The organism is Streptacidiphilus jeojiense (genome assembly GCF_000719095.1).
Taxonomy (GTDB): domain Bacteria; phylum Actinomycetota; class Actinomycetes; order Streptomycetales; family Streptomycetaceae; genus Streptacidiphilus; species Streptacidiphilus jeojiensis.
This window is the reverse complement of sequence record NZ_JOEH01000014.1, coordinates 55,830-240,279: the sequence shown is the minus strand read 5'-3', so window position 1 is coordinate 240,279 and position 184,450 is coordinate 55,830. Positions and strand designations below refer to the sequence as shown.

Genomic DNA, 184,450 nt, shown 5'->3' with positions numbered 1-184,450 from the left:
CGAGGCCTTCGCCAAGTCCAGTACCGGCCCGACCTCATCGACGGATGCCTCGCCGGCACCGGACTCACCATGACGACACCACGCCTACAACCTCAGTAATGGCGAAGCGCGGGCTCACTCCTTCGTCGCACCGGCGAGCATGCCGGAGACCAGGGTCCGCTGCGAGAACAGGAACAGGACCAGGACCGGCAGGATGGCCACGATGATGGCCAGTGCCAGTTCCGGGATGGTGATGTTCAGGCCCGCGCCGGCGACGGGGTTGAACGAGGGTGTGGACGAGAGCAGTTGGTTCAGCCCGACCTGGATCGGGAACTCGTTGCTGTTGGGCAGGACCAGGTAGGGCAGGAAGAAGTTGTTCCAGTTGCCGACGAAGCTGAAGAAGGCGACCAGCCCGATGACCGGCTTGGCCAGCGGCAGCGCGATGTGGGTGAAGATCTGCCATTCCGAGCAGCCGTCGATCCGGGCCGCCGCGAGGATGTCCCGGGGGAGGCTGGTCGCGAAGTAGATGTAGACCAGGTAGACGCCGAAGGGGTAGAAGGAGAACGGCAGGATGATCGACCATACGGTTCCGATCAGGTGGAACTTGTTGAGTTCCAGGAAGATCGGCAGCACCAGGGTCGCCGACGGCATGATCATGGTCACCAGGGTGACCATCAGCAGCGTCTTGCGGCCGCGGAACTTCGTCAGCGCCAGGGCGTAGCCGGCCGGGACGCTGGTGGCCAGGGTCAGCAGCAGCGATGCGCCGGAGTAGACCGCGGAGTTCTTCAGCCACACCAGCAGCGCCCCGTTCTGGAACGCGGTGAGGTGGTCCCAGGCGGCGCCGATCTGGCTGAAGGAGCCGAACGACAGGGGCGGGTCGCTGACGATCTGTGCGGCGGTCTTCGACGGCGCCAGCAGCAGCCAGATCACCGGCAGCACGAAGAAGACCAGCAGCAGGCCGAGCAGGAGGACGACGACGAGCGTCGACACCACCCGCCCGGGGGAGCGGCGCGCGGTGGGGGGCTGCCGCAGCGCGCGGGGTCGGTCGAGGGCGGTGTCTGTCATCCTTCGTCCACCTTGAACATGTCCGAGCGGCGCACCAGCAGGCCGGCGCCGATGAGGCCGAGGGCGAGCAGGAAGACCGAGATGGCGGCGGCGCCGTTGAAGTCGCCCTGCTGGAAGGCGAAGACGTAGGCCAGCTGGTTGGGGGACCAGGTCGGGGTGACCCGGCCCAGGCTCGCGGTCTGCAGCAGCTGCGGTTCGACGAAGAGCTGGGTGCCGGCAGCGAAGGCGAGGATCGCCATGTAGGCGATCCACTGACGGATCATCGGGACCTGGATGTGCCAGGCGGTGCGCCAGGGCCCGGCCCCGTCCATCTTGGCGGCCTCCAGGACCTCGTCGGGGATGTTGTTGAGTGCTCCGTACATCACCACGATCCAGCCGCCGGCGCCGGTCCAGAAGGCGATCAGGACGAAGATCACCGGTAGGTTCCCGGGCGTCAGCACGGCTGCGAAGGTGTGCAGTCCGAGCGAGTCCAGCAGCCAGGAGACCGGGCTGACGGCCGGGTCGAGCATGAACAGCCACACCAGCACGCTGGCCACGCCGGCCAGCGCGCCGGGGATGTAGAACAGGAAGCGGAAGAGCGCGGACAGGCCGGGCCGCATGCGGCCGCGGAGCACCACGGCCACCAGCACGGTCAGCACCACCAGGACCACCAGCCACATGGCCAGGTAGAGCAGCATGTCGGTGAAGGCCGGGACGAACCGGTAGTCCTGGGCCACCTTGACGAACTGGTTGATGCCGGTGAACTGGCCGCGGTCGTTGGTCAGCGAGAGGTAGAACGCGTACACGGTGGGGAAGACGCCGAAGGCGAGCAGCAGGATCGCGTAGCCGCCGACGAAGAAGTAGCCCGCAAGACCGCCGCCGCCCCGCCGCCGCGGTGTCCCGCGGCGGCGGACGGGTGCTGTGACGCGCCGGGATTCCAGCAGCGTCATTGCGTGGTCACCTTGTATCCCACGGACTTCGCCTCGTCGGCGATGGCCGTCTGCCAGGCGGGCAGGGTGGCGGTGAGGGTCTTGCCCGCGGTCAGTGCGGGCAAGACCACGCTGGACCAGGCGGTGGCGTCGCTGAACTTGGTGTTGGACCAGCCGGTCCACACCTCGTTCGCCGCCGTCTTGAAGGCGCTGCTGACGTCGGTGGCGAAGTACTTCTTGTTGTCGGGGTTGGCCAGCCACGCGTCGGCCGCCGGCACGTAGGCCGGGTAGGTGGGCGCGCCGGCCTGGTTGGCGTCGGAGGTGGTCAGCCAGGTGGCCAGGTCGGTGGAGGCCTTGAGGTTGGTGCTGTGCGAGGAGACCATCCACACGCCGCCGCCGACGTTGCCGGTGGCCGCGGTGGTCTCGCCGTCCCAGGTCAGCGGCGCGGCTGCGGCGATCTGCCCGGCCGGGGTCTTGAACGCCGCGTTGAACAGGTACTGGCCGTACCAGGAGGGGCCGTTGGCCATCAGCACCTTGCTGCCGCTGTCCTTGGCGAAGCCCTGGCTGAAGAAGCCCTGGGTGCTGACGGACTTGTCGGCGATCAGGGTGTCGAGCAGGTTGGACATCCGGGTGCAGTCCGGGCTGGACAGGTCGGTGCGCAGGGTGTCCGGGTCGGTCAGCTGGAAGGCCGGGCACTGGCTGGACCAGAAGTAGGACTCCTGGGAGTTGGTGTCGCCGACCGAGCCGACCAGGTAGCCGGGATGCTCCTTGGCGACCTTCTCGCCCAGGGCCTGGTACTGCTCCCAGGTGGTGGGCACGGTGTAGCCGAACCTGTCCATGAGCGTCTTGTTGTACCAGAGCACCACCTGGGCGATGTCGTTGCGCAGGCAGTAGGTGTGGCCGTCGTACTGGCACGGGGTGAGCGAGCCCTTGGCGAAGTTGTCCAGGGTGCTCTGCGGGACCAGGTTCTGGTCCAGCGGCGCGGCGAACGCGGTGGCGCCGGGCTTGGTCGGCCGGGACGCCCAGGTGACGTCGGTGGGGGAGCCGAAGACCACGTCGGGCCAGCCGCTGCCGGTGCGGTCGAACAGCTGGATCTTGGTCTGGAGGTAGGTGGAGCCGTCCGCGCTGCCGTCGTAGGTGACGATGTTCAGCTTCACGTCGGGGTGCGACTTCTGGTACGCCTGCACGGAGGGGAGCCGGGTCGAGTCGGCCCAGACGGTGACCGTGGAGGTGGCGTCCTGGGTGGCCGGCTTGAAGCTCGCGGCTCCCGACGCCGAGGTGGCGGTGGTGGATCCGGCGCTGGCGCAGCCGGCGAGTGCGGTGAGCGCGGTGGCCGACAGGACGGCGACGGCGGCGCGGACCGCGGTGCGGCGGGAGCCGGATCTCGGGAGGTTCGGGGTTCTCATGGTGGTGCCCTTCTGGTTCCTGGCCGGGTGGGTGGTGTCCGGTGGGGTGGGCGTGCGTCAGATCGCGGGTCGCTCGACGAACTGCTGCAGTTCCCTGCCGTAGTCGTTCTCGTAGGGCAGGGCGATCCCCGGGCCGACCGGTGCGTGCACCAGGCCCCGGTCGTCGACGTGCCGTTCCCGGGTGACGGTGGTGGAGGTCACCAGGGACTCGTAGTAGGTGGTGTTGGATATCGCCATGCAGAGGTGGTGGTTGGGGATGTCCGAGCCGTGCACCTCGGCCCGCAGCCGGTAGGCGTCGGCGAGGTGCGCGGTGCGCATGGCGCCGGTGATGCCGCCGCGCAGCGTGGTGCCGACCCGGACGCCGAAGGTGGCCGCGCCCGCGGCGATGAAGTCGGCGGAGTTCATGTGCGCGCCGTCGGAGGTCTCGGCGACCAGCAGCGGGACGGAGACCGACTCCGCCAGCCGCCGGTAGGCGCTGATGCTGAACTCGCGCATCGGCTCCTCGTACCAGAGGTAGTCCGCCTCGGACAGGGCCCGCCCCAGATGGACGGCGTCCGGCAGGTCGAAGCCGGCCGAGCCGTCGTACATCAGCGGGACGTCGGGGCCGACGTGCTCGCGCAGGGCCAGGCACAGCGCCGCGTCGCGGCGGGCGTCGCCCCAGGCGTGCAGTTTGATGCCCTGGTAGCCCAGTGCCAGGCACTGGTCGGCGACGTCGAGGAACTCCTCGGTGGTGGCGAAGGTGGAGGTGGAGGCGTAGGCGGGGATGGACTCGCGGTAGCCGCCGAGCAGTTGCCAGACCGGCTGGTCGCCCACGCGTGCGGCCAGGTCCCACAGCGCGACGTCGATCAGGCCCAGGGCCGGCAGCGGTAGTTCCTGGATGCGGTCGATCTCCCACACCCGGTCCCAGAGCCACTCGCGCCGGTACGGGTCCTGCCCGACCAGTTCCTCCCGGAAGACCCGTTCCACCAGGTCCTGGAGCATCACGTCGGCTCCGGGCCGGGCGAACAGCGCCACGCCCTCGGCGCCGTCGTCGGTGCCGATCCGCAGGACCGCGCCGTCGCCCACGGCCGGGCTGCCGCTCAGTCCGTTCCGCCACTGGAAGGGGGGATCGGCCGGGGGGACGCGGATCCGGTGGGCTTCGACATGGGTGATCTTCATGCTGGCTCTCTGTTCGTCGGAGCGGAGCAGGGCACGACGGTGTCCGGCGGGGGACCGGTTGGGTGCCGTGTCCCGGGCCGTGACCGTGACGGTGACTGCGAAGGTGCAGGCGCTCTGCGGGCTCGGGCCCTGCCATGGGGTGGGAGCGGGACGCCCGCACGGGGGCGTCCCGCCGGAAAGGCGTGACAGCAGCGGTGGCGGCAAGGCCTAGGAGGCGGAGGTCTGCTGGGACGGCGGCTGCTGGGACTGCTGGGACGGGGCGGGCGCCGCCGGCCTGGTGCCGAGGTTGAACACGCGGTCGCGGATCCTGCGCTCGAACTGGTGCTGGGTGGTGTCGATGTGAGCGACCATCAGCTCGGCGGCCAGCTCCGTGTCGCCCGCCGCGATGGCCGCGGTGATGGCGACGTGCTGGTTGCCGGCGACTTCCAGCGAACCGGGTACGTCGCCGTGGAAGAGCAGCACGTCCGACTGCGACACCAGGCGCCGGATGTTGGCGACGCTCGCCTGCAGGAAGACGTTGTGGGCCGCGACGCTGACGGAGTTGTGGAACAGGGCGTCGGTGCGGGCGAACTCCTCGGCGTCGACCGCCCTGCCGGCGGCCAGTGACAGTTCGGCGCTCTCCCGCATCGCCCGGACCTCGATCGGGGTGGCCAGGGTGGCGGCCCGTCGTGCCGTCTCCGACTCGATCAGCCGGCGGTAGTCCAGCAGCATCAGCACATGCTCCATGCTGGTGGGCTGGAAGTGCGCCAGCTGGTCGTCGGCCAGGGTGCCGGGGGAGGCCGCCACGAAGATCCCGGCGCCCTTGCGGACGCTGAGCCGGCCGATCGCCGCCAGCACCTTGACCGCCTCGCGGGTGACGTTGCGGGTCGCGCCGAGGATCTGCGCGAGCCCCTGCTCGGTCGGCAACCGGTCGCCGGGCATCAGGTTCTGCTCGGCGATGTAGCCCAGCAGTTGCTCCGCCACCAGCTCGTACCCCGGACGGTAGCGCTCCGACGCGTCGTCCGCCTCGCCCGGCCCGGCCTTGGCTGTACCTGACACCAGATGACCCCCTCGCTCAAATGAACCAGATCTATTTTCGCCGCCACTATGGCACCGGCCCTTCCGGAAGGGAAGCTTCCCGGCGGATTTTCGTCGCGACCACGGGAATTCCAAGGATGAAGCCGTGCAAACCGGACTGTCGTGCTCAGCCCATTGCGCAGTGGCTCGCCGGATACATATGGTCCATCCACTCGGATGGAGCAGAAGCTTGCCGGAGTCGGCGCCGCGACGGGCCGCGGTGGACCTGCCGTCCGCACCTCGACCGACGACGTCTCGGGAGTGACGACCATGCACCGAACCGCGCCGCACCGAACCGCGCCACGGCGCCGCAGCCTGACAGCCGCACTGGCCGCCTGCGCCGGCCTGATCATCGGGGCCCTGACCGGAGCCGGGGCCACTACGGCCGAGGCGGCCACGACCCTTTCCTACTACGTCTCGCCCACCGGCAGCGGCCAGGCGTGCACCACAGCCGCCCCCTGCGCGCTGACCACCGCTCAGCAGCTGGTGCGGTCCGCCACCGCCACCGCCCAGGGCGACATCGACGTCGTCCTGGCCGGCGGCACCTACCGCCTGGCCAGCACGCTCTCCTTCAGCGCCGCCGCCGGGGACGGCGCCACCTCCGGCCACACGGTGACCTACCGGGCCGCGGCCGGCGCCACCCCCGTGCTCAGCGGAGGCTGGCAGCTCACCAGCTGGACCCAGGGCGCCAACGGCGTCTGGCAGACCGGCGTCCCCGCCGGGACCGACACCCGGCAGCTCTACGTCAACGGGGTGCGCGCCAACCGGGCCGCCGGCGCGGTCCCCACCACGCTCACCCGAACCGCCACCGGCTACACCGCCGCCAGCAATGTCTTCACCACCTGGTCGAACATCTCCGACGTCGAGTTCGTCTACAACGTCGCCTGGACCCAGGTCCGCTGCGGCATCGCCTCGGTCTCCGGCACCACCGTCACCATGGACCAGCCCTGCTTCGACAACTCCACCAAGAAGCAGTACGGCGTCAACGCCGACCTGCCCAGCTCCGTGGAGAACGCCAAGCCCCTGCTGACCCAGCCCGGCCAGTGGTACCTGGACCGCAGCACCAACACCGTCTACTACCTGCCCCGCGAGGGGCAGGACATGAGCACCGCGGACGTGGAGATCCCCCGACTGCAGACCCTGGTCTCCGGCACCGGCACCGAACAGCAGCCGCTCAACGGCCTGGCCTTCTCCGGAATCTCCTTCGAGTACGGGGGCTGGACCGCGCCCGACGGCAGCGACGGCTTCTCCGAGGTCCAGGCGAACATGCGCCTCACCGGCCAGAACGCCTGGCAGAACGAGGGCACCTGCACCCGCTACTCCACCACCAGCCCCGGCACCTGCCCCTACGGCGCCTGGACGATGACCCCCGGCAACGTCGTCTTCGACCACACCACCGGGCTGAGCATCACCGGAAGCACCTTCGAGCACCTGGGCGCCGCAGGCCTGCAACTGGGCCAGGACGCCGACGGATCCACCATCCAGGGCAACACCTTCACCGACATCTCCGGCAACGGCCTGGAGATCGGCAACGGCACCGACGCCGACCCGACCGACCTGGCGCTGCTGCCCGCCAACAACACGGTCGCCGACAACTGGATCCACAACATCGCCGTCGAGTACACCGGAGGCGTCGGCATCTTCCAGGGCTACACCCGCTACGACACCATCGAGCACAACCAGGTCAACGACGTCCCCTACAGCGGCATCAGCTCCAACTGGGGCTGGGGGCGCACGCCCACCGAGACCAAGGGCAACCAGATCCTGGACAACCTGGTCTTCGACCAGATGCAGCAGCGCTCGGACGGCGGCGGCATCTACGTCCTGGGACAGGAAGGCGACTCGCTCGCCGACGGGCTGCTGATCAGCGGAAACGTGGTCCGCAACACCGACTCGGCCAACGGCGGCCACGCCATCTACACCGACGGCGGCAGCGAGTACATCACCATGACCGGCAACGCCATGTACGCCAACAACACGCCCTCGATGGGCGGCTGCGAGGAGGGGACCGGAACGCCCTACGGCGAGTTCTCGTTCACCGGCAACTACGTCGAGAACACCACCCCGGACTGGCCCTGCGGAACTCCGACCGACGCCACCATCAGCAACACCCAGGTGTCACCCGACGGCACCGGCGTTCCCGCCTCACTGATCGCCAACGCCGGACTCGAACCGCAGTACGCGTCCCTCGCCCAGGCCCCCGCAGGGCAGGCCCAGACCAACCTGGCCCTGGGCAAGCCGGTCCAGGCGCAGTTCCTGGACGGCTCCACCGCCGCACTGCAGTCCTACTCGCAGCTGTCCTACGCGACCGACGGCAACCCCGCCAGCTACGTCCAGGCCAGCGGCCAGTTCCGCTGGCAGCTGGTGGTCGACCTGCAGGCCCAGCAGAGCCTGGGCCGGGTGACCGTGACGATGCCTCAGGCCCACTTCGCCACCGCCTTCCACGTCGACGCCTCCACCGACGGCAGCAGCTGGACCACGGTCGGAACCGTCACCGACAGCGGCTGGGGAACCATCCCGGTCGTCTTCACCGGCGCGGTCTCCGCGAGGTACCTGCGCATCGTCGCCGACGCGCCCACCGACTGGAACCAGCGCGGGGACCAGATGGCCATCGCCGAGGTCGGAGCCTTCGCGCCGACCTCGGGCCAGCCCGACCTGGCACTCGGCCGGCCCGCCCAGGCGCTGTACATCGACGGCACCCAGGCCCAGATGCAGCCCAACTCCACACCGTCCCTGGCCGACGACGGAAACACCGCCACCTCGGCGCAGGCCACCGGACAGTACCGGTGGATCCAGCAGATCGACCTGACCCAGCCGCAGTCCGTCGACGTGGTCTCGCTGCAGCAGCCTGACACCGCATTCGCCACCAACTGGCACATCGACGTCTCCCTGGACGGCTCCACCTACTGGACCGTGGCCCGCCACGCCGACACGGCAGGTGGACGCTCCGGCGTCCAGCTGGCCGCCCCCGTGACGGCGCGTTACATCCGGCTGGTCGCCGACCTGCCCAACCAGGGCGGACAGACCGGCGGACAGATGGCGGTCAGCGAGCTCGGCGTCTACAGCGGCTGATCCGGCCGCGCCGACGGCTCCGGGGTGCGGTCGCCGCCGAGCAGCAGTGCGGCGACCGCCTCCGGGGCCTCGTGCATGGCGTCGTGCCCGGTCGGGAGGTCGTGGACCTGCCACCCGGGATCGGCCAGGAGCCGGGTGCGGAGGTCGGCGAACGGCGTCCGGTCCTCCCAGCCCGAGCAGTAGACGAACTCCCGACGGGGGACCCGGGCGAACGCGCCGGTGAGCCGGATCGACTGCAGGAAGGAGGCGAGCGGATGGGGACGGCGGCGCGGATCGCCGCCGTCCGGCGGTCGGACGGCGTAACCGGTGGCCGCGGCACCGGCGGCGAACACCCGGCGGAAGTGCTCATTGGTCGACGACCAGCACGAGTCGCCGTCGCGCGGTACGTAGGCGTCCAGGTGCACCAGCCGGGAGATCCGGCCGCCGGCCCGGTCGGCGGCGGCTGCGACCACCATCCCGGCGTAGCTGTGGCCCACCAGTGTCCCGTCGGTGATGTGGTGGGCGTCCAGGTGCCGCAGTACGTCGCCGGCGTGGGTGTCGAGGTTGGCGGTGGCGACCGTCGCGGCGTCGTCGTCCGGCCGCAGGCCGGTCAGGGTCAGCGCGTGAACGGTGTGACCGGCACGCTCCAGCAGCGGAACCACCGTCTCGAACGACCAGGAGCCCTTCCAGGCGCCGGGCACCAGCACGAACGTGGTCATGGGTCTCTCCCTGTGGCTCAAGCAGCGGTATGCAGGAAGTCTCACGGGACCGGCGGGTGGCGTGCCACCGCTAGGATGCCAACTGATGCCCGTTCACCGCCAACCTGGTCCGACCGCCGGTGCGACGTCACAGCTGTGGCCCTCCGGCGGGCGCCACCTGTGGCCGTCCGGCGAGTCGAGTGAGGTGCAGTCGCACGCCCGGGGCCACCTCGTCTACGCGGCCAACGGGGTCCTGGCGGTCCACACCGAGCGCGGCACCTCGATCGTCCCGGCCAACCGGGTCGCCTGGACCCCGGCAGGGTTCACCCACCAGCACCGCGCCCACGGCGACACCGACATGCGGATCGTCTTCCTCGCGCCGTCCCTGGCCCGGCTGGTCCCGGACCGCCCGGTGGTGTTCCTGGCCTCCGGCCTGGTCCGCGAGGTCCTGCTCGCGCTGACCGGCCCCCGCAGCTACGACCCGGCCGTGCCCGACTACAGCCGCCCCGCGCGCTCGCGCCTGCTGCGAGTCCTGGTCGAGGAACTCAGCGAAGCCCCCGAACAGCCCCTGCACCTGCCCGAACCACAGGACGACCGGCTGCGGGCCATCGCCCGGCTCCTGCACGAGACGCCCGCCGACAGCTCCACCCTGGCCGAACTCGGGAAAGCCGTCGGAGCCGGCTCACGCACCCTCAGCCGGCTCTTCCACGACGAACTCGGCATGACCTTCTACGAATGGCGCACCCAACTACGGGTCCACCACGCCCTGGTGCTCCTCGCCGAGGGCCACGACACCACCCGCACCGCCACCGCCTGCGGCTGGGCCAACCCCAGCAGCTTCATCGCGGCCTTCACCGACATCATCGGAACGACCCCGGGCCGCTACCGCAGCGGGCGTGTCGTCCAGGATCAAATTGTTGTCGCGCAGGATCAAGAACAAGGGTCGGACCGTCCCTAGCGTGATGGTCATGGACTTCACCCCTTCTCCCCGCGCGGTCGAGCTCACCGAGGCCGTGCGGACGTTCATCCGGGACGAGATCGCCCCGATCGAGCACGCGTTGCACCGGCGTCAGGGCGAGGCCCGCCGAACCGGCGGGGCGGATCCGTGGCAGGTGCCGGAGGAACTGGGGGAGCTGCAGCGCCGGGCGCGGGCGCAGGGGCTGTGGAACCTGTTCCTGCCCGCAGGCCACGAGGGGCCCTACGCGCAACGGTTCGGCACCCGCGGCGGCACCGGGCTGACCAATCTGGACTACGCACCGATCGCCGAGGCCACCGGATGGTCGTTCCTGGCGCCGTACGTGTTCAACTGCAACGCACCGGACTCCGGCAACGCCGAGGTGCTGCTGCGCTACGGCTCCCCGGAGCAGCGGGACCGCTGGCTGGACCCGCTGCTCGACGGGTCGATCCGCTCGGCGTTCGCCATGACCGAGCCGGGGGTGGCGTCCTCGGACGCCACCAACATGCAGCTCACGGCCGTGGTCCAGGGCGACGAGGTGGTCCTGGACGGCCGCAAGTGGTGGACCACCGGCATCGGGCACCCGCACTGCGAGGTCCTGGTGGTGATGGGGCTCACCGATCCGGGCGCGCCCAAGCACGCCCGGCACTCGATGGTGCTGGTCCCCAGGGACACCCCGGGGGTGAAGGTCGAGCGGATGCTGGACACGATGGGCTTCTTCGACGAGCCCTTCGGCCACGGCGAGGTGTCCTTCACCGACGTCCGGGTCCCGCTCTCACACATCGTCGCCGGCCCCGGGCGGGCCTTCGAGATCGCCCAGGGCCGCCTGGGCCCCGGCCGGGTGCACCACGCGATGCGCATGATCGGCCTGGCCGAGCGGGCCCTGCACCTGGCCTGTGAGCGCGGCCTGTCGCGTTCCGCGTTCGGCAGGCCGCTGGCGGACCTCGGCGGCAACCGCGAACGCATCGCCGAGGCACGGATCGCCATCGACTCCACCCGGCTGCTGATCCTGGACGCCGCCTGGAAGCTCGACACCGTCGGTGCCAGGGGTGCGCTCGCCGAGGTCAGCGCCATCAAGGTGGCGGCGCCGAACGTCGCCCAGCAGGTCATCGACTTCGCCATGCAGATCCACGGCGGCGCCGGACTCTCCAGCGACTTCCCGCTCTCCGGAGCCTGGACCGCCGCCAGGGCCGTCCGCCTGGCCGACGGTCCCGACGAGGTGCACAAGGACGTCGTCGCCCGGGTCGAGCTGGCCAAGTACAGCAAGCACAGCAAGCACAGCGAGCACAGGGCGGCGCGATGAGCCGCGTCCGGTGTGTGCTGATCACCGGCGGCGCCTCCGGCCTGGGCGCGGCCCTGGCCTCCCGCTACGCCGCCCGCGGGGATCGGGTGCTGGTTACCGACCTCGCCGCCGGGGCGCCGGTCCCGGCGGGGGCGCTCTACCAGCGGCTGGACATCACCTCGACGCAGCACTGGGCGGATGCGCTGCGACGCGTGCACGACGAGTTCGGCGGGCTCGACGTGCTGGTCAACAACGCCGGAATCGCCGCCGGCGGGCGCGTGGACCGGGTCGACGACGCGCACTGGCGGCGGGTGCTGGACGTCAACGTCCTCGGCGCGGTGAACGGCTGCCGCACCTTCGCCCCGCTGCTCAAGGCCCAGGGGCACGGCCACCTGGTCAATGTGGCGTCCCTGGCCGGGCTGGTCCATCCGGCCGCGATGAGCTCCTACGACGCGAGCAAGGCGGCCGTGGTCGCCCTCTCGGAGAGCCTGCGGCACGAACTCGGCCCCTGGGGCGTGGATGTGACGGTGGTCTGCCCCTCGTTCTTCCGCACCAACCTGGCCGCCTCCCTGGGCGGGGAGGACCCGCTGATGGACCAGGTCGCGACCAAGCTGATCGCGCGGGCCCCACTGGGGGCCGAGGAGGTCGCCGCGCGGGTGCTCAAGGGCGTGGACGCACGACGGTTCCTGGTCCTGCCGGACCGGTCCGCGCGGATCGCGTACTGGACCAAGCGCCTGGCCCGGCCCCTGTACGACCGTCAGATGCTGGCCGCTGGCGCGCGAATCCGGCGCGCCGAGCTGCGGGAGGAGCAAGGATGACCAGGCAGAACCGCCGCGGCACCGTCCTCATCACCGGGGCGAGCTCGGGGCTGGGAGCGGAGATGGCCCGTCAGTTCGCGGCCCTGGGCTACGACCTGGCCCTGTGTGCCCGCCGTACCGACCGGCTGGACGCCCTGGCCGACGAGATCCGCGTCTCCACCGGCCGCATTGTCCACACCGCCGCCCTCGACGTCACCGACACCACCGCGGTCGCCTCGGTCTTCCACGACCTGGTGCAGCGCACCGGCACCGTCGACCGGGTCGTCGTCAACGCCGGTGTCGGCACCGGCGCCCCACTGGGCACCGGGCGCGCCGAGGCCAACCTCGCCACGGCGATGACCAACTTCGTCGGAGCCGTGGCCCAGACCGAGGCCGCGCTGGAGATCTTCCGCCGCCAGGGCCATGGCCACCTGGTGCTGATCTCGTCCATGTCCGCCCTGCGCGGCATGCGCAGGTCCATGACCACCTACGCGGCGACCAAGGCCGGGATCGCCTCCCTCGCCGAGGGCCTGCGCTCGGAGTCCATCCAGGGCCTGGACGTCTCGGTCATCCACCCCGGGTACATCCGCTCGGAGATGAACGCCCACGTCGAGCAGCGCACCCGGTTCATGGTCGACACACCGACCGGGGTGCGCGCGATGGTCAGGGCCATCGAGCGGCGCCGGGCCAAGGCCTACGTCCCGGCCTGGCCGTGGCTGCCGCTCGGCCTCGCCCTGAAGGTCCTGCCGCTGTCCGTGGTCCGGAGGCTCACATGAACCAGGAGAGCATCGCCGGTCTGCGCCAGGTCCGCGACGACGACGCCTTCGACGTTGCCGCCATGGCCGGCTGGCTCGCCGCGAACGCCGCGCCGGGCAGCACCGGGATCGACCTGGGCGCCCTGCCGCAGGTGCGGCAGTTCTCCGGGGGCGTCTCCAATCTGACCTACCTGCTGGGCTACCCGGACGGTGACCTGATCCTGCGCCGTCCCCCGAAGGGAACCCACCGCAACGGTGCGCACGACATGGGCCGCGAGCACCGCATCCAGACCCAGCTCGGACACTTCCTGCCGTACGTGCCGCGCACCGTCGCCCTGTGCGAGGACCCGGCGGTGATCGGCTCGCCGTTCTACGTGATGCAGCGGCTCGCCGGCCCGATCCCGCGCAGGGACCTGCCGCGCGAGGTGGTGCTGGACCCCGAACAGACCGCCGCCCTGTGCCGCAATGTCATCGACCTGCTGGTGGACCTGCACGCGGTGGACCTGGCGACCACCGGCCTCGGCGACCTCGGCCGGGGCGACGGCTATGTGCGCCGGCAGGTCGAGGGCTGGTCGGAGCGCTACCGCAGGGCACGCACCTGGAACGTCGGCAGCTTCGAGCGGGTCATGGGCTGGCTGGCCGCGAACCAGCCGGCCGACCGGCCGCACACGCTGGTGCACAACGACTTCCGCTTCGACAACGTCGTCCTGGACCCGGAGGACCCCACCCGGCCGGTCGGTCTGCTCGACTGGGAACTCGCCACCGTCGGCGACCCGCTGATGGACCTCGCGAACTGCCTGGGCTACTGGGTGCAGGCCGACGACGGCAGGCACCTGCAGGCCTTCCGCCGCCAGCCCACCCACCTGCCCGGGATGATGACCCGTGAGGAGGTGGTGGGTCACTACTGCGCGCGCACCGGTTTGAGGGTGACCAACCGTGAATGGGCCTGGTACCAGGTCTTCGGGCTGTTCCGGGTCGCCGTCATCGCCCAGCAGGTCTACCAGCGGTACCTGACCAGGCAGACGACCAACAGGCAGTTCCGCTTCTTCGGCGTCGCGGTCGTGGTGCTCGAACTGCGCTGCCGCCGCCTGATCTCCGCGGCCGGGCGGATGGGCCCCGGGTTCGCCGAGGCCCAGGTCGGGAGCGCGCCGCCCGGTTAGGCGCGGGGCCGGGCGCGGCTGCGTGCCTCCTGGCGCAGTGCGGACGGCGTCCGTCCCCACCACCGCTGGGCGCAGCGGCTGAGCACCCCCTGCTCGGCGAACCCGATCAGGTCGCTGACCTGGGAGAGCGGCATGTCCGTCGTGGTCAGGTAGGTGCGCGCCCTGGCCCGGCGGACCGAGTCCAGGACGGAGGCGAACGACTCGCCCTCCGCGGCGAGCTGCCGCTGCAGGGTGCGCGGATGCACGGCCAGGGCCCGGGCGACGTCGACGAGTTCGGTGGAGCCGGTTCCCAGGGACTGGTCCAGGACGGTCCGCACCTTCGCCGTCACCAGCGGCCTGGCCTCGGAGGACTGCTGGGAGAGGAAGGCCAGCGCGAGCCGGCGCAGGGTCTCGTCGACCCCGTCGAGCGGGCGTGACAGCAGGCTCGACGGCACCCGCAGCAGCGCGGCGTCGCGGCCGAAGCGGACCCGGGCGCCGAAGGCGTCCTCGTACCGCGACCGCGGCGCCGCGGGCTGGTGCGGCAGGTCGACCGACCGCAGGCCGTAGCGGCCGCCCACCAGGAACTCCACCGCGCGGTGGAGGAACAGCATGGTCATGTCGGTGGCCTGCGGCAGCGGCCGCTTGCCCGCGCTGAAGGAGTACCGCAGCCCGACCACGCCGTGGGATCCGTCGGGATCCTCCACCAGTGCGACGCTGAGATCGCGGGCATGGACGAACATGTACCGGGAGGTGCATGCGAGCGCGTCGGCGACCGAGGGGGAGTGCTGGATCGCCACCGCCAGCGGGCCCAGCATGCCGAAGTCCTGGGCCCGGCCCACCCGCAGTCCCAGGTCCGGGCAGCCGAGGTCGGCTGCGGCGATCTCCAGCACCGCGGCCAGGGCGGAGTCCTCGACCAGCAGTTCGTCGCTGTCCAGCGCGTCGACGGGCAGACCCGCCCTGCGGGCGTACACCTCCGGATCTCCGCCCAGAGCCTCGACGGACTGTCGGAACTTCTGCAGGCCTGCCGACCGCACCAGGGACATGCTCACAGGATGGCGCCGGTGTCGCCCAGGATCAAATCACCGGCGGCGCGGCGCTACCGCGGTCAGCCAGGCCGCGATCTCGTCCACGACCGCAGGACCGACGTGGCCCGGGCGTGCGTACTCGGCCGGGGTGGCGGGGCCGCTGCCGGGGAAGAAGAAGTGGTTGGCGTTCTGATGGATCCGGATCGTCACCTCGGGCCGGTCCGCGAGCGCAGCCTGCCAGCGCGTCAGGTCGTCGGCGACGGTCACCTGGTAGTCCCGCCCGCCCTGCAGGATCAGCATCGGGCAGGTGAGGCCGGCCGCCGTGGCCACCGGGTCGTAGCCGCGCAGGTCGAGCCAGAAGGCGGCGGAGAGGCCGAGCGGCAGCAGTTCCGACGGGGTGTCAGGCGTGAGTTCGGAGCCGGCCACCAGCTCGGCCTGCCGGGTCAGCGCCGCCACCGCCTGGTCCGCGCCGGTACCGGGGGAGAGCGCCGCGAGATGGCGGGCCACCCGGACGGCGGCCTGGTGCATCGGCTGGGCGTCCGCGGCGAGCAGCACCAGCCCGGCGATCGACGGATCTGCCGCGGCGATCCGGGGCGCCGCCTTGCCGCCCATGCTGTGGCCGAGCAGGTGGATCCGGTCCGGAGCCACTTCGGGCCGGTCCCGGAGCAGTCGGACGGCGGCGAGCGCGGGCGGCAGGTACTCGTCGGCCATGGTGAAGTCCGCCGGCAGGCGGTGCGGGTGCTTGAAGGTCGCCTTGTCGAAGCGCAGGACCGCTACCTGTCGGGTGGCCAGTCCCCAGGCGAGGTCCTTGAGCGGCTTGTTGGGGCCGCTGCTCCCGTCCCGGTCGAACGCGCCGCCGCCGCTGAGCAGGACGACGGCGGGCCAGGGTCCGGAGCCGGGTCCGGAGCCGGGTCCGACGGGCAGGCTCAGCGTGCCGGACACGGCGAGCGGGCCGCTGCCGATCAGGACCTCCTGCTCGGTGAACCGGGCCGGGTCCGCGTAGGGGGGTGACTGCCAGGCGGGGCTGTCGGCGCCGTCCTCGCCGTGAGCGATGCGCAGACCGTGCAGCAGGCCGTCAGCGCCGACCGAAGTGACCAGGGTGAAGCCGCCGTTCGCGCAGGCCATCGGGATGCGGACGCGCACCAGGTCGGCTTCGCCCGGCTCGCTCGTCGGCTCCCCGATCGCGCCGACCCCGCCCTGTCCGGCGACCTCGGCCGCCCAGGCGAGCCGTAGCGCATCGGCCGACACCGCGGCGCGCAGGGGTGGTGCGAACAGCTCCACGGTCTCCACGAAACGCTCCGCCACCAGGAGCGCGGCGAAGTCCCGTGCCACCTTCAGTGTTCCCGCCTCATCCATTCGCATAATTGAGAAAGGTAGCAGATATGAGAAGGTTGGGACATGGACTCCCTGGAACTGCTCGCCCACCCCATCCGGCTGCGGATCGTGCATGCGATGGGCGGCGGAAGGCTGCTGACCACCGCTCAGCTCTGCGCACGCATCCCGGAAGCCTCCAAAGCCACCGTCTACCGGCACATCGACCTGCTCGTCACCGGCGGGATCCTGGAGGTGGCCGAGGAACGCCGGGTCCGCGGCGCGGTGGAGCGGCACTACCGGCTGCGCCAGGACCGAGCCGTGGTCGGCCCCGAGGCGGTCCGCACACTCACCCCCGCCGACCACCGGCAGGCCTTCGCCACCGCGATGACCGCCCTGCTGGCCGAGTTCAACGCCTACCTGGACCGCGAGGCGGCCGACCCGGTGGCCGACCAGGTGGGCTACCGGCAACACGCCCTCTGGCTCAGCCCGGAGGAACTGGACGAGCTGATCGGCGACATGCGCGCGGCCATCGTGCCCAAGTTGGCCAACCGCCCGGGCCCGGGCCGGGCGCAGTACCTGCTGAGCCCGATCCACTTCCCGGTGGAAGCCCCGCCGCAGTGAGCCGTGGGGCCGGGACCTGACGGCCCGCCACCAACACCCTGGTCTCCTCGCTCCGCGTCACCCCGTGACCTCTCCGTCGAGGAAGGTGAGCACCGCGGGGGAGGCGAGGGCGCGGAACTCCTCGAAGTAGGCGTGCCGGGCCCCGTTGACGAGGTGCAGCGCGGCCCCGCGGATGCGCTCGGCCAGCAGGGGCGCGTTGGCGGCGGGGTTGAACCGGTCGTCCGTGCCGTGGATGACCAGGGTGGGGGCGGTGATGCCAGGCAGCGCGTCCCAGGCGTCGTGTCCGGCGCTGGCCGCCAGGTGGCGCCGCCGGGCGAAGCCGGGCAGCTCGGGGTCGCCGAGGGTCTGCTGCGGGCCGGGATGCGTGGCGGTCCAGGCGGGCGTGTACATCAGGTCCAGCAAGGCGCGCCGCGCGGCCTCCCGGTCGGGTTGCGCGAGCGACCTGCGGACGGTGTTGTCGCGCTCGACGCCGTGCGCGCCGCCGGGCGAGGTGCAGCCGAGGACCAGCGCCCCGACCCGTTCGGGATGGTCGGCGGCCAGCCACTGGGCGACCCGGCCGCCCATCGAGGTCCCGTAGACATGGGCCCGCTCCACGCCCAGGTCGTCCAGCACCGCGACCGCGTCGGCGGCGAACCCCCGGGTGCTGTAGGGGCGGTCGGGCTTGTCGCTGGCGCCGGTGCCGAGCCAGTCGAGGGTGATGGTGCGGTAGCCGTCCTCGAAGTCCTCCCGCACTCCGTCCCACCAGTGGTGGGTGTTGGCCTGCCCGGCCAGCAGGAGGAGCGGCGTTCCGCGGCCGGCGGTCTGGTAGGCGACGGCGGCGCCGTCCCGGGTGATTGCTCTGCGCACACCGGAGACCCTATGCGCCGCTCGGCGCCGGATTGCGACCGCCCGGGGTCACTTGCTCTCCAGTCGTCCCAGCGCGTGGGCGTCGGCGAGGACGGATCGGGCCGTCTGCCAGTCGGTGTGGTCCACGCCGGTGACGTGGCGCAGATAGGCGAGGGTGACCTGCTGGACGAGGGCGACACGGACGGGGTCCTCGTCGGTGGTCTCTGCTGCCCGGTAGCCGGAGATGCCGCCGAGGGAGTGCTCGCCGCCGTAGACCGTGAGCAGGCTCTTGTTGCCGCGGCTGAGGGTGTAGGGATCGCTGGTCCAGTCGGGCCCCCGGGTGGAGAGCGGGAGGTCGTCCTTGTCGCCGGCGACCACCAGTCCCGGGGCGGTGATGTGGGAGAAGTCCTGGTCGCGGAGCCAGGGGAGCCTCTCGTGGGCGAAGGGGGTCAGTTCGTCGCCGCCCTTGCCGGCCGTGGCCAGCTGGATGCTGGCCACGACCCGGGAGTCGGACAGGTCCTCGGCGGTGCCGGTCAGGGGGTCGGTGACGCGCAGACCTACCAGGATGCCCGCGGTCTGGCCCCCGAAGGAGTGGCCCGCTGCGACGATCCGGCTGTGGTCGACCCTGCCGGACAGGCCCGGCACGGATGCCTCCAGCAGCTCGAGCTCATCCAGGATGCGCTTCATGTCCTGCACGCGGTAGCGCCACAGGTGCGGCCAGCGGGAGTCGTCCGCGGCGATGGCGACTCGGTTGGAGTCGAGATGCGTGGCTTGGACCACCACGAAGCCGTGAGCGGCCCAATGGTCGACCAGCGGCGCGTAGCCGTCCAGGTCGGAGCCGAATCCGTGTGCGAAGAGCACGACCGGCAGGCGTGTGCCAGAGAGCGGTGCGGAAACGCGTACGTTCAGGTCCTGGCCGCGCTGGGGTGCGGGCAGCACGATCGGCTTGACCGTCAGGGTCGGGGTGGGAGCGGGGCCGGTGAGGCCGGTCGTCCGGTGGGTCGTCATGCGAACTACGCTAAAACCTGACGTCGACGTCAAAGGCAAGTCGTCATGGCACGGATCACATGGAGCTCGCAATGCGCATCGGGGAACTCGCCCGCCGCACCGGCGTCAGCACCCGGGCGCTGCGGTACTACGAGGAGCAGGACCTGCTCACCGCCGAGCGCAGCAGCACCGGCCAGCGCCACTACCCGGAATCCGCGGTTGCCCGGATCCTCCTGGTCCGGGAACTGTTCACCGCCGGTCTGTCGAGCAGGACCATCGCCGAACTCACGCCCTGCGTCGTCGACGGCAAGGCCACTCCCGAACTCCTGAACCGCCTGGCCGTGGAGCGCGGTCACATCGACCAGCACATCGCCGATCTCACGCACACCCGAGACCGGCTCGACGCGGTCATCGCCGGCGCCTCCGCATCCATGGACACCGGGACCCCCTGCCGTCCCGACCCGGTACCGACCGATCCGGCACAGGTCGGCGGCGCCACCAGTACCTAGGAGTCCTCGGTCTCGGCCGTCTCGTGGAAGGCGGCGATCGCCTCGCCGTTGGATCGGGCCCATGCGGTCAGCATCGTGATCGGTTCCCGGAGTGTGCTCCCGAGTTCGGTCAGGCTGTACTCCACCCGAGGCGGCGCTTCCGCGTACACCTGGCGCTCGACCAGTCCATGGCTCTGAAGCCGGCGCAGGGTCTGGGTGAGGACCTTGCGCGAGACGCCGCCGATCAGCTCGACCAGTTCGCCGTGGCGCAGCGGGCCGTCGCTCAGCGCGAACAGGGTGACCACGGCCCACTTGCTGGCGATGATCTCGATGGCCAGCCTGGCCGGGCAGTCGGCGAGGAAGACGGTTCCGGGGCGGAGGCTCATAGGCCGAAGGGTACCTTTTGGTACCTATCGGATCTCTACCGTCGAGGGTGTGCAACGCACCGCCCCGCAGGGCGCCGGGACCGGGTTCGCCCCGGTCCGTCACGAAGGGCTCCGCGGCACCGAGGAGCCTGCTTCCGACGCTGCGCCCGCCGTGCGGCACGAATGCGGCTGAGCCCTCCGCTCAGCGCACCGTGACCCGTCCGCTCATCCATGCCCACTCCAAGGGAACAGTCATGCCTGCATCGAACACCTATGTCCTCGTCCACGGCGCCTGGCACGACGGGCAGGCCTGGGACCGCGTCGCCGCACTGCTCACGGTCCAGGGGCACCGTGTCCTCGCGCCCTCCCTCACCGGCCACGGGGACAAGGCTCACCTGCTGGGCCCCGAGGTCGGACTGGTCACCCACGTGAACGACGTCGTCGGTCTCATCCTCGACCTGGATCTGAACGACGTCGTACTCGTCGGGCACAGCTACGCGGGCCTGGTCATCTCCGGCGTGGCGAACCGGATCCCGGACCGGGTCTCGCACCTGGTGTACGTCGACGCGATGGTGCCCACGCACGGAGAGAACGCGATCGATGTCATGCCGCTCACGCAGGGCATGATCGACGGTGCCGCCGCCGATGCCCAGCCCTGGCGCATCCCGCCGCTGCCGGAGTTCCCCGCACCGTTGGGCCTGTTCGGAGTCACCGATCCCGACGACCTCGTCTGGCTCAAGGCCATGCTCACCGACGAATCAGTCCTCTGCTTCCAGCAGCCCGTCGAGATGGACAACCCCGCGCAGGCACTGATCCCCCGGACCCACATTCTCTGTGTCGGCAGCCAGCCGACGGGCGTCACCCGGCGGCCCGTCCCGCGGACGCAGCCCAATGGCGAGCCGTCACGCATCCACGAACTGCAGAGCGGTCACGACTGCATGATCATCAAGCCTGCGGAACTCAGCGAACTGCTGCTCCGCACGGACTGATCCGCGCATTCGATCCGCGGTCGGGGCACAGTGCGTCGGGGGCCGCGGTGCGCCGGGGAGCGCGGCCGACCGTGCGAGTTGAGGGGGCGTCATCGGCGAGGCGGCGCGCGGCGCGGCGAGTGCGCTGCGAAAGTCGGGCCAGGTCAGTCCGTTCCGCCCTGGACCGAGGAGCCCCGGTGCGCCGTGCCGCGAGACGTTGCGTCACCTTCGCCGTCTGCGTCGCGGCCGCCGCGACGCCGCTGAGCGCGTGCAGTGCACTGGTTCCCGGGGCCGGCAGCCAGCTGGCCCCGGCGCCGTCCGGTCCGGTGTCGACGGCCGTCCCTGCGGGCAGCGTCACGCTCACGGTGTCGAGCTCGGAGAACTCGGGCACGACCCGGGCCCTGGCCGCGGCCTTCGAGAAGCTGCACCCCAACGTCACCATCGACTACAGGTACACGGCGGCGGGGGACTACAACACCAGCCTGAACCTCACCCTCTCCTCGGCCGACGCACCCGACCTGGCGCTGCTGAACATGATCGGAACCACGGTCAGGGCCAACCTGGTGCGCGACCTGGACCCGTACGTTGCCGCGTACGGGTGGGACCGGGCCTGTCCCAGCACCGAGCTGGACCAGTGGCGGGCAAGCAACGACGGCAGGCAGCTGGGCAGCGGGCACCTGTGGGCGGCGCCGGCCGGCTTCTCCCTGGTCGGGGTCTACTACGACAAGGCTCTGGCCGCGAAACTCGGCATCACCGCGCCCACCACCTTCGCCGACTTCCAGGCCGACCTGGCCAAGGCCAAGGCGGCCGGTGCGGTTCCGATCCAACTGGGCAACCTGCAGGGCCACGCCAGCTTCGTGTTCCAGTCGATCGCCGACTCGGTCGACGGCGCGGCCAGGAGCACCGCCTGGGCCTACGGCGTGCCGCACGCCACCATCGCCTCGCCGGGCGGCACCAAGGGTGCCGAGGACCTGGCCGACTGGGCCAAGCAGGGCTTCCTGCCCGCCGGCGCCAACGGCACCGACCTGCCGGGCTCGGTGGCGGCCTTCGCCAAGGGCCAGGGGCTGTTCCTCTTCGACGGAAGCTGGGACGGGGCCCTCATCGACAAGGCGATGCCGAGCAAGGCCGGCTTCTTCGCGCTGCCGGGGGCCACCGCGTCCGCACCGGTGACCGGGATCGGCACCTCGGTCGCCTACGCGATCCCGACCAGGGCCCGGCACCCGGACCTGGCCGCGGCGTTCCTGAACTTCATGGGCAGCGCCCGGGCCGCGCAGATCGAGTTCAGCACCGGCTTCATGCCGCTCGCCCACGCGGACGCGGTCATCGCCCCGCCCGGCAGCGTGCTCGCCGACATCGCCACCGCCTGGGCGAAAGTGAACCGGGGCAACGGCCTGGTGCCGTTCTTCAACAACACCACCGCGACCATGGCGGACACCCTGACCTCCGCGGGCCAGGAACTGATCGGCGGCAGGTCCAGCGCGGCGCAGTACGTGGCCGCGCTCCAGGCGGACTGGCAGAAGGGGCACCGGTGAGCCTCCCGACGGCACGCGCCCTGCGGCGCCACCGCAGCGGGACCGCCCCGCGGCGGCGACCGATCGCCTACCTGTACCTGGCCCCCGCCCTGCTGGCGTACACGGCCTTCGTCGCACTGCCGTGGCTGCACACGATCTGGCTGTCGCTGTTCACCTGGGACGGCGTCACCCTCGGTACCTGGGCGGGCCTGGGCAACTACCGACAGGTCCTCAGCGATCCGACCATGCTCGCGGCGCTGGAGCATGCGCTGGGCTTCGTCCTCTTCTTCGCCCTGCTGCCGGTGGCCGTCGGCCTGCTGCTCGCCGCCGTGACCGGTGGCCGGGGCGGGCGCCGGTACCGGGTCGCGCGCACCGTGCTGTTCCTGCCCCAGGTGGTGCCACTGGTCGCGGTCGGCGTGGTGTGGCGCTGGATGTACGCCCAGGACGGCACCGTCAACCAGGCGCTGCGCGCGGTCGGCCTGGGCTCGCTCACCCGGGCCTGGCTGGGCGACTTCACCTGGGCGTACGTGGCCGTCGGGGCGGTCGGGACCTGGGTGATGACGGGCCTGTGCCTGGTGGTGTTCCAGGCCGGCATCCAGAAGATCGACACCAGCCTCTACGAGGCGGCCCGCCTGGACGGCGCCGGACCGGTGCAGGAGTTCCGCGCCGTCACCCTCCCCGGGCTGCGCGCCGAGATCCGCGTCGCACTGACCGTCACCGTCATCGCCGCGCTGGCCGGCTTCGACGTGGTCTATGTGACCACCGGCGGCGGCCCGGGCAACTCCACCGTCGTCCCCGGTGTGCTGATCTACCGTCTGGCGTTCACCGACGGCCAGGTCGGCGCGGCCTGCGCGCTGGCCGTGGCGCTGAGCACACTCATCTGCCTGGTGGTCCTCGCCATCAGCCGGCTCACCCGGGAGAAGCCGTGACCACCACCCCCGTCCGACAACGAGGTGACAGCGCAGCACCCGGGACCGGCCTCCCCGCGCCGGATCCGGACCCGGTGGCGGAAACTGGGCTCCGGAACGGGAGCAGGCTGCGGGTGCGCGGCCCGGATCTGGCGGGCCTGGCCGGACCGGTCGTGATGACGGTGTTCTCCCTCGCCGTGCTGATCCCCTTCGCCAGCCTCCTGCTGGCCGCCCTCAACCCGCCGGGCACCGTGGTGTCCGGACTGTCCTGGCCCGCGCACCCGACACTGAGGACCTTCGGCGCCGCCTGGTCGGCAGCGGGATTCGGGACCCTGCTGCGCAACAGCGCCGTCGTCGTACTCGGTGTGGTGCCGCTCGCGCTGTTCTGCGCGACGCTGGCCGGCTTCGCCTTCGCGACCATGGAGTTCCGCGGACGCGGCGCGCTGTTCGCGTTCCTGCTGCTCGGGCTGACCCTGCCGTACGAGGCGGCGGTCGTACCGCTCTACTACGACCTGCGCGACCTGGGGCTGACCGACACCCCGCTCGCGCTGGTCCTGGCCCTGGTCGGCCTCTTCATGCCCTTCGGCGCATTCTGGATGCGCCAGCAGTTCCTGGCCCTGCCCGCCGAGTTGGTCGAGGCCGCGGCACTGGACGGCGCGGGCAGCTGGACCGTGCTGTGGCGGGTGCTGGTGCCCTGCTGCCGCCCCGCGCTGACCACGCTCGGACTGCTGTACACGCTGTGGGGCTGGAACCAGTTCCTGCTCGCACTGGTCCTGATCCAGGACCCGGCCAAGCGCACCGCCCCGGCCGGCCTGGGGTTCTTCGTCGGCGCCCACAGCGTGGACGTGCCGATGCTCGCCGCCGCGACCCTCATCGTCATCACCCCGGTGCTGCTGCTCCACCTCTTCTTCCAGCGCCACTTCCTCAGCGGCATGCTCGCCGGCGCGGTCAAGGGCTGAGGTCCCGCTGACCCGGCCGACCCCGATCGTTGCGGCAAGACAACTCCTCGCCGTGGCCGAGGACGCGGTGAACTGACTGTCCGGCTATGCCGCAGTGCGGCTGAGGCGGATCCAGCGGAAGCCGTACCCGCCCAGTTCCAGCCCGCTCAGCTCCGGTTCGGGTTCCTGGTAGCGGCGGTCGCCGAAGACCTCGCCGAAGTCGGGGCCGGTGCCGTCGAGCAGCCCCAGGTCCAGGGTGACCTGCTGGTCGGAGAGGTTGTGGACGAACAGCACGGCGCCGGTGGGGGAGTCCGCGCGGTGCGCGAGGACGGAGGCCGGCAGGTCGGCGTCGATGACCCGGCAGCTGCCCCGGCCCACCTCCGGGCACTCGCGCAGCATCCGGATCGCCCGCTCCAGGAAGGAGAGCAGCGAGTCCGGATTGCGCCGCTGCTCGGTGACGTTGACGGAGTGGTAGCTGTAGGGACCGGTCCTGATCAGCTCGGGGGAGTGGCCGCGGCGCGGAGCTCCGCTGAAGCCGGCGCCCGGGTGCTGGGACCACTGCATCGGGGTGCGGATGGACTCGCGTCCGGGCAGCCGCAGGTCCTCGCCCATGCCGATCTCCTCGCCGTAGCGGATCACCGGAGTGCCACGCAGCGACAGCATCAGCGCATAGGCCAGGCGGAGCCGCTGCTGGTCGCCGCCCAGCATCGGGGCCATCCGGCGGCGGATGCCGCGGCCGTACAGCTGCATGGACTCGTCGGGGGCGAAGGCGGCGAAGACGGCCTTGCGCTGGGCGGGTTCGAGCCGGCTGAGGTCGGCCTCGTCGTGCAGCCGCAGGAAGGTCGCCCACTGCGCCGGTCCGGGCAGCTGGGGGCTGTTCCGGATCAGTTCGGTCACCGGCGCGGACTCCCCGGTGGCCAGGGCCAGCAGCAGGCGGCCGTTGAGCGGGAAGTCGAACAGCAGGTGCATCCGGTCGTCGGAGCCGCCCGCGTCGGCGAAGAAGTCGACGAGCCGGTCCGGCGGGACGTTGGCCTCGGCCAGCAGGACGGCGTCACCGCGGATCCAGGAGAGGTGCTCGCGCAGCTCGGTCAGGAAGGCCCAGTCCTCCTCCGGGTCGGGGACATCAGGGCGGGTCAGCTCGATCACGAAGGGTGCCGCGTCCACCCGGAAGCCGGCCACCCCGAGCTGGGCCCAGAATCCGACGATCCGTTTGATCTCCTCGCGGACCTTCGGGTTGGCGATGTCGAGGTCGGGCTCGCAGTCGTAGAAGCGGTGGTAGTACCAGGCACCGGCCTCCTCCTGCCAGGTCCAGGTCTCGTCCTGCTCGCCGGGGAAGACGATGCCCTGCCTGCGGTCGGTGGGCTCGTCGGCGGACCAGACGTACCAGTCGCGGTAGGGCGACCCGGGGTCGGCGACGGCCGAGCGGAACCAGGGGTGGCGGTCCGAGGTGTGGTTGACCACCAGGTCGATGATCACCCGGATACCCCGGTCGGCACAGGCGCGGAGCAGGTCGGCGAAGTCGCCGAGGGTGCCCAGCCTCGGGTGCACGTTGTAGAAGTCGGTGACGTCGTAGCCGCCGTCGCGCATCGGCGAGGGGTGGATCGGGTTGAGCCACAGGCAGGTCGCGCCGAGCCGGGTGATGTGGTCCAGCCGGCTGATCAGGCCGCGCAGGTCGCCCACGCCGTCGTCGTCGGAGTCCTGGAAGGAGTCGACGTCCACGCAGTAGACCACTGCCTGCTTGTACCAGTGCCCGATCATGCTGCTCCTAGGGGTGGCCGGAGTCGACGTCGACCGGTGGCAGGTCGGCGAGTTCCTTTTTGCTCACGTGTACCCGGACGGTGTCGCCGACGCTGGTCACCAGGGTGATCGGAACGGCCACGGTCTTCCTGCCCAGCAGGTGCCCCTCCTGCAGGAGCACATGGGTCGCGCACTGGTCCTCCGGGTCGACCACCAGTCCTTGGACGTGGCCGACCTCCCCGTCGGTGGCCTCGGCCCGCTGGCCGCGCCGGATCTGGACCTCACCGCTGGGGACCCGTTCGTGTGTCGTCGGCGCGGTTACGCCGGCGCCCAGGACCGGAAGCAGCCCCGGTGCCCCGATGCCGGCGGTGCCCGCGCCCAGCCCGTAGTAGGGCCACAGGATCACCTGGTCGGCGCCGAACCCCAGGGTGTCCTCGTCAGCCGGTACGAATTCGGTCTCCTCGGCGGGTTCCAGCATCCGGAAGGCCTGGGTGTCGCACCGCAGCAGCACGCCGGCGCCCCCCGGTTCGCGGCTCTCGTCGACCAGGTCCACCGGCACCAGCCGGCTGACGTCGTGCCCGGGATCCACCACCAGATGGGTCAGCCTGAGCGCCACCGGGTCCAGCAGCACCCGGTCCAGTCGTCCGCACTCACCGTCGCTGCAGCTGACCGGCTCGCCGATCGCATAGGAGGCATCCATTTGGGCTTCCTTCTCTCCACGCCTCGATCCGTCGCGCCGCACCGGCGCGACGGATCGCCTTCCCGGTCGACGGAGTCGGACACCTGCGGCGACCGACCGGGTCCCTATTGCTCTTTCGTGGCCTCGAGTTCTCATCGACGTCGGCAAGGGCGCTTGTTTGGTGCGTCGATGCGGGGGCACACGCTGGCCAGGAGGATGATAAACAATGGGTGCACTTCTTTTGGTTCTGCTGCTGGCCCTGATTCTGGGTGGCGTGGGCTTCGCGGTTCATATTCTGTGGTGGATCGCCATCATCGTGCTGGTCGTGTGGGCGCTGGGCTTCGTGTTCCGCGGTGCGGGCTCCGGCGGTGGTCGCGGCCGCTGGTACCGCTGGTAGCTCGCTTCCTGGCCCCTCGCAATTCCTGATGCGCCGCCCCCGTCGGGGCGGCGCATCAGCATGACCGGCACAAAGTTCGTGGCTGTCTGAATATCCGGAAAGGAATCCGGCCGGACGGCCCAGGATCTGCTCGCGGAGATGTTTCCTTCATTTGTCCGTGTGCCCCCGGAAGTGAGGGGTAGGCGCTGTGGAGAAGAGACGACCTACGAACGACGGGAGCGGCACATGGGCACCGAGGACAAGGCCGGCAACATGGCGGACAAGCTCAAGGGCAAGGTCAAGGAGGCGGCCGGCAAGGCCGTCGGCAACGAGCGTCTGCAGGCCGAAGGCAAGGGCGACCAGGTCAAGGGCGACGCCAAGCAGGCGGTCGAGAAGGCCAAGGACGCGCTCAAGGACTGAGCCCGTGCGTCTGGTTCCGTTCGCGGTTCCATCAGGTGGCCCCTCGGTAGACCGAGGGGCCACCTGTGCGTCCTGCGGCCCGTGCGCTCCGTCTTCCGGTCGTTCCGGTCGGCAGGGCACCGACCGGAGGCGCGGTGTCCTACCCCGTCGTCAGTTCTGGTCCCCGGTCCCGCCGTCGGTGGGGCCGAGGTCTGCTGGTGGCCGCCCCACGGACACCATGCCGCTGTCCACCCGCGCCAAGCTCCTGATGAGCGTGCAGAGCGTGGCCGCCCTGCTCACCTCGCTGCTGGTGATCGCACGGGCCGTCAGCATCCTGCACTGATCGTGCCTGCAAGGGGTAGCCGACCGGCATCGGCCCGGGACGACCGCTGTGACCGGGCCCGCTCAGCGACTATCCCAGGAGAGCCCATGAGTACACCGCAGTCCGGACAGGTCGTCGTGGTCACCGGCGCGAGCGGCGGCATCGGCCGCGCCACCGCACAGGCCTTCGCGGCCCGGGGTGCGAAGGTCGCCCTGCTCGCCCGGGGCGAGGCCGGCCTGGCCGGCGCGACCGAGGACGTCGAGCGCCTGGGCGGCCGGCCGCTGGCCATCGCCACCGACATGGCCGACCCCGACCAGGTCGAAGCCGCCGCCGCACGTGTCGAGGAGGAGCTCGGCCCGATCGACGTCTGGGTCAATGTCGCGTTCACCTCGGTGTTCTCGCCCTTCACCGAGATCACAGCCGCCGAGTACAAGCGCGTGACCGAGGTCAACTACCTCGGCTACGTCTACGGCACCATGGCCGCCCTGACGCGGATGAAGCCCCGGAACGCCGGGACGATCGTCCAGGTCGGCTCGGCGCTGGCCTACCGCGGCATCCCGCTGCAGACCGCCTACTGCGGCTCCAAGCACGCGATCCAGGGCTTCAACGAAGCCCTGCGCTGCGAACTGCTGCACGAGCGCAGCGCCGTGCGCACCACCATGGTGCAGATGCCCGCCGTCAACACCCCGCAGTTCGACTGGGTGCTCTCCCGACTGCCCGAGCCTGCCCAGCCGGTCCCGCCGATCTACGAACCCGAGGTCGCCGCCCGCGCCGTCGTGTACGCGGCCGACCACCCCGGGCGCCGCGAATACTGGGTCGGCGGCAGCACCATGGGCACCCTGATCGCCAACGCCGTGGCTCCGGGACTGCTGGACCGCTACCTGGCCAGGACCGGCTTCTCCTCCCAGCAGGACGACCGGCCGCAGAACCCCGACCACCCCACCAACCTCTGGCAGCCCGCCGACGGCAAGGACGGCCACGACTACACCGCACACGGCAGCTTCGACGACCGGGCCACCTCCCGCAGCCCCCAACTGTGGGCCTCCCAGCACCACGGCGCCCTCGCTCTCGCCGCCGCGGGCCTCCTGGTCGCAGCCGCCGCAGGGCTCCGAGCGCGACGCTGAACCGATGCGTCGAGGGCCTGACGTCACCGAAAGGGGGAAGGCGCCTGCCATGGGACGTGCCAAGGAACCTGAGGACTGGCTGCTGACCGCGGCCGAACGCGGCAATCCCGCGACCGGCATCGACGCCCGGCATGAGGACGGCGCCGCCTGGAGCCGGGGCAACCTGGTGCGCCCGCTGGTGCACGGCCGTAGCTACTTCGCCGCGCTGATCGACGCCGTCCAGGCCCAACGGCCCGGTGACCTGCTGCTGTTCACCGACTGGCGCGGGGACCCCGACGAACCCCTGGACGACAAGGACTCCGTTGGGGAGGTGCTCTGCCGGGCGGCCGAACGCGGCGTGGTGGTCAAGGGCCTGGTCTGGCGTTCGCACCTGGACCGGTTCCAGTTCAGCGAACGCGAGAACCGTCACCTGGGCGAGGAGATCGAGGCGGCCGGCGGCGAGTGCCTGCTCGACATGAGGGTGCGCCCCGGCGGCTCGCACCACCAGAAGTTCGTGGTGCTGCGCCACCCCGACCGCCCCGAGCACGACATCGCCTTCGTCGGCGGTATCGACCTGTGCCACAGCCGACGCGACGACGCCGATCACGACGGCGATCCGCACGCCCAGCCCATGGCCGCCGACTACGGTCCCCGGCCACCCTGGCACGACCTGCAGCTGGCGATCCGCGGTCCGGCCGTCGGCGACGTCGAGGCGGTCTTCCGCGAGCGCTGGCAGGACCCCTCCCCGCTCAGCCGCAGCCTGCCGGGGCGCGTCCGCCAGGTGATGAACCATCAGGACACCGTCGCCGACCCGCTTCCGCCCCAACCGCCGGACCCGGCCCCGGTGGACGGCGGACCCCACACGGTGCAGCTGCTGCGGACCTATCCGGCCATGCGCCACGGCTACCCCTTCGCCCCGAGCGGCGAGCGCAGCATCGCCCGCGGCTACCGCAAGGCCCTGGCCCGGGCACGGTCACTGGTCCACCTGGAGGACCAGTACCTGTGGTCGGCCCCGATCGTGGCGAGCTTCGCCGAGGCACTGGCCCGCGAGCCACGACTGCGGATGATCGCCGTGATCCCGCTCCAACCGGACCAGGACGGCCGGATGACCGGTCCGATGAACCTGCTGGGCCGCGTCGAGGCCCTGCGACTGCTGCGCAGCGCAGGCGGGGAGCGCTTCGCGGTGTACGGGGTGGAGAACCACGCCGGCACCCCCGTCTACGTCCACGCCAAGGTGTGCGTCATCGACGACGTGTGGGCCGCGGTGGGCTCGGACAACGTCAACCGCCGCTCCTGGACCCACGACTCGGAGCTGAGCTGCGCCGTACTCGACAGCACCCCCGATCCCCGGGAGCCCACCGACCCCGGCGGCCTGGGCGACGGGGCCCGGGTCTACGCCCGCGACCTGCGGCTGACCCTGGCCCGCGAACACCTCGACCTGCCCCTCGGCGACCAGCGCTCCGACCTGCTGTGCGACCCCGAACTGGCCTTCCGCGCCTTCGCCGACTCGGCCGCCGCCCTCGACGCCTGGCACGCCGGCGGCCGCACCGGCCCGCGCCCACCCGGACGGCTGCGCCGCTACCGCACCCCGCGACTCTCGCGGACCGCCACCCTGCTGAGCACCCCGCTGCAGCGACTCGTCGCCGACCCGGACGGCCGCCCACGCGCGCTGCGCCGCAACGACGCCTTCTGAGAACCGCTGTGCCCACGCCGGGCCGTGGTTGCGGAACGCCGGGACATGGGCCGCAGCGGGCGGGGTAGGCGTGGCACTCGAGCGGGACCACCGCGGAGCGGCGTCTCCCGCTGACAACCGGACACGACGTCCTCGTGCGGACGAGGACCGAGGAGACCGCGATGACCCTGCCCGTCTGGGACGGCGACTTCCACCTCAGCGGGGCGAACCTGTTCGCCGGCCGCTACCGTCTCGGTCGCATCCTCGGGCGCGGCGGAGCAGCGACGGTGCACCAGGCGCTGGACGAGCGGCTGGGACGGCAGGTCGCGATCAAGGTCTTCCGGTCCGACGCCGAGAGCGATCTGGTCCGCCGCTTCGAAGTCGAGGCACGCCTGCTGGCCCGGCTGGACCACCCGGGACTGGTGAGGATCTTCGACTACGGACACACCCCGCAGGGCCCCTACCTGGTCCTGGAACTCCTGCCGGGACCGTCCTTGTCCGCAGCCCTGGTCAGCGGAGGCCCACGAGGGGCAGACGAGACCCTGCGCATCGGTTCGGACCTGGCCCGGACCCTGGAGTACGTGCACAGCCAGGGCGTCGTGCACCGCGATGTGAAGCCCGCCAACATCCTCTTCGACGAGGAGGGCCGACCACGGTTGGCCGACTTCGGGATCTCCCGCGTGGTGGACACCGCCGGCAGCACGCGGACCGGAACGGTGATGGGAACGGCCGCCTATCTGGCCCCGGAGCAGGTACGCGGACGCCGCGCCGGACCCACCGCGGACGTCTTCGCCCTGGGCCTGGTCCTGATCGAATGCCTGACCGGCAGACGCGAGTACGCGGGCACCCCGGTCGAGGCCGCCATCGCCCGCCTGCGCCGCCCGCCCGCCATCCCCACCGGACTGCCCAGGGCGCTGACGCAGCTGCTGGAACTCATGACCCGCATCAACCCCGACGAGCGCATCACCGCCGAGCAATGCAGCGCACTGCTGGCCGAGAGCCTGCGCCGCACCGGGCGGCCGGAGGCAGCGCCCGGGCCGTCGTCGGGCGCTCCGTCCGTGCCACTGACCGCGGTCGCGGCCGCGCGTCCTACGGTTACTCCACACCACGGGTCCCGGCGGCGACGGGGCCCGCTCGCCGTCGTCGGCGCACTGGTGATCGGCGGCGTGCTCGCGGGCATCGTCGCCACCCATGGTGGCGCTCCGCAGCACCCTGCCGCCCACCAGTCCTCGGCCCCGGCCGGCGGCGTCACGGCAGGTCCCACAGGCGGGCATCCAGCGTCGGTGACGGGCCATTCCGCGGCCCGGCAGAGCACCTCGGCCGCGCCACCGTCCGCGACGGATCCGTCCCCCTCGGCCTCGGCCTCCGGCAGCGCCAGCGCCTCGTACGGCCAGACCAAGAAACCCAAGTCCAAGGTGAAGGATCCAGGCCAAAGTGCCCAGAAGAAGGGCTGAAGGCGACGTCCGAGGACGGCTGACGGAGCGACTGGCGCGACGGAGACCCCAGAGTCACCCACGGACCGTCAGGACGGCCACTCCGGTTCGGAGACGGTTGCGATGAGGGCGTCCAGGAGCACCTGGGCGGGCTGGGGCGCGGGCGGCTTGCCGTACACGGCGGCGACGACCTGACGGCGCATCCCCGGGATCCGGTCCAGCCTGACCCCCGGGTGCCGGTTGGCGCGCAGGGTGAGCCCGGGCAGCAGGCTGACCCCCAGTCCGGCCGCGACCAGCGCCTGGACGGCGACGTAGTCGTCGGTCTCGAACTCGACGATCGGCGAGAAGCCGGCCCGCCCGCAGGCGGCGACCAGATGCTCACGGCAGCGCTCGCACCCGGCTATCCAGCGGGTCTCCGCATAGGTGGCCAACTCCGCCCGGGGGCCGTCCCAGGACCGGTCGGCCGGGGTGACCATGTACAACGGCTCCTCGAGCAGCGGCGTCATGGTGGTGTCGCGGCGATCACGCTGCGGCGGATCGCCGTGCTCGAAGATCAGCGCCACGTCGACGTCGTTGTTGCGCAGGGCGCTGAGCGCCTCCGGCGGTTCGGCCTCGACCAGGGTGAGTTCGATGCCGGGGTACTGGGCCGAGACCCGGGCCGCCGCCAGCGGCACCAGGGTGGCCAGCGCCGAGGGGAAGGCCGCCAGCCGGACCCGGCCGGTGCCCAGGCCGGCCAGCTCGTCCAACTCCGCGTGCACCGACTCGACCTGAGCGAGGATCGACTCGGCGCGCTCCACCAGCAGTCGGCCGGCCTCGGTGAGCCGGATGCCGCGACCCATCCGCTGCAGCAGTGGCACGCCGACCTCGGCCTCGAGCTTGGCGAGCTGGTGGCTCACCGACGGCTGGGCGTAGTGCAGCGCCTCGGCGGCCGCGGTGACCGAACCTTCACGGGCGACGGCGACCAGGACGCGCAACCGACTCAAGTCGATCATTCGCGAATCATAGCCCGCTTCGATGACAGCCTCGAAAACACGCATTGGACCGTTACCGGGGTCACTGGGAGGGTGAGTGCGAAAGTTGGTGCGAGTGAGTTCGACCGCGCACCACCGTCGCACCGTCGACGAGCTCGCCCCCTCATTACGCGTGCCTGCCCCCTGGGCGCGGAAAAAGGAGAGCTGCATGACCACGGCTGTGAATCCACCGTCGCAATCGATGTCGGTGAGCGACAGCGCGGCGCGGACCCTGGCGAACGCCACCAAGACCGTTCCGCAGATGGCCTCCATCACGCCCCGCTGGCTGGTGCACCTGATGTCCTGGGTGCCGGTCGAGGCAGGCATCTACCGGGTGAACAAGGTCGTCCATCCCGAGTCGGTGCGCATCGAGTGCGACACCAACGACGAGTCGCCGCTGCCCGACACCTTCGTCGACTACTCGCAGGAGCCCCGGGAGTACCGGCTCAAGGCCGTCCAGACGGTCCTGGACCTGCACACCCGGATCGCCGACCTCTACTCCAGCCCGCACAACCAGACGGCACAGCAGCTGCGGCTGACCATCGAGGCGGTGAAGGAGCATCAGGAGGGCGAGCTGATCAACAGCCCCGAGTACGGGATGCTCAGCAGCGTGGCGGACACCCAGCGGATCTCCACCCTGGCCGGCCCGCCGACCCCCGACGACCTGGACGCCCTGATCACCAAGGTGTGGAAGCAGCCGGCCTTCTTCCTCACCCACCCGGAGGGGATCGCCGCTTTCGGCCGGGAGTGCACCCGGCGCGGCGTGCCGCCGGCGACGGTCAGCATGTTCGGCTCGCAGTTCATCACCTGGCGCGGCCTGCCGATCATCCCCTCGGACAAGGTCCCGCTGGTCAACGGCCGGACGAAGTTCCTGCTGCTGCGCACCGGCGAGTCGCGCCAGGGCGTGGTCGGACTGTTCCAGCCCGGGCTCTCGGGGGAGCAGGGGATGGGCCTGTCGGTGCGCTTCATGCAGATCGACCGCAGCGCCATCGCCTCCTACCTGATCTCCCTGTACTGCTCGCTCGCGGTGCTCACCGAGGACGCGCTGGCCGTGCTCGACGACGTCGAGGTGGACAAGATCCATGACTACGCCCCCACCTACCGCTGACGAAGCCGCGCCGGCGTGGCTGCCGGACGAGGCGACGCTGAGCCGGATGGCCGGGGAGTTCTTCCGGGCCTTGCCCGGACAGGCCAGCGGCCCGGAGGTTGCCGGCGCGGAGGTCGCCGGCGCGCAGGCTGCGGTTGCTGACGGACCGTCGGGGTGGCCGGCGCCGACCGGCCTGCCGGCCGCCGACCCGCCTCCTCCCGCGCCGACCGCGGGGATGAGCCCGCCGTCGGGACCGCCCCCGACCAGTGCCCCGGCCACCTACGCGGCGAACGCGCCGGGCCTGGCCGGACCCACCCCGGAGCTGCCGGCCCTGCCGGTGGTCCCCGGGCCCGCGCCGGCCGCGCCGGCCCAGCTCTCGGCCGGCCCCGGGCTCTACTACTTCCTCAACGAGGCACCCGGGTACCCCGCGGAGCCGCCGGAGCTCCCCGGCTTCGGTCACCTGGGGCTGCCACCCCTCTTCCAGCCCGAACCCGATCCCGAGCCGGCGCCGTCGGCCACGACCGCGCCGTACTACTTCGCCCAGGCAACCGCAGCACCCGCTGTGCCCGATGTCCCCGCCGGTGCACCTGCCGGACTGCCGCTCGACCCGCACCCCGCGTTCGACGTGCGTGCCGTCCGCCGGGACTTCCCGATCCTGTCCGAGCTGGTCAACGGCCGTCCGCTGATCTGGCTGGACAACGCCGCGACCACGCAGAAGCCGCGCGCGGTGATCGACCGGCTGGTCGAGTTCTACTCGCGGGAGAACTCCAACATCCACCGGGCGGCGCACGAGCTGGCGGCCCGGGCCACGGACGCCTACGAGGGCGCCAGGAAGACCGTCGCCCGGTTCGTCGGAGCGGGCTCCAGCGAGGAGATCGTCTTCGTCCGGGGCACCACCGAGGCGATCAACCTGGTGGCCAAGGCCTGGGGACCCCGGCACATCCGCGCGGGCGACGAGATCGTCATCTCGCACCTGGAGCACCACGCCAACATCGTGCCCTGGCAGATGCTCGCGCAGCAGACCGGTGCGGTGATCAAGGTGATCCCGGTCGACGACGACGGGCAGTTGCTGCTCGACGAGTACACCGCGCTGCTGTCCGACCGCACCAGGCTGGTCGCGGTGACCCAGATGTCCAACGCGCTCGGCACGGTCGTGCCGATCGAGCAGGTCATCGAGGCCGGGCACCGGGTCGGCGCCCGCGTCCTGGTCGACGCGGCGCAGTCGGTGCCGCACCTGCCGATCGACGTCACCGCGCTGGACGCGGACTTCCTGGTCTTCTCCGGCCACAAGCTGTTCGGGCCCACCGGGATCGGGGTGCTCTACGCCAAACGGGAGGTGCTGGAGTCGATGCCGCCGTGGGAGGGCGGCGGCAACATGATCGTCGACGTCACCTTCGAGCACTCCAGCTACCAGCCCCCGCCCGGCCGCTTCGAGGCCGGCACCGGCAACATCGCCGACGCGGTGGGACTGGCCGCAGCCATCCACTACGTAGAGCGCATCGGCCTGCCGAACATCGCCGGCTACGAACACACCCTGCTCGAACACGCCACCGAAGGCCTGCGCGGCGTTCCCGGACTCCGGCTGGTGGGCACGGCCGCGCACAAGGCGAGCATCGTCTCGTTCGTCCTGGACGGCTACCAGCCCAGCGAGGTCGGCACCGCTCTCAACGAGGAGGGCATCGCGGTGCGTTCGGGCCACCACTGCGCCCAGCCGATCCTGCGCCGCTACGGCCTGGAAGCCACCGTCCGCCCCTCGTTCGCCTTCTACAACACCCACGAGGAGGTGGACACCCTGATCGCCGCCGTACACCGACTCGCAGCCCGCCGGGGCCCGTCGTTCCGGCGCTAGATCCCGCCGGGGTGGTCGGCGTCCCAGCGCTGCCTGGAGGCGGCGATTCCGGCCTTGTGCTCGCGCGACCAGTCGGCCAGAGCGGTGATCGCCGCCGCGAGGCTGCGGCCGGTGGGGGTGAGGCGGTAGTCGGTCTGCGGCGGAATGGTCGGGTAGACGGTGCGCTCGACCAGGCCGTCGCGCACCAGCCGCTTGGTGGTCACCGTCAGCATCCGCTGGGAGATGCCCGGGATCGTCTGGTGCAGTTCGCCGAAGCGCCGGGTGCCCTTGGTCAGCACGACGATCACCAGGACCGACCACCGGTCGCCGAGCCGGTCCAGGACGTCGCGGATGCCGCAGTCGTCCTCGCACACGTCGGGAGCGAGCTCGTGTACCGGCGTTTCCGTGATGGTGCTCAACGTGTCCCTCCGGGGTTCGGCGATCCGTCGTGCCGTCAACGTCCGGTGCCGGAGCCTGATTCCCCGACGGCGGCTCGGGGGTCCGGGCTGCGAGACGCCGGTCACACCCGGGGCCGGGACGACCGCCCCTGGCTGCAGGGTTACCGCGGTGGGCGTGACGGACTGCGAAGTGCCTGCTTCCCGGGCCGGCCCGGCCGGCGGATGGTCGGTGCCGTCAGCACCGCACATCCGTAGGGGAGTTGTTCTCAGTGATTCTTGTGACCGGTACCTCCGGCAGCCTCGGCGGCCTGATCCTGCAGGGCCTGCGCGGCGTCGCGGGGCGGGAGGTCGTGGCGGGCACCCGCACCGGCGACGGCAGGACCGTCCGCCGCGTCGACTTCGACGACCCCGCATCGCTGCCCGCGGCATTCCGGGACGTGGACGTACTGGTGGCCGTCTCCGCCGGATACGCCGAGGACGACGTGGTGATCGCCCGTCACGGCGCCATGGCTGACGCCGCGGCGGCCGCGGGCGTGCGCCATGTGATCTACACCAGCCTGGGATCGTCCGGCGACTCGATGACCATCGCCCTGCCGCACCGCTGGACGGAGACCCGCCTGGCCGCAGGGCCGTTCAGCACGACGATCCTGCGCAACGGCCTGTACTCGGAGGTCCCGGTCGGCCTGGCGGCAGCGGCCGCGGCACAGACCGCGACCACCGGGGTGTTCCGCGCCGCGCTCGGCGACGGCAGCGTCTCGGTCGTGGTCAAGGAGGACCTGGCCGACGCGGCCGTGCGGGTCGCCGACGAGGCGCAGCGCGACCTCGCCGCCGGGGGAGCCAACCGCCATGCGGGCCGGGTCTACGAACTGGAGGGCGACACCGCCGTCGGCGGGGCCGACATCGCCCGGATCCTGACCGGGGCGCTCGGCCGACCGGTCGACTACCAGCCCGCCTCACTGGCGCAGACCCGCTCGGCCCTGTCCGGCAGCGGCCTGGAGCCCTACCAGATCACCCACGCCCTCTCCCTGTTCGCCAATGTGATCGCCGGCCGCGCCCGGGCCCACTCCTCCGACCTGGCGACCCTGCTGCCGCGACCGCCCCGCCCGGTCGAACCCGCGATCACCGCCACGGTGACCGCCGGCGCCTACCGAAGCCAGTCCGTCACGGTGACGGGGGGCTAGAGCGGGATACGTGGTGATGCGGCTGCGGAACTACGCGGCACGCGGGATGGCGACGCGGTTCGCCGACCCCGGGGTGCGAGCAGGTCCAGGGGATCAGGCCTTGCCCAGGAGCTCCCGCACATGCTGGACGATCTCCTCGTTGGTGTAGGCGTGGCCGCCGATGCCCCAGCCGCCGGGGACCGCCTCGGTCAGTGCGACCCAGGTGCGCTCGGCCAGCGAGGGGTCGCCGGCAGCCGACGCGACCAGCTCCGAGACCTCCTTGACCAGGCCGATCTGCTGCTCCCGGTCGAGCGCGCCCGCGTTGGTGGTCACCGCCACGCGTACGTGGTCGGTGCCGCCACCGGCGGTGGAGAAGCTGTCGGGGTCGAGTTCGTGGACGAAGGCGGCGGTGTTGTCCGAGAAGAATGGGATGATCGGAACCTTCTCCCAGCGCATGATCGCCTGGGCGAGCTGCTGGGCCAGGCCCTTGCGGTCCTTGATCAGCCCCTTGGGGGCGTACACGTCGATCATGGGCATGGGATCGCTCCTCGATCTGCGATGTGATGTGGGATCTGTGCCGTGAACCGTCGCGTGCGGAGCAGCCGAGCGCTCCCCACCCGGCAAGCGTCCCCCGGACGGGGCGGCCGAGAGATCCCGTGGCGCACGTAGTCCTGCAGCCGACAGCGGTCAGGCGGCCCCGACGACTGCCACGGCCGGGAACGCGCGGCCAGGACTCGCCGAGGGCGTCGCCCACCCGGCGTGTGCAGCGGCAGATGCAGCAGGAAGCACCAGGAGTTGGGCAAGATGGAGGACACCAGTCCTCGCCCCGGCTCGCTGGGTGGGGCATTCCTCCGGCATGAGGCGACGCGCGTGGATGAACTGTTCGGGCGCAGCGACGAACGCACCGAGCTGCGGGCCGTGCTCGATCGCGCGCGTCGCGGCATGGCCGCGGCGGTCGTGCTCCGCGGCGGACCCGGATCCGGCAAGACCGCGCTGCTGGACTACGTCCAGCACACCGCCGACCCGGAGTTCGAGGTGATGCGATTCGACGCCGTCCAGTCGGAGGCAGAACTCAGCTACGCCGCCCTGCACCAGCTGCTGCTGCCCCACCTGGAGCGACTCTCCAAGATCCCCGAACCGCAGCGCAAGGCCCTCGGGCAGGTGTTCGGGATGGAGCGTTCGAGCGCGCCCCCGGACCGCTTCCTGGTGGCCCTTTCGACGCTCGCCCTGGTCGGCACCCGAAGCGACCCCCGTCCGCTGCTGGTCATGGTGGACGACGCGCACTGGATCGACCGCGAATCCGCCGAGGTCCTGGTGTTCGCCGCCCGCCGACTGTACGCGGACTCCGCCGCGATGATGTTCGCCGCCCGGGAGACGGCCGATCCGACCGATCCGCTGGCCGGCCTGCCCGCGCTCGCCGTGGACAGCCTCGACGTCACAGCGGCCGCACGGCTGCTGGAGACCGCCGTCGGGTCGGTCGTGCACCCCGATGTCAGCGCACGCATCGTCGCCGGCACCGGCGGCAACCCGCTGGCCCTCATCGAGGTGGCCCGGGAACTGCGACCCGAACAACTCACCGGCGAGGTCCCGCTGCCTGACCCGATCCCGGTCGGTCGCGCCCTGGAACACGGCTACCTGCGCGAGGCGTCGGCGCTGCCACCGCGCACCCGCACTCTCCTGCTCACCGCAGCGGCCGACCCCACGAACACCCCCGCCCTGCTGTGGCGGGCCGGAGCAGATCTCGGCTTCGACCCGGACGATGTCGCGGCCGCCGAGGACAGCCGCCTCCTCGTCGTCCGAGACAGCGTCAAATTCCGTCACCCGCTGATCCGTTCAGCGCTCTACTACGGCGCCGCGCTGGCCGCCCGGGTCCAGGTCCATGCTGCACTGGCCAAGGCAACCGGAGAATTCGGCAACACGGAACAGCGCGCCTGGCACCTGGCCGCAGCGGCCACCGGGCCCGACGAACCGGTGGCAGCAGAGCTCGACCGCGCGGCCGCGCGCACCCGGGTACGCGGCGGCTGGGCCGGAGCGTCGAGTCTGCTCGCCCGCGCGGCGACGCTGACCCCCGATCCCGCGACCCGGGCCCGACGCCTGCTGCAGGCGGCAGAGGCCGCAGTCGCCGCCGGAGCGGCGGGGGCCGCCCAGACACTGCTCGACGAGGCCACCGCGCTGAACGAGGACCCGCGCCACCGCGGGACGGCCCTGCGGGTGCAGGCCCGCATCCACCGACTCGCCGGAGCACCGGGCCAGGCGACCGCCGCCCTGCTGGCAGCCGCACGGGAGTTGGGGCCCGTCGACATCCGCGCGGCGCGCGACATCCTGGTCGAGGCGCTCGTCCAGGCACAGATCAGCGACTCCCTGGCACCCCGAGGCGCGACCAGCCTCAGCGTGGCCGAGGCGTCCCGGTCCCTCCCGCTGGCGGCAGAGCTACCGGTCCAGGCAGGCGACTTGATGCTGGAGGCCGACAGCGCGCTGCGCCTGGAGGGGCTCGCCCAAGCCACCCAGCTGTTCCAGAAGGCGATCGCGGCCGCGACCGCCGAGCAGGCCGCGGCCCCGGAGTTCTTCCAACTGCTGGCCCCGGCCTGCTTCCACTCCGTCATGATCGGGGACGACGTCACCTTCCACCGACTCGCCCAACGCATGGAATCCGAGGCCACGCGCCAGAGTTCGGTGATGCCACTGGCCCTCGCCCTCAGCTACAGCGCGCTGTCCGAACTGATCGCCGGACACCTGGCGGAATCGGAGCGCCACTTCGACCAGCGTGCCGCCCTGGAGGAGGCACGCGGCGGCGAACTCCACCTGGGCAGCATGCTGATCGCCGCCTGGCGCGGCCAGGCCGAAGCGACCGCATCACTCGTCGAGGCGGTGACGGAACACGCCACCCGAACCGGCCAGGGCTACCAACTGATCTACCGGGACTACGCCCGCTGCGTCTCCGCACTGAGCCAGGGCCGGTACCGTGACGCCCTCCTCAGCCTCGACGGCCGCATGGACGACCTCTGCCCGCTCAAGTTCGCCATCGTGGACCTGGTCGAAGCGGCCACCCGCTGCGGCCAGGACCAGCGAGCAGCGGAGCTGTGCCAGCTCCTGGCCGGACTCGCCGAGCGGACCCCGGTACCGAGCCTGTTGGGGGACCTCGCCCGCGCCCGGGCCCTGACCAGCGGCTGCGGTACGGCACTTGAGGCGGAGCAGCACTACCTCACAGCCGTCGAGCACCACGAGAAAACACGCGGCCCCGCCCACCGCGCCCGCAGCCACCAGCTCTACGGGGAGTGGCTGCGACGGGAGAAGCGCACGAAGGAAGCGAGGAAGCAGCTGCGAACCGCCTACGACCTCTTCCAGACCATGGGCGCCCACGGCTACGCCGCCCGCACCGCACAGGAGTTGTCCGCCGCCGGCGACCCGGTCCAGCCACCGGACGCCCAGCGCCGACGCTCGGGCGAGGAACTGACCGCCCAGGAAGCCCGCGTCGCCCGCCTGGCCGCCGGCGGAGCCACCAACGCCGAGATCGCCGGACAACTCTTCCTCAGCGCCCACACCGTCGACTACCACCTACGCAAGGTCTTCCGAAAACTCGACGTCCACTCCCGCCGCTCCCTACGCGAGCACTACGACAGCTGAACAGCACTCGAGTTGATCTCTGGCAGGATCGGCTCCCATGAGTACCGACGGGTGGAGCACCCACGCGATCGAGCTGGGGCCGGACCGTGTGGTCAAACGGTTCGGGGGCACGGGCCGGGAGCAGTTCGATCGCGAGTGGCGTGCTCTGACGCTTCTGTACACCCACCTGCCCGGTCTGGCCGCCACACCCCGGGAGTCGGACCCGGCGGCCTCAGCGCCGACCATCGTGATGTCCCGGCTGAACGGCACACCCCTCCGTGGCCGCGCGCTCGACGAGCGGCAGGTGAAGGCCTTCGCGGACGCCACCACAGCGCTGCACAACGCGCTGCCGCCGACCGTACTCGCTGAACTCCCGCTCAGGCCCGGGCATCAGGGCGAACTATTCGCCCACCTCCGCACCTGGTCCGCCGTGGAAGGCCGTCACGACAGCGGAAGGGTGTCCCGGAGCAAGGAGGCAGGCCTCGCCTGGCTGGCCCGGTCGGATATGGAAACCAGCAAGCTTGCGGTTCCCATGGTCTTCGGCCCCGGAGACGGCAACCTCGCCAACTACCTCTGGGACGGCAGCAGGGTCCGAGTCGTCGACTTCGAGGACTCCGGCCGAAGCGACCGAGCCTTCGAACTCGCGGAGATCACCGAGCACGTGTCGAGCTGGGTCGGGCCGCCCCTTGACGTCTCCTCGTTCCTGGCGCACTTCGATCTGACCGCAGCCGAAGCCTCCAGGCTTCGGGACTGCCGACGACTCCTCGCCCTCGTCTGGCTGTTCCTCCTGTCGTTCGATGATCCGGAGAACCCCAGGAACCCACCCGGCACCGCAGAACGTCAGGCGGACCGGCTACTGGACCTGTTGGACTGAGCGGAAACGTTCCGAGGCGCTCTACGGGCGGACCGCCGAGATCAGTCCGCCGGGCCGCTCCTCGCGCTGCGGCGGGGTGGGGATCGGGCGGCCGTAGGCGGCGGCGCGTTCGCGCAGGGTGTGAGTGCTGGCCTCCCAGCCGTGTCCGGCCAGCCAGCCCACCGGGTCGTCGGGCATCTCCGAGACCCACATGGACGCCGCTGATCCCGGCACGGCGTCCGCGCCGAAGCGCTCGATCACGCCGCGCGAGCCCAACGTCAGCCCCATCCGACTGCCTGCCGCCGACTGCGCGCTGATCCGGGTCAGCAGCAGTTCCACCGCGTCCTCGGGCAGATAGATCAGCAGTCCTTCGGCGATCCACACGGTCGGCACTGCCGGGTCGTGCCCTGCGGCGGCCAGTGCGGCCGGCCAGCCCTCCCGCAGATCCACCGCGACGGTGATCCGTTCGCAGCGTGCGACGGCCTGCTCCTGGCGCAGCACCGCAGCCTTGAAGTCCAATGGCGCGGCGGTGTCGACCTCGAACAGCCGGGTGCCCTCGGGCCAGTCCATCCGGAAGGCCCGGCTGTCCATGCCGGCGCCGAGCAGCACGACCTGTCGGACCCCGGACGCGGAGGCCTGCTGCAACAGGTCGTCGAGGAACTTCGTCCGGATGACGATGGAGAACGCCACGGCCAGCCGGCGGCGGCGTGCGGCCTCGTCATCGGGCAGCGGCGGCGAGGAGGGCCACAGGCCGCCGGCGGTGGCGAAGGCCTGTGCCAGCGGGTCGCGGAACAGCGCGTTCTCCCGCTGGGTCTCCAGCGCCCGAACCCTGGCCACCCCCACCGCCGTGGCCCATACCCCCGACGGCTGCACCCGCTCCTGCTCATCAGTCACCGCGCCAGCCTAGATGATCGACTCCAAGGAGCCTGATGAGTGGAGCCATCCTGGACGGCCACCTCCTGGACGCGTGAATTCAGCGGGGCGGGCGGATCGGTTCCGCCGGTGAGGCCTTCGGCGCTGTCCAACTGGCGAGGAGTTTGAGGCGGTCCTCGGAGGGGGTGCCCGGCTCCGCCGTGTAGATGATCAGGTCGTGGACGGCCCCTTGAGGCAGGGGCAGGACAAGGGAGCGGAAGGTCATCTCCAGACGGCCGACTTCGGGATGGACCAGCCGCTTGATGCCTTCGTGACGGATTCGGACGTCGTGACTGGCCCACATGGTGCGGAAGTCGGGGCTGAGCACGGACAGTTCGCCGACAATCTCACGCAGGGCCCGATCGTGGGGTGCGCGTCCGACTTCGGCGCGGAGCAGTGCGACCGTGGCCCGCGCGCCGTCCTCCCAGTCGACGAAGAAGTCGCGGGAGCCGGGGTCGAGGAAGAAGTAGCGGGGGAAACTGGCGCGGCCCCGGTCGCCGGTGATGTCGCTGTCGAACATCGGTGAGTACAAGGCCCTGCACAGCGCGTTGCTCGCGACGATGTCCAAACGGCCGCTGCGTACGAAGGCCGGGGCCATGGTCATGGAGTCCACCATCCACTGGACGGCAGACGGGATCGTGACGTCCTTGCGGCGGTGCGGCCTGCGGCGAGCGGGGCGAGCCGCTCTGGCCAGATCGAGCAGGTAGGTGCGCTCGTCCTCATTGAGGTGCAGTGCCTGCGCGACCGCTTCCAGCACGTCCTCGGAGACGCCGCTGATGTGGCCCTTCTCCAGCCGTGTGTACCACTCGGTGCTCACGCCGGCGAGGGCAGCGACCTCCTCGCGCCGTAGTCCCGGTACCCGGCGTCGTCGGCCGGTGGGCATTCCGACCCGCTCCGGGGCGAGTTTGGCGCGTCGACTGATGAGGAAGTCACGGATCTCCGAGCGGTTGTCGGTCGGATCACCGGTGCGGTTCTCGGACGGATCTTCCATTCGCCCACGGTACCCATGGTCCGGCCGACAGAGGCAGGTTGTGTTTGTACCCCCCATAAACGCGACCTTGCCCGCCTTTGACGGCACCGGTTTCGTGGGGTCGGCGGACGGAAACGGCACTCCTTCAGCGCGGGCCGCCGTCCGCCGTACCCCATCAACAATTCATCAGGAGCATGACCATGACCAGCAAGACCGTACTGATCACCGGCGCGACCAGCGGTATCGGCGCCCACACCGCGCGGTTGCTCGTCGACCGCGGCCACCGCGTGGCCGTCACGGGCCGCAACGAGAGCAGACTGAAGACCTTCCTCGACGAGGCCGGCCACCCCGACCGCCTGCTGGGCCTGGTCGCCGACGCGGCGGACTGGCAGGCCACCGAGTCGGCCGTGACCCGCACCGTGGAGCATTTCGGCGCCCTTGACGCGGCGGTGGCCAACGCCGGATTCATGTCCGGTGACGCCATTGGGGCCGGCGATCCGACGCTGTGGTCGCCCATGGTGCTCACCAACGTCCTCGGCCCCGCCCTGCTGGCCCATGCCATCCTGCCCCACCTTGAAGCCACTGGCGGACGGCTGGTGCTCATCGGCAGCGTCGCCGGACTGAAGAACTCTCCCGCCAATCTCTACTCGGCCACCAAGTGGGCTACCACCGGACTCGCCGAGAACCTGCGCCTGCACGCCACGACCCGCGGCATCGGTGTCACTCTTGTCAACCCCGGCATGATCGACACCCCCTTCTGGCAAGGCGTCAGCGTCCCACCCTTCGCCCTGCCTCCCCAGCCCATCGCCGAGGCCATCTGCTTCGCCCTCGACCAGCCGACAGGCGTCGACGTCAACACCCTGACCATCCGGCCGATGGGTCAGCCCGCATGACCAAGCACTACGGTGTCCGGCTATGAACACCGAAGGCTGGTTGGCAGACACCCGGAAGTCCTACGACACTGTCGCGGACAGCTATGCCGACCAGGTGCGCGATCTCCTCGATCAAACGCCCTACGAGCGCGCGGCCCTGGCACTCTTCGCCGACCTGGTGCGGGCCACCGGCGGGGGACCGGTCGCGGACCTTGGCTGCGGCCCGGGCAGGATTGCCGCGCACCTGCGGGAGCTGGGCCTGGACACCCTGGGCATCGACCTGTCACCCGCGATGATCGCGGTAGCCAGGCGTGATCACCCCGACCTACGGTTCGAAGTCGGTTCCATGACCGACCTCGACCTTGCCGACGCCTCGATGGCCGGCCTGGTCGCCTGGTACTCGCTGATCCACATCCCGGACGACGAGATCAGCTCGGTCCTCACGCACTTCCGGCGAGTGCTGCGGCCCGGTGGTCCGCTGCTCCTGGGCTTCCATGTCGGTGACGAGTCGCAGCTGAAGACACAGGGCTACGGTGGCCACCCGATGAAGGTCCACGTCCATCGTCGCCGACCCGACCGAGTGGCTGCCTGGCTGAACGATGCCGGCTTCACAGTCGAGGCCCAGACGACCCTCACCTCGGCCGAGAGCACGCTCGGGGGAATCCTCTTCGCGCGTCGCCGACCCTGATTCTCGGCAGGTGCCCGCCTATTGGTCAGGTCTGGTCAATGGGTCGTCAACTGACTACCCTGCAAAGATCGTTGCGTATACAGAAGGGTGGGGGCCGTGCCGTTGTCAATCTCGCCGAAGCTCAAGCGTCAGCTCACGGAACTCGGTTTCGAAATCGTCGAGTCGGATTCCGGGGGCCAGGTCCAGGTCGAGCTGTACAACGCTCGCTACCTCAACGAGTCCTCCCCCGTGGGTTGGACGATTGGTGACCCGGGTGACCGCAGGGGCAAGTGGGAGGCGTTCGGTCAGAAGGAGCCGACGAAGCCGGGCGTGTACCTCAGTCCAAGGTGGCACGGAAGCATCGACGGCGCCCTGCTCTGCATCGTTGCGTGGGCGGATGCGCACCGGGACGAGTGGGCCCGCTACAGGCGCAGCTGATGTCTCGGTGGGCCGGTCGGAGGTAGAGCGCGTCGGGCTCAGCCGCGCAGTTGGGCGAGAAGGGTGTCGCTCACCGGGTAAGGGCGTTCAGCGGGGAGGAGTTGCCGCGCTGCGTCCAGGGCTCCGTCCCGTACGTGGGCATGGATCGTGTGCGTGAGCGCGGTGATGTCGCTGATCGAGACGATCCAGTCCTGCGCGTAGCGCTCGGTCGCCTCGCCGGCGAGGCCGAGTTGCAGGGAGCGGTGGGCCAACGGCTGCAGATGCAGGTCGCGTTCGGGATCCCACTGCACTCGGGCGGGGGCTTGCTTCAGCTGGCGTTGCCAGGTGGCGCGGTCGGGGTGCAGCCCGTGCTCGTAGTGGGCGAGACAGGCGTTCGCCAGGGCCCACTCGAAGCCCTCGCGGGTGATTTCGATCGCGAGGACGGTCTCCTGGCCTTCCTTGCCGGCCCATCCGCAGCGGTACATCATCCAGAGGAACGAGGGCTTGATCCACGTCATCCGGTCTCGTTTCCAGGCTGCGGGAAAGCGGCCGTCGCGTGCGGCAGGCAGCCCGATCGCCGGCGCGTACGCCTGGTAGACCGTCACGGTCGTGGCCGTGTAGAGGGCGCGGATCTGATGCTTGGGTTCTGGCACGGTGACCAGACTCGAGGGTGGCTGCGCTCGGCGCCATCGAATTAGCGCCGCTAACAAGGAATTAGGCGACGTTCGCGGCTACGTCAGCCGGGTCGCGGTGATCAGGACGGTCTCGAAGTTCATGACGAACGAGCCGCCATGATCGTCGATGGCCGCGCCGATGGCTTCGAACAGGCGGTCTCGGACCGCTGGTTCGAGGGCGGCGTGGTCGCTGCGTGAGACAAGCTGGTCCAGCCACTCATCCCGCTGGTAGGCCCGCGTCCACGGGAACCACTTCTCTGTCGGCGCACCGAAGCCGGGTACCGCGGAGATGGCCTCGATCACCGAGCCGAGCCCGGTCTTCACGTCAGACGACCGATTGGCCGCATACCCCCGGAACAGATGATGGCCACCGCCCGGCACGACGCTTGTGTACACCTCCTCGAGAGCATCGGCCAGGTCATCGGGCTGACAACCCGCGTTCCAGATCAGACCAAGCCTCCCGCCCGGCCGCAGCACAGAGGCCGCCTTCGCGGTGGCGACAGGCAGGTCGAGCCAGTGCCAGGCCTGCGCCGAAGTCACCCGGTCGAAAGTGCGGCCAGCAGCGTCCCAGCCCTCGAAGGCCGCAATCTCCACGCCAACCCCATGGCCGCGGGCGATCTCCGCCATTCGTGGAGCGAGCTCCACTCCCAGTACCCTGGCGCCCCGTTGGGCCATTTGCCGTGAAGCAATCCCTGTGCCACAACCCACGTCGAGAACGTCCAGACCCGCAGGCACCGGACCGAGAAGCTCATCAATCACCGTATCGGGATAGGTCGGCCGGAACCGGTCATAAGCCTCAGCTTCCTGGTCGAACAACCTCGAACGTTCCCAGGCCAGAGGGCGCGCGACCCGACGGTCGCGTTCGTCGGTGGTATCCACAGACGCAAGCCTGCCACGGACCACCGGCCTGGAGTCACGCCGGCAACGGGGAAAACGTTGCCGGCTACGGCATCAGTGAGCCGGATGAGCCTGGTTGGAGCGCGCTCTGAGCGAGCGTCATGTTGCAGAGGCCGTTCCGGCGTGCGGGCGATCGCGTTCGGTGAGTGATTCGATGTGGTCGAGCGAGGCGTCGAGTGCCACTTCGAGGGGCTTGACGCGGCGTTGCAACTGGGTGAGGAGCAGTCCTCCTTGGAGGGCGGCGAGGGTTGCCAGCGCGAGGTCCTCGGGGTCGCCGCGCAGCTCCCCGCGGGCGTGCATGGCTTGCAGTCCCTGGCGGATCGCGGCCTCCCAGCGGAGGAATCCGGAGGCGACGGCGAGTCGTGCCTCGGGGTTGTTCTCGGCGACCTCGCTCCCCAGTGACCCGATCGGGCAACCGCCTCGGCACTGGAGCCGGCGCTGGTACTCCACCAGGGAGTCGCGCCACTGGCGGAGCCCGGCCATGGTGTCGAGCTTGTCGAAGAGCGGCTGCTGCAGGTCCAGGACGGCCTCGGTCTGGTACTCGATCACGGCCAGCAGCAGGGCCTGCTTGTCGTCGAAGTAGTGGTAGACCTGCGACCCGCTGACCCCGGCGGCGGCCCGGACGTCCTCCAGTGTCGCCTCGGTGAGGCCGCGTTCGTACATCAGCTGGGCGGCCGCGGCCACGATGCGTCGCCGGGTCTCCTGGCCCTTGCGGGTGAGTCGTCGCGTCTCGCTCGTCATGCCTGCCACCCTATCATTTTCTGGATTGGACAACCCATTTTTGTTCGACCAGTCTGGGTCATGCAACCCACTCCGGGCGCAGACTGCGGCCGGATCTCTGGAAGGACGAACAGATGGAACTCACCGGCAAGATCGCTTTGGTGACCGGTTCGACCGCCGGTATCGGCGCCGAGGCGGCCCGGCTGCTGGCCGCCGCGGGCGCCGACGTGATCGTCTCGGGTCGCAACGCCGAGCGCGGAGCCGCGACCGTCCGGACGATCACGCAGGACGGCGGCAAGGCGCGCTTCGTGGCCGCCGACCTCACCGACCTGGACGCACTGCGGCGCCTGGCCGCCGAAGCCGGGGCGGTCGACATCCTGGTCAACAACGCCGCCATCTTCCCCGGGGCCCCCACCGTCGCCCAGGACGTCGAGACCTTCGACGCCTCCCTGGCGGCCAACATCAGGGCCCCGTACTTCCTGACCGCGGCCCTCGCCCCGGGCATGGTCGCCAGGGGATCGGGCAGCATCGTGAACGTCAGCACGATGGCGGCCCGGATCGGGATGCCGGGACTGTCCGTGTACAGCGCCACGAAGGCCGCACTCGAATCGCTGACCCGCACCTGGGCGGCCGAGTTCAGCCCGGCCGGGGTACGGGTGAACACCGTCGCCCCCGGTCCGACCCGCACCGACATGGTGCTCGCCACCATGGGGGAAGAAGGCGCCCAGCAGATCGGGAAGACCACGCTGCTCGGCCGGGTCGCCGCCCCGCGCGAGATCGCCGAGGTGATCCTCTTCCTCGCCACCGACCGCGCCGCCTACGTCACCGGCGCCACCATCGCCGCCGACGCCGGCCGAACGGCCGCCTGACACATCCATCGATCCTCCGCGGGAGGAACGTGCCTGCTGCCGCCGGTGTCTCCGGACAGTTCCTGGGGTGCCGGCGGCGGCTCAATTCCGGCCGGCTTCGGAGTCGGAGCCTATGGCAGCCGCTAGGACGATGCGCCCGCGTCGAGCTCCTGGGCCAGGGTGGTCAGCGCCTCGCCCAGGGGCAGGTCCACCCGAATGCTCGCATGTTCGTCGCTGCGGGTCGGGCCGTGGTTGACGATCGCCACCGGCAGGTCCGCCCTGGCCGCACGGCGGACGAAGCGCAGCCCGGACATGACCGTCAGCGAGGAGCCGAGCACCAGCAGTGCGCGGGCGGCGTCGATCAGGTCGAAGCAGTGGTCGACCCGGGCGCGGGGCACGTTCTCGCCGAAGAACACCACGTCCGGTTTGAGGACTCCGCCGCAGGTCAGGCAGGGGACCACCTGGAAAGCCTCGACCAGCTCCGGCGCCAGCTCCACGTCGCCGTCGGGATTGACCGCGGACGAAGCCGCGTCCAGCCGGCCGTTGGCCGCGTGCAGGCGCCGGTCCAGGTCCTCGCGGCGGGTGAGCTCGCCGCAGCCCAGGCAGATCACCCGGTCCAGGCCCCCGTGCAGCTCCACCGCGTCGGTGGTGCCGGCCGCGTGGTGCAGGCCGTCGACGTTCTGAGTGATCACCGCGCCGATGTGACCGCCGGCCCGCAGGGCCTGAACCGCGCGGTGACCGGCATTCGGCCGGGCCCGGGCGATGGTCTGCCAGCCGACGTGGCTGCGCGCCCAGTAACGGCGGCGTCCCGCCTCGTCGGACACGAACTCCTGGTAGGTCATCGGCGTGTGCCGACGCAGGCTGCCGGTCACCCCGCGGTAGTCGGGGATACCCGACTCGGTGGACAGCCCGGCGCCGCTCAGCACTGCCACACCGCCCCCGGCCAGCAGGTCGCGGATCCGGGCCAGACCCTCGGCGGGCGGAACGGCGGGCTCGGGCCCGACACCGACCGCACCGCCCGCCGCGGCTGCGGGCTGTCCGTCGCGGGGCCAGTCGATGATGGGGCGGGTACGCATACCAGGCAGCTTACGACTGCGGCCACCCCATCCGCCGGGACCCGGACCGCCGTCCAGGTGCTGCGTTCGTGAACATCGGTGACCATCACGGCAGTTGAGAGCGCGATGAACCGCATGTCTCCATAGGCGAACTTACGTACTCTGATGATGTTGCCAGGCGTGAGGGCCGTCGAGCGGGGAGAGTATGGCGCAGGGGGCGCAGCCGAACCAGGTGATCTATGGCCGGTACCGGTTGGTCGAGTTGCTGGCTGCTGGCGGGTTCGGTCGGGTCTGGAGGGCCTATGACGAGGACTTGCGGGTCGGGGTGGCACTCAAGGAGGTGCTGCTCCCGATGTCGGCATCGGATGCCGAACAAGCCGAGCGTGCGGCCCGTGCCGCCCGTGAAGCGCGGCACGCTGCTCAGTTGCGGGACCACCCGCATATCCTCACCGTGCACGATGTCGTCATCCATGACGGCATTCCCTGGACCGTGATGCAGTTGGTCGACGGATGTTCGTTGGCAGAGATGCTGGAGGCCGATCCGTTGTCGGTGGATCGCGCCACCGAAGTCGCCATCGCGCTGTTGAAAGCGCTTGGCGCCGCGCACCGGGCTGACATAGTGCACCGCGACGTCAAGCCGCACAACGTCATGATGTCCCGCAACGGCGAGATCCTGCTCACGGACTTCGGGATCGCCGTGCACCGCAACGACACCAAGATGACCGAGGTCGGGTTGGTCATCGGTTCGATGGAGTACATCGCACCGGAACGGGCGGAGGGGGCCGAAGCGACCGCGGCCAGTGACATGTTCTCCCTGGGAGTCACGCTCTACCAGGCCGTCGAAGGGTTCTCGCCCTTCCGCCGCAGCACTCCCAGTGGCACGGTGCTCGCAGTGGTGACAGCTCCGCCGCCGGCTCCCGTGCGAGCCGGTCCACTCGCCCCGCTGATCACAGCGCTGTTGGAGAAGGATCCGGCCCGACGTCCGACGGTGGACCAGGCCATGGCGATCGTCCGAGCGTCCCTGGAACCGATCTCCGGTAGGCCGCCCGCCCGCAGACCTCAAGCCTTGGTCCCCACCTTCAGTCACGCCGCCACCTTCACGGGACACACCGATCAGGTCCACTCGGTGGCGTTCAGCCCCGATGGAAGGACCCTGGCCAGCGGCGGCCGGGACGGCTCGGTACGCCTGTGGGACCTCCGATCCGGCGAGACCATTGCCGTGATGGCAAGCGGTACCGGCGAAGTACTCGCCCTTGCATTCAGCTCGGACGGCGCGACACTGGCCAGCTGCAGCACCGGTGACCGGAGACTCTGGCTGTGGGACGTCGCTTCCGGCGGCCACGAGAACACCGTCCTCGAGCACAAGCTGTACAGCGGCGGAGTCACCGCGGTCGCGTTCAGCGCCGACGGAGCGACCCTGGCCAGTGCAGGCGAGAAGATCGTGCTGTGGGATGTCACCTCTGGTGATCCCGTCGACGCGTCCCCCCTCCGACGCAGCAAACGGGCGTGGTCGCTGACGTTCAGCCCCGACAGCACGACTCTGGCCAGCTGCGAGAACACCTACAGGTCCACCAGGCAGGTTCGGTTGTGGAGTGTCGCCTCGGGCCGGGTCGCCGCGGCTCTGCCCGACTGTTCCTATGAGGCCCATGACCCGATCGCATTCAGCCCGGACGGTACGACCGTCGCCAGCGCGGGGCTCGGCTGCAGGGTCAACCTTTCGGTGGTCACCGACGAGGGCAGTCGCGCGTCGCGAGTTCTGCACGCCCCTGGCGAAGGTGACTGGTATTCGGTGGCGTTCAGTCCGGACGGGAGAATGCTGGCCGCCGGGGGCTTCGACGCCGCGATCCGGCTGTGGGAGTTCACCACCGGTCGGAATACCGCCGTCCTCACTGGCCACACCGGGGGAGTCAATGCCCTGGCGTTCAACCCGAGCGGTACGACGCTGGCCAGTGGCAGTTATGACGGCACAGTACGGCTGTGGGAGGACTCAGGCACCGCGGGTGCATCGCGGATCGGCTGACTTGGATCCGACGGTGCGGCTGGAGATCTTCAAGGGGTGGGGTTACGAAGCGGAGTGCAGTCCTGCCGCAGCAGACGCATCTGACCTCGACACGTCTATGATCCGCTGCCGTTGGGAAATCTGATTGAGCTGTTGGGCCTGCTGTTTTAGAGGTCTTCGGTGGCGGAGATGACACCGGGCCAAGGCCGGGCTGACTCTTGGCGGCGAGGCCGTCGAGAAGGTCGGGACGGTACTGCATCCGTTTGAGGCGGGTCTTGATCAGCCGCAGTCACCACACGCGTAACCCGTACCTTTGAGGATCTCTAGCGGTCACCGATGACTTCGGCGAGGTCGCTGCGGTTGCCGACGCCCAGTCGGGTGCAGGCGCGGTAGATGTGGCCCTCGACGGTGCGGACGGAGAGTGTCAGCTGGTCGGCGATCTGACGGTTGCTCAGACCGCGGCCGATCAGCAGGGCGATCTCGCGTTCGCGGCCGGTCAGCGGCAGGGGCGTGGCCTCCGCGCCCGCCGGTGTGCGGGCGTCCTCGCAGGCGTGCCGCCAGGCGCTGGAGCGGGAGGCGGACATGGTGGCGGAGCCGTGCCGCGCGGCCCGGTGGTGTGCCGCTGCGGCCTGTGCGGCGGCGTCGGCCGCGCTCAGCAGGTCGCCGTAGTCAGCGAAGGCCGCCGCCGCAGTGTCCAGGGCGGGGCCGTCGGACGCGGCGCGGGCTGCGGCGTACGCGGCAGCGGCAGGGGCCGCGCGGCCGTGCACGGTGCCGGCCAGCTCGGCCAGACGCGGCGCCGCGCGGAGCGCGTGCGCGGGGGAGCCGAGGCGGGCCAGCTGCTGCCAGGCTGCGACCTCCTGCGCGGGCTGGCCCAGCAGCGCCGCGGTGCGCGCAGCCTCCTCGGCCAGGGCGGCGGCACGGCTGAGCGCGCCGCCGCAGGCCGCCGTCCAGGCGTGAGCCAGCAGCCGTTCCGGCTCCAGGTAGCGTGAGACCCCGTGCCGGTGGGACTCCAGGTCGGCCAGTGCTGCAGCCGCGGCGTCCGCGTCCCCGGACAGGGCGACCGCTGTGGTCAGCGCGATCAGCGTCATGTACTCCCAGCCGCCGATGTCCGCGTCGGCGAGCGCGCTGCGTGCCTCGCGCAGTTCGCGGGCCGCCGACCGGACCCGGCCGCGGGCCAGCAGGGCGAATCCGCTGAGGGAGAGCCCCATCCGCCGACTCAGCCCGGGCGGCCCGGGGCGGGTGCGGGCCTGCCGGGATGCGACCTCCTGCATCTGCTCCAGCTCCCCGGCCAGCCGCAGCGCCAACTGGTGCGCGCCGGCCAGGCAGATCTCCAGCAGCGAGCCGTCGTAGATCCGGGACGCGGCGGCGTACCCCGACTCCGCGGCCGCCCGGGCCACCGGCAGGCCGAGCACTCCACTGCCGCCGACCACGCCCCAGGCGGCCAGCAGCACCGCCTGGTGATCGGGGCCGGGCAGGGTCAGCACCGGCAGCCCGGAGGCGACGGCCTGGTGCGGACGGCCGAGGAACAGCGCCATGGCCGAGTCGAGCCCGGCGACCGCCCCGGTGTCCGCGGTGATCGAGGTGCCCGGGGCGCCCAGGGCGTCCGCCGCGCCCGTGCCGTGCAGCACGAGGTGCGCGCGGTCGGCGTCGCACAGCGCCCAGAAGAGGTTGGCGGCCCTGGGGATGGTTACCGCGGCGAGTTCCCCGGAGTCGGCGGCCCGATCGGTCGCTGCGGCCAGCACCGTCTCCGCCTCCTGGCCGCGGCCCTGCCAGATGAGCGAGTAGGCGAGGGTGAGCTGCGCGGTGAAGGCGCCACCGGCCTGCTCCGCGGCCCGCGCCAGCCGCTCGGCCAGGCGCAGGTCCAGCAGGTGCACGGCCGCCTGCGCGGCGGCGCTGAGCAGCGCGGGGTCGGGCGGCAGGTCCGACTCCAGCGCGAGCACCGCGTAGCGCAGCAGCTGCGGATCGCCCGGGTCGCCGACGGTCGGGGCGGCCGAGGTGCGTACGCCCAGCGGTGCGGGCTCGGGGCGCGGCAGCCTGCGAACGACCGCGCCGCGCAGGCGGCGGGCGCGCAGGACGCCCATCTCCAGGCGTCGGCCCTCACCGTAGAGCGGGTGGGCCAGACGGACCTGGAGTCCCTGCGCATGCCGGTCCACCCGGACCAGGCCGCGCTGTTCGACCGCCTCCACGGTGCCGGCGGCGGTGCTGTCCGCCGGCCGGGCCGCCGGGCCGTCCGCTGCGGCGAGGGTGTCGAGTAGGTCGGGGGAGAGCGGTTCGGCGAGGGCGAGCAGGTCCAGTACGGTCTGCTCGGGCCCGGGCAGCGCCCCGATGCGCGAGCCGATCAGCTCCACCAGGCTGTTGGAGAGCCGGGGGGAGCCGTTCCAGCGCCAGACGCCCAGGGTGTCCCGCAGCCGGCCCGCGGCCGTCTCCTCGTCGACCAGGTGTCGCAGGTAGAGCGCGTTGCCGCCGGTGAGCTGCCACAGGCGTTCCGCCGTCGTGCTCTCGACCTGACCGCCGAGGGCGGCCTCCAGCAAGGTGCGGGTCTCGTCCGCGCGCAGTGGTTGCAGTTCGAGCCGGTCCAGGAGCCCGTCCTTCCACAGCGCGGTCACCGGTCCGGGCAGTGCCCGGCCGCTGCGTGCGGTGGCGACCACGGTGACGGCCCCGGTCACCGCAAGGTGGTGCAGCAGCAGTGCGGAGAGCTCGTCCAGCAGGTGGACGTCGTCGACGCCGAGGACGAGCCTGCTCGGCGCGACCCCGGCGGTGACGGCCGCGGCTGCCTGCGCCAGCACGTCGGCGGAACCGCTGCCGAGCACCCCTGTGAGCGGGGCGAACGCGCCCAGCGGCAGTGGGCGGGCGGAGCTGGTGGCGGACACCCAGCGCACGGCGAGCCCCCGCTCCCGTGCCCCGTCCAACGCCACCGCGGCCAGCCTGGTCTTGCCGACCCCGGCCTCGCCCACCATCAGCACGCCGCTGCTCGACGGGGCTCCGCGGGCCGCGGGGCCCGGCGCGGACGCCGGGCGCAACGCCCGTTCGAGCTGTCCGCGTTCGCGGACCCGCCCTATCAGCGGCCACGGAGTGACCATGGCCACATGATAGGAGCGGGCCCCCTGCGTGGGCAGGGATCTGCCTGAGCTGCAGCCCCTCCCTCCCTCCCCCGATGAGTTGACGTTCAGTCAGTTCTCGGACAGTGCCTGCCTGGAGCGCAGGCAGAGCAGCACGGTCACCGCGGCGCCGGGCAGGGTGACCAGCGCGCCGCCGAGACCGTGGTCGACCACGAAGCTTGCCACCGTGCTGACCAGCAGGACCGCCGGGAGCCACCAGTCCACCGCACGGGAGCGCAGCAGCGCCACCGCGGCCACGATCAGACCGAGGAGCAGGGCCAGCAGGCCCGGCAGCACGAACGCGCCGTCCAGGCCGCCCTGGTGGTTGACGTGGTGCAGCAGGGTCCGGCCGGCCGCCGGGGCGAGCGCGCGGGTGTCGCCCGCCGCGTAGTAGAGGATGCCGGCCCCGCCCATGCCGGCCGCCAGCAGCGGGCCGGCAAGGCACAGCAGCGCCGCACCGGCCCAGGCCCAACGCGGGCCGCGGCCGTTGCCGCAGGTGGTGACCAGCACCAGCACGGCGAAGGCGGTGGCTGCGGCGGCGAGGAGGTTGCCGATGCCACCGACCGGCCACAGCCACATGCTGCCGTGGTCCGCGAGGACCTTGTCGTACACGGGATCGTTGGCCGGGTCGCCGCCGGGCGCCACCCCGGTCTGCACCAGCCCGAGCAGTTGGCCCAGCACCACGGCGACCACCGCGACTGCGGCGAGGGGCCGGAGCAGCCCTCGTGCGGAAGTCTGCGCGACCACCGCTGGTTCGGTGCTGACGCTCATTCGGATACCCCCTGGACCCACGAAACGGCTGATGACACCAGCGTTCCGGAGCCCTGCCGGCTCAGCACGGGTAGTTGACTACCCGACCCCCGCGCGCCCGGTGTTCCGACCGGGCCCGGTGCCTCGTACATCTGCGAATAGTTTATTTGGACTGATAGAGTTCGACTATGCCGCGTCGCGCTCTCGACAACCCGATCGTTCTCGCCGTGCTGGGGCTCCTGCTCGAACAGCCCTCGCACCCGCACCAGATGCTTGCCGAACTGCGGGAACGCAGCGACAACCACGCGGCCGCGATCACGCGGGGCACGCTCTACAACACCGTTGCCGCCCTGGCCGAGGCGGGATGGCTTGCCTCGCAAGGCCGGCAGCGCTCGGGAAACCGTCCGGAGAGGACCGTCTACGCCCTCACGGAGGAGGGCCGCCAGGAACTCGTACGACGGCTGGACTCCCAGATCCGCAACCCGGAGCGCGAATTCTCACAGTTCCTGGGCGCAGTCACCTATCTCGGCGCCCTCGGGGTGAGCGGCGCGGGCGAGGCCCTGGCCGAGCGTGCCCGACGCCTCCGGCAGCGCACGGCCGCCGACGAAGAGCGCCTCGCGGAGGCCCTGGCGGCCGATGTGCCCCGCCTGCACGTCATCGAAGCCGAGTACGCGTTGTGCCTCGCCCGCGCCGAGACGGCATGGATCGACTCGGTCATCGACGACCTCCGCACCGGCTCACTGACATCGCCGACCGACGAGGCGACAACTACCGCGCCCCTGTAGTGCCGCACCGAAAGGAATCCAACGAGTGACACTGACGCATGACGGCTTGCTCTTCGGGATCTACCCGGGCGGAGTCGCCGGTGATGACAGCGGAGGCCTGGCCGGCGGGCCGCCCGATGATCCGGCTCTCGTGACGCGTGCGCTCGACCGCCTCCAGGGTCGACCAGGCCGCCCGTTCCTGGTCCGCGCCTACGCAGGCTTCGACGACACGACCCGCCTCGGCGAGCCGCATGCGACCATGGCGCCGGCCGCAGCAGCCCAATACGCCACCCGGGGACGGCGCTTGGACCTGGTGGCGCAGTACCGGTCCCCGGCCGGCGACGTCGACGGCTACTGCGACTTCCTGCGCGAGCTGGTGGAGCAGTACGGCTCGGTCACCAGCACGTTGCAAGTGACGGAGGAGCCCAACGTCACGTCGACCCCGACACTGGACGGCTACTACCCGGTGGTGCACGAGGCGATCGTCCGAGGGGTTCGCGTCGTCAAGGCGCGAGCACGCGAACTCGGGTACGCGGACCTACGGGTCGGATTCAACACCACCCCTCTCTTCGGGCCGGCTACCTCCTTCGTCACCGATCTGACCAGCCTCGGGGGAGCGGCCTTCATCACCGATCTGGACTATGTGGGACTGGACTTCTTTCCCGACGTCTTCCAACCCGTCCGCGCATCCGACCTCGCGCACGCTGTCGAGGGACTGCTGCGTCATCACCGTGACTCGGTGCTGGCACCCTCCGGCATGGGACACCTACCGCTGCACATCACCGAGCACGGTTGGCCCACCGGACCCGGACGCCACCCGCAGCGGCAGGCCGATGTCGTCGAGACAGTGGTGAACGTGATCGCCGCCCAGTCGAAGCAACTCCACCTGAGCGGTTACACGCATTTCGCGCTGCGAGATGCCGACAGTGCCGAAACGGGACTGTTCCATCAGTTCGGGCTCACCACCGATGACTACTCTCCCAAGCCCGCCTTCGACACCATGACGACGCTCGTCGAACGCTTCAGTTCCTGACAGGAACGGTGGGTGGGGCGGGGCGGGGCGGTGGGTGGGTTGACCGAACACACGTCTTCTTGTCAGTCGGCGGCAGGGGCGGTTCACTGGCGGTATGACGACCTGTGGCACCACGTTGACGCCGTTCTGGCCGTCGCGTCGTGACCATGTGTTCGACGGGCTCTGTTGCCGGGCTTTCTGAACGCCCGCAACCCCGAAATTCCGCGCGCCGTGCGCGCTGCTTTCGCCCGCCCCCGAGAACCGAGGTTCGACATGTCCGTGATCGATGAACTCCTGGCCAACAACGCCCGCTACGTCGAGATCTTCACCGGGCCGCTGCCGCTGCCGCCCGCCAAGCGGCTGGCCGTCGTGGCCTGCATGGATGCTCGCCTGAACGTGTACGCGATCCTCGGGCTGAACGAGGGCGAGGCACACGTCATCCGCAACGCCGGCGGCGTGGTCACCCAGGACGAGATCCGCTCGCTCGCCATCAGCCAGCGCCTGCTGGGCACCGAGGAGATCATCCTCATCCACCACACCGACTGCGGCATGCTGACCTTCACCGACGACGCCTTCAAGGACTCCGTCCAGGAGGACACCGGTATCCGCCCGCCCTGGGCGGCCGAGGCGTTCGCGGACCTCGACACCGACGTCCGGCAGTCCATCGCCCGTATCCAGGCCGACCCCTTCGTCGTCCACAAGGACCGCATTCGCGGATTCGTCTTCGACGTGGCCACCGGCAAGCTCAACGAGGTGCACTGACCCGGGCGCGGGTTCCGGTCGCACGGATCGTCCCGAGGGCAGCACCGCACCGGCGCTGCCCTCGGGTGCGCTGCTAGTCCTCCGCTGCGGCGGTCAGCGCCGCCCGCAGGCGGAAGTTGCCGGGTACCAGCTCGCCCGCGCTGCGTGCCTTGGCCAGCGCCTCGGACCACCAGGCCAGGTCGTCGAGCAGGATGCCCAGGCTCACTTCGGCGATCGGGTCGAGCGGTCGGCCGTTCTTGTCGAACGCCTCGTTGACCTTGGGGATCAGCACGGTGTTGCGCAGCGGCACCGCCTCGGCCTCCACGGCTATCTGGGCCAGGTGCTCGACCGCGCGGATCCCGGCGCCGATGCCGGCGCTGTAGCCCACTGCCGCGATCGGCTTGTTGCGGAACCCGAAGGAGATCCACACGGAGTCGATGGCGTTCTTGAGGACGGCGGGGAGGCTGTGGTTGTACTCGCCGGTGACGACGATGAAGGCGTCGGCCTCCTTGATCTTGTTGTTCCAGGCCTTCACCAGTGGCTCGGAGTAGGTGGGGTCGTTGAAGTCCCCGATGGTGCCGAAGTGTTCGGCGAAGAACGGCAGCGGCCAGTCGCGCAGGTCCAGCACCTCCACCTCGAAGGCGCCGTGTGCGGTGGCGGCCTCCACGATCCAGGGGGACACCTGGTCCACGGCCCGGGTCGGGCGCGTGCTTCCGACGATGATGTGCAGCTTGGACATGTGCCGACCTCCACGTGGTTGCGGTGGGCCGACCGTATCACTGCACAAATCATTTGTGCTAGGAAATCATTTTGGCGACTTGTAGGGTTGGCGCATGTCCAGTACAGACGCCAGGGCCGCACAGTCCATGCCGCTGATCGAGCACCTGGCGCGGGCCGGACGGCGGGCCGCCGAGGTGGTCCTGGTTCCGGCCGGCCTGCGGCCCCGGCAGGTCGTCACGCTCAAGCTGCTGAGCGAGCACGGCCCGGTGAGCCAGCAGGCCCTCGGGGAACTGCTCTGCCTGGACCCGAGCAATGTCGTCGGACTCCTCAACGAACTGGAGGACCGCGGCCTCACGGTCCGCCGCCGCGACCCGGCCGACCGCCGCCGCCACATCGTGGAGCTGTCGGCCGGCGGCGAGGCGGAACTCGACGCCACTTACGCACTGCTCGACCGGATCGAGGACCAGGTGCTGGGGACCCTCACTGCCGAGGCCGCACCGAGTCGGCCGCACCGAGTCGGCCGCACCGAGTCGGCCGCACCGAGTCGGCCGCACCGAGTCGGCCGCACCGAGTCGGCCGCACCGAGTCGGGCGGGTCCGCAGCCCCGACGCGTCGGTCAGTAGGCCACCGTGAAGCGGGAGCCGCGGTGGGCCGGCTTGTCGATCTCGTCCACGAAGGCGGTGGCGTAGTCGGCGCCCGAGATGAAGGACTTGCCCTCGGCGTCGGTGAGCAGCACGTCGCCGCCGAGACGGAAGGAACCGGTGCGCTCGCCCGCGGCCCAGGCGCCGAACTCGGCGGCCGGGCTGACGTAGTACCAGTCCACGTCGGTGCCGGAATCGCGCAGTGCGTCCAGCACCTGGGCGTGGGCGGAGGCCTCGGCCTTGTAGGCGTCGGGGAACTCGGGGGTGTCGATCAGCCGCGGGCCGCCCTCGGCCACGTGCAGGCTGCCCGCGCCGCCGACCACGCCGATCCGCGCGCCGCCGTCGGCCGCCGCGGCCAGCAGCGAGGGGACCAGGGGCAGCAGGAACGGCTCGCCGTCCGCGCTGCCGTGCACGGCGACCACCAGCACGTCGGACTTGGCAGCCAGCTCCCGCAGCAGGCCCTCGTCGGCGATGGAGCCGGCCACCGGGGTCACCCCGGGACGGGCCTCGGCGGAGCCGGAGCGGTTGACCGCGATGACCTCGTGCCCGCGCTCCAGGGCCTCGGCGGTGATGTGGCCGCCGGCGTAGCCGGTGGCACCGAAGACGGTGATGACTGCCATGGGGATCTCCCTCGGTGAATTCGCAACTGCCGTAGTGACAGATTCGACTGTAACAGCTGTAGATACGAATTTCCGCAACCGGACGTAGGATGGGGGCATGGCCCAGCCCACGAACACCCAGTTCGCGGTTGGCGTCCACCTGCTCACCCTGCTGGCCGGCGCCCCCGGTGCCTGGCAGGACTCGCAGTCCCTGGCCGGCAGCCCCGCGACCAACGCCGCCCATGTGCGCCGCATCCTCGGCCGCCTGCGGGCGGCGGGGCTGGTGCGCTCGCAGCCGGGACCGCACGGCGGCTGGATGCTCGAACGCGAGCCCGCCGACATAGACCTGTCCCTGATCTGGCTCGCCGTCAACGGCGAGGACCCGGTCCTGGGCGTGCACGCCCCCGCCCCCGACTGCGAGGTCGGCCAGCGCGTGCACCACAACCTGCACGCCCTGGACCGCCGCGCCCGCGAAGCCCTGCTGGACGAACTCGCCCGCACCACGGTCGCCGACGTCCTCGGTGGCGAAAGCACGCCCGCAGCAACAGCGCCCGCGGCAACAGCGCCCGCGGCAACAGCGGCCATGGCAACCGCGCCCGCGACCGCCGCCGGCTGACCGGCTGCACCGCCGCGAACGAGGCGCCGTGCCCTCGGCGGCGTCTGATGTACTGGGCGCATGATTCACCCCGCTCTCGACCCGCTGGACCTGCGCGTCATTGCCGCCCTGCAGATCAACGGGCGCGCCTCCTGGCGGGCGGTGGCCCAGGCGTTGGGGCAGAGCGAGCGAACCGTGGCGCGCCGCGGCACCCGCCTGCTGGAGACCGGGGTGGTGCGGGTCGTGGGGCTGGAGAACTTCGCGGAGACCGCGGTGGTGCGGCTGCGGTGCGCCCCCGGGGCCGCGCGACGGGCGGCGGCGGCGCTGGCCGGCCGCGAGGACGTGGTCTTCGCCTGCACAGTGGCGGGAGTGGCGGACTGCGTCGCCGAACTGCAGTGCCCCGCCGAGCGGCTGGAGGCGCTGGCGCTGGACGAACTGCCGCAACTGCCCGGGGCGCTGGGGCACGAACTGGTGCCGGTGCTGCGCTACTACCGCACGGCTCGCGAGTGGCGGCCCTTCCCGCTCGCGGACGAGCAGGCCGCGCTGCTGGACACCGAGCCGGCCCCGGTGCAGGGGCCGACCCCGCCAGAGGGCGAGCAGTCCGCGGACGAGCTGGCGATCCTGCGGGCACTGGCCCGGGACGGCCGGTTGACGCACGAGGAGCTGGCCGCGATCGCTGGGGTGTCCAAGGCGACCGCACGACGCCGGGTCGAGCAGCTGATCGCGAGCGCGCGGGTGGCGATCCGGGCCGTGGTGGCGCCGGGCCCGCTGGGGCTGCCGGTGGAGTCGCTGCTGTGGGTGCGGACCCGCCCGGGAGCGCAGGAGCGTACGGCCCGCCGGCTGCTGGGGGAGCCGATGGTGCGTTATGCGGCGGCGCTGATGGGGGAGTTCGACCTGCTGGTCAACACCACCCACCGCTCCCGGCGGGAGCTGCACGCCTTCCTGACCGAGAGCGCGTGGCTGCAGGAGGTGGACCGGGTGAGCCCCAGTCTCGTGCTGGGTTCGCTCAAGCGCGGCGGCCTGTCCAGATAGTTCATGCAGAACAGATCTTTGGCTACTTGGTTCTTGGGTTGATCTCAGATGGCGATATGTTTCACCCGCTGCGTTGACGTGCCGACGTGCGGGTTCGTAGCATCACCGGTGTGGAGAACCGTTCCGTGCTGACCGCCCGCCGCGAGGTCGACCTCTGTCGCGTCGCGAGCGCCTGCTGTCAGCCCCAGCTGTCAGCCCTGCGCTGAGCTGACCCCGGCTCCACCGGAACTCCTCCCGCCCCCGCGCGTCCGGCTCTCCGGCGCGGGCGCCGCCGACCCCCGCGGTCACCCCTCCCTGCTTCGCCCTGCCCGGCCGCCCCCTGCCCGGTGCTGCCCGCTCCCGCCTCCGCCGGAGCGGGCGCCGCTGCTGCGGCTCATCCGAAAGGCATCCCCATGCCCGAGAACAGACCTGCCCGACACCCCTCCGCAGCGCCCTCCGGCTCCCTGGCCAAGGACGCGCTGTCCGCCCTGGAGACCTTCGGCCAGTCCCTGGCCGCGACCGGCCCCAGCATCGCCATCGGCGGCACCATCCCCGCCGTCTACCTCACGGCCGGCTCAGGGGCGCTGTGGTCGGTGCTGATCGGCACCGCGATAGCCCTGCTCGTCGCCTACGTGGTGGCCCAGTTCGCCCGGCGGGCCGTCGGCGCCGGCTCGCTCTACAGCTATGTCGCGCTCGGCCTGGGCCGCGGACCCGCCTTCGCCACCGGCTGGGGCATCGTCGTCGGATACGTCGGCATCGCCGCCGCCTGCCTGGTGGGCGCGGCCGTCTACCTCGGCGCACTGCTCGGATCGGCGGGCATCGCCGCCACCGGCACCGCCGCCCAGCTGGCGCTGCTGGTCGCGGTGACCGTGCCCGCCGCCGTACTGCCGGTCCGCGGCGTACGGCTGTCCGCGCGGGTCGGCATCCTGCTGGAGGCCGTCTCGCTGGCGGTCATCCTGATCGCCCTGATCGCCACCGTCACCCACTACGGCCTGCACTTCGACACGGACCAGCTCACCGCCAGGGGCGCGAGCCTCAACAGCATCATGCTCGGCGCGGTCCTGGCCGTGGCGATCTTCGTGGGCTTCGAGTCGGCGGGCTCCCTGGGCGCCGAGGCGCGCAACCCCCACCGCAGCATCCCGCGCGCCATCCTGGGCACCGTCCTGGGCGCCGGGGTCCTCTACCTGATCAGCACCTACATCCAGGTCCTCGGCTTCGACGCGACGGCCAAGCTGGCCTCCTCCGCCGCACCCCTGAACGAGCTGACCAGGGCCGCCGGCGTGGGCTGGCTGTCGCCCGTGCTCAACCTCGGCATCGTGGTCTCCGCCGTGGCCTGCGGCTCCGCCAGCATCAACGCCGCCGCGCGCAGCGTCTACAGCCTCAGCCGCGAAGGCGTGCTGCCCGCCTTCCTGGGCCGGGTGCACCCGCGCCACCGCACCCCGCACACCGGCATCTACCTGCTGGCCGCCGTCTCCGGGGCGCTGCCGATCGGGCTGATCGCGGCGGGCGGCGCGGAGCTGTCCGTCTACGCCTGGACCGCGGCCTTCGGCACCTTCGGCTACCTGCTCGCCTACCTGCTGGCGGCCCTCGCGCTGCCCCGCTACCTGCACCGGCGCGGCCTGCTGACGCCGGGACCGACACTGGCCGCCGCACTGGCGGTGCCCGTCATCCTCTACGTCACCTACAAGAACCTGGTGCCCGTCCCGGCCTGGCCGGTCAACCTGCTGCCCTACGTCTTCGCCGGGGTGGTCCTGGCCGGCCTGGCCGGGTACGGGCTGCTGCACCGCCGCGACCCGGCCCGCGCCCGGCAGCTCGGCAGCCTGGTCGAGGACACTGCCGCGACCACGACCGCCGCCGCTACCGAGGAGGTGCCGGCCCGATGACGGACCGTCAGCGCAGCGACCGCACACTGGCCGAAGCCCTCGCCGAGGGAACCGTCCACGAGATCGAGGTCGCCTGGGCCGACCCTTACGGGCGGGCCCAGGGCAAGCGGGTGCCGGCCGCCCGCTACCAGGGCCCGGCCGCCGGGCGCGGCTTCGCCTTCTGCGACGGGTCGCTAGCCTGGAACGCGGTCGGCGAGGTCCAGGAGGCCGCGTTGCTGGGCGACCCGGCCGGCGGCTACCCGGACGCCTACGCGGTGCCCGACCCGGCGACCTACCGACCGCTGCCCTGGCGCCCCGGGGCCGGACAGGTCATCGCGGACATCGTCGACCACCACGGCGAGCCCGCCCGGACCTCGCCGCGGGCCGTGCTGCGGCGCGTCCTGGACCGGCTGGCGGGTCTCGGCTACACCGCGCGCGCCGCCCTGGAGCTGGAGTTCTACCTGCTGCGGGCGGACGGTTCCCCGCTCCAGGACGGCCTGCACGCCTACTCGCTGGAGCTGGCCAACGAACTCGACCCGCTACTGGGCCGGTTCACCGGCGAGCTGACCGGCTTCGTCCCGGTGGAGGGGGCGCTCACCGAGTACGGCCCCGGCCAGGTCGAACTGAACCTCGCCCACCAGGAGGCGCTGACCGCGGCGGACGACGCCTTCCGGCTGCGCTACGCGGTCAAGGAACTGGCGCGCCGTCAGGGACTGCTGGCCACCTTCATGGCCAAGCCGTTCAACGGCCACTCCGGAAGCTCCGCGCACATCCACCTGTCGCTGTGGCGGGACGGCACCCCGGCCTTCGCCCCCGAGGAGGGGAGGGAGAGCAAGGCCGCCCGAGCGGCCATCGGCGGACTGGTGCGCCACCTGCCGGGCCTGACCCTGTTCGGCGCACCCACCGTCAACTCCTACAAGCGCTACGAGCCCGGCGGCTTCGCCCCGGTCCGCGCCGACTGGGGCGGCGACGACCGCCGGGTGGCCGTCCGCTCGCTGCTGGAGACGCCGGCCGCCTCCCGGATCGAACTGCGCACCCCGGCCGCCGACGCCAACCCCTACCTCGCCCTGGCCGCAGCGCTCGGCGCGGTGGCCGTCGGACTGGAGGACGGACTGGAACCACCCGACCCCCGGGATCCCGCCGCGGCCCTGCCGGCCACCCTCGCCGAGGCGGTGACCGCCGCCCGCGCCGACGAGCGCCTGGCCGAGGTCCTCGGCCGTGACGCCGTCCACGACCACGCCGTGCTCGCGGCCTCGGAGTGGCAGGCCTACACCAGCCAGGTCACCGGCTGGGAGACCGACCGCTACCTCCGCTACGCCTGACCCGCCCTCAGTACCCCATCTGTGCACCGAACCGAGAGCCGACCGTGAACCACGCCGAGACCCCGCCCCAGCCCGCGCACGACAACGACCTGCTCGCCCAGGCCGCCCGCTACCCCGCCCTGCAGGCCCTCTTCGGCCGCCGCGCCCGCCGCTTCCCGCTCGGCGGCACCCTGACCGGACCCCTGGCCCACCAGTCCCGGCACCAGCCGGTGCCGCTCAGCCCGCAGGAGGAGGCCGTGCTCGTCGCCGCGGCCTCAGGGGTGACCGGAGTGGTCCGCGAGGAGTGGTCCTTCCTGGACGCCCAGGGAGCCGCCACCGGCGGCGACAAGCTGGCCAGCTTCACCGGCCGCACCTACCCGAGCCCACTGGCCAACCACTCCACCGAAGTGTTCTGGACCAACGACCAGGGCACCTTCTTCCTGCCCCGCCGCGACACCCGCCCGCACGCCTACGTGCAGGGCCAGACCCCGGACGAGCACCGGGCCGAGCACGGTGCCGCGGTCCGGCTGGCCCAGGGCCGGCTGGACATCCCGCGCCGCCGCCCCAACCTGTTCGCCTTCAACCGGCAGAACATCAACCTGCCGGGCACCACCGTGTTCATCCCGGTCTCCGACCTGACCCGCCAGTGCATCTCCGCCCTGCTGCTCTACTTCGACCGCCCGCACGGCTACTACCTGGTCGACGAGCGGCTGGGCAACGAACCGCTGCGCCCCTTCGTCCAGTCCGGGCTGCTGGACGACACCCACCCGGTGGACCTGGCCGACTTCGAACGCTGGCAGATGGTGGACGCCAACGGCGTAGAGTCCGGGCTGGTGATCGCCAACCTGATGACGGCCACTCAGACACTGGGCCTGGGCGGACACCCGTTCAACGGCGGCAAGGGCCGGGTCACCATGGGCGGCGAACGCCAGTGGCACGCCATCGGCGGCCAGGGCCCGGCCGGCGGCCTGGGCTTCCGCTTCCACCGGGTACCCGACTGGGCGCCGATCGGAGCGGGCGAGGAGATCCCCGTCGGCCTGGACGGGCTGTTCGAGGGAGCGGTGCCGCCCTACCACGACACCATCGAGGACGCCGTCGACTTCGTGGTGGACCTGCGCTGGGGCCCCCGGGGCACCTTCAGCGGGCAGGTCGCCACCCCGTGGACCGACCCGGGGCTGGTCTCACGCATCCCGCGCCCCTCCGAGGAGGCCGTGGCCGCGGTCAAGACCTGGGTCCGCTACGTCTGGGACCACTACGGCCGCTTCCCCGCGACCATCGACCCGTTCCTGACCACCGTCTGGTACCAGGCGCACCACCTGGACACCGACTTCTACGACCACTACTACCCGGCCCAGGCCCTGCCCGAGCACATCCGCACCCACCTGGACCGGTGGCACCGGTGACCGCCTCCGCCCGCCCCGACACCCCACCCGCCCCCGTGCCGGTGGTCGACCTGATCGACAACGACCGCTACGGACAGGCCGTCCCCTACGCCGACTTCGACCTGCTGCGCCGTCACGACCCGGTGCACCGGCACCCCGAACCGGACGGACCGGGCTTCTGGGCCGTCGTCAAGTACCACGATGTGGTGGCCGTCTCCCGCGACACCGCCACCTTCTCCTCGGAGACCGGGGCCACCGCCATGGAGGACCTGGAACCGGACGCACTCGCCGCCCGCAAGTCCATGCTCGACACCGACCCGCCCCGGCACACCGCCCTGCGCCGGACCCTGGTCGCCGACTTCACCCGGCGTCAGGCCCAGCGCCACGAGCAGGAGATCCGCTCCCTGGTGCGCCCACTGCTGGACCGGGCACTGGCCCTGGGCGGCTTCGACGCGGTCGAGCACCTGGCCACCGCCGTGCCGATCCGGGTGCTGTGCCGGATGCTGGGCGTACCCGCCGCGGACGAGGCGCTGATGGTCGAGCTCAGCGACCGGCTCATCGCCAACACCGACCCGGAACTGACCGACGTCCTGCCCGACAGCGCCGACAGCGAGCGCTACCGCCTGCTGCCCTTCCGCAGCCCGGCCGCCCTGCAGATGCACGAGTACGCCTCCCGGCTGCGCGCCGCACGCCGCGACCGGCCCGCCGAGGACGTGCTCTCCCGCCTCGCCGCCGCCCGGATCGACGGACTCCCGCTGGACGAGCGGGAGTTCCAGGCCATGTTCCTGCTGCTGCTGGTGGCCGGGAACGAGACCACCCGCTCGGCGCTGTCCCTGGGCATCCAGGCCTTCGTCGAGCACCCCGACCAGTGGCAGCTGCTGCTCGACGGCGCCGACCTGGACCTGGCCGTGGAGGAAGTGCTGCGCTGGACCACCCCGCTGCACCACTTCCGACGCACCGCCACCCGCGACACCGAGCTGCGCGGACGCCGTATCCGGGCCGGCGACAAGGTCGTCGTCTGGTACACCTCGGCCAACCGCGACGAGGAGGTCTTCACCGACCCCTACCGCTTCGACATCACCCGCGACCCCAACCCCCAGATCGCCTTCGGCCGCGGCGGACCGCACCGCTGCCTGGGCGAGCACCTGGCCCGCACCGAGATCCGCGTGGTCCTGGAGGAACTGGTGGCCCGGGGGGTGACGCTGCGCGGCAACGGCCCGGCCCGGCGGGTCCACTCCAACTTCACCAACGGCCTCAAGAGCCTCCCGGTGCTGGTGGAGTGATCACCGCCCTGAGGATCGAGCCCGTGCTCCGCCCCCTCGTCCACCGCCTCAGCGGGAGGTCGGGTCGCCGGCCCGCTCGTTGCCGCGCATGCGAGGCAGCGCCCGCAGTTGCTGGACGTGCCGCTGCTGGAGCTCGGTGGCCCGCTGCAGGAAGTCGGCGATGGTGGCGATCTGGTCGGGGGTGAAGGCGTCGGTGATCATCCGGTGGCCTTCGTCGACCAGGGGGGCCATCACGGCGTAGGCGCTCTGCTGGAACGCGGGGGTGGCGCGGATGATGCTCTTGCGCCGGTCGGTGGGGTGGGGCTGGCGGGCGAGGTAGCCCGCCCTCTCCAGGCGGTCCAGCAAGGCAGTGGTACTGCCGGTGGTCAGGCCGAGCCGGTCGGCGAGCTGACTGGGACTGGCCTCGGGCAGCTCCTGGAGCAGGATCTCCAGGCAGCGCAGATCGGTCTCGTTGACACCGAAGTGGTGGGCGAGCTCACGGTCGAAGTCGTCGACGGCCGCCTGGTAGGCGCGGGTGGCCTCGCCCAGTCGGTGCTGGGGCGGTTCCTGGCCGGCGGTGGTCATGACTCGCGTGGTCCCTTCACAGTCTCCTAGCTCGCCCATCAAGATAGCGCAGCGGTGGTGGGAGCCCGAGGGCCCTGCCGGGCGGCGCGCCGGGCCGTGGCCCTGGTCCGCCCGGCAGGGCCGGGGTGCCGCGCAGGCGGCTTCAGCGGGTGTCGGTCATGCCCCGGGGGAGTGGCCCGCTGCGGGCCTTCGGGGCAGGGCGAAGCACAGGGCGGCGCACAGCAGGTAGGCGGCGATCGCCCACAGGCCGGCGTGGCCGATGGCGTCCGTCAGGCCGTGCCCGGCGCGGGAGAAGAAGACGTTGCCGATGACGGCCACGCCCAGGGCGCCGCCGAACTGCTGCGCGGTGGAGAAGATGCCCGAGGCGCCACCGGCCAGCTGCTCCGGGACGGCGGAGAGCACGATGTTGACCAGCGGGATGATCAGCAGGCCCAGGCCGATACCGGCGACGACCAGTCCGGGCACCAGTGGCCAGGCGCCGGTGTGCTGGGCCTGGGCGTGCTGGGTGGCGAAGTGGACCCCGGCGAAGCCTCCGGCCATCACCAGGCCGCCGAGCACCAGGACGGTGCGGCCGAGCTTGGCCACCAGGCCGTCGACCATGGGCGCGGACAGGATGGTGCCGCCGGAGAAGGCGACCATCAGCACGCCGGCCTGGACCGGGGTGTAGCCCTGGCCGGTCTGCAGCCAGATGGTGAAGGCGAGCATGAAGCCGGACATGCCGCCGTAGAAGACCAGTTGGACCAGCAGGCCGGCGCTGAAGGCGGGCTTGCGGAACAGGGCCGCGGGAAGCAGCGGGTGCTCGATGCCGCGCCGGGCCTCGACCGCGCTCAGGCCGACCAGGGCGAGGACACCCGCGGCGAGCAGCAGCCAGCCCCACAGCGGCCAGCCGTTGTCGCGTCCCTGGACCAGTGGCAGCACGATGGCGACCAGCGAGGCGGCCAGAACCAGGTTGCCGAGCACGTCGATGCGTCCGCGCAGGCGTTCCTGCGTGTTGGGGATCCAGGCGGAGCCCAGCGCCAGGACGGCCAGGGCGACCGGGATGTTGACGGCGAAGATGGTGCGCCAGCCCCAGCCGAACAGGTTCCAGTCGGTCAGTACCCCGCCGAGCAGGACGCCGGCGGCGACAGCGAGACCGGCCATGGCCCCGTAGATGGCGAAGACCTTGCCGCGCTCCTGCTCGTCGAACAGGGTCCGGAAGGAGGCCAGGACCTGCGGCATCAGGATCGCGGCGGCCACTCCCTGCACCGCGCGGGCGCCGATGAGCAGTCCGGCGCCGGAGGCCGTCGCGCTGGCGAGGCTGGCCAGCGCGAACAGGGCGACCCCGCCCAGGAACAGGGGCTTGCGGCCGTACCGGTCGCCCAGGTGCCCGGCGATGATCAGTGTCGAGGCGAAGCCGAGCATGTAGGCCGAGACGGTCCACTGGAGCTGCGCGGCGTCGGCGTGCAGGCTGCGGCCGATCGAGGGCAGCGCGGTGTTGACGATCGATCCGTCGATCATGTCCATCAGCGCGGCGACGATCATGACGATCGCTGCAGCCCAGCGCTTCGGGTGCGCCGCGGATGTCGTTGCCGGGACGGGCGGGGCCCCGGCGGTCCTGCTGGCCATGAGGCCTCCCAAGTATCTTGTCTATAATGCTGCTCGATGACCATGTCTCTCGTTCATCAAGCTAAATTAAGACTGCAGGGAGGTATCTCGATTGTCAAACTGAATCGATGAGGCCCTCGTCGGACCGGGCGGGGATGCTCAGCCGCGGTAGGCCGCGGCGGCGATCCGGACGAAGGAGCGGAGCAGCGGGTTGCTGTCGCCCTCGTTCCAGGCGACCACCGCGTGGCTCGGCTCCATGTCGACCAGCGGCACCACGGTGAGCCCCTCGGCGGGCTCGTGGCCCAGCAGGGTCATGCCGACCGTGCCGTTCCACAGGACGGCCTGCTGGCACTCCTGCACCACGCGCACCACCGGACCGGTACGGTCCTGGCCGCCGTTCCAGTACGACTGCCAGGCGGGATCGGTGGCCGGCGGGAACCGGAACCAGTGCCGGTCGGCCAGGTCCGACAGCTTCAGGGCGTCCTGTCCGGCCAGCGGGTCGTCGGCGCGCAGCAGGGCCCCCACCGGGTCGGCGCGCAGTCGACGCACGGTCAGGCCGGTCTCGTCGAACGGCGCGCGGGTCAGCGCGACGTCGACCAGTCCGGCGTGCAGGCCGCAGGTGGGGTCGGCCAGGTCGGCCTCGCGGATGCGGACCTCCACCTCGGGGTGCTGTCGTCGGTAGGCGGCGGCGAGCCGGGTGGCACCCGGGTCGCTGCTGTCGCCCAGGATGCCGACGGTGATGACCGCGGCGCCCGCCTCCGTGGCCACCCGGGCGAGCAGTCTGTCGGCCTGGTCGAGCAGGGCGCGTGCCTCGTCGAGCAGCACCGCTCCCGCGGGGGTCAGGGTGACGCCGGCGGAGGAGCGGTCCAGCAGTTTGGCGCCGAGCCGGCTCTCCAGCTGCTGGATCGCCCGGCTCAGCGGCGGCTGGCTCATGTGCAGCCGGGAGGCGGCCCGGCCGAAGTGGAGTTCCTCGGCGACGGCCACGAAGTAGCGCAGCGTGCGTAGCTCCATGCGCTCACGATACCCGCAGGGTATTGAGGTCACAGAACAGGTCTTGGACGGCAGTGGTGCCCCGGCGGTGGAATCGGGGCATGACTGAGGAATGGAAGACCAGCGGGTCGACGCCGGGGCCGGACGCGGCCGTGTCGGTGGTCGGTCCGGAGGACGGGGAGACGATCGTCCTGGGCACCACACGCCTGCGGATCCTGGAGGACGGCAGCAACACCGGCCACCGCCTCGGACTCGCCGAGTCCGTGCTAGCCCCGCACACGCCCGGACCGCCGCAGCACCGGCACGCCCAGCACGACGAGGGCTTCTACGTCATCTCCGGCTCGGTGCGGTTCACCGTCGGGGACCAGGACCACGACGCGACGGCGGGAACGCTGGTGATGGTGCCGCCCGGAGCCCCGCACACCTTCGCCAACGTCACCGACCAGCCGGCCGTCATGCTCAGCACCTTCACCCCGGACCGGTACGTGCAGTACTTCCGGGACCTGCAGGACATGATCGCCGGCGGTCAGGCGCTCACCCCGCAGGCGAACATCCAGGTGATGAGCCGTTACGCCACCGAGCCCGCCACCGAATTCAGCCCCCGAGGGGAATCGTGAACGTCGCCTACTGGATCGTCGCCGGCCTGCTCGCCCTCTTCTACCTCTACGCGGGCGGACTGAAGCTGGTGCGGAGCCGTGAACAACTCCTGCCGATGATGGCCTGGGTGGACACCGCCCCGATGCCGGCGGTTCGGGCCATCGGGACGGTCGAGGTGCTCGGCGCGATCGGGCTGGTCCTGCCGCCGCTGACCGGGATCGCGCCCGTGCTGGCCCTGGCCGCGGCCGTCGGATTCGTCGTCCTGCAGATCGGCGCGACCAGGGTCCACCTGCGCCTGGGCGACCGCCAGGTGACCCTGAACCTCGTCCTGCTGCTGGTCGCACTCGTGACCGTCTGGCTGGCCACGACGTGGACGTGAACCCGACCGCGGACCGCGTCCTCGGCGCGGCTCAGGCTCAGGAGAGCCAGTCGGTGTAGCGGGTGGGGGCGAGGTGGGCGTCCTTGTCGGTGAGGACGTCGCCCTTGACGACGGCGAACATGCCGGCGGTGGGGTCGGTGACGACGGTTCGGCTGTCGCCCTTGCGGGACAGGGTGATCCGGCCCAGCTCGTCCAGGGCGAACACCTCGGGGCCGGCGATGTTGCGAATGCCGTTGAGCGGGGCGCCCGCGGCGACCTGCGCCACCGCGTCGGCCACGTCCTTGGAGGCGATCGGCTGGATGGGTGTGGCGGGCAGCCGGACGGTGTCGCCGTCGGCGGTCCAGGACAGGACGGCGTCGATGAACTCCATGAACTGCGTGGCCCTGACGACCGAATAGGGGATCGGCCCGGCCGCGAGGACGGCCTCCTGCAGCGCCTTGGCCCGGTAGTAGTCGAGCTCCGGCACCTGGTCCGTGCCGACGATGGAGAGGATGACGACGTGGCCGACGCCGCCCTTGTCGGCCGCGGCGAGCAGGTTGTCCATCGAGGTCTGGAAGAAGGCCGGGGAGGCTTCGTCGAAGGTCGGGGAGTTGGTCAGGTTGACGACGACGTCGGCCCCGGCCACCGCCTGGTCCAGCCCCTTGCCGCTGATGACGTCGACCCCGGTCGACTGCGAGTGCGGTACCGCCTGGTGCCCGGCGGCATTGAGATTCCTGACGACCTGCGACCCGATCAGCCCGGTGCCGCCGATGACTGCGAACTTCATGGCCTGTCCCTCATCTTTCTTCGGAGTGCGTCCGCGCCTAACTCGGACACGTTCTATCCGAGAATATACACGGACAAGAGTTGTCCGAGTCAAGCGGGGTAGAGTGATCGTGTGAAGATGTCCGGCGGAGTCGAGTGGGCCCTGCACTGCTGCGTTGTGCTCACGTCGGTCGAAGAGCCCGTGCCCGCGACCAAGCTGGCGGAACTGCACGATGTGTCAGCGAGCTACCTGGCCAAGCAGCTTCAGGCGCTGTCCCGGGCGGGGCTGGTGCGGTCGGTCCAGGGCAAGGCGGGCGGCTACGTCCTCACCCGGGAGCCCGCCTCGATCACCGTCCTCGACGTGGTCGAAGCGGTCGACGGCCCCAGCCAGGCCTTCATCTGCACCGAGATCCGCCAGCGGGGCCCGCTGGCCACCCCGCCCGAGGCCTGCGACGCACCCTGCCCGATCTCCCGCGCGATGTCCGGGGCGGACGCGGCCTGGCGAGAGGCGCTCCGCGCCATCTCGATCGCCGATCTGGTCCAGGATGTCGCCTCCGCCTCCGGTCCCCTCGCGATGTCCCGCATCGGCGGGTGGCTGACCACGCCGGAAGCCTGAGGGCGCCGGCGCGAAAATCCGGTGCAGGCCGTCCCGGGCCCCCTCTAGGGTGGCCCCCGTGCTGACGACCGCCGCGACTCCCTCCGCCTATCCGCCGTTGAACGTGCGGGTGCACACACCCCGGCTGTCCCTGCTGGGAGCGACGGACGAGCTGCTGAACCGCCTGATCCCGATCGTTCGCAAGGGCATCGCCACAGAACCCCCGTGGCCCTTCGACGACCCGATGTCCCTCTACCAGGACGGGCCGGAACGCGAGTGGGCCTGGCTGCGGGGCGTGTGGGCCGGCCGGGGCCGTGTCGGCGCCGGCTTCTGGCGGCTCTACTTCGTCGTGGTCGTCGACGGAGAACCGGTGGGCATCCAGGATCTGATCGGCACTGACTTCGCCGCGTTCGGAACGGTCTGCACCTTCTCCTGGCTCGACCCCGACGTGCGGGGCGCCGGTCTGGGCAAGGAGATGCGGCAGGCGGTGCTGCACCTGGCCTTCGCAGGACTGGGAGCCCGTGAGGCCAACAGCGAGGCGTTCGTCGACAACACGGCCTCCAACCGTGTCTCCGCAGCGGCGGGGTACACGCCGAACGGCGCCAACTGGGCCACCAGGCGCGGCGAGCCGGCGGAGCTGAACCGCTGGCGGCTGACCCGCGAGCAGTGGATCGAGCACCGCCGCGACGACATCGACCTCGTCGGCGTCGACGACTGCCTGCCCGTCCTCGGAATCGAGTCGGTGCGCTGACGGGGAGGGACTAGCCGCTGACGGACATCGCCGGGTCGATGCGTCGTCAGCAGTGGTCGCTGAGGTGGCCGGGCGGTTCGGCGGCGATCTGGGTGCGGGTGGGATGCGTCAGTGGTGCCAGGACCTGATAGACCGTGAAGTTCGAGTCGCTGTGGATCTGCCGGATCCGACCCTGCGTCAGATTGATCCGCACCAGGGCCCGGACCGACCGGTCGATCAGCTCACGGCACTCCGGGGCGCCGACGATGATGGTCCGGGCGCCGGAGAGGGGCTGCGACGTGCTGGTGATCACCTCGGTGCCGGGCAGGTAGGTGGACATCAGATCGCTGTCGATGCCTGCGGCGATCACCGGACCGGTCAGGCCGTGGCTGCGTTCCAGTGACGGCAGGACCTGGACGCCCACCGGCCGCAGCTCGGCGACCTTGACGCTCTCCTGGACCGTCGCGCCGACCGGGACCGCCAGCACCAGGCAGACGGCGAGCACCTGGGGGAGCGCACCGCCGAGGCGGCGCGCCCGCACGACGATCTCGCGCATCCCCAGTGCCGCCAGCACGAAGACGGCCGGCATCCACATCACCCAGTAGAAGCCGAGCACGACCTTGGCGACGAAGCAGTGGAAGACGAACGGTCCCACCAGAGCTGCGAGGCACCATGCGGTGAGCCGGTCGCGGCGCAGCACGATCGCGGCCAGCACCGCGAGCAGGAGGGCGACGGTCAGCACCGGGCCCAGGCTGTGCCCGGCGAACCAGAGGTTCGCCCACCACGGCGGGTGCTGCGACACCCGGCCGGCGAACCCGATCAGATGGCCCTCCTCGGAGTGGGCGGTCTGGAAGTCGACGAGGTAGCGGATCCGTGCGATCGGCCGGCCCACCGGCAGGTAGAGCGCCACGAAGACGGCTGCGCAGCTCAGCGCCGCCAGCAGCGCCTGCAGACAGCGCACCAGCAGTCCGCGGCCGGAGCGGGCCGCGCCGGCGAGGACCAGGAGCAGCACGCACGGTCCGAGGACGCCGAGGAAGCCGTTCTCCTTCGCGCCGGCCGCGCAGCCGGTCGCCGCCCCGGTGACGGCGGCCAGGAGCCAGGCGCTGCGTCCGGTCCGCCGGCTCCACTGCCAGGCGAGCGCGACGGACGCGACCGCGAAGAGCTCGGCCACCGGGTCGAGCATCCCGAACCTGCCGAAGTCGGCCGCCGAGCCGGAGGCGGTCTCGGGCAGCAGGCCGACCAGTCCGCCGGCCAGCAGGCCGGTCCAGCGGCCGGTGGCCCGGCCGATCCACACCGCCACCAGCAGGCCGGTCAGGATCAGGCAGAGCGCGGACACGGCCCGGTCCGCTGTGATCGACGGTCTGCCGGCCAGTAGTTGGGCGACGCCGAAGAGGTACTTCGCCAACGGGGGGTGTTGGAAGTTGACCCCGCTGACGGCCGCCGCCGGGGTCCCGTGGGCGGACAGCAGGTCCTGCCCGTGGATGTACGACCAGGCTGCCTCCTGGTAGGTCGGCTCGTCGGCCAGGATCTGCGGTGTCCCCAGCCGGAAGAAGTCCTGGAACAGCGCCCAGAGGAACACCGCGGCGGCCGTGCCGGCGAAGCACACGTTGGCTGCGGCCGCCCCGCGGGCACCGGGCCGGGCCGTCCGGGCGGACTGGGCGGGGTCGACCGGTCCGGGTGCGGAGGCGGTGCCCGCGGATATGTACATGATCTCCAGGTCCGTGGTCGCTCGTCGGAGACATTCGCGCAGCTCTCCCCCGATTGGTTCGCTGTGAATGCAGAGCAATGGACACCGGCCGGCGGATCGCGAAAAGGGCATGGCTCAGCCCATTCGCGTGCGGTATTCCGAGAAAAAGGCGACGCGCGGAATCGGGATCGGAATTGTCTCTGCACCACGTACTTGGTTTCTCGGTCGGAGGACGTTACATCCCCAGGTCGGCGTACCGGTACGCCACCTGAGTCCTCACCGTGCGCGATCCAGGCGAATGCCGCAGACTGCGCAAGGAGGCATTGACCGCATTCCGAAGGCCGCCCCGCGGCCGACGCCGAACCCCCGAATGCTGCCGATCGGAGCGACGCATGAGCCACCTGCCCCCGTTCGAGGACACCACCGACTTCGAGAACGCGGACCGGGGCTTTCTCGGCGCGCTGGTCCCCGCGGTGGTCAGGACCTCCGACGGGCGGGTGGTGTGGGACAACGACGCCTACGACTACCTCAAGGGCCCCTGCCCGGACACCGTCAACCCGAGCCTGTGGCGGCAGGCGCAGCTGTGCGCCAAACAAGGCCTGTTCCACGTGGCGGAGGGCATCTACCAGGTCCGGGGGCTGGACCTGTCGAACATGACGCTGGTGGAGGGCGACCGCGGCGTGATCGTCATCGATCCGCTGATCTCCACCGAGTGCGCCGCCGCCGCGCTGGCGCTCTACCGCGAGCACCGCGGCGAGCGCCCGGTCACCGGACTGGTCTACACGCACTCGCACGGGGACCACTTCGGCGGCGCCCGCGGGGTGCTGCCCGAGGGGAGCGAGCAGGGGGTGCCGGTGATCGCACCGGTGGGGTTCCTGGAGCACGCGGTCAGCGAGAACGTCTACGCCGGCAACGCGATGACCCGGCGGGCGATGTTCATGTACGGCGACCGGCTGCCCAAGTCGCCCGAGGGGCAGGTCAGCGCCGGGCTGGGGATGACCACCTCCACCGGAACGGTCTCGCTGATCCCGCCGACGGTGGACGTCACCCGCACCGGCCAGGAGGAGACCGTGGACGGGGTGCGGATCGTCTTCCAGCTCACCCCGGGCACCGAGGCCCCCGCCGAGATGAACTTCTCCTTCCCGCAGCGGCGTGCGCTGTGCCTGGCCGAGAACGCCACCCACAACATGCACAACATCCTGACCCTGCGCGGGGCCGTGGTGCGCGACGCCCGGATCTGGTCGCGGTACCTGGACGAGGCCGTCGACTTCTTCGGCGACTCCTACGACGTGGCCTTCGCCTCGCACCACTGGCCCACCTGGGGCCGGGAGAACGTGGTCGAGATGCTGGCGCAGCAGCGCGACCTGTACGCCTACATGCACGACCAGACGCTGCGGATGCTCAACTCCGGTCTGACCGGCCCCGAGGTGGCCGAGGAGATGCAGCTGCCGCCCGCGCTGGAGCAGGCGTGGCACGCGCGCGGCTACTACGGCTCGCTCAGCCACAACACCAAGGCGATCTACCAGCGCTACCTGGGCTGGTTCGACGGCAACCCGGCCCATCTGTGGGAGCACCCCCCGGTCGAGCTGGCCAAGCGCTACGTCGACCTGGCCGGCGGCCCCGAGGCAGCCCTGGCCAAGGCCCGCTCCCTGGTCGCGGACGGGGACCTGCGCTTCGCGGCCACGCTGCTCAACCACCTGGTCTTCGCCGACCCGCAGGACCGGGCCGCGAAGGAGGAGCTGGCGGGGGTCTACGAACGGCTGGGCCACGGCAGCGAGAACGGCACCTGGCGCAACTTCTACCTGATGGCCGCCCTGGAACTGCGGCAGGGCCCGGGCACTGTCGAACTGGACACCAGCGGCGGCATGGCGATGGCGTTGACCACCGACATGCTGCTGGACTCCGTCGCGGTACGCATCGACGGCCCCCGCGCCTGGAACGACACCCTCACCGTCGACCTCGCCCTGACCGACGAGGGCCGGCGCCACCGGCTCACCCTGCGCAACGGCGCCCTGACCCACCGGGCCGCCCCCCTGGGCGCCCCTGCCACGGCAGCGGCGGACCTCACGTTGACCCTCACCAGGCCGCAGCTGCTCGGGCTGCTGGCCGGCAAGGGCCTGGACGGGGTCCAGCAGGAGGGCGACCCCGCCGTCCTCGGCCGCCTGTTCTCCTACGTCACCGAGTCCGACAAGTCCTTCGCCATCGTCACCCCCTGACGGGTCCGGAGGTGACCGACCTGGCCGGGCGGGTGCGCACGCTCACGGCCCGCGTGCGCTGGGGGCGGCCGACCGGTGCCGATGTGACCGCGGGGATGGTGACCGGGCTGTTCAGCATCCCCGAGGGGATGGCGTACGCGTCCATCGCCGGGTTCAACCCGGTGGCCGGTCTGTACGCGGGCGTGGTGCCGCCGATCCTGGGGTCGCTGGCCGCGCCGACGGTCCTCATGGTCACCACCCTGACCAGCGCCATCGCCCTGACCGGACAGAGCGTCATCGCCGACGCCGGCCTGGACCCGCACGCGGGCGGCACGGTCGCCGCGCTCACCGTCCTGGTGGGCGCGGTCATGCTGCTGATGGGCGCGCTGCGGCTGGGCGTCGTGCTCAGCTTCGTCTCCAACGCGGTGATGACCGGCTTCTCCACCGGCATCGCGCTGCAGATCATCACCGGCGTCCTGGGCGATGCGACCGGCTACAAGCCGCCCGGCCACAACAAGCTGCTGCAGCTGTGGAACTGGCTCACCGGCATCGGGCACTGGCAGCTGGCCCCCACCCTGGTCGCCGTCGCCACCATCGTGGTGTGGGCGCTGGCGCGCACCGTGCGCAGGCTGGAGCCGGTGGCCCTGCTGGTCGCCATGGTGCTGACCGGCGTCGCGGTCGCCGTCCTGGGTACGGACGTGGAACTGGTCCGCGGCATCGCCCGCATCCCCGCGTCCCTGCCCAGCCTGTCGCTGCCCGACTGGGGCGCGATGCCGCACCTGGTCGGCGGGGCGTTCTCGGTGGCCCTGGTCGCGCTGGCGCAGGCCGCCGGGGTGGCGCCGTCGATGCCCAACCCGGACGGCAGCCGCTCCAGCGTCAACGGCGACTTCGCCGCCCAGGGCCTGGCCAATCTCGGCGGCGGCCTGTTCCAGGCCCTGCCCGCCGGCGGCTCGCTCTCCCGCACCGGAGTGGCCGCCGGCGCCGGCGCGAGGACCCGCTGGGCCGGGGTGATCTCCGGGGTGTTCCTGGCCCTGGTCGTCCTGGTGGCGGGCGGACTGGCGGAGCGGATCCCGATGCCGGTCATCGGCGGACTGATCCTGGTCGTCGGCGGCGAGCTGATCTGGGGCAAGCGCGCCGACATCGCCCTGGTGTGGCGCACCTCCAGGCTCTCCACCGCCGCCATGGTCGTCACCTTCGCGGCCACCACCCAACTCCCGCTGCAGCAGGCCATCGTCATCGGCGCGGTGCTGTCGCTGCTGCTGTACTGCGTCCAGGCCGCCCGCCAGTCCGAACTCGTCGCCCTGGAACGCGACCCGGAAGGCCGTTGGGCCACCACCGGCGCACCCCCGCCCGCCGTCCTGCCCCCGGGACGCGTCACCGTGCTGACCTACGAGGGCACCAACCTCTTCGCCGAGCTGCCTCGCCTGGAGACCCAACTGCCCCGCGTCGACGGCGCCCGCAGGGCGGTCCTCGTCCTGGTCATGCGCACCGCCCCCGACGTCCCCTCCTCGGCGATGCTCAAACTCGTCCGCCGCTACGCCGCCGGCCTGCACGCCCAGGGCGGGCGGCTGGTCCTCGCCGGCGTCCAACCACCCCTCGCCGCCCTGCTGGAGCGCACCGGGATCGCCACACAACTCGGTGACGGCGCCGTCATTCCGGCCCAGCCCGCGCTGCTCGCTCCGCTCGACCGTGCCGTGGACGAAGCCCTTGCCTGGATCGCCGCCGGCGGGCGGTGACCCTCTTGATCTCTTTCAGGTTGATAAAGGTAAAATTCCGGGCAAAGCTGTCTTCTGGGATGCATGCGATGCCGAGGGTGACCCCGCGACGCGCACGAGGCGACAGGGACGGCGAGCGATGACGCAGAGCGGTGCAGAGCCGGTCCGGCAGCCGGAGTACCCGTTCGACCAGGCCGTCACCGCCCGCGCCGCAGTGGACGCGTCCGGAGTCGTCACCGACTGGAACGAGGGCGCGCGCCGGCTGCTGGGGTACGCGTCCGAGGAGATCGTCGGGAAGTCCGCCGCCTGCCTGCTGGCGCGCGGGCAGGCGGCGGTGCGGCCGCCGGAGGGCGCCACCCGGTGGAACGGCAGCGTCGTCCTGCGCCACCGCGACGGCAGCGAGGTACCGGTGCGGGTGCTGGCCCACCGCACCGATCCCGACATGACCTCGCGCGGCGAGTGGCTGCTGTTCAGCCGCCTGCCGCGGGACGAGCCGGAGGCGGCCGGACCGCTGGACGAGGTCCCCCGGTGGGCGTTCGCGCGCTCGCCCTGCCCGGTGGCGATCTACGACACCGAACTGCGGCTGCTGGCGGTGAACGCGGCGATGGCCGGGGTCATCGGGCTGCCCGAGGACGAGATCATCGGCCTGCGGATCCCGGAGATCGGCGGCAAACCGCAGAGCGCGGAACTCGAACAGCAGATGCTGCGGGTCCTGGCCACCGGTGAACGGCTCGACGTGGAGAGCTTCATGCGCACCGGGGGAGAGGCGCGCGAACACGCCTGGTCGGCGCACCTGACCCCGCTGGCCGACGACCACGGTGCCGTGCACGGGGTCTGCCTCACCGCCCACGACATCACCGAGACCTACCTCGGCCGGCGCCGGTTGCAACTGGTCAACGACGCGAGCGTGCGCATCGGCACCGCGCTGGACATCACCCGCACCGCCGAGGAGCTCGCTGAGGTGTGCGTGCCCGATCTGGCGGACTTCGTCACCGTGGACCTGCTCGACCTGCAGGACCGCGACGACACCGGCGAGACGGCGTCGGCGTCGGCGTCGGCGTCGTCCTCGGCCGACGTGGCGCTGCGGCGGGTGGCCCAGCTGTCCGTCACGCCCGGTTCGCCGGAGGCCGCGATCGACCTGGGGACCATGGGCGTCTACCCGCCGTCCTCCCCGCACGCCCGCTGCCTGGCCTCCGGCCGGCCGCTGTTCCACCCGATCCGGCCGCGGGACGCGCTCGGCTGGCCCGAGCCGCAGTCGGCGCAGGCCCGGGTGGTCGAGGAGCACGGACTGCACAGCGTGATGGCGGTGCCGATCCTGGCCCGCGGCGTCACCCTCGGCGTCGCCGTCTTCTACCGCCACCGGCACCCCGAACCCTTCGTCCCCGACGACGTCCTGCTCGCCGAGGAGATCACCGCGCGCGCCGCCGTGTGCATCGACAACGCCCGCCGGTTCACCCGCGAACGCGAGACCGCCCTCGCCCTGCAGCGCAGCCTGCTCCCGCAGTCGCTGCCGCGCCCCGCCGCCGTCGAGGTGGCCTCCCGCTACCTGCCGGCCGCGCCGCACACCGGCATCGGCGGCGACTGGTTCGACGTCATCCCGCTGTCCGGCCTGCGGGTCGCCCTGGTCGTCGGCGACGTGGTCGGGCACGGGATCCAGGCGTCGGCGACCATGGGGCGGCTGCGCACCGCGGTACGCACCCTCGCCGACGTCGACCTGCCCCCGGACGAACTGCTCACCCACCTGGACGACCTGGTCATCCGGCTGTCCCAGGAGTCCGACGTCGGCCAGCCCGCCGGCGACGTCGGAGCCACCTGCCTGTACGCGGTCTACGACCCGATCTCCCGCACCTGCGCGATGGCCGCGGCCGGCCACCCCACACCCGCGCTGGCGCTGCCCGACGGCACGGTCGAGTTCGTCGACATCCCGGTGGGCCCGCCGCTGGGCGTCGGGGGCCTGCCCTTCGAGGCCGTCGAGCGGGAGTTGCCCGAGGGCGCGCTGCTCGCCCTCTACACCGACGGGCTGATCGAGGACCGCTTGCGCGACATCGACGAGGGCCGCGCCGCGCTCGCCGACGCCCTCGGGCGCCCGGACGGCTCGCTGGACAGCATCTGCCGGCGGATCCTGGACAAGCTGGGCTCCGCCTCCGGCGCCCGCGACGACATCGCCCTGCTGCTGGCCAGGACCCGGGTCCTGGACGCCTCCCGGGTCGTCGACTGGGAGGTCGAGGCCGATCCGGCGGAGGTCTCCCGGATCCGCCACCTGGTCGCCGACCAGCTCGGTGCCTGGGGTCTGGACGAGTTGGTCTTCACCACCGAACTCGCCGTCAGCGAGCTGGTCACCAACGCGATCCGGCACGCCACCCCGCCGATCCGGCTGCGGCTGATCCACGACGCCACCCTGATCTGCGAGGTCTCCGACTCCAGCAGCACCGCTCCGCACCTGCGCCGGGCCCGCACCTACGACGAGGGCGGCCGCGGCCTGCTCCTGGTCGCCCAGCTCACCCAGCGCTGGGGCAGCCGCCACCACGCCACCGGCAAGACCATCTGGGCCGAACAACTCCTGCCGCCGGTCGCGGACTGACCGGCGCCGCCCGGCCGCCATCCGCCGGTCGCGGACCGGACGCCTGCCGTACCGCCGCATGATCCGGACACGGGGCGGATCGACACGTACCTTGTCGAATGACAGGGACATGATATTCCGGCGCATCTCCCCGAAAGGATCCGTCCGTGACCCACTCCCACCGGCGGCGGTTCACCCCCACGCTGCTCCGCCGCGCGTCCATGGCCTGCGCCGCCGCGCTCGCCGTGGTGCTCGCTGCGGCCGGTCCGGCGCCCGCGCAGCCCAGCGGCTGGTCGAGCTCCTTCAACAACCTGACGGCACAGACGCGTTCGGACTGGATGGGCCAGGTCCCGGACGCGACCAGCCTGGGCAGCATGTCCATCCCCGGCACCCACGACACCCTCGCCATCCACGGCGGCAGCCTGCTGCCGGACTCCTACGAGGCGCAGGAGGACCACGGCGACAGCGCCGCCACCCTCACCGCGCAGCTGGACGCCGGGATCCGGTCGATCGACATCCGGGTCCGGGTCACCGGCGGCGCCTTCGCCATCCACCACACCACGATCTATCAGAACGCCAACTTCGACGACGTGCTGACCAAGGCTCAGGCCTTCCTGTCCGCGCACCCCAGTGAGACCGTCCTGATGGACCTGCACGGCGAGTGCGACGCGGACTCCACCGAGGGCGGCAGCGGCACCGCCTCCATCGGCCACTGCGCCGACGACCCGTCGAACACCACCGCGGCCCAGCGGATCAGCATCTTCGAGGGCTACGTGGCCAGGTACCCCGGCCTGTTCTACGCGCCCAGCGTCACCGGCAGCAGCACCGCGGACCTGCCCACGCTCGGCCAGGCGCGCGGCCACATCGTGCTCACCGACTTCACCGGCCCGCGCGGCGAGGTCTACGGCGGCTACGGCCTCACCCAGCTGACCACCGGCAACTGGGGCTCGTACGTCGAGAACGACTACACGCAGTGCGACACCACCAGCAAGTGGAACGAGGTGCAGGCCAACCTGGTCGCCGCGAACAACGACGGCTCCGGCGCCCTCTACACCACCTACACCTCCTCCAACTGCGCGCCGTTCGGCTCCAACCCGGCCCAGGTCGCCGCGAACGAGAACCCGCTGCTGCTGAACTACCTCAACGCGGGCAACGCGGCGCGCACCGGCGTGGTGAAGATGGACTACCCCGGATACGCGCTGGTCACGGCCATCGTCAACCGCAACCCCGGGGTGAGCTTCAGCGGGGCGCTCGCCTCGGGCATCAGCGGCAAGTGCCTGGACGCCGCCTACGACGGCACCAGCAACGGAACCGTCGTCGACCTCTACACGTGCAACGGCACCGCCGCCCAGACCTGGACCCCGCAGTCCGACGGCACGCTGCGCATCAACGGCCTCTGCCTGGACGTCATCGGCGGCGGGACCAGCAACGGCACCAAGGTCGACCTCTGGTCCTGCACCGGCGGCTCGAACCAGCAGTGGACCGCGACCGAGTCCGGCGCACTGGTCAGCGCCCAGTCCGGCCTCTGCCTGGACGACCCCGGCGCCACCAGCACCGACATGACCCAGCTGGAGATCTGGAGCTGCCACAGCACCAACGGCCAAGTCTGGACCCTACCCTGATCCCGTTGCCCTGATCCGTCGCCTACCTGCTCGGGCAGTGGGTGTCGGGTGAGCGTTTGTAGCTGGTGCCGATGCTGACCGTGCCCGCTGCGGGCACGGTCAGCCGGGTCCAGGAGCCGCTGGGGGTCAGGCATCCGCTGCCCGGGCCGAGTACGGACAGCCAGGGTGACCAGGCGATCCGGACGAGCGCGGTTCCGGCCGTGGAGAAGTGCAGGGTCAGCTCGGCCTGGCCCGCCTCGACCACGGTCGCCGGCGCGCCGGCCATCGGTGTCGCGTCCACGACCCGGTACAGCTTCCAGTGCGCGTCGCTCCAGACCGGGTCGAGCCACGGCTGCCCGGCGGCGACGATGCGGCTCTCGGCGGCGGAGGCGTAGTCGAAGCGCGTCGCAGGCAGGACGGGGAGGACGACGTAGCCGACGGCCCAGTTCCCCAGCCAGGCACGGTACTCGGCGCTGTCGAGGGTGCCGTCGTAGAAGAGCGGATTGCGGGTGAGATCGGCCTGCCGGTTCCAGCCCCGGGCCAGTTCCACGGTGTTCGCCAGGCTCGACGCCTCGACGTGGGATGCGGTTCCGACGATCTCCACCCGGCCCCGGTCCGCGTCCAGCAGGGCCAGTTCGGCGGCCAGGGGCTTGGCGTACTGGGTCCAGCCGTCGGCGGGCACGGTGAGGGCCAGGTCGGTGATCGGCTGGACGGTCTGCCAGGACAGTGCCAGCGCGAAGGCGATCCACAGTGCGCGGGCCCGCCGTCCCGTGCTGGCCCGTGCCGCGGCCAGCAGCAGCGCGGCTGCGAACAGCAGGGCGAGCCGCTCCACGTTGCTGCCTATGGGCGAGGGGATCAGCAGGGTCAGCAGGTTGCCCAGGGCGTAGGTCCAGGCCCCGAGTCTGACGGCGCGCCAGGACCGCGGTGCGAGCAGCGCCAGTGGCAGGGTGGTCGCCAGTACCAGGGTGAGCTGGAACCAGAGGTAGGGCTGCACGCCGTAGAAGGGGAACAGGACGGCGGTGGTCGCCACGACCAGCGGTGGTCCGGCGGCCAGCGAGACGGCGGCCGTCCGTCTTCCGGTCAGGAACAGGGCCGGTGCGATGGCCAGCAGGAACAGTCCGTCCACGGGGCTGGCCAGGGTGGCCAGGACCGCGAGTAGGCCGGCGACGGCGGCTGTGCGTCGGGGCCTGGCGACCGTCTCGTGGACCAGCACGACCGCAGCGAGCGCCAGCACCGTGCCGACTGCGAAGGTGATGCGTCCGGACACCGTGTTGCAGGACAGTGCGAGCGCCCCGCACAGGGCCGGCAGCAGCGGTCGGCGGACGCCCGAGCGCATCAGCAGCCGGGCCAGGAGCGCCGCGGCGAGGGTCCCGGCTGCCACCCCGGTGCCGCGCACCCCGAGCACGTCCATCAGGTAGGGGGTGAGCACGCTGTAGGAGGCGGGGTGCATGCCCCCGTACCAGGAGAGGTCGTAGGCCGACCCGGGGTGGGCCGAGGCGAACTGCGCCCAGGCGTACTGGGCGGCCAGGTCGCCCCCGTTGGTCGCCAGGAACAGGGCCCAGAGGAGCTGGAGCACGGCGGCGAGGACCGTGGCTGCCACGATCGGATGGCGCAGCCAGGACCGTACCTGGGAGCGGGCTGGTCGACGGCGGCCCGGGTTCGCCTTCGGCGGGGTGGCCGGGAGTGCGCGCCCCGGCCGGTCGGCGGGCGCCGGGGGCGGACCCGGGTGGGGGAGGGGCAGGACGTGCAGGCTCTGCGGTGTCACCAGGACCAGCCCCGTCCGGCGGTGTTGTGCATCAGGGCCAGGAACGTGGTGGCCGCCAGCAGCACCCACAGCAGCGGATTCCTGCGGGGGAGCAGGGCGGCGCAGAGCCAACTGGTCGCGGAGTACCAGGGCATGGCCCACGGGGCGGCCAGCACCCAGGCCAGGGTCAGCACGAACACCATCGCGACCAGCGGCGAGGCGGATGCGGGCGCCGGGAGCCGCAGATGCAACCGCCAGGCTATGGCGGCGGTCGCGGCCGGCCAGCCGAGGCTGATCGCGGCCCCGGTCGCGGCCGCGCCGACGAGGGGGTCGCCGAGGTGGCGCAGCGCCTGCCACAGCGAGGGGACGGAGACCAGGTGGGCGGCGGCGCCCAGCGGGGCGAGGGCGTGCATCCCGTAGCCGGAGTACAGCAGCAGCACGGTGCACAGCGTGGCCGCGCACTGCCGGAGCACCCGTGCCCAGGCGCGCTCGCGCACCAGGACCAGCACCAGGCCGGCCCCGACCAGCCCGGCGCTGATCTTCAGTCCGCAGGCCAGCCCCAGCAGGATGCCGGTGGTGGCGTCCGCCCGCCAGGTGCCCGGTCCGCGGGCTCGCACCAGGGCCGCGAGGCAGAGACCGGCCACAAAGGTGTCCAGGTGGCCGCCGGCGACCAGTTGGCCGATCAGCAAGGGATTGGCCACCCACAGGACGGCGGCGCGGCTGCTGTCCTCGGCCGTGCGCACCAGCAGCAGTCCGGTGACCAGGAACGCGGCGGCGTTGGCGAGCATCAGCAGCCAGATCGTCAGCCAGGCCCGGTCGCCGCCGACGGTCGCGGCGGCCTGCTGGATCCAGGTCGCCAGCGGCCCGTAGACGGAGGAGGTGTGCAGCCAGCTGGGACTGACCAGGTCCGCGTAGCGGCTGCCGAGGGACGCCGGGTCGGCGCGGTAGGGGTCAGCGCCGAGGGCGGCCAGGCGTCCGTAGGCGGCGTAGCTGGCGACATCGCCCGAGCCGGTGGGTGCCAGGGAGCTGCAGAGCAGCACCGCGGCGGTGCCGGCTGCGAACAGGTGGGCCACCCGGGGGCGCCAACCGCGGCGCAGTCCCAGGAGCATGCCCAGCAGGCCCAGTGCCTGCGCGGCTATGGCGCCGCACATCACCCTGGTGGACAGGGCCGCCGACAGCGGAGGCAGGACGGACAGCGGCAGGCGCACCGCGACCGTGTGGTCGTTGGGCGCACCGGCTCCCGCCAGCGCCAGCAGCAGCACGCCGAGCACCGAGAGGGTGACCGCGACCACAGGCGTGGCCAGCACGCCCGCCAGGGCTGCTGCCGCGGCCCGGGCGGTGACGGGCGATGCGGTCGGTCGTACTGCGGTCAAGGCCTGCCGGAGCTGGATGGCTGTCCCCTTCGTCTGTCGGACGCGCGACCTTCGACGACCGCATGAATCGATTGCCCCCGCCAGGAATCTAGGGGGCGAGCGTGAGAGAAGATCTTGGTTTCGGGTATGACGTCTACAAGAATGTAGACGGTCGCGGATGGGGTCGGCGACCCACCCCCCGGACCTGGTGGTGCGTCAGTTTCAGCAGATCGTGGTGCGGCCGTGAAGAGTGATCGAGGATGGGTAGGAGAAGCGCTTCGACGATGCGGCCGACCGACGAGGAGACCACCCATGAAGTTCACCGACGGCTACTGGCTGATGCGGCCGGGGGTCACCGCGCGCTACGCCGCCGAGGTCGCCGAACTGCGTGCGGACGAGCACCGGTTGACGCTGTTCGCGCCGGTGAAGCGGACGGTCCGGCGGGCCGACACGCTGAACAGCCCGCTGCTCACGGTGGACTGCTGGTCGCCGGCCGAGGGCGTCATCGGCGTCCGGGTCACCCACCACGCCGGCGCGCTGCGTCCGGGCCCGGAGTTCGAGCTGCCGGGCGCCGACCCGCGGGAGAGCGTCGGCAAGGTGGTCCGGGACGGCTCGGTGGTCGAGCTCAGCTCGGGCGAGCTGGGCCTGCGGGTGGACACCGAGGGCCCCTGGCAGCTCGACTTCACCGCCGGCGGCCGGGTGCTGACCTCGATCGGGGCCCGCGGCACCGGTTTCGTCACCGACGCCGAGGGCCGGCACTTCATGCTCGGTCAGCTCTCCCTGGGCGTCGGCGAACTGGTCTACGGCCTGGGCGAGCGCTTCACCGCGTTCACCAGGAACGGCCAGAGCGTCGACATCTGGCAGGCCGACGGCGGGACCAACAGCGAGCAGGCCTACAAGAACATCCCGTTCCACCTGACCAACCACGGCTACGGGGTCTTCGTGAACCACCCCGGCCGGGTCGGCTACGAGGTCGGCTCCGAGACCGTGAGCCAGGTCCAGTTCAGCGTCGAGGACCAGCAGCTGGAGTTCTTCGTCATCCACGGCCCGGACCCCAAGCAGATCCTGGCCCGCTACACCGCCCTGACCGGCCGTCCGGCGCTGCCCCCGGCCTGGGCGCTGGGCCTGTGGCTGTCCACCTCCTTCACCACCGACTACGACGAGGCGACGGTCAACCGCTTCCTCAGCGGCATGGCCGAGCGCGAGATACCGCTCAGCGTGTTCCACTTCGACTGCTTCTGGATGCGCGGCTACCAGTGGAGCGACTTCAGCTGGGACGCCGACACCTTCCCCGATCCGGTGGGGATGCTGGCCCGGCTGAAGCAGCAGGGACTGCGGGTCTGCGTCTGGATCAACCCCTACATCGCGCAGAAGTCCGTGCTGTTCGAGGAGGGCATGCGCGAGGGCTACCTGGTGCGGCGCGCCGACGGCAGCGTCTGGCAGTGGGACACCTGGCAGGCCGGCATGGCCCTGGTCGACTTCACCAACCCGGCCGCCGCCCGCTGGTTCACCGACAAGCTGCGGGTGCTGCTGGACCAGGGCGTGGACTGCTTCAAGACCGACTTCGGCGAGCGCATCCCCACCGACGTGGTCTGGCACGACGGCTCCGACCCGGAGCGGATGCACAACTACTACACCCAGCTCTACAACCGCACCGTCTTCGACCTGCTCAGGGAGGAGCGCGGCGAGGGCGAGGCGGTTCTGTTCGCCCGCTCCGCCACCACCGGGGGCCAGCAGTTCCCGGTGCACTGGGGCGGCGACTGCGAGTCCACCTTCAGCGCCATGGCCGAGTCGCTGCGCGGCGGACTGTCCCTGGGCCTGTCCGGGTTCGGCTTCTGGAGCCATGACATCGGCGGCTTCGAGGGCACCCCCACCGAGGCGCTGTTCAAGCGCTGGGTGCAGTTCGGACTGCTGTCCTCGCACAGCCGGCTGCACGGCAGCAGGTCCTACCGGGTGCCCTGGGACTACGGCGACGAGGCGGTGGCGGTCACCCGCGACTTCACCCGGCTCAAGCACCGGCTCGCCCCCTACCTGCAGCGCGCCGCACAGCAGGCGCACGCCTGCGGCACACCGGTGATGCGCGCGATGGTGCTGGAGTTCCCCGACGACCCGGCCGCGGCCACCCTGGACCGGCAGTACCTGCTGGGCGACGACCTGCTGGTCGCCCCGGTGTTCAGCGAGGACGGCACGGTGCAGTACTACGTGCCGCAGGGCACCTGGACCAACGTCCTGACCGGCGATCAGGTCACCGGCCCGCGCTGGGTGCGCGAGACCCACGGCTTCGCCACCCTCCCGCTGCTGGCCCGCCCCGACTCGGTGATCCCCTTCGCCGCCGACGACAGCCGTCCCGTCTCGGACTGGGCCGACGGGGTGACCCTGCGGGTGCACGCCTTCGCCGACGGCGCGGAACGCACCGTCTCCGTCCCCGACCCGGAGGGCACCGGCCAGGCCGCCGGCTTCCAGGTCCGCCGCCAGGGGGACGTGCTGACGATCGGCACCGACAGCCCGCTGCTCTGGAACGTCCAGCTCGGCGGCCCGACCGGCCCGCTGCACCGGGCCCCGGCCGGAACCCGGGAACTCACCCTGCCCTGGCCCGACGGCGGCACCGCCGGGTAGAGCGGGGCGGCGCTAGCCGCTTCTGGAGCGCTCCAGCGCCAGCAGGGCCAGCCACAGTTCCCCGCGGTCGACCGTGGTGGCCAGTGAGAGCCCCGTCAACTCCTCGATCTGGGACAGCCGGTAGCGCACCGTGTTGCGGTGGACGAAGAGCTGCTCGGCGGTGGCCTGCACCGATCCGTCGGTGGCCAGATAGCGGCGCAGGGTGCCGACGAGGTCGGCCCGGTGCTCGGCGTCGAAGCGCAGCAGTGGCTGCAGGATCCGGTCGCTCAGCTGCCGCACCGCGGGGGACAGCGGTGAGAGCAGCAGGTCGGCGAGGCGTGGCCGGGTCCCGGTGTGGACGCCCACGCCCCTGCTGATCGCCGCCCTGGCCTCCAGGTAGCCCTCCTGGACCCCGCGCGCGCCGGCGCCCGGTGCGCTCAGGCCGACGGCAGCGGTGGCGCCGCGCACCGGGTCGCGGCGCAGGGCCTCCCACAGGGTCTTGGCGTGGATCTCGGCGGCCTGCTGGCTCTCGCCGTCCTCGGGGTGCTCGGGCAGGAGCACCAGCAGGTGGCCCTCGACCACCGCGGACAGCGGCTGGGTCGCACGCCCGTCCGGGAGTTCGCCGAACTGCGGCATCGACCAGGCGAGATGGCTGAGTCGGCGGCGGCTCTCCGGCTCGTGTCCGGGTCTGCGGTCGGTCCACTGCCCCAGCAGGACGTGGTGGCGCCGGGCCGGATCGACGCCGTGCACCGCGAGCAGCCGGTCCGCGGCGCCGCCGTCCAGGGTGCCGTTGACCACCTCGCCCAGCAGCCGCCCCAGCAGGCCGCGGCGTCCGGCCACGAACGACAGCCGCCGGGCCAGTTCCAGGGCGACCAGCCTCGCGGCGTAGTGCAGCGGCTCCGGCTGCTCGCTGCGGCCGGCGAGCAGCCAGGCCACCACCACTCCGTCGACCTCCACCTGGAGCCGGTGTTCCGGTGCGGCAGGCAGCGATCCGGCCAGTGCGCCGCCGTCGGCGGCCAGCAGCGCGGTCGGTGCGCCGATCTCGCGGCTGAGCGTCCGTAGCAGCTGCTCCAGGGCGTCACCCGCGAGGACCGCCTGGGTGAGCCGGTCGTGCGCCTCGACCAGCCGGCCCTGCTCGGTGAGCCGTTCCGCGGCGATGCGCTCGGCGACATGGCGGCCGAGCGCGATGAACGGGGTCTGGTAGGGGACTTCAAGCACCGGGAGCCCGCACTCCCGGGCGGCGGCCAGCAGGGCGCGGGGGACGGCGGTGTGGCTCAGTCCGGTGCCGAAACCGATGCCGGATCCGCCGGCCCCGGCGATCCGCGCGGCGAAGGCGCTCTGGGCCGCGGCGGTGCGCAGCCGCAGCCCGGTGGTGAGCAGCAGCTCACCGCCGTTCATCCACGGTGTCGGGTCGGCCAGCTCGGACGCCGCGGCCCAGCTGACCTGCCGGTCCAGGCCGCCGTCCCCGGTACAGCAGCGCAGGGCCAGCCCCTCGATGTCGAGGAGGTCACGCAGACGCACGGGCATGGCGCGGACTGTATGCGTGCACAACGGCGGCCGGGAAGTCCGTGCGGCCATCCATAGCCGAATTGTCATCTGGGTTCATAGGTTTTGCCATCACCAGCCGCCACCCGACCCCGAGGACCAGCGTGACGGACAGCCCACCTCCCAGCACCGGCGCATCCGCAGCCGGTCCACCAGTCCCGTCCGCGGTCGCCCTGTCTGGGGTGACCAAGGCCTTCGGTGCCGTTCGCGCCGTCGACGGCATCGACCTGGAGATCAGGGCCGGCGAGTTCTTCTCGATGCTCGGCCCCTCGGGGTCGGGCAAGACCACCGTGCTGCGCATGATCGCCGGCTTCGAGGAGCCGACCGGCGGGCGGGTGCTGCTCGGCGGCACGGACGTCACCCGGCTCGCGCCCTTCGACCGCGACGTCAACACCGTCTTCCAGGACTACGCCCTGTTCCCGCACCTGTCGGTACGTCAGAACGTGGAGTACGGCCTGAAGGTGAAGCGCGTCCCCAGGGCCGAGCGCACCCGGCGGGCCGCCGAGGCGCTGGCCGCCGTGCGGCTGGAGGACTTCGCCGCCCGGCGGCCCGCCGAACTGTCCGGTGGCCAGCGCCAGCGCGTCGCCCTGGCCCGGGCGCTGGTCAACCGGCCCTCGGTGCTGCTGCTGGACGAGCCGCTGGGCGCGTTGGACCTCAAGCTGCGCCTGGAGATGCAGATCGAGCTCAAGCAGATCCAGCGCGAGGCCGGGATCACCTTCGTCTTCGTCACCCACGACCAGGACGAGGCGCTCACCATGAGCGACCGGATCGCGGTCTTCAACGCGGGACGCATCGAGCAGGTGGGCACCCCGGCCGAGGTGTACGAGCACCCGGCGACCGAGTTCGTCGCCGGTTTCGTGGGCACCTCCAACCTGCTCCAGGGCGACGCGGCGGCCCAGGTGTTCGGTGAGCCGGGCCTCTACTCGGTGCGCCCCGAGAAGATCCGGATCACCCACCCCGACGATCCCGCCGGACCCGACGAGTGCTCGGCCCCGGGAACGATCGTGGAGGTCGTCTACGCCGGGGCGCTGACCCGCTTCGTGGTCGACCTCGAAGCCGGCGGCCGGCTGGTCGCCCTGCGGCAGAACGTCGAGGAGTCCAGCACCGACGTGGCCCGGCACCGCGGCTCCACGGTCCTGCTCGCCTGGCAGCGCCGGCACACCGTCCGGCTCAGCGCCCGCCCCGGCAACACCACGCCGAACGACAACCCACAGTGAGGGCATCCATGAACGCCTACCGTTCCCCCAGATCCCGGACCGTGCGCGGGCTGGTCGTCGCGTCGACCCTGCTGCTCGCCGCCGCCTGTTCGGCCACACCGACCAGCAGCGGAGGGACGACTTCCACCGCCGGCTTCACACCGCCGAACATCCCCATGCAGAAGTCGCTGGGCCCCGGCGAGGGCGTGGTCAACATCGTGGCCTGGGCCGGCTACGTCGAGTACGGCCAGGACAGCAAGACCGTGGACTGGGTCTCCGCCTTCACCAAGCAGACCGGCTGCAAGGTCAACGTCAAGGTCGCGGGCACCTCCGACGAGATGGTCGCGCTGATGAAGACCGGCCAGTACGACACCGTCTCGGCCTCCGGCGACGCCACCCTGCGACTGATCGCCGGCGGCAACGTGGCCCCGGTGAACACCGCCCTGGTGCCCAACTACGCCGACATCTACCCGGCACTGAAGAACCAGCCGTGGAACTCGGTCAACGGCGTCGCCTACGGCATCCCGCACGGGCGCGGCGCCAACCTGCTGATGTACAACACCGCCAAGGTCACCCCAGCCCCCACCTCCTGGTCCGCGGTGTTCTCACCCAGCTCGCCCTACACCGGGCACATCACCGCCTACGACGACCCGATCTACATCGCCGATGCCGCGCTGTACCTGATGAAGACCAAGCCCGAACTGGGCATCAAGAACCCCTACGCACTCACCCAGGCCCAGCTGACCGCCGCGACCGACCTGCTCAAGGTCCAGAAGCAGCAGGTCGGTTCGTACTGGAGCGACTACACCAAGGAGCAGGCCGCCTTCGACTCCGGGGACGACCTGCTCGGCACCACCTGGGAGGTCATCCAGCAGGCCGTGGCCGCCGACGGCAAGGTGAAGACCAAGGCGATCCTGCCCAGCGAGGGCGCCACCGGCTGGTCCGACACCTGGATGATCGCGGCCAAGGCCGCACACCCCAACTGCGCCTACCAGTGGATGAACTACATCGTCTCGCCCAAGGTCAACGCCGAGGTGGCCGAGTACTTCGGCGAGGCGCCGGCCAACTCCAAGGCCTGCGCGCTGATCACCGACAACCCCAGCTTCTGCGCCGACTACCACGCCGCCGACGAGAGCTACTGGAAGAACGTCTACTACTGGAACACCCCGACCAAGCTCTGCCTGGACGGCAGCGGCAAGAACGACTGCACCACCTACGCCCAGTGGGTCACCGCGTGGAACGAGATCAAGGGCTGATGACCCCACCCGTCCGCAGGCTGGCGGGGGCGCTGCACCGCCGCCCCCGCCTGCGCCTGGCAGCGCTGATCTCCGCGCCCATGGCCTGGCTCGCGCTGGCCTACCTCGGCGCGCTCGTGGTGCTCCTGGTCTCCGCCTTCTGGACGACCAACGAGTTCACCTCCAACATCGACTACCTCTGGAACACCGACAACTTCCGTACGGTGCTCACCGATCCGCTCTACCGCAACGTCGCCCTGCGCACGCTGGGCATCGCCGCTGCGGTGACGCTGATCGACGCCGTGATCGCCTTCCCGATGGCCTTCTACATGGCCAGGGTGGCCAGGCCGCGCAGCCGTCGCCTGCTGCTGGTGGCGGTGCTGACCCCGCTCTGGGCCGGGTACCTGGTCAAGGCCTACGCCTGGTGGGTGATGCTCAGTCACGGCGGCGTCATCGACTGGATCGCCGCGCCGTTCGGCGGAGGTTCGCCCGGCTTCGGGATACCGGCAGTGGTGATCGTGCTGTCCTACCTGTGGCTTCCGTACATGATCCTTCCGTTGTACACGGCCTTCGAGCAGTTGCCGGACAGCCTGCTCGCCGCCTCGGGGGACCTGGGCGCCAGGCCCTGGCGGACCTTCGTGGGGGTGGTGCTGCCGCTGGTCAAGCCGGCGGTGATCGCCGGCTCGATCTTCACCTTCTCGCTGAGCCTGGGCGACTACCTCACGGTGCAGATCGTCGGCGGCACCACGCAGATGCTCGGCAACGTCATCGCCTCCAACGTCACGCTCAACCTGCCGCTGGCCGCGGCCGTGTCCTGCGTGCCGGTACTGATCATCGTCGGCTACCTGCTCGCCGTGCGCCGCACCGGCGCACTCGACAACCTGTGAGGGGAGAAACCGGATGGAACTGTCCCGTGGCGCCCGGGTCGCCCTGCGGCTGGCCATGGCGCTGGGGCTGGCCGTCATCTACGTGCCGCTGGCGCTGGTGCTGGTCAACTCCTTCAACGCCTCGCGCTCCTTCGCCTGGCCGCCCTCGGGGCTCAGCACCCGCTGGTGGACGGCGGCCTGGCAGGAGACCGGGCTGCGTGAGGCCCTCTACACCTCGCTCAAGGCCGGGCTGGGGGCGACCGCGATCGCCGTGGTGCTCGGCACCATGGCGGCCTTCGCGGTCACCCGGTACCGGTTCTTCGGCAGGCAGGCGGTCTCCTTCCTGCTGATCCTGCCGCTCGCCCTGCCCGGGATCGTCACCGGGATCGCCCTGAACGCGGCGTTCCGTACCGTGCTCACGCCGCTCGGAATCGGCTTCGGGCTGTTCACCGTGGTCGTGGGCCACGCGACCTTCTGCATCGTGGTGGTGTTCAACAACGTGGCCGCCAGACTGCGGCGGCTGGCACCCACGGCCGAGGAGGCGTCGGCGGACCTGGGCGCGCACACCTTCCAGACCTTCTGGTACGTCACCCTGCCCGCCGTGCGCAGCGCGCTGTTCGCCGGCGCTCTGCTGGCGTTCGCGCTGTCCTTCGACGAGATCGTGGTCACCACCTTCACCGCGGGACCCGGGACGCAGACCCTGCCGCTGTGGATCTTCGACAATCTGGCCCGTCCCGACCAGGGTCCGATCGTGGACGTCGTCGCGGCGCTGCTGATCGTGCTGTCGATCGTTCCGGTCTACCTGGCGCAGCGGCTGTCGGGGGAGGTGCTGCGCTGACCGGCGCCGGGTGCCCGGCAGCGGTTCAGGGTCCGGTCACCGGCCGGGTCACCAGGGACAGCGGGATCGCCCCGCAGGGGTGCAGCCGCAGTTCGCCGCGGGCCGCGGCGGCGACCGGGTCGCGGACCAGCGAGCCGGCCAGCTGGGTGGCGCTGTTGGAGGCGGCGACCCGGCCGCGCGGGTTGACCAGGAAGGCGGCACCCTCGATGCGACGCAGGGCCGGGCCGACCGCGTCCTCGAAGTGCCGGAGGTAGACGTCGGCGGCCGCCACTCCGGCGAAGACGCCGTTCACGAGCACCGGTGCGGCCAGGGTCAGGCTGTACTCGTCGGAGCACAGGTAGTCGACGTAGGGCCCGGAAACGGAGCGCTCTCCGGTGTCGCGGGGGAGGGCGTACCAGTCCCAGTGGGTGTAGTCGGAGTAGGCGGAGGTCCTCGGGTCCAGGTCCAGCAGCATCGGCCGGACGCTGCCGTCCGCGTGCGTCTGCCACCACTCCAGCCAGGCCGGGACGTCGGTGAGCAGCCCGGGCGCGGCGACGAAGCCCGCCCCCGACACCAGCCCCCTGTCCCGGGCAAGCCGGGCGCGCAGCAGCGGCCGCAGCCCGGCCAGGTCGGCCGAGACCGGACCGCGGCCACGCCCGCCGATCCGCGCCACCAGCTCCTGCGACCTGCCGCGGATCTCCTCCACCGCCGCGAACACGGTCTCCAGCATGTCGCTGACCTGGGCGACGGCGTCGGTCACAGCACGGTCGACGACCTCCTGCGAACGGGTCTCGCTCACGATGCCCGTGCCCCCTTCAGCCTCAGTTCGATCAGCCGTCGCACTCCACCGTGGATGTGTTCCTCGGCCACGCCGCGGGCCCGCGCCGGGTCGGCGGCCCCGATGGCGTCGAGCAGTTGGCGGTGCTGCCGGTCGGCGGTCCCGTGCGCCTCGTCGTCGGCGAACGGGAGGCTGAGCAGCGGCCCGATCTCGGTCTGCAGCCGGATCTCCTCGCGGGTGAGCCTGGCCGACTGGGCGGCCGCGGCGAGCTCGACGTGCAGCCGGCCGTCGATGCGGGCGCGGGCGGTCGGGTCCTGGGCGTCGGCGAAGTCCTGGAGCGAGCGCCGGGGTGCGTCCAGGTCGGGGGAGTCGGCCCGCTCGGCGGCGAGCCGGGCGATGCCCCCGGCGACGGCAGCGTAGTGGTCGGCCAGATCGCGCAACTCCTCGACGGTGTGCGCGAGCAGACGCTGGGTCAGGCGTTCGTTCAGGGTGTCGGCGGGGGCGCGGACGAAGGTCCCGCCGCCGCGGCCGCGCCGGGTCGCGACCAGGCCCTGCTGCCGCAGTGCCATCAGCGACTCGCGCAGGGTCACCGTGGCGACGCCCAGCTGTCCTGCCAGGTCGCTCTCGCCGGGCAACTGCTCGCCGTCGACCAGCAGGCCGAGCACGATGGCGTCCCCCAGGCGCCGGGCCACCGCCTCGACCCGGGCCTCGGTGTCGAGCGGTGCGAAGACAGCGCGACGGGCCGCACTGGATAGACGGTTCACGGCTGCCTCAGTCGTCCCTTCGCCACGGATCCTGCCGACCAGCATTCCATCACGAAACAGATTCACAGCACAGAACCATTGCCATATGAACTATGGCTTCATAGGTTTTGCCCCGCGCTCCTCCCCGGTAGCGCTCTCCCCCTGAGAAGCACCATGCGAAAGGCACGATCCGCCGATGTCACTCGCACCATCCGGCACCAAGGGCACACAGCACGATGCCCAGGACGCCGCCGATGCAGCCCAACTCGCCTCCCTCGGCTACACCCAGAAGCTGACCCGCGCGCTGGGACTGTGGTCCAACTTCGCCGTCGGCTTCACCTACCTGTCCCCATTGGTCGGCGTCTACTCGGTCTTCGACTACGGACTCGCCACCGGCGGTCCCTCGTTCTTCTGGACCATCCCGCTCGTGCTGGTCGGACAGGGCCTGGTGCTGCTGGCCTTCGCCGAGGTCTCCTCGCAGTACCCGCTGGCCGGCGGCATCTACCAGTGGGCCAAGCGCCTGGTCGGCCCCAAGTACGCCTGGATGTCCGGGTGGATGTACACCTGGGCGCTGCTGGTCACCATCACCTCGGTGGCCTACCCGATCACCACCTACGCGGGACCACTGCTCGGCTACGCCGTCACCGACACCAACCGGATCATCACCACGGTCGTGGTGATCCTGCTCTGCGCGGTGGTGAACCTGCTCGGGGTCCGCCGACTGGCCTTCGTCGCCAACATCGGTGTTGCCGCCGAGGTGGTGGGAACCGTCGGCATAGGTCTCTACCTGCTGCTGTTCCACCACAAGCAGAGCATCACCGTCATCATGCACACCTCCGGCGCGGGCGCCACCGGCGGCTACACCGGCGCCTTCCTGGCCTCCTGCCTCTTCGCGGTGTGGATCTTCTACGGCTTCGAGGCCTGCGGCGACATCGCCGAGGAGGTCAAGGACCCCTCCCGCAAGGTCCCCCGTGCGATGGGCATGACGCTGGGCGTCGGCGCGGTCGCGACGGTGATCCTCACCCTCGGCCTGGTCCTGGCGGTCCCGGACTTCGGAGCGGTCGTCAGCGGCAAGGCCGCCACCCCCCTGGAGGACGTGCTGGCGGCCTCGCTGGGCAGCGTGGGCAGCAAGTTCGCGCTCACCATGATCGTGATCGGTTTCGTCTCCTGCACCCTGGCCATCCAGGCCGCGGCCACCCGCCTGGTCTACTCCTACGCCCGCGACGGCGTGATCGTCGGCCACCGGACCCTGTCCAGGCTGCATCCCACCTTCCACATGCCCCCGGCGGCCACCGCCGTGACCGCGATCATTCCGGCCGGGCTCGCCTTCCTGCCCTCCGCCACGGTCACCCGGGTCATCACCTTCTCGGTGGTCGGCATCTACGTCGGCTTCCAGTCGGTGGTACTGGCCTCGATCATCGGCCGCGCCAAGGGCTGGAAGCCCGCAGGCTCGTTCACGCTGGGCCGCTGGGGCTGGCCGGTCAACATCGCAGGCCTGCTCTACGGCGTCACCGCGATCGTGGTCCTGTCCATCAAGACCCCGCCCAACGGCACCACCTTCTTCGAACGCTGGCTGGTCCCGCTCTCGGTCGGCATCGTCGCCGCCGTCGGCCTGCTGTACCTGGCGGTCTTCCGGCCCAAGGAACACATCGCCCAGGAGGACCGCGCGAACTGAACCAGGCGTTCCCGGCGGGGCTCCCGGAGACCCGACGGTCGGACCCGGCGTCAGATGCTCATGCCGCCGTCCACGCGCAGGGCGGTCCCGGTGACGAAGCGGGAGTCGGGGCCGGCCAGGTAGAGCACCGAGGCGGCGATCTCCTCCGCGGAGGCGTGCCGGCGCAGCGGGATCAGCTGCTCGAACGCGGAGGCGGCGGCGGCCGGCGGCAGCCCGGTCGCCGCGGTCTCGATCGCGGCCTGGAACGGGGTCTCGGTGGGTCCGGGGTGGATGGTGTTGACCCGGATGCCGCGGGCGGCGGCCTCCTTGGCGGCCGTCCGCGCCAGGCCGACCTGGGCGTGCTTGGCGCTCGCGTAGCCGGCGATGCCCGGATCCGAGGTGAGGCCGACGACGCTGGAGTTGATGATGACGCTGCCGCCGTCGGCCAGCACCGGCAGGGTGTGCTTGAGCACCAGGAACGCGCCCAGCACGTGCACGTCCAGGACCCGGCGGAACGCCTCGGTCGGGTACTCGGTGATCGGCGCGACCGGACCGCTGACACCGGCGTTGCTGAACACCACGTCCAGGCCGCCGAAGCGCTCCAGCGCGGTGCGCACGGCGGCCCGGACGGCGCTCTCGTCGGTGACGTCGGCGACCGAGCAGGCCGCGCGCTCGGTGCCGAGCTCGGCCACGGCGGCGCGCAGCCGCTCCCGGTCCAGGCCGACCAGGTGGACCAGCGCGCCCTCGGCGCTGAACAATCGGGCGGTCGCCAGGCCGATGCCGCTCTCGCCGCCGGTGATCAGTGCCACCTTGCCCCTGAGCCGGTCCATCCGGGTACCCCGCTCTCCGCTCTCGGCTCTCCGCTCGCGCCGCCGGTCACCCCGCGAATCCGGCGTTCATCGACACGCTCAGCGCCTGCTGGGTCAGCCGCTCGCCGCTGAGCTCGTCGACGATCCGTCCGCGCTGGAGGACCAGCACACGGTCGCACAGCTCGACGAGTTCGGACAGGTCCGTCGAGGCGACCAGGACGGCTCTGCCCTCTCTGCCCTCGTCGGCGAGGGCGCGGATGACGGCGTGCATCTCGGCGCGGGCACGGATGTCGACGCCTCGGGTCGGATCGTCCAGCAGCATGACCGAGGGGTCGGTGTCGAGCCACTTGGCGAACACCACCTTCTGCTGGTTGCCGCCCGACAGCTCGCCGGTCCTGCGGTGCACGCCGCCGTCCACGCGCAGGCTCCGGGCGCTGCGGGCGGCCCGGTCCACCAGTGCGCGGCGGTGCAGCAGCAGACCGCCGCGGTGCAGGCCGAGCCAGCTCACCGAGGTGATGTTCTCCCAGACCGGCCGGTCCAGCATCAGTCCGTAGCGCTTGCGGTCGCTGGGGACGAACGCGACCCCATGCCCGGTCGCCTGCCGCAGCGAACGCGGCGCGACCCCGCCGGGCAGCCGCACGCTGCCGGACGCCGGTCGGGCCCGGCCGCCGGTGACCTCCAGGACCGTGAGGTGACCGGCGCCCTGAAGCCCCGCCAGACCGACGACCTCGCGGCGGCGCGCGGTCAGCGAGACGCGGTCCAGCCGGCCGGGGACGGTCACCGAGTCCAGGACCACGGCGGCCGCGCCGGGTTCCCGGGCCGGGCCGGAAGCGGGTGCGGGTGCGGGCGCGGCACGGGGTTCGGGCGCGGCGTGTTCCTCGCCGAGCATCGCGGTCACCAGGGCGGCCAGGTCCACCGTGGCGATCTCCGCGCCGCCGAGGGTGACCCGGCCGTCGCGCAGCACGGTCACCCGCTGCGAGAACCGCAGCACCTCCTCCAGGTAGTGCGAGATGTAGAGGACCGCGATGCCCCGGCCGCGGGTGCGCAGCAGCACGGCGGCCAGCCTGTCCACCGCCTCCTTGGGGAGCGCCGAGGTGGGCTCGTCCAGGATGAGCACCCGTGGTTCGGTCAGCAGCGCCCGGCAGATCTCCAGCAGTTGACGGTCGGCCAGGTCGAGGTCCCCGGCCCTGGTGTCCAGCCGTAGCCGCAGCCCGAGCTCGTCCAGGACCGGCCGGGCGCGCCGTTCGGCCTCGGCGTTGCTGGTCAGCCCGGCGCGGCGGGGCAGGCCGTGCGGGAAGAGGTTCTCCGCGACGCTGAGGTCGCCGAAGATCGCGAGCTCCTGCGAGACCAGGGCGACGCCGGCGGCCGAGGCCTGCCGGGAGGTGGCGAAGGCGACCTCCCGGCCGTCGAGCAGCACCCGTCCGGTGTCCGGGCGCACCACCCCGGAGAGGATCTTGACCAGGGTCGACTTGCCGGCCCCGTTCTCGCCGACCAGGGCGTGCACCTCGCCGGCGCGCAGCGTGATCCCCGCCTCGGCCAGGACGGGGATCCCGTCGTAGCGCTTGCCGACGGCGGTGGCGGCCAGCACCGTCCGGGGCGGGTGCGGCGGCACCGGGGGAGGGCCGACGTGCTCAGCGGGCATCGGACAGGGGCTTCAGGTTGGCGGCGACATCGCCGAGCAGCGAGTCGATCTGGGACTTGTACCAGCTGTAGGCGGCCTGCGCGGAGGTCTCGCGCTGGATGATGGCGTCGACGTTGGACTGGTCCACCACCAGTCCCGGGGTCTCGAACCAGCCCTGGGGCAGGCTCTTGTGCTGCTTCACCGCGTCGATCAGCAGGGTGGTGGCGATGTACCCCTTGAGGAAGTGCTCCGGGTCGATGGTGACGAAGTCGAGTCCGGCCTTGACGTCCTCCAGTGTCTTGGCGTCCACGTCCATGCCGGCGACCAGGTAGCTGCCCTTCTCCTGCTGCTTGATCCTGGCGAGGTCGTAGGAGTCCGCGTCGCCGACGCCCAGGAAGGCCAGCGCGTGCGGCTGCGCGTGCACCTGGGAGAGCCAGGCGCTGTAGTTCTGCGCCGGGTCGCTGTAGGTCTGGAACGGGCCGAGCACGGTGATCCCCGGTGCCTTGGCGTTCAGGGTGTCCTTGATGCCCTTGGCCCGGGAGTCCAGCACCGGGGTGCCCGGGTTGGGTTCGCCGACGACCACGGTGCCGTGCGGGTCGGTGCCCAGCCGCTTGAGGGTCTCCTGGGCGAGCTCCACCCCGAGCTGGTAGTTGTCGTTGCCCACGTAGAAGGTGACGCCGGAGCCCGGGGTGGGCGAGGTGTCCAGGGCCACGATCGGCACGCCCTTGGCTACCGCCTGCGCGGCGGGGCGGGTGAAGATCGGCGGGTCCAGGTTCTCCAGCACCACGCCGTCGTGGGCGGTGCTGGTCAGGCTGGTGAAGAGCTGCTGCTCGGCGGGGCCGTCGGTGTTCGGCGGGCCGACCGCGGTCCAGTCGACCCCGCCGGCGTGGTCGGCCGCCGACTGCGCGCCGAGCACCATCTCGTGGGCGAAGTTGAGGCTGATGTTGGCGACCGCGATGCCCATCTTCAGCTTGGCGCCGGAGCCTGCGCCGGAGCCGGAGCCGGCGGAACTGCCGCCGCCGGCGCTGCCGCTGGAGCACGCGCTCAGCACGAGCGCCGCCGCGGCGGCTGCGGCCAGGGCCGCGGACCTGCGGGTCGGGCGGCCCCGAAGGTGCGGGTCGGTGCGTCTCACGTCACTTCTCCTGTCCTGCGGTGGGTCGGATGGTGTCGGTGCGTCAGGCGGACCGGCGGAACAGCCGGGAGACCACCGCGGCCGCGCCCTGTTTCAGCCCCACTCCGCGCGAGCGGCGCAGCGCGCTGTCCAGCGCCACGGCCAGCAGGATCACCGCGCCGGTGGCGAAGGTGGTCCAGTTGATCGGGACCTGGAAGAAGACCAGGGCGGCGGCGACCACGGAGAGGATCAGCGAGCCGAACACCGCGCCGGGCACCGAGCCGCGCCCTCCCGCCAGCGAGGTGCCGCCGATGATGCAGGCGGCGATCGCGGTCAGCTCGTAGCCCTGGCCCACGGTCGGGTCACCGGCGATGAAGAACGCCAGCGCCAGCGCCCCGGCGACGCCGGACATCAGACCGGTCAGCGCCAGCGCCTTGATCCGGGTCCGGGTGATCGGCAGACCGCTGAACCGCGCCGCTTCCGGGTTCGAACCGATCGCCCTCACCTGGGCACCGAACCGGGTCCGGGTCAGCACCACGGTGAACACGATCAGGGCGACCAGCAGCACCCACACCGAGGTCGGCACCGAGAGCACGGTGCCGCCCAGGACCGTGAAGAACGAGTTGCCGGCCGGCAGATTGCTGATCTGCCGCCCGTCGGCCAGTGCCAGCGCCATCCCGCGGTAGAGCATCGCCGTCCCCAGCGTGACGATGAACGAGGGGATCTCCAGGACCGTGGTGACCAGTCCGTTGAACGCGCCGAGCAGGGCCGCCAGCGGCAGGGTGACCAGCAGCGAGAGCCAGGGATCGGTGCCGTCGCGGATCAGCACCGCGCCGACCACCAGGCACAGCGTGTAGGTGCCGCCCACGGACAGGTCGACCTCGCGCATGGCCAGTGCGAAGACCATCCCGACCGCCATCAGGCCCACGTACGAGGAGTTCTGAGCGATCGACAGCAGGTTGTCCTTGTGCACGAAGGCGGGGTGCGCGATCCCGGCCGCGGCGACGAGCAGGACCAGTACCAGACTCACACCGAGCTCGTCGCGCATCAGGCGGCGGCGCCAGGCCCGTCCCCGGGGCCCCGCGCCGTGCGAACGGTCCGCCGTGCTCTCCTCGGCGGTGACCGGCTGGGTCATGGCGACTGCTCCTGTCGGCGCGACGGCTGGCGGGACGGCTGATGGGATGTCAGGTGTGATGCCAGGTGGGCTGGCTGGAAGGCTGCGCCGGGTTCGGTGCGGGGGCAAGGAACACGTTCCACTGGACGGAATGCCGAGCTTGTGCACCCGGACCGGCGGGGCACAGTCTCGACGGCATGTCGCAATCGCAGCCGCAGCCGCAGCCCGCGAGGTTGGGCGGGACCGAAGCACGGATGCTCGCGCGGTTCTGCGACCTCGTGGTCCCCGGCTCGGTCGAGGTCGGCGCGGTCGACTACATCGAGCGTGCGTTGGAGCGGATGTCGCTGGCCGAGGAGGACGCGGTGCATGCGGCGATCGGCGTCGCCGCCGGCGCGCCGACGCCGGAGCGCATGGTCGACACCGAGGCGTTCGAGACACTGCGCGCTCTGGCCGTCGAGGCCTACTACGGCGACTACCTGGCGCCGGGCCGTCCCGGACCCGGCGGGCACGCCGCCATCGGCTTCGACCCGCCGGCGGCCCGGCGGCTGCGCAAGGACTGGGGGTTCCTGGACGCGTCCGCGCGGCCGCAGGTCGGCGGCGGTCGTGGCAGCGGGCTCGACGACGACGGCGGCGGCGACCGGGCTGCGGTGGTCGTCGTCGGATCGGGCGCGGGCGGTGGCCTGATCGCCGCCGAACTCGGCGCCCTCGGCCACGACGTGCTGCTGGTCGAGGCGGGCGGACTGCACCAGGCCGACTCGTACACCCGCTTCGAGCTGGAGGCGCGGGACCGGCTGTGGTGGCCCGCGCGGTTCGCGGTGGACCCGGACGATCCGGCCGGGCAGGTCGCGCTGCTGGCCGGCCGGTGCGTCGGAGGCTCGACGGTGATCAACACCAAGGTCGCTATGCGGGCCCACCCCGAGGACATCGCCAAGTTCCACGCCCGCACCGGACTGCTGGGCCCGCACGGGCGCCCCTTCGCCCCGGCCGACCTCCAGCCCTGGTACGAGCGGGTCGAGTCCTGGCTCGGCGTCCGTCCCCGCTCCGACTGGACCCCCAGCGTGCACCGGGTCGGGCGCGGACTCGCCGCGCTCGGCGCGTCCTGGCAGCCGGTGGACTCGTACACCGACCACAACTGCACCCGCTGCGGCGCCTGCCTGACCGGCTGCCCCAGCAACGCGGGGAAGTCCGCGCTCAACACGTTCATCGCCCCGGCCCTGGGGCGCGGCAGCATCCGGCTGCGGACCGGCACGCTGGTGGACCGGGTCCTCATCGACCGCTCCGGCGGCCGGGCCAGGGCCGTCGGCGTCGCCGTGACCGGCCCCGACGGCGGCAGCGGCACCATCGCGGCCGACACCGTCGTCCTCGCCGCGGGCGCCCTGAACACCCCTCAGATCCTGCTCCGCAGCCCGGAGTTCACCGAACTCGACAGCCCCTCCAGCAGACTGGCGGGCCGCACGCTGGGCCTGCACCCGGCCCGGCTGGTGTACGGGCTCTTCGACGAGGACCAGGACTGCCACATGGTCTACCCGATCAGCGCGCACACCCTGGACCACCAGCGCGACTCCGACGGCGGCTTCGTGATCGAGGGCACCACCATCCAGGACCCGGTGTCCTTCGCCCAGTCCCTGGTGGACGACGGCGCCCGGCCGCTGTGGGGCGCCGAACTCACCGCGACCGTGGCGGCGTACCGGCGCTGGGCCGGGCTGCTGGTGATGGCCACCGACGAGAACACCGGCACGGTGGATCTGGACCCGCGCGGCCACGCCGTGGTCACCAAGCGCTTCTCGGCGACCGAACGCCACCGGCTGGACCGGGCACTCGACTTCGCGGTCGCGGCGCTGCGGGCAGCCGGAGCCCGCGCGGTGGTCAGGAGCAGTCTCTCCAGCTCGCACGTCCAGGGCAGCGTGCCGATGGGCGACGACCCGGACCGTTCAGCCGTCGACGGCAACGGACAGGTGCGCGGCGTCACCGGACTCTACGTCGGCGACGCCTCGCTGATCCCGGCGTCGCTGTCGGTCAACCCCTCCCTGACCGTCATGGCGCTCGCCGCCAGGGTCGCCGACCACCTCGCGAAGGAGCTGCCACGGTGAACGCCCCGCCCCGCACGCCCCGAACGCTCCGTGCCAGGCCGGTGGACGCGCTGCTCACCATCCTCCGGGAGGAGGGCGTCGACCGGATCTTCGGCAATCCCGGCACCACCGAACTCCCTTTCACCGACGCCCTGGTCGACGCACCCGACCTGCGCTACGTACTTGCGCTGCAGGAGGCCTCGGCGGTCGCGATGGCCGACGGCTACGCCCGGGCCACCGGCCGGACCGCGTTCGTCAGCCTGCATGTCGCGGCCGGACTCGCCAACGGCCTGATCGGCATGATCAACGCCAGCCGATCGCGGACCCCGATGGTGGTCACCGCCGGCCAGCAGGACCGCCGCCACCTGGTGCAGGACCCGATGCTCAGCGGGGACCTGGTGGCCATGGCCGCATCGGTGGCCAAGTCCGCCGTCGAGGTGCACCGCGCCGCCGACCTGCCGATCGTGCTGCGGCGCGCCTTCGCACTGGCCGCACAGCCCCCGGCCGGACCGGTCTTCGTGTCGATCCCGATGGACCTGCTGGCCGAGCAGGATCCCGTCGACCTGCCCGGGCGGTCGACCAGGACCCCGCAGGGCCCGGCCACCGGGCTCGCCGACGCCGCTGCGGTGCTGGCGGGCGCCCGGCATCCGGTGATCGTGGCGGGCGACGGAGTCGGGCGCGACGGCGCGGTGGCGGAACTGGTCCAGGTCGCCGAACGGCTCGGGGCCACCGTCTACCACCAGCCGATGAACGACGGGATCGACTTCCCCGGCCGCCATTCCCTCTACGCGGGCATGCTCCCGCCGCGCAACGCCGCCGTCCGCGAACTGCTGCGCCCGCACGACGCGCTGCTCATCGTGGGCTGCCGGGCCTTCATGCCGCACCACTACTCATCGGGGCCAGCCATCCCGGACGGGCTGACGGTCGTTCAACTCGACGCCGACCCGCAGGAGATCGGCCGCAACTTCGCCGTCCGGCTGGGGCTTGCCGGGGCCCTCGCGCCCTCGCTGGCAGGACTCGCCGAGGAACTGCGGGCGCGACCGGTGCGCGCGGCGGCGGACCGGACCGCCAGGCTCGGCGCGGTGCACACCGCGCGACGCGACGCCCTCGACCGGGACGCCCTGGCCCGCTACGGATCCGCCCCGCTCGACCCGCTGGCCGCCGTGCACGCCCTCGCGGCCGGCCTGCCACCGGACACCGTCGTCGTCGAGGAGGCCATCACGGCCGGTCTGCAGCTGCGCACCGTGCTGCGCCAGGACCGGCCGCGGTCCTACGTCCACACCGTCGGCGGCGGCCTGGGCTGGGGCATCGGTGCGGCCGTCGGCACCCGCCTCGGCGCACCACGGCGACCGGTGGCCGCGGTGCTCGGGGACGGGTGCGCCATGTTCGGGGTGCAGGGCCTGTGGAGCGCGGCCCGCTACCGGGTCCCGGTGGCGTTCTTCGTCATGAACAACAGCGAGTACCGCACCCTGAAGGAGACCCTGGACGCCCAGCAGAGCCGGTCCACCGCCGCCCGCGCCTACGTGGGCCTGGATCTGGATCTGGATCCAGGGCCGGGGGAGGTTCCGACCGTCGGTCGGCTCGACTGGTCCCACGCCGCCAGGTTCTTCGGCATCCAGGCCGTGCGCGTCGACAGCGCCGCGCAGCTGCGCGAACTCGCCGCGACCGTCGGCGAACTGGACGCACCACTGCTGGTCGACGTCCCCGTCACCAGCCACTCCGAGGAGCACCGCTACCCCGGTGCGGACCGTTCCCTTTTCTCCCGGCGCGGGCGATGATCCTGACATGGACGAGCACCGTGCCGTCGACCCGCAGCCCCCGGAGCCCCGCGCCGCCGTACCGAAATCGGTGCTGGCCCGCGGGCTGCTGCTGCTCGACGCGTTCGGTCCGAGCGACGCCGAGCTCACCCTCGCCGAACTGTCCGCCCGCACCGGCCTGGCCAAACCGACCGCGCACCGGCTGCTGGCCCAGTTGGTCGCCTGGGGCGGCGTCGAACGCGGCACCCGCGGCGGCTACCGGCTCAGCCTGAGCCTGTTCGTGCTCGGCCAGCGCGCCCCGCGTCAGCGCAGCCTGCGCGAAGCGGCCCTGCCGTACCTGGAGGACCTCTACGAGGCCACCCATGAGAACGTCCACCTCGCGGTCCAGGACGGCACGGACACCCTGTTCCTGGACAAGGTGTCCGGCCGGCGGTCGACGCCGATCGTCTCCCGGGTCGGCAGCCGACTGCCCGCGCACTGCACCGCGACCGGGAAGCTCTTCCTCGCGCTGGGCCCGCCCGAGCACCTGCGCCGCGCGGTGCAGGCGGGGCTGGCCCGACTGACCCCGCGCACCATCATCACTCCGGGCATGCTCCGGGCCGACCTGGCCAGAACCCTCGACCGCGGCTACGGGCTCAACCGCGAGGAGTCGGAGGTCGGGGTGACCGCCGTGGCGGCACCGATCTTCGACCACCGGCGCCGGGTGATCGCTGCGGTGTCGATCACCGGCGGCTCGCACCGCCTCGACCTGGAACGCCTCGCCCCGGCCGTGCGCACCGCCGCGCTGTCGCTCTCACGGGAGCTGGTCCGAGAGAGCACCCATGGCCGCCTCACCCTGGACGAAGGCGACCGGAACCGATCCGTCGGAGGGGCGGCATACTCTGAGTCCCGTCCGCACTTTCTGGGAGCGTCATGACGAGTAGGTTCACCGAGTTGGTCATCGACTGCCACGATCCGGAGCGGCTCGCGGCGTTCTGGTGCGAGGTCCTGGACTTCAAGGTGATCGACCGCAGCGGGGACATGGTCGAGATCGGGTCCTGGGTGCCGACCGTGGAGGATGTGAGGGCCAGTCAGATGCCGCCCACCCTGCTGTTCATCCCGGTGCCCGAGGGCAGAACCGTGAAGAACCGGCTGCACCTCGACGTCAGCCCGATCGACGGCAGCACCGAGGCCGAGGTGACCAGGCTGATCGGTCTCGGTGCCACCAGGGCGGACGTGGGCCAGGGACCCGACCGGAGCTGGGTGGTCATGGCCGACCCCGAGGGCAACGAGTTCTGCGTCCTTCGCCCCCTGCCGCCGCAGGGCTAGTCGGCGTTCTTCGTGGCCGGCTTGAGCAGAGTGACGTCGCGTGTGTACTCCTGGAAGCCGATGCCTTCGTACAGTGGCAGCGCGCCGCTGTCCGGAGTGCCGACGCACACGACGGTCGCCTCGACGGCGCCGGCCTGCTTGGCGAGCAGCATCCCCTGCAGCATCGCGGCCTGGGCGAGCCCGAGCCGCCGATGCTCCCGATGCGTCCCGACGGGCTCGAACTCGACCGCCCGATTCAGCTCGTCGAGCCATCCGATCGCCGAGGCGGCCATCGTCCCGTCGGGTGCCTCGACCACCACATGCAGGTCCGGCCGGTAAGTGGCCGTCCCCTGCAGCCCCTGGTACATCTCGACCGTCGTCGACGACGGCCACCAGGCCTGGACGTGGGCCTGCGCCGCGGCGTCGTGCCCGACCTCCGCAGCGGTCCGCAGCCGGTACCCCTCGGGCAGCGTCGGCGTGTCGATGTCGTCGAGCTTGCGGATGTTCTGCCGGGTCCAGTCGTTCTCGGCCTCCGGATCCGGCGGGTACCCGTGCGCCGCCCACCGCGCCAGGCCGTACGCGTCGTTGCTCTGCATGATCACCCGGCGGTCGACGTCGGTGGGCGTGATGCTCTCGAACCACGCGATGACCTCGTCGACCAGTTCCTGGTGGTCCGGGTGCACCTGGAAGGCCAGCGAGATGTCGGTGACGTCCTTCTCGGTCCCGTCGGCACGTACGACATGGAACGGCAGCTGCGCCCAGCCCCATGCCACCAGCCGGCCCTCGGCGTCGAACCACAGCCGCTTCGGCCAGGAGCTGCGCCAGGCCAGGTGGCCCTTGCCCCAGATCCACGCGAGCTCGCCGAAGGACGCGTCGGGGTTGATGAACTTGGGGTGGCTGGCGACGATGCGCTGGGCCAGGCCCTGCATGAGGACGACGTCCTCCGGGGTTACCAGATCGTGTGCGTCAGAGGTGGTCACGATCGGCCACCATGGCACCCGCCCCCCGCTCGTGCAATGCATTTACAGCGGGGCGAGGCGGCCTTGGTGGACGCGGGTCCCTGCCTGCTTGAGGCGGTGCAGGACCGGGACGACGTCGACCTGGGTGATGGCGGGCAGGACGCCGACCTTGTCGGTGACGTAGGTGTAGAGGTCGTCCATGGTCCGGCAGGTGACGGTGACCAGGAGGTTCGCCGAGCCGGTGACGGCGGCGGCGAACGTGGTCTCGGGATGGCGGGACAGTGCCTCCCCGGTGGCCCTGAGCCCGCCCGGGTTGACGGTGAGCCACAGGTAGGCGGTGGCGTGGAAACCGAAGCGGGCGTAGGCGAGGTCGACGGCCAGACGTAGCGCCCGTCCGTCGAGCAGTTCCTCCAGGCGCGATGAGACCCGGGTCTTGGACCAGCCGGTGGCGCGGGCCAGGTCGACCACGCCGGTGCGACCGTCCCGTGCCAGCTCCGCCAGCAGCGGGGCGTCGGCCTCGGCGAGGACTCCCGGGCGCGAACCGGGTTCGGGCGGTGCCGGGGCGTCGTCGCGTTGGTGCAGCAGAGCGGTCTCGGCGGGGGTGAGGGGTTCGTCGAAGGCACGCCACTTGGCGTCGGCGCCCAGGTGCATGTGCAGCACGGCGTAGGCGTGGAAGCCCAGGACCTTGCTGGTGCGGGGGAGTCGGTGCAGGACCGAGCCCTGGGTGTGGGCGGGGTCGCTGCGGGTCTGGCAGACGATCTCGGAGCCGCCGGAGGTGACGCTGACGTAGGCGGTGTCCTCGCGGGCGGCCAGGGCGTCGGCCAGGGCATCGGCGGCGTCGGGCCGGCACTGGACCCGGACGAACCAGGTCTGCTCGCGCGAGCCGCCGGGCCCGGGCAGCGCGCGGACCCGGACCGCGCCGTCGGCGACCAGGGCGCGGTAGCGGCGTGCCGCGGTCTGTTCCGAGACGCCGGTGACCTGCGCGATACGGCGGAACGACGCCCGTCCGTCCTGCAGGAGGCACTGCACGATGCGCCGGTCGATCTGATCCATGGTGGAAGTATAGGCACGCCCATGGAACTCTCCTGGATGTTCAGACGGGTTTTGCCGTGGTTCGCTGTCGGATCTTCCGGTCGGACAGCACAGTGGTGACACAAGGCCCGCCGGCGCCTCTGCCGAGGCGATCGGCACCCGGCATCCCATCTGTCTTCTGCAAGGAGTTCGCGATGAGCGACGCACTTCCCGGCGGCACCCTGCGCCTGTCCGACACCCTGACCGTGACCCGTGTCGGCTACGGCGCGCTCCAACTGGCCGGTCCGATGGCCTACGGTCCGCCGCGCGACCAGGACGAGGCACTGGCCGTGCTGCGCGCGGTGGTGGAATCGGGGATCACGCATCTGGATACCAGTGACTACTACGGCCCGCACATGGTGAACGGGCTCATCCACGAGGCCCTGCACCCCTACCGCGAGAGCCTGCACATCGCCACCAAGGTCGGGGCGCGGCGCACCCCGGACCGCGGGTGGCCGGCGGCGCTGTCACGCCCGGAGCTGGTGCAGGCGGTGCACGACAACCTGGACCACCTCGGCCTGGAGGCGCTGGACCTGGTCAACCTGCGCATGACCGACACCCTGGCGGCCGCGGACATCGTCGAGCCCTTCGCCGTGCTGGCCGAACTGCGCGAGCAGGGCCTGATCCGCAATCTGGGCGTCAGCAACGTCAGCGCGGAGCAGGTCCGCACGGCCCAGCAGATCGCGCCGGTGGTCGCGGTGCAGAACCACTACAACATCGCCTTCCGCAAGGACGACGCCCTGGTGGACTGGTGCGCCGAGCAGGGCATCGCGTTCGTGCCGTTCTGGCCGCTGGGCGGCTTCCGACCCTTGCAGGCCGAGGCCCTGGAGCAGGTCGCGGCCGACCTCGGCGCCACCCCGCGGCAGATCGCGCTGGCATGGCTGCTGCACCGATCCGCCACGATGCTGCTCATCCCGGGCACCGCCACCCGGGCCCACCTCGCGCAGAACATCGCCGCCGCCACGATCGAGCTGCCCGAGCAGGCGCTGCGCACCCTGGACGCCATCGCCGACACGGCCCACTGACCCGCTGTTCTCTCCTTCCTCCCCTCACTCTCGTGGAGTTCGTTGCCATGTCGTATCCGCCCGCCCGTCACCGCACGCTGGTCCTGACCGGGAGCCTGCGCACAGGCTCCGTCACCAGCCAGATCGCCCAGGCCGCCCTGGCCCGGAGCCGCCCCGGGCACGAGGTCGTCCTCGCCGCCGGCCTGGGCCTGCTGCCGCTGTTCAACGAGGACCTGGAGACCGAGCCCGCGCTGCCCGCCGTGGCGGCGCTGCGGGCCCAGGTCGCCTCCGCGGACAGCCTGCTGGCGCTGAGTCCGGTCTACAACGCCGGCATCTCGGCCGCGCTGAAGAACGCCCTGGACTGGCTCTCCCGTCCCCGCGACGCCAGCCCGCTGATCGGCAAACGGGCCACCGGCCTGGTGGTCGGCTACTCCTCCCACGGCGCCGAGGACCATCTGGAGGCCGTGCTGAAGGCCGTCGGCGCCCACACCGTCGTGGCCTCGACCACAGTGCTCAACCTGCGCACCCTGGACGTGCACCGCGCCGCCCACGACCCGCTGGTCGAGGCCGCCGTGGGCCAGGCCCTGGACGCGCTGCACGCTCCCGATCCGGTCGTGGGTCGCCGCTGATGACGCGGCCGAACGTCGCGTACGCAACCCTGGCTGAATTCAGGATGCCGTGAACTATGGGCTCGCCTCCCGACCCTCACAGCGCTGCCTGGGCCGACGGCTCCGGGCTGGGCAGGTCGTGCTGAGAGGCGTGGGGCTCCGCAGCCGGGCGGGCGCCGGTGCGGGTGGCGCCGATGCCGGCGACCACGACGAGGGCGACACCGGCAGCGGACGCCGGGCCGGGGATCTGGCCGAGCACCAGCAGGCCGACCAGGAGCGCGATGGCCGGCTCCAGGCTCATCAGCGTGCCGAAGGCGGAGGTGGCCAGGCGACGCAGGGCCAGGAATTCGAGGACGAAGGGCAGGACGGCGCTCAGGGCGGCCAGCCCCAGCATCACTGCCAGCAGCTGCCAGGTGAGGTGTCCCAGCGCGGAGGGCGCCGCGGCGAAGAGGCCGATGAGACCGGCCACGGGCAGCGAGACCGCCAGCCCGTTGAGGCCGGTGACCCGGTCGCCCACGTGCTGCGTCAGCATGATGTACGCCGCCCAGCAGGCCGCCGCGGCCAGGGCGAACCCGGCACCGGCCGCATCGATGCCGCCGTGCCAGGGTTCGGTCAGCGCCAGGACGCCGAACCCTGCCATGGCGGTCCAGCGCACACGGCCGCTGCCCGGGCCGAACAGGGACACGGCCAGCGGGCCGAGGAACTCCAGCGCGCTGGCGGTGCCGAGCGGCAGCCGGTCGATGGCCTGCATGAAGAACACCATCATGCCCGCACTCACCACACCGAGCAGCGCGCAGGCCCGCAGGTCGCGCGCGGTGAAGTCGCGCAGGCGGGGCCGTACCAGGACCCACACCAGAGCGCCGGCCCACGCCAGCCGCAGGCCCGAGGTGCCCAGGGCTCCGAGCCGATCGACCACCGGCATCGACAGCGCCAGCCCGAGCTGGACGGTGGACATGGACGCCACCGCCATCAGCGCCCCGATGGTGGACGACGTGGGAAGACGCGGACGCGTGCGGTGCTCCAGCAGGCTCATGAACCCCAGTACACGACGCCGAACCGTTCGTGTCCACGTGCCGATCATGAACAATCCGTTCGGGAAAGCTGCACAATGGCCGGATGGAGACACGACGTCTGCGGATGCTGCTGGACCTGTCCCGGCTGGGATCGATGCGCGCGGTGGCCGACGTCCAGGGCACGACCACCTCGACGGTCTCGCAGCAGATCGCCGCTCTGGCGGACGACATGGGCACAGCGCTGGTCGAGCCGGACGGGCGCCGGGTCCGGCTGACCCCGGCGGGCCGTCGGCTCGCCGAGCACGCGGTGACGATCCTCGCCGCCGTCGAGGCGGCACGCCACGACCTCGCCCCCGAGGGCGAGCCCAACGGCACCCTGCGCGTCGCCGGCTACGCCACGGCCATCCGCGCCCACCTGCTGCCCGTCGTCACCGCACTGGCAGCCAGCCACCCCCGGGTCCACGTCCTGATCCGCGAACACGAACCGGCCGAGGCGCTGCAGCTGCTGGCCGAGGACGGCACGGACCTGGCCCTGACCTACGACTACAACCTGGCGCCGGCGACCGAGAACCCCGCTGTGCACACCACCACCCTGTGGACGGCGCGCTGGGGCCTGGGCGTCCCCGCATCGGCTGACGCATCGACCGACGCAGCCGACGTCCGGCAGCGGACGACGCTGGAGGTCTTCGCCCGGTTCGCCGGGGAGGACTGGATCGTCAACTCCCGCAACACCGCCGACGAGACCGTGATCCGCACCCTGGCCTCGATGGCGGGCTTCACCCCGCGCATCACCCATCAGGCCGACAGCCTCGACCTCGTTCAGGGCATGATCACCGCCGGACTCGGTGTTGGGCTGCTGCCGTGCGGCACCCGCACGGTTTCCGCGGTGCGGTTCGTCCCGCTGGCCGGCCCCGACGTCGAACTGCGTGCCTACGCCGTCGCCCGACACGGCCACCGGGACTGGCCTCCGCTGGCCCTGGTCAACGACCTGCTGCGGCAGCGATCACTAGGATGACCGGATGAGCGCCGAACACCGCACCGTGCCCGCACGCGTCGCCACCCCCGCAGATGTCGAGAACATCGTCGAGACCATGACCACGGCGTTCTTCCACGACCCGCTGTGGGGCCCGGCCTTCCCCGACGAGGAGCAGCGTACGGTGCAGGCGGCCGAGATGTGGCGGCTCTACGTCACGTCCGCCCTGCGCTACCCGTGGACGCTGGTGACACCGGACGCGGGGGCCGCGGCCGTGTGGATCCCGCCGGGCGGGTCCGAGCTGACCCCGGCCGAGGAGAGCGGCCTGGACGACCTGCTGACCCGGGCCGCCGGCACCGAGGCGGCCCAGGCGATCCGGGTGATCTACGACCAGCTCGAAGCGGCGCACCCGGAGGAGGAGTGCTTCTACCTCACCCTCCTGGGTGTCCACGACCGGGACCGCGGCAAGGGGCTGGGGATGGGCCTGCTGGCCGAGAGCCTGAACCGGATCGACGCGCTCGGCGCCCCCGCCTACCTGGAATCGTCCAACCCGGCCAACCTCGGCCGGTACGAGAGCGTCGGCTTCACCGCCCGGGACGAGATCACCGTCGCCACCGGTCATGTCGTCACCACCATGTGGCGCCCGGCGCGCTGACGAGGTCGGGCGCCGGAGCCGCGTCCCCCCGGTGCGGTCAGCGCAGGGAGCCGTCGAAGAGGTCGACCTTGATCCGCGCCTGCGGGGCGGCCGGCGCCGCGAGCTCCTGCTGCAGCCGTACCTCGGGGGCCAGTGCGACCACGATCACCGAGAGGGTGATGAACGCGACGATGCCCACCGCGACCGGGAAGACGAACTGGTCCACCGGCACCCCGCCGGCCGGTGTCGCACCCGTGCCGAAGCGCACGGAGACAGCCAGCATCGCGGTGTAGTGCATCGCGCACACCGCGACGCCCGCGACCAGCGCGGAGGCGAAACTCGCCCAGGCCCGGCTGATGTTGAGCGTCATCCAGAGCGCGGCGGTGGCGGCGAACACGGCGATGGCCACCGAGGCGGCGACGATCCAGAGGTTGTACTCGACGGAGCCGCCGAGCTCCATCGCGGCCATGCCCATGTAGTGCATCGCGGCGACGCCGAGCCCGGTCAGGGTGCCACCCAGGTACAGGGCGAGGCTGGAGTCGGGCCAGTAGCCGACGCAGCAGACGCCGAAGCCGACCACCACGATCGCCACCAGCAGGCTGAGCAGGGTCAGCCGCAGGTCGTAGGTGATCGACATATTGGTGACGGTGAAGCCCATCATCGCGATGAAGTGCATGGCCCAGATCCCGCCGCCGATGCAGCCGGAGGCGAGCAGCAGCCAGCCGATCCGACGTCGCCGAGGCAGCGTCAGGGCCCGTGCGGTGCACCGGAGTCCGATCACCGCGCCGAGGCAGGCGACCAGGTACGCCAGTGCCGGGTTCAGCCAGCCGTAGGTGAATCCGTCCATGTGGGCCACGGGCTGTCGTCCGTTCGTCGGGGGTAGGGGGGTGGACCACGGCCTGAGGGATGGCTGTGCCACAGGTTCTGGACATGCGTGGTTTGAACACGCGTCTGCCGCAGGCGATTTGCCACCCGCGCAACGTTGATGAGCATAGATCATTAACCTTTCAACTTCTGACCGGGATTGTGAAGCATCTGGAAGGATGTCGGGAATGGGCGGAGCGGGCCGCCCCGGCGTTCGGGGCGGCCCGCTCCGGCGCTGGTCAGCTGGCCTTCACCAGCCAGGCGGTGGCGTTGAGGGCGAGGGCGGCGTTGGTGGCGGTGCTGTCGTCCCAGCCGTCGTAGAGGGTGTTGCCGGACTGGCCGGTGCCGTCGTCGACGTCCGAGCTGTCGCCCCAGATGGCGACCCGGCCGCTGCCGAAGCCGCTGGTGACGAAGAAGGCGCCGGTGTTGCCGCTGTAGCCGCTGCGGTAGAGCAGGCCCTTGACGGCGGAGTTGTCGGCGGGCTTGAGGGTGAAGGTGGTGCCGTTGTAGAAGTCGCTGCCGGTGACCGTGCCGAAGCTGCCGTGCAGGACGGTGTTGGTGCTGTCGGTGATGGCCTTCGGAGTGCCGGTGGCGATGTTCAGCAGGTCGACCGAGAAGCCGAACGGGTCGGTGCTGTCCACCGAGTTGGTGGTCATCAGGTCGTTGATGATGGCGGGGGAGTCGTAGCCGTCGTTGTTGCGGTCGCTGCCGGTGTGGTCGGAGATCAGGAACAGGCCGCCGCCGGCCTGGACGAACTTCATGATCGCGGTCTTCTCGGCGGTGGTGAACTTGGTGTTGGGCTCGTCGATCACCAGGGTGTCGAAGTTGGACAGGTCGAGGGTGGCGCTGGTGCCGTAGGTCAGCGCGCTGGTGTTGGTCTTGAGGCTGTAGGAGCCGGTCTTCTGCAGGGCGACACCCCAGGCGGAGAGAGCGCCGGTCCAGCTCTTCTCGGTGGTGGGGTTGGCGTTCTGGGCGAGCGGGTCGGGCATGCTGGTGCTGATGATCCAGTCCGCGTTGCCCGCGGTCTCGGCGTGGGCGTCGTCGAAGAGCACCCGGTGCGTGGTGGCCGCGTGGGCGGTGCCCTGGTGCGTCACCAGGGTGGCCAGCAGGGCCGCGCAGGCCGCCGCGACGGCGCACGTGGCCCGTCCGAACGTTCGCTGAGCTGCAGTCATGCTCGATCTCCTCCGGGGGAGTTGACTACGCGCGTAGTTTGACGCGCGTAGATGAGTATCCGGAGGTTGCGCGGCCGGAGGAAGTCCCCGCGTGTTACGGGACGTTGTGCATTTCATGGACATGACCGAACAGCCTGTCCGCTCAGCGGAGCACCGGCAGCCCCCAGGGGGCCTGTCCGGGGGTTCCTGGCGGCCAGTCAGTGTGCGGCATCCCGTGGGCCGTGCCAGTCCAGGCACAGGACGGTGGCGTCGTCCTGGAGTTGGCCGTTGCCGGCGGCCGTGACTGCGGCGGCGAGTGCGCGGACGACCTCGCGCGGGTGTTCAGCGGCGGACTCGCTGATCAGGTGGGGAAGGTCGACGGTCTGCGTCCGGCGTTCCTGCATGCCGTCGGTGTACAGCACGAGGCGGTCACCCGGGCGCAGGTCGAGGTCCTGAACCGGGTAGGGGGTCGGTACGTCGATGCCGAAGGGCAGGCTGACGTGGAGTTGGAGCTCCTCGACCGTGCCCTTGCGCAGCCGTAGCGGCCACGGGTGTCCGGCGTTGACGAGTTGGGCGCTGGAGCCAGGGCTATGCGCAGCAGCAGGCCGGTGGCCAGGGTCTCTCGACCGTGCTCGAGGAGGGCACGGTGGGTCCGGCGGGCCTGTTCGGCCAGGTCGGCGCCGGCACGGCGGGCGCCACGGGAGGCGTTGACCAGGAGGGTGGCCATCAGCGAGGCGTTGACGTCATGGCCCATGGCGTCGGTGATGGACAGGTGCAGGGTGTCGCGGTCCAGGGCGTAGTCGTAGGTGTCCCCGGCGATGCTGCCGGCCGGGACCAGGGCGCAGGCCAGGGAGAACTGGGGCGCCTCGCACGCGGGCGCGGTGGGCAGGAGCTGGCGTTGGATCTCCGCGGCCAGGCTCACCGCGGTGGTGCGCTGGCCCCAGTGGTAGAGGTCGGTGAAGCGGCGGTCGGTGACGACGATGTACGCCAACGCGTGTGCGGCCTCTTCGACCTGCTCCAGTATGTCCTGGGTGACCTGGGGAAGGGACAGCTCCAGGACGCCGATGGTGTCGCCGCGGTTGGTGACCGGGGCGATCACCCGCTGTCCCTGCTCTCCGGCGGGCGCCCGGACCAGCCTCTGGGTGCGCAGGACCTGGTCGTAGAGGCTGCCGGCCAGGAGGATCTGGTCGGACGCCTGCCGCTGTCGCCCGACTGCGTCCTCGTTGAACCGCACCAGGCGTTGGCCGACGAGGTCGACGAACAGGAACGAGACGTACCGCGCACCGAACCGGTCGCGAAGATTGCGCGCCACGACGTCGAGGGAGGCCACCGGCGCCGCAGCCTCCGCGGCCGACAACACCGCGGCCAGTTCGATCCGCTCATGCGCCACCTGGGCCTCCCCGTCTCAGCTGGGGTAACCCAATCAAACGCACCGGCAGGTACTCAAGCTCTGCTGCCGCAGAATATTGGCTGTGGTGCGGGGGCTATCCGGCCAGTCCGTGGAGCAGCGCGTCGACCATCCGCTCGATGCGGCCTTCCTCGACGGGCTGCCGGATGAGCAGCGCCCGGAAGTGCAGTGGCGCTACCAGGAGTTCGAGAACGAGCTGGTGATCGGTGCCGGCGGCCAGTTCGTCGCGGGCGATGGCGCGGTCGACGATGGTCCGGGTGGCGTCGTAGCGGGCCTGCCAGAACTGGGCGCGGCTCCCGGCCAGCGCGGGGTCCTCGTCGACGGCGGCCATCGCCTGGGCCAGTGCGGTGCCCAGTGGGGTGTCCAGGTAGGCCGTGATCAGTCGGGCCAGCACGACCATGTCGTCGCGGAGGTTCCCGGTGTCGGGGACCGGAAGCTGTTCCTGACTGTAGGTCAGCAGCGCGTCCAGGGTCAGGTTCTGCACCGTGCCCCAGCGCCGCTGGATCGAGGTGGCGTGGACGCCTGCCCGCCTGGCGATCTCACTCAGCGTCAGGCCGCCGCCCGGGCCGTGCTCGGCGAGCGCTTCCAGGGTCGCCCGCAGGACGTCGGCGCGGACCCGCGCGGATCGGCCGCCGGGGCGGCGGACTGCCTCAGCCTGGTCGTTCGTCTCGTTCCGAGTCACCACGCCACCTTAACGCACGGATGTTGCGTTTGTGGTGGGGTGGAGGTAGCGTCCACTAACGCAGAATCTCTGCGTTAGTGACACTGTCGTGGAAGGAGCCGTCATGGCCTACGAATGGCCGCTGGACGCATCCGAGCTGTTCGGCGAGCGGTATCCGCAGATGGTCAACACCGGACTTCCGGCGGACGACGTCGACACCGTGCGTGCCGCGATCACCGAGATGTGGGCCGATGCCCCGGGTGGTTGGGTCCATGAATGGTCGAAGCTGGCCGCGGCCTACGCGGACGCGGGATCGCATGAGCAGGCCGCACTGGCCTACGGGTGGGCGAAGTTCCCCACCCTGGCCAACGAGAGCAAGAGCACCGCCCTGTCCAGGCAGCTGGAGCAGTACCGGCTGGCCGCCCCGGGCTTCGGAGTGCGGTTCCAGCGGCACGTCCTGGAGCTGCCGTACCGAGGCGGCACGACCGACGTGGCGGTGCACCTGCTCTCGCCCTTCGACCTCCCCGCCGCTCGGCCGGTGGTGCTCGCCAGCGGCGGCGTGGACAGCTGGAAGATGGACGTGCACCAGCTGATGGTGCTTCTTGCCACTCACCTCCGTGCCCAGGTGCTGGTCTTCGACATCGCCGGAACCGGCGAGTCGACGGTGCCGATGACCGGTGCTGGCGGAGCGGAGCTGGTCAGCGGGCTGATCCGTCACGCCCGGACACTGGGCAACGGCGTGGTGGCGCACCTGGGCATCTCGATGGGCGGGTACTTCTCGGCCCGATCGGGTCTCGGCGGCGAGGTGGACGCCGCCGTGGTGCTGGGCGGGCCGGTCGAAGCGGCGTTCGGCGCAGCGCGGAAGGCCGCTTTCGGCATGGACGGCATCGTCGGCAATGCGATGGGATTCGATGCACCGCCCGGACCGGAGGAACTGGCGGCACGACGGCAGGAGTTCTCGCTGCGCCCGCTGCTCGACCAGGACCGCAACGGCCCGATGCTGGTCGTGAATGGCGCCGACGACGTCCATGTTCCGCAGCACGACACCCTGGTGTTCCAGGGCCGCCGCGACACCGTCGTGAACCTCGTCCCCGGGACCGGGCACTGCGCGGTGAGCAAACTGCCCGAAGTCTTCCCGACCATCATCGGCTGGCTCGACCGAACCCTCGCCGCCACCGCGGAGCCGGTCCGGTGAGCCCGGCGGGCTGCGCTCGCACCCCTGGTGTCGGCGGCTCGTGACGTGACGTTCCTCTACTGCGGTCGGAAGTCGAGGTTTCCCTGCCGCCAGATGACATCGAGCACAACCTTCTCGAACCGCCACCCCCGGGTCGTGCGAAGCGCGGTGCCCGTCAGGGTTCCGCCGGCGAGGAAGTAGTTCCCCTTGTCGCTGCTCTGACTTTCGGCGGCAGCCAATACCGTGTGCGTGACATACGTATTGGTGCGAAAAGATGCCCGCTCACCTGCGGTGTCGACGAGCGTGTTCGTGAACAGGTGCTGAGTCGGGCCGAACGGGGCCATGACGTTTTCGTGGAACTTGTCCAAGCCGTCGAGCCCGCGATGTTCGCCGGAGGGAAGTTCGACGAAGGCGTCGTCGGTGAACAGCGTCGGCAGCGTCTCGCTGAAGGTGCGGTCGTCGAACAGCTTGGAGTAGCGGTCGACGAGTTCGCTGATCGCGGCGCGGTCGATGAAATGCGGCAGGTCCGAGGGAGGATCAATATCCAGAGCCATTGCCATCCTTTTGCATGGATTTGTCGGATATCGTAATGCAGATTCAGGCTGGACACGGGATCTGCATCATGGCGTCGCGGGCGAAACCGGGTCCTGCTCAGGGCTCGTCCGGTCTGGCCTGCCAGCGGTACGAGCGCCCCTGAGGCGCGCCACGAGCTGGCGCTCTGCTCGGTGACGGGCGGTCAGTTCTCCTGCTGCTTGGCGTCGATCTCGGCGATCAGGCCTTCGATCAGGTTCCGGATCTCGTCGCGGATCGGGCGTACGGCCTCCACGCCCTGGCCGGCGGGGTCTTCGAGCTCCCAGTTGAGGTACTTCTTGCCGGGGAAGATCGGGCAGGCGTCGCCGCAGCCCATGGTGATGACGTAGTCGGACGCCTGGACGGCTTCGGTCGTCAGGACCTTGGGGCTCTGGTGCGAGATGTCGACGCCGACCTCGGCCATGGCGGCGATGGCGGAGGGGTTGACCTGGTCGCCGGGGACGGAGCCGGCGGAGCGGACCTCGACGCGGTCACCGGCGAGGTGGCTGAGGAATCCGGCAGCCATCTGGGAGCGGCCGGCGTTGTGGACGCAGACGAACAGGACCGAGGCGGCGGGTGCGGCAGTCATCGCAGACGGGTGCTTTCCGATGGGGTGGTGACGGGAGTTCGGGAACCGGCGGGGTGCGTTCGGTGACCAGGTCGGCGACGTGGTGGGCGATCTCGTCACGGAGATGGTGTCTCCAGCGCGGGAGGGCCGGCCACCGGCCAGGACCGGTGGCCGCCCGGGGTCGCGTGGCGTCCCCACGACCGGTAACGTATCAGCCCATGGTGACATCAGTCGATACTGAAGCGTTGAAGGTCCTCGCCGATCCGCTGCGGATGCAGATCGTGACGCTGCTGGCGGCCGAGTCCCTGTGCGTGTGCCACCTGGTCGAGGAGACCGGCGCCAAGCAGACCAACCTGTCCAACCACCTGCGGCTGCTGCGGCAGGCCGGACTGGTGGAGACCGAGCCCTGCGGACGCTTCCTCTACTACAAGCTGCGCCCTGCGGCGCTGGAGGCAGTCGCCGCCCACCTGGGCACCCTGGCCGACACTGCCCGCGCCACTGCCGAGGCCGCCCGCAAGCGCCCCTGCGCCTGACCCGCCTACCTACACCGCCGCCCTTTCCTGGAGTGTTCTTCGTGAGTGCCATAGACGAGGCCAGACCCACCGATCTGGCCGAGCCGCTCGTCGCCGACCTGGGCCTCGACCCGCTGTTCCGCATGGTCGCCGCCGAGCTGGTCGGCACCGCCGCGCTGGTCGCGGTCGTGGTCGGCTCCGGCATCCAGGCCACCGAACTCACGAGGGACGTTGGCCTGCAACTGCTGGCCAACTCCACCGCCACCGTCTTCGGCCTGGGCGTGCTGATCCTGCTGCTGGGACCGGTCTCCGGCGCGCACTTCAACCCGGTGGTCACCCTGGCCGACTGGTGGACCCGCCGCGGACGGCACAACCACCTCCCCGTCCGCGAGGTCGCCGCCTATGTCATTGCGCAGACCGCCGGCGCGATCGGCGGCGCGGTGCTGGCGGACGCCATGTTCGGCAAGGCCCTGGTGCAGTGGTCCAGCCACGACCGCTCCGCCGGACACCTGCTGATCGGCGAGGTCGTGGCCACCGCCGGACTGGTCCTGCTGATCTTCGGCTTGGCGAAGAGGGACCAGCTCCGCTTCGCCCCCGTCGCGGTGGCCTCCTACATCGGGGCCGCCTACTGGTTCACCTCCTCCACCAGCTTCGCCAACCCCGCCGTCGCCATCGGCCGCACCTTCACCGACACCTTCGCCGGCATCAAGCCCTCCTCCCTGCCCGGCTTCATCGGCATGGAACTGATCGGCGGCATCGTCGGCCTGGCCCTGGTCGCCCTGGTCTTCGGCCGCGACCGGGACACGCGCGCCTGACCCTTCGTCGGCTTGTCAGCCCCGGGCGCGCAGCGGCTTCTCGGCGAATGCGACGGCCCGTCGGCGGTGCTGGAAGCCGCGGATGTCGACGACCAGGCCGCCGGCGAGGTGGAACACCTGGAAGACGGTGTCCGGACGCTTCGCGTTCGGGCCGAGCGCGGGTCCGGACATGGCCAGGGCCAGCACCACTGCGCTGTCGAGTACGACGGTCTCGGTGACCTGGGCACTCATGCCCGCAGCCTGGGCTCGGCCGTACCAGGCGAGCACGTCACCGCGTGAGTGGCAGGTCTGCTCGGTCTCCTCCGGGCCGCCCCAGCGGACCTTGGGGTCAAGCAGTGGTCCCAGCAGGGCCAGGTCCTTGGCCTCGAACGCTTCCCGTAGCCGCTCGGCGACGGCCTGAGTGGGCGATGGTGTCATGGTGTCCTCGATTCAGGAGGCGGAGCCGCCGAGTAGGAGGCTCATCGCCGCCAGCACCTGCGGCTCGACACGGTAGTAGACCCAGGTCCCGCGCCTTTCGGAGGACAGCAGTCCGGCCTCGCGCAGCTTCTTCAGGTGGTGGCTCACCGTCGGCTGGGACACCCCGACGTCCTGGATGTCGCACACGCACGCCTCGCCGCCGGCATGGGAGGCGACCTTGGAGAACAGCCGCAGCCGTACCGGGTCGCCGAGGGCCTTGAACATCGCGGCCATCCGCACCGCGTCCGTCTCGGACAACTCGGCCGAAGTCACCGGCGGACAGCAGGCCGCGATCTCGTCCTGCACTAGCGGCAGCTCCGCGACACCCGGATTCGACATACGTCTATCTTGACATCCGTCGAAGCAGGCGACAAGCTTCTCTGTATCGACAAGTGTCGAATTAAGGGATGGGATGGCCATGAGTGAGAACAGCAGCCCGGGTGCCGCAGCCCTGCCGATCGCCGTGGTCGGGGCGGGCCCGATCGGGCTTGCCGCCGCCGTGCACCTGCTGGAACGCGGCCTGGAGCCAGTCGTCCTTGAGGCCGGCCCCTCGGCGGCCTCGTCGGTTCGGGCCTGGGGCCATGTGCGGCTGTTCTCCGCCTGGTCCGAGCTGGTCGACCCGGCCGCCGCCCGCCTGCTGGAGCCCACCGGCTGGACCCGCCCCGAACCGAAGCGCTACCCCACCGGCGCCGAGTGGGCAGAGCGCTATCTGCAGCCGCTGGCCGACGCCCTCGGCGAGCGGGTCCGCTACAACACCACAGTCACCGGTGCCGCCCGCCGCGGCCGGGACCGCATCGTCGACTCCGGCCGCGAGGACCAGCCCTTCACCCTCCACACCAGCGACGTGGACGGTGTCCAGGAGCGCCTCCAGGTCCGGGCGATCATCGACGCCACCGGCACGTTCACCTCGCCCAACCCGCTGGGCAGCGACGGCCTCCCCGCAGCGGGCGAACACAGCCACCGCGACCGCATCACCTACCTCGCCCCCGACACCGCCGACCCGGCGGTCCGTACCCGGCACGCCGGACGCCGCACCGCGGTCGTGGGCTCCGGCCACTCGGCCCTGACCGCCCTGCTGTCACTGGCCGATCTGGCCACCGATGCGCCCGGCACTCGCGCGGTGTGGGTGCTGCGGCGCGGAAGCATCGGCAATGCCTTCGGCGGTGGCGAGTCCGACGAACTGCCCGCTCGCGGAGCCCTCGGGCTGCGGGCGAGGGCGGCGGTGACGGCCGGTCACATCGAGGTCGTCCAGGGCTTCCGGACCGAACGCGTCGAGGACGCCGACGGCCGGGTGGTGCTGGTGGCCGACGACGGCCGCCGGATCGAGGGGCTGGACCACGTGATCGGCCTGACCGGCTTCCGCCCCGACCACTCCTGGCAGAGCGAACTGCGGCTCACCCTGGACGAACGCCTCCAGGCCCCGGTCAGGCTCGCCCCGCTGATCGACCCCAACCAGCACTCCTGCGGCACCGTCTACCCCCACGGCGCAGGCGAGTTGGGCCACCACGAGGAAGGCGTGTACCTGGTGGGCATGAAGAGCTACGGCCGCGCCCCCACCTTCCTGGCCATGACCGGGTACGAGCAGGTCCGCTCGGTAGCCGCAGCCCTGGCCGGCGACCACGAGGCCGCCGCCCGCGTGGAGCTGACGCTTCCTGACACCGGCGTGTGCGGCGGGGCAGGGCTCTTCGACGACCCCGACGCCGACGCTGCCCGAAGCGGGGGCGGCGGCTGCTGCGCAGCCCCTGCGCCGGCGCTGCTGGAGATCGGCCTCGGTGCCCCGGCGTCCGGCGGCTGCTGACACCCGGCGGTGACGACCCTTCGGGCCGGCGCGGCGACTCACCGGCCGTCGGCGGCTGCGGCGGGCTCGGTCCGCAGGGCGGACAGTCGGGCGGCGGCCTCCGCGGCGGCGGGGGAGTCGAGTCGCCGGTAGAGGGTGACGGCGTCGTCCATCCCGGCCAGCGCGGCGGTGCGGTCGCCGAGGGCCAGGGTGCAGCGGGCGGCTCCTTCCAGGGCGCGGGCCTGGTCCAGTGGGTTGTCGGTGGCGCGGGCGAGTGCCAGGGCCTGCTGGTGCAGCGTCAGAGCCGCACGCGGTCCGGCCGTCCGCTCGGTCAGGACCGCCAGGTCGAGCAGGGTACTGGTCTCACCGAGGCGGCTGCCGATCTCCTGGTAGAGGGCCAACGCCTGCCGGTAGAGTTCGGCGGCTTCGTGGCTGTCGCCCAGCGCTTCACGTGCCCGGCCCAGGCCGAGCAGCGAGTCGGCCTCGCCGTGGCTGCTGCCCGCCTCCCGGCAGGCATCCAGGGAGCGCTGGTGGAGTTCGGCCGCGCCCCGGTGGTCGCCGGCGGCGTGCCGGACCCGGCCCAGGCCGCGCAGAGTGTTGGCGATGCCCTGGACGCTCTTGAGGTCCTGGTAGATCGTCAGCGCCTGCTGGTAGAACTGACCGGCGCTGCTCCGGTCGCCCATCTCGTCCAGGATGAACGCGAGGTCGTGCAGGGCGGCGGCTTCGCCCCGGCGGTCGCCCATGGTCCGGTAGAGGTCGAGCACCTGTGAGGACAGCTCGACCGCGGCGGGGGAGTCGCCCGAGGAGTGCCGGGTCCGGCCCAGGTCGCACAGCGCGCGGGCCTCGCCGAGCCGGTCGCCGAGGGCCCGGAAGGCGTCCAGGGCCTGCTCGTGCAGCCACGCGGCCTCCCGGATCTCGCCGGTCAGCAGCCGGATGCGGCCGAGCTCGTGCAGGTCGTTGGCCTCGCCGTGGCGGTCGCCGAGCTCCTGGTGGATCGTCAGGGCCTGCTCGTAGAGCTCCGCGGCGGCCCGGTAGTCGCCGGTCGCGTGCCGGACCCGTCCCAGGTCGCACCGGGCGTCGGCCTCGCCGCGGCGGTCCCCGTCGGCCGCCGCCGCGGTCACCGCGGACCCGTGCAGCTCGGCGGCCTGGGTCCAGCGTCCCTCCAGCAGCAGGAAGGCCGCGAGGTCGGCGGAGAGCGAGACGGTGAACCAGGGGAGGGAGGCCACGGTGGGGTGGTCGAGGAGCGCGAGCAGGTTCCGGTACTCGCCGCGCATCCAGGCCAGGGCCTCGGCCCCGTCGGTCAGGGCCGGGAGCGCCAGAGGCGCCGTCGGCTCGGTGCGCCGACCGGGGCGGGTGCGCCGGGCCAGGTGTTCGTTGGCCTGCGCGGCGGCGTACCGGTAGTACCCGGCCAGCCGGTGCAGCGGGGCGTCCTGGTCCGGCTCCGCCGTCTGCTGCTGTTCGACCGTCGACCGGACGTAGAGCCCGACCAGGTCGTGGAACTGGTAGCGCCCGGGGGTGCGCTGGACCATCAGGTTGTGGTCGAGCAGGCTCTCCAGCAGCCGCTCCGCCGTGCGGTGGTCGGTGTCGGCGAGAGCGGCGACGGCGAAGGTATCGATGTCGTGGCCGGGGAAGCGGGCGAGCAGCCGCAGCAGGTCCTGTTCGGCGGGGGCCAGGGAAGCGAAGGAGGTGGCGAAGACGGCCGTCAGGCTCCGGTCCTCGTCCGTGAGTCGGGCCAGGCGGTGGTGCTCGTCGCGGAGCAGCTCCACCAGGCTCTCCAGCTGCAGGCCGCGCTGGTGGCGCAGCCGGGCGGCGGCGATGCGGATCGCGAGGGGCAGGCGGCCGCACAGTTCCACGAGCTCGTCGGCTGCCGGATGGTCGATGGGGACGCGGTCGGGGCCTGCGGCGTCGCGCAGCAGCGCCACGGCGTCCGGGGCCGGCAGCGGGTCGACGGCGAGGCTGTGGGCGTCGTCGAGTCCGGTCAGCCGGCGGCGGCTGGTGATCAGGACCAGGCAGCTGGGCGTTCCCGGCAGCAGCGGGCGGACCTGCGCGCTGCTGGCGGCGTTGTCGAGGACGATCAGGGTGCGGGTGTCGGCGAGGCGTTCCCGGTACAGGGCGGCGCGGGTGCTCAGCTCCTCGGGAATCTGTCGCGGTGGCACGCCCAGTGAGCGCAGCAGCCAGTCGAGGGCATCGGCGGGGGAGACCGGGGCGACGCCGGCCGTGTGGCCGTGGAGGTCGACGAAGAGCTGCCCGTCGGGGAACTGGGGCCGCACCCGGTGCGCGGCACGGATGGCCAGGGCGGACTTGCCCACGCCGCCCATGCCGTCGATGGCCGAGATCACCACCATGCCGCAGGCGCTGCCTGTCGGCGCCGAGCGGGCCAGCGACAGCAGTTCGTCGAGTTCCCGGGCGCGACCGGTGAACAGCCGGGTGTCGTAGGGGAGTTGGCAGGGAGCGCTTGGGTGCGGGCGCGGGAGCGGGCGCACCGTGCCGGGGCCGGCGAGCGGGCGGGCCGGGGCCGAGCCGCCGCGCGCCGCTGCGAGCAGCTGTTCGCGGCGGCGCGGATCGAGCGCCAGGGCGTCGGCGAGCCGGGTCACCGAGGAGAGCCGCGGCTGTCGCCGCCCCGCCTCCAGCACGCTGATCGCATGCGTCGAGACACCCGACTTCCCGGCCAGCTCCTCCTGCGTCCAGCTGCACCGAAGCCGGAACTCGCGCAGCAACGAACCGAACTCCGCAGTCAAGCCCGCCCCCTTGATCCCTTGGACTCGGACCCTATGTTCCGCCTGTGCGAAACGCCATACGAACGCCAGATCAACGCCATGGCGCGGGCCGCGGCCGTTGACCAGGATGATCGCTGTCCAGGACACCCCACGCCAGCGACTGGGATGACCGGACGACCGGAGAACCGACGGGAGACACCACCTGCATCGGCCAGGTCCAGCAACAGTACGCATGGGCTCGGGGCGTCGGCGACGGGTGAATTGAGGACCACGGTCAGAGCACCCTGCGCAGCCGGGTCGGCGAGGAGCGGCTGGGTCAGCTGCGGGTGGGCGAAACCGTCCGGCATCTCCGCCCGAACGGCTGCCCGGCCCCGCTCAGCTGTTCCGCTCACCCAGGACACGCCGCCGCACCGACGTCGTCGGCATCTTCCCCGACCAGCCCTCGGTCATCCGCCTGGTCGGCGCCGTCCTGGCCGAGCAGAGCGACGAACGGGCCGAACAACGCCGCTACATCGGCTCCGAGAGCCTCGGCCGCTGGCGTCTGCACCCGATCGAGGGACAACCCACCGACGCCACCGACGCCACCGACCCGACCGCCCTCACCGCCCAACCTCAAAACGAGATCCGACTGACCGTCAATACACCACGCCAGCGGACGTGACCTGGATCGCATCAGGCCAACTGGGCGCGCACTCCAGCGGCGAGTGGGTCGTTGAGGTCTTCGTAGATGTCCAGTGCTGCCTGCCGGAAGTGGCGTTCTTCGTCGGCTTGTTCTCGTGCACGGGCGAGGTCCGCCAGGAGGTTCAGAGTGGTCGCCTCTCCGCGTCGGTCTCCCAGGTTCCGTCGAAGCAACAGGGCACGCGTCAGGCAGTTGTCGGCGTCGGACAGCTTCCCGCTACGAATGTGGGTGTCGCCGAGGTTGTTGAGGACCGTGGCCTGGCCGAATTCGTCGCCGAGGGTCACCAACCTGGCCAGGGCCGCGTGAAGGTAGGAGACCCCCTCGTCAAAGCGCTTCAGCTCGATGCAGGCCGTGCCGATGTTTCCGAGGAGGATGGCTTCGATGTACCCGTCCTTGGCCCTTCGAGCTGCTTCGACCGCTCGCAGGGAGTACGCAATGAGGAGTTCGACATCGCCCTGCTGACCGTAGAAGGCGGCCAGGCTGGCCAGGGAGCGCAGGGCTTCCAGCGGATACTTGTCACCGAACAGCTCCTGGGCGGTGCGGAAGTGGTCGGCGGCAGCAGGGTCCTGCAGGTCGGTGCGGGCGCGGCCCAGTCCGTGGTGCATCCACGCCTGCCCGAGGCGATCTTGGTGCATCTGGGCTGCGGACAAGCCGATGCGGTGGGTCTCGGCCCAGTCGTCCCAAAGATTGCGCAGGGAGTAGTAGGGGACTGCGGCGCGGGCGAGCTGCCAGGCGAGGTCATCGCCTTCGGCGGCACTGACCGCGGCGGCCAGGTTCACGCGCTCGGCTTCGCACCAGGCAAGGGCGGTGTCGCGGTCCGTGAACGCCAGTGGCGCGGGGAGGCGAGGAGGCGGGGGCAGCACCACAGCGGCGCCGTGGGGGTTCAGGCAGTGGCAGGCTGCGGTGATGCTGTGCAGGTACCAGGTCAGGAAGCGTTGGACGGCTGTCTCCCGGGTGCTGGAGTCGTCCTCCTCGTATGTGCGTCTTGCGGCGTAGGAGCGGGCCAGGTCGTGCAAGGCGTAGCGTTCGCTGGTCTTCTGCTGGATGAGGTGGTCGTCGAGCAGTTCCTCCAACGCGTCCTGTGCCTGGGAGGTCTCGATGCCGGCCAGTGCCGCGGCCGCTGCGGCGGTGAAGTCGGCGCCCGGAAACAGGGCGAGCAGGCGGTACAAGCGGCGAAGGTCGGCGGGCAGGGCCTGGTAGGACAGGTCGAAGACCGCGTCGACGCTGCGGGCGCCGATGCGTACGGTGCCCAGGTCGTCCTCGTGGATGCGGGCGGCGAGGTCGGCCAGCGACCAGGTTGGCCGAGATCGCAGCCGGGCTGCGGCCAACGACACAGCCAGCGGCAGGTATCCGCACGCCTTGACGATCTCGGCGGCGACTTCGGGCTCGGCCTGGACCCGCTGTTCCCCGGCGATCCGGGCCAGTAGGGCAATCGCCTCGTCTTCGTCGAACACGTCGATCAACTGCACGGCCGCGCCGTCCAGGCCGGCCAGTGTCCGCCGGCTGGTCACCAGCACCACGCAGCCGCCCGAGGCAGGGATCAAGTCCCGGACCTGCTTCTCGTCGGCTGCGTTGTCAAGCAGGATCAACGCCTGCTTGTCGTGCAGGACGTCGCGGTACATGGCCGCGCGCTCATCGAGGCCGGACGGGATCTGCGGTCCGGGAACCTCCAGCTGCCGCAGAAAGGAGCCGAGCACCATGCACGGGTCGGCAGGGGCGTGGTCGGGGTCGAAACCCCTCAAGTCCACGTAGAGCTGCACATCGGTGCAGCGCCCCGTGCGCACCAGGCGGTGCGCGGCGTGGACGGCCAGCTGTGTCTTGCCGACCCCGGCCATGCCCTCGATTGCGGAGACGACCACGGTGGTGGCCGCATCGGGTCGCGGCTCGTCCACTGCGGCGAGCAACCGACGCAGGGCCTCGCGTCTGCCGATGAAGGTGGGCAGGTCCGCCGGGAGCTGACGGAACACTCCCACCGGGCCGCCTGAAGCAGCATCAGCATGCGCACGCGCATGAGCCCGCCGCCACGCATCCACCTGCCGTCCCGCGCCCAGGGCACGGACGACCGCGAGAACCAGGTCCAGGTCCAGGCGGCGACGGGAGGGCTGGAACACATCGGCAACGGTTCGGAACGCAATCTCGCGCGGCGGTCGCAGCAGCGGGCCCACCTGCTTGGCCAGGGCCCGGTAGGGCGGGCTGCCCGCCAGGGCGCGCAGCCCGATCAGGGCCCGCACCAACCCCTCCAGGTCGATGACCTGCTCCGGATCCGGGCCGGCAGCTTCAGCCGTCTCCATGAAACGCAACCCCCATCACGTCGCCGAGCCGTGCGTGCGGACTTGTGCGGGAACCTCGTGCTCCTCGCACGCCGTCAGCCACCCTACTAAAGGCAGACGTGCTGGGAGATCCCAACTGGCAGCCCAGACAGCCGTGTTGACAGAAAACGCTCGCCGTACGCCACCTCGTCGACCACCTGTGGAGACACTCATGAAACCGCGCAGGCTCACCCATCTGATCGCCGTGGCCGGCATAACGGCCCTCACCCCGCTCCTCGGCACGACCGCAGCCCACGCCTCCACGGCTGCCGGGAACTACTACCTGGAGAACGACAGCACCAGCTTCGCCAACAACACCCTCGAGTGCGCCGATCTGCCCGGCACCGGGAGCGAGCCCTCGGGCACCGCCGTGTGGATGGACTCCTGCCTGATCGGCAGCGGCAGCACGGACAACCAGGTATTCGGCTTCGAGTACACCCGCACCGTCGACGGCCAGAACCTCTACGTCATCGTCGACGTTGCCAGTGGCAAGTGCCTGGACCTGCCCGGCTACGGCAGCGAGCCCGCAGGGGCCCAGGTAACCCTGTACACCTGCAACACCAACTCTGCCAACGACAACCAGGAATGGTTCCTGAACACCGTTCAGGCCGGTTTCACGGAGATCGAGAACTTCAAGTCCTCCGGGGACCCCTCCAACAAGGCCGACCCCAACAACGAGTGCCTGGACGTCGACGGCTGGGCCGCCGACCTCACCGACACGGCCAACCGAACCAAGCTGGGGATCTACACCTGCAGCAACACGTCACCCTCCGGCAACTGGGGCGGCCTCGTCATCAACAACGTCGCCTACGACGACCACCTGTGGAACCTGATCTCGGCCTAGAAATCCGACGAAGATCCTCCTCGGGCTGTCCGGCCGCCGGCCGGACAGCCCTCCGCCCCTGCTGGCCGGGCAGCAGCCGTAGATGTCGGCCGGGCGCGAGCACCAAAAGGGGCTTCACATGATCATCAGCGGAGTTCGTGGCCAGAGTTGCTTCAGTAATCGCTACATCTGAACAGACGTACGAGCTCGGGGTTCCTATCGTTCCGAATGGAGATCGCCCTCTTACCTGCGTGAATGCGACGGGTCGGGTCGCCGGGCGCGTCTGGTTGCTCGCGGGTCGGCCATGGTGCTTCGTGCCAGGCGGCCAAGCCTGCTGACGGGACCGCCTGGTTGGCACTGTGACTGGGCTAAGGACCTGTTCCTGGCCTGTGCCGGTGGACTCCCGGAGCCGCGGGGAGGGGCACAGTATCGCTGGGCCCTGAATCAGGTTCCTTGATGTGAGCGGGTCACATGTTCAGCCAGCCAGTCGGACCGTGCGGCCCGCGGGGATCCGCCTCCAGTGGCCTGCGTGCTCGCGTCCTGGGCCGCATCTGGCAAGCTCCGGGCATGGCGATGATCCCTCCCACAGGCGTCGAGGACTTCGGGTTCTCGCTGGAAGACGCGTTCGACATCCCGGTCCGTGTGCTTTCTGACGGGACGCTGAACCGGTGGCACCGGTCTCGGTGGCCCAAGGCGGCGCAGCCCTGGCCTGGCGGCGATGCTCTGCCCGGCGATGGCGAGTACCTGGCGACGACCACCTGGCGCCAGCTCGTGATGGCGGCGACCGGTGCCGGCCGCGACCTGGCTCCGTGGCTGCGGCAGACGCCGCACTTCGCCGTCAACGAACTCGTCGCCCGCGTGTCGCCCCTTCAGGCGTACCTGTCGCTCAGGGATGTGCCGGCACCCGAGGGGGGAGCGGGGCGGCGCCTGTTCGTCAGCCCCGTCTACCGTCACGGTACTGAACGCAGCGCCCATGCCGCCTTCGGCTACCACCTGGGCATGACGATGGCGCAGTGGCTGACCGTGGGGATGGGCGGCCTGCCGGCCACGGTGCATTTGGAGGCCAGCGGCATCCCCGAGCTGACCGATCCGTCGAAGAGACTTCCGGACCTCTACGGCAACCACCTCTTCGAGGCGATGCCGTGGCTGATCGAGGCCAAGGCCCGGAAGGAACTGGGCCTGCCCGACATGCGGTCCGGTCAGGGCCAGTTGGACCGGGCCTCCGAGGAGATCGCTGTTCCTCACCGGCAGGTGCTGTGTGGCACCTCGCTGCCTGGGACTGATCGGTGGGAGTCCGACTCTCTCTTCATGATGGTGCACACGGCAATCGCAGCCCCCTCGCCGGGTGGGGGCGTCCAGCACCTGCCCAACGCCCCGGCGGGGGGAGGCGCCCCGCCGCTCAGCGAAGACCCCGAAGATCTGCTGAGGGTCGCACGGGACCAGTTGCTGGTCTTCCGCGCGCTGGCCTTCGGAGCGGTCGAGGACTTGCGGGTCGTGCCGCTCGGCGGGGCGGGGACCGAACCGCGCAGGAGCGCTGGCAGGGCGGAGCCGCTGGAGCGGGACGTCAACACGCGATTCCTGCGGGAGCAGGCACTGGGCCTGGAAGTCCCCTACGAGTGGGTTCGGGAGCTGCCGGGGGTGAGGGAGTTCATCGTGGGCCGGATCCCTGGCATTGGCCTCCACCTGGGGCTGTCGCGGGGTCTGTACGCGGCTTGTGCGCGCTTGCACCAGGTCCAGGCGGACGTGCCCGTCGAAGAGCGGCTCTTCCCGGCGGAGCGGATCTTCTCCCGGCGCGGTGAGGACGAGGAGCGGGAGGAGATCAGCCGCGAGGCGCGGCGCAGCTTCTACGAGCGCGAGTACGGGCGGCTGGGGAGGGCCAGGCAGGAGATGGCCGATGCCTACATCCGCCAGGACGTGCCGCCGGAGTTCCTGCGTCGGGTGCGCCTGGCCCCGCAGCCTCCCCAGACCGGCGGAGGGCTGCTGGAGGCGAGGACCGACGAGACATACGTGGCCGTCGAGCGCACCGATCCGGTCCTGGCAGCGCGTCGCTGAGCCCCGATACACGAAAGCCGGGTGGCGGGAGAGAGGCTCCACCGAATCCTGGAACTAAGCAAGATCTACGTGCCGGCGACGGGTGAGATGAGGAGCACGGTCAGAGTCCCCGGCGCAGCCGGGGCGGCAAGCAGCAACTGGGGCAGTTGGGGGTGGGCGAAGCCGTCCGGCACCTGCGCTCGAACGGCTGCTCGGCTCCGCTCAGCTGTTCCGCTCACCCAGGTGGGCTTGCTCCGGTTTGACGGACAGGTTGTGTGTGTCGGTCAGGCCGCGATAGCGGACTCGTAGGCGGCTGGGCTTTGGTAGCCCAGGCTGCTGTGGAGTCGGTGCAGGTTGTACCAGCCCTCGATGAAGTCGAATACCGCGGTGCGGGCCGCTGCCCGGGTGGCCCAGGCACGACCGTTGATCAGCTCGCTCTTCAGCGTCGAGAAGAACGACTCGGCGAGCGCATTGTCCCAGCACTGACCGGTGCGACCGACGGAGAGTCGAACGCCGAACTCGCTGGCCAAATGGGCGAGTTCGCGGCTCGTGTACTGACAGCCCCTATCCGAGTGGAAGATCACTCCGGGGTTCGGCCGCCGGGTCCGACAGGCAGCTCGTAGGGCTTCGGCGACCAGTTCGGTGCGCAGGTGGTCGGCTGTGGCCCAGCCCACGACCCGGCGCGAGGCGATGTCGATGACGGTGGCGAGGTAGAGCCAGCCCTGGTCGGTGGCGATGTAGGTGATGTCACCGCACCAGCGCTGGTTCAGGGCCGACGGATCGGGTTGGAAGTCACGCAGCACCAGGTCGGGGCGGGTGGCCGCGTTCGGGTCGGGCACGGTGGTGCGATGGCGGCGCCTGCGGTGGACGCCGACCAGGCCGGCCTGGCCCATGAGCCGTGCGACCCGGCGTCGCCCGCACCGGGCCCCTCCTTGCGCAGAGCGGCGTGGACGCGCGGGGCGCCGTAGGTTCCGCGCGAGCGCACCTGGACCCGGGTGATCTGGTCGGTCAGCTCGGCGTCGCGGACCGCGCGGGGCCCGGGCTGGGCGGTGCGGCGGGCGTAGAAGGCGGCACGGGAGACCTTCAGCAGTTCACAAGCGCGTTTGACGTTGTGGCCGCTCTGCTTCTCCGCCTCGATGAACGGGTGCACCGTCACCGGGTCTCCTTCGCGAAGAAAGCCGTGGCGCGCCGGAGAATGTCGACGTCCTCCCGAAGCCGGCGGTTCTCCTGTCGCAGCCGGGCCAGCTCCTCGCGTTCGCCGCTGGTCAGGCCGTCGCGCTCGCCGGCGTCGACCTGGGCCTGGGTGACCCACAGGCGTACTGCGGTCTCGGTCAGGTCGAAGTCCTTGGCGACCTGACCCACCGAGCGGTCACCGTGGCGGCACAGCTCGACGATCTCGGCCTTGAACTCCGGCGTGAACGAGCGGCGAGGGCGCGGCTTCTTCTTCCCCATGCTCTCCATGATGGACATCTTCCCTCCGGGGCCGAAGCCCCTGATCCCAGGTGTCCGTCAAACCGGATCAAGCCCATCAGCGGCAGGTGGGGCGGTAGGTTGGCCCGGAGGGGACGTATTGGGACCACAGGGCGGGTGTGAGGGCCCCGACCTGAGCGCAGATGCGCTTCACGGCGTGGTCGAAGTCGTCGACGTCCCACAGTCGGACCGTCTGGTCAGAGCTTGCCGTGGCGAGGGTGTGGCCGTCGGGGCTGAACGCAACGGAGTTGATCGAGTCCGTGTGGCCGGTGAGGGGTTGCCCGATCTCCCGCTGGGTTGCCACGTCCCACAGCCGAACCGCATTGTCTAGGCTCGCAGCGGCAAGCACGTGGTTGTCGGGGCTGAAGGCCATCGAGGACACCTGATCGGAGAAGCCGTTCAGGGGTTGTCCGATGGGGCGGCGAGTGGTCATGTCCCAGAGTTGCACGGTCTGATCTGTGCGCCCGGCGGCGAGGATGCGGCCGTCGGGACTGAACGCTATTGAGCTCACTGCTTGGTCGGAGTCGAGCTCTCCGACCCGGCGCTGGCTCGACGCGTCCCACAGCTGCACTCTATCGTCCATGGTGGCCGTGGCGAGGGTACGTCCGTTTGGGGCGAATACCGCCGCCTGGGCGCCCCCCGCGGAGTCGACAATGGGGTGCCCGATTTGACGATGGGTAGCCGCGTCCCACAGCCGTACGGTTCCGTCGTCGCTCGCGGCGGCGAGCAGGTGTCCGTCAGGGCTGAATGCCACGGTGCCCACCGTGGCTGAGTCGCCGGCGAGGGCTGGTCCGACTTGACGATGGGTGGTCACGTCCCATAGCCGTACAGCATTGCCACTTGTGCTGGCGAGGGTGCGACCGTCCGGGCTGAACACCGCGGCGGGTGAGCCCGCTTTGGAGTCGACCAGTGGCTGTCCGATCTGACGGTGGGAGACCGCGTTCCACACTCGTGTGGTTCCGTCGTAGCTCGCGCTCGCGATAAGGCGGCCATCGGGGCTGAACACAACCGAAACCTCCTCACCGCTGTGGCTGGTGAGGGAGTGCCCGATCTGGCGATGGGTCGTCACATCCCACAGGCGCACGGTGCTGTCGGTGCTGGTGGTGGCGAGGGTGCGGCTGTCGGGGCTGAACGCCGCCGACAGCACGGCGCCGGTGTGGCCGGTGAGGGATTGCCCGATCTGGCCATGGGTGAGCACGTTCCACAGGCGCACAGTCTTGTCCACCCCTGTGGTAGCGAGAGTCTGGCCGTCAGGACTGAACGTCACGGCGACCACCGCCTGGCTGTGGCCGGTGAGGGGGGCTCCGATTTGTCGGTGGCTGGCCACGTCCCACAGCCGCGCCGTCTGATCCGTGCTCGCGGTGGCGAGAGTACGCCCGTCGGGGCTGAACGCCACCGACGTCACGTCGGCCGTGTGACCGGTGAAGGGTGCTCCGACCTGACGGTGGGTGGATAGGTTCCACAACTGCACAGTTCGCTCGTAGTCCGCGGTGGCGAGTGTCCGGCCGTCGGGGCTAAAGGCCAGCCCGAGCACATCACCTTGGGTGGTGATCGACTGCCCGATCTGGCGTCGGGTGGCAGTGTCCCACAGGCGTACACCGTTATCCGTGCTGGCGAGGGTGTGACCATCTGGGCTGAACGCCACGGCGACCACCGGGCTGTCCCCGGTCAGCGGTGCTCCGATTTGGCGCCGGGTGGCGACATCCCACAGCCGTACGGTCTTGTCCGTGCTCGCGGTGGCGAGGGTACGCCCGTCGGGGCTGAACGCCACCGAGTTCACCGCACCCGTGTGGCCAGCCAGGACGCTCACTTCGGGCAGCGCGGAGGCGGCCAGGAGGGCGTACTGGGCCTCAGGCGTAGGGTTGATCGACCAGGCCGCGAGGACGTCTCGCTTGGCCGCGGGGGGGTCGGCGTCATTGAGGGCTTCGCTCTGGGTGACGAGTTGGCTGGAGACGGCGACGTCGCGTTGCCGATTGGCGTTCTGGCTGGACCAGTAAGCCAAAGCGGTCGTCGCCGCCAAGCCGACGGCCAGCGCCGCAAGCGCGGCGATGAGCCGCTGCCGTATCCGGATCCGACGCCGACGAGCACCGTCGCTGGCCCGCAGGAATGCTTCTTCGGTGGGGCCCAGGGGCGCGTGGCGTTCGGGAGAGGATCGGATGCGAGCGGCGCTTTCGGCGGCAGCCTCCAGGAGCGAGCCGGCGTAGAGATAGGAGGGGTCCCTTGCTGAGCGTTCCCAGGCACGGGCGGCGTTGCGAAGACGGGTGCGTATGATGCGGTCGGCATGGGTCTCGGCGAGCCAGGTGTCGCGCAGCAACGGCCACGTGGACAGCAACACCTCGTGCGTGATCTCCACTGTGTCGTTGGCAAGGGTGAACAGTCGCTTGCCTGCGAAGGCTTCCAGAACTGCTTCCAAGTCCCTTTTCTGATCCGGGGATCTGTCATGCAGGAGGTCCGTGCGGGTGGTACGGACGGCGAGGTTGATGCCGTCGTCCGTGGCCGCTGTCAGCCATAGGAACACCTCCCGTGCCGTGATCTTCTGCGCGGTGGTGAGTTGGTCGTAGGTCTGTTGGGCGGTCCGGGCCAGTGCCCCCAGGGTGCCCCCGACTCGGGTGTAGTCGGCCAGAGCGAGGACCGAGTCCTCGGCACGGCTACGCCAGGCCTGGTCCAGTGCGTGTGACATGTGGGGAAGGAGTCCGACGCCGCAGACTCCCCACGCCGGGGGGTGCGCCTCCGATGCCCGACGGCGGGGACGCATCTCTTCCAGGAGGGTTTCGAGCAGGGCTGTGTCCACGCTGCGGCCGCAAGCCTTGCGTGCTGGTTCGTTGACCGCCGCCCGCAGTTCCAATTCATTCATCGGCATGACCAGATAGCGGTCCTGCACAGCCACGGCCAGCTCCGGATACTCGGTGCAACGCGCCTCGAAGTCCTCCCGCACCAACAGCACCACCAATGCGGCGGGCCCCTGTAAGGGATCGTCCGGAGCAGCAGCGGCGGCGTGGAGCGCGGCGATGAATGCCCGCCGGTGTGCCTCGCTGGGGCAGCGAATGAACAACTGCTCGAATTGGTCGACCACCACGATGAGGCGCGGTTGTGATGCCCTGCTCTGGCCTGTGGCGGGCTGCGCTTGAGCCAGGGCTGCCTGGCGTGCGATCAGCGCGAAGGCGTTCGGGGTTCGTTCCAAGGTGACACGTACCGATTCGGCGTCCGCACCTGCCAGTGTCGCCACGCCGACGGCCAGCTCAGTGAGCGGGGCGGATGAGGGGGTGAGAATCTGCCAGGGCCAGTGCTCCGCCCCGCGGACCCCAGCCAGGCCCGCTGCGCGCAGTGCCGGCCGAACGCCGGCGTGCAGCAGGGAGGACTTGCCAGCTCCCGAGACTCCGGACACCATGAGCGGCCCGGTACCGCTTTGCACCTGCCGCGCCATGCGGGCTACGACGTCGGCCACCGCATTGTCACGACCGAAGAAGAAGGGGCCGTCTTCCTCTTCGAATGCGTCCAGGCCTCGGTAGGGCGAGTCGATCTGCCCGGAAACGGCCACCAGCGGAGGAACACCTGGACGGTCCGTCCAGGTGTTCCCACCGGATACGTACTGAATCTGAACGTTGTGCTGGACGTTGTTGTCGCCGAATTGGGACTGTCCGATCACGTGGGCCCGAACTACATACGCGGCATCCGCATGCGGTTCGCCTGACGGACGCAGGGGCTGCGCACCCGTTTCGAATGGGGGTTCCGCTACGCCCATGGGATGTCCCCAGACCCGATGCCGGTTGGGCCCGTCACGTGTTGTATTGGATGTTGCCGTCGCCCACCTGAGACTTCTCGATCGTCTCGGCGGAGATGACATACTTTCCAGCCCTCGGGGCAGCCGGTACTGGCGGTCCGGGGGGAGCAGGTGGTGCTTGGCCCTCGTCGCACACGCGTGAACTGCGCGGATCAGGCTCACGCCCAGCCCCCCGACGCTCAGCAGACCATGCGGCCACGCCGAGCACCAGGGCACCCAATTCGCAGAATCCGACGATCACGCCAGCCAGTCCCGCAGCCTTGTCGAGGCCCCTCAGTCCGGCGACTACGCCTAAGCCAATAGCCGCTGCTGCGGCAATCGCCACTGCAGTCCAGGTCACTACACGCCACCTCATGTGACCATTATCCGGCCAAAACATGATCGGCCTCATGAAAAGCCGCAAGTTTGTCGCCATCGCGGCAAGACAGGGGTTCTTGGTCACTGTCAGGGTGTTCGACCTGGGACCCACGTGCTGGTGTGACGCTGGCCCACCAGGTTGATCGAACGTCAAATGTCTGGTTGGGCCAAGACCAACTGGCTTGAGGACACGCGGCAGCCCCCGCTGTTCCCTCCGGTAGCAACTTCCGGCTGGCCGATGTTGGGACGGAGTCAGTTGGCAGCTTGGCACTTCTCGATGATCGTGGAAGACACACGCCCGCGAGGCGCCACGTCGATTCCTTGGGATTCGGCCCAGGCCCGGACAGCCGCGGGGTCGGGGCGGTCGCCCCGGGATGCGCGGCGCTGGGCCGGAGCACTCTGGCGCCCAGTGCGTACTGTGTCGGGTCCCGGACATGGGGCGGTGCACTGAGGTGGCTGAGCAGTTCATCGAGAGTTGATCGGCACAAGCTGCCCAAGAGGATCGCTGGGATTCATTTTCATCGTCTGGGGAGAGAACACCCCATTTTGCGGCTGGTAGTCGTATTGGTGCGCGCCGCTACCCGACGCCACGGCGAAGGGCCCTCCGCCATTCTCGCTGACTGTCGTCGTTCCGAGAGCGCCGCCGGCTGACCAGTGGACGACGAGGCGGAAGGTGTATACATCTGCCGTTGCAAACGGAAGGACCGTGAATATTTCCGGATCGCTCTGGGTAACCTGTACCGGGAATCCCTGTACCCGCTTCCTGCCGTCCGCGTCCTGGCCTGACTTGAATACGAGCTTCGGAACCTGTTTGTCGAGGTCGACCTGAAACGAGCTGTAGGCGCTCCCACCGCAGGCCCCATCCACCGTGACTCGCACACTCGTCGTCGGCGTCGGTTTCACGTCAATCAGGGAGACCGTTATTCCCTGGATCGTCACCGCACTCGCGGACGAGCCCCGAATCGTGAGGTCAATTCCCGTCCGGTCGGCCGGAACGGCGTGGTACTTTTGGTCGAAGGCGGCAAGCTGCTTTTCGTACGCCGCTCTCTGATCGGCGGTCCTGGCGCCCATAGCATTCAGGTGCTTTGCGATATCGGGAAGGGTCGGCGCAGTGAGGAACACCTTTCCCGGACCTTCGTCACAGGCATCCCAAGCGTCGTGCTCAAGTACGGTGAAGACGATGGGCGGCCCCGAGGGTACCGATGGCGTTCCATCATCGTGGCCGGTGTTGTTGTGGTTCCCGCACGTTGAGTTCTCCGAGCACTGATTAGTACTGCATCCGAGGAGCGGCACTCCGGAGAATAGTGCCAGAATCGCAAGAAGAGCGATGCGTGACTTCATTGTCCCGTTTCCTGATCGCTGGAGGGGCTTAGTCGGCGAAGTAGGCGGTCACTACGGATTCTCGGGGTGGAAGCTTGTAGGCGCTGCCAGCTTTCACGGCCTCGGGTTCGTCGATCGTCTGCACGGTCCACCTGGCCGACGACTTGTCGAACAGCTTCCCATCAGCGCCCACCACGATCATGCGGTTCTGATCTTGGCAGTAGTATGCAGGAATGATGCCAAATGGCAGAGAGTCGACCGCGCCGCCAATGCGACGCACGCATTTATCGCCGCCCTGGAGCACGACTGCCCAAGCCAGAGGTTGGGCGGGCACCGTCATTTTGTGGATCATGCCAGATGAGGTGAACTCTCGAAGTTCCTTGTCCCATGGGGAAATTTCACAGAGGACCTTGGCGCGGTCTGGCTCCACCCAGCACACATCGGCATCGTCGGCTGTACTGCCACAGGCAACGACATCGACTCTAACCGCCGAAGGGGACGGCGTGAGGCAGTCGACAGTCTTCCCAGTTACACGGGTGATCGAGTAGCCGGGGCGGGCTTTGCCCGCTGCGTCCACTGGAGAGGCGTGCACCAGGCTCGTCACCGATGAGGAAGGTGGCCGATGCTGAGCGCTGCAGGCGCCTGCGCCGATCACGAGCGCGCACCCGCCTACCGCCACCCCAACGGCTCGGACGATTTCGGCGCCCCTGCACTGCGACAAGTTCTTACTCACGGATCTGTAACCGCCAAGGCCTGATTCGGGCCGCTGAGCCTCGATTGCGTGTTGGCCACTGCCCCTACACGCGACCAAGTCGCCGGGCCTCCGCCACCGTTGTACATCCAATAGGAACCACCCAGGCTGCCGTCTATCCTGAAAGGCTGCCCAGAATCGGTTATGGAAAGGGTCTCCACCTTCCCATTGATCACGGTGTCCATGGCCAACCCGAAACCGCAACTACGCCGACTCTTGGTGAGTAGAGCGGCAATATCAAACTGCTCCGTCTGACCGCCGGGGACCTGGAATCCGAAGGTTCCCGGCGTCTCACTCGAAGGGTTGAGATTCACAATCTTCGGGTAGTACAAGGGCATCGGACGCTTGGCGTCGAGGTCGATTACAATAGCCCGAGGCGTCACCGGATCAGCTCCGCCGCCCTCCCAGATGTGGGTTCCCTGCGCCGATCCGCTGCACACAAGGTTGACGATTTGCATGCTCCGCAGATATACGACACCACCTGAGAGGTTTTGAATTGTAACGCCAAAGACAAGCTTCCCCACCGCAACACCGTGAAACGACTTCGCGAAAAGGTAGAAGCTATCCGGTGAGGCATAGCCAGGATCACCCTTAATCACCTGGTGGTCAGGAAGCATCCACTCCTGATCTCGGCCGTAGGCCTCGATGAGATCCCCCGATCCGGCATGAAACGGGTTCATGTCGACCGAGATCTTTAAATTGGCGTCTCCAGCCGCCGCAGGTTGGGATCCGTTTAATCCTGTGGCTGTGTTCTTCTCGCCACAGACGGAGTTGTTGCTGCACTGATTCTGAGTGCACCCACCCAGGGCGAGAAGGCTGCCGGCCAGGAGGACCAGGCTGGCCGCCGCGTAGGAAAGCGAATCCCTCTGGATTCGGTCCCCGAGCTTCCCGGTCACGGCTGTCCTGCCGTGGCCCCAGACCGCGTAGGGGAGGGATCATTTGTGGGCCCCGACGTGCCTACGCTGTTGCCGCGGCCGCATACCGAGTGGTCTTGACAGTGGTTACTGTCACCACCGATCGACTGCACAGCGAAGATGATGCCGACGACGGCTGCAGCGGTACCTAGCAGGGCGATGAGTACCTTGCGGAGGTCCTTGCTATCCAAGATCGCCATACAGTGACTCCCCCTATGCCGTGCGAATGCCAGCTTCACTGATGTACCAGACGACCAGGGGCTCTGTCCCAGGTTTTCCCGGTCTGCCACCCAATTTCGGTACCCCGTCTCTCCGCCGCCCAACGCGCGACGAACCTCTCAGGCATCACTGGTTCGAGTGGTATCGGCCGGTATACTCCGTCCAAGTTGCTGCCCGAGTGCGATGGACTGCCTCAACGGCATCTCTCGACGGCCCCCTGGCCTCGGCCTGGAGCGACCGGGACCTGCTCAGCAGGGCAAGCCAGCACTGAGTAAGGACCATGGCGGATCGTCACGCATGAGAGCCTCAGCTGGGAGACGGATGGGGCGCGCCCAGCAGTGCCGACCGAGTTCCCGCCACGCCATCGGCCAGCCCGAAGGTGTCGGCGACGGATGAAAAGGGCTCTGACCGCGATTCCGCGAATGACCTTCGGGCTTGATGGCTTGGCTTGCCGAACGCCTGCTCACGGCCGGATGCGACGCCGGGTGAGGAGACAGCACATGATCATTCACAGAACCGCGGCCAGGATCGCCTTCACGAAGCCTCATCAACCGCCGCCGACATCCTCGGCGTCATTGCCAGCAGGAAGGGAATCTGACACTGAATGCGCCGACGTCGCCACGTTGAAGTGATCGGACCCGTGGTGCCGGATGGTCTGACATGATGTCAATCATGTTGTTCCATCGATCCTGAGCGGTCCCTCTCGACCCGACCTTGAGAGGTATGCTCTGGGGACTCACGCGAGTGGGGGTGGCGGGGGTGCCGGCGGGGTCCTGGTTCGGCGGGCGGTGGGATGAGCCCGGCCCTGGGGCGGACCGGTCGGAGCAGGAGTGCCGTGAGGTCGAGGCACAGATAGCCGATGAGCTGGCGCGCTTTGCCCGGCCGCGGTTCCTCGGCGGCGGCCTGGTCTCCCCGCCTCCCTATGTGCGGCGGCATGCGGTCGAACACGCCGCGGCGGGCGGGGCGCTGGACGACCGTTTCCTGTCCGCCGAGTTCCTGCCCTTCGTCGACGCCAGACGCTTGCGGGGTTTGCAGGCCACTGCCGATAGCAGTGCCTCTGGTACGAGGGAGACTCGCGGTGCGCGTCTGCTGCACGTGTGGCGGCAGGCAGCCCACGGGTGGGGCTGGGAGTCCCCGCAGCTCAACGCGAACACGTTGGCCTTCTGGTCGATGTGCGCGGGACTGCCGCCTGTGGGCTCCTCGATCCCCCTGTTCTGGGAGCCTCGGTGGACCCGCTGGGCACTGGGCGGTGGTGAGATCCTCGGGCGTCATTCCGGCCCGGTGCGCTCGGTGGCCGCAGGTGTTCTGCCGGACGGCCGGGCGGTTGCGGTGACGGCCGGGGAAGACCGTGCCGTGAGGCTGTGGGACCTGACCAGCGGTCAGGCGGTGGGCAGCATTCCGGTGGACCACACGGGCCCGGTGATCTCGATGGCGACCGGGACGTTGCCGGACGGCCGAGGTGTCGTGGTGACGGCGGCCGAGGACCGCGCGGCGCGGTTGTGGGACCTGGCCACCGGGCGAGCGGTCGGCGGCCCGCTCGCCGGACACACCGGGAAGGTCGGGGCGGTAGGGGTCGGGCGACTGCCCGGTGGTCGGCCGGTCGCCCTGACCGGAAGCTGGGACGAGACAGTGCGGATCTGGGACCTGGCCACCGGCCGTGCCATCGGCGCCCCGCTCGTGGGCCACACCGGTCGGGTCGTCGCCATCGCCACCGTGTCGCTGCCCGACGGCAGATGCATCGCCGTCACCACAGGCTTCGACCGCACAGTGCGGCTGTGGGACCTGGCGACCAGTCGCCCGATGGGCAGGCCGCTCACCGGCCACACCAATGCCGTGCGGGGGTTGGCGGCGGGTGTGCTCCCAGATGGCGGTGTCGTCGCGGTGAGCGCCAGCGACGACGGCACAGTGCGGATATGGGACCTGCGCGCGGGGCGGGGCATCGGGGTTCTCGGCGACGACGGTTACAAGCCGAAGGCCCCGGTGGCCATGGCCGTACTGCCCGACGGCCGCAACATCGTGGTCACTGCCGCCGCAGGATCCAGGGTACGGCTGTGGGACCTGGCCACCATGGATGCGATCGGCGAACCACTGGCCGGTCACACCGGTACGGTCCGAGCTCTAGCAGCAAGGACGTTGCCGGACGGCCGATTCGTGACCGTCAGCGTGAGCGATGACCACACTATGCGGGTGTGGGATCTGGCCGACGACGCCGGCACGAACTCGGAAGCCGGCAGTGATCCCGTGTCGGTGGCGGCGCTTGCAACAGCGGTGCTCCGCGACGGGCACAGCGCGGTCGTCGTGGCTGGCAGGGCCGATGCCACGATGAGAGTGCTGGACCTGGCCGACGGCCAGCAGATCGGGGCTCTTCAGGGCCACACCGAAGCGGTTATTGCCGTGGCGACGACGACGCTGGGCCACGGCCGTGTCATGGCCGTCAGCGCAGGCCAGGACAATACTGTCCGGCTCTGGGACCTGGCGTTGCAGCGGGCGATCAACGAAACCGACCAGCTTGGAATCTGGGTATCGGTTCTCGACGGCTGGGGCCTGGAGTCGCATTGGGCGATTCGCGATCCACTTGTCGAAGGCGTACGCCACATGCGCTCGATCGTGGCCGCAAAACTCAGCAGCGGCAGTTCCGTCGCCGTCGTAGGCGGGTTGGACACAGCAATGCTGTGCAACCTCACCACCGGCCAGGTGTCGGCTCTGCCCTTCTCAGGAGCGCAGCAGTGCGCTGTCGCCACCCGGCATGACGGGACCGTGCTACTCGCTTTCGGCGGGTTTGGCAGCGGCGCACTGGATCTGGAGCTTCAGGTGCGCACCGGACGCGGCCGCCCGGTACACAGGCACTCTCGGGAGGGTGGATGGGTGCACACGGTGGCGGCGGGGGCGCTCCCGGACGGCCGCTGCGTCGGCGTCGCGGCAGGCGAAGACGACTTCCATCTGCGGGTGTGGGACCTGGCCACCGGAGGGGCGATCGGCGACCCGCTCACCGGGCACACCGGCAAGGTGCGGGCGATCGCCGCCGGCGCCCTCCCGGACGGTCGCACGGTGGCGGTGTCAACGGCCGATGACGGCACGGTGCGGATGTGGGATCTGGTCACTCACCAACAGGTGGGCCCGCACCTGTTGCTCCCGGGGGTGGCCCGTGCCGTGGCCCTCGCCCGGAGCGAGGACGGCGGGTTGCTGGTCGTGGTCGGCGGCGACGGCCTCGCGGTGGTGTCCGTGCACATGGAGGGGGAGTGAAGAACAGGATGGACAAGGTGGAGCAGCGCCCTTCGCGCGGGCCGAGCACCATGGTTGCCTTGCACGGTGTCGGCAACCAGCAGAAGGGGCCCCGCCAGCTCGCGCCACTCTGGCAGGCCGCGCTCCAGGACGGCCTTGAGTTCGCCTGCGGGCACCGCGTCGCACCCCCTGTGCTGGAGCTCGCCTTCTACGGGCACCTCTTCCTCCCGGACGGTGACCTCGCCTCGGCCCGCAAAGGCCCGGCCGGGGACCGGGGCGACTGGCTGCTCCAACTGGACCAAGCAGAGCTTGAGGATCTCGCGGCAGCGGCGGCCGAGATGGTTTCCGACGAGGAACTGGCCCAGGCCGGCGCGGAGGAGGCGAAGGCCCACACGCGAGTGCCGCGCCCGCTGCAGGTGGTCCTGCGGGCCATGGACCGGCGCTTCGGGCCCAGCGCCGGGGTTCTGCATCTCGGCGAGCTCCGCCAGGTCCGCAGGTATCTCACGGAGCCGGAGACGAAGGCGCAGGTGGACGAGATCGTCCGAGCGGCGGTCCCACAGGACTGCCGGGCGCTTATCGGGCATTCGCTGGGAACGGTCGTCGCCTTCGAGTACGTGCGTCAGAATCCCGACCACCCCTTGGACTTGCTACTGACACTGGGTTCCCCGCTGGGGCTGCGGATGGTGCGCAGGTTGATGCCGGATCCGCAGTACGGCGCGAGCACAGGGCTGCCACCGAACGTCCGCACCTGGGCCAACATCCGCGACCCGCGCGACCCGGTCGCCTGCGCCGGGGACCTGGGCCGTTGGTGGCCGGGCGTGGATGACCGGCCGCCGGTCGACAACCAGGGCGACGCGCACTCCGTCGAGCGCTACCTGGGCAAGCGGGAGACCGGGGCGGCGGTACTGGCCGCCCTCCCCGGACTGGCGGACGTATGACCCGAGAGCCCGCGGACCACGGCGTGCTGCGGCGCCACTTCGTGGCGATCGCCACGTCCACGTACGACGATCCCACCTGGGAGCCGCTGAGCGGGGTCGAGGACGAAGTCAAGGTCCTGCGCGAGTGGCTCTGCGCGCCGGGGCTGGGCCCGCGCCGGTTCGACGACGAGATCCCAGAACTGGCCGACAACCCGACTGAAGACGCGATCCGCGCCGCCTTGAAGAACCCGCCCCCGCAATCACGTTGGCGCGCCGGCGACGCGGCCGTGGTCTTCGTTACCGGGCACGGCACCACCAGGGACGGCAGCCACTGGACCATCCTGCAAGCCACCGAGGCCGACCGGCTCCAGTCGACGGCGCTGCGCACCGCGGACCTGGTGGGCTGGCTCGGCGAGAGCGACGTCCAGCACCTCTTCCTCGTACTGGACCTGTGCTACGCAGGGCACACCATCCTGGAGACCGCGGCGTTCAGCCGGGAGATCCCCAGGACCTGGCTGGTGCTGCCCAGCGCCACCAAGAATGAGCAGGCCGTCACGGGAGCCCTCACCACTGCGATCGCGGCGTTCCTGCGGGACCTCAGCAGCCCCGTCGGCCAGCAGTTCGGCCTGGACCCCCTGGTGAACGTCACCGACTTCCTCGACGCCGTGGAGGAGCGGCTCGGCCCCGGCCAGCGACTGATCCCACTCCCCGGCAGCCAGCGGTCCGGACCGCATCCGGGCCTGCCGAACCCGCACTACCGCGCCAACGCGCAGGTGCGGTTGGAGCGTGAACGCCGTGACCTGGCGGTCGCCAAGGAGGATCTGGTGGCCGGCTACTGGGATCCCCGGGCGCGTGGGGTCGGCCGCGGCAGCGATCCCGGCTGGCTCTTCACCGGCCGCTACGACCTGATGCGCCACCTGATCGCCGCTATACGGGGTCCCGCCGAGACCGTACTGGTGACCGGATGCGCCGGCAGCGGGAAGTCGGCGGTCCTCGCCCGGCTGGTGACCCTCAGCGACCGCATGTTCCTCGCGCAGCACGGCGAGCAGGTCGCGCAGATTCCGGACGACCTCAGACCGGCACCCGGCGCTGTCGACGCGGCCGTCCTCGCCACCGGGAAAACCGCCGACGAGGTCCTTGCGCAGATCTGCCTGGCGCTGGGCGTCCCCTACGACCCGACCGTACCCACCGCCGAGGGAGTCGACGCATTCCGGGAATGGCTGGCCGAGCGTCGGGCTCCGGTCACCCTGGTCGTCGACGCGATGGACGAGGCGACGATCGCGCTCGCCCAGGTTCTAGCGGCCCACGCCGGCAGATCCTTCCTGGTGACGCGCCTCGCCGCCGCCTCGCTCGCCCACCGCCCCCAGCCGGTCGACCCTACCGACCCGAGATGGCTTACCACCATCAGCGACGGAGTCCTCGGCGTCTTCCGCGACGACCTGCGAGCCATCGTCCCCGAACGCCAGGACCGGCTACGGGCCGTCCACCTGCTGCGGGCCGTCGCCTTCGCCTACGGGCGCGGACTGCCGTGGCGCCAGATCTGGCCTGCCGTGGCCAACGCCGTGGCCCGGGACCCGGAGCGCACTTACGGCGACACGGACATCGCCTGGCTCCTCGGCTCCCGACTCGGCGGCTACCTCATCAACGACCGCGAGGACGACGTCACGGTCTACCGGCTCTTCCATGACACTCTCCGCTCCACCCTACGCGAGCGCTGGCGCGAACTGATTGGTGACGGCCTGTCGGAGGGGGATACCTGAGAGCGTTGAACCGTTCCACAGCTCGATGAGTCGATAGGGGTCACCGATTTCGGCTCTGACCGCCCCCGTGGGGCTTGTCCGCGTGGTCAACACCGCAGGGATCGCGACTTCTTCCCACCGCAGCCGGACTGTCTGCCCGTGCGGTCGGCCTCTACCTCTCAGGGGCAGCCGAGGGAGGCAGTTCGCAGCAAGCCACCACGACACTTAGGTCGCACACTAACTGTGGCTCGGTTCTCTCAGCAGAAGAAGAACTCCTCCGGTCTTTCGGCAGGAGGAGCGAGCAGCAGGGCCTGGGCCCGGCTCGCGTGCAACCGGGCGCCGATTCGGGATGCGGTGATGAGTGCAGTCCAGGCGTGGCCCGGCTCGCGACCAAGCTCCGCTTCGAGCATGCCCAGACCCAGGTTTGCCTGCGCGGAATGCAGCGGGTAGGGGGACGCTGAGACCTCCTGATAGAGGCGCGCAGCGGCGTCCTGGTCCTGCTCGTGGACGCGGGCGAACTCGGCCCGTTCGAGGATGACGGCCTCTTGCGTGAAGCGGTGGTTTCTGGCGTAGCGCAGCTGATCACGACTCGACGCCCGCTCGATCGTGGCCAGTTCCGCCACAGTGCTGCGGAAGTCGTCGCCCCGGCCGAGCGCGCGCAGCGCCGCCAGCCGCGCGGTCAGGACGCTGGTCACCCCGTCCACCAACTTCTCGGCCTCGAAGCGGCGCTCGCTGCGCCCGAAGGCGTCCAGCGCCGCGGATGGCTGGCCGTCGCGGACGGCCAGGCAGCCGCGCACGAAGTCGGTCCAGGCCACCCATCGGCTGGCTGCCAGGGCACCGTACGGGGCGAGTTCATCCTCCAGGCAGATCCGTGCGTCGTCGAGGCACTGCGCCCACACCAGGGCGAGAGACCGCTGAAACGCTGCGTGCGCGAGGCGGATGGGGTGCTGCTCCGAGTACCTTGCCCGGTGCACGGCCAGGGCTGCGACCATCGCGGCCTCGTCCAGTGAGTCCGCGCTGCGCAAGGAGGCCGAGCGCAGGATCAGCGGAGTAGAGGGGGCGTCGTCCGGCAGCCGTGCGGTGCCGCGTAGGACGGCCCGGTAGTGTCCGGTCTTGGACAGAGCGGTGAGTCGCTTCCACTCGGCCGCCTGCCGTGCCTGCCGAAGCCGGCCGACCGGCGGAATGAGACGCGCTGCGCGCAGCGCAAAGGCGACGGACCGGCCACCGTGGTTGAGACGCAGCACCACCAGGCTGCGGGCGGCATATCGCAGGTCGCGGGTGCACAGCATCGCCCGGTAGCTCTTCCGGGCTCCCCGGATGTCGCCGAGCATGCCCTGGACGGCGGGCTTGGCCCGGTCGGCCTTCCCGATCAGTTCTGGGACAGCCGGGGCGGGCGGCTTCTCGAAGAGTCGGAGCACCAGAGCCTGATCGGGGTTGGCCAGCCCTTCGGAACGGCACCAGTGGACGAAGTCCCAGGAAGGGTTCAACCCATCAGCTGGTGCTCCGGGCGGGGGCGGAACCTGGGGGCGCAGTTCCAGGCGGCCCTCGTCGTCTGCCCGGCGCAGCAACTGCCGCTTGCGCCGGTCCTCCTTCGGATCCGCACGGTCGAACCACAGGACGCGCCTGGCCGTGGCGAGAACGTCGTCCCAGATCGGCTGGAAGTCCAGATCTCGGCCTCTGTAACCGAGGAAGACAACGGTGCGGCCAGTCACGTCGGCGCGCAGCCGCTCCTCCCAGGCGGGATCCAGGCCGCGCAGCACCTGTTCGGCCGTGACAATCAGCTCGCCGCCCAAGGACCCGTGCGGTTTGAGGATCACTGCACCGGTCGCGGCAACGGTCGCCGGTGAAGCGGGCCAGGCGCACGCGGTGAGCGTGCCGCTGCTCGCCTGCTCGATCAGGGTGTCGAAGTTGACGGTCCACAACGCGGCACCCCGCGCGGCGAGCTGAGCCAGGGCCTGATGTGCGGCGTTGGGCTCGGCCGCGCCGCCGAGCATCTCCCGCACCCACGGCACCACCTCGACCTGGCTGCGGCTCAGTTCGAGCATGAAGGGCTCCGGGACGAGCTCGGCGGTGTGGGGGTCTTCCTTCAGGCCAATCTTTTCGAGGAGCGTCTCTCTGATGGCGTCGAACATCGGCAGCCCAGCGGGCATGGACCGGGAGGCGCCGGCTCCCACGAACAGCAGCAGATCCGCGGCCCGGACGGCCATGCCTAGCTCCTCTCCGACGTGGCCTGGGCACCGGATTCCATGGTGGACTGGGCTTCGGGTTCCGCCCGCCGCCTCAGGTACGTGGCCAGCAGGATCAGGGTCAGGCCGCCCGTGATCCAGCCGATGCGGATCCGCCCGTAACCGAAGAGGCCGGGCAGGCCGACCACCCAGCCACCGACGGCGGCCAGCATCACGACCTGGGGCAAGGCCGATTCGGCAGCCCGCCGCGCCGAGGCCCGGACCGGGCCGAAGGGCTCCCCTGACAGCGCGGCCCAGCCTGCGGTCCACAGCAGGAGGCAGCCGAGGGAGCCCCCCAGCGCGATCACCAGAGCCACGAAGCCGCCGGTGGTCAGATAGTCGCGCGTCCCGTCGGCGACCGGCCGCAGCAACACACCTGCCACCAGCAGCGCGGCCACCGGCACTAGCACGATCCGGACCGTGCGCGGGCCGGTAACCAGGCACTCGACTCCGGCCCGGCGCATCGCTCGCGCCGCGCACACCACAGACATCCGCATCCGGCGCAGGAACAGCACAAACTGCCCGAGCAGCCAGTTGAAGCCGTGGACGGCGGCCTTGGCGAGCCCGTGCGCGGTCAGTCGCAGGGTGTTCAGGACGAAGGCGAAAGTGCCTGCGGCCGCCCTGGCGAGGGCGTATTCGAGCGTCATCAGCAGCACGGTGATCCGATCGGCAAAGTCACGCGGGCGGCGGCTCCGCCAGCGGCGGTCGCGAACCGCGAAGGACAGTCGGTGCGGTCTGTGGGGAAGGCGCGCCTGCCATACGTCGGTACGGATCAGCCCGACGCCGTCCAGCGCTCCAGCCACCAACGCCACCAGCAGGGCACCGGCAAAGCCCCCGATCGCAGCGATGTACAGCCAGCGCTGGACGACGGGCAGCCGCAGCACCCATCCGGACGGGCCGTGCGCCAGAACGAGCGCGGTCAGCAGCGCCATCGGAACTGAGACGATCGCAGCGGCGATGGGCCCGGTGGCCCGCTGGGCGGCGTGGCGCCGGGACCGGCCGGGTCCCATGCGGCTGGTCCTGGCACGCCTGTCGGCGGCCCGGCCGGCGGTGCCGCCGAAGCGGCCGAGCCAGGCTAGGACCACCACGGCCAGGACCACTGTGCCGAGCACCTGGTGCACCGGCGGGCCAGTGAGCGCGGCTACGGTGGTTAGGGCGCACACCGTGGTCCAGATAGCCAAGGCGACCGCGCGTCCCACGGGGTAATGGCGCAGGGGCAGCCCCAGCACCGCTGCCCCGGTCAGCGCGGACAGCACGGCGATGGGTAGCCCGTCGGCGGTCTGGGCGGTGAGACTGAAGGCGCCGCAGACGGCCGCTCGCAGCAGGTTGACCGCGATCTGGCGGCCACGGCGCGGCTTTGGGTCGTCGGGAACAGCGAACGGCAGCGGCCGGTCATGGTTTGGGCAGTACACGTCGTACGGACGGAGGCGAGCAGGGTCGCAGTCCGGCTCCGGGCATCCGGTGTTCACAATCACCCGCTCTTCGCCCAACCTCAGCCACCACGGCCGCGGGTCGGATCCGGTCACGTAGGCCCGGTCGGGAAGATTCCGTGAGGTAGAGGTCATCACCATGATGCTGCTCCCAAGGAGTCGGATGTCACGAGGTTCACGAGGTCTTGAGGCCCGGCAACTGCTCGGCCGCGTAGCGGCACGCGGCCAACTCGGCGTCGGTAAAGGCGAGGAAGTGGATGGCTCGGATCGCGACGGGGCGGTCGGCTGACAGGTACTCGTAGGCGGCGGTCAGCAGGGTCAGGGCGGTTGTGGCCGGGTCGGCGTGGGCCTCGCCAGCCCCCAGCAATGGGAAGACGATGGACTGGCAGGGCGGGCCGCCGTCCGTCGGCTCGGCCTCGGCAAGCGCCAGGGCGTTGCTGACGCAGCGGGCGACGCTACGCACCTGCCGGTAGCCGTTGCCCGGTTCGCCCTGTACGGAGGCCACGTGGATGATGCGGCGGACCCGGTTGCGCCCGCCGAGTTTCCCGGGGCCGGTCACGATCGCAGTGCCCGGCATGACCGGGGTGCGGCCCCTCACCCGGGCGGCCAGTTCGTCGGCTATACAGTCCTCCACGACCCTGCCGCTGGCGTCGCGGCGGGCACCTTCGTAGCGGATCAGCCCGGACACCGAGCTCTCGTGGAAGCGGGACATCTGAAAGTCTGTGTTCTCGGAATTGACCCAGACGTCGACGAAGTCGATGTCCCTCAGATCCCCGGTGATGATCCCGATCTCGCGGCCAGGATCGGCAACGAGCGGATGCCGCAGCCGCTGGTTCGTCGCCAGACGAGTAGGCCGGCGCTCCGCCGTGAGCGCGGCCAGCCGCTCTCGCAGCGCAGCCGCTTCCTCTTGGCTCTGCCGCAGCATGGCTGCGGGCTGCTCCAGCGCGAGCGCCTGCCGGTGCACCCGGAAGCACACCAGCCAAACCACCAGGAACAGCGCCGCCGCACCGCCCAGCCGGAATCCGAATGCCTCTCCATCCACCCGGTCCTCGGGGAAGAACCCGAAGATGACCAAGTCGACCGCCAACGCCACGCAGAGCCAGGCCGCCACGAGCACCACCGGCCGCTGACCGGCCCCCGCGGCACGTACGCCGAGGAGGATCATGCCCAGCCCAAGCACGAGCAGCGCCGCGGCAGTGCACAGCGCGACGGGGTTGATCGCAGGCTCGGTCACAACAGCTCCTGGTTCAGACCGAAGTGGGGTGTATTCGGGCGTATCCGGGGTGTAACAGGACGGCAGGTACGCAATGCATGTGCCGTTAGCAAATCGACACAACCCGTCTCGCGGAACCGGTTGTCTGGGATCCGTACAAAGCCGGACAGTGTCCGTTGAGCCGTACAAGGCCGTACGACTCCCGGGGCGGGCGCGGGGACCCCGGGGCGCGGGGAACAGGGGGACCACATGGCCGAGGAGCCGACGTACGCCGCCCGGCAGGAATACGGGGACGGTCAGGGGCCGGGTGAGGGGCCCGCCGCGATCAGCGAACGCCGGGACTTCGCAATCCAACTGACGCTACTGCGGGAGCGGGCCGGGCTGACCGTACGTGCCGTGGCCAGGTCCCTTGACGCGCGGGACGCCACGATCGGCGGCTACTTCGGGGGTGCCCACCTGCCATCGGTGAATCTGCTTCCGCATCTACTGGCGGCCTGCGGCGTGACGGACCCGGAGGCGGTACGGGAGTGGACGGAGGCGCTGATCCGGGTGCGCCCGCGCCGGGGACGGACCGTCGGGGCGGCCCCGTACCGGGGACTGGCCAGCTTCGAGCCGGAGCACAGCGAGTGGTTCTTCGGCCGGGAGGAACTGACGGCCCTGCTTCGCCGCAGACTCGCCGAGCGGGAAGCGGCCGGGCAGGCCCTGATCGTGGCAGTGGGCCCCTCCGGGTCCGGCAAATCCTCGCTTCTGCGGGCAGGGCTGGTCCCGACGCTGCTGGACGAGGGCCGCCGGGTCGAGTTACTCACCCCGGGCCCGCATCCGCTGACTGATCTCGCCGCCCGGCTCGCGATGGACGCCCCGGCGACGGTGGCGAGGACGGTCGCCGCGCTGAGCACGGATCCCGAAGGTCGGCCCAGTCTCGTCCGGGAGCCTCTCGTGCTGGTGGTGGACCAGTTCGAGGAGACCTTCACGACCTGTCTGGACGAGGCCGAGCGCCAGGCGTTCGTGACCGCCCTGTGTGCGCTAGCTGGCGGTCGGGCGCAGGTCGTGCTGGGCCTGCGGGCCGACTTCTACGCTGATGCGCTGCGGTATCCGCCGCTGGCCGCCACCCTGCAGGACGCGCAAGTGGTGGTCGGCCCGATGGCCCGGGCGGAGCTGCGGCGGGCCATCGCCGAGCCCGCTCTCAAGGCCGGGCTCACCCTGCCTGACGGGCTGGTGGAGCTGGTATTGAGCGAGTTGGCCCCGCCGACCGGCGGCGCCGCGCGGGAGGCCGTTGACACCGCCAATGCGGCCGATGTCGCCCATGAGGCCGGCGCCCTACCGTTGCTGTCGCACGCGCTGTTGGCCACCTTCCGACGCAGCCGCGATCGCCGACTGACAGTATCCGACTACCGGGACAGCGGCGGCATCGCCGGAGCGGTCGCGCACACCGCCGAGGCAATCTGCTCGGAACTCACTTCTGAACAGCTGGATCTGACGCGCCGTTTGTTCCTGCGGCTGGTCCGGGTCTCCGAGGATTCCGCCGATACTCGCCGCCGGGTGTGGCGCAGCGAGGTCCTGGCGCCCGGCGCCGGGGACGAACTGGCCGATATCGTCGATCGCTTTATCGATCAGCGGCTGATCACCGCGCACGCGGACACCCTGGAACTGACCCATGAAGCCCTGCTGATCGCCTGGCCCCGCTTACGGGCCTGGATCGACGCCGACCGCACCGGCATCCGCGTCCACCGCCGCCTCACCGAGGCAGCCCAGACCTGGCATGACGCGGGCCGTGACCTGCACGCGCTACCGCGCGGCGGCCCGCTGGCAATGTTCCGGGACTGGGCGACGGACCCCTCGCACCAGCTCGACCTCAACCGGCTGGAGCGGGAATTCCTCGACGCCGGGATCCAGCACGACCAGCAGGAGAAACTGTCCGTACGCCGCCGCACGCTCGTACTCAAAGGGCTGGTGGCCGCCCTGACCGTGCTGGCGATGGTCGCCGGGAGCCTAGCGGTGTACGCGTTCAAGGAGAGCGAGAATGCGCGCGAGCAGAGCGCGGCAGCCCATTACCAGCAGGCCCTGGCAGTCTCCCGTGAGGTCGCAATCGAGGCTGACCACGCACGCAGCGGTGATGTGGCACTGGCCGCGCAGCTCTCACTGGCCGCCTATCGGATCTCGCCCACCCCGCAGGCCCGATCCAGCCTGCTCGACTCCTCCGCAACGCCCTCGGCCACGCGACTACTGGGCCCGAATGGTGCGGTGCAGACCCTAGCGATCGATCCCCGTACGCATGTGCTGGCGGCCGGGTGCGCCGACGGAACCGTCTGGCTCTGGGACGCCACCCAGGCAGCCCGGCCCCGGCTGCTGGGGAAGCTTCTGACGGCGTTCAGAACGAAGACAACGGCATCCGGCGATGCGATGTTCGGAACGGCCGTGTTCGCAGTGGCCCTCAGCTCGGATGGCCGAACCCTCGCGGCGGCAGGCGCCGACCGAACCGTATGGCTGTGGGACCTCACCCACCCGGCTGCCCCGCGCGCCCTGGGCAAGCCTCTGACTGGCTCCGGCAACACCATCTACTCGCTGGCTTTCAGCCCGGACGGTCGCACCCTCGCCGCTGGAAGCGCCGACAACACCGTACGACTGTGGGACGTCAGCGACCGGGAGCGGCCAACCATGATCAATCCGCTACGCGGCGCCGCCGACTACGTGGAAGCGGTGGCTTTCAGCCCGGACGGCCGTACCCTGGCGGCTGGCAGCGCCGATAGGACCGTACGACTGTGGGACCTGAGCCGCCCCGATACGCCGCGTGCTCTCGGCAAGCCACTCGCCGGTCCGACCGGGGTCGTGGACGCGCTGGCGTTCGGGCCCGGCGGGCGCACGTTGGCGGAGGCCGACCGGAACGGGAGCGTGTGGCTCTGGAACATCACCGGCGCTGGCCGCCCGGCAGCCGGAAAGGCACTGACCGGAGCGACGAGTTGGGTCAACGCGGTCGCCTTCAGCCCCGACGGTCGCACACTGGCCGCCGGGGGCAGCGATGACCTGGTGCGACTGTGGGACGTGGACACCGGCCGGGTGACCGCTACGCTGCCGCACCCCGGCCCGGTGACCTCCCTGGCCTGGAGGGACAGCACGACGCTGGTCACCGGCGACGCCGACGCCGAGACCCGGCTGTGGCACCTCCCGAGCCCGGTGCTGGCCGCCACCGGCGTTGTCAACGGGGTCGCCTTCAGCCCCGACGGGCACCTGCTGGCGGTCGCCGCCGACCGGCTCCAACTCTGGGACGTGACCACGCGTCAACCAGTGGGCCCCTCCCTCGGCATGCCGGGCGCCAACGCCGCCGCCGTGGCCTTCAGTCCTGACGGCACTACCCTCGCCGTGGGGTCCACCGACAGTCGTTTGCGGCTGTGGAACATCACTGACCCCGCCCGCCCGGTCTCCCTGGGGCCGCCGCTCGTCGGGCCGGCGTCTGGCTACGTGGAGTCGGTGGCCTACAGTCGAGACGGCCACACCCTCGCCACCGGCAACGATGACGGGACCGTACGCTTATGGGATGTCAGCGACGTCACCCGGCCGCGCCCCCTCGGTAAGCCCCTGACTGGGCCGCAGAGCTATGTATTCTCCGTAGCCTTCAGCCCGGACGGCCGCACCCTGGCCGCAGGAAGCGCGGACAGGACCGTTCGGCTGTGGGACTTGACCAACCGCGCCGCGCCGAGCGCCCTCGGCAGGCCGATCACCGCCGACGACACTTTCTACTCGGTCGCCTTCAGCCCCGACGGACGGACACTGGCCGCGGGCAGCGCTGACAAGAAGGTCCGGCTGTGGGACCTTGCCCGACGGGCCCAGCCGCGCCCCCTTGGTCCTCCCCTGACCGGCCCCGACAACTACGTGTACGCCATTGCCTTCAGCCCCGACGGCCGGACTCTTGCTGCAGGGAGTACCGACCACACCACCTGGCTCTGGGATGTCTCTCGCCCCTCCACCCCGGTTGTGCTGGCGACCCTCACCGGCCCCACCGACCACGTGTACGCCGTCGCCTTCAGTCCGGACGGCCGCACACTGGCAGCGGGCGGCGCGGACCGGGCAGTGCGGCTCTGGGCCACCGACCCGGCCGCCGTGGGCAAGCAGGTATGCGCATTGACAGGGTCGTCGCTCACCCGGGCCGAATGGCATCAGTACATCCAAGACAACTCGTACGAGGCGGTGTGCGGTAGCTGACTGTCGCTGGGCCAGACGGCGCGGCCTTGGAGGGTCTCGCTTTTAAGGGTCGCGTTCCAGCTCTCGGCTGCGGCGTTGTCCATGCTGCTGCCGACCGGTGCCCATGGACCCCTCCGGCTCGGCGGCAGGCGTCGGTGTAGCTGCGGCTGCTGTACTGGGCTCCGTGGTCGGCGTGCATCGTCGCTCCGGCCAGCCTGCCCCTGGTTCGCTCGGCTGCGTGCAGAGCCTGGACGACCAGGCCGCCGCGCATGTGGTAAGCCATCGCCCAGCCGGCGCGAGGCCGCCGACGGGGAGGTAAGTGATGTCACCGACGTGGCGGGTCGCAGCAGGCCAGGGGCCTTGGAGGTGGCCCGGTCGCGAGTGGTGGCGCGCTGGCGTCGCCGTAGCCGCAGGTCGGCGATGTCCTTCTCGCGTATCAGTCGGGCGACCTTCCTGTGGTTGACCCGGTGCCCGCTGTCGTGGAGTTCGGCGGTGATCCTGTTCAGCGGAGCGGTCCACGGCAGCGAAGTCCTACCGGAGCGGCCGGACAGCCGTAGCGAAAGGCCAGCTCAGGGGTATCGGGAAGGTGTCCGGTGCCGGACTGGCGCTCGTATCTTGATCCTCTTCGCGACCTGGCGCTCAAGCCGCCCTCGCTCACCGCACCGATGAGGGGACCAGAGCTGACGGCGGATGCGCCTGCTGACGCCGGTCGCAGCCGCGCCGGGCGACGGTGCGGTGGGCGACGGTGCGATGGGGCGCGGCGGTGTCGACCGGGTTCATCGGGTGGCCTTCGAGGGGGTGAAGAAGGCCGGGTAGCGGCGGCGGCAGACCAGGAGTGCGAGCAGGCCGACGAGGATGGACGCCACGCCGATGACGAAGGTTCCGCCGATGTGCAGGTCCGGGGCGAAGGACGGGGTCCAGCTGGTGTTGCTGTTGGCCGGGTCCCAGGCGTGGACCAGGCTCCATGCTCCGGCCGCGATGAGGACGGCGCCGCCGATGGCGGGCAGGACGGTGCGCAGCCACAGGTCCGCCGGACCGGTGCGCCACTGGGTGCGGTGGACCCACGCGGAGGTGAGTCCGGTGAGTCCGTAGTAGAAGGCGATCATGACGCCGCAGGCGGAGACCGCGTCGCCGATGACCAGTTCGTGGCCGAGGAGGTTCATCGCGACGTAGACCGCTCCGCCGGCGACGCCCACGGCGACCGTGCCCACATGCGGAATGCGGTACTTCGGGTGCACCCGGGCCAGGGCGCGGGGCAGCGCGCCCTGGGCGCCCATGGACAGCACCGTCCTGCTCAGGGTCAGCACGGTGGTCTCGGTGGAGGCGGCGGCCGAGGTGAGGACCATCAGGATGAGCAGGTGCCACAGCACGGAGCCGAAGCCGCTCGCGCCGAACACGGCCGTGCCGAGGGCGTAGAAGACGTCACCGGAGTTGCCGGGGTTGTTCAGCCCGATGCCGGTGTCCCCGATGCCCGCGAACGACACCACGGCGAAGGTGGCGGCGAGGTAGACCACCACGAGCAGCACCGTCGACCAGGTCGCGGCCCGGCCCGGGGTGCGGTGCCGGTCGGCGGTCTCCTCGTTCACGGTGATCGCGGTCTCCCAGCCCCAGTAGATGAAGAGCATGAGCACCAGGGCGCTGATGAAGTCCCCGACCGACCCCACGGCGAACGGGTTGAGCCAGGACAGCTGCGGCCGGTGCGCCCCGGCCGGCGCGGTGCCGCCGTACACCCGGACCAGCGCGACCACCGACAGCACCACCAGCATGCTGAACTCGAGGAAGAGCAGGGCCCGTTGGACGGCTGCGGCGATCTCGATGCCGCGGTAGCAGAGGACGGTCATCAGCGCGAGCCATCCCAGCCCGGCCAGCATCACCCAGGTGCTGCCCGGGTCGGAGCCGATGCCGGCGGCTCCCACCAGCAGGAACACATACTGTCCGGCCACCTGCGCGAGGCTGCCGACGACCAGGACGAAGGACGCGATGATCGCCCAGCCGCCCAGGAACCCGAGGCTGGGGCTGAGATTCCGGGAAGCCCAGGTGAAGATGGTGCCGCAGTCCGGGTCGCGCCGGTTGAGCGCGGCGTATCCGAACGAGACGAAGAGGATCGGCACGAAGGCGAGCACCACCACGGCCGGGGCCTGGAAGCCGACGAACCCGACGATGAACGCCAGCGTGGCGGCGAGGCTGTAGGCCGGTGCCGCCGAGGCCACCGCGAGGATCAGGCTGGTCGCCATGGAGAGGGCGCCGGAGCGCAGCCCCTTGTCCGCGTCGGGGGAGTCCAGATCGCCGGACCACGGTTCGGTTCCGGTTCCGGTTCCGGGTCCGGAGGTCAGGGTTTCGGCCAGTCCCGGCCCGGTCTTGTCGCTGTTTCCGGTCATGGCCACTCCCGATCCCGGCTTCCCGGGGCGGGGATGCCGACCGCAACATCTGATTGGCGAGTCAGCCTCATCCCGGCGGGTCGCGCTGTCAAGAGATCCATCGCAATTATTTCTGGACCTTGACTGGCCAATCAATGTTGCGCAATGGTCGTCGGCATGGAACAACGTGAACGTCCCGTCGTGGAAACCCGGGTGGCCGTCGTCGGTGCGGGATACGCAGGCTTGACCGCGGCTCTGGAGCTGACCGACGCAGGCGTGGACACGGTCGTCCTGGAGGCCTCCGACCGCGTCGGCGGCCGGACGCTCAGCGAACTGCGCCCGTCCGGCGTGCGCGTCGACCACGGCGGTCAGTGGGTCGGACCGACCCAGCACCGGCTGCGTGCGCTGGCCGCCCGGTTCGGCTGCGCGACGTTCCCCACCTGGGAGACGGGCCGGCACCTGGAGGTCTGGCACGACGGCACCCGCGTCGGCTACGCAGGCGCGGCGCCCGCCACCGGCCCCGGCATCCCGGAGTACGAGCGGATCACCGCGCTGCTGGACCGACTCGCCGGCACCGTCGACGTGGACAGTCCGTGGCAGACCCCGCGGTTCGCGGAGTTCGACGGTCATTCCGCCGAGGGCTTCTTCCGCAGCGAGACCGGCGACGAGGACGCGCTGCGCCGCCTGGCGCTCGCGGTGCAGGGCGTGTGGTGCGCCGAGCCGAGCGAGATCTCGCTGTTCCACGTGCTGTTCTACATCGCCTCGGCCGGCGGGTACGAACAGCTGATGGAGACCCGCGACTGCGCTCAGGACAGCCGTTTCACCGAAGGGGCGGACGGTCCGGCGCGGGCGGTGGCGGCCGCGCTGGGGGACCGGGTCCGGCTCGGCGTTCCGGTGCGGGCGATCAGGCAGTGCGCCGCGGGCGTCGAGCTCAGCACGGACCGCGGCCTGGTCAGGGCGGAGCGGGCGGTGCTGGCGGTGCCGCCGACGGCGGTGCACCGGATCGCCTTCGACCCGGTGCTGCCCGCTGCCCGCAGGGGCTGGATCGGCCACTCGCCGATGGGCCGGGTGGCCAAGGTGCACGCCGTCTACCGGCGACCCTTCTGGCGCGCGGCCGGGAGCTCCGGGATCGCGACGCTCTACGGCGACCACCCGGTCGGCGTGGTCTTCGACAACTCGCCCGAGGACGGGCGGCACGGCGTCCTGGTGGCGTTCGTCTACGGCGACCGGCTCACCCGGTGGGCCGCACTGGATCCGGACGCGCGGCGCGCCTCGGTGCTCGCCGCCCTGGTCGCGGCCGCCGGCCCGGAGGCCGCGGAGCCGGACGACTACACCGAGAAGGTCTGGCCGCAGCAGGAGTGGACGACCGGCGGCTACGAGTGCTTCGTGACGCCCGGTGGCTGGACCGGCCACGGCAGGCAGGGCTGGCGGGAACCGGTCGGGAGGCTCCACTGGGCGGGTACCGAGACCGCATCGGTGTGGAACGGCTACATCGACGGGGCCGTCTCGTCCGGGGAGCGGGCCGCTGCCGAGGTCGCCGAGGCCCTCGCGGCGCGGGCGGTAGCCGCCCCCGGGCCTGCGGCACCAGGCATAATGAGCTCTCGTCATGAGCAGCACCGATGAGCGGTCCCCGACCGCACCACCCGACGCCCCCGACCGCCCCGCCGCCTCGGACCTGACCGACCGGGTACGCGTCGTCCTGCGTTCCGCACGGCTGTCCCAGCGCGAGCTCGCGCGCCGGATCGGCATGGATCCCACGGCGCTGTCCAAGGCACTGCGGGGCACCCGGCGACTGCAGCAGCAGGAGATTGCCGCCATCGCCAAGGCCGGCGGGGTGTCGGTGCAGTACCTGGTGTCCGGGGTGGGCCGGACTCCGCCGCTCGGCCCCGGGGACGAGGCGGGCGCCAGGGCCCAGCCGCTGAGCACCCAGGAGCGGAGGAGCCAGATCCTGGAGGCCGCCACCGAGCTCATCGCCCGCCGTGGCTTCCACAACGTGCGGGTGTCGGACATCGCGGAGCGCTGTGGCACCAGCACCGGAACGGTGCACTACCACTTCCCGACCAAGGAAGCGGTGCTGCACGCCGCGCTGGACCACTACGCCCAGCGTCTGCACGAGCGCCTGCGCGCGGAGTTCGAGGGGGCCAGCTCCGCCCGGGACAAGGTGCTCCGGCTCATCGAGGTGCAGCTCACGCTCACCACCGCGGACGTCGACGAGTGGTCGGTGTGGATCCAGTTCTGGAGCCAGGCGATGCTCGAGCCGAGCCTGCGCCCGGCCCAGCGCCGGACCTACTCGGACTGGCGCAGGCTCGTGGTCGAGCTGCTCCGCGAGTGCCGGGACGAGGGGCTGGCGCCGGAGGCCGACATCGAGGCGCTCGCCGACCGGTTCACCGCGATGGTCGACGGTCTGGCGATCCAGATCCTGGCCGGGTCCACCGACATGACGCCGGACCGGATGCGCTCGCTGCTGCGGCGGGCCTTCGAACCGCACCTCGACCTCGGCTGAGCCGGGCACCGGCGGTGCCCGGTGCCGGTGCCTCCCGGGCGGGGCCTCCAGCCGGTCGTAGGATGGTGCTCCGCCGAGGATGAGGGGAGGTCAGGTGCCGCGTCCCAACGTGGAGGCCGAGCGACGCGAGCAGATCCTCCGTGCGGCCTGCGACGAACTCAGCGAGGTCGGCATGCAGGACCTGAGGCTGTCCGACCTGGCCCGGCGGGCCGGCGTCAGCTCCGGGACGATCCACTACTACTTCGAGGGCAAGCACGCGGTCCTGGTCGCGGCCTTCGAGTTCAACTACCGGCGTTCGCTGGAGCGGCGCCGACGGCTGCTGGACGCCGGCGACGAACCGCTGCCCACCCTGCGCGAGCTCGTCGACTCCTACCTGCCGCGCCGCCCTGAGGCACTGACCGCATGGCGGGTCTGGGCGCAGCTGTGGGCCGAGGCCACCAGGAACGACGAGTACCGGGCGATCAACGAATCGCTCTACGCCGAGTGGCGCGGCCTGGTCACCGAGCTGATCGCGAGGGGCCAGGACCGCGGTTCGGTCCGTGACGGCGACCCCGGGGTACTGGCCGACATGCTGATCGGCATGATCGACGGCCTGGCGACGCAGGTACTGGCCGGCTCCAAGGACATGCCGGTCGAGCGGATGAGCAGCACCTTGCAGCAGTTCATCTACGACTTCCTCGCGCTCGCGCCCGGTCACGCCCGGCACTGATCCAGGTCGGCCGGCGCGGGGCGCCGGCGGCAAAGGCTGGATGAGGAAGCACTGTTGACGGGGCGTCGGCCCGACGGCGCTGCCGTGCGGCCCCGCCCCCTCCGGCCGACTGCCTGAAAACCCTGCCTGAACACCCGCTATGCCGGATCACCGGCGTGCTCCGCGCATCCCGAGGTCTTGCCCGCACTGGAATCGAAATGTATAACTGACGCATCAGTCAACTATCCGAGCCTTGCCGGGCACACTCGTGCCGGGGAACCGGAGGACGCCCATGACCGTGCCCAACGCGTTCGTCGATCCAGCCTCGGTCGCCGTCGTCGGGGCCAGTGAGGACCGCGCGAAGTGGGGCTACTGGCTCGCCGACGGAGCGCTGCGGGGCGCCGGACGCCGAGACGTCTGGCTGGTGAACCGGAGCGCACGGCCGTTGTTCGGCGAGCGCGCCTTCGCCTCGCTCGGCGAACTGCCCGCCGCCCCCGAACTCGTGGTGCTCTCCGTGCCCGCCGATCAGGTGGAACCCACCGTCGAGGAGGCACTGGCCCTGGGATGCCAGGCGTTCCTGGCGATCACCGCCGGACTCACCGGCCGACAGGAGCAGAGGCTCGCGCAGCTGCTCAAGGCCGCCGGAGCGCACCTGCTCGGACCCAACAGCCTCGGCCTGTACGACTCCTCCACCGAACTGCAGCTGGCCTGGGGGACCTTCACCCCCGGGTCGCTCGCGATTGTCTCCCAGAGCGGCCAGCTCGGTATGGAGATCGCCACCCTCGCCGCGCGGGCGGGCCTCGGAGTCTCCCGGTTCTACTCGGTGGGCAACCAACTGACCGTCGGTGCAGTGGAGTTGCTGGAGTCACTGGCCGAGGACGAGCGGACCACGACGGCGGTGCTGTACCTGGAGGCCTTCACCGAGGGCCCGCGGATCGTCGCCGCACTGCGCGCCCTGCGCCGGGCCGGCAAGCACACCCTGGTGCTCAGCACTGGTGCGAGCGAGGCGAGCCGACGGCTGGCCCGCTCCCACACCGGTTCGCTGACCTCCGCCCTCGACGTGGTCGACGCCGCCTGCCGGGTCGCCGGCGCATTGCGGGTCGCCACCCCGCAGGAGGCCGTCGCCATCGCAACGTACCTGTCCTCGGCCGCGGCGCCGCGGGGACGCCGAGTGGCAGTCGTCGGCGACAGCGGCGGACAGGGCGGTGTCGCCGCCGACGTGGCCGCCCGGACCGGTCTCGGAGTCCCGCAGTTCTCGCCCGAACTGCAGTGCAGACTACGGGAGTTGCTGCCCGAGGCCGCAGCCGTGGCCAACCCGGTCGACCTGGCCGGAGCCGGTGAGGCCGACCTCGGGGTCTACGCCGCCGTGGCGGAGGCGGTGGCCGCCTCCACCGAAGTCGATGCCGTCCTGCTCACCGGCTACCTCGGCTGCTACGGCGAGGACACCCCGTCGATCGCCGACGCCGAACTCGCCGTCGTCGACCGCCTGGGACGCCTGGCCGCGAGCGGACCGGTGCCCCTGGTGGTGCACAGCATGAGCGGGACCTCCGCGGCAGTGGCGCGCATGGGGCAGCACCGCATCCCCACCTACCCGGAGATCACACCGGCCCTCGGCGCCCTCGCCGGAGCCGCCGCACTGAGGGCGGCGACCGGACGGGACCCGAAGGCCACGGCCGGCCCCGAACTGCGATCGGTCACCGGCTACTGGGGCGCACGGGAGGCACTGTGTGACCTCGGCATCCCGGTACCTGACGCGGTGCGGGTCCGCGACGGGGCCGAAGTCAGCGCGGCGTTCCGCACGCTGCGCGCTCCGCTGGTGCTCAAAGCCGGCTGGCTGGAGCACAAGAGCGAGCACGGCGGCATCAGGACCGGGCTGACGGGGCCCGCGGAAGGCACCGCGGCCTTCGCCGAGATGCACGAACGGCTCGGCCCGGGGGAGTACGTCCTGGAGGAACAGGACACCCGCGCCGACGTGGTCGAGATGCTGATCGGCGCCCGGCACGACCCCTGCTTCGGGCCGACGGTCGCCGTGGGCCTCGGCGGCGTCGAAGCCGAGCTGTGGCGTGACGTCCGGGTCGAACTGGCGCCGGTGGACCGGCCGGTCGCCGCCGCCATGGTCGACGGGCTGCGTTCACGCGCACTGCTGCGGGGCTGGCGCGGGAGACCGCCGGTGCACACCGACGCGCTCGTCGACGCCGTGGTCGCGGTGTCCGAGGCCATCGCGGCCAACCCGCACCTCACCGACCTGGAGATCAACCCGCTCCGGGTCGGCGTCGGCGGAGTACTCGCCGTCGACGCACTGATCCTGCACGAGCCTGCAACGAACGACGAGCCAACCACGAATGGGGAGAACCATGCCTGAGACCACCGAACCGTGGCCGCTGACCGACGAGCAGCGCGACATCCTCGCGCTGTGCCGGCAGTTCGCCGAGCACGAGATCCGCCCCCGCGGACGCGAGGTGGACGAGGCCGACATCGAGCCCCCGGTGGACATCTTCCGCTCCGCCGCGAAAGCGGGCATCACCGACTTCATGCTCCCCGAGGAGTACGGCGGCGGCGGGCTGACCGACGTGCTGACCCAGTGCCTGGTGCAGGAACAGCTGTGCTGGGGCGACCCGGGCATCGGCAACTTCCTGTGCTCCAACGGCTTCTTCGCCGATCCGGTCATCGAGTTGGGCACCGCGGAGCAGAAGGAGCGCTGGCTGCGCCCGCTCACTGGGCCGACGCCGCTGCACACCGCGCTGGCCACCACCGAGCCCGGATCGGGCTCCGACGCCGCATCTATCTCCACCACCGCGGTCAGGACCGCGGGAGGATACGAACTCACCGGCCAGAAGGCGTGGATCTCCAACGCGGGCCTGGCCGACCAGTACGTCGTCTTCGCCAAGACCGACCCGTCCCGGCGCTCCGACGGCGTGACCGCGTTCCTGCTGGACCGGAACACGCCCGGGATGACCTTCGGCGAGCCGATGCGGAAGATGGGCCAGCGGGCCATCGTGTGCCGCGAGATCTTCTTCGACCGCGCCTTCGTGCCGGAGGACCAGCGGCTCGGCGACGAGGGCCGCGGGTTCCACGGCCTGATGAAGACGTTCGACATCTCCCGCGTCGTGCTCGCTGCCGCGGCCACCGGCGCCGCCCGCGCGGCGTACGAGTACGCGCGCGACTACGCTCGCCAGCGCAGCCAGTTCGGCAAGCCGATCATCGAGCACCAGGCGGTGGCCTTCCGGCTGGCCGACATGGCCACCCGGATCCAGTCCGCCTGGCTGCTCACGCTGCACGCCGCCCGGCAGATCGACGCCGGCGCCACCGTGACCGGTCTCGCGGCCATGGCCAAGCTGCAGGCCTCCGAGACGGCCATGTTCTGCACCTGGGGCGCGGTCCAGACCCTCGGCGGCTGGGGCTACTCCCGCGAGTACCCGGTCGAGCAGTGGATGCGCGACGCCAAACTCGAGGAGATCGAGGAAGGCACCTCGGACATCATGCGCCTGGTCATCTCACGCAGTCTCTGAAAGCCGGGAGGTCCGACAGCCATGCCTTTCCAGAACGACTTCACCCGGATGTTCGGCGTCCGGCACCCCGTGGTGTGCGGCGGCATGCTCGCCGTCGGCACCGCGGAACTCATCGCGGCGGTCGCGAACGCGGGGGCGCTCGGCTTCCTCAGCGCTCTGACCCAGCCCACCCCGGAGGCCCTCAGCCTGGAGATCAAGCGGTGCCGTGAGCTGACCGACCAGCCCTTCGGGGTCAACCTCACGATCCTGCCCACCATCGACCCGGTTCCCTACCACGAGTACCGTGAAGCGATCATCGATTCCGGAGTCCGGATCGTCGAGACCGCCGGCAGCAACCCGGCCCCGCACCTGCCCGCCTTCCGGGCCGCGGGGGTCAAGGTCGTCCACAAGGCCGTCTCGGTGCGGCACGCCCTGAAGGCCGAGGCGCTCGGCGTCGACGCGGTGAGCATCGACGGCTTCGAGTGCGCCGGCCACCCCGGCGCGGACGATGTGCCCGGCCTGGTCCTGATCCCCGCGGCGGCGCGGCGGCTCTCGATCCCGTTGATCGCCTCGGGCGGCTTCGCCACCGGGAGCGGTCTGGTCGCCGCGCTCGCGCTGGGCGCCTGCGCGGTCAACATGGGCACCCGGTTCGAGGCGACGACCGAGGCACCCGTGCACCCCAGGGTGAAGGCGCAGATCGTCGCCAACGACGAACGCGCGACGCAGATCGTGTTCCGCGAGTTCGGCAACACCGCACGGGTGGCACGCAACTCCGTCTCCGAGCAGATCGCCGAACTCGGCGCACGGCCCGGCGCGACCTTCGCCGACGTCGCCCATCTCGCCTCCGGGGCGCGGGCCCGGAGCCGGGTGCTCGCAGACGGCGACGTCGAGGGCGGAATGTGGTGGGCCGGCCAGGCGCAGGGCCTGATCGACAGCGTCGGCAGCTGCGCCGACGTGGTGCACGACATCATCGCCGAGGCGGAAGCCATCGTCCGCGACCGGCTGCCCGGCCAGATGACGCCCGCACCCTGAGGCCGGGGGCAGGGGCGGAAATTCGGTGTCCTGGCCGCGCTGTGGGGATGCAGGATGGTGCGCATGACTCTGGCCACTCCCACAGTGCACACGGCTCGCCTGCGCCTGCGCCCCTTCACCGACACCGATGCGGACGCCCTCTACGCGTTGCACAGCAACACCGCTGTGATGCGTTACTGGGATTCCCCGCCATGGAGCGATCGGGCCCGCGCCGATCGCTTCATTGCGACGTGCGGGAAGATGGCGGACGAAGGCACCGGGGCGCGGCTGGCGATCGACCGTGCTTCTGACGGGGCCTTCATCGGCTGGTGCTGTCTGACCGGATGGAACCCGGACTACCGCAGCGCGTCGTTGGGCTACGTCCTCGACGATGCGGTGTGGGGCCACGGCTACGCGACGGAGGCCGCGCGCGCCTTGCTGCAGTGGGCTTTCGACACCCTGGACCTGAACCGGGTTCAGGCCGAGGCCGATACCCGCAACGCGGCGTCAGGCCGGGTGCTGGAGAAGCTCGGATTCGTGCGGGAAGGGACGCTGCGGGAGGACTGCATCGTGAACGGCGACGTATCCGATTCGTGGGTGTTCGGGTTGCTCAGGCGAGAGTGGCGGCCGGCGGTCGCGCCGATCCCAGCGGGCTGAGGGGCCGCTCCGTTCCTGGAGCGTCCGCTCGCGGCCTCAGCGGACGCCGAGCCGGTCGACGAGGAAGGCGATGATCTCGTCGCGGGCGCGGGTGGTCGGGTGGCCCTGCCGGTCGACCAGGTGTGCGGTGACGACGCTGTGGGCGCTGCCGACGACGTCGCGGAAGAACGGGGGAGGGGCGGTGTTCGCGGCGTCGGAGGGGAGTACGCGACCGTCGAACGCGTCCCCGAGCAGGGCCCGGTAGGCGGCGAAGCGTTGGCCGGTGCACCACCGGTCGTTCTCGAAGCGGTAGGCGAGCACGGTCAGTCCGTCCCGGCGGACGCGTTCCGACACTGCGGCCGCGTCGGCGGCGTCGATCTCCAGGCCGCCGGGGTCGTCGAGCGGTAGCGAGGGGTGATTGACGACCGGGGCGACGACGGCGGGCTCCAGGGCCATGGACAGCGCGAAGTTGCCGGTGAAGCAGAGCCCGATCGCGCCGACGCCGGCTCCGCCGCACTCCGCGTGCGCGGTGCGGGCCAGCCCGCGCAGCCAGGCCACGACGGGACTGGTACCGCCGCCCGCGAACGCGCGGAACTCGGCACTGACGCAGGCTCTTCGCACGATCTCCTGGCCCGCGGCGGTGGTCGGGTAGGCGCCGTCGACGCCGAAGAGCGACGGCAGGTAGACGGTGGTGCCGGCGTCCCGGATCCAGCGCGCCAACCGGGCCACGTCCGGGCTGATGCCCGGCATCTCGGGCATCAGGATGACGGCCGGTCCGGTGCCGGAGACGTACACGGTCTTGCTGACGTCGTCGACGCTGACGGTCTTTTGGATGAAGTCGCCCAAAGGGTCGTCACGCTGCGGTGGTTCCGTTGTCATGGTCGCAGTCTCACGGGACACTGGTGCCACCGGAAGCGGCGGTATCGCCATGACTGCGGGCGATCCCGCCAGAGGCGGGAAGCAGGGAGCAGCCAGTGGGGGGAGCGGAGCAGCCGCTGCGGCTGGGGGTGCTGGCCTACCCGGGATGCTTCGCCTCCGAGGTCTTCGGGGTCCCGGATCTGCTGGCGATGGCGGACCGTGTCTCCGCGGCCCGGGGTGCGGACCTGCCGCGGTACGAGGTGGACATCGTCTCGCCCCGGCGACGGGTGGTCGCATCCGGTGGCTGGGCCGTCGAGGTCCGGGCACCGCGCCGGATCGATGTGCTGGTGGTGCCGGGTTTCGGGCTGTCACCCGAGACTGATCTGGAGGCGACACTCGCGGGCCTGTGTCCCGAGATCGCGCTCATTCGGGCCCAGGCGGCGGCCGGAGTCGCCGTCGTGTCGATCTGCGTCGGCGCGTTCCTGGTGGCAGAGGCCGGTCTGCTCGACGGACGCCGGGCGACGACGTCCTGGCTCTTCGCAGACCGGCTGGCGGGGCGCTACCCGGCCGTCGACGTGCACGCCGAGCACCTGGTGGTCACCGAGCGCGGGGTGACCACCACCGCCGGCTTCAGCGCCATGTACGACTTCGCGCTGCAGCTGATCCGTGACCACGACGGTCCCCGGACCGCCCGTGCCACCGCCCGCATCGCGCTGGTCGACGACGCACGTTCGACCCAGGGCCCTTATGTGGACCCGGAGTTGCTCCCCACGGTGGGCCACCGGTTCTCGGATGCGGTGAAGCGGCGGCTGGACCGTGACCTGGCGGCGCCCTACGACCTGCCCGCCCTGGCCGAGGCGTTCCACATGAGCACGCGGACCATGCTCCGGCGCTTCCGGAGCGAGGCGGACCAGACCCCGCTCGCCTACCTGCAGTCGGCCCGGATCCGCCGGGCCCGCCATCTGCTGGAGGTCGGCGACGCGACGGTGGCCCGCATCGCCGCCGACGTCGGCTACCGGGACGCGAGCACCTTCAGCACGCTCTTCACGCGGCACACCGGCCAGCGGCCGCGCGACTACCGTGCGCGCTTCCGCCGGCCGGCCGGTCCACCGGGCCACCTACTGGGGCAGCCCCTGGAACTGGAGCAGTTGGACCTCAGCGATGTCGGTGTTGCCGCCGTGCTGGTCCAGGACCCGCAGCATGGGTACGGACTGGTGCTGCGGCAGCTTGAAGAGGTACCACTGCTGGTCGCTGGTGATGCCCGAGATGGTCAGGAACGTCGTCCAGGTGGTCCCTCCGTCGGTCGAGCCCTGGAGGACGGTGCCGTTGGCGCGGGCCGGGTAGCCGGTGCGGGCGTGGATGCGGACGGCGTCGATGCCCAGCGTCGAGCCGTCGGTCGGCTTGACCGTCACCCAGCCGTTGGCAGTCGTGGTGTCGGTTGATGTGGTGATGTCGCCGTCGAACATCCGCCAGCCGTTGGCCGCGGTGGTTCCCTTTCCCGGCCACAGCGGGGTGGACGCGTCCACCCATGCCTGGGCGATGCTGTCGGCCACCACGTGGGTGTTCCACAGCTGGAGCGAGGAGCCGTCGGTGGTCTGGAACACGGTGGTGCCGGTCTGGCCGGTGGCCGTCGTGTAGTCGGCCGTGAACTGCAGTGCGCGGCCGTAGTCGACGCTCTCGGGCAGTACGGCTGTGGCGTGCCAGTGCTCGTTGTCGGTACTGGTGACGGTCGCGGTCGCGCCTTCGATCTGGACGTTCACGTCGGCGATGGGCTCGGTGGCGGTCAGGTCCAGGGTGACGGTGTCCCCGTTGACGGCCTGGCCGGCGACCGGGTCGTCGGACGACAGGGTCGCGACGGACACGGCCTGGGCCGTCTCCTGGCGGACGCCGTGGATCCGCAGTTCGCCGAAGGACGACAGGCCGGGGTAGTTCGGGTCGGTGGGGACACCGGGGTCGTCGACCTGGATCTTGAAGAAGCGGAAGGACTTGTCCTTGACCTCGGCGCGTATCGGGATGGTCTCCATCTGGAAGTCGGGCGCCGTGTTGGTGGTCTCGTGCGCTGTCAGCAGGGTCCAGGTCCGGCCGTCGTTCGAGCCGTAGACGTTCGCCCCCTGCGAGCGGTTGGCGAAGTTGTACCGCGCCTGCAGACCGAAGGCACTGGCCTTGACCCGGAATCCGGCACCGAAGTCCAGCGTGAACGGAGCCGTCAGGTCCCCGGAGGTGGTGTTGATGTCGCTGTCGACCAGGTTCCACATGGCTGTCGTCCCCAGCGAGGAGGTCACCAGGGTCTGGTAGGCGAGCGTGCCGTCGCCGAGGGTCGGGTTGAGCAGCTGAAGCCCCTGCACCGCCTTCTGCACCGACAGGAGGCCGTCCTGGAAGGTGCTGTCGTCAGCGGTGGTGATGGTGGCCCGCACTGCGGCCACGGCTGCGTCGTACGCGTCCAGCGTGCTGCGGACGTAGGTCGCCTTGGGGTGGAACCCGGCCTCCGCGGCCTTGAGCGCAGCGGTACGGTTCGGCGCTGTCACCAGGGTGAGGTTGAGGACGGTGTCGGTCGTGCCGTCGGAGGCGACGACCGTGGCCCGGGCGGTCCCTACCTGCCTGCGGGTGGGTGTCCAGTTGAACGCCCCGGTACTGCTGTCGACCGTGGCTCCGGCCGCGAGCCCGGTGGCTTCGTAGGTCAGGGCTCCCCCCGCGGTGTCCGTTGCGGCGAGGGAGCGTTGCAGGGTCTGGCTGGCGACGCCGATGAGGGTGACCTGCCGGCCCTGCGGGAAGGTGGGCGGGCTGAGGCTCGTGGCCTGAAGGTTGACGCTCTGGACGTCCACGTTGACCGCCGGTGAACCGGTGACGGTGTAGTAGGCGAGGTTCTCCCCACCGGTGCTGCCGGGAACGACCGCGTAGTCCATGTCGTAGCTGACGTAGCGCCACTGACCTTGCGTGTCCGGCAGGCTGACGGTCTGGTAGGGGCGGAGCGCCAGGTTCATGCGGATGGTCAGGGTCGCCGGTCCGTCGGTGCGGATCAGGACGCCGACGGGGCTGTAGCCGGTGCGGGAGGGGTACATCAGGGTGCGGACCGCGATCGAGGCGCCCTTGTCGGACGCCTGCATCCGGACGTAGCTCTGCCCGCTGTCGACGAGCACCTGCGAGCGGTGGTCCAGGGCGATGCTGCGCTGCGCCACCGGCACCAGTGCGTCGGTCTGCTGGGGCCGGACCTGGCCGGCCACCTGCTGCGGCAGTGACAGCCAGTAGTCCGGGTTGTAGTCGGGGTTGCTGTTCCAGAAGTTGTAGGCGCTGGTCCCCCAGAAGAACTGCGGGCCGTCGGCCTGCTGCTGCATCTTGGCGACGTCGGGGGCGACCTTGGCGACGTTGACGCCCAGGTCGTACTCGTAGACGTTGTAGAGCTCGTCGATGGGGTCGAACTGCCGGCCGCGGTAGGCCTCGGACAGCTTCCCTGGACCGCCGGTGGTGTCGATCCAGGGGATCGTCTTCCCCATCATGTAGGCGTAGTAGGCGTCGGTCCCCGCCAGCAGCCGGTTGTCGCCGAAGGTGTAGGGGGACACGGCGTTGCTGCGGTCCGAGACGGTTCCGGCGACCGGGTCCAGCCTGGTGCCCTGGACGGTGAGCATGCGGGCGATCTCGGTGAGGGCGTTGATCCCGTCCCAGGCGTGCGCCTGGTCGCGGCCCATCTCCTGCTCCTGGACGAAGGAGTAGCCGTAGGGGTTCAGCGGGTCCTTGGCGCTGATGGTGCGGATCAGGGAGACCAGCGAGCCGTTGGCGTCGGGGTCCGGGTTGGAGGCGTTGACCGAGAACCACTCGACATGCTTGTCGTAGGCCGCACGGTTGTCGGTGAACATGTCCGCGGCGAGCTCGCCGACCAGCGGGTACGACTGCTGGCTCATGAAGTAGGTGTTGCCGTCCAGCAGGACGCTGCTGACCGGGGAGATCAGATTGGTGGTCAGATTACTGGTGTCCGCGTCGGTCCAGGAGGTGTCGTAGCCGTCGGAGGTGGCGTTGACACTGGAGTAGCGGAAGATCTCCGCCGCGGCGAGCATCCGCATCAGCGGGATGCCGGCGTGGATGTGCGCGTCCGCGTACGGTGCGACCTCGGCGGGGTCGATGTGGGACCAGGTGCGGATGATGTGCATCCCGTTCTCCCGGTAGGCGGGATCCCCGGTGACGAGGTACTGGACGGCCTGGGTGTAGGCGCCGAAGGCGTCGGCGATGAACTTCGATTCGACGCCCTGCGAGTTGAAGGCCACCGACCCGGGGGTGTCCACCTGGGTGCTGTGGTTGACGGGGGTGAGCGTCCTGGACGCATAGCTGGTCTTGACCATGGCCGCGTAGTAGGAGGCCCAGGGCTCGACGCCGCCCTGCACCTCCTGGCGCGCCAGCAGCAGGTTCGGGGCGCTCACGTCGATGCCCGGGTGGACGAACCCGGCGCTACTGGTGACCTGGTTCAGGGTGACGGTGGGGAAGGCGCTCGCCACCGCGCCTGCCGTGGGTGGTGCGGTCGTGTCCGCAGCGGCGGTCGCCGGGACGGCGGGCAGCACCACGGCCAGGACGAGCGCCGCGGTGATCACCCGCCCCGGTAGCCGTCTGACTCGCCCCATCAGGTTCTGCCACATGTGACTCTCCTCAGGAATGAATGCGGTGCGATCCGGCGTGCGAGCGGGTGGGGCTCACGACGCCGGTGCCAGGCGCAGCAGCAGGGCGCTCTGCGGTCGTGGCAGCCGTACGGTCAGTTCACCGGCGGCCTGGTCCCATGCGGCCTGCGCGTCGCCTGCGGCGTCGAAGAGCAGTTCGACGGCCAGGGCGCGGTCCCGCAGCTGGGGGAAGGGCAGGGTGCAGTGGTCGGTGTCGGTCTCGCGGCGGAAGACCGAGACGCGGATCGAATCGGTGCAGTGCAGGGCCAGGGCCGTCCAGGGGTCGCGCCAGCCGGGCAGGCCCAGCGGCCAGCCGGGGACGGCGGTGCGCAGGTGGGTCCGGTAGCCCTTGTAGCGTTCCAGGGCGGTCCGCACCAGGTCCGCCCGGGCGGGGTCGAGGCGGTCGAGGCGGCCGCTGAGGTGGATGCGGCCGAGCAGCGCGGGGACCAGGGCGAGGCCGATGGCGTCGGTGTCGAACTCGGCCTGCGGGTAGGCCCACATGGCGCCCTGCTCCGGCAGGACGGCTGTCGGGGCGGCCCCCGCGATCGGCGGCAGGTTGTGGTGGTCCTGCTGGTCGGTGAGCGAGTGGACGGGCAGTCGGGCCAGGGTGGCGTAGTCGCTGCGGCTGCCGCCGGCCGCGCAGCTCTCCACGACCAGGCCGGGATGCCGGTCCAGGACGGCGTCCAGCCACTCCAGCAGCGCGCGGTTGTGGCCCAGCAGTCCGGCCCCGGGGTTGTCGCCGGTGCCCGGGCCGATGTCGATGTTGTAGTCCAGTTTGAGGTAGCCCAGGCCGTAGTCGGTGACCAGCCGGTCCACCACCTTGTCGAGGTGGCTGCGGGCGGCCGGGTGGCGCAGGTCGAGCTGGTAGCGGCCCCACTGGACCACGCGCTCGCCGTCGCGCCGGAAGAACGCCTCCTCCGGCAGGGCCTGCGCCAGCGGGCTGCGCACGCCGACCACCTCGGGCTCCAGCCACAGCCCCGGCACCATGCCCAGGGCCCGGATCCGGTCGGTCACCTCCTTGAGTCCGCCGGGGAAGCGGACGGCCGACTCCTCCCACTCGCCGACCGCGTCCCACCAGCCGTCGGTGTCGGCGTACCAGCCGGCATCCATGACGTAGTACTCCGCGCCGACCCCGGCCGCCGCCTCCACCAGCGGCAGGACCGCGGCTGTGCTGGGGTCCGACATCAGGCAGTTGTTGAAGTCGTTGAAGACCACCGGCAGCCGTTCATGGTCCGGGTGCGGCCGCAACAGCGCGCGCCGGTAGGCGGTCATCGCGCCGACGGCGCCCTGGAAGCCGTCCGGGGCCAGTGCCACGGCCACCGGGACCCCGGTGAACGACTCGCCGGGCCGCAGCCGGGCCCGCCAGGCGTGCTCGCGATCGGTGGGACCGGACAGGGCCAGGTAGACGTCGTCGTGGTAGTCGCCGAGCTCCGCGTGCCAGGCGCCGTTGTGCTCGATCTGCCACAGCAGGGCCCGCCCGCCGGCCGGGTCCTCGATGCAGCCCATGGGCAGGTGCTCGGCGCTGGACCAGGCCCCGGTGGAGGTCAGGGCGATGCGGTTCTTGGATCCGGTCTGCCCGTAGCGGACCATCCCCACGTCGTAGAGGCCGCGCTCGGCAAGCGTGCTGTCCGACCAGCGGAACTCCCCGCTCCACGGATTGGCCGCGGTGTGCAGCCGCAGTCCCTCCTCCCAGCGGCCGGCTGTGCGGGCGGCCAGGCCCGCGAACACGAAGGAGGACAGGTACTCGACGGACACCGCCGTTCGACCCGCCGTCACCTCGGCCCAGCTGCGCAGCACCGGCAGCTGGGCGTGCAGCCGCAGGTGCGCGGTGACGCGCAGGCCGCTGGCCGGGTCGGCGGTGCTGACGACCAGTTCGCGCCAGGCTCCGTCCACCCGTTCCTGATGGCCCAGGTAGCGCTGCCGGGCGGCGGCGTCCCCGTCCACATGGCGTTTGCCAGAGGTGCCGGTGCGTCCGGTGCCGATCAGCTCCAGCTCGACCAGGGGCCGAGCCGGACGGTGCGCCTGCCGGGGTGCGTCGCCCGGCAGGAGCAGGTCGAGCAGCCGGACCGGTCCGTCCGCCTCCCAGCCCAGATGGAGGGTCAGTGCGCTGTTGCCCCAAAGCAGTTCCCCCGACGATGCGGTCACGATGAGTTCTCCGGGTAGTCGATGGTGAGGTGGTCGATGTCGGCGCTGAAGCCGTCGCCGTCGTGGTCGTCGATCCGCAGCGCGGCGAAGGCACCGGTGAACCGCAACAGATCCTGGTAGTCGTCGGAGAGCAGGCGGCTCGACAGCGAAGGGCTGTTCCACACGGCCCGATTCGGGTCCGGCGCGGCGGTGAAACTGATCGTCGGCCCGTCCAGGGCGAAGCCCAGGTGCAGGTCCGGCCAGTCGTCCACCGGCACCGGCTCGCCCAGCTGGGAGGTTCCGGCGGGAGTGCTCTGTTCCAGGACCAGCACCCGCCGGCCGTCGTCGTCCACGGTGAGATAGAGGCCGTAGTGACTGTGACGGTCGTACCAGGCGACCAGGCCGGCCCGGTGGCCCGTGGTGCGCGGCCGGGCCTCGATCCGGGTGGCCACCTGTGCCGCCGGCTCCTCGATCCGGGTGCCGATCAGGCTCTGCTCGAAGACGGACGCGCGGGACTGTCCGCCGTGCAGCCGTACCCAGCCGGGCCGGCTCTCAAGGTCGAGCCAGTCCGAGTGGACCTGTCGACGCAGCGTCGACCAGCGGGTCCGGTCCAACTGGTCTGCGGCGAAGTCGTCGTGGAAGCGGCGCGGCGTGATGGCGGCGGCTGCAGCGTTGCTGGTTGCGACGGTTGAGCGGACCCGGGTCCTGGCCCGGGTTCCGGTGACCGGGCGGCCCTGGTCGTCAGCGAGCCGCAGCCAGCCGTCCTCGGTCCAGGCCACCCGCTGCAGGCAGGTCTCCCGGCCGGTGACTGCGAACTGCCCCTGGTCGTCGCGGCTGGTCCGGGAGGCGAGGTGGGCCAGGTACCAGTCGCCCTCGGGCGTCTGCACCAGTTCGCCGTGGCCGGCCTTCTGCAGCTCCCACTCGGGGTCGTCCCGCGAGGTCAGCAGGGAGTACTGCGGATCGCGCTCGAACTCGCCGTCCAGGCTGCGGGAACGGAGCATGGAGATGCCGTGGTTGAAGCCGGTTCCGCCCTGAGCCAGCATCAGGTAGTAGAAGCCGTTGTGCCAGTAGAGGTTGGGGCCCTCGATCAGGCCGGCGTCGCGGGCGACGATGCGGCTGTCGCCGACGAGCCGGCCGGCCTTGGCGTCGTACTCCTGCAGGCTGATGCCGGCGAACCGCGGGTGCCCGGGGCGCGGGTCCCACTGCACGCCGACCAGCCAGTGCCGCCCGTCCCGGTCGTGGAACAGGGAGGCGTCGAACCCGCGTGAGTTCAGCCGGACCGGCTCCGACCAGGGGCCGGTGATGTCGGGGGCGGTGAGCAGGTAGTTGTCCAGGTCCTTGGCGTCGCCGTCCATGGTCCGCACGATGCTCAGGACCAGCCAGAACAGGCCGTCGTGGTGAGAGAGTGAGGGGGCCCAGACGCCACCGGAGTCGGGAACCCCCCGCAGGTCCAGCACACCGGCGCTGTCCACCGCGTGCCCGAGCGTGCGCCAGTGCACCAGGTCGCGCGAGTGGTGCAGCCGGACCAGCGGCGACCACTCGAAGGTGCTGGTCGCGATGTAGTAGTCGGCGCCGACACGGAGAATGGACGGATCGGGGTTGAATCCCCGGAGCACTGGGTTGATCAGGTCGGTCACGGATCAGGACTTTCGGTAGAGGACGACGGTGGTCATCGGAAGCACGGTGATGCGGGCCTCTGCCTTGACCTTCTTGCCGGTGGTCAGGTCGGTGGCTGGGCCGAAGGCCTGTCGGTGCGGCAGCGTGTAGGTCTTGTCGGTCGTGGTGTTCATGGCGATGTAGTAGTCGCCGTACTGGCAGAGGTAGAGCGGCGCTCTGCCGACCAGCATGGTTTCTACGCCGGTGAAGTGGACGCCGAGGGTGGGGTCGGGGACGTCGGCGGGGACCGGGGCCAGCGGGTAGACATCGCCGGCCAGCGACTGGTGCAGGGTGTCACCGGGCGGAGGGAAGCCGCCCGGTGGGATGCCGGCCGCGCCGGGGTCGTTGATGGCGTAGTCCCACAGGATCCAGTCCAGCGCGGTGAAGGTCGTGTCGGTGGCGCCGGAGCTGTTCTGGCGGATCGTCGCGGAGCGCTGGTCGACCGGGGTGACATGGTGCACTCGTGCGTAGTTGTTGACGCCCTGTCGTGCCCGCCAGTAGAGCGAGGCGTAGAGCAGTTCCCCGCCGTTCTTGACGGCGACAACGCCGTCCTCCTCGTCGGTGAAGCAAAAGTCAGGGGCGTTCCAGTCGGTCGGCAGCCGGTACGGGCGTGAGGGCAACGCCTGGTAGGCGTCCCAGTCCCGGGTCACCAGCCGGAAGGCGTTCAGGCCGACCCTGGTCCAGGAGTTGGACGTCATCAGGTCCAGTTGGCGGTAGAACTGCCCGTCCGCGAACATCTCCTGGGTCCAGCCGATGATCTCCGGGTCCTTGAGCACCACGGCTGCCTGGATCGGGTGCGAGTCCCAGGCTGTGCGCTGGGCGTAGCCGACCTCTCCGGGGTAGACCTCGTTGCGCCAGCCGACGACGGTCTCCAGCCGGGCGACCCGGCCGCCTGCCTCGTCCACGTCCAGGATGCGGAACCTGCTGCGGGTCTTGACCATCTTGATGATCTGGGTCTTCAGCGCCGGGTCGTCCTGGGGCTGGTAGCCGCGGGTGATCGACTCGTACATCATGATCAGCCAGTCGGTGACCTCGCCGTAGTTGCCGACGTAGCCCAGCTCGCGGGTCAGTCCCTTGGCAGTGACCTGGTAGTAGGAGCGGCCGAGCGGAGCGGTGGCGGTTCCGTCGGCGGCCTCGGGACCGAGGTAGGGGGTCAGCCCGACCGACTGGTACATGAAGCTGCGGGCCTTGTCCTCGGTCCACGCCAGCGCGGGGTCGATCAGCCGCAGCGCGCGGTTGACCTGGTAGAGGCCGATCGCGCAGATCTGGGTCTGGTTGGAGTAGTGCGGGAAGTGCTCACGCCAGTAGTCACGGCTGGCCTGCAGCATGGCGGTGTAGGCGGTCCTGCGCACCGGCGCGGCATGGCTGCTGGTCGACGGCGCGATCAGGGTGACGTCGTCGATCCAGGCGGTGCCGCCCTCGTGGACGCCGATGAACAGCCAGGCTGAGACTGCGGTGGCCGGGGTGGTGAGCGTGCTGGACAGGTAGGTCCAGTCGTAGGTCCCGGCTGGTGCGAAGACCTTGTTGTCGGTCCCCACGATGGCTCCTGCGGCGTCGTAGAACAGCACGTCGAGGTAGACACCGGTGCCGGTGAGGCCCTGCCCCTTCACCCAGACCCCGTACTCGTAGGCTCCCTGGTCCAGGCTGACCTTGGTGTTGTTGTTGACCGCGATCGCGTTCGCTCCGGTCGCGTTGTGGACCAGCTTCATCGAGTAGGTGCCGGAGTGCGCGTAGGTCGAGTCGCGGCCGGCGGTGCCGTTGGCGGTCCAGCCGGCCACCGACCAGCCGGTGGCGGTGGTCCCGCTGCCGTTCTCGAAGCCGCCGTTGGTGATGGAGTACGGCGATCCGGTGACCTGTTGGTCCAGGCGGGTGCCGAGCTGCTCCCAGAGCAGCGCCAGAACCAGGCCGATCCGGCCGAAACCCTGCCACTGCTGGTCGGAGCCGGTGAGTACGGTCGGGTTGGCCTGCCAGGCGTAGTAGCGGCCGTCGATGGCCTGCAGCGTGCGGTCCAGGGCGGTGTCCGACTGGTAGCCGGGGCCTCCGGACCAGAAGTAGGACTCGGCCAGTTGCTGCATCGCCCAGCCGTCCAGGGTGGCTGGATCGCCCGTGGTCAGCAGTCTGGTGGTGTCGCTCAGCACCCGGGCCCTGATGGCGGTGAGCACCTCGGGGCCCTCGACCGTGCGCGCCGTCGGGACCGGTGCGGGCCCCTGCACGTCGCCTGCGGGCGCGGTGAAGTACGGGTCGGTGTGGGTGTAGAGCCGGTAGATGCCGCGGGAAGGGGTGGTCATGTCGTAGTAGAGCTGTGCCTGGTTCTGACCGTAGGACCATATCCGGCCCATCGAGCGGATCTCCAGGGCGACCGAGGTCTTCCCCGCGGTGAGCTTCTCGGGCAGCGGCAAGGTGTGGAAGAAGAAGCGCCCGGGGGTGCGCGGCGCGGTGTCGAGAATGTCGAGGTTGTCGACTTCGCCCTGGTCCTGGTAGCCGATCTGGAGGCCCTCGCAGAAGAGCTGGAGCCGCCACATGTTGGTCCCGCTGCCGTCCTCCTCGGAGGTGGAGTCGTACTCGTCGCCCCAGAGTTTGACGGTGACGTAGGTCGTACCGGTCGGGCTGCAGGCGAGGGTGAAGGAGAGCGTGCCGCCGTAGTAGCCGGCAGGGCTGGTCGGGTTGAGCACGCGGGCGGTCTGGCCCAGGCCCCCGGCGGCGACGGTGTCGGACAGGGTGGCGGTCAGCGCGTGGGCGGACTCGGAGGCCGTGTCGCCGAAGACCAGCGTGTCCAGGAGACCTGTACCGGCGGACCGCTGGGACGCCGGCTGCGCCGGGGCGGTCGTCGTGCCGAAGGTGGCCGCTTGGGCGGACGGAATCTCTCCGAGCCAACCGACACCTGCGACGGCTCCGGCGGCGCCTGCGTATTTCAGGAGATCGCGACGTGCGGGGTTTTCGGGCATGGCTGAGCCTTCCTGTACGCGGGTGGAGCGGGGAAGGTGGTGGCGAGCGGGGCCGGGCGCGGTGAGTTCGCACCCGGTGCCCTGGTGGTTGTGTGCTCAGCTCTTCTGGGCCTTGAGGTGGGCGTCGGCCTGCTTGGCCATCTCCGCCTGGATCTTGGCCAGGCCCGCGCCGTCGGCGGCCGTCCTGAGCTTGCTCAGCTGGCTGGTGACGTCGCCGACGCCGTAGTACAGCGGGTTGGCGTACTGCGTCATGACGTTGGTCATCTGCGCGATCTCCTGCTTGACCGGCGTGATGTCGGGGACGAAGGAGGCGAAGGGGTCCAGGGTGAAGTTGTCGTAGGACTGGGCCCAGTCGAAGATCTTCTCCTCGGACGCGGTCATGTACAGGGAGCGCCGCTCCAGCTTGGAGCGCCACAGCAGGCCGTAGCCGGGGAAGGAGTACTGGCTGAGGATCTTGTACTTGTTGTCGGCGGCCGGCTCCCAGTCCGTCCCCTGGATGCCGTACTCCAGCAGGTCGTGGTTCTCCTGGATGGACAGCCAGTCCTGCAGGTGCATGGTGCGCTCCAGGTCGCCGCCGTTGGCGTTGACCACGACCACGTTGTCGGCCTGGAAGGTCTGCAGCGGCTTGGCGCCGGCCGGCAGCGGCATCACATTGGCCAGCTGGGCGCTCTTCACGGTCTTCTGCAGGGTGGGCAGTCCGTTGCTGGAGGTGCCGTCGCTCATGGCCCAGACCGCGGCGTAGCCGCCGGCGTTCCAGCGGCTCTGGGCCGTGGCCTGGTCGGTGCTGATGGCGTTGGCGTCGATGATGCCGTCCTGGTTGTACTTGCGGATCCGGTTGAAGGCGTCCAGGCAGCCGGCGTCCTCCCAGAAGGGCTTGGGGTTGGAGGAGCCGGTGGTGGCCGCGGAGCGGTCGAACAGGAAGTAGAGGTTGGAGCCGGTGAACTGGTGGGCTGAGGTGAGCGGGTCGCTCCAGGACTGGGCGTTGAACAGGCCGATGGGTCCGGGGACCACGTACAGGAAGGTCGAGTTGGAGGACGCGCCGAACGGGGTGATCCCGGCCTTCTGCTTGACCGCGTAGAAGTAGCGCTCCAGGGTGTCGTAGTCCTGGATGTCGGAGAAGCCGTACTTCTCGGCGAGGTCCTGACGGATGGTGAAGTGCTGGATCCGGCCGGCACTGTTGACCTGCGGGATGCCCCACAGCTTGCCGCCGCTCCAGGTGTTGGCGGCGATCAGCTGGGAGGACAGCTGGGCCTTGAGGTTGGGGTACTTGCCGATCTCGCCGGACAGGTCCACCAGCGACTGGGACTGCACCAGCTGCGACATGTTCAGCCAGAGGGCCTCCAGCGCGGTGTCGAAGTGCGCGCCGGCGGTGAACTTCAGCAGGGCCTGCTGGCCGTAGTTGGTCCAGGCGGTGAACTGCGCGTCCAGGGTGAAGCCGAGGTCCTTCTTGAGCTTGGCGTTGGCCTGGGCGATCACCTTGCTCCAGCCGACCGGCGCGGTGCTCGGCAGCAGTGCGGTGGAGGCTCCGCTGAGCCCGCCGCCGGAGCTGCCGCCGGAGGAGGAGCAGGCGGCCAGGGCGAGAGCGGCGCCGAGGCCGCCGGTGGCGGCGAGGAACCCTCTGCGGGACAGCTGCTGGGACGGGCGCGGGGTGCTTGGCATGGCTGTACTCCTGGTGGTGGGCGGTGTGGGGTACGTACAGCTGGGGGCGGGTCAGCCCTTGGTGGCGCCGAGGGTCAGGCCCTTGACGAAGTAGCGCTGGGCGAAGGGGTAGGCGAACATGATCGGCGCGACCGTCAGCACCGTCATCGCGAGCCGCAACTGGTAGATGGGGGCGGCGGCCTGGGCCGCGGTGCTGCCCGGCAGGGTGGCCGCGTTGGCGACGTTGGCGATCAGGTTCTGCAGCATCAGTTGGAGCGGGAACTTGTCCTGGTCGGAGAGGAACAGCAGGGCGTTGAACCACTCGTTCCAGTAGGTGACCCCGTAGAACAGGGCGATCACGGCCAGCACCGGCTTGGACAGCGGCAGCACGATCTGGAAGAAGATCCGCAGCTCGCCGGCGCCGTCCACCCGCGCCGAGTCGATGATCTCCTCGGGCAGTTGGCGGAAGAAGCTCACCGCGATGAAGACCAGGAAGGGCGCCATCATCCCCGGCAGGATCACCGAGAACCAGTTGTTCTGGAGCCCCAGCACCTGCGTGACCAGCAGGTACAGCGGCACCAGGCCGCCGGTGAAGAGCATCGGGATGTAGGCGACGACCGTCAGCGGCCGGCTGATCCCGGGCATCCGGCGGGCGATCGCCCAGGCCAGCGACGCCGTGCAGGACAGCGAGAGCACGGTGCCGACGCCGGTGATGAACAGCGTGGCCAGGTAGCCGTCGAGCAGCGCGGTGCCGGAGAACAGCATCCGGTAGGCCGTCAGCGAGAACGGCTGCGGCCACAGCGAGTACCCGGTCAGGGCCAGCTTGGACTCGGCGGTGAACGAGCCTGCGATGATCATCCACATCGGCACCAGGCAGAACAGCCCGAACAGCGAGACCACGACGTAGCTGACGACGGTGAACGCCTCGGGCCTGTTCCGCACCCGTGCGCGCGCACCGGGCTGCTCCGCCCGGGCTCCGACGATCGGTTCGGTCAGCTGAGCGGTCACAGGATGCTGCCTTCCTTGTTGAGCCTGCGCTGGACGAACACCGCCGCGGTGACGAAGACGAAGCCGACCACCGACTGGAACAGGCCGACCGCCGCGGTGGTCCCGAAGTCGCCGACGGTGCGCAGCGAACGGAAGACATAGGTGTCGATCACGTCGGTGGTCGGGAACAGCGTCCCGTTGTCGCCGACGATCGCGTAGATGGTCGCGAAGTCGCCGAAGAAGATGCGGCCCACGCTGAGCACGATCAGGATGGCCGCGGTCGGGGCCAGCAGCGGGGTGGTGATGGAGCGGGCCATCCGGGCCCGGCTGGCGCCGTCGATCACGCCCGCCTCGTACACCTCCTCGGGGATCGAGGTGATCGCGGCCAGGAAGATGATCGACATGTAGCCGCCGAGCTGCCACATCTTGACCACGGTGAGGATCCACGGCCAGGGACCGGGGGTGGTGTACCAGCTGATCCGCGGCAGGTCGAAGACGCCCAGCATGCCGTTGAGCGCGCCGCTGCGCCCGCCCACCCCGGCCAGCACGACCTGCAGGATGATGCTGATCACGATGGGGGAGACGAAGTACGGGAAGAAGACCGCCGACTGCGCGAAGCGCTTGAAGTGCCTGGCCCTGATCTCGTTGAGCATCAGCGCCAGCAGCAGTCCGGTGCCCAGGGAGGCGGCCATGAACAGCACGTTGAGGAACAGCGTGTTGCGCACGATCGACCAGGCGTCGCCGCTCTCCAGGAAGTACCTGAAGTTCTGCACGCCGTTCCACGGGCTGCCGAAGATGCCCTGCCGGATGTTGAAGTCCTTGAAGGCGACCACGAGTCCGGCCATCGGCCCGTATGCGAAGACCGCGAACCAGGCGACGCCGGGGGCGGCGAGCAGCAGCAGCGTCCAACCCCCGCGGTCCGGTCCGCGACGGCGGCGGGCCGCCTGGCCCGGCTTCCCGCTCCCGGCGCTGCGGCCGCTGCCGACGGGTCGGGTGCGCACCCGCCGGGCGGAGCCCGCCGCGGTGGCCTCGTCGCCCTTCGCCTTGTCTGGAACTAGTTTCATGACCGGGACGCTAAAGCCGCGCGATCCGGGGCGTCAAGGGTCGTGCAGCGAGTTCTCCGGCGAATCGTACGCGGCCCGTTCCGCTGATCCGTGACCGTTGTCGCGGCTTGTAGCATCGGCCCTGTGAGCGACCCAGCAGACCCCAGCGCCGCCGGTCCCGCCGGCACTCCCGGCGGCAGCCCCGCGGCCGGCCCCACTGCCGGGCCCGCGGTCGGTCCTGCGGCCGGGCGGCGCGGCTCGCGCGGGCCCAAGAAGGTCGGCGCGGTCAACCTCCGCGACGTCGCAGCCCACGCCGGCGTCGCCCCGGCCACGGTCTCCCGCGTCCTCGGCGGATCCCAGCACGTCAACCCCGACACCCGGACCCGGGTGCTCGCCGCCGCCGCCGAACTCGGCTACGTGGTCAACGGCCTGGCCAGGGCCATGACCGGCCGCGGGACGCGCAGCATCGCCTTCCTGACCTCTGAGATGGCTGGCTTCACCTTCGGCGCCACCGCCGCCGGGGCGGAGAGCGTGGCCGCCGCCAACGGCCACCTGCTGCTGCTGTGCACCACCCACGGCATCCCCGAGCGCGAACGGCAGGTCATCGCGACCCTGTGCGAGCAGCGTGCCGCCGCCGTGCTGCTGGTCGGTTCCTCGGGCACGGACCGCGCCTACACCGAACGGATCGGCGGCTACGTCCGCGACCTGGCCGCCGTCGGCTCGAAGCTGCTGTTCTGCGGCCGACCCGGACTGCCCGGACTGCCGCAGGTGCGCAGCGTCGACTACGACCACGGTGGCGGGATCAGGTCCGCGGTGTCCCACCTGGCCGAGCTCGGGCACCGCTCGGTCGGCTACGTGGGCGCGCCCCGTGGCGGCACCATGGCCGACCTGCGCCTGGACGGCTATCTGGCCGGAGTGCGGGAGAACGGTCTTGAAGCCAGCCCACGGCTGGTGGCGCAGGCGCAGAACACCATCGAGGAGGGCGAGCGGGCCACGCCGCTGCTGCTCGACGCGGACCGGCCGCCCACCGCGCTGGTCTGCATGACCGACAACGTCGCCGTCGGCGCCTACCGTGCGGCGCGGGCGCGGGGGCTGCGGATCCCCGAGGACCTCTCGATCGTGGGCTTCGACGACGTCCCGGTGGTCGGCGACCTCACGCCGGGTCTGACCACGGTGCGCCCGCCGTTCCGTCAGATCGGGGTGGACGCCGCCGAGATCGCGCTCGGGCTGCGCGACGGCGACACCGACGTCCGGCTGGGCACCTCGCTGATCGTCCGCGGCTCCACCGGGCGGGTTCGGGACTGAGCCGTCCGCCGGTCCGTCGGTCCGCTGGTCCGCCGTCTTGCGAAACCTCTGTCCGTGCTGCGGGCCCTCTGTCCGTGCTGCGGATCAGTTCGCCACTGCGGCCCTCTTGCTTTCGCACCAGGTCTGGAACTAGTTTCATGCCTCGCTGGCACCCAGCAGCGAAGAGGAGCGATGACC

The 184,450-nt window shown here is 70.9% G+C and carries 151 protein-coding genes and 4 pseudogenes (1 of these 155 running past the window's edge); 81 read left to right on the top strand and 74 right to left on the bottom strand.

The features are described 5' to 3' along the window. Positions 1-114: 114 nt before the first annotated feature. The 5 genes from IF29_RS0120215 to IF29_RS0120195 form a co-directional block, all read right to left on the bottom strand. Positions 115-1,044: a carbohydrate ABC transporter permease gene (locus tag IF29_RS0120215; RefSeq protein ID WP_030256797.1), complete on the bottom strand. Its 930-nt coding sequence runs from the start codon at positions 1,042-1,044 to the stop codon at positions 115-117. Continuing rightward, positions 1,041-1,973, bottom strand: a complete 933-nt coding sequence (locus IF29_RS0120210) for a carbohydrate ABC transporter permease (protein ID WP_030256795.1) — start codon at positions 1,971-1,973, stop codon at positions 1,041-1,043. Before IF29_RS0120210 ends, IF29_RS0120215 begins: the two co-directional genes overlap by 4 nt. Beyond that, the gene (locus IF29_RS0120205) at positions 1,970-3,358 is read right to left on the bottom strand and encodes an ABC transporter substrate-binding protein (RefSeq protein ID WP_030256792.1); all 1,389 of its coding nucleotides are present in this window, start codon (positions 3,356-3,358) and stop codon (positions 1,970-1,972) included. Before IF29_RS0120205 ends, IF29_RS0120210 begins: the two co-directional genes overlap by 4 nt. 57 nt (positions 3,359-3,415) lie before the next feature. Continuing rightward, positions 3,416-4,516 carry an enolase C-terminal domain-like protein gene (locus IF29_RS0120200; protein ID WP_030256789.1) on the bottom strand — a complete coding sequence of 367 codons (1,101 nt, stop codon included), beginning with the start codon at positions 4,514-4,516 and terminating at the stop codon, positions 3,416-3,418. Positions 4,517-4,723: 207 nt separating this feature from the next. Beyond that, positions 4,724-5,554, bottom strand: a complete 831-nt coding sequence (locus IF29_RS0120195; RefSeq protein WP_051725554.1) for a FadR/GntR family transcriptional regulator — start codon at positions 5,552-5,554, stop codon at positions 4,724-4,726. A gap of 195 nt (positions 5,555-5,749) precedes the next feature. Here IF29_RS0120195 and IF29_RS0120190 point away from each other — a divergent pair, with 195 nt between their 5' ends. Next, complete coding sequence (locus tag IF29_RS0120190; RefSeq protein WP_051725553.1) at positions 5,750-8,644, top strand: discoidin domain-containing protein; 2,895 nt, start codon at positions 5,750-5,752, stop codon at positions 8,642-8,644. Here IF29_RS0120190 and IF29_RS0120185 read toward each other — a convergent pair. After that, positions 8,632-9,342, bottom strand: a complete 711-nt coding sequence (locus IF29_RS0120185) for an alpha/beta fold hydrolase (protein ID WP_030256780.1) — start codon at positions 9,340-9,342, stop codon at positions 8,632-8,634. The genes IF29_RS0120190 and IF29_RS0120185 overlap by 13 nt on opposite strands. An 85-nt stretch (positions 9,343-9,427) precedes the next feature. On the opposite strand from IF29_RS0120185, the gene IF29_RS0120180 reads away from it, so the two are divergent. From IF29_RS0120180 to IF29_RS0120160, 5 genes are read left to right on the top strand one after another with little or no spacing between them, the layout of a single operon-like run. After that, on the top strand, positions 9,428-10,279 hold the full coding sequence (locus tag IF29_RS0120180) for an AraC family transcriptional regulator (RefSeq protein ID WP_084714625.1): 852 nt from the start codon (positions 9,428-9,430) through the stop codon (positions 10,277-10,279). 10 nt (positions 10,280-10,289) lie between these two features. Then, positions 10,290-11,579 (top strand): acyl-CoA dehydrogenase family protein, encoded by a 1,290-nt coding sequence (locus IF29_RS0120175; protein WP_030256776.1) that lies wholly within the window; start codon positions 10,290-10,292, stop codon positions 11,577-11,579. Next, entirely contained in the window at positions 11,576-12,376 is an 801-nt protein-coding gene (locus IF29_RS0120170) for an SDR family NAD(P)-dependent oxidoreductase (RefSeq protein ID WP_030256774.1), read from the top strand. The genes IF29_RS0120175 and IF29_RS0120170 overlap by 4 nt, the downstream gene beginning before the upstream one ends. Further along, on the top strand, positions 12,373-13,131 hold the full coding sequence (locus IF29_RS0120165) for an SDR family oxidoreductase (RefSeq protein ID WP_030256771.1): 759 nt from the start codon (positions 12,373-12,375) through the stop codon (positions 13,129-13,131). The genes IF29_RS0120170 and IF29_RS0120165 overlap by 4 nt, the downstream gene beginning before the upstream one ends. Further along, positions 13,128-14,270, top strand: a complete 1,143-nt coding sequence (locus IF29_RS0120160; RefSeq protein WP_051725551.1) for a phosphotransferase family protein — start codon at positions 13,128-13,130, stop codon at positions 14,268-14,270. Before IF29_RS0120165 ends, IF29_RS0120160 begins: the two co-directional genes overlap by 4 nt. Here IF29_RS0120160 and IF29_RS0120155 read toward each other — a convergent pair. Both IF29_RS0120155 and IF29_RS0120150 read right to left on the bottom strand, forming a co-directional pair. Beyond that, positions 14,267-15,292 carry an AraC family transcriptional regulator gene (locus IF29_RS0120155; RefSeq protein ID WP_030256766.1) on the bottom strand — a complete coding sequence of 342 codons (1,026 nt, stop codon included), beginning with the start codon at positions 15,290-15,292 and terminating at the stop codon, positions 14,267-14,269. The genes IF29_RS0120160 and IF29_RS0120155 overlap by 4 nt on opposite strands. Positions 15,293-15,328: 36 nt before the next feature. After that, a complete protein-coding gene (locus IF29_RS0120150) occupies positions 15,329-16,630 on the bottom strand; it encodes an alpha/beta hydrolase family protein (protein ID WP_051725550.1) in 1,302 nt (433 codons plus the stop codon). Positions 16,631-16,672: 42 nt separating this feature from the next. Here IF29_RS0120150 and IF29_RS0120145 point away from each other — a divergent pair, with 42 nt between their 5' ends. After that, positions 16,673-17,209, top strand: coding sequence for a helix-turn-helix domain-containing protein (locus IF29_RS0120145; protein ID WP_030256760.1), 537 nt, complete (start codon positions 16,673-16,675; stop codon positions 17,207-17,209). A gap of 57 nt (positions 17,210-17,266) precedes the next feature. Here IF29_RS0120145 and IF29_RS0120140 read toward each other — a convergent pair whose 3' ends face one another. Together IF29_RS0120140 and IF29_RS0120135 are read right to left on the bottom strand one after the other, a co-directional pair. Further along, a complete protein-coding gene (locus tag IF29_RS0120140; RefSeq protein ID WP_030256758.1) occupies positions 17,267-18,055 on the bottom strand; it encodes an alpha/beta fold hydrolase in 789 nt (262 codons plus the stop codon). Between the two features lie 48 nt (positions 18,056-18,103). Further along, a complete protein-coding gene (locus IF29_RS0120135; RefSeq protein ID WP_030256755.1) occupies positions 18,104-19,042 on the bottom strand; it encodes an alpha/beta hydrolase family protein in 939 nt (312 codons plus the stop codon). A gap of 71 nt (positions 19,043-19,113) precedes the next feature. Between IF29_RS0120135 and IF29_RS0120130 the strand changes: the two genes are divergently transcribed. After that, positions 19,114-19,530: a MerR family transcriptional regulator gene (locus IF29_RS0120130; protein WP_030256752.1), complete on the top strand. Its 417-nt coding sequence runs from the start codon at positions 19,114-19,116 to the stop codon at positions 19,528-19,530. Here the strand turns inward: IF29_RS0120130 and IF29_RS0120125 are convergent. Next, positions 19,527-19,895, bottom strand: a complete 369-nt coding sequence (locus tag IF29_RS0120125; RefSeq protein ID WP_030256748.1) for a winged helix-turn-helix transcriptional regulator — start codon at positions 19,893-19,895, stop codon at positions 19,527-19,529. The genes IF29_RS0120130 and IF29_RS0120125 overlap by 4 nt on opposite strands. A 233-nt stretch (positions 19,896-20,128) precedes the next feature. Between IF29_RS0120125 and IF29_RS0120120 the strand changes: the two genes are divergently transcribed. The 4 genes from IF29_RS0120120 (at position 20,129) to IF29_RS0120105 (ending at position 24,220) form a co-directional block, all read left to right on the top strand. After that, positions 20,129-20,863 carry an alpha/beta fold hydrolase gene (locus IF29_RS0120120; protein WP_030256746.1) on the top strand — a complete coding sequence of 245 codons (735 nt, stop codon included), beginning with the start codon at positions 20,129-20,131 and terminating at the stop codon, positions 20,861-20,863. A gap of 176 nt (positions 20,864-21,039) precedes the next feature. Further along, a complete protein-coding gene (locus IF29_RS0120115; protein WP_030256745.1) occupies positions 21,040-22,374 on the top strand; it encodes an ABC transporter substrate-binding protein in 1,335 nt (444 codons plus the stop codon). Beyond that, entirely contained in the window at positions 22,371-23,282 is a 912-nt protein-coding gene (locus IF29_RS0120110; protein ID WP_051725549.1) for a carbohydrate ABC transporter permease, read from the top strand. The genes IF29_RS0120115 and IF29_RS0120110 overlap by 4 nt, the downstream gene beginning before the upstream one ends. 113 nt (positions 23,283-23,395) lie before the next feature. Then, positions 23,396-24,220: a carbohydrate ABC transporter permease gene (locus IF29_RS0120105; RefSeq protein WP_232242218.1), complete on the top strand. Its 825-nt coding sequence runs from the start codon at positions 23,396-23,398 to the stop codon at positions 24,218-24,220. A gap of 84 nt (positions 24,221-24,304) precedes the next feature. Here the strand turns inward: IF29_RS0120105 and IF29_RS0120100 are convergent, their stop codons facing one another. Both IF29_RS0120100 and IF29_RS0120095 read right to left on the bottom strand, forming a co-directional pair. Beyond that, positions 24,305-25,957 carry an alpha-amylase family protein gene (locus tag IF29_RS0120100; RefSeq protein WP_030256737.1) on the bottom strand — a complete coding sequence of 551 codons (1,653 nt, stop codon included), beginning with the start codon at positions 25,955-25,957 and terminating at the stop codon, positions 24,305-24,307. Positions 25,958-25,964: 7 nt separating this feature from the next. Beyond that, positions 25,965-26,636, bottom strand: a complete 672-nt coding sequence (locus IF29_RS0120095; protein ID WP_030256734.1) for a PRC-barrel domain-containing protein — start codon at positions 26,634-26,636, stop codon at positions 25,965-25,967. 205 nt (positions 26,637-26,841) lie between these two features. On the opposite strand from IF29_RS0120095, the gene IF29_RS0120090 reads away from it, so the two are divergent. The 5 genes from IF29_RS0120090 (at position 26,842) to IF29_RS43745 (ending at position 31,941) form a co-directional block, all read left to right on the top strand. Then, positions 26,842-27,012, top strand: a complete 171-nt coding sequence (locus tag IF29_RS0120090; RefSeq protein ID WP_030256732.1) for a hypothetical protein — start codon at positions 26,842-26,844, stop codon at positions 27,010-27,012. 225 nt (positions 27,013-27,237) lie between these two features. Beyond that, the gene (locus IF29_RS44460; protein ID WP_030256731.1) at positions 27,238-27,411 is read left to right on the top strand and encodes a CsbD family protein; all 174 of its coding nucleotides are present in this window, start codon (positions 27,238-27,240) and stop codon (positions 27,409-27,411) included. 408 nt (positions 27,412-27,819) lie between these two features. Continuing rightward, positions 27,820-28,836: an SDR family oxidoreductase gene (locus IF29_RS0120075; protein WP_030256729.1), complete on the top strand. Its 1,017-nt coding sequence runs from the start codon at positions 27,820-27,822 to the stop codon at positions 28,834-28,836. A 49-nt stretch (positions 28,837-28,885) separates the two neighbouring features. Then, entirely contained in the window at positions 28,886-30,508 is a 1,623-nt protein-coding gene (locus tag IF29_RS48550; RefSeq protein WP_030256727.1) for a phospholipase D family protein, read from the top strand. A gap of 161 nt (positions 30,509-30,669) precedes the next feature. Next, positions 30,670-31,941 carry a serine/threonine-protein kinase gene (locus tag IF29_RS43745; protein ID WP_051725548.1) on the top strand — a complete coding sequence of 424 codons (1,272 nt, stop codon included), beginning with the start codon at positions 30,670-30,672 and terminating at the stop codon, positions 31,939-31,941. 68 nt (positions 31,942-32,009) lie between these two features. Here IF29_RS43745 and IF29_RS0120060 read toward each other — a convergent pair whose 3' ends face one another. Continuing rightward, positions 32,010-32,912, bottom strand: a complete 903-nt coding sequence (locus IF29_RS0120060; RefSeq protein ID WP_030256723.1) for a LysR family transcriptional regulator — start codon at positions 32,910-32,912, stop codon at positions 32,010-32,012. Between the two features lie 187 nt (positions 32,913-33,099). Here IF29_RS0120060 and IF29_RS0120055 point away from each other — a divergent pair, with 187 nt between their 5' ends. Together IF29_RS0120055 and IF29_RS0120050 are read left to right on the top strand one after the other, a co-directional pair. Further along, positions 33,100-34,038, top strand: coding sequence for a family 2A encapsulin nanocompartment shell protein (locus tag IF29_RS0120055; protein WP_030256721.1), 939 nt, complete (start codon positions 33,100-33,102; stop codon positions 34,036-34,038). Then, positions 34,013-35,866 carry a family 2A encapsulin nanocompartment cargo protein cysteine desulfurase gene (locus IF29_RS0120050; RefSeq protein ID WP_030256719.1) on the top strand — a complete coding sequence of 618 codons (1,854 nt, stop codon included), beginning with the start codon at positions 34,013-34,015 and terminating at the stop codon, positions 35,864-35,866. The genes IF29_RS0120055 and IF29_RS0120050 overlap by 26 nt, the downstream gene beginning before the upstream one ends. Here IF29_RS0120050 and IF29_RS47760 read toward each other — a convergent pair. Next, positions 35,863-36,264, bottom strand: coding sequence for a winged helix-turn-helix transcriptional regulator (locus tag IF29_RS47760; RefSeq protein ID WP_030256715.1), 402 nt, complete (start codon positions 36,262-36,264; stop codon positions 35,863-35,865). The two genes, IF29_RS0120050 and IF29_RS47760, sit on opposite strands and share 4 nt — an antisense overlap. Positions 36,265-36,521: 257 nt before the next feature. Between IF29_RS47760 and IF29_RS0120040 the strand changes: the two genes are divergently transcribed. After that, entirely contained in the window at positions 36,522-37,424 is a 903-nt protein-coding gene (locus IF29_RS0120040; RefSeq protein WP_232242217.1) for an NmrA family NAD(P)-binding protein, read from the top strand. A gap of 93 nt (positions 37,425-37,517) precedes the next feature. On the opposite strand, the gene IF29_RS0120035 is transcribed toward IF29_RS0120040, so the two are convergent. Further along, positions 37,518-37,940 (bottom strand): tautomerase family protein, encoded by a 423-nt coding sequence (locus IF29_RS0120035; protein ID WP_051725546.1) that lies wholly within the window; start codon positions 37,938-37,940, stop codon positions 37,518-37,520. 333 nt (positions 37,941-38,273) lie between these two features. Here IF29_RS0120035 and IF29_RS0120030 point away from each other — a divergent pair, with 333 nt between their 5' ends. Further along, the gene (locus IF29_RS0120030; protein ID WP_051725545.1) at positions 38,274-41,027 is read left to right on the top strand and encodes a helix-turn-helix transcriptional regulator; all 2,754 of its coding nucleotides are present in this window, start codon (positions 38,274-38,276) and stop codon (positions 41,025-41,027) included. Positions 41,028-41,064: 37 nt separating this feature from the next. Further along, the gene (locus IF29_RS44455; protein ID WP_030256704.1) at positions 41,065-41,880 is read left to right on the top strand and encodes a phosphotransferase family protein; all 816 of its coding nucleotides are present in this window, start codon (positions 41,065-41,067) and stop codon (positions 41,878-41,880) included. Between the two features lie 21 nt (positions 41,881-41,901). Here IF29_RS44455 and IF29_RS0120020 read toward each other — a convergent pair whose 3' ends face one another. Both IF29_RS0120020 and IF29_RS0120015 read right to left on the bottom strand, forming a co-directional pair. After that, positions 41,902-42,753, bottom strand: coding sequence for a class I SAM-dependent methyltransferase (locus tag IF29_RS0120020; RefSeq protein WP_030256703.1), 852 nt, complete (start codon positions 42,751-42,753; stop codon positions 41,902-41,904). A gap of 79 nt (positions 42,754-42,832) precedes the next feature. Then, complete coding sequence (locus IF29_RS0120015) at positions 42,833-43,762, bottom strand: helix-turn-helix transcriptional regulator (RefSeq protein WP_030256700.1); 930 nt, start codon at positions 43,760-43,762, stop codon at positions 42,833-42,835. Positions 43,763-43,941: 179 nt separating this feature from the next. Here IF29_RS0120015 and IF29_RS0120010 point away from each other — a divergent pair, with 179 nt between their 5' ends. The 3 genes from IF29_RS0120010 (at position 43,942) to IF29_RS0120000 (ending at position 45,718) form a co-directional block, all read left to right on the top strand. Continuing rightward, entirely contained in the window at positions 43,942-44,634 is a 693-nt protein-coding gene (locus IF29_RS0120010) for an SDR family oxidoreductase (protein ID WP_030256699.1), read from the top strand. 22 nt (positions 44,635-44,656) lie between these two features. Further along, on the top strand, positions 44,657-45,301 hold the full coding sequence (locus IF29_RS0120005; protein ID WP_030256696.1) for a class I SAM-dependent DNA methyltransferase: 645 nt from the start codon (positions 44,657-44,659) through the stop codon (positions 45,299-45,301). A gap of 96 nt (positions 45,302-45,397) precedes the next feature. Beyond that, positions 45,398-45,718: a hypothetical protein gene (locus IF29_RS0120000; protein WP_030256694.1), complete on the top strand. Its 321-nt coding sequence runs from the start codon at positions 45,398-45,400 to the stop codon at positions 45,716-45,718. 38 nt (positions 45,719-45,756) lie between these two features. On the opposite strand, the gene IF29_RS0119995 is transcribed toward IF29_RS0120000, so the two are convergent. From IF29_RS0119995 to IF29_RS0119985, 3 genes are all read right to left on the bottom strand, one after another. Then, positions 45,757-46,350, bottom strand: a complete 594-nt coding sequence (locus IF29_RS0119995; RefSeq protein WP_030256691.1) for a DUF4291 domain-containing protein — start codon at positions 46,348-46,350, stop codon at positions 45,757-45,759. Positions 46,351-46,428: 78 nt separating this feature from the next. Beyond that, a complete protein-coding gene (locus IF29_RS0119990; RefSeq protein WP_198037513.1) occupies positions 46,429-47,250 on the bottom strand; it encodes a class I SAM-dependent methyltransferase in 822 nt (273 codons plus the stop codon). Positions 47,251-47,367: 117 nt separating this feature from the next. Next, entirely contained in the window at positions 47,368-48,009 is a 642-nt protein-coding gene (locus tag IF29_RS0119985; RefSeq protein WP_051725544.1) for a TetR/AcrR family transcriptional regulator, read from the bottom strand. A gap of 113 nt (positions 48,010-48,122) precedes the next feature. Here IF29_RS0119985 and IF29_RS0119980 point away from each other — a divergent pair, with 113 nt between their 5' ends. Next, positions 48,123-48,857, top strand: coding sequence for an SDR family NAD(P)-dependent oxidoreductase (locus IF29_RS0119980; protein ID WP_030256684.1), 735 nt, complete (start codon positions 48,123-48,125; stop codon positions 48,855-48,857). A gap of 122 nt (positions 48,858-48,979) precedes the next feature. Here the strand turns inward: IF29_RS0119980 and IF29_RS0119975 are convergent, their stop codons facing one another. After that, positions 48,980-49,912, bottom strand: a complete 933-nt coding sequence (locus IF29_RS0119975; RefSeq protein ID WP_030256682.1) for an NAD-dependent protein deacetylase — start codon at positions 49,910-49,912, stop codon at positions 48,980-48,982. Positions 49,913-50,096: 184 nt separating this feature from the next. On the opposite strand from IF29_RS0119975, the gene IF29_RS43735 reads away from it, so the two are divergent. Beyond that, a complete protein-coding gene (locus IF29_RS43735) occupies positions 50,097-51,911 on the top strand; it encodes a WD40 repeat domain-containing serine/threonine protein kinase (RefSeq protein ID WP_051725543.1) in 1,815 nt (604 codons plus the stop codon). Between the two features lie 302 nt (positions 51,912-52,213). Here IF29_RS43735 and IF29_RS0119965 read toward each other — a convergent pair whose 3' ends face one another. After that, entirely contained in the window at positions 52,214-54,970 is a 2,757-nt protein-coding gene (locus tag IF29_RS0119965; RefSeq protein ID WP_030256677.1) for a helix-turn-helix transcriptional regulator, read from the bottom strand. A gap of 90 nt (positions 54,971-55,060) precedes the next feature. Next, positions 55,061-55,759: a hypothetical protein gene (locus IF29_RS0119960; protein WP_030256674.1), complete on the bottom strand. Its 699-nt coding sequence runs from the start codon at positions 55,757-55,759 to the stop codon at positions 55,061-55,063. Between the two features lie 167 nt (positions 55,760-55,926). Between IF29_RS0119960 and IF29_RS0119955 the strand changes: the two genes are divergently transcribed. From IF29_RS0119955 to IF29_RS0119945, 3 genes are all read left to right on the top strand, one after another. Beyond that, positions 55,927-56,523, top strand: coding sequence for a PadR family transcriptional regulator (locus tag IF29_RS0119955; RefSeq protein WP_030256672.1), 597 nt, complete (start codon positions 55,927-55,929; stop codon positions 56,521-56,523). A gap of 25 nt (positions 56,524-56,548) precedes the next feature. Beyond that, the gene (locus tag IF29_RS0119950) at positions 56,549-57,535 is read left to right on the top strand and encodes a hypothetical protein (RefSeq protein ID WP_232242216.1); all 987 of its coding nucleotides are present in this window, start codon (positions 56,549-56,551) and stop codon (positions 57,533-57,535) included. Positions 57,536-57,787: 252 nt separating this feature from the next. Beyond that, positions 57,788-58,276, top strand: a complete 489-nt coding sequence (locus tag IF29_RS0119945) for a beta-class carbonic anhydrase (protein ID WP_030256667.1) — start codon at positions 57,788-57,790, stop codon at positions 58,274-58,276. Positions 58,277-58,349: 73 nt separating this feature from the next. Here the strand turns inward: IF29_RS0119945 and IF29_RS0119940 are convergent, their stop codons facing one another. Further along, positions 58,350-58,994, bottom strand: a complete 645-nt coding sequence (locus tag IF29_RS0119940; protein WP_030256664.1) for an NADPH-dependent FMN reductase — start codon at positions 58,992-58,994, stop codon at positions 58,350-58,352. Between the two features lie 94 nt (positions 58,995-59,088). Here IF29_RS0119940 and IF29_RS0119935 point away from each other — a divergent pair, with 94 nt between their 5' ends. Next, positions 59,089-59,598, top strand: coding sequence for a MarR family winged helix-turn-helix transcriptional regulator (locus IF29_RS0119935; protein WP_084714613.1), 510 nt, complete (start codon positions 59,089-59,091; stop codon positions 59,596-59,598). Here IF29_RS0119935 and IF29_RS0119930 read toward each other — a convergent pair. After that, positions 59,592-60,236 (bottom strand): NAD(P)-dependent oxidoreductase, encoded by a 645-nt coding sequence (locus IF29_RS0119930; RefSeq protein WP_030256659.1) that lies wholly within the window; start codon positions 60,234-60,236, stop codon positions 59,592-59,594. The genes IF29_RS0119935 and IF29_RS0119930 overlap by 7 nt on opposite strands. A 97-nt stretch (positions 60,237-60,333) precedes the next feature. On the opposite strand from IF29_RS0119930, the gene IF29_RS0119925 reads away from it, so the two are divergent. The 7 genes from IF29_RS0119925 to IF29_RS0119900 all read left to right on the top strand — a co-directional run bounded on the left by IF29_RS0119925 (position 60,334) and on the right by IF29_RS0119900 (position 67,649). Then, positions 60,334-60,831 (top strand): Rrf2 family transcriptional regulator, encoded by a 498-nt coding sequence (locus tag IF29_RS0119925; RefSeq protein WP_051725540.1) that lies wholly within the window; start codon positions 60,334-60,336, stop codon positions 60,829-60,831. Positions 60,832-60,891: 60 nt separating this feature from the next. Beyond that, on the top strand, positions 60,892-61,842 hold the full coding sequence (locus IF29_RS48545; protein WP_030256653.1) for an Lrp/AsnC family transcriptional regulator: 951 nt from the start codon (positions 60,892-60,894) through the stop codon (positions 61,840-61,842). 86 nt (positions 61,843-61,928) lie between these two features. Further along, positions 61,929-62,048, top strand: a complete 120-nt coding sequence (locus IF29_RS49040) for a putative leader peptide (protein ID WP_380524731.1) — start codon at positions 61,929-61,931, stop codon at positions 62,046-62,048. Positions 62,049-62,234: 186 nt separating this feature from the next. Next, a complete protein-coding gene (locus IF29_RS0119915) occupies positions 62,235-63,704 on the top strand; it encodes an APC family permease (RefSeq protein ID WP_051725539.1) in 1,470 nt (489 codons plus the stop codon). Next, the gene (locus tag IF29_RS0119910; RefSeq protein ID WP_030256648.1) at positions 63,701-65,005 is read left to right on the top strand and encodes a glutamine synthetase family protein; all 1,305 of its coding nucleotides are present in this window, start codon (positions 63,701-63,703) and stop codon (positions 65,003-65,005) included. Before IF29_RS0119915 ends, IF29_RS0119910 begins: the two co-directional genes overlap by 4 nt. A 44-nt stretch (positions 65,006-65,049) precedes the next feature. Then, positions 65,050-66,387, top strand: coding sequence for a hypothetical protein (locus IF29_RS0119905; protein ID WP_030256646.1), 1,338 nt, complete (start codon positions 65,050-65,052; stop codon positions 66,385-66,387). After that, the gene (locus IF29_RS0119900) at positions 66,384-67,649 is read left to right on the top strand and encodes a cytochrome P450 (RefSeq protein WP_198037512.1); all 1,266 of its coding nucleotides are present in this window, start codon (positions 66,384-66,386) and stop codon (positions 67,647-67,649) included. The genes IF29_RS0119905 and IF29_RS0119900 overlap by 4 nt, the downstream gene beginning before the upstream one ends. Before the next feature lie 48 nt (positions 67,650-67,697). On the opposite strand, the gene IF29_RS0119895 is transcribed toward IF29_RS0119900, so the two are convergent. The 3 genes from IF29_RS0119895 to IF29_RS0119885 all read right to left on the bottom strand — a co-directional run bounded on the left by IF29_RS0119895 (position 67,698) and on the right by IF29_RS0119885 (position 70,808). Then, the gene (locus tag IF29_RS0119895) at positions 67,698-68,213 is read right to left on the bottom strand and encodes a MarR family winged helix-turn-helix transcriptional regulator (protein WP_051725538.1); all 516 of its coding nucleotides are present in this window, start codon (positions 68,211-68,213) and stop codon (positions 67,698-67,700) included. A 156-nt stretch (positions 68,214-68,369) separates the two neighbouring features. Continuing rightward, entirely contained in the window at positions 68,370-69,818 is a 1,449-nt protein-coding gene (locus IF29_RS0119890) for an MFS transporter (RefSeq protein WP_030256638.1), read from the bottom strand. A gap of 138 nt (positions 69,819-69,956) precedes the next feature. Continuing rightward, on the bottom strand, positions 69,957-70,808 hold the full coding sequence (locus IF29_RS0119885) for a LysR family transcriptional regulator (RefSeq protein ID WP_030256636.1): 852 nt from the start codon (positions 70,806-70,808) through the stop codon (positions 69,957-69,959). Positions 70,809-70,888: 80 nt separating this feature from the next. Between IF29_RS0119885 and IF29_RS0119880 the strand changes: the two genes are divergently transcribed. Both IF29_RS0119880 and IF29_RS0119875 read left to right on the top strand, forming a co-directional pair. Next, positions 70,889-71,404 (top strand): cupin domain-containing protein, encoded by a 516-nt coding sequence (locus IF29_RS0119880; protein ID WP_037595846.1) that lies wholly within the window; start codon positions 70,889-70,891, stop codon positions 71,402-71,404. Next, positions 71,401-71,763, top strand: coding sequence for a DoxX family protein (locus IF29_RS0119875; protein WP_030256632.1), 363 nt, complete (start codon positions 71,401-71,403; stop codon positions 71,761-71,763). Before IF29_RS0119880 ends, IF29_RS0119875 begins: the two co-directional genes overlap by 4 nt. 37 nt (positions 71,764-71,800) lie before the next feature. On the opposite strand, the gene IF29_RS0119870 is transcribed toward IF29_RS0119875, so the two are convergent. Beyond that, positions 71,801-72,529 carry an SDR family oxidoreductase gene (locus IF29_RS0119870; RefSeq protein WP_030256629.1) on the bottom strand — a complete coding sequence of 243 codons (729 nt, stop codon included), beginning with the start codon at positions 72,527-72,529 and terminating at the stop codon, positions 71,801-71,803. A 117-nt stretch (positions 72,530-72,646) separates the two neighbouring features. Between IF29_RS0119870 and IF29_RS0119865 the strand changes: the two genes are divergently transcribed. Further along, positions 72,647-73,123 carry an RrF2 family transcriptional regulator gene (locus IF29_RS0119865; protein WP_030256626.1) on the top strand — a complete coding sequence of 159 codons (477 nt, stop codon included), beginning with the start codon at positions 72,647-72,649 and terminating at the stop codon, positions 73,121-73,123. A 58-nt stretch (positions 73,124-73,181) separates the two neighbouring features. Beyond that, positions 73,182-73,853, top strand: a complete 672-nt coding sequence (locus IF29_RS0119860; RefSeq protein WP_030256622.1) for a GNAT family N-acetyltransferase — start codon at positions 73,182-73,184, stop codon at positions 73,851-73,853. A 46-nt stretch (positions 73,854-73,899) separates the two neighbouring features. On the opposite strand, the gene IF29_RS0119855 is transcribed toward IF29_RS0119860, so the two are convergent. Next, a complete protein-coding gene (locus tag IF29_RS0119855; RefSeq protein WP_030256620.1) occupies positions 73,900-75,540 on the bottom strand; it encodes a phospholipid carrier-dependent glycosyltransferase in 1,641 nt (546 codons plus the stop codon). Positions 75,541-75,911: 371 nt separating this feature from the next. Here IF29_RS0119855 and IF29_RS0119850 point away from each other — a divergent pair, with 371 nt between their 5' ends. The 4 genes from IF29_RS0119850 (at position 75,912) to IF29_RS44450 (ending at position 83,611) form a co-directional block, all read left to right on the top strand. Next, the gene (locus tag IF29_RS0119850; RefSeq protein WP_030256617.1) at positions 75,912-77,735 is read left to right on the top strand and encodes an alkyl/aryl-sulfatase; all 1,824 of its coding nucleotides are present in this window, start codon (positions 75,912-75,914) and stop codon (positions 77,733-77,735) included. Positions 77,736-77,746: 11 nt separating this feature from the next. Continuing rightward, positions 77,747-79,450, top strand: coding sequence for a SulP family inorganic anion transporter (locus tag IF29_RS0119845; protein ID WP_232242215.1), 1,704 nt, complete (start codon positions 77,747-77,749; stop codon positions 79,448-79,450). A 118-nt stretch (positions 79,451-79,568) separates the two neighbouring features. Beyond that, positions 79,569-82,010 (top strand): SpoIIE family protein phosphatase, encoded by a 2,442-nt coding sequence (locus IF29_RS0119840; RefSeq protein ID WP_030256611.1) that lies wholly within the window; start codon positions 79,569-79,571, stop codon positions 82,008-82,010. A gap of 146 nt (positions 82,011-82,156) precedes the next feature. Beyond that, complete coding sequence (locus IF29_RS44450) at positions 82,157-83,611, top strand: phosphatidylinositol-specific phospholipase C domain-containing protein (protein ID WP_063757539.1); 1,455 nt, start codon at positions 82,157-82,159, stop codon at positions 83,609-83,611. 22 nt (positions 83,612-83,633) lie between these two features. Here the strand turns inward: IF29_RS44450 and IF29_RS0119825 are convergent, their stop codons facing one another. Continuing rightward, positions 83,634-85,190 (bottom strand): MFS transporter, encoded by a 1,557-nt coding sequence (locus tag IF29_RS0119825; protein WP_198037511.1) that lies wholly within the window; start codon positions 85,188-85,190, stop codon positions 83,634-83,636. 161 nt (positions 85,191-85,351) lie between these two features. Then, positions 85,352-86,707, bottom strand: coding sequence for an MptA/MptB family glycosyltransferase (locus IF29_RS0119820; RefSeq protein ID WP_157623834.1), 1,356 nt, complete (start codon positions 86,705-86,707; stop codon positions 85,352-85,354). A gap of 291 nt (positions 86,708-86,998) precedes the next feature. On the opposite strand from IF29_RS0119820, the gene yicI reads away from it, so the two are divergent. Next, the gene (gene yicI, locus IF29_RS0119815) at positions 86,999-89,302 is read left to right on the top strand and encodes an alpha-xylosidase (RefSeq protein ID WP_030256604.1); all 2,304 of its coding nucleotides are present in this window, start codon (positions 86,999-87,001) and stop codon (positions 89,300-89,302) included. A 12-nt stretch (positions 89,303-89,314) separates the two neighbouring features. Here yicI and IF29_RS43730 read toward each other — a convergent pair whose 3' ends face one another. Then, positions 89,315-90,808 carry a helix-turn-helix domain-containing protein gene (locus IF29_RS43730; protein ID WP_051725536.1) on the bottom strand — a complete coding sequence of 498 codons (1,494 nt, stop codon included), beginning with the start codon at positions 90,806-90,808 and terminating at the stop codon, positions 89,315-89,317. Positions 90,809-91,008: 200 nt separating this feature from the next. On the opposite strand from IF29_RS43730, the gene IF29_RS0119805 reads away from it, so the two are divergent. Genes IF29_RS0119805 through IF29_RS0119790 form a run of 4 tightly spaced genes read left to right on the top strand, consistent with a single transcriptional unit; the run spans position 91,009 to position 94,961 of the window. Continuing rightward, positions 91,009-92,043, top strand: coding sequence for an ABC transporter ATP-binding protein (locus IF29_RS0119805; RefSeq protein WP_232242214.1), 1,035 nt, complete (start codon positions 91,009-91,011; stop codon positions 92,041-92,043). A gap of 8 nt (positions 92,044-92,051) precedes the next feature. Continuing rightward, entirely contained in the window at positions 92,052-93,278 is a 1,227-nt protein-coding gene (locus IF29_RS0119800) for an ABC transporter substrate-binding protein (protein ID WP_030256599.1), read from the top strand. After that, a complete protein-coding gene (locus IF29_RS0119795; protein WP_030256597.1) occupies positions 93,278-94,144 on the top strand; it encodes an ABC transporter permease in 867 nt (288 codons plus the stop codon). The genes IF29_RS0119800 and IF29_RS0119795 overlap by 1 nt, the downstream gene beginning before the upstream one ends. 13 nt (positions 94,145-94,157) lie before the next feature. Further along, positions 94,158-94,961 carry an ABC transporter permease gene (locus IF29_RS0119790; protein ID WP_030256594.1) on the top strand — a complete coding sequence of 268 codons (804 nt, stop codon included), beginning with the start codon at positions 94,158-94,160 and terminating at the stop codon, positions 94,959-94,961. 25 nt (positions 94,962-94,986) lie between these two features. Here the strand turns inward: IF29_RS0119790 and IF29_RS0119785 are convergent, their stop codons facing one another. Both IF29_RS0119785 and IF29_RS0119780 read right to left on the bottom strand, forming a co-directional pair. Next, complete coding sequence (locus tag IF29_RS0119785; protein WP_084714639.1) at positions 94,987-95,670, bottom strand: cache domain-containing protein; 684 nt, start codon at positions 95,668-95,670, stop codon at positions 94,987-94,989. Positions 95,671-95,735: 65 nt separating this feature from the next. Then, complete coding sequence (locus IF29_RS0119780; RefSeq protein WP_030256590.1) at positions 95,736-96,482, bottom strand: FadR/GntR family transcriptional regulator; 747 nt, start codon at positions 96,480-96,482, stop codon at positions 95,736-95,738. Positions 96,483-96,657: 175 nt separating this feature from the next. Between IF29_RS0119780 and IF29_RS0119775 the strand changes: the two genes are divergently transcribed. Continuing rightward, entirely contained in the window at positions 96,658-98,136 is a 1,479-nt protein-coding gene (locus IF29_RS0119775) for an amino acid permease (RefSeq protein WP_030256588.1), read from the top strand. 50 nt (positions 98,137-98,186) lie between these two features. On the opposite strand, the gene IF29_RS0119770 is transcribed toward IF29_RS0119775, so the two are convergent. The 4 genes from IF29_RS0119770 to IF29_RS0119755 are packed head-to-tail and all read right to left on the bottom strand — an operon-like array spanning position 98,187 to position 102,791. Further along, entirely contained in the window at positions 98,187-98,945 is a 759-nt protein-coding gene (locus IF29_RS0119770) for an SDR family NAD(P)-dependent oxidoreductase (protein WP_030256586.1), read from the bottom strand. Between the two features lie 46 nt (positions 98,946-98,991). Next, positions 98,992-100,566 (bottom strand): sugar ABC transporter ATP-binding protein, encoded by a 1,575-nt coding sequence (locus IF29_RS0119765; protein ID WP_051725533.1) that lies wholly within the window; start codon positions 100,564-100,566, stop codon positions 98,992-98,994. Continuing rightward, on the bottom strand, positions 100,556-101,677 hold the full coding sequence (locus IF29_RS0119760) for a sugar ABC transporter substrate-binding protein (RefSeq protein WP_232242213.1): 1,122 nt from the start codon (positions 101,675-101,677) through the stop codon (positions 100,556-100,558). Before IF29_RS0119760 ends, IF29_RS0119765 begins: the two co-directional genes overlap by 11 nt. 43 nt (positions 101,678-101,720) lie before the next feature. Continuing rightward, positions 101,721-102,791 (bottom strand): ABC transporter permease, encoded by a 1,071-nt coding sequence (locus IF29_RS0119755; RefSeq protein WP_084714603.1) that lies wholly within the window; start codon positions 102,789-102,791, stop codon positions 101,721-101,723. Between the two features lie 176 nt (positions 102,792-102,967). Here IF29_RS0119755 and IF29_RS0119750 point away from each other — a divergent pair, with 176 nt between their 5' ends. Genes IF29_RS0119750 through IF29_RS0119735 form a run of 4 tightly spaced genes read left to right on the top strand, consistent with a single transcriptional unit; the run spans position 102,968 to position 107,904 of the window. Then, positions 102,968-104,860, top strand: a complete 1,893-nt coding sequence (locus tag IF29_RS0119750; RefSeq protein ID WP_084714601.1) for a GMC family oxidoreductase N-terminal domain-containing protein — start codon at positions 102,968-102,970, stop codon at positions 104,858-104,860. Beyond that, positions 104,857-106,617: a thiamine pyrophosphate-binding protein gene (locus IF29_RS0119745; RefSeq protein ID WP_051725532.1), complete on the top strand. Its 1,761-nt coding sequence runs from the start codon at positions 104,857-104,859 to the stop codon at positions 106,615-106,617. The genes IF29_RS0119750 and IF29_RS0119745 overlap by 4 nt, the downstream gene beginning before the upstream one ends. A gap of 7 nt (positions 106,618-106,624) precedes the next feature. Beyond that, positions 106,625-107,512: an IclR family transcriptional regulator gene (locus tag IF29_RS0119740; protein WP_084714599.1), complete on the top strand. Its 888-nt coding sequence runs from the start codon at positions 106,625-106,627 to the stop codon at positions 107,510-107,512. After that, positions 107,509-107,904, top strand: a complete 396-nt coding sequence (locus tag IF29_RS0119735) for a VOC family protein (RefSeq protein ID WP_030256560.1) — start codon at positions 107,509-107,511, stop codon at positions 107,902-107,904. The genes IF29_RS0119740 and IF29_RS0119735 overlap by 4 nt, the downstream gene beginning before the upstream one ends. On the opposite strand, the gene IF29_RS0119730 is transcribed toward IF29_RS0119735, so the two are convergent. Further along, on the bottom strand, positions 107,901-108,863 hold the full coding sequence (locus IF29_RS0119730; RefSeq protein ID WP_030256558.1) for a GNAT family N-acetyltransferase: 963 nt from the start codon (positions 108,861-108,863) through the stop codon (positions 107,901-107,903). The genes IF29_RS0119735 and IF29_RS0119730 overlap by 4 nt on opposite strands. 42 nt (positions 108,864-108,905) lie before the next feature. Next, positions 108,906-109,895: an Lrp/AsnC family transcriptional regulator gene (locus tag IF29_RS0119725; RefSeq protein ID WP_030256555.1), complete on the bottom strand. Its 990-nt coding sequence runs from the start codon at positions 109,893-109,895 to the stop codon at positions 108,906-108,908. Positions 109,896-110,068: 173 nt separating this feature from the next. Between IF29_RS0119725 and IF29_RS0119720 the strand changes: the two genes are divergently transcribed. Beyond that, positions 110,069-110,938, top strand: a complete 870-nt coding sequence (locus IF29_RS0119720) for an oxidoreductase (RefSeq protein ID WP_030256553.1) — start codon at positions 110,069-110,071, stop codon at positions 110,936-110,938. A gap of 47 nt (positions 110,939-110,985) precedes the next feature. Continuing rightward, positions 110,986-111,546: an NADPH-dependent FMN reductase gene (locus tag IF29_RS0119715; protein ID WP_030256551.1), complete on the top strand. Its 561-nt coding sequence runs from the start codon at positions 110,986-110,988 to the stop codon at positions 111,544-111,546. 76 nt (positions 111,547-111,622) lie between these two features. Here the strand turns inward: IF29_RS0119715 and IF29_RS0119710 are convergent, their stop codons facing one another. Next, complete coding sequence (locus tag IF29_RS0119710) at positions 111,623-112,558, bottom strand: EamA family transporter (protein ID WP_084714595.1); 936 nt, start codon at positions 112,556-112,558, stop codon at positions 111,623-111,625. Between the two features lie 83 nt (positions 112,559-112,641). On the opposite strand from IF29_RS0119710, the gene IF29_RS0119705 reads away from it, so the two are divergent. Together IF29_RS0119705 and IF29_RS0119700 are read left to right on the top strand one after the other, a co-directional pair. Further along, entirely contained in the window at positions 112,642-113,553 is a 912-nt protein-coding gene (locus tag IF29_RS0119705; RefSeq protein WP_030256546.1) for a LysR family transcriptional regulator, read from the top strand. Positions 113,554-113,557: 4 nt separating this feature from the next. After that, positions 113,558-114,166 carry a GNAT family N-acetyltransferase gene (locus IF29_RS0119700; protein WP_030256543.1) on the top strand — a complete coding sequence of 203 codons (609 nt, stop codon included), beginning with the start codon at positions 113,558-113,560 and terminating at the stop codon, positions 114,164-114,166. A gap of 37 nt (positions 114,167-114,203) precedes the next feature. On the opposite strand, the gene IF29_RS0119695 is transcribed toward IF29_RS0119700, so the two are convergent. The 4 genes and pseudogenes from IF29_RS0119695 to IF29_RS0119680 form a co-directional block, all read right to left on the bottom strand. After that, positions 114,204-114,992 (bottom strand): MHYT domain-containing protein, encoded by a 789-nt coding sequence (locus tag IF29_RS0119695; RefSeq protein WP_030256541.1) that lies wholly within the window; start codon positions 114,990-114,992, stop codon positions 114,204-114,206. A gap of 256 nt (positions 114,993-115,248) precedes the next feature. Then, the gene (locus tag IF29_RS0119690) at positions 115,249-116,181 is read right to left on the bottom strand and encodes a motility-associated ABC transporter substrate-binding family protein (protein WP_030256538.1); all 933 of its coding nucleotides are present in this window, start codon (positions 116,179-116,181) and stop codon (positions 115,249-115,251) included. A 197-nt stretch (positions 116,182-116,378) separates the two neighbouring features. Continuing rightward, a pseudogene (locus tag IF29_RS42190) lies at positions 116,379-117,550 on the bottom strand (PP2C family protein-serine/threonine phosphatase). A gap of 94 nt (positions 117,551-117,644) precedes the next feature. Continuing rightward, a complete protein-coding gene (locus IF29_RS0119680; protein WP_030256534.1) occupies positions 117,645-118,250 on the bottom strand; it encodes a TetR-like C-terminal domain-containing protein in 606 nt (201 codons plus the stop codon). Between the two features lie 103 nt (positions 118,251-118,353). Here IF29_RS0119680 and IF29_RS0119675 point away from each other — a divergent pair, with 103 nt between their 5' ends. Further along, a complete protein-coding gene (locus IF29_RS0119675; protein WP_030256531.1) occupies positions 118,354-119,424 on the top strand; it encodes an alpha/beta hydrolase in 1,071 nt (356 codons plus the stop codon). A 56-nt stretch (positions 119,425-119,480) separates the two neighbouring features. Here the strand turns inward: IF29_RS0119675 and IF29_RS43725 are convergent, their stop codons facing one another. Then, complete coding sequence (locus tag IF29_RS43725; RefSeq protein WP_051725531.1) at positions 119,481-119,957, bottom strand: nuclear transport factor 2 family protein; 477 nt, start codon at positions 119,955-119,957, stop codon at positions 119,481-119,483. 182 nt (positions 119,958-120,139) lie between these two features. Beyond that, on the bottom strand, positions 120,140-120,562 hold the full coding sequence (locus tag IF29_RS0119665) for an arsenate reductase ArsC (RefSeq protein ID WP_030256522.1): 423 nt from the start codon (positions 120,560-120,562) through the stop codon (positions 120,140-120,142). A gap of 197 nt (positions 120,563-120,759) precedes the next feature. Between IF29_RS0119665 and IF29_RS0119660 the strand changes: the two genes are divergently transcribed. Continuing rightward, entirely contained in the window at positions 120,760-121,074 is a 315-nt protein-coding gene (locus IF29_RS0119660) for an ArsR/SmtB family transcription factor (RefSeq protein ID WP_030256519.1), read from the top strand. A gap of 50 nt (positions 121,075-121,124) precedes the next feature. After that, a complete protein-coding gene (locus tag IF29_RS0119655; RefSeq protein ID WP_380522488.1) occupies positions 121,125-121,868 on the top strand; it encodes an aquaporin in 744 nt (247 codons plus the stop codon). 15 nt (positions 121,869-121,883) lie between these two features. Here the strand turns inward: IF29_RS0119655 and IF29_RS0119650 are convergent, their stop codons facing one another. Then, a complete protein-coding gene (locus IF29_RS0119650; RefSeq protein ID WP_030256515.1) occupies positions 121,884-122,285 on the bottom strand; it encodes a nuclear transport factor 2 family protein in 402 nt (133 codons plus the stop codon). 12 nt (positions 122,286-122,297) lie between these two features. After that, positions 122,298-122,663, bottom strand: a complete 366-nt coding sequence (locus IF29_RS0119645) for an ArsR/SmtB family transcription factor (RefSeq protein ID WP_030256513.1) — start codon at positions 122,661-122,663, stop codon at positions 122,298-122,300. A gap of 79 nt (positions 122,664-122,742) precedes the next feature. On the opposite strand from IF29_RS0119645, the gene IF29_RS0119640 reads away from it, so the two are divergent. After that, the gene (locus IF29_RS0119640; protein WP_030256512.1) at positions 122,743-124,122 is read left to right on the top strand and encodes an FAD-dependent oxidoreductase; all 1,380 of its coding nucleotides are present in this window, start codon (positions 122,743-122,745) and stop codon (positions 124,120-124,122) included. 38 nt (positions 124,123-124,160) lie between these two features. Here the strand turns inward: IF29_RS0119640 and IF29_RS0119635 are convergent, their stop codons facing one another. Continuing rightward, on the bottom strand, positions 124,161-126,839 hold the full coding sequence (locus IF29_RS0119635) for a tetratricopeptide repeat protein (protein ID WP_198037509.1): 2,679 nt from the start codon (positions 126,837-126,839) through the stop codon (positions 124,161-124,163). A gap of 379 nt (positions 126,840-127,218) precedes the next feature. On the opposite strand from IF29_RS0119635, the pseudogene IF29_RS45100 reads away from it, so the two are divergent. After that, a pseudogene (locus IF29_RS45100) lies at positions 127,219-127,479 on the top strand (transposase); the annotation flags it as partial. A gap of 11 nt (positions 127,480-127,490) precedes the next feature. Here the strand turns inward: IF29_RS45100 and IF29_RS0119625 are convergent. Then, positions 127,491-129,788, bottom strand: coding sequence for a tetratricopeptide repeat protein (locus tag IF29_RS0119625; protein ID WP_030256504.1), 2,298 nt, complete (start codon positions 129,786-129,788; stop codon positions 127,491-127,493). A gap of 190 nt (positions 129,789-129,978) precedes the next feature. Here IF29_RS0119625 and IF29_RS0119620 point away from each other — a divergent pair, with 190 nt between their 5' ends. Together IF29_RS0119620 and IF29_RS46920 are read left to right on the top strand one after the other, a co-directional pair. Further along, positions 129,979-130,650 carry an RICIN domain-containing protein gene (locus IF29_RS0119620; RefSeq protein ID WP_030256501.1) on the top strand — a complete coding sequence of 224 codons (672 nt, stop codon included), beginning with the start codon at positions 129,979-129,981 and terminating at the stop codon, positions 130,648-130,650. A 546-nt stretch (positions 130,651-131,196) separates the two neighbouring features. Further along, positions 131,197-132,681: a hypothetical protein gene (locus IF29_RS46920; protein WP_037595838.1), complete on the top strand. Its 1,485-nt coding sequence runs from the start codon at positions 131,197-131,199 to the stop codon at positions 132,679-132,681. A gap of 263 nt (positions 132,682-132,944) precedes the next feature. Here IF29_RS46920 and IF29_RS46145 read toward each other — a convergent pair whose 3' ends face one another. The 8 genes and pseudogenes from IF29_RS46145 to IF29_RS46135 form a co-directional block, all read right to left on the bottom strand. Further along, complete coding sequence (locus IF29_RS46145) at positions 132,945-133,538, bottom strand: IS3 family transposase (protein WP_232242221.1); 594 nt, start codon at positions 133,536-133,538, stop codon at positions 132,945-132,947. Continuing rightward, positions 133,427-133,816: an IS3 family transposase gene (locus IF29_RS45090; RefSeq protein ID WP_157623832.1), complete on the bottom strand. Its 390-nt coding sequence runs from the start codon at positions 133,814-133,816 to the stop codon at positions 133,427-133,429. Before IF29_RS45090 ends, IF29_RS46145 begins: the two co-directional genes overlap by 112 nt. Next, the gene (locus tag IF29_RS0119595; RefSeq protein WP_084714585.1) at positions 133,813-134,130 is read right to left on the bottom strand and encodes a transposase; all 318 of its coding nucleotides are present in this window, start codon (positions 134,128-134,130) and stop codon (positions 133,813-133,815) included. Before IF29_RS0119595 ends, IF29_RS45090 begins: the two co-directional genes overlap by 4 nt. Before the next feature lie 58 nt (positions 134,131-134,188). Beyond that, complete coding sequence (locus IF29_RS0119590; RefSeq protein ID WP_198037507.1) at positions 134,189-137,776, bottom strand: nSTAND1 domain-containing NTPase; 3,588 nt, start codon at positions 137,774-137,776, stop codon at positions 134,189-134,191. A gap of 744 nt (positions 137,777-138,520) precedes the next feature. Then, positions 138,521-138,622: pseudogene (locus IF29_RS45085) on the bottom strand (Lsr2 family DNA-binding protein); the annotation flags it as partial. A gap of 111 nt (positions 138,623-138,733) precedes the next feature. After that, the gene (locus IF29_RS0119585; protein WP_157623831.1) at positions 138,734-139,609 is read right to left on the bottom strand and encodes a hypothetical protein; all 876 of its coding nucleotides are present in this window, start codon (positions 139,607-139,609) and stop codon (positions 138,734-138,736) included. Positions 139,610-139,637: 28 nt separating this feature from the next. Beyond that, on the bottom strand, positions 139,638-140,192 hold the full coding sequence (locus IF29_RS46140; RefSeq protein ID WP_157623830.1) for a hypothetical protein: 555 nt from the start codon (positions 140,190-140,192) through the stop codon (positions 139,638-139,640). A 125-nt stretch (positions 140,193-140,317) separates the two neighbouring features. Next, entirely contained in the window at positions 140,318-141,235 is a 918-nt protein-coding gene (locus IF29_RS46135; RefSeq protein ID WP_157623829.1) for a hypothetical protein, read from the bottom strand. 960 nt (positions 141,236-142,195) lie between these two features. On the opposite strand from IF29_RS46135, the gene IF29_RS42175 reads away from it, so the two are divergent. The 3 genes from IF29_RS42175 to IF29_RS0119565 are packed head-to-tail and all read left to right on the top strand — an operon-like array spanning position 142,196 to position 147,371. Next, the gene (locus IF29_RS42175; protein WP_030256488.1) at positions 142,196-144,715 is read left to right on the top strand and encodes a WD40 repeat domain-containing protein; all 2,520 of its coding nucleotides are present in this window, start codon (positions 142,196-142,198) and stop codon (positions 144,713-144,715) included. Next, complete coding sequence (locus IF29_RS43715; RefSeq protein WP_030256485.1) at positions 144,712-145,632, top strand: hypothetical protein; 921 nt, start codon at positions 144,712-144,714, stop codon at positions 145,630-145,632. The genes IF29_RS42175 and IF29_RS43715 overlap by 4 nt, the downstream gene beginning before the upstream one ends. After that, positions 145,629-147,371 carry an ATP-binding protein gene (locus IF29_RS0119565; RefSeq protein ID WP_030256483.1) on the top strand — a complete coding sequence of 581 codons (1,743 nt, stop codon included), beginning with the start codon at positions 145,629-145,631 and terminating at the stop codon, positions 147,369-147,371. Before IF29_RS43715 ends, IF29_RS0119565 begins: the two co-directional genes overlap by 4 nt. A gap of 236 nt (positions 147,372-147,607) precedes the next feature. Here the strand turns inward: IF29_RS0119565 and IF29_RS0119560 are convergent, their stop codons facing one another. From IF29_RS0119560 to IF29_RS43710, 3 genes are read right to left on the bottom strand one after another with little or no spacing between them, the layout of a single operon-like run. After that, a complete protein-coding gene (locus IF29_RS0119560; RefSeq protein ID WP_030256481.1) occupies positions 147,608-149,557 on the bottom strand; it encodes an SIR2 family protein in 1,950 nt (649 codons plus the stop codon). A 2-nt stretch (positions 149,558-149,559) separates the two neighbouring features. Beyond that, on the bottom strand, positions 149,560-151,146 hold the full coding sequence (locus tag IF29_RS0119555) for a hypothetical protein (RefSeq protein WP_157623828.1): 1,587 nt from the start codon (positions 151,144-151,146) through the stop codon (positions 149,560-149,562). Positions 151,147-151,180: 34 nt separating this feature from the next. After that, positions 151,181-152,239: a macro domain-containing protein gene (locus IF29_RS43710; RefSeq protein ID WP_051725528.1), complete on the bottom strand. Its 1,059-nt coding sequence runs from the start codon at positions 152,237-152,239 to the stop codon at positions 151,181-151,183. A 228-nt stretch (positions 152,240-152,467) separates the two neighbouring features. Here IF29_RS43710 and IF29_RS0119545 point away from each other — a divergent pair, with 228 nt between their 5' ends. Continuing rightward, on the top strand, positions 152,468-156,415 hold the full coding sequence (locus IF29_RS0119545; protein WP_051725527.1) for an nSTAND1 domain-containing NTPase: 3,948 nt from the start codon (positions 152,468-152,470) through the stop codon (positions 156,413-156,415). A 633-nt stretch (positions 156,416-157,048) separates the two neighbouring features. On the opposite strand, the gene IF29_RS48540 is transcribed toward IF29_RS0119545, so the two are convergent. Further along, positions 157,049-157,174: a hypothetical protein gene (locus IF29_RS48540; protein ID WP_269665013.1), complete on the bottom strand. Its 126-nt coding sequence runs from the start codon at positions 157,172-157,174 to the stop codon at positions 157,049-157,051. Then, positions 157,171-158,772, bottom strand: coding sequence for an APC family permease (locus IF29_RS0119540; RefSeq protein ID WP_084714581.1), 1,602 nt, complete (start codon positions 158,770-158,772; stop codon positions 157,171-157,173). The genes IF29_RS48540 and IF29_RS0119540 overlap by 4 nt, the downstream gene beginning before the upstream one ends. Before the next feature lie 144 nt (positions 158,773-158,916). Between IF29_RS0119540 and IF29_RS0119535 the strand changes: the two genes are divergently transcribed. The 7 genes from IF29_RS0119535 to IF29_RS0119505 all read left to right on the top strand — a co-directional run bounded on the left by IF29_RS0119535 (position 158,917) and on the right by IF29_RS0119505 (position 167,098). Continuing rightward, positions 158,917-160,374 carry a flavin monoamine oxidase family protein gene (locus IF29_RS0119535; protein WP_051725526.1) on the top strand — a complete coding sequence of 486 codons (1,458 nt, stop codon included), beginning with the start codon at positions 158,917-158,919 and terminating at the stop codon, positions 160,372-160,374. Next, a complete protein-coding gene (locus IF29_RS0119530; protein WP_051725525.1) occupies positions 160,358-161,254 on the top strand; it encodes a TetR/AcrR family transcriptional regulator in 897 nt (298 codons plus the stop codon). The genes IF29_RS0119535 and IF29_RS0119530 overlap by 17 nt, the downstream gene beginning before the upstream one ends. Before the next feature lie 94 nt (positions 161,255-161,348). Beyond that, positions 161,349-161,963 carry a TetR/AcrR family transcriptional regulator gene (locus IF29_RS0119525; RefSeq protein WP_030256463.1) on the top strand — a complete coding sequence of 205 codons (615 nt, stop codon included), beginning with the start codon at positions 161,349-161,351 and terminating at the stop codon, positions 161,961-161,963. Positions 161,964-162,234: 271 nt separating this feature from the next. Further along, positions 162,235-164,304, top strand: coding sequence for an acetate--CoA ligase family protein (locus tag IF29_RS0119520; protein WP_037595836.1), 2,070 nt, complete (start codon positions 162,235-162,237; stop codon positions 164,302-164,304). Continuing rightward, complete coding sequence (locus IF29_RS0119515) at positions 164,297-165,451, top strand: acyl-CoA dehydrogenase family protein (protein ID WP_030256458.1); 1,155 nt, start codon at positions 164,297-164,299, stop codon at positions 165,449-165,451. Before IF29_RS0119520 ends, IF29_RS0119515 begins: the two co-directional genes overlap by 8 nt. A gap of 21 nt (positions 165,452-165,472) precedes the next feature. Then, positions 165,473-166,462: an NAD(P)H-dependent flavin oxidoreductase gene (locus IF29_RS0119510; protein WP_030256456.1), complete on the top strand. Its 990-nt coding sequence runs from the start codon at positions 165,473-165,475 to the stop codon at positions 166,460-166,462. A gap of 63 nt (positions 166,463-166,525) precedes the next feature. Continuing rightward, a complete protein-coding gene (locus tag IF29_RS0119505) occupies positions 166,526-167,098 on the top strand; it encodes a GNAT family N-acetyltransferase (RefSeq protein WP_030256454.1) in 573 nt (190 codons plus the stop codon). Positions 167,099-167,134: 36 nt separating this feature from the next. Here the strand turns inward: IF29_RS0119505 and IF29_RS0119500 are convergent, their stop codons facing one another. Next, positions 167,135-167,956 (bottom strand): dienelactone hydrolase family protein, encoded by an 822-nt coding sequence (locus IF29_RS0119500; protein WP_030256451.1) that lies wholly within the window; start codon positions 167,954-167,956, stop codon positions 167,135-167,137. Positions 167,957-168,144: 188 nt separating this feature from the next. Between IF29_RS0119500 and IF29_RS45080 the strand changes: the two are divergent. Next, positions 168,145-169,011: pseudogene (locus IF29_RS45080) on the top strand (GlxA family transcriptional regulator); the annotation flags it as partial. A 42-nt stretch (positions 169,012-169,053) separates the two neighbouring features. Here IF29_RS45080 and IF29_RS47740 read toward each other — a convergent pair. The 7 genes from IF29_RS47740 to IF29_RS0119460 all read right to left on the bottom strand — a co-directional run bounded on the left by IF29_RS47740 (position 169,054) and on the right by IF29_RS0119460 (position 182,989). Next, complete coding sequence (locus IF29_RS47740) at positions 169,054-172,557, bottom strand: putative Ig domain-containing protein (protein ID WP_051725524.1); 3,504 nt, start codon at positions 172,555-172,557, stop codon at positions 169,054-169,056. 54 nt (positions 172,558-172,611) lie between these two features. After that, entirely contained in the window at positions 172,612-174,720 is a 2,109-nt protein-coding gene (locus IF29_RS0119485; protein ID WP_030256445.1) for a glycoside hydrolase family 36 protein, read from the bottom strand. Further along, a complete protein-coding gene (locus IF29_RS0119480) occupies positions 174,717-176,336 on the bottom strand; it encodes a glycoside hydrolase family 43 protein (RefSeq protein WP_030256443.1) in 1,620 nt (539 codons plus the stop codon). Before IF29_RS0119480 ends, IF29_RS0119485 begins: the two co-directional genes overlap by 4 nt. Before the next feature lie 3 nt (positions 176,337-176,339). After that, a complete protein-coding gene (locus IF29_RS0119475; RefSeq protein ID WP_030256441.1) occupies positions 176,340-179,300 on the bottom strand; it encodes a twin-arginine translocation signal domain-containing protein in 2,961 nt (986 codons plus the stop codon). A 96-nt stretch (positions 179,301-179,396) separates the two neighbouring features. Next, positions 179,397-180,959 (bottom strand): ABC transporter substrate-binding protein, encoded by a 1,563-nt coding sequence (locus IF29_RS0119470; RefSeq protein WP_030256438.1) that lies wholly within the window; start codon positions 180,957-180,959, stop codon positions 179,397-179,399. Positions 180,960-181,010: 51 nt separating this feature from the next. After that, positions 181,011-181,946 (bottom strand): carbohydrate ABC transporter permease, encoded by a 936-nt coding sequence (locus IF29_RS0119465; RefSeq protein ID WP_051725523.1) that lies wholly within the window; start codon positions 181,944-181,946, stop codon positions 181,011-181,013. Further along, on the bottom strand, positions 181,943-182,989 hold the full coding sequence (locus tag IF29_RS0119460; RefSeq protein WP_051725522.1) for an ABC transporter permease: 1,047 nt from the start codon (positions 182,987-182,989) through the stop codon (positions 181,943-181,945). The genes IF29_RS0119465 and IF29_RS0119460 overlap by 4 nt, the downstream gene beginning before the upstream one ends. 123 nt (positions 182,990-183,112) lie before the next feature. Here IF29_RS0119460 and IF29_RS0119455 point away from each other — a divergent pair, with 123 nt between their 5' ends. Next, the gene (locus IF29_RS0119455; RefSeq protein WP_051725521.1) at positions 183,113-184,273 is read left to right on the top strand and encodes a LacI family DNA-binding transcriptional regulator; all 1,161 of its coding nucleotides are present in this window, start codon (positions 183,113-183,115) and stop codon (positions 184,271-184,273) included. Positions 184,274-184,444: 171 nt separating this feature from the next. After that, positions 184,445-184,450, top strand: partial view of a hydroxyacid dehydrogenase gene (locus tag IF29_RS0119450; RefSeq protein WP_084714577.1) — the beginning only. It continues 1,071 nt past the right edge of the window; the window shows 6 of its 1,077 coding nt (coding positions 1-6); it begins with the start codon at positions 184,445-184,447; its stop codon lies beyond the right edge, outside the window.

What these genes read in the sequence shown, in the direction of transcription:
- IF29_RS0120215 (WP_030256797.1), bottom strand. Translation starts at nt 1,044, where the DNA reads ATGACAGACACCGCCCTCGACCGACCCCGCGCGCTGCGGCAGCCCCCC.
- IF29_RS0120210 (WP_030256795.1), bottom strand. Translation starts at nt 1,973, where the DNA reads ATGACGCTGCTGGAATCCCGGCGCGTCACAGCACCCGTCCGCCGCCGC.
- IF29_RS0120205 (WP_030256792.1), bottom strand. Translation starts at nt 3,358, where the DNA reads ATGAGAACCCCGAACCTCCCGAGATCCGGCTCCCGCCGCACCGCGGTC.
- IF29_RS0120200 (WP_030256789.1), bottom strand. Translation starts at nt 4,516, where the DNA reads ATGAAGATCACCCATGTCGAAGCCCACCGGATCCGCGTCCCCCCGGCC.
- IF29_RS0120190 (WP_051725553.1), top strand. Translation starts at nt 5,750, where the DNA reads ATGGAGCAGAAGCTTGCCGGAGTCGGCGCCGCGACGGGCCGCGGTGGA.
- IF29_RS0120185 (WP_030256780.1), bottom strand. Translation starts at nt 9,342, where the DNA reads ATGACCACGTTCGTGCTGGTGCCCGGCGCCTGGAAGGGCTCCTGGTCG.
- IF29_RS0120180 (WP_084714625.1), top strand. Translation starts at nt 9,428, where the DNA reads ATGCCCGTTCACCGCCAACCTGGTCCGACCGCCGGTGCGACGTCACAG.
- IF29_RS0120175 (WP_030256776.1), top strand. Translation starts at nt 10,290, where the DNA reads ATGGACTTCACCCCTTCTCCCCGCGCGGTCGAGCTCACCGAGGCCGTG.
- IF29_RS0120170 (WP_030256774.1), top strand. Translation starts at nt 11,576, where the DNA reads ATGAGCCGCGTCCGGTGTGTGCTGATCACCGGCGGCGCCTCCGGCCTG.
- IF29_RS0120165 (WP_030256771.1), top strand. Translation starts at nt 12,373, where the DNA reads ATGACCAGGCAGAACCGCCGCGGCACCGTCCTCATCACCGGGGCGAGC.
- IF29_RS0120160 (WP_051725551.1), top strand. Translation starts at nt 13,128, where the DNA reads ATGAACCAGGAGAGCATCGCCGGTCTGCGCCAGGTCCGCGACGACGAC.
- IF29_RS0120155 (WP_030256766.1), bottom strand. Translation starts at nt 15,292, where the DNA reads ATGTCCCTGGTGCGGTCGGCAGGCCTGCAGAAGTTCCGACAGTCCGTC.
- IF29_RS0120150 (WP_051725550.1), bottom strand. Translation starts at nt 16,630, where the DNA reads ATGGATGAGGCGGGAACACTGAAGGTGGCACGGGACTTCGCCGCGCTC.
- IF29_RS0120145 (WP_030256760.1), top strand. Translation starts at nt 16,673, where the DNA reads ATGGACTCCCTGGAACTGCTCGCCCACCCCATCCGGCTGCGGATCGTG.
- IF29_RS0120135 (WP_030256755.1), bottom strand. Translation starts at nt 19,042, where the DNA reads ATGACGACCCACCGGACGACCGGCCTCACCGGCCCCGCTCCCACCCCG.
- IF29_RS0120130 (WP_030256752.1), top strand. Translation starts at nt 19,114, where the DNA reads ATGCGCATCGGGGAACTCGCCCGCCGCACCGGCGTCAGCACCCGGGCG.
- IF29_RS0120125 (WP_030256748.1), bottom strand. Translation starts at nt 19,895, where the DNA reads ATGAGCCTCCGCCCCGGAACCGTCTTCCTCGCCGACTGCCCGGCCAGG.
- IF29_RS0120120 (WP_030256746.1), top strand. Translation starts at nt 20,129, where the DNA reads ATGCCTGCATCGAACACCTATGTCCTCGTCCACGGCGCCTGGCACGAC.
- IF29_RS0120100 (WP_030256737.1), bottom strand. Translation starts at nt 25,957, where the DNA reads ATGATCGGGCACTGGTACAAGCAGGCAGTGGTCTACTGCGTGGACGTC.
- IF29_RS0120095 (WP_030256734.1), bottom strand. Translation starts at nt 26,636, where the DNA reads ATGGATGCCTCCTATGCGATCGGCGAGCCGGTCAGCTGCAGCGACGGT.
- IF29_RS0120090 (WP_030256732.1), top strand. Translation starts at nt 26,842, where the DNA reads ATGGGTGCACTTCTTTTGGTTCTGCTGCTGGCCCTGATTCTGGGTGGC.
- IF29_RS44460 (WP_030256731.1), top strand. Translation starts at nt 27,238, where the DNA reads ATGGGCACCGAGGACAAGGCCGGCAACATGGCGGACAAGCTCAAGGGC.
- IF29_RS0120075 (WP_030256729.1), top strand. Translation starts at nt 27,820, where the DNA reads ATGAGTACACCGCAGTCCGGACAGGTCGTCGTGGTCACCGGCGCGAGC.
- IF29_RS48550 (WP_030256727.1), top strand. Translation starts at nt 28,886, where the DNA reads ATGGGACGTGCCAAGGAACCTGAGGACTGGCTGCTGACCGCGGCCGAA.
- IF29_RS43745 (WP_051725548.1), top strand. Translation starts at nt 30,670, where the DNA reads ATGACCCTGCCCGTCTGGGACGGCGACTTCCACCTCAGCGGGGCGAAC.
- IF29_RS0120060 (WP_030256723.1), bottom strand. Translation starts at nt 32,912, where the DNA reads ATGATCGACTTGAGTCGGTTGCGCGTCCTGGTCGCCGTCGCCCGTGAA.
- IF29_RS0120055 (WP_030256721.1), top strand. Translation starts at nt 33,100, where the DNA reads ATGACCACGGCTGTGAATCCACCGTCGCAATCGATGTCGGTGAGCGAC.
- IF29_RS0120050 (WP_030256719.1), top strand. Translation starts at nt 34,013, where the DNA reads ATGACTACGCCCCCACCTACCGCTGACGAAGCCGCGCCGGCGTGGCTG.
- IF29_RS0120035 (WP_051725546.1), bottom strand. Translation starts at nt 37,940, where the DNA reads ATGCCCATGATCGACGTGTACGCCCCCAAGGGGCTGATCAAGGACCGC.
- IF29_RS44455 (WP_030256704.1), top strand. Translation starts at nt 41,065, where the DNA reads ATGAGTACCGACGGGTGGAGCACCCACGCGATCGAGCTGGGGCCGGAC.
- IF29_RS0120015 (WP_030256700.1), bottom strand. Translation starts at nt 43,762, where the DNA reads ATGGAAGATCCGTCCGAGAACCGCACCGGTGATCCGACCGACAACCGC.
- IF29_RS0120010 (WP_030256699.1), top strand. Translation starts at nt 43,942, where the DNA reads ATGACCAGCAAGACCGTACTGATCACCGGCGCGACCAGCGGTATCGGC.
- IF29_RS0120005 (WP_030256696.1), top strand. Translation starts at nt 44,657, where the DNA reads ATGAACACCGAAGGCTGGTTGGCAGACACCCGGAAGTCCTACGACACT.
- IF29_RS0119985 (WP_051725544.1), bottom strand. Translation starts at nt 48,009, where the DNA reads ATGACGAGCGAGACGCGACGACTCACCCGCAAGGGCCAGGAGACCCGG.
- IF29_RS0119980 (WP_030256684.1), top strand. Translation starts at nt 48,123, where the DNA reads ATGGAACTCACCGGCAAGATCGCTTTGGTGACCGGTTCGACCGCCGGT.
- IF29_RS0119975 (WP_030256682.1), bottom strand. Translation starts at nt 49,912, where the DNA reads ATGCGTACCCGCCCCATCATCGACTGGCCCCGCGACGGACAGCCCGCA.
- IF29_RS43735 (WP_051725543.1), top strand. Translation starts at nt 50,097, where the DNA reads ATGGCGCAGGGGGCGCAGCCGAACCAGGTGATCTATGGCCGGTACCGG.
- IF29_RS0119965 (WP_030256677.1), bottom strand. Translation starts at nt 54,970, where the DNA reads ATGGTCACTCCGTGGCCGCTGATAGGGCGGGTCCGCGAACGCGGACAG.
- IF29_RS0119960 (WP_030256674.1), bottom strand. Translation starts at nt 55,759, where the DNA reads ATGAGCGTCAGCACCGAACCAGCGGTGGTCGCGCAGACTTCCGCACGA.
- IF29_RS0119955 (WP_030256672.1), top strand. Translation starts at nt 55,927, where the DNA reads ATGCCGCGTCGCGCTCTCGACAACCCGATCGTTCTCGCCGTGCTGGGG.
- IF29_RS0119945 (WP_030256667.1), top strand. Translation starts at nt 57,788, where the DNA reads ATGTCCGTGATCGATGAACTCCTGGCCAACAACGCCCGCTACGTCGAG.
- IF29_RS0119940 (WP_030256664.1), bottom strand. Translation starts at nt 58,994, where the DNA reads ATGTCCAAGCTGCACATCATCGTCGGAAGCACGCGCCCGACCCGGGCC.
- IF29_RS0119935 (WP_084714613.1), top strand. Translation starts at nt 59,089, where the DNA reads ATGTCCAGTACAGACGCCAGGGCCGCACAGTCCATGCCGCTGATCGAG.
- IF29_RS0119930 (WP_030256659.1), bottom strand. Translation starts at nt 60,236, where the DNA reads ATGGCAGTCATCACCGTCTTCGGTGCCACCGGCTACGCCGGCGGCCAC.
- IF29_RS0119925 (WP_051725540.1), top strand. Translation starts at nt 60,334, where the DNA reads ATGGCCCAGCCCACGAACACCCAGTTCGCGGTTGGCGTCCACCTGCTC.
- IF29_RS48545 (WP_030256653.1), top strand. Translation starts at nt 60,892, where the DNA reads ATGATTCACCCCGCTCTCGACCCGCTGGACCTGCGCGTCATTGCCGCC.
- IF29_RS0119915 (WP_051725539.1), top strand. Translation starts at nt 62,235, where the DNA reads ATGCCCGAGAACAGACCTGCCCGACACCCCTCCGCAGCGCCCTCCGGC.
- IF29_RS0119910 (WP_030256648.1), top strand. Translation starts at nt 63,701, where the DNA reads ATGACGGACCGTCAGCGCAGCGACCGCACACTGGCCGAAGCCCTCGCC.
- IF29_RS0119895 (WP_051725538.1), bottom strand. Translation starts at nt 68,213, where the DNA reads ATGACCACCGCCGGCCAGGAACCGCCCCAGCACCGACTGGGCGAGGCC.
- IF29_RS0119890 (WP_030256638.1), bottom strand. Translation starts at nt 69,818, where the DNA reads ATGGCCAGCAGGACCGCCGGGGCCCCGCCCGTCCCGGCAACGACATCC.
- IF29_RS0119885 (WP_030256636.1), bottom strand. Translation starts at nt 70,808, where the DNA reads ATGGAGCTACGCACGCTGCGCTACTTCGTGGCCGTCGCCGAGGAACTC.
- IF29_RS0119880 (WP_037595846.1), top strand. Translation starts at nt 70,889, where the DNA reads ATGACTGAGGAATGGAAGACCAGCGGGTCGACGCCGGGGCCGGACGCG.
- IF29_RS0119870 (WP_030256629.1), bottom strand. Translation starts at nt 72,529, where the DNA reads ATGAAGTTCGCAGTCATCGGCGGCACCGGGCTGATCGGGTCGCAGGTC.
- IF29_RS0119865 (WP_030256626.1), top strand. Translation starts at nt 72,647, where the DNA reads ATGTCCGGCGGAGTCGAGTGGGCCCTGCACTGCTGCGTTGTGCTCACG.
- IF29_RS0119855 (WP_030256620.1), bottom strand. Translation starts at nt 75,540, where the DNA reads ATGTACATATCCGCGGGCACCGCCTCCGCACCCGGACCGGTCGACCCC.
- IF29_RS0119850 (WP_030256617.1), top strand. Translation starts at nt 75,912, where the DNA reads ATGAGCCACCTGCCCCCGTTCGAGGACACCACCGACTTCGAGAACGCG.
- IF29_RS0119840 (WP_030256611.1), top strand. Translation starts at nt 79,569, where the DNA reads ATGACGCAGAGCGGTGCAGAGCCGGTCCGGCAGCCGGAGTACCCGTTC.
- yicI (WP_030256604.1), top strand. Translation starts at nt 86,999, where the DNA reads ATGAAGTTCACCGACGGCTACTGGCTGATGCGGCCGGGGGTCACCGCG.
- IF29_RS43730 (WP_051725536.1), bottom strand. Translation starts at nt 90,808, where the DNA reads ATGCCCGTGCGTCTGCGTGACCTCCTCGACATCGAGGGGCTGGCCCTG.
- IF29_RS0119800 (WP_030256599.1), top strand. Translation starts at nt 92,052, where the DNA reads ATGAACGCCTACCGTTCCCCCAGATCCCGGACCGTGCGCGGGCTGGTC.
- IF29_RS0119795 (WP_030256597.1), top strand. Translation starts at nt 93,278, where the DNA reads ATGACCCCACCCGTCCGCAGGCTGGCGGGGGCGCTGCACCGCCGCCCC.
- IF29_RS0119790 (WP_030256594.1), top strand. Translation starts at nt 94,158, where the DNA reads ATGGAACTGTCCCGTGGCGCCCGGGTCGCCCTGCGGCTGGCCATGGCG.
- IF29_RS0119785 (WP_084714639.1), bottom strand. Translation starts at nt 95,670, where the DNA reads ATGCTGGAGACCGTGTTCGCGGCGGTGGAGGAGATCCGCGGCAGGTCG.
- IF29_RS0119775 (WP_030256588.1), top strand. Translation starts at nt 96,658, where the DNA reads ATGTCACTCGCACCATCCGGCACCAAGGGCACACAGCACGATGCCCAG.
- IF29_RS0119770 (WP_030256586.1), bottom strand. Translation starts at nt 98,945, where the DNA reads ATGGACCGGCTCAGGGGCAAGGTGGCACTGATCACCGGCGGCGAGAGC.
- IF29_RS0119765 (WP_051725533.1), bottom strand. Translation starts at nt 100,566, where the DNA reads ATGCCCGCTGAGCACGTCGGCCCTCCCCCGGTGCCGCCGCACCCGCCC.
- IF29_RS0119755 (WP_084714603.1), bottom strand. Translation starts at nt 102,791, where the DNA reads ATGACCCAGCCGGTCACCGCCGAGGAGAGCACGGCGGACCGTTCGCAC.
- IF29_RS0119750 (WP_084714601.1), top strand. Translation starts at nt 102,968, where the DNA reads ATGTCGCAATCGCAGCCGCAGCCGCAGCCCGCGAGGTTGGGCGGGACC.
- IF29_RS0119740 (WP_084714599.1), top strand. Translation starts at nt 106,625, where the DNA reads ATGGACGAGCACCGTGCCGTCGACCCGCAGCCCCCGGAGCCCCGCGCC.
- IF29_RS0119735 (WP_030256560.1), top strand. Translation starts at nt 107,509, where the DNA reads ATGACGAGTAGGTTCACCGAGTTGGTCATCGACTGCCACGATCCGGAG.
- IF29_RS0119725 (WP_030256555.1), bottom strand. Translation starts at nt 109,895, where the DNA reads ATGGATCAGATCGACCGGCGCATCGTGCAGTGCCTCCTGCAGGACGGA.
- IF29_RS0119720 (WP_030256553.1), top strand. Translation starts at nt 110,069, where the DNA reads ATGAGCGACGCACTTCCCGGCGGCACCCTGCGCCTGTCCGACACCCTG.
- IF29_RS0119715 (WP_030256551.1), top strand. Translation starts at nt 110,986, where the DNA reads ATGTCGTATCCGCCCGCCCGTCACCGCACGCTGGTCCTGACCGGGAGC.
- IF29_RS0119710 (WP_084714595.1), bottom strand. Translation starts at nt 112,558, where the DNA reads ATGAGCCTGCTGGAGCACCGCACGCGTCCGCGTCTTCCCACGTCGTCC.
- IF29_RS0119705 (WP_030256546.1), top strand. Translation starts at nt 112,642, where the DNA reads ATGGAGACACGACGTCTGCGGATGCTGCTGGACCTGTCCCGGCTGGGA.
- IF29_RS0119700 (WP_030256543.1), top strand. Translation starts at nt 113,558, where the DNA reads ATGAGCGCCGAACACCGCACCGTGCCCGCACGCGTCGCCACCCCCGCA.
- IF29_RS0119695 (WP_030256541.1), bottom strand. Translation starts at nt 114,992, where the DNA reads ATGGACGGATTCACCTACGGCTGGCTGAACCCGGCACTGGCGTACCTG.
- IF29_RS0119690 (WP_030256538.1), bottom strand. Translation starts at nt 116,181, where the DNA reads ATGACTGCAGCTCAGCGAACGTTCGGACGGGCCACGTGCGCCGTCGCG.
- IF29_RS0119675 (WP_030256531.1), top strand. Translation starts at nt 118,354, where the DNA reads ATGGCCTACGAATGGCCGCTGGACGCATCCGAGCTGTTCGGCGAGCGG.
- IF29_RS43725 (WP_051725531.1), bottom strand. Translation starts at nt 119,957, where the DNA reads ATGGCTCTGGATATTGATCCTCCCTCGGACCTGCCGCATTTCATCGAC.
- IF29_RS0119665 (WP_030256522.1), bottom strand. Translation starts at nt 120,562, where the DNA reads ATGACTGCCGCACCCGCCGCCTCGGTCCTGTTCGTCTGCGTCCACAAC.
- IF29_RS0119660 (WP_030256519.1), top strand. Translation starts at nt 120,760, where the DNA reads ATGGTGACATCAGTCGATACTGAAGCGTTGAAGGTCCTCGCCGATCCG.
- IF29_RS0119650 (WP_030256515.1), bottom strand. Translation starts at nt 122,285, where the DNA reads ATGACACCATCGCCCACTCAGGCCGTCGCCGAGCGGCTACGGGAAGCG.
- IF29_RS0119645 (WP_030256513.1), bottom strand. Translation starts at nt 122,663, where the DNA reads ATGTCGAATCCGGGTGTCGCGGAGCTGCCGCTAGTGCAGGACGAGATC.
- IF29_RS0119640 (WP_030256512.1), top strand. Translation starts at nt 122,743, where the DNA reads ATGAGTGAGAACAGCAGCCCGGGTGCCGCAGCCCTGCCGATCGCCGTG.
- IF29_RS0119625 (WP_030256504.1), bottom strand. Translation starts at nt 129,788, where the DNA reads ATGGAGACGGCTGAAGCTGCCGGCCCGGATCCGGAGCAGGTCATCGAC.
- IF29_RS0119620 (WP_030256501.1), top strand. Translation starts at nt 129,979, where the DNA reads ATGAAACCGCGCAGGCTCACCCATCTGATCGCCGTGGCCGGCATAACG.
- IF29_RS46920 (WP_037595838.1), top strand. Translation starts at nt 131,197, where the DNA reads ATGGCGATGATCCCTCCCACAGGCGTCGAGGACTTCGGGTTCTCGCTG.
- IF29_RS0119595 (WP_084714585.1), bottom strand. Translation starts at nt 134,130, where the DNA reads ATGTCCATCATGGAGAGCATGGGGAAGAAGAAGCCGCGCCCTCGCCGC.
- IF29_RS0119585 (WP_157623831.1), bottom strand. Translation starts at nt 139,609, where the DNA reads ATGAAGTCACGCATCGCTCTTCTTGCGATTCTGGCACTATTCTCCGGA.
- IF29_RS42175 (WP_030256488.1), top strand. Translation starts at nt 142,196, where the DNA reads ATGCTCTGGGGACTCACGCGAGTGGGGGTGGCGGGGGTGCCGGCGGGG.
- IF29_RS0119565 (WP_030256483.1), top strand. Translation starts at nt 145,629, where the DNA reads ATGACCCGAGAGCCCGCGGACCACGGCGTGCTGCGGCGCCACTTCGTG.
- IF29_RS0119560 (WP_030256481.1), bottom strand. Translation starts at nt 149,557, where the DNA reads ATGGCCGTCCGGGCCGCGGATCTGCTGCTGTTCGTGGGAGCCGGCGCC.
- IF29_RS0119555 (WP_157623828.1), bottom strand. Translation starts at nt 151,146, where the DNA reads ATGGTGATGACCTCTACCTCACGGAATCTTCCCGACCGGGCCTACGTG.
- IF29_RS0119545 (WP_051725527.1), top strand. Translation starts at nt 152,468, where the DNA reads ATGGCCGAGGAGCCGACGTACGCCGCCCGGCAGGAATACGGGGACGGT.
- IF29_RS48540 (WP_269665013.1), bottom strand. Translation starts at nt 157,174, where the DNA reads ATGAACCCGGTCGACACCGCCGCGCCCCATCGCACCGTCGCCCACCGC.
- IF29_RS0119540 (WP_084714581.1), bottom strand. Translation starts at nt 158,772, where the DNA reads ATGACCGGAAACAGCGACAAGACCGGGCCGGGACTGGCCGAAACCCTG.
- IF29_RS0119535 (WP_051725526.1), top strand. Translation starts at nt 158,917, where the DNA reads ATGGTCGTCGGCATGGAACAACGTGAACGTCCCGTCGTGGAAACCCGG.
- IF29_RS0119530 (WP_051725525.1), top strand. Translation starts at nt 160,358, where the DNA reads ATGAGCAGCACCGATGAGCGGTCCCCGACCGCACCACCCGACGCCCCC.
- IF29_RS0119520 (WP_037595836.1), top strand. Translation starts at nt 162,235, where the DNA reads ATGACCGTGCCCAACGCGTTCGTCGATCCAGCCTCGGTCGCCGTCGTC.
- IF29_RS0119515 (WP_030256458.1), top strand. Translation starts at nt 164,297, where the DNA reads ATGCCTGAGACCACCGAACCGTGGCCGCTGACCGACGAGCAGCGCGAC.
- IF29_RS0119510 (WP_030256456.1), top strand. Translation starts at nt 165,473, where the DNA reads ATGCCTTTCCAGAACGACTTCACCCGGATGTTCGGCGTCCGGCACCCC.
- IF29_RS0119505 (WP_030256454.1), top strand. Translation starts at nt 166,526, where the DNA reads ATGACTCTGGCCACTCCCACAGTGCACACGGCTCGCCTGCGCCTGCGC.
- IF29_RS0119500 (WP_030256451.1), bottom strand. Translation starts at nt 167,956, where the DNA reads ATGACAACGGAACCACCGCAGCGTGACGACCCTTTGGGCGACTTCATC.
- IF29_RS47740 (WP_051725524.1), bottom strand. Translation starts at nt 172,557, where the DNA reads ATGTGGCAGAACCTGATGGGGCGAGTCAGACGGCTACCGGGGCGGGTG.
- IF29_RS0119475 (WP_030256441.1), bottom strand. Translation starts at nt 179,300, where the DNA reads ATGCCCGAAAACCCCGCACGTCGCGATCTCCTGAAATACGCAGGCGCC.
- IF29_RS0119470 (WP_030256438.1), bottom strand. Translation starts at nt 180,959, where the DNA reads ATGCCAAGCACCCCGCGCCCGTCCCAGCAGCTGTCCCGCAGAGGGTTC.
- IF29_RS0119460 (WP_051725522.1), bottom strand. Translation starts at nt 182,989, where the DNA reads ATGAAACTAGTTCCAGACAAGGCGAAGGGCGACGAGGCCACCGCGGCG.